Annotated in this window: 249 protein-coding genes, 1 other RNA gene and 4 other annotated features (2 of these 254 cut by a window edge); of the genes, 35 read left to right on the top strand and 215 right to left on the bottom strand. The window is 44.6% G+C overall.

What is annotated here, in order from left to right; all coding sequences use genetic code 11:
* The 13 genes from BA724_RS12555 to BA724_RS12495 all read right to left on the bottom strand — a co-directional run.
* Positions 1 to 119 carry the beginning of a SpoIIIAH-like family protein gene (locus tag BA724_RS12555; RefSeq protein ID WP_069938997.1) on the bottom strand. It extends 400 nt beyond the left edge of the window, so the window shows 119 of its 519 coding nt (coding positions 1-119); it begins with the start codon at positions 117 to 119; its stop codon lies off the left edge, out of view.
* Complete coding sequence (locus tag BA724_RS12550; RefSeq protein WP_069938996.1) at positions 119 to 667, bottom strand: hypothetical protein; 549 nt, start codon at positions 665 to 667, stop codon at positions 119 to 121. Before BA724_RS12550 ends, BA724_RS12555 begins: the two co-directional genes overlap by 1 nt.
* Positions 660 to 1,160 carry a stage III sporulation protein AF gene (locus tag BA724_RS12545; protein ID WP_069938995.1) on the bottom strand — a complete coding sequence of 167 codons (501 nt, stop codon included), beginning with the start codon at positions 1,158 to 1,160 and terminating at the stop codon, positions 660 to 662. The genes BA724_RS12550 and BA724_RS12545 overlap by 8 nt, the downstream gene beginning before the upstream one ends.
* Before the next feature lie 4 nt (positions 1,161 to 1,164).
* A complete protein-coding gene (gene spoIIIAE / locus BA724_RS12540; RefSeq protein ID WP_069938994.1) occupies positions 1,165 to 2,250 on the bottom strand; it encodes a stage III sporulation protein AE in 1,086 nt (361 codons plus the stop codon).
* Between the two features lie 3 nt (positions 2,251 to 2,253).
* On the bottom strand, positions 2,254 to 2,652 hold the full coding sequence (locus BA724_RS12535) for a SpoIIIAC/SpoIIIAD family protein (protein ID WP_069938993.1): 399 nt from the start codon (positions 2,650 to 2,652) through the stop codon (positions 2,254 to 2,256).
* A gap of 10 nt (positions 2,653 to 2,662) precedes the next feature.
* Complete coding sequence (gene spoIIIAC / locus BA724_RS12530) at positions 2,663 to 2,866, bottom strand: stage III sporulation protein AC (RefSeq protein WP_046180415.1); 204 nt, start codon at positions 2,864 to 2,866, stop codon at positions 2,663 to 2,665.
* 13 nt (positions 2,867 to 2,879) lie between these two features.
* Positions 2,880 to 3,392, bottom strand: coding sequence for a hypothetical protein (locus BA724_RS12525; protein WP_069938992.1), 513 nt, complete (start codon positions 3,390 to 3,392; stop codon positions 2,880 to 2,882).
* Complete coding sequence (gene spoIIIAA / locus BA724_RS12520; RefSeq protein WP_083256242.1) at positions 3,389 to 4,282, bottom strand: stage III sporulation protein AA; 894 nt, start codon at positions 4,280 to 4,282, stop codon at positions 3,389 to 3,391. Before spoIIIAA ends, BA724_RS12525 begins: the two co-directional genes overlap by 4 nt.
* A 94-nt stretch (positions 4,283 to 4,376) precedes the next feature.
* On the bottom strand, positions 4,377 to 5,483 hold the full coding sequence (locus tag BA724_RS12515) for an acyl-CoA dehydrogenase family protein (protein ID WP_069939251.1): 1,107 nt from the start codon (positions 5,481 to 5,483) through the stop codon (positions 4,377 to 4,379).
* 109 nt (positions 5,484 to 5,592) lie between these two features.
* Complete coding sequence (efp, locus tag BA724_RS12510) at positions 5,593 to 6,150, bottom strand: elongation factor P (RefSeq protein ID WP_069938991.1); 558 nt, start codon at positions 6,148 to 6,150, stop codon at positions 5,593 to 5,595.
* 20 nt (positions 6,151 to 6,170) lie between these two features.
* On the bottom strand, positions 6,171 to 7,232 hold the full coding sequence (locus BA724_RS12505) for a M24 family metallopeptidase (protein WP_069938990.1): 1,062 nt from the start codon (positions 7,230 to 7,232) through the stop codon (positions 6,171 to 6,173).
* 3 nt (positions 7,233 to 7,235) lie between these two features.
* Positions 7,236 to 7,673 carry a type II 3-dehydroquinate dehydratase gene (gene aroQ / locus BA724_RS12500; protein WP_069939250.1) on the bottom strand — a complete coding sequence of 146 codons (438 nt, stop codon included), beginning with the start codon at positions 7,671 to 7,673 and terminating at the stop codon, positions 7,236 to 7,238.
* A gap of 60 nt (positions 7,674 to 7,733) precedes the next feature.
* On the bottom strand, positions 7,734 to 8,153 hold the full coding sequence (locus tag BA724_RS12495) for a YqhR family membrane protein (RefSeq protein WP_069938989.1): 420 nt from the start codon (positions 8,151 to 8,153) through the stop codon (positions 7,734 to 7,736).
* Positions 8,154 to 8,261: 108 nt separating this feature from the next.
* Here BA724_RS12495 and BA724_RS12490 point away from each other — a divergent pair, with 108 nt between their 5' ends.
* Positions 8,262 to 9,200 (top strand): DUF1385 domain-containing protein, encoded by a 939-nt coding sequence (locus BA724_RS12490; protein ID WP_069938988.1) that lies wholly within the window; start codon positions 8,262 to 8,264, stop codon positions 9,198 to 9,200.
* A gap of 36 nt (positions 9,201 to 9,236) precedes the next feature.
* On the top strand, positions 9,237 to 9,620 hold the full coding sequence (locus BA724_RS12485; RefSeq protein WP_069938987.1) for an SA1362 family protein: 384 nt from the start codon (positions 9,237 to 9,239) through the stop codon (positions 9,618 to 9,620).
* Positions 9,621 to 9,721: 101 nt separating this feature from the next.
* Here BA724_RS12485 and BA724_RS12480 read toward each other — a convergent pair whose 3' ends face one another.
* Together BA724_RS12480 and BA724_RS12475 are read right to left on the bottom strand one after the other, a co-directional pair.
* Entirely contained in the window at positions 9,722 to 12,283 is a 2,562-nt protein-coding gene (locus BA724_RS12480; protein WP_069938986.1) for a vitamin B12-dependent ribonucleotide reductase, read from the bottom strand.
* A gap of 205 nt (positions 12,284 to 12,488) precedes the next feature.
* Positions 12,489 to 13,325: a lipoate--protein ligase family protein gene (locus tag BA724_RS12475; protein WP_069938985.1), complete on the bottom strand. Its 837-nt coding sequence runs from the start codon at positions 13,323 to 13,325 to the stop codon at positions 12,489 to 12,491.
* Positions 13,326 to 13,541: 216 nt separating this feature from the next.
* Between BA724_RS12475 and BA724_RS12470 the strand changes: the two genes are divergently transcribed.
* The 3 genes from BA724_RS12470 to BA724_RS12460 all read left to right on the top strand — a co-directional run bounded on the left by BA724_RS12470 (position 13,542) and on the right by BA724_RS12460 (position 16,334).
* Positions 13,542 to 13,862 (top strand): rhodanese-like domain-containing protein, encoded by a 321-nt coding sequence (locus tag BA724_RS12470; RefSeq protein WP_069939249.1) that lies wholly within the window; start codon positions 13,542 to 13,544, stop codon positions 13,860 to 13,862.
* A 114-nt stretch (positions 13,863 to 13,976) separates the two neighbouring features.
* Entirely contained in the window at positions 13,977 to 15,554 is a 1,578-nt protein-coding gene (locus BA724_RS12465; protein WP_069938984.1) for a DEAD/DEAH box helicase, read from the top strand.
* Between the two features lie 6 nt (positions 15,555 to 15,560).
* Positions 15,561 to 16,334 carry a YqhG family protein gene (locus BA724_RS12460; protein WP_069938983.1) on the top strand — a complete coding sequence of 258 codons (774 nt, stop codon included), beginning with the start codon at positions 15,561 to 15,563 and terminating at the stop codon, positions 16,332 to 16,334.
* A gap of 2 nt (positions 16,335 to 16,336) precedes the next feature.
* Here BA724_RS12460 and BA724_RS12455 read toward each other — a convergent pair whose 3' ends face one another.
* From BA724_RS12455 to BA724_RS12415, 9 genes are all read right to left on the bottom strand, one after another.
* Positions 16,337 to 16,726 carry a hypothetical protein gene (locus tag BA724_RS12455; RefSeq protein WP_141719936.1) on the bottom strand — a complete coding sequence of 130 codons (390 nt, stop codon included), beginning with the start codon at positions 16,724 to 16,726 and terminating at the stop codon, positions 16,337 to 16,339.
* Positions 16,689 to 17,129 carry a competence type IV pilus minor pilin ComGF gene (comGF, locus tag BA724_RS12450; protein WP_169818547.1) on the bottom strand — a complete coding sequence of 147 codons (441 nt, stop codon included), beginning with the start codon at positions 17,127 to 17,129 and terminating at the stop codon, positions 16,689 to 16,691. The genes BA724_RS12455 and comGF overlap by 38 nt, the downstream gene beginning before the upstream one ends.
* Positions 17,113 to 17,424: a hypothetical protein gene (locus tag BA724_RS18640; protein WP_069938980.1), complete on the bottom strand. Its 312-nt coding sequence runs from the start codon at positions 17,422 to 17,424 to the stop codon at positions 17,113 to 17,115. Before BA724_RS18640 ends, comGF begins: the two co-directional genes overlap by 17 nt.
* Positions 17,411 to 17,854 carry a competence type IV pilus minor pilin ComGD gene (comGD, locus tag BA724_RS12440; protein ID WP_069938979.1) on the bottom strand — a complete coding sequence of 148 codons (444 nt, stop codon included), beginning with the start codon at positions 17,852 to 17,854 and terminating at the stop codon, positions 17,411 to 17,413. Before comGD ends, BA724_RS18640 begins: the two co-directional genes overlap by 14 nt.
* A complete protein-coding gene (gene comGC / locus BA724_RS12435) occupies positions 17,844 to 18,164 on the bottom strand; it encodes a competence type IV pilus major pilin ComGC (protein WP_069938978.1) in 321 nt (106 codons plus the stop codon). The genes comGD and comGC overlap by 11 nt, the downstream gene beginning before the upstream one ends.
* A gap of 17 nt (positions 18,165 to 18,181) precedes the next feature.
* A complete protein-coding gene (gene comGB / locus BA724_RS12430) occupies positions 18,182 to 19,249 on the bottom strand; it encodes a competence type IV pilus assembly protein ComGB (protein ID WP_083256215.1) in 1,068 nt (355 codons plus the stop codon).
* Positions 19,182 to 20,243 carry a competence type IV pilus ATPase ComGA gene (gene comGA, locus BA724_RS12425; protein ID WP_069938976.1) on the bottom strand — a complete coding sequence of 354 codons (1,062 nt, stop codon included), beginning with the start codon at positions 20,241 to 20,243 and terminating at the stop codon, positions 19,182 to 19,184. Before comGA ends, comGB begins: the two co-directional genes overlap by 68 nt.
* A 126-nt stretch (positions 20,244 to 20,369) precedes the next feature.
* Complete coding sequence (locus BA724_RS12420) at positions 20,370 to 20,615, bottom strand: DUF2626 domain-containing protein (protein ID WP_045850965.1); 246 nt, start codon at positions 20,613 to 20,615, stop codon at positions 20,370 to 20,372.
* 198 nt (positions 20,616 to 20,813) lie between these two features.
* The gene (locus BA724_RS12415) at positions 20,814 to 20,993 is read right to left on the bottom strand and encodes a helix-turn-helix domain-containing protein (RefSeq protein ID WP_069938975.1); all 180 of its coding nucleotides are present in this window, start codon (positions 20,991 to 20,993) and stop codon (positions 20,814 to 20,816) included.
* 264 nt (positions 20,994 to 21,257) lie between these two features.
* Here BA724_RS12415 and BA724_RS12410 point away from each other — a divergent pair, with 264 nt between their 5' ends.
* The gene (locus tag BA724_RS12410) at positions 21,258 to 21,638 is read left to right on the top strand and encodes a Spx/MgsR family RNA polymerase-binding regulatory protein (RefSeq protein ID WP_069938974.1); all 381 of its coding nucleotides are present in this window, start codon (positions 21,258 to 21,260) and stop codon (positions 21,636 to 21,638) included.
* Between the two features lie 36 nt (positions 21,639 to 21,674).
* Here the strand turns inward: BA724_RS12410 and BA724_RS12405 are convergent, their stop codons facing one another.
* On the bottom strand, positions 21,675 to 22,304 hold the full coding sequence (locus BA724_RS12405; protein ID WP_069938973.1) for an MBL fold metallo-hydrolase: 630 nt from the start codon (positions 22,302 to 22,304) through the stop codon (positions 21,675 to 21,677).
* Positions 22,305 to 22,477: 173 nt separating this feature from the next.
* Here BA724_RS12405 and BA724_RS12400 point away from each other — a divergent pair, with 173 nt between their 5' ends.
* The gene (locus BA724_RS12400) at positions 22,478 to 22,654 is read left to right on the top strand and encodes a DUF2759 domain-containing protein (RefSeq protein ID WP_069938972.1); all 177 of its coding nucleotides are present in this window, start codon (positions 22,478 to 22,480) and stop codon (positions 22,652 to 22,654) included.
* A gap of 63 nt (positions 22,655 to 22,717) precedes the next feature.
* Here BA724_RS12400 and BA724_RS12395 read toward each other — a convergent pair whose 3' ends face one another.
* From BA724_RS12395 to BA724_RS12350, 9 genes are all read right to left on the bottom strand, one after another.
* Positions 22,718 to 24,589 (bottom strand): LTA synthase family protein, encoded by a 1,872-nt coding sequence (locus BA724_RS12395; RefSeq protein ID WP_069938971.1) that lies wholly within the window; start codon positions 24,587 to 24,589, stop codon positions 22,718 to 22,720.
* A 411-nt stretch (positions 24,590 to 25,000) separates the two neighbouring features.
* Positions 25,001 to 25,927 carry an ROK family glucokinase gene (locus BA724_RS12385; RefSeq protein WP_069938969.1) on the bottom strand — a complete coding sequence of 309 codons (927 nt, stop codon included), beginning with the start codon at positions 25,925 to 25,927 and terminating at the stop codon, positions 25,001 to 25,003.
* A gap of 2 nt (positions 25,928 to 25,929) precedes the next feature.
* Positions 25,930 to 26,139, bottom strand: a complete 210-nt coding sequence (locus tag BA724_RS12380) for a YqgQ family protein (RefSeq protein WP_069938968.1) — start codon at positions 26,137 to 26,139, stop codon at positions 25,930 to 25,932.
* A 15-nt stretch (positions 26,140 to 26,154) separates the two neighbouring features.
* The gene (locus tag BA724_RS12375) at positions 26,155 to 27,699 is read right to left on the bottom strand and encodes a rhomboid family protein (protein WP_245676200.1); all 1,545 of its coding nucleotides are present in this window, start codon (positions 27,697 to 27,699) and stop codon (positions 26,155 to 26,157) included.
* Between the two features lie 57 nt (positions 27,700 to 27,756).
* The gene (locus tag BA724_RS12370) at positions 27,757 to 28,317 is read right to left on the bottom strand and encodes a 5-formyltetrahydrofolate cyclo-ligase (protein WP_069938967.1); all 561 of its coding nucleotides are present in this window, start codon (positions 28,315 to 28,317) and stop codon (positions 27,757 to 27,759) included.
* Between the two features lie 45 nt (positions 28,318 to 28,362).
* Positions 28,363 to 28,512 carry a 50S ribosomal protein L33 gene (rpmG, locus tag BA724_RS12365; RefSeq protein ID WP_045850975.1) on the bottom strand — a complete coding sequence of 50 codons (150 nt, stop codon included), beginning with the start codon at positions 28,510 to 28,512 and terminating at the stop codon, positions 28,363 to 28,365.
* A gap of 51 nt (positions 28,513 to 28,563) precedes the next feature.
* Entirely contained in the window at positions 28,564 to 29,427 is an 864-nt protein-coding gene (locus tag BA724_RS12360; RefSeq protein ID WP_069938966.1) for a nucleotidyltransferase family protein, read from the bottom strand.
* Positions 29,424 to 31,694, bottom strand: coding sequence for a glycosyltransferase family 4 protein (locus tag BA724_RS18040; RefSeq protein WP_083256214.1), 2,271 nt, complete (start codon positions 31,692 to 31,694; stop codon positions 29,424 to 29,426). The genes BA724_RS12360 and BA724_RS18040 overlap by 4 nt, the downstream gene beginning before the upstream one ends.
* A 30-nt stretch (positions 31,695 to 31,724) precedes the next feature.
* Complete coding sequence (locus BA724_RS12350; protein ID WP_069938965.1) at positions 31,725 to 32,291, bottom strand: DUF4912 domain-containing protein; 567 nt, start codon at positions 32,289 to 32,291, stop codon at positions 31,725 to 31,727.
* 148 nt (positions 32,292 to 32,439) lie between these two features.
* Here BA724_RS12350 and BA724_RS12345 point away from each other — a divergent pair, with 148 nt between their 5' ends.
* Entirely contained in the window at positions 32,440 to 32,796 is a 357-nt protein-coding gene (locus BA724_RS12345; protein ID WP_069938964.1) for a hypothetical protein, read from the top strand.
* Between the two features lie 2 nt (positions 32,797 to 32,798).
* The gene (locus BA724_RS12340) at positions 32,799 to 33,242 is read left to right on the top strand and encodes an endolytic transglycosylase MltG (RefSeq protein WP_069938963.1); all 444 of its coding nucleotides are present in this window, start codon (positions 32,799 to 32,801) and stop codon (positions 33,240 to 33,242) included.
* Positions 33,243 to 33,287: 45 nt separating this feature from the next.
* Here the strand turns inward: BA724_RS12340 and pstB are convergent, their stop codons facing one another.
* The 7 genes from pstB to BA724_RS12305 form a co-directional block, all read right to left on the bottom strand.
* The gene (gene pstB, locus BA724_RS12335; protein ID WP_281182016.1) at positions 33,288 to 34,055 is read right to left on the bottom strand and encodes a phosphate ABC transporter ATP-binding protein PstB; all 768 of its coding nucleotides are present in this window, start codon (positions 34,053 to 34,055) and stop codon (positions 33,288 to 33,290) included.
* Between the two features lie 86 nt (positions 34,056 to 34,141).
* Complete coding sequence (pstA, locus tag BA724_RS12330) at positions 34,142 to 35,026, bottom strand: phosphate ABC transporter permease PstA (RefSeq protein ID WP_069938961.1); 885 nt, start codon at positions 35,024 to 35,026, stop codon at positions 34,142 to 34,144.
* Positions 35,026 to 35,970, bottom strand: coding sequence for a phosphate ABC transporter permease subunit PstC (gene pstC / locus BA724_RS12325; protein ID WP_141719934.1), 945 nt, complete (start codon positions 35,968 to 35,970; stop codon positions 35,026 to 35,028). Before pstC ends, pstA begins: the two co-directional genes overlap by 1 nt.
* A gap of 96 nt (positions 35,971 to 36,066) precedes the next feature.
* Positions 36,067 to 37,026, bottom strand: coding sequence for a PstS family phosphate ABC transporter substrate-binding protein (locus BA724_RS12320; protein ID WP_069938959.1), 960 nt, complete (start codon positions 37,024 to 37,026; stop codon positions 36,067 to 36,069).
* Positions 37,027 to 37,324: 298 nt separating this feature from the next.
* Positions 37,325 to 39,430, bottom strand: a complete 2,106-nt coding sequence (locus tag BA724_RS12315; RefSeq protein ID WP_083256241.1) for a peptidoglycan D,D-transpeptidase FtsI family protein — start codon at positions 39,428 to 39,430, stop codon at positions 37,325 to 37,327.
* A 162-nt stretch (positions 39,431 to 39,592) separates the two neighbouring features.
* On the bottom strand, positions 39,593 to 40,201 hold the full coding sequence (locus tag BA724_RS12310) for a superoxide dismutase (protein ID WP_069938957.1): 609 nt from the start codon (positions 40,199 to 40,201) through the stop codon (positions 39,593 to 39,595).
* Positions 40,202 to 40,475: 274 nt separating this feature from the next.
* Complete coding sequence (locus BA724_RS12305) at positions 40,476 to 42,110, bottom strand: Na/Pi cotransporter family protein (protein ID WP_069938956.1); 1,635 nt, start codon at positions 42,108 to 42,110, stop codon at positions 40,476 to 40,478.
* Between the two features lie 229 nt (positions 42,111 to 42,339).
* Between BA724_RS12305 and BA724_RS12300 the strand changes: the two genes are divergently transcribed.
* The 3 genes from BA724_RS12300 to BA724_RS12290 all read left to right on the top strand — a co-directional run bounded on the left by BA724_RS12300 (position 42,340) and on the right by BA724_RS12290 (position 44,656).
* Positions 42,340 to 42,861 carry a DUF1189 family protein gene (locus BA724_RS12300; RefSeq protein ID WP_069938955.1) on the top strand — a complete coding sequence of 174 codons (522 nt, stop codon included), beginning with the start codon at positions 42,340 to 42,342 and terminating at the stop codon, positions 42,859 to 42,861.
* A gap of 95 nt (positions 42,862 to 42,956) precedes the next feature.
* On the top strand, positions 42,957 to 44,051 hold the full coding sequence (ispG, locus tag BA724_RS12295) for a flavodoxin-dependent (E)-4-hydroxy-3-methylbut-2-enyl-diphosphate synthase (RefSeq protein WP_211272235.1): 1,095 nt from the start codon (positions 42,957 to 42,959) through the stop codon (positions 44,049 to 44,051).
* A 5-nt stretch (positions 44,052 to 44,056) separates the two neighbouring features.
* A complete protein-coding gene (locus tag BA724_RS12290) occupies positions 44,057 to 44,656 on the top strand; it encodes a hypothetical protein (protein WP_069938953.1) in 600 nt (199 codons plus the stop codon).
* A gap of 25 nt (positions 44,657 to 44,681) precedes the next feature.
* Here BA724_RS12290 and BA724_RS12285 read toward each other — a convergent pair whose 3' ends face one another.
* From BA724_RS12285 to BA724_RS12275, 3 genes are read right to left on the bottom strand one after another with little or no spacing between them, the layout of a single operon-like run.
* Complete coding sequence (locus tag BA724_RS12285) at positions 44,682 to 45,098, bottom strand: Fur family transcriptional regulator (RefSeq protein ID WP_069938952.1); 417 nt, start codon at positions 45,096 to 45,098, stop codon at positions 44,682 to 44,684.
* A gap of 13 nt (positions 45,099 to 45,111) precedes the next feature.
* Positions 45,112 to 45,942: a metal ABC transporter permease gene (locus BA724_RS12280; RefSeq protein WP_069938951.1), complete on the bottom strand. Its 831-nt coding sequence runs from the start codon at positions 45,940 to 45,942 to the stop codon at positions 45,112 to 45,114.
* Between the two features lie 13 nt (positions 45,943 to 45,955).
* On the bottom strand, positions 45,956 to 46,723 hold the full coding sequence (locus tag BA724_RS12275) for a metal ABC transporter ATP-binding protein (protein ID WP_069938950.1): 768 nt from the start codon (positions 46,721 to 46,723) through the stop codon (positions 45,956 to 45,958).
* A 107-nt stretch (positions 46,724 to 46,830) separates the two neighbouring features.
* Between BA724_RS12275 and BA724_RS12270 the strand changes: the two genes are divergently transcribed.
* Complete coding sequence (locus BA724_RS12270; protein ID WP_069938949.1) at positions 46,831 to 47,097, top strand: DUF2624 family protein; 267 nt, start codon at positions 46,831 to 46,833, stop codon at positions 47,095 to 47,097.
* Here the strand turns inward: BA724_RS12270 and BA724_RS12265 are convergent.
* Both BA724_RS12265 and BA724_RS12260 read right to left on the bottom strand, forming a co-directional pair.
* Positions 47,087 to 47,989: a deoxyribonuclease IV gene (locus tag BA724_RS12265; RefSeq protein ID WP_069938948.1), complete on the bottom strand. Its 903-nt coding sequence runs from the start codon at positions 47,987 to 47,989 to the stop codon at positions 47,087 to 47,089. The two genes, BA724_RS12270 and BA724_RS12265, sit on opposite strands and share 11 nt — an antisense overlap.
* 17 nt (positions 47,990 to 48,006) lie before the next feature.
* Complete coding sequence (locus BA724_RS12260; protein WP_069938947.1) at positions 48,007 to 49,320, bottom strand: DEAD/DEAH box helicase; 1,314 nt, start codon at positions 49,318 to 49,320, stop codon at positions 48,007 to 48,009.
* A 136-nt stretch (positions 49,321 to 49,456) separates the two neighbouring features.
* On the opposite strand from BA724_RS12260, the gene vrrA reads away from it, so the two are divergent.
* Both vrrA and BA724_RS12250 read left to right on the top strand, forming a co-directional pair.
* Positions 49,457 to 49,834, top strand: coding sequence for a VrrA/YqfQ family protein (vrrA, locus tag BA724_RS12255; protein ID WP_169818545.1), 378 nt, complete (start codon positions 49,457 to 49,459; stop codon positions 49,832 to 49,834).
* Between the two features lie 116 nt (positions 49,835 to 49,950).
* Complete coding sequence (locus BA724_RS12250) at positions 49,951 to 50,907, top strand: 4-hydroxy-3-methylbut-2-enyl diphosphate reductase (protein WP_069938945.1); 957 nt, start codon at positions 49,951 to 49,953, stop codon at positions 50,905 to 50,907.
* 33 nt (positions 50,908 to 50,940) lie between these two features.
* On the opposite strand, the gene BA724_RS12245 is transcribed toward BA724_RS12250, so the two are convergent.
* The 35 genes from BA724_RS12245 to gpr form a co-directional block, all read right to left on the bottom strand.
* Positions 50,941 to 52,059 carry a Nif3-like dinuclear metal center hexameric protein gene (locus BA724_RS12245; protein WP_069938944.1) on the bottom strand — a complete coding sequence of 373 codons (1,119 nt, stop codon included), beginning with the start codon at positions 52,057 to 52,059 and terminating at the stop codon, positions 50,941 to 50,943.
* The gene (locus BA724_RS12240; RefSeq protein ID WP_069938943.1) at positions 52,046 to 52,753 is read right to left on the bottom strand and encodes a tRNA (adenine(22)-N(1))-methyltransferase; all 708 of its coding nucleotides are present in this window, start codon (positions 52,751 to 52,753) and stop codon (positions 52,046 to 52,048) included. Before BA724_RS12240 ends, BA724_RS12245 begins: the two co-directional genes overlap by 14 nt.
* A gap of 97 nt (positions 52,754 to 52,850) precedes the next feature.
* Positions 52,851 to 53,225, bottom strand: a complete 375-nt coding sequence (gene cccA / locus BA724_RS12235) for a cytochrome c550 (protein ID WP_069938942.1) — start codon at positions 53,223 to 53,225, stop codon at positions 52,851 to 52,853.
* 130 nt (positions 53,226 to 53,355) lie between these two features.
* Positions 53,356 to 53,889: a hypothetical protein gene (locus BA724_RS12230; protein WP_069938941.1), complete on the bottom strand. Its 534-nt coding sequence runs from the start codon at positions 53,887 to 53,889 to the stop codon at positions 53,356 to 53,358.
* A gap of 101 nt (positions 53,890 to 53,990) precedes the next feature.
* Positions 53,991 to 55,118 carry an RNA polymerase sigma factor RpoD gene (gene rpoD / locus BA724_RS12225; protein WP_069938940.1) on the bottom strand — a complete coding sequence of 376 codons (1,128 nt, stop codon included), beginning with the start codon at positions 55,116 to 55,118 and terminating at the stop codon, positions 53,991 to 53,993.
* 32 nt (positions 55,119 to 55,150) lie between these two features.
* Entirely contained in the window at positions 55,151 to 56,968 is a 1,818-nt protein-coding gene (dnaG, locus tag BA724_RS12220) for a DNA primase (RefSeq protein ID WP_069938939.1), read from the bottom strand.
* A 238-nt stretch (positions 56,969 to 57,206) separates the two neighbouring features.
* Positions 57,207 to 58,049 carry a pyruvate, water dikinase regulatory protein gene (locus BA724_RS12215; RefSeq protein ID WP_069939246.1) on the bottom strand — a complete coding sequence of 281 codons (843 nt, stop codon included), beginning with the start codon at positions 58,047 to 58,049 and terminating at the stop codon, positions 57,207 to 57,209.
* Positions 58,039 to 58,677, bottom strand: coding sequence for a transcriptional regulator CcpN (gene ccpN / locus BA724_RS12210; protein ID WP_069939245.1), 639 nt, complete (start codon positions 58,675 to 58,677; stop codon positions 58,039 to 58,041). The genes BA724_RS12215 and ccpN overlap by 11 nt, the downstream gene beginning before the upstream one ends.
* A 92-nt stretch (positions 58,678 to 58,769) precedes the next feature.
* Complete coding sequence (glyS, locus tag BA724_RS12205) at positions 58,770 to 60,836, bottom strand: glycine--tRNA ligase subunit beta (protein WP_069938938.1); 2,067 nt, start codon at positions 60,834 to 60,836, stop codon at positions 58,770 to 58,772.
* Positions 60,829 to 61,719, bottom strand: coding sequence for a glycine--tRNA ligase subunit alpha (glyQ, locus tag BA724_RS12200; protein WP_069939244.1), 891 nt, complete (start codon positions 61,717 to 61,719; stop codon positions 60,829 to 60,831). The genes glyS and glyQ overlap by 8 nt, the downstream gene beginning before the upstream one ends.
* 402 nt (positions 61,720 to 62,121) lie before the next feature.
* Positions 62,122 to 62,895 carry a DNA repair protein RecO gene (recO, locus tag BA724_RS12195; RefSeq protein ID WP_069938937.1) on the bottom strand — a complete coding sequence of 258 codons (774 nt, stop codon included), beginning with the start codon at positions 62,893 to 62,895 and terminating at the stop codon, positions 62,122 to 62,124.
* 23 nt (positions 62,896 to 62,918) lie between these two features.
* The gene (gene era, locus BA724_RS12190; RefSeq protein WP_069938936.1) at positions 62,919 to 63,827 is read right to left on the bottom strand and encodes a GTPase Era; all 909 of its coding nucleotides are present in this window, start codon (positions 63,825 to 63,827) and stop codon (positions 62,919 to 62,921) included.
* Complete coding sequence (locus tag BA724_RS12185) at positions 63,817 to 64,218, bottom strand: cytidine deaminase (protein ID WP_069938935.1); 402 nt, start codon at positions 64,216 to 64,218, stop codon at positions 63,817 to 63,819. The genes era and BA724_RS12185 overlap by 11 nt, the downstream gene beginning before the upstream one ends.
* Before the next feature lie 13 nt (positions 64,219 to 64,231).
* Positions 64,232 to 64,603, bottom strand: coding sequence for a diacylglycerol kinase family protein (locus BA724_RS12180; RefSeq protein WP_245676211.1), 372 nt, complete (start codon positions 64,601 to 64,603; stop codon positions 64,232 to 64,234).
* Positions 64,587 to 65,057: an rRNA maturation RNase YbeY gene (gene ybeY, locus BA724_RS12175; protein ID WP_069938933.1), complete on the bottom strand. Its 471-nt coding sequence runs from the start codon at positions 65,055 to 65,057 to the stop codon at positions 64,587 to 64,589. Before ybeY ends, BA724_RS12180 begins: the two co-directional genes overlap by 17 nt.
* Positions 65,041 to 66,030: a PhoH family protein gene (locus BA724_RS12170; RefSeq protein WP_069938932.1), complete on the bottom strand. Its 990-nt coding sequence runs from the start codon at positions 66,028 to 66,030 to the stop codon at positions 65,041 to 65,043. Before BA724_RS12170 ends, ybeY begins: the two co-directional genes overlap by 17 nt.
* A gap of 25 nt (positions 66,031 to 66,055) precedes the next feature.
* Positions 66,056 to 67,183 carry a sporulation protein YqfD gene (locus tag BA724_RS12165; protein ID WP_069938931.1) on the bottom strand — a complete coding sequence of 376 codons (1,128 nt, stop codon included), beginning with the start codon at positions 67,181 to 67,183 and terminating at the stop codon, positions 66,056 to 66,058.
* Positions 67,176 to 67,442 (bottom strand): YabP/YqfC family sporulation protein, encoded by a 267-nt coding sequence (locus tag BA724_RS12160; RefSeq protein ID WP_069938930.1) that lies wholly within the window; start codon positions 67,440 to 67,442, stop codon positions 67,176 to 67,178. The genes BA724_RS12165 and BA724_RS12160 overlap by 8 nt, the downstream gene beginning before the upstream one ends.
* A 51-nt stretch (positions 67,443 to 67,493) precedes the next feature.
* Positions 67,494 to 67,817: a hypothetical protein gene (locus BA724_RS12155; protein WP_069938929.1), complete on the bottom strand. Its 324-nt coding sequence runs from the start codon at positions 67,815 to 67,817 to the stop codon at positions 67,494 to 67,496.
* A gap of 66 nt (positions 67,818 to 67,883) precedes the next feature.
* Positions 67,884 to 68,879 carry a flotillin-like protein FloA gene (floA, locus tag BA724_RS12150; RefSeq protein WP_069938928.1) on the bottom strand — a complete coding sequence of 332 codons (996 nt, stop codon included), beginning with the start codon at positions 68,877 to 68,879 and terminating at the stop codon, positions 67,884 to 67,886.
* Positions 68,880 to 68,894: 15 nt separating this feature from the next.
* Positions 68,895 to 69,599 (bottom strand): NfeD family protein, encoded by a 705-nt coding sequence (locus BA724_RS12145; protein WP_069938927.1) that lies wholly within the window; start codon positions 69,597 to 69,599, stop codon positions 68,895 to 68,897.
* Positions 69,600 to 69,798: 199 nt separating this feature from the next.
* Complete coding sequence (locus BA724_RS12140; protein ID WP_069938926.1) at positions 69,799 to 70,245, bottom strand: GatB/YqeY domain-containing protein; 447 nt, start codon at positions 70,243 to 70,245, stop codon at positions 69,799 to 69,801.
* A gap of 14 nt (positions 70,246 to 70,259) precedes the next feature.
* Entirely contained in the window at positions 70,260 to 70,433 is a 174-nt protein-coding gene (gene rpsU, locus BA724_RS12135) for a 30S ribosomal protein S21 (RefSeq protein ID WP_018393973.1), read from the bottom strand.
* 109 nt (positions 70,434 to 70,542) lie between these two features.
* Entirely contained in the window at positions 70,543 to 71,226 is a 684-nt protein-coding gene (gene deoC, locus BA724_RS12130; protein ID WP_069938925.1) for a deoxyribose-phosphate aldolase, read from the bottom strand.
* Positions 71,227 to 71,330: 104 nt separating this feature from the next.
* Positions 71,331 to 72,662 (bottom strand): tRNA (N(6)-L-threonylcarbamoyladenosine(37)-C(2))-methylthiotransferase MtaB, encoded by a 1,332-nt coding sequence (gene mtaB, locus BA724_RS12125; RefSeq protein WP_069938924.1) that lies wholly within the window; start codon positions 72,660 to 72,662, stop codon positions 71,331 to 71,333.
* Between the two features lie 5 nt (positions 72,663 to 72,667).
* Positions 72,668 to 73,417 (bottom strand): 16S rRNA (uracil(1498)-N(3))-methyltransferase, encoded by a 750-nt coding sequence (locus tag BA724_RS12120; RefSeq protein ID WP_069938923.1) that lies wholly within the window; start codon positions 73,415 to 73,417, stop codon positions 72,668 to 72,670.
* Positions 73,418 to 73,430: 13 nt separating this feature from the next.
* Positions 73,431 to 74,375: a 50S ribosomal protein L11 methyltransferase gene (gene prmA / locus BA724_RS12115; RefSeq protein WP_069938922.1), complete on the bottom strand. Its 945-nt coding sequence runs from the start codon at positions 74,373 to 74,375 to the stop codon at positions 73,431 to 73,433.
* A 24-nt stretch (positions 74,376 to 74,399) separates the two neighbouring features.
* Entirely contained in the window at positions 74,400 to 75,524 is a 1,125-nt protein-coding gene (gene dnaJ, locus BA724_RS12110) for a molecular chaperone DnaJ (protein WP_069939243.1), read from the bottom strand.
* Between the two features lie 278 nt (positions 75,525 to 75,802).
* Positions 75,803 to 77,635 (bottom strand): molecular chaperone DnaK, encoded by a 1,833-nt coding sequence (dnaK, locus tag BA724_RS12105; protein ID WP_069938921.1) that lies wholly within the window; start codon positions 77,633 to 77,635, stop codon positions 75,803 to 75,805.
* A 39-nt stretch (positions 77,636 to 77,674) separates the two neighbouring features.
* Positions 77,675 to 78,241 (bottom strand): nucleotide exchange factor GrpE, encoded by a 567-nt coding sequence (gene grpE, locus BA724_RS12100; protein WP_069938920.1) that lies wholly within the window; start codon positions 78,239 to 78,241, stop codon positions 77,675 to 77,677.
* 31 nt (positions 78,242 to 78,272) lie between these two features.
* Positions 78,273 to 79,307: a heat-inducible transcriptional repressor HrcA gene (gene hrcA / locus BA724_RS12095; RefSeq protein ID WP_069939242.1), complete on the bottom strand. Its 1,035-nt coding sequence runs from the start codon at positions 79,305 to 79,307 to the stop codon at positions 78,273 to 78,275.
* A gap of 89 nt (positions 79,308 to 79,396) precedes the next feature.
* On the bottom strand, positions 79,397 to 80,533 hold the full coding sequence (gene hemW / locus BA724_RS12090; protein ID WP_069938919.1) for a radical SAM family heme chaperone HemW: 1,137 nt from the start codon (positions 80,531 to 80,533) through the stop codon (positions 79,397 to 79,399).
* A 58-nt stretch (positions 80,534 to 80,591) separates the two neighbouring features.
* Positions 80,592 to 82,421, bottom strand: coding sequence for a translation elongation factor 4 (gene lepA, locus BA724_RS12085; protein ID WP_069938918.1), 1,830 nt, complete (start codon positions 82,419 to 82,421; stop codon positions 80,592 to 80,594).
* Positions 82,422 to 82,512: 91 nt separating this feature from the next.
* A complete protein-coding gene (gene spoIIP / locus BA724_RS12080; protein ID WP_069938917.1) occupies positions 82,513 to 83,607 on the bottom strand; it encodes a stage II sporulation protein P in 1,095 nt (364 codons plus the stop codon).
* Between the two features lie 59 nt (positions 83,608 to 83,666).
* Positions 83,667 to 84,668: a GPR endopeptidase gene (gene gpr, locus BA724_RS12075; RefSeq protein ID WP_069938916.1), complete on the bottom strand. Its 1,002-nt coding sequence runs from the start codon at positions 84,666 to 84,668 to the stop codon at positions 83,667 to 83,669.
* Positions 84,669 to 84,848: 180 nt separating this feature from the next.
* Between gpr and rpsT the strand changes: the two genes are divergently transcribed.
* Complete coding sequence (gene rpsT, locus BA724_RS12070; RefSeq protein WP_045851032.1) at positions 84,849 to 85,103, top strand: 30S ribosomal protein S20; 255 nt, start codon at positions 84,849 to 84,851, stop codon at positions 85,101 to 85,103.
* A gap of 180 nt (positions 85,104 to 85,283) precedes the next feature.
* Here the strand turns inward: rpsT and holA are convergent, their stop codons facing one another.
* The gene (gene holA, locus BA724_RS12065; RefSeq protein ID WP_069938915.1) at positions 85,284 to 86,303 is read right to left on the bottom strand and encodes a DNA polymerase III subunit delta; all 1,020 of its coding nucleotides are present in this window, start codon (positions 86,301 to 86,303) and stop codon (positions 85,284 to 85,286) included.
* Between the two features lie 308 nt (positions 86,304 to 86,611).
* Between holA and BA724_RS12060 the strand changes: the two genes are divergently transcribed.
* A complete protein-coding gene (locus BA724_RS12060) occupies positions 86,612 to 86,743 on the top strand; it encodes a YqzM family protein (RefSeq protein ID WP_069938914.1) in 132 nt (43 codons plus the stop codon).
* Positions 86,744 to 86,785: 42 nt separating this feature from the next.
* Here the strand turns inward: BA724_RS12060 and BA724_RS12055 are convergent, their stop codons facing one another.
* From BA724_RS12055 to BA724_RS12045, 3 genes are all read right to left on the bottom strand, one after another.
* Positions 86,786 to 89,065: a DNA internalization-related competence protein ComEC/Rec2 gene (locus BA724_RS12055; protein ID WP_069938913.1), complete on the bottom strand. Its 2,280-nt coding sequence runs from the start codon at positions 89,063 to 89,065 to the stop codon at positions 86,786 to 86,788.
* 14 nt (positions 89,066 to 89,079) lie between these two features.
* A complete protein-coding gene (locus BA724_RS12050) occupies positions 89,080 to 89,496 on the bottom strand; it encodes a deoxycytidylate deaminase (RefSeq protein WP_069938912.1) in 417 nt (138 codons plus the stop codon).
* Positions 89,497 to 89,583: 87 nt separating this feature from the next.
* Positions 89,584 to 90,228: a ComEA family DNA-binding protein gene (locus BA724_RS12045; protein WP_069938911.1), complete on the bottom strand. Its 645-nt coding sequence runs from the start codon at positions 90,226 to 90,228 to the stop codon at positions 89,584 to 89,586.
* A 78-nt stretch (positions 90,229 to 90,306) separates the two neighbouring features.
* On the opposite strand from BA724_RS12045, the gene comER reads away from it, so the two are divergent.
* On the top strand, positions 90,307 to 91,134 hold the full coding sequence (gene comER / locus BA724_RS12040; protein ID WP_069938910.1) for a late competence protein ComER: 828 nt from the start codon (positions 90,307 to 90,309) through the stop codon (positions 91,132 to 91,134).
* 58 nt (positions 91,135 to 91,192) lie between these two features.
* Here the strand turns inward: comER and BA724_RS12035 are convergent, their stop codons facing one another.
* From BA724_RS12035 to BA724_RS12000, 8 genes are read right to left on the bottom strand one after another with little or no spacing between them, the layout of a single operon-like run.
* Positions 91,193 to 91,927 (bottom strand): class I SAM-dependent DNA methyltransferase, encoded by a 735-nt coding sequence (locus BA724_RS12035; protein WP_069938909.1) that lies wholly within the window; start codon positions 91,925 to 91,927, stop codon positions 91,193 to 91,195.
* On the bottom strand, positions 91,924 to 92,274 hold the full coding sequence (gene rsfS / locus BA724_RS12030; RefSeq protein ID WP_069938908.1) for a ribosome silencing factor: 351 nt from the start codon (positions 92,272 to 92,274) through the stop codon (positions 91,924 to 91,926). The genes BA724_RS12035 and rsfS overlap by 4 nt, the downstream gene beginning before the upstream one ends.
* Positions 92,275 to 92,844 carry a bis(5'-nucleosyl)-tetraphosphatase (symmetrical) YqeK gene (gene yqeK / locus BA724_RS12025; RefSeq protein ID WP_069938907.1) on the bottom strand — a complete coding sequence of 190 codons (570 nt, stop codon included), beginning with the start codon at positions 92,842 to 92,844 and terminating at the stop codon, positions 92,275 to 92,277.
* Positions 92,831 to 93,403, bottom strand: coding sequence for a nicotinate-nucleotide adenylyltransferase (locus BA724_RS12020; RefSeq protein ID WP_069938906.1), 573 nt, complete (start codon positions 93,401 to 93,403; stop codon positions 92,831 to 92,833). Before BA724_RS12020 ends, yqeK begins: the two co-directional genes overlap by 14 nt.
* Positions 93,400 to 93,693 carry a ribosome assembly RNA-binding protein YhbY gene (gene yhbY, locus BA724_RS12015; RefSeq protein WP_069938905.1) on the bottom strand — a complete coding sequence of 98 codons (294 nt, stop codon included), beginning with the start codon at positions 93,691 to 93,693 and terminating at the stop codon, positions 93,400 to 93,402. The genes BA724_RS12020 and yhbY overlap by 4 nt, the downstream gene beginning before the upstream one ends.
* Positions 93,687 to 94,529, bottom strand: coding sequence for a shikimate dehydrogenase (gene aroE, locus BA724_RS12010; protein ID WP_069938904.1), 843 nt, complete (start codon positions 94,527 to 94,529; stop codon positions 93,687 to 93,689). Before aroE ends, yhbY begins: the two co-directional genes overlap by 7 nt.
* 15 nt (positions 94,530 to 94,544) lie before the next feature.
* Positions 94,545 to 95,642 carry a ribosome biogenesis GTPase YqeH gene (yqeH, locus tag BA724_RS12005; protein ID WP_083256211.1) on the bottom strand — a complete coding sequence of 366 codons (1,098 nt, stop codon included), beginning with the start codon at positions 95,640 to 95,642 and terminating at the stop codon, positions 94,545 to 94,547.
* On the bottom strand, positions 95,642 to 96,163 hold the full coding sequence (locus BA724_RS12000) for a YqeG family HAD IIIA-type phosphatase (protein ID WP_069938902.1): 522 nt from the start codon (positions 96,161 to 96,163) through the stop codon (positions 95,642 to 95,644). The genes yqeH and BA724_RS12000 overlap by 1 nt, the downstream gene beginning before the upstream one ends.
* A 286-nt stretch (positions 96,164 to 96,449) precedes the next feature.
* Between BA724_RS12000 and sda the strand changes: the two genes are divergently transcribed.
* Both sda and sigK read left to right on the top strand, forming a co-directional pair.
* The gene (gene sda, locus BA724_RS11995; RefSeq protein ID WP_069938901.1) at positions 96,450 to 96,593 is read left to right on the top strand and encodes a sporulation histidine kinase inhibitor Sda; all 144 of its coding nucleotides are present in this window, start codon (positions 96,450 to 96,452) and stop codon (positions 96,591 to 96,593) included.
* A 45-nt stretch (positions 96,594 to 96,638) separates the two neighbouring features.
* Positions 96,639 to 97,397 carry an RNA polymerase sporulation sigma factor SigK gene (sigK, locus tag BA724_RS11990; RefSeq protein WP_069938900.1) on the top strand — a complete coding sequence of 253 codons (759 nt, stop codon included), beginning with the start codon at positions 96,639 to 96,641 and terminating at the stop codon, positions 97,395 to 97,397.
* Between the two features lie 138 nt (positions 97,398 to 97,535).
* On the opposite strand, the gene mtnN is transcribed toward sigK, so the two are convergent.
* The 18 genes from mtnN to cymR all read right to left on the bottom strand — a co-directional run bounded on the left by mtnN (position 97,536) and on the right by cymR (position 114,507).
* On the bottom strand, positions 97,536 to 98,237 hold the full coding sequence (gene mtnN, locus BA724_RS11985; RefSeq protein WP_069938899.1) for a 5'-methylthioadenosine/S-adenosylhomocysteine nucleosidase: 702 nt from the start codon (positions 98,235 to 98,237) through the stop codon (positions 97,536 to 97,538).
* A 64-nt stretch (positions 98,238 to 98,301) separates the two neighbouring features.
* The gene (locus BA724_RS11980) at positions 98,302 to 98,940 is read right to left on the bottom strand and encodes a DUF1510 family protein (RefSeq protein WP_069938898.1); all 639 of its coding nucleotides are present in this window, start codon (positions 98,938 to 98,940) and stop codon (positions 98,302 to 98,304) included.
* A 107-nt stretch (positions 98,941 to 99,047) separates the two neighbouring features.
* On the bottom strand, positions 99,048 to 99,524 hold the full coding sequence (greA, locus tag BA724_RS11975; protein ID WP_069938897.1) for a transcription elongation factor GreA: 477 nt from the start codon (positions 99,522 to 99,524) through the stop codon (positions 99,048 to 99,050).
* Positions 99,525 to 99,635: 111 nt separating this feature from the next.
* Positions 99,636 to 100,271, bottom strand: coding sequence for a uridine kinase (gene udk / locus BA724_RS11970; protein ID WP_069938896.1), 636 nt, complete (start codon positions 100,269 to 100,271; stop codon positions 99,636 to 99,638).
* 5 nt (positions 100,272 to 100,276) lie between these two features.
* A complete protein-coding gene (locus tag BA724_RS11965; protein WP_069938895.1) occupies positions 100,277 to 101,548 on the bottom strand; it encodes a peptidase U32 family protein in 1,272 nt (423 codons plus the stop codon).
* Between the two features lie 17 nt (positions 101,549 to 101,565).
* A complete protein-coding gene (locus BA724_RS11960; protein ID WP_069938894.1) occupies positions 101,566 to 102,495 on the bottom strand; it encodes a peptidase U32 family protein in 930 nt (309 codons plus the stop codon).
* Positions 102,492 to 103,139 (bottom strand): O-methyltransferase, encoded by a 648-nt coding sequence (locus BA724_RS11955; RefSeq protein WP_069938893.1) that lies wholly within the window; start codon positions 103,137 to 103,139, stop codon positions 102,492 to 102,494. Before BA724_RS11955 ends, BA724_RS11960 begins: the two co-directional genes overlap by 4 nt.
* A gap of 112 nt (positions 103,140 to 103,251) precedes the next feature.
* Entirely contained in the window at positions 103,252 to 104,355 is a 1,104-nt protein-coding gene (gene mltG, locus BA724_RS11950; RefSeq protein WP_069938892.1) for an endolytic transglycosylase MltG, read from the bottom strand.
* A 99-nt stretch (positions 104,356 to 104,454) separates the two neighbouring features.
* Positions 104,455 to 104,742 (bottom strand): DUF1292 domain-containing protein, encoded by a 288-nt coding sequence (locus BA724_RS11945; protein WP_069938891.1) that lies wholly within the window; start codon positions 104,740 to 104,742, stop codon positions 104,455 to 104,457.
* 16 nt (positions 104,743 to 104,758) lie between these two features.
* Positions 104,759 to 105,175: a Holliday junction resolvase RuvX gene (gene ruvX / locus BA724_RS11940; protein WP_069938890.1), complete on the bottom strand. Its 417-nt coding sequence runs from the start codon at positions 105,173 to 105,175 to the stop codon at positions 104,759 to 104,761.
* Positions 105,172 to 105,447 carry an IreB family regulatory phosphoprotein gene (locus BA724_RS11935; RefSeq protein WP_046173908.1) on the bottom strand — a complete coding sequence of 92 codons (276 nt, stop codon included), beginning with the start codon at positions 105,445 to 105,447 and terminating at the stop codon, positions 105,172 to 105,174. Before BA724_RS11935 ends, ruvX begins: the two co-directional genes overlap by 4 nt.
* 80 nt (positions 105,448 to 105,527) lie before the next feature.
* Entirely contained in the window at positions 105,528 to 108,158 is a 2,631-nt protein-coding gene (alaS, locus tag BA724_RS11930; protein WP_069938889.1) for an alanine--tRNA ligase, read from the bottom strand.
* A 65-nt stretch (positions 108,159 to 108,223) separates the two neighbouring features.
* Positions 108,224 to 108,433: a binding site (T-box leader), on the bottom strand.
* Between the two features lie 52 nt (positions 108,434 to 108,485).
* Complete coding sequence (locus BA724_RS18635; protein WP_169818544.1) at positions 108,486 to 108,650, bottom strand: hypothetical protein; 165 nt, start codon at positions 108,648 to 108,650, stop codon at positions 108,486 to 108,488.
* Between the two features lie 49 nt (positions 108,651 to 108,699).
* Positions 108,700 to 111,069: an SF1B family DNA helicase RecD2 gene (gene recD2, locus BA724_RS11925; RefSeq protein ID WP_069938888.1), complete on the bottom strand. Its 2,370-nt coding sequence runs from the start codon at positions 111,067 to 111,069 to the stop codon at positions 108,700 to 108,702.
* A gap of 15 nt (positions 111,070 to 111,084) precedes the next feature.
* Complete coding sequence (locus tag BA724_RS11920; protein WP_069938887.1) at positions 111,085 to 111,741, bottom strand: tetratricopeptide repeat protein; 657 nt, start codon at positions 111,739 to 111,741, stop codon at positions 111,085 to 111,087.
* A 72-nt stretch (positions 111,742 to 111,813) separates the two neighbouring features.
* The gene (mnmA, locus tag BA724_RS11915) at positions 111,814 to 112,926 is read right to left on the bottom strand and encodes a tRNA 2-thiouridine(34) synthase MnmA (RefSeq protein WP_069938886.1); all 1,113 of its coding nucleotides are present in this window, start codon (positions 112,924 to 112,926) and stop codon (positions 111,814 to 111,816) included.
* A 15-nt stretch (positions 112,927 to 112,941) separates the two neighbouring features.
* Positions 112,942 to 114,075 carry a cysteine desulfurase family protein gene (locus tag BA724_RS11910; RefSeq protein ID WP_069938885.1) on the bottom strand — a complete coding sequence of 378 codons (1,134 nt, stop codon included), beginning with the start codon at positions 114,073 to 114,075 and terminating at the stop codon, positions 112,942 to 112,944.
* Positions 114,076 to 114,087: 12 nt separating this feature from the next.
* Positions 114,088 to 114,507: a cysteine metabolism transcriptional regulator CymR gene (cymR, locus tag BA724_RS11905; protein ID WP_069938884.1), complete on the bottom strand. Its 420-nt coding sequence runs from the start codon at positions 114,505 to 114,507 to the stop codon at positions 114,088 to 114,090.
* 128 nt (positions 114,508 to 114,635) lie between these two features.
* Between cymR and BA724_RS11900 the strand changes: the two genes are divergently transcribed.
* Entirely contained in the window at positions 114,636 to 115,916 is a 1,281-nt protein-coding gene (locus tag BA724_RS11900) for a replication-associated recombination protein A (RefSeq protein ID WP_069938883.1), read from the top strand.
* Between the two features lie 55 nt (positions 115,917 to 115,971).
* Here BA724_RS11900 and BA724_RS11895 read toward each other — a convergent pair whose 3' ends face one another.
* The 10 genes from BA724_RS11895 to BA724_RS11850 all read right to left on the bottom strand — a co-directional run bounded on the left by BA724_RS11895 (position 115,972) and on the right by BA724_RS11850 (position 127,085).
* Positions 115,972 to 116,160, bottom strand: coding sequence for a hypothetical protein (locus tag BA724_RS11895; RefSeq protein WP_141719932.1), 189 nt, complete (start codon positions 116,158 to 116,160; stop codon positions 115,972 to 115,974).
* Between the two features lie 198 nt (positions 116,161 to 116,358).
* Positions 116,359 to 117,120, bottom strand: coding sequence for a tRNA threonylcarbamoyladenosine dehydratase (locus tag BA724_RS11890; RefSeq protein WP_069938881.1), 762 nt, complete (start codon positions 117,118 to 117,120; stop codon positions 116,359 to 116,361).
* A gap of 38 nt (positions 117,121 to 117,158) precedes the next feature.
* Positions 117,159 to 117,344: non-coding RNA, 6S RNA (gene ssrS, locus BA724_RS11885), on the bottom strand.
* Positions 117,345 to 117,434: 90 nt separating this feature from the next.
* Complete coding sequence (gene aspS, locus BA724_RS11880) at positions 117,435 to 119,207, bottom strand: aspartate--tRNA ligase (protein WP_069938880.1); 1,773 nt, start codon at positions 119,205 to 119,207, stop codon at positions 117,435 to 117,437.
* Positions 119,208 to 120,485 carry a histidine--tRNA ligase gene (gene hisS, locus BA724_RS11875; RefSeq protein ID WP_069938879.1) on the bottom strand — a complete coding sequence of 426 codons (1,278 nt, stop codon included), beginning with the start codon at positions 120,483 to 120,485 and terminating at the stop codon, positions 119,208 to 119,210.
* Positions 120,486 to 120,736: 251 nt separating this feature from the next.
* Positions 120,737 to 120,947, bottom strand: a binding site (T-box leader).
* A gap of 69 nt (positions 120,948 to 121,016) precedes the next feature.
* A complete protein-coding gene (dtd, locus tag BA724_RS11870; protein WP_069938878.1) occupies positions 121,017 to 121,466 on the bottom strand; it encodes a D-aminoacyl-tRNA deacylase in 450 nt (149 codons plus the stop codon).
* Positions 121,467 to 121,485: 19 nt separating this feature from the next.
* Positions 121,486 to 123,684, bottom strand: a complete 2,199-nt coding sequence (locus BA724_RS11865; RefSeq protein ID WP_069938877.1) for a RelA/SpoT family protein — start codon at positions 123,682 to 123,684, stop codon at positions 121,486 to 121,488.
* A 117-nt stretch (positions 123,685 to 123,801) separates the two neighbouring features.
* Positions 123,802 to 124,317 (bottom strand): adenine phosphoribosyltransferase, encoded by a 516-nt coding sequence (locus tag BA724_RS11860; RefSeq protein ID WP_069938876.1) that lies wholly within the window; start codon positions 124,315 to 124,317, stop codon positions 123,802 to 123,804.
* Positions 124,314 to 126,650 (bottom strand): single-stranded-DNA-specific exonuclease RecJ, encoded by a 2,337-nt coding sequence (recJ, locus tag BA724_RS11855; RefSeq protein ID WP_069938875.1) that lies wholly within the window; start codon positions 126,648 to 126,650, stop codon positions 124,314 to 124,316. Before recJ ends, BA724_RS11860 begins: the two co-directional genes overlap by 4 nt.
* A 102-nt stretch (positions 126,651 to 126,752) precedes the next feature.
* Positions 126,753 to 127,085, bottom strand: coding sequence for a LapA family protein (locus BA724_RS11850; RefSeq protein WP_069938874.1), 333 nt, complete (start codon positions 127,083 to 127,085; stop codon positions 126,753 to 126,755).
* A 128-nt stretch (positions 127,086 to 127,213) separates the two neighbouring features.
* Between BA724_RS11850 and BA724_RS11845 the strand changes: the two genes are divergently transcribed.
* Entirely contained in the window at positions 127,214 to 128,257 is a 1,044-nt protein-coding gene (locus tag BA724_RS11845) for a C45 family autoproteolytic acyltransferase/hydrolase (RefSeq protein ID WP_069938873.1), read from the top strand.
* 65 nt (positions 128,258 to 128,322) lie between these two features.
* Here BA724_RS11845 and BA724_RS11840 read toward each other — a convergent pair whose 3' ends face one another.
* On the bottom strand, positions 128,323 to 129,603 hold the full coding sequence (locus BA724_RS11840; RefSeq protein ID WP_069938872.1) for a cation:dicarboxylate symporter family transporter: 1,281 nt from the start codon (positions 129,601 to 129,603) through the stop codon (positions 128,323 to 128,325).
* 278 nt (positions 129,604 to 129,881) lie between these two features.
* Here BA724_RS11840 and BA724_RS11835 point away from each other — a divergent pair, with 278 nt between their 5' ends.
* Complete coding sequence (locus tag BA724_RS11835) at positions 129,882 to 131,165, top strand: sensor histidine kinase (RefSeq protein ID WP_245676197.1); 1,284 nt, start codon at positions 129,882 to 129,884, stop codon at positions 131,163 to 131,165.
* A gap of 5 nt (positions 131,166 to 131,170) precedes the next feature.
* Positions 131,171 to 132,109 (top strand): response regulator, encoded by a 939-nt coding sequence (locus BA724_RS11830; RefSeq protein ID WP_069938871.1) that lies wholly within the window; start codon positions 131,171 to 131,173, stop codon positions 132,107 to 132,109.
* Positions 132,110 to 132,178: 69 nt separating this feature from the next.
* Here BA724_RS11830 and secDF read toward each other — a convergent pair whose 3' ends face one another.
* Both secDF and BA724_RS11820 read right to left on the bottom strand, forming a co-directional pair.
* Positions 132,179 to 134,440 (bottom strand): protein translocase subunit SecDF, encoded by a 2,262-nt coding sequence (gene secDF, locus BA724_RS11825; protein WP_069938870.1) that lies wholly within the window; start codon positions 134,438 to 134,440, stop codon positions 132,179 to 132,181.
* Between the two features lie 118 nt (positions 134,441 to 134,558).
* Positions 134,559 to 134,876 carry a post-transcriptional regulator gene (locus BA724_RS11820; protein WP_245676195.1) on the bottom strand — a complete coding sequence of 106 codons (318 nt, stop codon included), beginning with the start codon at positions 134,874 to 134,876 and terminating at the stop codon, positions 134,559 to 134,561.
* Positions 134,877 to 134,970: 94 nt separating this feature from the next.
* Here BA724_RS11820 and spoVB point away from each other — a divergent pair, with 94 nt between their 5' ends.
* Positions 134,971 to 136,485, top strand: coding sequence for a stage V sporulation protein B (gene spoVB / locus BA724_RS11815; RefSeq protein ID WP_069938868.1), 1,515 nt, complete (start codon positions 134,971 to 134,973; stop codon positions 136,483 to 136,485).
* A gap of 32 nt (positions 136,486 to 136,517) precedes the next feature.
* Here the strand turns inward: spoVB and yajC are convergent, their stop codons facing one another.
* From yajC to nadB, 14 genes are all read right to left on the bottom strand, one after another.
* Positions 136,518 to 136,787: a preprotein translocase subunit YajC gene (gene yajC / locus BA724_RS11810; protein ID WP_069938867.1), complete on the bottom strand. Its 270-nt coding sequence runs from the start codon at positions 136,785 to 136,787 to the stop codon at positions 136,518 to 136,520.
* A 36-nt stretch (positions 136,788 to 136,823) separates the two neighbouring features.
* Positions 136,824 to 137,963 (bottom strand): tRNA guanosine(34) transglycosylase Tgt, encoded by a 1,140-nt coding sequence (gene tgt, locus BA724_RS11805; RefSeq protein ID WP_069938866.1) that lies wholly within the window; start codon positions 137,961 to 137,963, stop codon positions 136,824 to 136,826.
* Positions 137,950 to 139,008, bottom strand: coding sequence for a tRNA preQ1(34) S-adenosylmethionine ribosyltransferase-isomerase QueA (gene queA / locus BA724_RS11800; RefSeq protein ID WP_069938865.1), 1,059 nt, complete (start codon positions 139,006 to 139,008; stop codon positions 137,950 to 137,952). The genes tgt and queA overlap by 14 nt, the downstream gene beginning before the upstream one ends.
* Before the next feature lie 16 nt (positions 139,009 to 139,024).
* Positions 139,025 to 139,231 (bottom strand): DUF2905 domain-containing protein, encoded by a 207-nt coding sequence (locus tag BA724_RS11795; RefSeq protein WP_069938864.1) that lies wholly within the window; start codon positions 139,229 to 139,231, stop codon positions 139,025 to 139,027.
* Positions 139,228 to 140,232 carry a Holliday junction branch migration DNA helicase RuvB gene (ruvB, locus tag BA724_RS11790; protein WP_069938863.1) on the bottom strand — a complete coding sequence of 335 codons (1,005 nt, stop codon included), beginning with the start codon at positions 140,230 to 140,232 and terminating at the stop codon, positions 139,228 to 139,230. The genes BA724_RS11795 and ruvB overlap by 4 nt, the downstream gene beginning before the upstream one ends.
* A 14-nt stretch (positions 140,233 to 140,246) precedes the next feature.
* Positions 140,247 to 140,858 (bottom strand): Holliday junction branch migration protein RuvA, encoded by a 612-nt coding sequence (gene ruvA, locus BA724_RS11785; protein WP_069938862.1) that lies wholly within the window; start codon positions 140,856 to 140,858, stop codon positions 140,247 to 140,249.
* An 82-nt stretch (positions 140,859 to 140,940) separates the two neighbouring features.
* Entirely contained in the window at positions 140,941 to 141,747 is an 807-nt protein-coding gene (locus BA724_RS11780) for a uroporphyrinogen-III synthase (RefSeq protein WP_069938861.1), read from the bottom strand.
* A gap of 396 nt (positions 141,748 to 142,143) precedes the next feature.
* Positions 142,144 to 144,018, bottom strand: coding sequence for a PTS fructose transporter subunit IIABC (locus BA724_RS11775; protein ID WP_069938860.1), 1,875 nt, complete (start codon positions 144,016 to 144,018; stop codon positions 142,144 to 142,146).
* A gap of 1 nt (position 144,019) precedes the next feature.
* Positions 144,020 to 144,946: a 1-phosphofructokinase gene (gene pfkB, locus BA724_RS11770; RefSeq protein ID WP_069938859.1), complete on the bottom strand. Its 927-nt coding sequence runs from the start codon at positions 144,944 to 144,946 to the stop codon at positions 144,020 to 144,022.
* Positions 144,943 to 145,695 carry a DeoR/GlpR family DNA-binding transcription regulator gene (locus BA724_RS11765; RefSeq protein WP_069939240.1) on the bottom strand — a complete coding sequence of 251 codons (753 nt, stop codon included), beginning with the start codon at positions 145,693 to 145,695 and terminating at the stop codon, positions 144,943 to 144,945. The genes pfkB and BA724_RS11765 overlap by 4 nt, the downstream gene beginning before the upstream one ends.
* 407 nt (positions 145,696 to 146,102) lie before the next feature.
* Positions 146,103 to 146,606: a LysM peptidoglycan-binding domain-containing protein gene (locus tag BA724_RS11760; RefSeq protein ID WP_069938858.1), complete on the bottom strand. Its 504-nt coding sequence runs from the start codon at positions 146,604 to 146,606 to the stop codon at positions 146,103 to 146,105.
* A gap of 65 nt (positions 146,607 to 146,671) precedes the next feature.
* A complete protein-coding gene (gene nadA / locus BA724_RS11755) occupies positions 146,672 to 147,772 on the bottom strand; it encodes a quinolinate synthase NadA (protein ID WP_069938857.1) in 1,101 nt (366 codons plus the stop codon).
* Positions 147,759 to 148,619 (bottom strand): carboxylating nicotinate-nucleotide diphosphorylase, encoded by an 861-nt coding sequence (gene nadC / locus BA724_RS11750; RefSeq protein ID WP_069938856.1) that lies wholly within the window; start codon positions 148,617 to 148,619, stop codon positions 147,759 to 147,761. Before nadC ends, nadA begins: the two co-directional genes overlap by 14 nt.
* Positions 148,573 to 150,159 (bottom strand): L-aspartate oxidase, encoded by a 1,587-nt coding sequence (nadB, locus tag BA724_RS11745; protein WP_069938855.1) that lies wholly within the window; start codon positions 150,157 to 150,159, stop codon positions 148,573 to 148,575. The genes nadC and nadB overlap by 47 nt, the downstream gene beginning before the upstream one ends.
* 91 nt (positions 150,160 to 150,250) lie before the next feature.
* Here nadB and BA724_RS11740 point away from each other — a divergent pair, with 91 nt between their 5' ends.
* Together BA724_RS11740 and BA724_RS11735 are read left to right on the top strand one after the other, a co-directional pair.
* Positions 150,251 to 151,360, top strand: coding sequence for an IscS subfamily cysteine desulfurase (locus tag BA724_RS11740; protein WP_342670005.1), 1,110 nt, complete (start codon positions 150,251 to 150,253; stop codon positions 151,358 to 151,360).
* 22 nt (positions 151,361 to 151,382) lie between these two features.
* On the top strand, positions 151,383 to 151,916 hold the full coding sequence (locus BA724_RS11735; protein WP_069939238.1) for a transcription repressor NadR: 534 nt from the start codon (positions 151,383 to 151,385) through the stop codon (positions 151,914 to 151,916).
* A gap of 36 nt (positions 151,917 to 151,952) precedes the next feature.
* Here BA724_RS11735 and pheA read toward each other — a convergent pair whose 3' ends face one another.
* The 32 genes from pheA to BA724_RS11575 all read right to left on the bottom strand — a co-directional run bounded on the left by pheA (position 151,953) and on the right by BA724_RS11575 (position 180,395).
* Positions 151,953 to 152,822, bottom strand: a complete 870-nt coding sequence (gene pheA, locus BA724_RS11730) for a prephenate dehydratase (protein ID WP_069938854.1) — start codon at positions 152,820 to 152,822, stop codon at positions 151,953 to 151,955.
* 33 nt (positions 152,823 to 152,855) lie between these two features.
* The gene (locus BA724_RS11725) at positions 152,856 to 153,311 is read right to left on the bottom strand and encodes an ACT domain-containing protein (RefSeq protein ID WP_069938853.1); all 456 of its coding nucleotides are present in this window, start codon (positions 153,309 to 153,311) and stop codon (positions 152,856 to 152,858) included.
* A gap of 33 nt (positions 153,312 to 153,344) precedes the next feature.
* Entirely contained in the window at positions 153,345 to 154,634 is a 1,290-nt protein-coding gene (gene obgE, locus BA724_RS11720; protein ID WP_069938852.1) for a GTPase ObgE, read from the bottom strand.
* A gap of 14 nt (positions 154,635 to 154,648) precedes the next feature.
* Positions 154,649 to 155,185, bottom strand: a complete 537-nt coding sequence (locus BA724_RS11715) for a Spo0B C-terminal domain-containing protein (RefSeq protein WP_069938851.1) — start codon at positions 155,183 to 155,185, stop codon at positions 154,649 to 154,651.
* A gap of 160 nt (positions 155,186 to 155,345) precedes the next feature.
* Positions 155,346 to 155,630: a 50S ribosomal protein L27 gene (gene rpmA, locus BA724_RS11710; protein WP_045849799.1), complete on the bottom strand. Its 285-nt coding sequence runs from the start codon at positions 155,628 to 155,630 to the stop codon at positions 155,346 to 155,348.
* 13 nt (positions 155,631 to 155,643) lie between these two features.
* Positions 155,644 to 155,976 carry a ribosomal-processing cysteine protease Prp gene (locus BA724_RS11705; protein WP_069938850.1) on the bottom strand — a complete coding sequence of 111 codons (333 nt, stop codon included), beginning with the start codon at positions 155,974 to 155,976 and terminating at the stop codon, positions 155,644 to 155,646.
* Positions 155,977 to 155,988: 12 nt separating this feature from the next.
* Positions 155,989 to 156,297 (bottom strand): 50S ribosomal protein L21, encoded by a 309-nt coding sequence (gene rplU / locus BA724_RS11700; protein ID WP_069938849.1) that lies wholly within the window; start codon positions 156,295 to 156,297, stop codon positions 155,989 to 155,991.
* Between the two features lie 12 nt (positions 156,298 to 156,309).
* Positions 156,310 to 156,383, bottom strand: a sequence feature (ribosomal protein L21 leader region).
* 47 nt (positions 156,384 to 156,430) lie between these two features.
* Positions 156,431 to 157,252 (bottom strand): site-2 protease family protein, encoded by an 822-nt coding sequence (locus BA724_RS11695; protein ID WP_083256209.1) that lies wholly within the window; start codon positions 157,250 to 157,252, stop codon positions 156,431 to 156,433.
* A complete protein-coding gene (locus tag BA724_RS11690; protein WP_069938847.1) occupies positions 157,245 to 157,682 on the bottom strand; it encodes a hypothetical protein in 438 nt (145 codons plus the stop codon). The genes BA724_RS11695 and BA724_RS11690 overlap by 8 nt, the downstream gene beginning before the upstream one ends.
* Positions 157,683 to 157,755: 73 nt before the next feature.
* Positions 157,756 to 158,562, bottom strand: a complete 807-nt coding sequence (gene minD / locus BA724_RS11685; protein WP_069938846.1) for a septum site-determining protein MinD — start codon at positions 158,560 to 158,562, stop codon at positions 157,756 to 157,758.
* Between the two features lies 1 nt (position 158,563).
* On the bottom strand, positions 158,564 to 159,241 hold the full coding sequence (minC, locus tag BA724_RS11680) for a septum site-determining protein MinC (RefSeq protein ID WP_069938845.1): 678 nt from the start codon (positions 159,239 to 159,241) through the stop codon (positions 158,564 to 158,566).
* 66 nt (positions 159,242 to 159,307) lie between these two features.
* Positions 159,308 to 159,820, bottom strand: coding sequence for a rod shape-determining protein MreD (mreD, locus tag BA724_RS11675; RefSeq protein WP_069938844.1), 513 nt, complete (start codon positions 159,818 to 159,820; stop codon positions 159,308 to 159,310).
* The gene (gene mreC, locus BA724_RS11670) at positions 159,817 to 160,710 is read right to left on the bottom strand and encodes a rod shape-determining protein MreC (protein ID WP_069938843.1); all 894 of its coding nucleotides are present in this window, start codon (positions 160,708 to 160,710) and stop codon (positions 159,817 to 159,819) included. The genes mreD and mreC overlap by 4 nt, the downstream gene beginning before the upstream one ends.
* A 103-nt stretch (positions 160,711 to 160,813) precedes the next feature.
* Positions 160,814 to 161,824 carry a rod shape-determining protein gene (locus BA724_RS11665; RefSeq protein ID WP_069938842.1) on the bottom strand — a complete coding sequence of 337 codons (1,011 nt, stop codon included), beginning with the start codon at positions 161,822 to 161,824 and terminating at the stop codon, positions 160,814 to 160,816.
* 134 nt (positions 161,825 to 161,958) lie between these two features.
* Complete coding sequence (gene radC / locus BA724_RS11660) at positions 161,959 to 162,666, bottom strand: RadC family protein (protein WP_069938841.1); 708 nt, start codon at positions 162,664 to 162,666, stop codon at positions 161,959 to 161,961.
* Positions 162,667 to 162,687: 21 nt separating this feature from the next.
* Entirely contained in the window at positions 162,688 to 163,272 is a 585-nt protein-coding gene (locus tag BA724_RS11655) for a Maf family protein (protein WP_069938840.1), read from the bottom strand.
* Positions 163,273 to 163,436: 164 nt separating this feature from the next.
* Entirely contained in the window at positions 163,437 to 164,036 is a 600-nt protein-coding gene (locus tag BA724_RS11650; RefSeq protein ID WP_069938839.1) for a hypothetical protein, read from the bottom strand.
* Between the two features lie 77 nt (positions 164,037 to 164,113).
* Positions 164,114 to 164,893 carry a hypothetical protein gene (locus BA724_RS11645; RefSeq protein WP_069938838.1) on the bottom strand — a complete coding sequence of 260 codons (780 nt, stop codon included), beginning with the start codon at positions 164,891 to 164,893 and terminating at the stop codon, positions 164,114 to 164,116.
* Complete coding sequence (locus tag BA724_RS11640; RefSeq protein ID WP_069938837.1) at positions 164,890 to 165,495, bottom strand: hypothetical protein; 606 nt, start codon at positions 165,493 to 165,495, stop codon at positions 164,890 to 164,892. Before BA724_RS11640 ends, BA724_RS11645 begins: the two co-directional genes overlap by 4 nt.
* Before the next feature lie 6 nt (positions 165,496 to 165,501).
* Positions 165,502 to 166,458 (bottom strand): type IV pilus biogenesis protein PilM, encoded by a 957-nt coding sequence (gene pilM / locus BA724_RS11635; protein WP_069938836.1) that lies wholly within the window; start codon positions 166,456 to 166,458, stop codon positions 165,502 to 165,504.
* A gap of 11 nt (positions 166,459 to 166,469) precedes the next feature.
* The gene (locus BA724_RS11630) at positions 166,470 to 167,216 is read right to left on the bottom strand and encodes a prepilin peptidase (RefSeq protein WP_342670004.1); all 747 of its coding nucleotides are present in this window, start codon (positions 167,214 to 167,216) and stop codon (positions 166,470 to 166,472) included.
* 6 nt (positions 167,217 to 167,222) lie between these two features.
* Positions 167,223 to 167,672, bottom strand: coding sequence for a type II secretion system protein (locus BA724_RS11625; RefSeq protein ID WP_069938835.1), 450 nt, complete (start codon positions 167,670 to 167,672; stop codon positions 167,223 to 167,225).
* A 123-nt stretch (positions 167,673 to 167,795) separates the two neighbouring features.
* Positions 167,796 to 169,001 (bottom strand): type II secretion system F family protein, encoded by a 1,206-nt coding sequence (locus tag BA724_RS11620; RefSeq protein WP_069938834.1) that lies wholly within the window; start codon positions 168,999 to 169,001, stop codon positions 167,796 to 167,798.
* Positions 168,994 to 170,043, bottom strand: a complete 1,050-nt coding sequence (locus BA724_RS11615; protein WP_069939236.1) for a type IV pilus twitching motility protein PilT — start codon at positions 170,041 to 170,043, stop codon at positions 168,994 to 168,996. The genes BA724_RS11620 and BA724_RS11615 overlap by 8 nt, the downstream gene beginning before the upstream one ends.
* Positions 170,044 to 170,052: 9 nt before the next feature.
* Positions 170,053 to 171,711, bottom strand: coding sequence for a GspE/PulE family protein (locus BA724_RS11610; RefSeq protein WP_069938833.1), 1,659 nt, complete (start codon positions 171,709 to 171,711; stop codon positions 170,053 to 170,055).
* A gap of 18 nt (positions 171,712 to 171,729) precedes the next feature.
* The gene (locus BA724_RS11605; RefSeq protein ID WP_069938832.1) at positions 171,730 to 173,160 is read right to left on the bottom strand and encodes a VanW family protein; all 1,431 of its coding nucleotides are present in this window, start codon (positions 173,158 to 173,160) and stop codon (positions 171,730 to 171,732) included.
* 37 nt (positions 173,161 to 173,197) lie between these two features.
* The gene (locus BA724_RS11600; protein ID WP_069938831.1) at positions 173,198 to 173,932 is read right to left on the bottom strand and encodes a DUF4118 domain-containing protein; all 735 of its coding nucleotides are present in this window, start codon (positions 173,930 to 173,932) and stop codon (positions 173,198 to 173,200) included.
* A gap of 3 nt (positions 173,933 to 173,935) precedes the next feature.
* A complete protein-coding gene (locus tag BA724_RS11595) occupies positions 173,936 to 175,561 on the bottom strand; it encodes a pilus assembly PilX N-terminal domain-containing protein (protein WP_069938830.1) in 1,626 nt (541 codons plus the stop codon).
* A gap of 19 nt (positions 175,562 to 175,580) precedes the next feature.
* Complete coding sequence (locus BA724_RS11590; RefSeq protein WP_069938829.1) at positions 175,581 to 176,000, bottom strand: PulJ/GspJ family protein; 420 nt, start codon at positions 175,998 to 176,000, stop codon at positions 175,581 to 175,583.
* 10 nt (positions 176,001 to 176,010) lie between these two features.
* Complete coding sequence (locus tag BA724_RS11585; RefSeq protein ID WP_069938828.1) at positions 176,011 to 176,373, bottom strand: type IV pilus modification PilV family protein; 363 nt, start codon at positions 176,371 to 176,373, stop codon at positions 176,011 to 176,013.
* 22 nt (positions 176,374 to 176,395) lie between these two features.
* Positions 176,396 to 177,691, bottom strand: coding sequence for a bifunctional folylpolyglutamate synthase/dihydrofolate synthase (locus BA724_RS11580; RefSeq protein ID WP_069938827.1), 1,296 nt, complete (start codon positions 177,689 to 177,691; stop codon positions 176,396 to 176,398).
* Between the two features lie 61 nt (positions 177,692 to 177,752).
* A complete protein-coding gene (locus tag BA724_RS11575; protein ID WP_069938826.1) occupies positions 177,753 to 180,395 on the bottom strand; it encodes a valine--tRNA ligase in 2,643 nt (880 codons plus the stop codon).
* A 342-nt stretch (positions 180,396 to 180,737) separates the two neighbouring features.
* On the opposite strand from BA724_RS11575, the gene BA724_RS18035 reads away from it, so the two are divergent.
* Entirely contained in the window at positions 180,738 to 180,923 is a 186-nt protein-coding gene (locus BA724_RS18035) for a hypothetical protein (protein WP_169818543.1), read from the top strand.
* Here the strand turns inward: BA724_RS18035 and BA724_RS11570 are convergent.
* From BA724_RS11570 to hemA, 7 genes are all read right to left on the bottom strand, one after another.
* Positions 180,883 to 181,530 (bottom strand): hypothetical protein, encoded by a 648-nt coding sequence (locus tag BA724_RS11570; protein WP_069938825.1) that lies wholly within the window; start codon positions 181,528 to 181,530, stop codon positions 180,883 to 180,885. The two genes, BA724_RS18035 and BA724_RS11570, sit on opposite strands and share 41 nt — an antisense overlap.
* 114 nt (positions 181,531 to 181,644) lie before the next feature.
* Complete coding sequence (gene hemL / locus BA724_RS11565; protein WP_069938824.1) at positions 181,645 to 182,934, bottom strand: glutamate-1-semialdehyde 2,1-aminomutase; 1,290 nt, start codon at positions 182,932 to 182,934, stop codon at positions 181,645 to 181,647.
* Between the two features lie 14 nt (positions 182,935 to 182,948).
* A complete protein-coding gene (hemB, locus tag BA724_RS11560; RefSeq protein WP_069938823.1) occupies positions 182,949 to 183,929 on the bottom strand; it encodes a porphobilinogen synthase in 981 nt (326 codons plus the stop codon).
* A gap of 2 nt (positions 183,930 to 183,931) precedes the next feature.
* On the bottom strand, positions 183,932 to 184,687 hold the full coding sequence (locus BA724_RS11555) for a uroporphyrinogen-III synthase (RefSeq protein WP_069938822.1): 756 nt from the start codon (positions 184,685 to 184,687) through the stop codon (positions 183,932 to 183,934).
* Positions 184,684 to 185,610 carry a hydroxymethylbilane synthase gene (gene hemC / locus BA724_RS11550; protein WP_069938821.1) on the bottom strand — a complete coding sequence of 309 codons (927 nt, stop codon included), beginning with the start codon at positions 185,608 to 185,610 and terminating at the stop codon, positions 184,684 to 184,686. The genes BA724_RS11555 and hemC overlap by 4 nt, the downstream gene beginning before the upstream one ends.
* A 34-nt stretch (positions 185,611 to 185,644) precedes the next feature.
* Entirely contained in the window at positions 185,645 to 186,478 is an 834-nt protein-coding gene (locus BA724_RS11545) for a cytochrome C assembly family protein (RefSeq protein WP_069938820.1), read from the bottom strand.
* A gap of 13 nt (positions 186,479 to 186,491) precedes the next feature.
* Positions 186,492 to 187,835: a glutamyl-tRNA reductase gene (gene hemA / locus BA724_RS11540; RefSeq protein ID WP_069938819.1), complete on the bottom strand. Its 1,344-nt coding sequence runs from the start codon at positions 187,833 to 187,835 to the stop codon at positions 186,492 to 186,494.
* Positions 187,836 to 188,187: 352 nt separating this feature from the next.
* Between hemA and BA724_RS11535 the strand changes: the two genes are divergently transcribed.
* A complete protein-coding gene (locus BA724_RS11535; RefSeq protein ID WP_069938818.1) occupies positions 188,188 to 188,682 on the top strand; it encodes a hypothetical protein in 495 nt (164 codons plus the stop codon).
* Positions 188,683 to 188,719: 37 nt separating this feature from the next.
* On the opposite strand, the gene yihA is transcribed toward BA724_RS11535, so the two are convergent.
* The 5 genes from yihA to BA724_RS11510 all read right to left on the bottom strand — a co-directional run bounded on the left by yihA (position 188,720) and on the right by BA724_RS11510 (position 195,808).
* Complete coding sequence (gene yihA / locus BA724_RS11530) at positions 188,720 to 189,361, bottom strand: ribosome biogenesis GTP-binding protein YihA/YsxC (RefSeq protein WP_069938817.1); 642 nt, start codon at positions 189,359 to 189,361, stop codon at positions 188,720 to 188,722.
* Positions 189,358 to 191,682 carry an endopeptidase La gene (gene lon / locus BA724_RS11525; RefSeq protein ID WP_069938816.1) on the bottom strand — a complete coding sequence of 775 codons (2,325 nt, stop codon included), beginning with the start codon at positions 191,680 to 191,682 and terminating at the stop codon, positions 189,358 to 189,360. The genes yihA and lon overlap by 4 nt, the downstream gene beginning before the upstream one ends.
* A gap of 154 nt (positions 191,683 to 191,836) precedes the next feature.
* On the bottom strand, positions 191,837 to 193,102 hold the full coding sequence (gene clpX / locus BA724_RS11520; RefSeq protein ID WP_069938815.1) for an ATP-dependent protease ATP-binding subunit ClpX: 1,266 nt from the start codon (positions 193,100 to 193,102) through the stop codon (positions 191,837 to 191,839).
* Between the two features lie 347 nt (positions 193,103 to 193,449).
* Complete coding sequence (gene tig, locus BA724_RS11515; protein ID WP_069938814.1) at positions 193,450 to 194,736, bottom strand: trigger factor; 1,287 nt, start codon at positions 194,734 to 194,736, stop codon at positions 193,450 to 193,452.
* Between the two features lie 121 nt (positions 194,737 to 194,857).
* Positions 194,858 to 195,808 carry a hypothetical protein gene (locus BA724_RS11510; RefSeq protein WP_069938813.1) on the bottom strand — a complete coding sequence of 317 codons (951 nt, stop codon included), beginning with the start codon at positions 195,806 to 195,808 and terminating at the stop codon, positions 194,858 to 194,860.
* A 132-nt stretch (positions 195,809 to 195,940) separates the two neighbouring features.
* On the opposite strand from BA724_RS11510, the gene BA724_RS11505 reads away from it, so the two are divergent.
* Positions 195,941 to 196,330, top strand: a complete 390-nt coding sequence (locus BA724_RS11505) for an SET domain-containing protein (RefSeq protein ID WP_069939235.1) — start codon at positions 195,941 to 195,943, stop codon at positions 196,328 to 196,330.
* Between the two features lie 812 nt (positions 196,331 to 197,142).
* Here the strand turns inward: BA724_RS11505 and BA724_RS11495 are convergent.
* Positions 197,143 to 197,523 (bottom strand): hypothetical protein, encoded by a 381-nt coding sequence (locus BA724_RS11495; RefSeq protein ID WP_069938811.1) that lies wholly within the window; start codon positions 197,521 to 197,523, stop codon positions 197,143 to 197,145.
* Between the two features lie 116 nt (positions 197,524 to 197,639).
* A complete protein-coding gene (locus BA724_RS18310) occupies positions 197,640 to 197,846 on the bottom strand; it encodes a hypothetical protein (protein ID WP_141719931.1) in 207 nt (68 codons plus the stop codon).
* A 254-nt stretch (positions 197,847 to 198,100) separates the two neighbouring features.
* On the opposite strand from BA724_RS18310, the gene BA724_RS19135 reads away from it, so the two are divergent.
* Entirely contained in the window at positions 198,101 to 198,451 is a 351-nt protein-coding gene (locus BA724_RS19135; protein ID WP_069938810.1) for a four-helix bundle copper-binding protein, read from the top strand.
* 57 nt (positions 198,452 to 198,508) lie between these two features.
* On the opposite strand, the gene BA724_RS11485 is transcribed toward BA724_RS19135, so the two are convergent.
* Positions 198,509 to 198,892 carry a hypothetical protein gene (locus BA724_RS11485; protein ID WP_069938809.1) on the bottom strand — a complete coding sequence of 128 codons (384 nt, stop codon included), beginning with the start codon at positions 198,890 to 198,892 and terminating at the stop codon, positions 198,509 to 198,511.
* Positions 198,893 to 199,133: 241 nt separating this feature from the next.
* Positions 199,134 to 199,718, bottom strand: a complete 585-nt coding sequence (locus tag BA724_RS11480) for a tyrosine-type recombinase/integrase (RefSeq protein ID WP_069938808.1) — start codon at positions 199,716 to 199,718, stop codon at positions 199,134 to 199,136.
* A gap of 472 nt (positions 199,719 to 200,190) precedes the next feature.
* Here BA724_RS11480 and BA724_RS18030 point away from each other — a divergent pair, with 472 nt between their 5' ends.
* The gene (locus tag BA724_RS18030; RefSeq protein ID WP_083256207.1) at positions 200,191 to 200,298 is read left to right on the top strand and encodes a YjcZ family sporulation protein; all 108 of its coding nucleotides are present in this window, start codon (positions 200,191 to 200,193) and stop codon (positions 200,296 to 200,298) included.
* A 522-nt stretch (positions 200,299 to 200,820) separates the two neighbouring features.
* Here the strand turns inward: BA724_RS18030 and BA724_RS11475 are convergent.
* The 14 genes from BA724_RS11475 to BA724_RS11410 all read right to left on the bottom strand — a co-directional run bounded on the left by BA724_RS11475 (position 200,821) and on the right by BA724_RS11410 (position 211,165).
* A complete protein-coding gene (locus BA724_RS11475) occupies positions 200,821 to 201,108 on the bottom strand; it encodes a hypothetical protein (RefSeq protein ID WP_069938807.1) in 288 nt (95 codons plus the stop codon).
* 59 nt (positions 201,109 to 201,167) lie between these two features.
* On the bottom strand, positions 201,168 to 201,569 hold the full coding sequence (locus BA724_RS11470) for a hypothetical protein (RefSeq protein WP_069938806.1): 402 nt from the start codon (positions 201,567 to 201,569) through the stop codon (positions 201,168 to 201,170).
* Positions 201,570 to 201,941: 372 nt separating this feature from the next.
* Complete coding sequence (locus tag BA724_RS11465; protein ID WP_069938805.1) at positions 201,942 to 202,163, bottom strand: hypothetical protein; 222 nt, start codon at positions 202,161 to 202,163, stop codon at positions 201,942 to 201,944.
* Positions 202,164 to 202,784: 621 nt separating this feature from the next.
* The gene (locus tag BA724_RS11460; protein ID WP_069938804.1) at positions 202,785 to 203,294 is read right to left on the bottom strand and encodes a metallophosphoesterase; all 510 of its coding nucleotides are present in this window, start codon (positions 203,292 to 203,294) and stop codon (positions 202,785 to 202,787) included.
* Positions 203,295 to 203,296: 2 nt separating this feature from the next.
* Positions 203,297 to 203,899 carry an XTP/dITP diphosphatase gene (locus BA724_RS11455; RefSeq protein WP_069938803.1) on the bottom strand — a complete coding sequence of 201 codons (603 nt, stop codon included), beginning with the start codon at positions 203,897 to 203,899 and terminating at the stop codon, positions 203,297 to 203,299.
* Positions 203,892 to 204,650 carry a ribonuclease PH gene (gene rph, locus BA724_RS11450; RefSeq protein WP_069938802.1) on the bottom strand — a complete coding sequence of 253 codons (759 nt, stop codon included), beginning with the start codon at positions 204,648 to 204,650 and terminating at the stop codon, positions 203,892 to 203,894. Before rph ends, BA724_RS11455 begins: the two co-directional genes overlap by 8 nt.
* 69 nt (positions 204,651 to 204,719) lie before the next feature.
* Positions 204,720 to 205,715 (bottom strand): GerMN domain-containing protein, encoded by a 996-nt coding sequence (locus BA724_RS11445; protein ID WP_069938801.1) that lies wholly within the window; start codon positions 205,713 to 205,715, stop codon positions 204,720 to 204,722.
* A 64-nt stretch (positions 205,716 to 205,779) separates the two neighbouring features.
* The gene (gene racE / locus BA724_RS11440; protein ID WP_069938800.1) at positions 205,780 to 206,574 is read right to left on the bottom strand and encodes a glutamate racemase; all 795 of its coding nucleotides are present in this window, start codon (positions 206,572 to 206,574) and stop codon (positions 205,780 to 205,782) included.
* The gene (locus tag BA724_RS11435; RefSeq protein WP_069938799.1) at positions 206,567 to 207,034 is read right to left on the bottom strand and encodes a MarR family winged helix-turn-helix transcriptional regulator; all 468 of its coding nucleotides are present in this window, start codon (positions 207,032 to 207,034) and stop codon (positions 206,567 to 206,569) included. Before BA724_RS11435 ends, racE begins: the two co-directional genes overlap by 8 nt.
* 120 nt (positions 207,035 to 207,154) lie before the next feature.
* The gene (locus BA724_RS11430; protein WP_069938798.1) at positions 207,155 to 207,367 is read right to left on the bottom strand and encodes a helix-turn-helix domain-containing protein; all 213 of its coding nucleotides are present in this window, start codon (positions 207,365 to 207,367) and stop codon (positions 207,155 to 207,157) included.
* Positions 207,368 to 207,443: 76 nt separating this feature from the next.
* Entirely contained in the window at positions 207,444 to 207,881 is a 438-nt protein-coding gene (locus BA724_RS11425; protein WP_069938797.1) for an acyl-CoA thioesterase, read from the bottom strand.
* A gap of 78 nt (positions 207,882 to 207,959) precedes the next feature.
* On the bottom strand, positions 207,960 to 208,727 hold the full coding sequence (sdhB, locus tag BA724_RS11420; RefSeq protein ID WP_069938796.1) for a succinate dehydrogenase iron-sulfur subunit: 768 nt from the start codon (positions 208,725 to 208,727) through the stop codon (positions 207,960 to 207,962).
* Positions 208,727 to 210,490: a succinate dehydrogenase flavoprotein subunit gene (sdhA, locus tag BA724_RS11415; RefSeq protein ID WP_069938795.1), complete on the bottom strand. Its 1,764-nt coding sequence runs from the start codon at positions 210,488 to 210,490 to the stop codon at positions 208,727 to 208,729. Before sdhA ends, sdhB begins: the two co-directional genes overlap by 1 nt.
* Before the next feature lie 66 nt (positions 210,491 to 210,556).
* Positions 210,557 to 211,165, bottom strand: coding sequence for a succinate dehydrogenase cytochrome b558 subunit (locus tag BA724_RS11410; protein WP_069939234.1), 609 nt, complete (start codon positions 211,163 to 211,165; stop codon positions 210,557 to 210,559).
* A 219-nt stretch (positions 211,166 to 211,384) separates the two neighbouring features.
* On the opposite strand from BA724_RS11410, the gene BA724_RS11405 reads away from it, so the two are divergent.
* The gene (locus BA724_RS11405) at positions 211,385 to 211,819 is read left to right on the top strand and encodes a YslB family protein (protein WP_069939233.1); all 435 of its coding nucleotides are present in this window, start codon (positions 211,385 to 211,387) and stop codon (positions 211,817 to 211,819) included.
* An 18-nt stretch (positions 211,820 to 211,837) separates the two neighbouring features.
* On the opposite strand, the gene uvrC is transcribed toward BA724_RS11405, so the two are convergent.
* The 10 genes from uvrC to zapA form a co-directional block, all read right to left on the bottom strand.
* Positions 211,838 to 213,613 carry an excinuclease ABC subunit UvrC gene (gene uvrC / locus BA724_RS11400; protein ID WP_069938794.1) on the bottom strand — a complete coding sequence of 592 codons (1,776 nt, stop codon included), beginning with the start codon at positions 213,611 to 213,613 and terminating at the stop codon, positions 211,838 to 211,840.
* Between the two features lie 230 nt (positions 213,614 to 213,843).
* Positions 213,844 to 214,158 carry a thioredoxin gene (trxA, locus tag BA724_RS11395; protein WP_046174009.1) on the bottom strand — a complete coding sequence of 105 codons (315 nt, stop codon included), beginning with the start codon at positions 214,156 to 214,158 and terminating at the stop codon, positions 213,844 to 213,846.
* 101 nt (positions 214,159 to 214,259) lie between these two features.
* On the bottom strand, positions 214,260 to 215,240 hold the full coding sequence (locus BA724_RS11390) for an electron transfer flavoprotein subunit alpha/FixB family protein (protein ID WP_069938793.1): 981 nt from the start codon (positions 215,238 to 215,240) through the stop codon (positions 214,260 to 214,262).
* A 22-nt stretch (positions 215,241 to 215,262) separates the two neighbouring features.
* Positions 215,263 to 216,036 (bottom strand): electron transfer flavoprotein subunit beta/FixA family protein, encoded by a 774-nt coding sequence (locus BA724_RS11385; protein WP_069938792.1) that lies wholly within the window; start codon positions 216,034 to 216,036, stop codon positions 215,263 to 215,265.
* Between the two features lie 27 nt (positions 216,037 to 216,063).
* Complete coding sequence (locus tag BA724_RS11380) at positions 216,064 to 216,648, bottom strand: fatty acid metabolism transcriptional regulator FadR (RefSeq protein ID WP_069938791.1); 585 nt, start codon at positions 216,646 to 216,648, stop codon at positions 216,064 to 216,066.
* Positions 216,649 to 216,750: 102 nt separating this feature from the next.
* Positions 216,751 to 218,439 carry a long-chain-fatty-acid--CoA ligase gene (locus tag BA724_RS11375; protein ID WP_069938790.1) on the bottom strand — a complete coding sequence of 563 codons (1,689 nt, stop codon included), beginning with the start codon at positions 218,437 to 218,439 and terminating at the stop codon, positions 216,751 to 216,753.
* A gap of 264 nt (positions 218,440 to 218,703) precedes the next feature.
* Positions 218,704 to 219,111, bottom strand: a complete 408-nt coding sequence (locus BA724_RS11370) for a DUF350 domain-containing protein (RefSeq protein WP_069938789.1) — start codon at positions 219,109 to 219,111, stop codon at positions 218,704 to 218,706.
* 12 nt (positions 219,112 to 219,123) lie between these two features.
* Entirely contained in the window at positions 219,124 to 221,478 is a 2,355-nt protein-coding gene (locus tag BA724_RS11365; protein ID WP_069938788.1) for an endonuclease MutS2, read from the bottom strand.
* A 25-nt stretch (positions 221,479 to 221,503) separates the two neighbouring features.
* The gene (gene polX, locus BA724_RS11360; protein WP_069938787.1) at positions 221,504 to 223,210 is read right to left on the bottom strand and encodes a DNA polymerase/3'-5' exonuclease PolX; all 1,707 of its coding nucleotides are present in this window, start codon (positions 223,208 to 223,210) and stop codon (positions 221,504 to 221,506) included.
* A gap of 136 nt (positions 223,211 to 223,346) precedes the next feature.
* A complete protein-coding gene (gene zapA / locus BA724_RS11355) occupies positions 223,347 to 223,625 on the bottom strand; it encodes a cell division protein ZapA (protein ID WP_069938786.1) in 279 nt (92 codons plus the stop codon).
* A 90-nt stretch (positions 223,626 to 223,715) separates the two neighbouring features.
* Here zapA and rnhC point away from each other — a divergent pair, with 90 nt between their 5' ends.
* Positions 223,716 to 224,639, top strand: coding sequence for a ribonuclease HIII (gene rnhC / locus BA724_RS11350; RefSeq protein WP_069938785.1), 924 nt, complete (start codon positions 223,716 to 223,718; stop codon positions 224,637 to 224,639).
* A gap of 46 nt (positions 224,640 to 224,685) precedes the next feature.
* On the opposite strand, the gene pheT is transcribed toward rnhC, so the two are convergent.
* From pheT to BA724_RS11335, 3 genes are all read right to left on the bottom strand, one after another.
* On the bottom strand, positions 224,686 to 227,100 hold the full coding sequence (gene pheT, locus BA724_RS11345) for a phenylalanine--tRNA ligase subunit beta (protein ID WP_069938784.1): 2,415 nt from the start codon (positions 227,098 to 227,100) through the stop codon (positions 224,686 to 224,688).
* A 14-nt stretch (positions 227,101 to 227,114) separates the two neighbouring features.
* The gene (gene pheS, locus BA724_RS11340; protein WP_069938783.1) at positions 227,115 to 228,149 is read right to left on the bottom strand and encodes a phenylalanine--tRNA ligase subunit alpha; all 1,035 of its coding nucleotides are present in this window, start codon (positions 228,147 to 228,149) and stop codon (positions 227,115 to 227,117) included.
* A 42-nt stretch (positions 228,150 to 228,191) separates the two neighbouring features.
* Positions 228,192 to 228,421: a binding site (T-box leader), on the bottom strand.
* Between the two features lie 47 nt (positions 228,422 to 228,468).
* Positions 228,469 to 229,224: a TrmH family RNA methyltransferase gene (locus BA724_RS11335; protein ID WP_069938782.1), complete on the bottom strand. Its 756-nt coding sequence runs from the start codon at positions 229,222 to 229,224 to the stop codon at positions 228,469 to 228,471.
* Between the two features lie 91 nt (positions 229,225 to 229,315).
* On the opposite strand from BA724_RS11335, the gene sspI reads away from it, so the two are divergent.
* The gene (gene sspI, locus BA724_RS11330) at positions 229,316 to 229,516 is read left to right on the top strand and encodes a small acid-soluble spore protein SspI (RefSeq protein ID WP_083256205.1); all 201 of its coding nucleotides are present in this window, start codon (positions 229,316 to 229,318) and stop codon (positions 229,514 to 229,516) included.
* Positions 229,517 to 229,555: 39 nt separating this feature from the next.
* Here the strand turns inward: sspI and BA724_RS11325 are convergent, their stop codons facing one another.
* The gene (locus tag BA724_RS11325) at positions 229,556 to 230,641 is read right to left on the bottom strand and encodes a M42 family metallopeptidase (protein ID WP_069938780.1); all 1,086 of its coding nucleotides are present in this window, start codon (positions 230,639 to 230,641) and stop codon (positions 229,556 to 229,558) included.
* A 20-nt stretch (positions 230,642 to 230,661) separates the two neighbouring features.
* On the bottom strand, positions 230,662 to 230,686 hold the 3' portion of the coding sequence (locus BA724_RS11320) for a dUTP diphosphatase (RefSeq protein WP_069938779.1). Its footprint extends 458 nt past the window's final position; the window shows 25 of its 483 coding nt (coding positions 459-483); the start codon falls outside the window, past its right edge; its stop codon occupies positions 230,662 to 230,664.

Below are 230,686 nucleotides of genomic sequence, written 5' to 3'. Positions count from 1 at the left end.
ACGGTTTCTTCAAGTGTGGATACGGGCAGTAATTTTTCAGGACCTGTCACGTAATAAACACCAAGCACAGCAGTTAAACTGACCATTGTAAACAGCCAAACGGTTTGTTTTTTCGGCATTAGTTTTCTCCTCCTGTTTTCCCCGGCATGACGGCCACACGGTGCATTGGAACACCGAGTACACGTGTGACTGCTTCTACCATTCGCTTTTTCACCTGGACACGATCAACACCCTGGGCGACGATTAATACCCCTTGAATGTCGGGCTTGCGTGTTTCTGTCATAACCGGACTTTCCACATCTCCGTTGCGAATAACCGCCATTTGTTCATCTGTCGTTTCGTCGCCATTCCCATTTGAAGAAACGATATTTTTTTCATAGACGCTTCGTTCAGAAGAAGCCAGGTTCACAATGACCGAGACATTTGAAACGCCGTTGATTTCACTCAGCACACGGGTCAGCTCCGATTCATAGTTTTTTTTCAAATCGGTTTCAGCAGCTGCAACAGGCTTCGTTCCAGTTTCTTCGGGTGGTTCAGATCCATATCCATTTAAATCACTAAGAGCCATGAGAGCAATGCCGCCGCCAAGCATGATGGCCGCCCATTTCAGCGGCTTATCCGCCTTTCCATTTTTCCACTTTGTTATAAGCGAATGCCGGTCAGCCACCTCCTCGTTCCTCCTTTTCCATCACCATATTCAGCTGATGATCCTCAATATTCCACTTTTCTGCTAAGCGGCTCTGAATTTCCTGTTCAGGGCAGCTTCCATTCACAAGTACTTGAATGTTTTTCAGCTCTTCTCCATCCATTTCAGCCTGAACGTCGAGCACTTCGCAGGACGAAAAAGCTGCAGCAGCCGTTTTTGTATCAGCGTAAAGCTGTTGATTTACGTACGTATTAGAGGCCAGTTCAGATACGTCTGACAATTGATTCAACTGCTGTTTCGTTTCCTGCTCAAAAGACGATACGTTTTGTTCATTCGAAAAGGAAAATGACCAGTCGACTGATAAAAGCGGATTAACGAGTGCAGCCATAATGACGAGCCCAGCGGCCAGCCGCACATATTTTTTCATCGGCGAGTCGGCTAAGAGCATGTCCACAACAGAAGCACACAATAGAAGCGCCAGAACTGACGACAGCCAGTCAAAAATCGCCTGCATTGTTTCACCTCATCATATAAGCGGCATTTCCTGCTGAGACAACAGCGGCCATAAACAGAAAGTACATAAAGGACACAAGTGCAAGAGACGCCAGCATATATGACATCGTTTTCCCGATCACTTCAAGAAGAGAAGCAGCAGCTGAATCACCGAGTGGCTGCAGGACAGCAGCGGAGGCTTTATACAAGAATACAAGGACCATCAATTTGACGACTGGAAACAAAGCAGTTAAAAGCAAAAGGCCAATACCTGCTGCGCCTGCTGTGTTATGGATCATCAATGCTGCTCCGGACGCTGTATCAGCAGCATCTGCCATCATTCGGCCCACAACCGGCACAAATGTACCGCTTAAAAATTTAGCTGTTTTCACCGTTAATCCGTCCGCAGCAGCGGCTGTCATGCCTCTCATCGTTAAAATGGCCAGAAAAACGGCCATGAAAGAACTGAGAAGCGACACGCTGACTGTGCGAAGCAATGACGCGATCCGATCTGCATTGTAGTGGTCTGACAAGAGACTAATTAAACTAAAGAGAACAGAAAAAATAAGGCATGGCAAAATAATTTGATCAATTAAAATACCGGATCCATTCATCATAAAAAGAAGCAATGGTGGAAACAAAGCAGCGGACGCCACTGCACCGCTTATCGTTAATAAAGCAATCAAAACGGGCATGAAAGCCATCATAAAAACAGTCATTTGCTCAACTGCCACAGATACGGATTCTACCGCCAGACGGAATGTATTCATCGCTAAAATAAAGATCGGGATTAACACCGCCGCTTCTGCCGTCTTGGTGACGGTTTGTGTTTCAAGTGCTTGTCCAACTGTTTTTAACACAGAAGCCAAAATCGACAGTAAAAAAATAATCGCCAGACTTTCTGCATGCGTCGTGATTTCAAAAAAAACATAGGACTTCAATGCAGACAGCCAGCTGTCGAGCGAAAAAAAAGACGCTAAATCAAAGTTTGCAATATCAAGGTCCATTTTCTCCGGCATAAACGGTCCATACAGCTGCTTTAACTCACTCCATCGTTTTTCAAGCGCCGATAAATCCGCTTGCTCCATTATCGGCTGCCATAAGTGTTCCATGGATCACCGCCCTGGAAGCATGTTTAAAACTGTTTCAATTAGTATGGTCAAAATAGGCAGGATGAGTGCCATAATGATCATTTTCCCCGCGATTTCCATCTTTGCAGCAAGTGCCTGCTGTCCCGCGTCTTTTGCAATATTCGCAATAAATTCCGAAATAAAGGCAACGCCTACCGCTTTTAAGACAGTTTCAATGTAAAGATTCTCCGCACCGGCATAAGCAGCCATTTTTCGAACAGCTGTAATGAGCTTGGCCATTTCATCGGCAAACTGGTAAAGAAGAATGCTGCACGTAAATAAAACGAACAACAGCGAAAAACCCGGATTATATTCATTCAGCAGAATGGCTAGAAAAACAGCAACAAGTATGATAGCGGCAATATGGGTAATCGCAATGGGCAAACCGCTCCTGTCATTGAAATAAAAAAACCGATTTAATTTTATCGAACAACTGCCCGACAATCGTCGCGGCCATAAACAAAATATAAATAAAACCAAACAATGTCACCCACTGAGCATATTCTTTTTTGCCAAGCTGTTCTAAAATCGTATGCAAAAAAGCGGCAATGATGCCAATCCCAGCAATTTTAAACAACAAATCCACGTCCATATTCATGTTTCGCCCCACCCTATAAAAGCAAAATGGCTGTCATCATGCCGAAAAGCAAGCTAAGCGAGCGGGTCATTCCGGAAAGCCGCTTTTCTTCGACAGCGGCTTCTTCACGCTGCTTTTCAAGCTGTTTTAATACCAATTGAAGCTTTCGTGCTTCTGCGGACTGCGTGACCGCGCCCAGCATACAGCCTGCCTGCTCAACAATTTGCACATCTCTTTTTTTTAATGCCAGCTGACCCGCCTGCTGATTTAGAATAGTAGTCCAAAGCTGGCCGGCACTGTCGTCGCATGTGGCCAATGCTTCCGCAAATTGATAAAAAGCGGTGCTCGCCGGTTTTTCAATTGCTTTTGAAATGGAGCGTGCTGCTGTTTCCATCGACTCTGCTCCATAAGCAATGGACGACTCAAGCATAATAAATGCCGTCTCAAACTGGCGGATTTGACGGACTCGTTCGCTATACGATTTTGACTTATAAAAGCCGATAAACAAACTGGCTGCCATTATAAAGAACGCTCCCGCCCATTTCATCCGACCACTTGGCTTTCACGTTTTAAAATGGTTACATGATGTTCGCGGCTCACTTCAATATACGTGTCGAACAGGCCGCTTTCTTTTATGTGCCGAATAACCGGCCGGCGCAGTGCTTCTTTCAGGGAATGCGCGTGGACCGTTGCAATGACCGCTATGCCCGCATTTAAGGCTTCCGATAACGCCTGTGCATCTTCTTCCCGTCCAATTTCATCCACAATGAGCACATCCGGACTCATCGACCGGATCATCATCATCATTCCTTCTGATTTCGGACACGCATCAAGTACGTCCGTCCGCGTGCCTACGTCAAGTTGAGGAACACCATGCAGACAGCCCGCGATTTCAGAACGTTCATCGACAATGCACGTTTTCATGGGCGGAATGCGGCGCTTCTCGTCTCCCGTTCCGGCTATACGTGCAATATCTCTCAGCAAGGTTGTTTTGCCAGACCTTGGCGGACCAATTAACAGGGCACTTTTCCATCCACTTTGAAAGAGTGAGGGCAAAAGAGGAAGAGCAGCTCCTTTTTTCTCTTTGGCAATCCGGATGTTAAAAAAAGACAGATTGGTCATGGAAGACACGGCCCCTTCTCTCATGACCGCTTGTCCCGCAATACCGATCCTGTGCCCTCCTTCAATCGTCAAGTATCCACGTTTCAACTGTTCTTCAAGCCGATAAATAGAGTGCTTCGTGATTTTATGGACAAAAGCAGCGCGCTCATATTCTGAAAAAATGGTGGACAGCACGTACGGCTTCGGTCCTGACAGTTCAATTTTCTGCCCGGTTCGAAGCCGGATTTCTTCAATAGCCGGATCGCTTTTCAAAAGAGGACTGACAGCCTGGGATGTCGATTCGGGTAAATAAGGCATAATGGTTTTATAGGGCAATCCGCCGCCTCCTTCCGTTCTTTTCACATTGTATGAACGAAAAAGGTACATTATCCATGAAAAAAACCGCCAAACAGATTGGCGGTTAAATCGGTTATTGGTTAATATGGGCAAGTGCCTCCTGGGAAAGTGTTCGGTAGGCAATGTCGTCCATCGGCGGGTTATGAAGACCGGCACGTACATTTTGCCAATAGCGGTGAAGCGGGTTTTTCTCAGATAAACTTCTAGCGCCAACAATCCGCATGGCCATATCAGTCACATCAATGGCTGCATTCGTGACGAACGATTTTGCCGCAGCCATTTGCGGCTTAATCGGTTCATCCGGCTCCCGATCGTAAAGTTCAGCCGTTCGATATAGAAATTGCCGGGCTGTCATCAGCTTCATTTCCATTTCCCCGATTGTTTGTTCCATTACAGGCAATTCACCAATGGGATGATCAAGCGCAGCCGGTGTATACGTTGCCGCAAACTGCAGCGCGTAATCGCGGGCTGCTCCAGCAATGCCAATGTAGCAGGCCGGAATATGAAGCAATGATCCTTTTCGGCGGGCACGATACGAGTCATCGAGCTTTTCAACAATGTAATGAGCCGGTATCCGTACATTTTCAAGGATTAAATCGTGACTGGCTGTCCCGCGCATGGCCACGCTGTCCCATGTTTCACGAATCAATACACCCTCCGTTGACATTGGAACGAGAAAGACGGCCGATTTATTGGTTTCAGCAATCGAAGCCGATACAAACACATAATCAAGAACGGGTGCGGCAGACGTAAATGTTTTTTCGCCGTTCAAGACGTATTCATGACCATCGAGCACAGCCTTCGTTTTAAACGCCGCTCCCCGAAGCGGACTGCCGGCATTGCGCTCGCTGGCTGCCGCATTAATGAGTTTTCCTTTTTGCACTTCTTCGACTAAAAAATCAGCAATATCCGGATTCCAGTGCCGGTACTCCGCATACTCCATTAAAATGCCGGTATGCCAGCCGATCGAAAGGCCTGTTGCCCCGCATCCTTTCGCAATCAGTTCCTGGTGCTGGACAAAATCAATAAGTGACATACCACCATTTTGAGGCAGCATCGCCTTCGTATAGCCGATTTTTTTCAAATCGTTTATATTGTCAAACGGAAATGAATTCAGCTTATCAAGTGCCGGCTCCCGTGATTGAAAAACCGGGATCAGCGGCTTTATTTTTTCTTTCATGTTCAAAACGATCGACCTTCTTTCTGTTTATCTTCCTTTATCGTACGAAGAAGCGGCCCGGAACGCAAATAAAAAGAGCGCACCCGTTAAGGTACACCCGCTGAAGTGATTATGCTCGTGATACGTATGATCCATCTGTTGTATTAACAATAAGAACATCGCCTTCGTTTACGAAGAATGGTACGTTAACAGAAAGACCCGTTTCCACGATCGCCGGTTTTGTACCGCCTGACGCTGTATCGCCTTTAATGCCCGGCTCTGTTTCCGTTACTTTTAATTCAACTGTGTTTGGCAGTTCCACACCCAGTGTTTCAGTACCAAACATCATGATGGATACTTCCATATTTTCTTTCAAGAACTTCAATTCATACTCAATTTGAGAAGCCGGAAGTTCAATTTGGTCGTATGATTCTGTATCCATAAATACATGCTGGTCTCCATTTGCATACAAATACTGCATACGGCGGTTGTCGATTTGCGCTTTCCCAACTTTTTCACCGGCACGGAATGTTTTCTCCTGAATCGCACCAGTACGAAGATTACGAAGCTTTGAACGAACGAACGCCGCTCCTTTTCCTGGTTTTACGTGCTGGAAGTCTACAACGCGCCAAATACCGTTGTCTACCTCAATTGTCAAGCCTGTACGAAAGTCATTTACTGAAATCATGTTTGTTCCTCCTGGAGTGTTTACAAAATAATAAGTTCTTTAGCGGAATGTGTGAGCAGTTCATTTCCGCTTTCCGTGAGTAATATATCGTCTTCAATCCGTACACCGCCGATACCCGGCAAATAAATGCCCGGTTCTACCGTTACGACCATGCCGGATTGAAGCGGCTTATCGTTTAAAACAGAAAGTCTTGGGCTTTCATGTACTTCAAGTCCTAAGCCGTGTCCTGTTGAGTGACCAAATGCATCGCCATATCCTTTTGACGAAATGATATTACGCGCTACAGCATCTGCTTCTTTTCCGGTCATACCCGGCTTAATTTGATCAACTACCGTCATTTGGGCTTCCAATACGATCGCATAAATTTCTTTTAATTGATCCGCCGGTTCGCCCACAGCAACCGTACGGGTAATATCTGATGCATATCCTTTATAATAAGCACCAAAATCAAGCGTCACAAAGTCACCCGATTGGATCTCTTTCCCAGTAGCCACACCGTGCGGCAGCGCAGAGCGGGCACCCGAAGCGACGATAATATCAAAGGAAGAAGAAGCTGCACCGCATTTTCTCATAAAAAATTCAAGTTCATTTGACACATCGATTTCTTTCGCTCCCGGCTTTAGAAAGTCCAGAATATGCTTAAACGCTGCATCTGCAATGTCACACGCTTCCTTTAATATCTTAATCTCTGATTCCGTCTTAATCAAGCGCAAGTTTTCAACAAGTCCTGCGACCGGCTCAAGCGTACCGTTAAAATGCTTTTGAAGCAATTCAAACTCTTGATATGAAATGTATTCTTTTTCAAAACCGAGCGTGCGTACACCCAGTGTTTCAGCCTGCTTCATCGCTTCCTCAAAAAGCGATTTTGTATGCTGGACAATGGTAAAGCCCTCTGCTTGTTTCATTGCCTGCTCTGTGTAGCGGAAATCAGTGAGAAAAAACGCTTTTTCTCCTGTTATAAGCGCCGCACCTGCTGTACCAGTAAACCCACTTATGTAACGGCGGTTATACGGACTCATAATGAAAAGACCGTCCAGTCCTTTTGTAGCCATCTGTGAACGCAGCTTTTCAATTCGTGTCATTTCTTACCCCTCCTTATTCACAAAAAAATCAAGCGCCATTTCATATCCGTAAAGCCCGAAACCACACATTTGCCCCACAGCATGAGGCGCGATGACAGAAAGGTGACGGAATTCTTCACGAGCGTGAATATTTGAAATATGTACTTCAACGACCGGCACTTTTATGCCAGCCACCGCATCGCCAAGGGCGTGACTGTAATGGGTAAAAGCGCCAGGATTAAAGATAATGCCAGCCAGTCCTTCATCTTCCGCAAGATGAAGTCTTTCAACAAGCTCTCCTTCAAAATTTGACTGAAACGTAATGATTTCTACTCCAGCTTGTTCTCCTCGTTTAACAACTCGTTCTTCAAGCTCGGCAAGTGTCGTATAGCCGTAAATGTGCGGCTCGCGTTTTCCCAGCCGGTTTAGGTTTGCACCGTTCATGAGCAAAATTCTCTTCATCATATGTCCCCCGCCTATTCATTTTTCCCGATTAGTTTACCATATTCCTCCGGCCGCTGACTACCTGCCCTGCTCGTGATGCCAGGAAATTGTCATACTAATAAACAGGCAGTATCCTAAGAGGAGAGCAAAAACAGTGATTAAATGAAGAGGATTTTGATCCGCTATGAAAAAAACAATAAAAAAAAGAAACACAGTAACTGCTATTCCCGAAAGGAAGGGCTTTCTTTTCCGGAGCAGCGCATAGTATAATAAAGACAGCACGATGGAGATAAATACGATCAAAACAGCCGCAATTCCATACTTCACAATCGTCGATGACGACAAAGCAGACAGCATCGATATCGGATTCCAGCTCATAAAATGAAATGTGTAAGCAAGCCAGCTAAACAGAAAAAGCAGCAGTCCGGCCGCAATGCCTGTTTCAAAAACACCGCGCTTTAAATAATCAGAATGTTTGGAATTATTTTGTTTACTCATCTTCTTTCCTCCTCTGAACAAGTCTCGCTTTTATTTTAGCCGGATTCCCGCTAAAATATGATTACTACCTGTCCTGCCTAAGGATGAATGAAAGAAGGAACTAGTGAAATGAGCAATGAAAAGCCCGTATATGGAGGCCAGGCCGTTGTCGAAGGCGTCATGTTTGGCGGGAAAAAGCATACGGTAACAGCCGTACGGCGAAATGACGGATCAATCGACTATTTTCATTTACCGCGTACAGTCCGCCCTGCCCTGCAAACAATTAAAAAAATTCCGTTCGTTCGGGGTATTGTCGCCATTTTAGATGCCGCCGCTACAGGATCTAAGCATTTAAATTTTGCAAATGACCGATATGATGTGAATCCTGGGGAGGAAGAAACAGAAGCAGAAGAACCGTCCAAGCTAACACTCGTATTCGGGGCGGCTCTCGTCGGTATCTTATCGTTTCTGTTTGGAAAATTTATTTTCACCCTTGTTCCTGTCTTTTTGGCTGTACTCACGAAACCCGTTTTTTCAAGTGACCTGTCACAAATTTTAATTGAAGGATTTTTCAAGCTGGTGCTGCTGCTCGTTTATATTTATTTGATTTCAATGACGCCACTTATTAAAAAGGTGTTCCAATATCACGGAGCGGAGCATAAAGTGATTAATGCTTATGAAAATGGTTTGCCGTTGACTATTGAAAATGTTCAGAAATCTTCCCGGCTTCACTACCGCTGCGGATCAAGCTTTATTTTATTCACAGTCATTGTCGGCGTTTTCGTGTATATGCTTGTACCGACTGAGCCATTATATATACGAGTGTTAAATCGGCTGGCGCTTATTCCTGTTGTTCTTGGTATTTCATTTGAAGTACTGCAGTTGACGAACAAAGTCCGTGACATTCCAGCATTAAAATGGCTCGGCTATCCAGGGCTTTGGCTTCAGCTTTTAACGACAAAAGAGCCGTCAGATGATCAAGTAGAAGTCGCAATTGCTTCTTTTGAGAAATTAATTTCCATCGAAGAAAGTGCTGAAAAAGGGTTAAAAGCAGACGAAATTGTCTAATATGTAAGTAACACTATTTTCCGGGAGGTGGCTTTAATGAATGTTCGTACCGTTGTTGTTTCTGTCATCGCTGTGCTTGCTGCCGTTGGTCTCGTTTCTATGATGATTACCTCTCCCGGGCAGCTCGTGCGTCAAGTTATATTCGGTGTAATCACGACCGTAATTATCCTGTTTTTGCTCCGCCTGTTTATGCAAAATCGTGGAGGCGGCAACCGCCGGGAAGACCGTGCATATTCCAAAGCTGTAAAACAATCAAAAAAACGCCATACCGCTAAAACAAGTTATAAGCCTAAGACATCACGCTCTGTTTCATTTACAGCGAAGCCGAAAAAGAAAGCAGCCCGCCGCAAAAAAGCAGCCCATTTAACCGTTATTCAAGGCAATAAAGGAAAACGCGGTTCACGTGCTTCATCTGAATGACTCTGTCACCGTGCGTGGCAGAGTTTTTTACTCCCCTTACAATAATAGGAAAGAGCCGCTCCTGAATAAGGAGACGGCTCTTTCCTATATATTGGTTCTTCTTACAATCCGCATTTCAGCTGTGCGCCACAGTTGGTGCATGTGTTGCAGCCGCCAAGCTCTTCTACTGTTCCTTTACGGCAAACCGGGCATGTATCGCCGACTTCGCTGCCGATTGTCACATTAGTTGAACGAAGATCTTGAATTGTATCAATTAATACAACATGATTTTCATGTTCCTTTGGTTCTTGTTTCTCTTCTTCATCCCAATTGTTTTCTTCCGCTTTCAGCGTTAACACTTGAGAGTCACGGCTTCCATCCACGTAAACCGTTCCGCCTTTCGCGCCGCCTTTGTATAAACGCTCGTACACACTTTGAACCTGCTCAACTGTATAACCGCGCGGTGCATTTACCGTTTTGGAAATGGAGCTGTCGATCCAGCGCTGGATGACGCACTGAACATCCGCGTGTGCTTCAGGCGCCAGACCCATTGCTGTTACGAAATAGTCCGGCAATTGATCCGGATCCGCTTCAGGATTACGCTCTAAATAGTCATTTACAATATCCGCTTTCACTTCAATAAACTTGCCGAGACGTCCGCTCCGGTAATACGTGAAGGAGAAATAAGGCTCCAGGCCTGTTGATACCCCAACCATTGTTCCAGTTGATCCTGTTGGTGCAACTGTCAATAAGTGAGAGTTGCGAATGCCGTGTTCAATAATTGCTTCACGAACATGTTCAGGCATTTTTTTCATATAACCGGTGTTGATAAACGCATCGCGCAGACGATTTGTTTCATCAAGTGTTTCCCCTTCAAGAAAAGGAAAGCTGCCTTTTTCTTTTGCCAGTTCAACAGATGTTTCATACGCTGTCACGGCAATCGCTTCGAATACTTCATCAACAAGTGTATTGCCTTCTGGTGATCCGTATTCTTTTTCACAATAAATGAGCAAGTCAGCAAGCCCCATAACGCCTAGACCAACACGGCGTTCACCAAGCGCCTGCTTTTTGTTTTCTTCCAAGAAGTATGGTGTTGCATCGATGACATTATCCTGCATACGGACACCCGTGCGAACCGTTTCTTTCAGCTTGTCGAAATTCACTGTTTTTGTTTCTTTGTCTGCCATTTCGGCAAGATTCACGGCTGCCAAGTTGCAGACGGAAAATGGTGCAAGTGGCTGCTCACCGCACGGATTTGTTGCTACAACCTGCTGACCGTACGCTTTTGCATTTGTCATATCATTTGCATTGTCAATAAAGAAAATGCCTGGCTCAGCTGAGTATGTTGCACATACATTGATCAAGTTCCACAGTTCACGCGCTTTAATTTTGCGGTATGTGCGAATTTCATGACCTTGACGCTCCCACTCACGGACGTCGCCGACTTTATGCCAATTTTCATTGTAATTCGTCATTTCTTCTTTGTTGTATTTTTCAACAGCCGGGAAGCGAAGATCGTACTCCGCATCTTTTTCAACTGCATCCATAAATTCTTTCGTCAAGCAGATCGAAATGTTGGCACCGGTTAAAAATTCGGCGTTATGGACACTGTATGTACCGCCTGTACGAAGTTTTTCTTCTGCTTCTTTAAAGATTTCAGGGCTGAAGCCGCCGTAACCTGGAATGTTTTTATAGTTGATCACACCCTGGTACATTTGCTCTTCACGCTCTGTAAGCGGCTTGAAATTCAATTTGTCTTTTGCCGCTTTTTTAATTTGCTCATCTTCTGTGTTTTCAAGAAGGTAGCGCAAAATACGCGGATTTTGCATTTTTGAAATAATAAATTCAACAATGTCAGGATGCCAGTCCGCTAACATGATCATCTGAGCACCTCTGCGCGAACCGCCCTGCTCAACAAGGTGTGTCAGCTTCGCAATGTCATCAAGCCACGAAACAGAGCCGGATGATTTGCCGTTAACACCGCGCGCGAGCGTGTTGCGCGGACGAAGTGTTGATCCGTTTGTGCCGACGCCGCCGCCCCGGCTCATAATTTCCATTACTTGTTTCCGGTGTTCCGAAATACCTTCGCGCGAATCCGCCACAAATGGCATCACGTAGCAGTTAAAGTACGTTACATCCGTGTCTGCCCCTGCTCCGTATAAAACACGTCCGGCCGGAATAAAGTTTAAGCTTACAAGTTCATTGTAAAACTTGTCGAACCATTCTTTTTTCTTTTCTTCTGTTTTTTCTACAGAGGAAAGACCTGCTGCGTTCCGCTTTGCAATCTGCTCATAAAATACTTCGAGTGGTTTTTCAATCACATCAAGCCCGCGATGAACGATGCCTGTTTCCGCTTCTTCGGGATCATCAATAGCACTGCGGTATTCTTCATCGATTAAAATCGACGCTTTTTTTGCTTCACGGTCGAGTGACACGATAAAGCCTGTTCCCCGCGCAGGGAATTTTGGATCTTCTTTGATTGTTAAAACGACAAAATCGCCTTCAGACAATGTAATTTTTTCCGTATCTTTGAATGAGTACCGGTCAATCATGACAAGACGGGAGACGCCTTTGTGTTTAATCTTCATTTCCGGTGTGACAGGGAAAACCTGCGGGAAAATGCTGATGTCCTTGTTTAAATTGTCGATGTTAAGCGACATGTGCTGTGTGGACGTAGCGGACATGGAAACAACTCCTTTAATATTCTGTTGTGACAAAAAACGAAAACAAACACAAGATATTGTGTTTGTTTTTTTAATTACACTCTATATATTGATTGAGAGAACATAGTTTGTCAAGCCGCCAGTTCTTTCCTAAAACAAGAAAAAGCCTTTGACTTCAACTAAAATGGACAAAAAAATTTTATTTTTTTGCCGCAAACTATTTTTCTTATCTCCGAAAATTCCAGTCATCACTTTCATACCGCTCATACTGAATTTTATCAATTTGGCGCTTTTGTTCCTCTGTTAAAATAAGCGGTTCAAGATGAATATTTAATCCTTCTTCAAACCCTTTTTTAAATGCACTTCGGGCTTCATTTAGTGTCACCCGTTCGGAACGAAGTGCGTTAATCGCAACAGCCTTATCCTTAAACGCACGTTTCATTCGATCTTTTACCCGGCCGCTTGAATAGTGAAACAAGCTGAACAGTTTATCTTCATCAATATCAAGCAAAATAGAGCCATGCTGTAAAATGACACCCTTTTGCCGGGTCTGTGCGCTGCCAGCCACTTTTCTTCCCTCTACAACGAGCTCATACCAGCTCGGTGCATCAAAACAGACACTAGAACGTGGATTTTTCAAACTGGCTTTTTCTTCTTCGGTTCGTGGCACTGCAAATTCTGCATCCAGCCCAAGCGCCCGAAAGCCTTGCAGCACACCTTCAGAAATCACTCTATATGCTTCTGTAACGCCCGCTGGCATGTCCGGATGCTCTTCACTGACAATGACGCTGTATGTCAGTTCATGCTCGTGCAGTACCCCTCTGCCGCCAGTTGGCCGCCTGACAAAGCCAAGTCCATGTTCTTTAAGTGCCTCAAAGTTCACTTCTTTATCCGCTTTTTGAAAGTATCCAATTGACAGTGCCGCCGGCTCCCATCCGTAAAAACGGACAACAGGTGGAATTTCACCCTGGCTGTGCCAATCTAAAAGCGCTTCGTCCACGGCCATATTATAAGCCGCGCTTTGATTTCCAGTATCCAGAAAAACCCACGTTTCTTTCGTCATGTTATACGCCTTCTTTTCATTGTAAATTCCCTCAACTAGTCTATCAAATTGAAACCGAAAATCAAAGGCGAACACACTTCTTTTTAAAGAGAATTTTCTTTTCATCTGATAACCATACGGATATAATAAAAGAAGCAGTTTATTCGAAAGGGGAACACCACGTTGCTTTATTCTATTGCCGCAGTGCTTGGCGTGATTATTTTGTACGCGCTCTTCATGTACTTTTCTCAAAAACGGGCGGTGAAACCGCTCAGCCAGGAAGAATTTATACAAGGATACCGGAAAGCGCAGCTGATTGATGTGCGTGAACCGAATGAATACAATGGCGGCCACATTTTAGGCGCCCGCAACATCCCAGTGACTCAAATGAAACAGCGCATGAAAGAAATTCGTACAGACAAGCCTGTTTATTTGTATTGCCAAAGCGGCCTTCGCAGTGGCCGTGCAGCCCAAATGCTCTACAGAAAAGGATACCGGGACATATACCACCTGCAAGGCGGATTTAAAAAATGGACAGGAAAAGTAAAAACGAAATAAAAAAACAGTTCTGCAAATGCAGAACTGTTTTTTTATCTATATATATGTATTTGATTTATCATTCTGGGACAGACTAGGTGCAATACTTTGAAAACAGAGGAGGCTTTGATTAAGATGAAGCCCACCATAGTGTACGATAATTCATGGGAGAACGTTTTCGAAAAAGAATTGCAAAATGCGTCTTCGCCTGGAAGCTGGTCTCTTTTCACGTTAACCGCGGAGACGAAAAACCGTATTCTTCCTTCTGATTTTAATGGACTGCTGGCACCTGATTTCCTCCCGCACATTCAGTTTCTTCCCCATCAAATCAAAACAGCACAAACAGTCATGGAAGAAATGAATGGCACTGCGATTTTGGCCGATGAAGTTGGTCTTGGCAAAACCATTGAAGCGGGTCTCATTTTAAAAGAATACATGTTACGGGGACTTGTTTCCCGTGTGCTTATTTTAGCACCAGCTTCACTCGTGAGCCAGTGGGCGAAAGAATTGCGGGATAAATTTCAGATTTTCGCACTGGTGCAGCGAAAAAAACCCGACTGGTCATGGAATGGCGTTCAAATTGCGTCGATCGATTCAGCTAAGCAGGCAAAATTCGCGGATGTCTTTACGGATACACTGTTCGATATGGTCATTATTGATGAAGCACACCGATTAAAAAACCCGGCGACAAAAAATCATCAATTTGTCAGCCGCCTGAATAAAACCTATTGTTTGTTGCTGACGGCCACCCCGATACAAAATAACGTGGATGAATTATTCCACCTTGTCTCTCTGTTAAAACCGGGTCTATTTGGCAGCAATGGATTCTTTCAGACTCAATTTAAAGATGGAAAGCGATCCGTTCAAAATCGGGATGCTTTTCACGCACTGCTCAGACAAGTAATGATCCGCAACATTCGAACGGATGTAGAACAACAGCCGATTAAACGCTTTGTACAGACGATTCGTATTACCCCTTCGAAAGAAGAAAAAGCCTTTTATGAATCGCTGGCTGACTGTCTGCCAGGCGCAATCACACTGCTGACACTGCAGCGAGAAGCATGCAGCAGCAAATATGCCGCTCTCGCTACCTTAATAAAGCAGGAAGGATTCACCCAAACAAACACTGCCGCTCTCGCGGATGCCATTAAACAAAACTCAAAAGCGGACAAAGCACTCGACATTGTAAAACAGCTAAATGAAAAAGTACTCATTTTCACCCAATACCGGGCAACACAGCAATATTTGGAACTATTCTTTCGTTCACATGATATCCCTGCCGTGTCGTTCCAAGGAAACTTTAAAAAAGGAAAAAAGGATTGGATGATTGAGCTTTTCAAAGGACCTGCACGCGTGTTAATTGCAACTGAAGCCGGAAGCGAAGGATTGAACCTGCAATTTTGCCGCCACGTCATTAATTTTGATTTACCGTGGAATCCGATGAAGCTGGAGCAGCGAATCGGCCGCGTTCATCGTTATGGACAAAGCCAGGATGTCTATATTTACCACCTTGCTTATAAACAATCGGTTGAAGACCGTATGCTGGCATTGCTTTATGAAAAGATTACCCTTTTCCAAACAGCTATTGGAAAAATTGATAACATTTTGGATCAAAACTGGATTGAAGACCATTTGAAAGACGCTTTTCATACGTCGAAAAGTGTTGGCGAGTGGGAAATAAAAATGCAAAACCTTGCCGCTGTATTGGAGTGATCAACGATGATGCCTTTTCTTCGCACATTTTTTAACGCTTGTGAATGCCGTATCCTTGCAGAATCAAATGACTCACTGACCGTCCAGTTAACCGAGGAAGCAGACCGCTCTTTGATGAACCGGCCATTTTATTGGCATTACAAAGATCAGCTTGGGCAGCCCGGCGACCCGCTCGTCGTTACGTTTTTCACAAAAGACCCGGGCCGGCTGCTCAAGCATCAGGAAGAATATATGACCTTTGGCTCGCCCCGTTTCCATCAGTTTCTTTTATATGCTCAAAAAAAATCAGCATTTATTAAAATGTACGAAACAAGCATATCTTCAGAAACCGTACAGCTGGAACCCTGGCTGTTTGTCCATTTTCATCTTTCTTATGAAGCAAACGGTAAAAAAGAAAAGCTTGTCCCGCTTGCCATTCATTTAATCAGCGGAACTTTTTCAAACAACTTTTCAGACACATTAACTTCCTTATCTATGAGCCATATGATCTCGCCGTATCATTATGTCCTCTCGCCGCTTATTACACCTGTAAGCGGCTTAAATAGAATGAAAAAAAAACTGTGGCACGACATCCTGCAGGAAGAACACGATTGGGCCAAGACCGCTCTTGAAAAGCAAAAAATAGAATTAACGATTCTTGAAACTTTTTTTGAACAAAATGAGGAAGACAAGGCCCATTTTGAACGCGAGAAAGCGGCGATCATGCGCCGCTTCGAACCAGTAATCCATATCTCAGTTTTAAACGGCGGTCTGTTTTATATTGCTCAAAATAGAAGTTAATTTTATTCAGCCCGCTTCACAATCGACAGGTCTTTCCTATTATAATAATAAGTGGCGCTAAAAATGTTTTCTTCATGAATCGTGGTAATCCGAATCTGTCGGTCTTGTTCTGACATTTCTATTATATCAATACTGGTTGTCCCTCTATTCGTTTCCATAATAAAAGAGGCCGGGTCTGCCTGTGATAAAACATCCCGAAGCGCCATGAGTTCGACGATCCGCATTTCGTAATAATCGGTTAAATAATCGGCAGTCCTCCATTTTGTTACAGATGAATCTACAGTTGAAATAGATGCTGCCATAATCAACACAAGAATCAGCAAAATGTGCGGATAGATCATTCCGTGCTGACGATTAAGGTGCTTCTTTATGCAATGAATGAATCGATGCACCTTCCTCTTCTCCATTTGAAAACGTAACGTGAATATATAAATTTCCTCCTTCAATTGAAAATGTGGCGCTTTCTACGTTTTGCAGCATGATTTCATGTCCCTGCCCATTCACCTGCCGCCTGATTTTGTCATTGTATTTATTAATGGACACGATCGAATCATTCAAATCGACAGGTGAATATTGCAGCCTTGATGCAGATAAATGCCAGTCTTGCGATACGTGCATTTCATTGCGCAGTTGAATGATAAAAAGTTCCCACTCCATATTCTTTTCTGCTTTAGCGGCTTCGATTGTCCGATAAGCGCCGTCGTATAAAAGTGGGATGGACGCCGCACAGGCAGTGAATACTATTAAAACAATCAACGCCTCGAGCATTGTAAACCCATTACTGTTCCACCACACATGTCGTTCTTTCTGCGATCGCCACACATGCTTTGGACTTTCCATTCGTTTCTTTCCACACAATTTCGCCTTTAACCGTTGATTGATCCAAATCGTAAACAAATGAAGCGTCTGAAAAAATTCGAGACTCTGCTTCTTCATACAGCTTTCTCATTCCTTCCTGATGCTCCCAACGCCAAGACGTTTCTTCTATTAACTTCATACAAAAAGGGAGAAGAACTGCCGCTCCTATGAAAAAAGCGGTTAATGCCAGGATACTTTCAGCGAGTGTCATTCCTTGTTCATTCTTCCACAAAATAAAAACGACCCCTTCCGATTTGAAATACGAGCCTGGTGCTCTTTTCTTCACTCGTAAAGTAAATGGAGCCGAACCGATTTGTCGTACCCGTTCGCAAAAAAGTGAACGATCCAATACTTCTTTCATCATGAATAAAACGATTTGGGATTTTACGCTTTGCGATCATCTTCCTTGGCTGCTCCAGCGTATAAATGTGATAGTCGTTGCGCTCATCTTCAAAAAAGTGAACGACAATATTTACTTTTTTAGCAATTGCGTATGCTTGTGCTTCAAATAAGTCACGCTCGACCTGCTGAAAAAATTGACGATCGTTCACATTATCTGCAATGCTTCGAAGCGGAATTAATGCCGCAGCGAGACAGACCATAAAAACCGTTAGCACGATCATCATTTCAAGCAATGTAAATCCAGATTCTTTACGTACCACTGGCCGAAACAGTTCCTTCCGCATCAAGAGTTACAGTGCCGCCGCCCGGGCAGGTCGTTTCATCCTCCCTCAAGTATCCGTCGGTCACAAGTGTATCAATTGAAGAAGGCAATGAATCGTTGTCAATCTGATACGCCTGTACTTGGCCCTGCACCATGTGAATAAACGCGTCGCACCCTTTTGAATTAATGTTTTTGCTTTGCTTCGCCACATTTGGAATGGCGATAAAAAGCAGCACCGTAATGACAAGTAAAACAATCATCATTTCTATCAGCGTGAACCCTTGTTCATTTTTTATTATTTTTTTCATCGTTTGTTCCTCCTTCACTATACGGATCCGATCATCTCAAACATCGGAAGCATCACCGACAAATAGACAGCCATCACAATCGTTCCAATGATTAAAAAGACTGCCGGCTGAATAATACCGGTCAATTTTTTGATTTTGTCTTCAACAATTCGATCACAAAACTCAGCGTAAAGAAGCAGTTCTTCACCCAGCCTGCCATTTGCACCCCCGTGGCCAATTAAGGCGGACAGTTTTCCGTCAAACCATGGGATCGCGGCGATTGCTTCCTGTAAAGTTTCTCCTGTCATTAACCGGTCATTTATTTTCTTTGATGCGGCACAAAGCATCGGATAAATCGTCTGTTCTTCAAACACATGCAACAGCTCATTGACCGCAAATCCGCTATTTAACAGCTGAGCTGACTCCCGTGCAAACAGCCGGGTAAAATACAGTTGAAAAAACGATCGAATATATGGAATTTTTGACAGCATATCTGCTTTCTTATGCGGTGAAAGCATTTTGTAGCGGGCGTAGAGAAAAAGATAAATACCTGTTAGGGCAGGTATAATGAGAAGAACTGCCGGTGGCGCCCATTGAAGAAAAAAAAGCAGAAGAGCGATTATTCCTTCAGGCTTATAACCCATTGAAGCATGTAAATCGTGGAACTGCGGAAGGACGAATGTGTTTAAAACAGCTAATAAAATGATGAGTAATGCAATCAAAAAAACGGGGTACTGCAAAAGCCTGATGAATTTTTCTTTTGATTGTTCTGATTTTCTCCACTGGTTTCCGGCATGAACGAGTGTTTCTTGAACATTTCCATGTTGTTCAGCGAAAAAAACCTGCAGACATATAAGCGATGGGACATTTAAAACGGGCAATATTTCATGAAGCGGTGTTCCATCTTGAAGCGATGTTCGAATCGCAGCTATTTGTTTTTTGTTTATTCCAGGAATGTTCATCATTAAAAAATCAACTGCATCCCCGATCGTAAATCCTTTCATTAGCATTTCACCGAGCCTGGTAATGAAATCAGCGCTATTTTTCGCTGACAGCCTCTTCTCCAAAATGCCAGCGCGACCACTCTTCATACGTGATGAATCCATATGCCACCCCCTTTCGCAATTCGTCTTTCAGCCTTTTGTAAGTAGATAATGTTCTTCCTTCTGCGACCTCCTTCAGCGCCTGTCCGGCCAACAGCTCGCAAATAATCGCCTGGCGTATTTTCTGTGTGCATCCCTCTTTACAAGAAGTGCCACACTCCGGACAAAGAATGCGAACGAGCCGCTGCGCGGTAATACCAGTTATCGTTTGAGTAATTTCATGACGTGAAACGCCCAGCTCTATCAGTCTTCCAATAACGCCATCAGCGTCACGGGCATGGATTGTCGACAAAACTAAATGACCTGTCAGCGCACTTTTTACAGCTGCTCGGGCTGTTTCTTCATCCCGTATTTCTCCAACCATAATGACATCGGGATCATGGCGCAAAATCGCTTTTAAACCGCTTGAATACGTAATGCCCGCTTTTTCATTTACTTGTATCTGCACAAATGAATCTTGTTGTTTTTCAACCGGGTCTTCAAGCATAATGACGTGTTTGTTCAGGGTGGCTGCACAATGCTGGATCATGGAGTAAAGCGTGGTGGATTTTCCGCTTCCAGTTGGACCGCTAAGCAGAATAAGGCCGTTTGAATGGTTTAGCAGTGAAGTTAGTTTCTTTGCTGTATAAGGAAATAATGTCAGTTCTGAAAGAGATGGAACATGTTCTTGAGGCAAAATACGAATGACGAGGCTTTCTTTGTGAGGGACAGCGGGAAGTGTTGAAATTCGCAATGATAAAGGGAGACCATTAATCAGCTGCCGAAAAGAGCCGCTTTGGGGTTTTCGTTTTTCACCAATGTCCATTGATGCGGTAAACTTTAAATACGCGATAAGCCGTTCACCTTCACGAATCGAAAATGAATCGCTTTTCGATAACTGCCCGCCAGTACGCATTTTCATTAAATAACCATTTGTTTTTGGCATTAAATGAATATCGGTCGCCTGCATACTGACAGCTTCAGCAAGCATTTGTTCCATTTTTTGTTCGACTTGCAAGTCATCACCTTCTTTCTTTTTCAGCATACTATAAAAATCTGAATATTTCATTACATTTGAGTGTATTTACAAAACTTTAACAAAAAAGCCTTTAAAGCAAGTTTGCTTTAAAGGCTTCGGGTGATTTTAATGTCCGCCGCTTCCTGGCGTCATCATGAACGTTGACCAATATGTAAATCCTGCAAAGAAAACGGTCAAGTACGCGCCAAAAACATAAATGTACATGCGCTCAGAAAGACGTAAATACCCTAATAACAAGAAAAATCCAGTTTGACCGAGGAAAAGCAATGCGGTAATATTCATGTGCCCGAGATAAAACATTAATGCAAAAATCCCGGTCCAGAATGCCATTACGCGAAACATCCGATCCATTATGTATCTCCCCCCTTTATGGACTTGCTCCATCAATATCATATTATAAAGGAATAGACACGGAATTGTAAACGTTTCTTTCCATCAGTTTTTGACGATTGCATGATACGTACAATCACTGCATCCATTACCATTGTTGTTTTTGGTTAAAAAACGATTCTCCAAATAAAGACTCCAGCACCCCCTGCAAAAAAGGCTTTATGAATCCGGCAGACCGTCCGCTTTTCCAGCAGCTTTATATACTTTTTTAGGCTGCTCGCCTTTTCCTGTTTTGTATAAAAAAGAACCAATTAAATTCACATCTTCGAGTTTGGCTAAATAAAGACGAGCCACATTTGGATGAAAGTTAAATTCTGAAACAACATCCTGAACCGTCACTTCTGAGGGGTTTTTAAGATGTATTCATAAATAGAATAACACGCAGGATCTGCAAGTGTATCCGTAACTTTTAGTATTGTATTCATTATTATCACCTCAATAGCTTTTATTTATTATAACCAACAATTTTATGGTGAAAAAATAATAAAAGCCATGCTTTATTTTGTATTACGAAAATATTCACAATTTTAAAGTTAAAATATGTACAACTATTGTGTAAGTATTGTATAGTATATTTAAGATAAAAAGAAAGGAGACTATCCAATGTCTGCCGTTACTTTTTTTACGTATCCCAGCTGTACTTCGTGCAGAAAAACAAAAAAATGGCTTTCCTCTCATTCCGTTGATGTTCAAGAACGTCACCTTTTTCGCGAAACACCGACAAAACAGGAACTTTTAAAACTTTTATCAATGTCCTCTGAAGGCCTGGATGAGCTGCTTGCTACTCGCAGCAGCACGTTTAAATCATTAAATATGGACGTGGATGATATGCCATTATCCGCTGTGATCGACTTAATTATTCAAGAACCCAAGTTGCTGCGCCGTCCGATCTTAACGGATGGAGAAACAATTGTTGTTGGATATAATCTTGAAAAACTAAGAAGCTTAACAAAAAAGAAACAAGTCATGAAATATACAGGGTAACCTAAAAAAGAGAACACCATTGCGGCGTTCTCTTTTTTAAAATCCGTTTAAAAATGGATTACTGTCCATTTCTGCAATAATGGACGTTGCTGGTCCATGACCAGGGAGCACAATCGTTTCTTCCGGCAAAGACATAATTTTTTCATGGATACTGTCAATCAAGATCTGGTGATTGCCTCCAGGAAGGTCTGTACGCCCGATGCTGCCCATGAACAGCGTATCCCCTGCAAATAAGGCGCCGCCTTCTTCAAAGTAATATGAAAGGCTGCCAGGTGAGTGTCCTGGTGTATAAAGAAGCTGCAATTTAAAAGGGCCAACGGTCAGTTCTTTTTCTTGATCAAGAATAACGTCTGCCGGAGGAGCTTTGATTGTCCCCATTCCAAACCGGGCTGACCCATTCAGGGCTGGATCTTCAAGCCACTGTTCTTCCTCCTTATGAAGGTAGACAGGGATATCAAACTTTTGTTTAAGCGCACCAATAGCACCAATATGATCAAAATGGGCATGTGTCAGTAATATAGCGATTGGCTTCAGCTTGTTTTCGTTCAGCCACTGAACCAGCTGCTCTCCTTCCGACCCCGGATCAAAAAGAATACACGTTGATTCATGTGAAAGTACATAGCAATTTGTTTGTAATGGACCAAGCGGCAATTGAGTCCAATCCATATGATCTCCACCTTTCTCATTATCCTTCTGTATCGTAACAGGAAATCGCTGTTGATAAAAGAATTATCCGCTTTCACTCTCGACAAATATAAAAAAAACTTATACAATAGGGTTGTGTTTTGCAATTACATAGTTCTTTTTTATTGATTCATTATAGAAAGGGGTCTGAAACGATGAACGGTTTAACAATCATTTTCGCACTTGTTACTATTCTTTCTGTATTTAGCACAATCAGTGCGTTAAAAAACAAAAACCCGCTCGGCATTTTCTTTGGACTTGGAACGGCTGGTGTTATCGGCTGGTTCACCATTATGACCATTTTGAACCACGGCTACCCAGCAGCCCATTAAAAAAAGCACCTGACATTGATCGGGTGCTTTTTTTATGCAAAAAAACTGCCTCGAAAGGCAGTTTTATTGTTCTTTTATCGCAGAATCTGGATCATAAAAGCGAAGCAAATCACCATAAATTACTCGATCCGAATAATTTAATTCTGCTGCGGCTTTTTCAATGTAAGGTGTACAGTAGGTTGCATCGGTCTGTTCACCCGTTGCTTTATCCCAACAAGCATCCCCCGCATACACATAATCTTCTGTCACAAAACGACCATCACGGAATGCAGCGAAGTTTTCGTGGTCTTCAGACAGCAAATCCTGCCCGAACTGGACGTCACCTTTTGTGTCAATTCCAAGAAGATGCAATAAAGTTGGACGTACATCTACTTGTCCGCCTACCGTAGAAATTTCTTGCCCATCCACTCCTGGAATATGAATCATAAATGGTACTTTTTGAAGCTCTGCCGATACGTAAGGCGTTACTTCTTTGCCAAGATACTGAGCCATCGCTTCATTATGATTCTCAGAAATACCATAGTGATCACCGTACAAAACGATAACAGAGTCTTCATACAGACCTGCTTCTTTTAAATCTTCCACAAATGTTTTCAATGCTTCATCCGTATAACGTACTGTTACGAAATACCGGTTTAATGTGCCGCTGTTTGAATTAAATTCATCGATCATTTTATCTTCTTCATCATAATAGAACGGGTGATGATTTGTGAGAGTAATCATTTTTGAGTAGAACGGCTGCGGCATTTCTTTCATTAAGCCCACCGACTGTTCAAAGAATGGCACATCTTTCATACCCCAGTTTACACTGTTGTCTTCATTAACCTCGTAATCATTCACATCATAAAAACGTTCATAGCCGATCGCATCATACATAATATCGCGGTTCCAGAAGCTTTTATTATTCGCATGCATCGCATTTGAATAGTAGCCGTTTTCTTCAAGCTTTTCAGCCATTGAATTAAATTCATTGCCTGAATGTGTAAAGAAAACCGCTCCACGGCTCAGCGGATAAAGCGAATTTTCCGTTAAAAATTCTGCATCGGATGTTTTTCCCTGTCCTGTCTGATGATAGAAATTCGTGAAGTTTAAGCTTTCTTTCGCAAAATCATTTAAAAATGGGGTAATTTCCTGGCCATTGACTTTATTGTTCATTACAAAAGCCTGTGTTGATTCAACCGATACCATAATTAAATTTTTTCCTTTTGCAGCACCGAACAATTCATCATTTGGCGCTGCATAATTTGCATCAGAAAAGTTTCCGATTTCCGTTAACTCACTGCCGTCTGCCAGCGCACGCTGAGCAGAAGATTTAGATTGAAGGAAAATATCATAAATGTGATAGTTAAATGTACCAATATTTTTCACGAGCATTTCCCGGTCAAACGTTCTTGTTAACAACTGCGGACGTTCAATTTCCGCCAATCCAAGATTTAAAAACATAATCGCAGCAGCTGACAAAAAGTAAGCACGGCGGCTCATTTTTGACATTGGGCGGAATTTCACAAACGATGGTTTAAATTTAAGCAGAAGAAATAAAATAATGACATCTGCAAAATACAAAATGTCAGCTACGTTAAACTCTTCTGTTACACTATTGCCAAGATCAGCAAAGTTACTTGTTTGAAATAAAAGCGGCATCGTAATAAAATCGTTGAAAAAACGGTAAAAAACAACATTTGCAAATAGCAGGAAGCTTAAGAAAAAGCTCATACCAAGCAAGTAGCGATTGCGTGCTTTATCGCTTTTAAAGAAAAAGCCGACACCCATTGCCAGCATAATAAAGCTGAGCGGGTTAATCAGTAAAATAAATTCTTGCAGCGTGTTTTCAATGTCCATGTTAAAACTTGTTTTATAGACGACGTATGTTTTCATCCATAAGAACAAAACAGCGACAGCAATAAGCGAGATGTTGCTGCTTATTGTTCTTTTCATTTTTCCAGCCTCCTCGTTACATCTGTAACAACGTTCAAGGGTTAAAATCTTTTTAACCTTTTGTAAATCACCTTTCACAATCTTAATACTTTTTTTACAAAAAATCAAACAGAATGCCATAGTAACTCTTTATAATAGTTTCATGACGATTCCGCTTGTTCAATCATACGCATGAAATCTAAAAAAGTTTCATAAAAAAGCCAGCCTTTTAAAAAGGCTAGCTTTGAGAGTGTAGACAAAGTCAGAAAACAGGCTGATTGAAAACGTTTGTCTTTCAAGAAGCGCGGCCGGATGGGAAACGGAGTGACCTTTTTGGGATCATGAGCATTCGCAGCCGGCAAGCGACGCCGAAAGCGAGCGTTTGTCAACAGCCTGAAAGCCAGCCCTTTAAAAGGGCTGGCTTTCATTTTGTTAAACCGTCATGACTTTTGCTAAATATGCGGCACCAATTACACCTGCATCGTTGCCAAGCTGCGCTTTTTCCAGCGAAAGCACATCCATCGCACGTGGGAATGTAAACTGTTTTACATATGCTTCTAGAGGCAGCAGGAGGGCTTCTCCTGCCTCTGATACTCCACCGCCGATCACAATCTTGGCTGGGTTAACAATGTTTGCGATATTCCCAATAGCAAGACCTAAATAAAAAGCACAGCGATCAATCACACGTTTGGCCGCCTCATCACCCGCTGCAGCGTGTTCGAATACGGTTCGGGCATCCGGGGCCTCTTTTCCTTCTTGTTTGTACAAGTTTACAATTCCGGTAGCCGAAGCAACCGTTTCAAGGCAGCCATGCTTGCCGCAATTACAAAGGAATCCATTTTCCGGCTCAACGGTTATATGGCCAATTTCTCCGGCTGCCCCGTTAACGCCTGTGATAATCATTCCTTTTGACACCACGCCGCCGCCAACGCCTGTGCCAAGCGTCACACAGACAACGTCTCCCGCACCGCTTCCTGCGCCCCGCCACATCTCACCAAGTGCCGCACAGTTCGCGTCATTTTCGATGAAGACAGGCAGTTCAATAGCTTCTTCAAGTAATTTCTTTAATGGATATCCATTCTGCCAGCCAATGTTAACGGCCCCTGAAATTGTTCCGTCTATCGGATCAGCAGGACCCGGAGCGCCGACACCCGCTGCTAACACGTCAACAGTCGTCAGCCCATCTGCTGCCAATTCTGCATAAAAAGAACGGGCAATGTCGCCAACAATACGAGCGCCACTATCTGACCGGTCAGTCGGAATGGACCATTTACGAATAATGTCTCCTTCTGTCGTTAAAAAAGCCATTTTAATAGATGTGCCGCCAATGTCAAAAGCAGCAAGCCGTTTTTCTGCCATAATCACTTCTCCTGTTCTTTCTCTTTTTCGATTACAATCTGCCGGCGCAATAAAAGCAGCGCCATTTGGTATTCCTTTAGTTCAATCAGCTGAGACTGATAGAGATCCCTCAACTCCAGCTCCATCACTTGCAGATCCGCCACCCGGTTGCCGATATACACAAAAACACCATAGCGTTTTAGCAGCTGCTGAACATCAAAAATTGTTTTCATATTTTCACCCTGCTTTTATTCATTGGTCAATTCACCGGCAAGATCTTTATACACTTGCTCACCGGGTGCATACTTTATCGCTGCTTCCACAGATTTTACAGCTTCGTTCCGATTGCCTTGTTCAGAATAAATAAGTGCTAAATTATAATGGGCTTCGTGAAAATCTTGTCGTAAAGAGACCGATTGTTTAAAGTGATTTTCCGCTTTTGCCAGCCGCCCGTCTCCCGCTTCGAGATATCCGAGATAAAAATACGTCTCAGCAGAAGGCTCACCGCCACCTTCAATAAAGCTGGCCAAAATTCGTTCTGCCTCCTGAGCATTTCCAGCGTCCAGTTCTTCCGCTGCTCTTATATTGACGGATTGCGCATCTACTGCAGCATATCCATGCTGAAACCCGAAGAATAATCCAGCACTGGCTAAAGCCAATGCAGCTGCTAAAAAAGCCGTTTGCTGGAGCAGCCGGCGTTTTTTCGGAAAGTGAACGATGCCTGCCGCTAAAAATCCACCGATCAAGCCCCCGATATGACCTGCATTATCAATGCCCGGTATCGTAAATCCAAAGGCAAGATTAATCCCTATGACGCCAAGCACATTCATTCCCATGGTCCTGAAAAACAGCTTTGGCTTCGTGACACCAAAATAGAGAAGTGCACCAAACAAACCAAAAATGGCACCGCTTGCGCCTGCGGACAAATTGGGCGTCAGTAAAAAGCTTAACAAGCTTCCTGTGAAGCCAGAAAACAAATAGATCCAGAGAAACCGCAATCGGCCGTATATTTGCTCAACAGCTATTCCTAAATAATATAAAGCCAATGAGTTCATCAAAAGATGCAGCAGCCCAATATGCAAAAAAACCGGTGTAATAAAGCGCCACCATTCTCCTTCTAAAATAAGTGGATTGAACTTTGCTCCAAATTGAATGAGTACTTCTGTATTGGTACTTCCACCGGCAAGTGTCATAAGCAAAAACATGATGATGTTAAAAGTGGTAAAAATATAGGTGAAAAAAGGCTTCCCATAATGAAAAAAACGCTTTTCTTCTTCTTTTCGCTTTACCTCATGCGATAATACTGCCCGCTCATAGGCCGTCGCTTCGTCTTCTGCCCCATCAAAATCTTTATGCTCTGGAGCCGGTGACAAAATGGTTTCCAGCTGTTGAAGAGGCCCTGTAACTTCATCTTCGGTAAATAGAAGTGTCGATACTTTCATTTTTCCACTTTCAGCTGGTTTAATAAAAGCTGAAAATTCATCAACCGGTGCATGAGGCGACACAATGATATTTAATATAGAAAGTTTTCGCTTCCCTGCTTGCTTTCGAAATCGTTCTCCAAACCACAGTGTTTTCTCAACATCCCGCCTGAGACCCGCTGCCCAGCCAAGATTTTGCCGGGAAAGCCTGATCATCGCCGCTTCTTTGATTGAACGATTTTCCAGCAGCATTTCGCTTCGATCCTGGCTCAGCCTTACCAGTATATATTCCTGTTCAACGACAAGAAAATAAGCAAGCCGCCAAAAAATCACATCTGTTCGCGTTGTCATTTCATCACTACTTTCGTCCATCCTGTTGATACCACTATAACGGAACTAATTCGGACGGTAAAGAAAGAAGGATCGTTTTTAGCAAATGATGATTTCTTTATCCGTCACAATTTTCTGAACAGGCATATCGTACTTTTCAACCGGCAGTTTCTCAAGCAATTGAATAGAAAATGCTAATGAAATCGTTTGCCCTTTGTATGAAGATAAAAAGCGATCATAGTAGCCGCCGCCAAAGCCAATTCGAAATCCTTTTCGTTCAAAAAGAAGACCTGGCACTACGAGTAAATCTAATTCATTCGAATGAATAGGCGTTGTTTTTTCGGGGTTTGGCTCATAAAGACCCGCATATACTTTTTCAAGGTCTGAAAACCTTTCCAATTGATAAAATTGCATGCTTTTTGTGTCCGGGCTGCATTTTGGTACACAAACAATTTTGCCATTCAGCCAGGCAAACCGAATTAGCTGCCATGTGTCTACTTCAAAATCAGCTGAAACAGTAAGAGCAATTATTTTTGCCTGTTTCCATTCCGCAAGCGCATACAATTTTGCCGCAATATCGAAACTTTTTTGCTCATATACCGGCCGCTCCATCGCGGTAAGCTGCTGCTTGATTGTTTCCCTCATTTTTTTTTTATTCATTCGGTCCTCCTCAAAAGAAAAAACAGCAGGAAAGTCTCCTGCTGCTTACTTCGTTTCGCGGTGCACTGTCACTTTTTTCAATCGCGGGCTGTATTTTTTCAACTCGAGACGATCCGGGTTGTTACGTTTGTTTTTAGTTGTGATATAGTTACGGTCACCGCTCTCAGTGCAAGCTAATGTAATGTTTACACGCATGTTTTTCCCTCCAAACTTGTCTCGCTTATTTTCAAGTCATTTGCGACTTTACTATAATAGCACCTTTTCGTCAGAAATACCAGCCTGTTTTTTAAACATTGATGAATAAGAATCCAACCGATCCACAGACCCGCTTTTTTCATGCAAAACAGACGCAGAAAAAGTATTAGACAGCGGATAAACTGGCTTCAGTCGATTTGTAATCCCCGAGATTCCCCGCTTCAGCCGCTTTTCAGCCAGCTTATATGCGCGATGCGTGCCAATGTCCTGCCAATACGCAGTTGTTTCATATACGTAAATCGGTTCCCGGTTAGCCAACAGCGCCGGAAAAACATCTTTTGCAAAATCTACTTCTCCTTGAAAAACATACTCTTCGAAAAGAGACGGTTCGATTAAATAAATGCCTGTGCTCACCTGATTTGTCCACAAATGAGCCTCAGAAGGTTTTTCTAAAAGCGACAACAGTCTGCCTTTTTGATCAGTCAGGCAAACACCAAACTGTTCAGGACGCTCAGCCATCGCTGTGACAATTGTAATACGCGCCCCTTTCTCCTTATGAAAATCATACACATGACGAAGCGGTACATTTGTCAATGCATCTCCGCTTAAAACGGCTAATGTCTCTTTGAACAATCCACTTGAAGCAAATAAGCTTCCTGCCGTACCGAGCGGCTTATGTTCTTCAATGTATTGAATGTCCAATCCATGTTGCTGTCCAAATCCTGCATGCTGCTGAATAATTTCCTTCTTGTAGCAAACTGTCATGATGACCCGAGAAATGCCATTCATTTTAAAAACGTTTAAGTTATAATCCAAAAGAGGTTTATTCAGTAAAGGGACCATTGGCTTTGGTATGCGGTCGGTAATCGGGCGCAATCGCTTCCCCCGCCCTCCAGCAAGCAAGATACCTATCATGTGCGAACCCCTTCCATTTTTTTGATGAAAACGGTTTGATCATATACCTTTTCTGTCTGTGCACTGATGTGATTCCAGCTGTAAAGCTCTTTTGCCATTTCATGTCCATTTATGCCCAGTTCATTTGCATAGTCAGGCTGATCAAGAATAGCAGCTAGCTTAGCTGATAAATCTTCCGCATTTCCCGGCTCAAACAAAAGACCAGTTTGTTTATGCAAAACAAACGATTTTAATCCCCCTGTTGCGGCCGCAATAACGGGCTTTTGAAATGCCATCGCCTCAAGAGCAACAATTCCAAACGGTTCGTACAAGCTTGGAAACACAGCTGCTTCACATGTTTGGAATAACGCTTTCCTCTCTTCATCACTTACATACCCGACAAAATGAATCTTATTTTCAAGTCCACGTTTTTTAACCTCTTCACGCCATGTTTCCAGTAAAGGACCCTTACCCGCAATAATAAACTGAATATTTTCTTTTTTCAAGTTTTTTAGATGGATATTAAAAAATGTTTGAAAACCTTTTTCAAACACCATTCTTCCAATCGAGAAAATAAAGGGTTTCAGATGACTAAACCGTGTATGCGTTGATACATTTCCTTCAAACTCAACACCATTTGGAATAACATAGATATCTTTCTCAGCCGCTTCGTAAAAAACCCGTAACTCTTCTTTCATCGGCTGGCTGCAAACAATTACGGTATCAGATGACGCAATAAGCACTTTTTCTTTTGAAGCGATCGTGCGCTGCAATTCATTATGCAAGCCGTTATTACGACCATGCTCAGTTGCATGAATAGTGGATACAAGCGGCAGCTGATGCTGTTCAGCCAATAAAATCGCGGCATCTCCGGTCAACCAGTCATGTGTATGGATAAGAGCAATATCATAGTTGCGAATCAGCTCTATTCCTTTTTGGAAGAGGCATAAGTTTAAATCCGATGTTTGCTTTAAAAAGTCCTGTTCTCCTTTGTGAAGTGGACCTGTTCGATAAATGTGAACACCGCTTATGACTTCATGTTGAGGTGCCCCGTGGTGGGAAGCTGTCAGCACAATTACTTCACGCCCGGAAGCAACGAGCGATTCAGCGAGTCCATGCACATGGCGGGCCATTCCGCCGACAATATTTGGCGGGTACTCCCATGTCAGCAGCAGGATGGCTCCTTCCAGCTCCTCTACAATTTCAATAGGCTGCTCAGAAAGCAGCGTCACCCCGTAGTGAAGACGCATGCGTTGGTGTGCATAGTCCAAATCCGGGAACTCTTTGCGCGCTCCATCAAGTAAATACCGAAGAGAATCCACCGCACTTATTAATTCCTCTTCAAGCTCGTTTATAGAAGCATATACACAATACGCCCATTCAAGATCAAGGACACTCCGCACCTCACATATGGAAGACGTGCATTTTTCATCCCACTCTTTTTTCAACTGAAAAATAAGGTCACAGCGCTGAATTTCTTCAGCCGTAATCAATGCCTGCCCATCATTCATATTTTCATACACGAGTGGAAAGTGGATCATTCGTTTGGCAGAAGGAATATCTGACTTTAGCGCTCGTTCTTTATCGAGATTCTTAAATCGGTGACAGGCATTGTCTCCCGTCAATGTGAAAAGGATGGCGGTTGATTCTTTATCATTTTGTTTCTCTTCAAACTGGTAAGGAAAAATATTGAGTCCACGCGGTGACATCCATTGAACATCCTGTTGTTCGTCCGACGGGAAGGCATCACTAGGGAGAAAAAAGAATTGACAGCCCTCCTGCTGAAGAAATTCATCTAATCCAGGCGCATAGGCACCCCTCGGAAGCCAGATGGATGGCGGTGGGCTTCCAAACAATTCTTTCCAGACAGCAGCTGTCCGCTTTAAATCCTCCGCTGCCGCTCCTTTTATCGTATACGCGGTTAATGGAAAATGACTAAGCGCTACGGGCAGCAACAAGAGCTTTTGTTCAGCCATCAACGCCTTGAATGCGTGAATGAATGATCCATTATGCATACGCAGCAGGTCAGCAGATACGTGATTAACATGATGGTTAATAAAGGCGTTGACTGCCGTTTTTCCACGAACGCCATTTAACCAGCCTAATGCAAACAAATTAACAACAGCTGTCACGGGCTTACCGGGTTCCGCACGTTCTGCCGCTTTCAGCAAATAGCCATACACATTCATCATGTCTACTATTTCTTCACTTTCCATTGTTGATCCGGCCAGGGCAAGAGGCCGAAAGGGATGATCTATCATCATAATATTTGAAAAAGAAAATTTCATTTCCCTTTACCTCCTTTACCTATTGTAGCCTTATCGCAAGCAATCCGGATGCTCAATCCAACCTGGTCCATTTAAAGGATGATGGTAAAATTCTTCCGCTGCTCTTAACTTAAATATATAGTCTGTATTTCGTTCATATGAAGTATGAACCGGATGAGAGCGCAAAATCGGCCAAAATATATAATTTTTTGTTAAGTAGCCAATCTCACAAATATAGGAGCGATTTCTTTTCAACCCTTTAATGGTCCACGAGTGATCTTGTTTATTTATCTTTATACATGTAACGGAGTGAGCATTCGTTCCATTAAAATAAATATCCGTTATATCAAAAATACGGAGATCCAGCACTTCTGAATTTAACGGCTTCTCACAATAAAAAGCTGCTTTTAACAGACGAGGATGAAGATGCCATTTACAATAAAGACGTTCTCTTGATAAAAAAACGGCGTGAAGTTCACTTTTCGCATCCAATTCCATTTTTTCCGCCATAAAACGACGCCATTTTTGTTTTACCTCCTGTTTTGGAATCGATAGTTTTCCCGCAATTTGATCCCATGAAAAATTTTGGCTTTTCAGCCTGACAATCTCGTCAACCAATATGTATCACCCCGGTCCGGCAGTTTTCCTAAACTGATTATACCATTATCGTATCATGTTCAATAGTATGCGGCAATTACCAGCGCATCGCTCTCCTTCCAGGCCTGATATGATACAATAGCAAAAAAAGAATGAAAGGAGTTTTTGAATGAATGGACTTATAATCGGATTGGCATGTGCCGGTGCCTTCTTTATTTTATTGTCGTTTTTTGTACCTGATAAACAACGGCGCTTTGAAAAAGAACTTGAAGAATTGTCTATGAAAATGCTTCAGGAACATTATCAATTCACAAAAAAATTAAAAGTGCTTGAGGAAGAACTGCTTATGGGGGATGCTCCTTCTATGGCAGCGAAAAAGCCGGTTATGGTAAATGAAATTATTCAAAGCCAGGTAATTGCACTTTATCAGCAAGGGACACCGCTTTTGCAAATTGCGAACCAATCCTCTCTTTCAATCGATCAGGTGAAAAATATTTTAGCTATGAAAAAGCAAACGGAGAATTAAGCATGATAAAACAATCTATTCGCTCCTTCGGCTTTGGCCTTTTAGCATCTTCGGCTTCCTTATTTATCTTTAGCTATATTGAAAAAAATGAACCAGCTGAATTATCGACGGAAGAAATAATTCAATTGTTAAAAGAAGACGGCTATAACATTCAAAAGTCAATTCCTGAAAAAGAGGCAGAATCGGCTTCTGATCCACAAGAAACAAACGAAACAAAAAAACAAGCGGAAGAACCTGCTGTTCGGCCTATAACCATGTCGGTCGAACCGGGTATGTCGTCTAATGAAATCGCAGCTAAGCTAAAAGAATTGGGCGTTATTGAGCAAGAAGCCGCTTTTAATCAATACTTAACAACAAACGGCTACGCAGACAAACTGCAGGTTGGATCGTATACTTTTCAGAATGAAATGACTGATAAAGAAATTGCCGAAGTGTTAACAAATTAACTGTTTTATAAAAAAAGCCGACGCATAAGCGCCGGCTCTTTTTTATTATCCAAATCTTCCTGAGATATAATCGTCTGTGCGACTGTCTGCAGGGCTGTTGAAAATCGTGTCAGTTGCATCGAATTCCACTACTTCCCCGTTTAAGAAGAAAGCCGTTTTATCTGAAATTCGGGCAGCTTGCTGCATGTTATGCGTCACAATAATAATCGAATATTTTTCTTTGAGCTCTTGAATAAGCTCTTCCACTTTTAATGTCGAAACAGGGTCAAGTGCAGATGTCGGCTCATCCATTAAAATGACATCCGGCTCAAGTGCCAGGCAGCGTGCGATACAAAGGCGCTGCTGCTGGCCACCTGACAAGCCATAGGCAGGTTCATGGAGCCGATCTTTCACTTCATCCCATAATGCTGCACCGCGCAGGCTTTTTTCAACTGTTTCATTAATGATTTGCTTATTTTTAATACCATGAATTTTTAACCCAAACGCGATATTTTCATAAATCGACTTTGGAAACGGGTTTGGTTTTTGAAATACCATACCAACACGTGTCCGTAATTCTTCGACAAGAAAGTTTTTGCTGAAAATGTCACGCTCGCGATATTCGATTGTTCCGTTTGTTTTTACTCCCGGCACAAGATCAATCATTCGATTTAATGTTTTAATATACGTTGATTTTCCACAGCCGGACGGACCGATAATCGCCGTTACATCTTTTTCTTTAATGCCCAGATTAATATTTTTTAGCGCATGGTGGTCACCATACCATAAATTTAAGTTTTTTGTATTATAAACGAATAGTTCCTGATTTTGCATCGATTCACTATTTTTCGTTGAATTTACCGCAGTTAACGTCATATAAGATTACCTCCAAATTTTCAATCACAATTTCCAAAAGTATATTATCTCGCTTGATAACGATTCCGAATCCAGACGGCAACAGAGTTCATTAATATGAGCACACCCAGCAGGATGATGATTCCTGCAGCTGCAAGGTTATGAAAGTCAACCTGCGGCCGGCTAGTCCAGTTGTAAATCTGCATTGGAAGTGCTGTAAATGAATCCAAGTATCCAGATGGCAGGAACGCAACAAATGTAGGAATACCGACGACAATTAACGGAGCTGTTTCACCGATTGCACGTGAAAAAGCTAAAATGCTGCCGGTTGCAATACCAGGAATGGCATACGGAAGGACAACACGATATATCGTTTGCCATTTTGTCGCCCCTAGACCAAATGAAGCTTCTTTTAATTCATTTGGAACAGCACGAATCGCTTCTTGAGATGCCACAATCACAACAGGCAAAACAAGCAAAGCCATCGTGAAACCCGCAGCCAGGACACTATTGCCAAATCCAAAGACACGGACAAAAATTGTCAGACCGAGCAAACCGAACACAACAGACGGCACACCGGCCAAGTTTGAAATGTTCATTTGGATCCACCGTGTCAATGCATTTTTCTTTGCGTATTCTTCCAGGTAAATAGCCGTGCCGACACCAAGGATAGCCGCTGTTGGAATAACAACACTCATCATCCAAAGCGTTCCGATAACAGCCGCTTTAATTCCAGCCTGTTCAGGACGGCGGGAAGCGAAATTTTGGAAAAAGTCCCATGATAAATATGGAGCACCTTGTGAAATAATTCGGTAAAGCAGAACGATTAAGATGATCGATGTAAATGCCGTTGCTGTTAAAAAAATTCCTTTAATCACTTTGTTTTTCATGAGCCGGCCATCAATACGGCCAATCATTTCTTCTGATTTAACTCGAGTTGTATTTTCCATCAGTATTCCTCCCTAAAACGCTTCGAGATGAACTGGGCAAGCATGTTCATCGCCAGAGTGAATACAAACAATGTAAAGCCGACTGCATAAATACTGTAATAAATCGTCGTGCCGAATCCTGCATCTCCAGTCGTAACCTGAACGATGTAAGATGTCATTGTTTGTAATGATGATGTTAAATCCAGTGCAGCAGACGGTGTTGAACCTGCAGCAATGGAAACAATCATCGTTTCACCGATTGCGCGGGAAACGCCAAGAACAATTGACGCAAGAATACCGGAAAGAGCTGCCGGAAAAATAACTTTTGATGCTGTTTCCCACTTCGTTGAACCCATGGCCAGTGCGCCGTGGCGGACAGGCTCCGGGACTGAAGAAAGAGCATCTTCAGATAATGAAACAATCGTTGGAATAATCATGATACCCACAACGATCCCCGGGCTGATAGCATTAAACAGCTCCAGTGACGGGAAAATTTCACGCAAAACGGGTGTAACAAACGTTAAAGCAAAAAATCCATAAACAATTGTTGGCACGCCAGCGAGCACTTCAAGAATCGGTTTCATAATTTTGCGTGTACGTGTACCTGCATACTCACTCAAGTATAGCGCAACAGCAAGGCCGATTGGAATAGCAAAAACAGAAGCGATCAACGTGATTTTCAGTGTACCCAATACAAGCGGCCAAATACCATAAACAGGATCTGTATTCGAGAATGGATACCACTCTGTTGATGTGAAAAATTCAACAATCGATACATCACGGAAAAACGTAATTGTTTCAAAAATTAATGTTAAGACAATCCCTAATGTTGTTAAGACAGAGACCGCAGCCATAATAAACAAGACCGCAGGAATAACTTTTTCACTTCTGTTCAAAAAGCCGCCATTATATTTTTTTTCAAGCAGCTGCTGAACCGGACTAAGGTCTTTATTTGTTGTTTTCAACCCTCTTGCTCCTTTCAACCCACGTACACCAATAGAGGGCATCGCCCCCTATTGGTGTATATTTTAATCTTTATCCGCTTTTTAATCCAGTGGTAATTACTTTAAGCCTTCAAGTGTTTCAAGCTGTTCTGTATATTTTTCTTCCGGAAGTGAAACATAGCCAACATCTTCCGCAAGAACTGATGCATTTTCAAGTGTAAATTGCGTATAAGCTGCAACAGCTTCATCATCTTTGATTGCTGCATTGCTTACATATGTGAACAATGGGCGTGAAAGTGGAGCGTATTCACCGCTTTCGATTGTTTCAGCATTTGGTTCAACTGCATCGCCTGCTTCGTTTACGATTGGCACTACTTTCACATTGTCTTTATTTTCAAGGTAGTATGCGTAGCCAAAGTACCCGATTGCATTGGCGTCACCTGTCACACCTTGTACAAGAACATTATCGTCTTCCGAAAGAGTGGCTGATTTGTCAATTTGACCACCGTCAAGTATTACTTCATCGAAATAATCAAATGTTCCAGAATCCGTTCCTGGTGAATAAAACTTAATTTCTTCTTCCGGCCAGCCTTCACGAATGTCTGACCATTTTTTTGTTGAACCATTATCTAACCACAGCTTTTTCAATTCATCTACTGTTAACTGGTCAACCCAGTCATTGTCTTTATTTACAACAACGGATAATCCGTCATAAGCAAGTTCCAATTCAGTGAATTCAACCCCTGCATCCGCAAGAGCTTTTGATTCTTCGTCTTTAATTGGACGGGATGCATTGGTCAATTGTGTTTCGCCAGCGATGAATTTTTCAAAGCCGCCGCCTGTTCCAGACAATCCGACTGTTACTTTTACATCCGGCTGTTCAAGCATGAACTCTTCTGCCACTGCTTCAGCAATTGGATATACAGTCGATGAACCATCGATTGAGATTTCGCCTTGAAGCTGTGCATCGCCTGCGCCTTCTCCTGTTGCCCCTGTATCAGCGTCATCGCTGCATGCGCCTAGCAATAGCGCTGATCCTAATAAAGCTGATAACGTGAGAACCTTGACTGGTTTCATTTCTTCATTTCCCCCTGCAAATTTGTTTTTTTTTATTCGCTACACTGAATACAATAAAGGATGAGTATTAATATGGTTTTAATAAAATGTTAAGGTTTTGTAAATCACACATAATTATGCGTAATGCACCTTGCCTCATTTTATTGAAAGCGATTCCGATTACTGAACAGACAGCTTTTATAGTTTTTTCACATTACCAGAAAAAATTCTTCTTTTTCTTTGGTAATGATGAATTAATTTATAAAAAAATATCCATTTAAATAAAAAAAAGCCTTTCCACTTAATGAAAAGGCCCTTTTTATTCATCTTTTAAATTAGTCGTTTCTTGTTTTGTTATGATCTCTTGATCCACTACTGCTTCAGCTGGTTTTTCCGTTACTTTCTTCTCTTTCAGCTCAAAATATTTATCCATGGCACGGCGTCCAATATTATGGTTAATCGGAATAGAACTTGAACTATCTTCATATGCCCACGGCACAACAACCGCCATTGCCACTTCAGGGTTATCATATGGTGCATATCCAACGAGCGTCACATTCCATGTCATTTCATTTTTATTCTTTTCTTTTAACGGACCGTCATAAACGCCTTCCGCTGTACCTGTTTTTGCCGCCATTTTATATGGAGCATCCCCAAAATAACTGGACGCTGTACCTTGAGATGCCTGTGCCACAAGACGGAAACCTTCCTGCACCTGTTCGATCCAGCCAGGCTCTAAGTCCAGTGTGTTCAAGACAGTTGGTTCAATTTCCTCAGCAATCGGGCCGATTTTATTTGTTTCAGAAACCGGTTCACGAATTTCCTTTACAATACGCGGCTGCATACGGTATCCGCCATTTGCAATCGTTGATACATACTGGGCAAGCTGCAGTGGAGTATACGTATCAAACTGGCCGATGGCAAAATCGAGAATTTTACCCGGCTGGTCGACATAACCTTTGTAGCCGGCTTGTTCACCCGGCAAGTCAATGCCTGTTTTTACTCCAAGACCAAATTGGCTGAAATAATTTCGCATTGTTGGAAAAGCCTGCTCATTGATTTTCAAGCTGCCGTTTCGAATATAGCGTGCGCCGCCAATTTCCATCGCTGTTTTAAACATATATACATTCGATGAGCGCATTAAGGCGTACGTGTCACTGATACTAAAAGCGCCGCCTCGATTAAACCAGGAGCTTTTCGAACGTGTTCCGGCAAAATTCAATGGTTCATCCACAATTTGTTCACCAGGTTCATTTACACCGGTCATGTACCCCGTTAATACAGTAGCTCCTTTTACAGCCGACCCCATCGCATAAGACGTCGTCATATTCCCAAGCGCAAAATCAAAAATTTCCGCTTTGCCGTCTACCACCTCATATTTTTTACCGGCCATAGCGAGAATTTCACCTGTGTTGGGATCCATCATCGTCACAAACGCGCGGTCTAAAAATGGATGATAACCTGACTTAGCCTGCTGAAGTTCTTCTTCGATGATTTTTTCAACTGCAGTTTGAAGATCCATATCCACGGTCAAAACAAGATCTTTCCCACGCTGTCCTTCTGTAATGATTTCGGAATCCAGCACATTTCCTGATTTGTCAGTAATGTTTTTCATCTTCGTTTTTTGGCCGCGCAGCACATCTTCATATTGATACTCAAGGTAACTTTTGCCGACACGGTCATTACGGCTGTAATCCCTCGCTAAATAATATTCGGCCATTTCTTTCGGCAGCCCTTCTTTGGAGGATGAAATATTGCCGAGTACCGTTTTTAATGTACCATCGTGTGAATAAGCCCGTTCCCAGTCCGTCGTCGTATTAACACCCGGAAGTGATGATAGATTCTCGCTGACAACCGCGTATTCTACATCTGTCACATTCTCATTTTTTACAATTTGAGGGGTCTGAGGGTAGCCGGAAGTGAATTCCCGGTAAATAGCCAGCACTTCAAGCTCTGCATCCGTCAGTTCATTTAAATCACTTTCTGTAATGCGTTCGAGCTGAAGATCATATAGGTCGTCTTCTGTCAGCTCCTCATTTTCATAAGCAGTCCATTCTTTATCTGTTACTTTTGCTTTTGCTTTTGCTTCGTTTTTCCCGATCCAAAAGTCTTTCATGTCCCGCTCAGTCACTTGATCTGTTTCTTTTTCTATCAACCGGGCAAGCTTCTCAGCTGTCTGCATCATTTCCTCTGCATTCGGACTCGACGAACGGGTATACGTAATGGCATTTTGAGGAACATTATCGACAACAATTTCACCATCACGATCATAAATTCTCCCACGCGGTACACTCGTATTAACCGTCACATCTTCTGTACGTTCAATTTTGCGCTGATAATCTTCTCCTTGAACAATCTGGACGATACCCAGCCGGAAAATAAGTGCCGAAAATAATAGAAAGACCACAAAAAACAGCATGTTCATTCGAAACGGCACGTGCGTTTTTTTCTTTTTATTCGCTTTTTTCAACCGCCTAACCCTTTCTTCGTTTCATTTACTCTATTGTCCATTGTATCGAAAGTAAATGTTTTTTTCCACAAAAAAACCGGCCCGATAATCGGACCGGCTTTCACCCAGCACTTTCTATTAAAGAGCTGCTTCGTAACGCTTAGAGACTTCATCCCAATTGACCACGTTCCAGAACGCAGCAATATAGTCAGGACGACGATTTTGATAGTTTAAGTAGTATGCATGCTCCCAAACATCAAGACCAAGAATCGGCGTTTTGCCTTCCATGATCGGAGAATCTTGATTTGGTGTGCTTGAAAGCTCTAGTTCACCGTTTGCAACAGACAGCCATGCCCAGCCAGAACCGAAACGGGTTGCGCCCGCTTTTGCAAATTCTTCTTTAAAAGCATCAAAGCTTCCGAATTTTGCATCAATCGCTTCCGCCAATTTCCCGGACGGAGCACCACCGCCGTTTGGAGAAAGAAGCTGCCAGAATAGAGAGTGGTTCGCGTGTCCGCCGCCATTGTTACGGACTGCAGTGCGCGCAGATTCAGGAACCGCATCTAAGTTCGCGATTACTTCTTCTACTGATTTAGAAAGAAGCTCTTCGTTGCCTTCAAGGGCAGCATTTAAGTTTGTAACATACGTGTTGTGATGTTTAGTGTGATGGATGTTCATCGTTTCTTTGTCGATGTGAGGCTCAAGTGCGTCATACGCATAAGGTAGCTGTGGTAGTTCAAATGCCATTGTAAAATTCCTCCCAAAAATAAAGTGATTTACTTAACATATACAAGATTAACAAAATTGTGAATACGGCGCAATAATTATGCCCACAAGAAAAGCACACAGCAGGCGTAAAACAAACCAGCGGGAGCCACACTCTTTGACAGCAGGCTATGCCACGCCTATTGTTAATAACAGACAGCCTTCTGCTGACTTGCTTAAAAGCTTTCACATCATGTGGCGGCCTTCGAGGGACCTGATTAAAAAGAAGCAGCCATAACGGCTGCTTCCTCTTCTCTTATAAATCGCGGATACCAAGAACAGCTTCCGCTATATTCACCGCATGATCACCCATACGTTCTAAGTTCGAAATGATATCGACAAAAACAATGCCTGCTTGTCCCGTACATTTCCCTTCATTCAAACGCAAAATGTGCTGTTTGCGGAGTTTTCGCTCCATTTTATCAATCAATTCTTCCTGCTCTGATACTTCCTGTGCAAGGTCCATATCATTAGAATTAAGTGATCGAATGGCTTTTGATACTGTTTCTATTGTTAATTTAAACATTTCATCAAGATCGGCCACTGCCTGATCTGAAATTAATACTTTATTTGCCTGCTGGTATTCAACCAATTCACAAATATTTTCTGCATGGTCGCCAATACGCTCAATATCACGAACCGCGTCTAATAGCGTTGAATGACGCTCTGATTCAGCAGCGCTTAACTGTTTGGAACCTACCTCAACAAGATAATCGGTAATTTTCTGATCGAGATTATCTATTGCTTGCTCAAGCTGTTCCGCTCTTGCTGCATGTTTTTGATGTTTCGTTTTGAGATATTCATGTGTTTCTTCTAGCCCTTTAACCGCATAATCTCCCATACGAACGACTTCTTCTTTTGCCTGGCTTAAAGCAATAGAAGAAGATTGCTCAATGAAAATAGGGTCGAGATGCTTCGGTTTATACTCAATGAAAGTATCATCGCCAGGAATGAGCTTTGTAACAATCATGGCCAGCACTGCAACAAACGGCAGCTGAATAATTGTGTTAGTTACATTAAATGTTCCATGAGCGAAAGCGATGGTCATTTCCGGATTAAGCCCCATTGATTGTTGTAAATAACTAACGAACGCCGTATACAATGGCAAAATAGTTAAGAAAATGATGGTCCCGATAATGTTGAATAAAACATGGGTGGCAGCCGCACGCCTTGCTGCTACTGATGCACCTATTGAAGCAAGAACTGCAGTAATCGTCGTTCCGATGTTATCTCCGAATAAAACTGGAAGTGCCGCATCAAGCTCAATAAGACCTTCCGCAAAAAGCCCCTGTAGAATTCCGATCGTTGCACTAGAACTTTGAACAATAACAGTAAAAATAGTTCCAACTACAACACCTAAAATAGGGCTCGCGGCCATGCTAACCGTTAAATCATGAAAGGAATCCAGTTCACGAAGCGGCTTCATACCGCCGCTCATTAACTCAAGGCCATAAAAAAGCGCACCGAACCCAAAAATAATCCGGCCAAAGTTGCTCGTCTTTTTGCTTTTGAAAAAGAAAATGAGCATTGAACCAAGAGCAATAATCGGCAGCGCGTATTCACCGATGTCAATCCCAATGATAAACGCTGTAACTGTAGTTCCGATATTAGCCCCCATAATAACACCGATGGCTTGTCTTAGCGTCATAAAACCAGCACTGACTAACCCGACAGTAATAACAGTTGTGCCCGAACTGCTTTGTATTAAGATCGTAACTAGGATACCCGCGAGAACACCCATCAACGGGTTGGTTGTAAACCGGTCCAGAATTTCTCTAAGGCGGTCGCCAGCCGAAGCCTGCAGTCCATCACCCATCTGTTTAATACCATACAAAAATATTCCAAGGCCGCCCAAAAATTGAAACAGCATTTCTTGGATATTGATCTCCATTTTTTCAGCTCCAGTCAACTATTTTCGACAAAATTCTCCCCAATTATGAAGAAAACATATAGATAAAGTAAAGACCCTATAACCAAAATTTACATTTTATTAATAATTAACGATTTGTATTACAATTTAATTACAAAAATAATGATTCTAGAAAAAAATGATATAGATTCATGTGGTTAACTGCTATATACTAAATGTGATTTTCCATTCAGAAAGGACTTCGTATTTTATGCCGTTATATACACAATTCATTAAAAGCCTGCATTCCCCAAAATACATCGCCGCTTTTCGTCTGCAGGGAATTGGCAAAACCATTCAGTATCTTTTTGCATTGTCATTCCTTATGAGCCTGCCGGCATTCATTGCTGCGGCCTTCTATTTAATGGATGGCAATGAGTCCGCGAAAACGACGGTCGAAGAGATGCTGCCATTATTAACACTGAATCAAAATGCGCTTATCTTTATTCCTGTTGCTCTTTTTTTCTATTATATTCTGTTATCATTCATGTTTTTTTTAAAAGCATCGATTTTTGCAGGAATTGGCCTTGTTATTGTTTCCATAGTAAACAAGCGTGCTGAATATCGTCATTTATTCAGAATGGCGGCTTACTCGCTCAGTCTGTCAGCTTTACTGACGACTTTCGTTGAATTGGCAGGCTGGACATTTCCTTATGCCTATATAGCTGATTGGCTGTTAATTGTGATTATGCTCTTTCTTTCGATCCGCTGGCTGCCTGGCGCCCCAAAGTAAACGCAATTGTTGTCTGAACAGGCGTCCCTCTGATAGAATAGAACAGATGTGATATTTAGATTAACTTTTAAAGGAGCGAATCACCATTGAGTGAAATCACCCACCGCACGAAAACCCGTCCTGTTAAAGTCGGCAACTTGACAATTGGCGGCAACGACCAAATTGTCATTCAAAGTATGACCACAACGAAAACACACGATGTAGAAGCAACTGTTGCGGAAATTAACCGTCTTGAAGAAGCAGGCTGCCAAATTGTCCGTGTCGCCGTTCCGGATGAGCGCGCGGCTGATGCACTTGCTGCCATCAAAAGCCAAATCAATCTTCCGCTCGTTGCTGATATTCATTTTGATTATAAATTAGCGCTAAAAGCAATTGAAGCAGGCGTTGATAAAATCCGTATCAACCCCGGCAATATTGGCCGCCGTGAAAAAGTAGAGGCTGTTGTAAATGCAGCGAAGGCAAAAGGCGTTCCAATCCGAATTGGCGTTAACGCAGGAAGCCTTGAACGAAAAATTCTTGAAAAATACGGCTATCCAACTGCAGATGGCATGGTCGAAAGTGCGCTTCATCACATTAAAATTTTAGAAGATCTTGACTTTCATGACATTATCGTTTCAATGAAGGCGTCTGATGTTAACCTGGCAATCGAAGCTTATGAAAAAGCGTCTAAAGCGTTTGACTACCCGCTTCATTTAGGGATTACTGAATCAGGCACACTCTTTGCGGGCACGGTAAAAAGTGCCGCTGGCCTTGGTGCTATTTTAAGCAAAGGCATTGGCAATACTCTTCGTATTTCATTAAGCGCCGATCCTGTTGAGGAAGTAAAAGTGGCACGCGAGCTGCTGAAGTCATTCGGCCTTGCTGCAAATGCGGCGACTCTTATTTCCTGCCCAACGTGCGGCCGGATTGAAATTGATTTAATCTCGATTGCCAATGAAGTGGAAGAATATATTTCTACGATTAAAGCACCTATTAAAGTAGCGGTTCTTGGCTGTGCTGTAAATGGCCCGGGAGAAGCGCGTGAAGCAGATATCGGCATTGCAGGTGCCCGAGGTGAAGGATTGCTGTTCCGCCACGGAAAAACAGTCCGGAAAGTACCTGAGGAAACAATGGTTGAAGAATTAAAAAAAGAAATTGATATTATTGCTGAAGAACATTACCGCAAACAAGCACTAGCGGCACAGCAGTGAGTGTAATGAAAGAAAAACGCTTTGGCATTGACATAGATGGAACGGTAACTTGTCCGGCGAGTCTCGTGCCATTTATCAATGAATCGTTCTCACTGAACATTACCCTTGAAGACATAAAAAAATACGATCTTGCAGAAGCGCTGAATATTGCACCTGATAAAATGCGGGACTGGTTTGATCAAACCGAGCCGGCTATTTATGCCGCTTCTCCGCTAGCCGAAGGGGCGGATAAAATTTTAGCAAAATGGCAAAAAACCTTTCACTTGCTTTTTATTAGTGCAAGACGCCAGCACCTTTTTGACATTACTGAACAATGGTTTCATGACCAGAAGATTCACTACGATCATATTGAATTAATCGGTTCACATGATAAAGTTGCAGCGGCAAAACGCCATGCGGTCGATATCTTTTTTGAAGACAAGCACGACAACGCGGTTATGCTGGCTGAAGAGCTTCAAATTCCTGTTGTTCTATTTAATACACCTTATAACCAGGATGCGGTGCCGGATCATGTGATACGTGTTGATAACTGGCATGAAGCGGATTTATGGGTACAGCAATGGCTTCTTCAGCAAGGCAGGATCAGTCCATTGCTGCGTACATAAAAAAGCGTGACCAAGGATTCCTTGGTCACGCTTTTTTTGAACACATTTCGCATTTTCCATAAACTTCAAACTTGTGTCCAGTTATTTCACAGCCAGCTAATTCTTCCACTTCATTCATCGGACACATATGAATCTCCTTCGTTTTCCCGCAGGCCATGCAAATAAAGTGATGGTGGTGATGATTATGCGAGCAGGCAAAGCGAAAGTGCCGCTCGCCTGATAATTCTGTTTCTTCAAGAATATCCATCTCTGCAAAAAGTGCCAGGTTCCGGTAAATTGTATCGAAGCTAAGGCCCGGGTAATCTTCCTTCATTTCCTCAAGCACATCTTTTGCCGTCAAATATTTATCATGGCGTGCAAAAAGCGCCAGCATTTCTTCACGCTTTCCCGTTTGCTTATAGCCCTTTTCTTTCATGATATCCATTGCTTTTGTTAAATTCATGTTGGCCCCTCCATTAGTTCTTCTCTTTTTTCCAAATAATCACACCGAGTAAAATAAGAATCGAGGTTACAACGATCGTCCCACCTGGCGCAAGATCAAGATAAAACGCACTGATGAGGCCCGTAATCACAGATATTTCCCCAAATAAAACAGACAGCCAGATCGTTTGTTTAAATCCTTTCGCCACACGCATCGCTGCTGCAACTGGGAGTGTCATTAGAGCGGATACGAGCAAGACCCCTACAATCCGCATTGAAACAGCAATGACAAGCGCTGTTAAAATAATAAAGGCCATATGAACAGCTTTGGCCGGAATTCCAGACGCTTTGGCATATTCTTCATCGAACGATAAAATAAACAATTCCTTGTAGAGAAAGTAAACGGTAATAAGAACGATGGCACTAATGCCGATAACCGCATACAGATCGCCTCTGCTGACTGCACTAACACTCCCGAATAGATAGCTGAATAAATCCGTATTAAATCCATCAGCGAGCGAAATAAAAATAACGCCGATCCCAATGCCGCCAGACATCATAATTGGGATTGCTAGTTCTTGATAATGCTTGTACACATTTCGCAGCCGCTCAATTAACAATGAACCTCCAACAGAGAAAGCCATCCCGAAATAAAGAGGATTCACCGCTGCAAAAGCGGGAATCGTCTGCCCAAGAAATAAGCCGGCAGCGATGCCAGACAGTGTCACATGGCTGAGTGCATCTGCAATAAGGGATAAGCGCCGGACAACGATAAAAGCACCGAGAAGCGGTGCAATGACGCCAATAATGGCTCCGGAAAGAAAAGCATTTTGCAAAAATTCATACGTAAAAATGGCTTCTATCATAATGGTCTTCCCTTCAATGATCGTGGTGGTGATCAAGCAGGCGAATGCCGTGTCCGTACAAATCAGACAGTTCCTGTTCATCTAACTCCACAAATTGTTTCATACTGCCATGAAAATGCAAATATTTATTCAGGCAGGCCACGTGTGTGACTTTATCAGTGATTGTGCCAATATCATGCGTGACAAGCAAAAGAGTAATGCCGAGTTCTTGGTTTAATTGCGTCAGCATACGATAGAATGAATCGACATTTTGGCTGTCCACACCAACAGTCGGCTCATCTAAAATTAAAATGGATGGATTGGATACAATGGCTCTCGCAATAAAAACACGCTGCTGCTGGCCGCCAGATAAGTCTCCAATATTCCGCGTTAAAAATGTTTCCATCCCGACAGCCCGGACAGCCTGGGCGACTGCCTCTTTTTCTTTTTGGCCAGGACGACGGAACAAGCCGATTTTTTTTGTTAATCCGCCCATGACTACTTCAGAAACCGTTGCTGGGAAACCTGTGTTAAACGAATTTGCTTTTTGTGAAACAAAACCGATCCGGTCCCATTCTTTAAATTTATCCTGGGGTATGCCAAAAAGTTCAACACCCCCTTCTTTTGCTTTTAATAAGCCTAAGATAATTTTTAACAGTGTTGATTTTCCAGATCCGTTTGGCCCAACCAGGCCGACGAAGGCACCTTGTGGAATCGATAAATTGATATGCTCGAGTACATTTTCGCGGTCATAACGAAAGTTCACGTCGCGTATATCAATGACAGGCGGTTTTTCCTTCATATGTAGTAACTCCTTTAAAGGTAAGAATGATTACGATTTAAACACTATACAGTATACAGGATGGCCGCTTTCAAGTAAATGAAGTGAACTTAGGAAAGGAGCAGATTATGCAGCCTCTTCATCAAATCGTCAATCAGCGCGTGCAGTCTATTACGAAAGCCGAACTTATGGAACAAGCGAAAAAGTTCAAGGTGGCATTGACAGAAAAACAGGCCGATCAGTTTATTGAATGGCTGGCGAATCATAAAGTCGATTTATTTTCCGAAGAAAAAAGGACCGAGCTGTTTCAAGCAGCTGAAGCAATTCTCGGTAAACGAGAAGCAGCAGCCCTTGAAATGATGCTCCGTCCATATATGCATTTTCTTAAATTGTAACTTCCGCTGTAACTTTTTCCCGCACGCTTTCATCAAACTGCTTTGCGCGAAGCATCGCAATTTCTTGAAGGTAGGGCGGTTTTTTTGTGTTTTTATCTTCACCGATATACGGCGTTTCTAAAATCTTTGGAACGTTTAAAAGCTGCGGATGATGCACGATATAAGAAAGCGCATCAAAGCCGATATGACCGAAGCCAATATTTTCATGACGATCTTTTCCGGCACCGCGCTCATTTTTACTGTCGTTAATATGAAGGACTTTTATACGGTTCACACCAATAATCCGGTCAAATTGTTCCAGCACACCATCAAAGTCTTCCCGGACATGATAACCGGCGTCATGTGTATGGCATGTATCAAAGCAGACAGACAGCTTATCATTTTGATTGACCATATCCATAATCATCGCAATTTCTTCAAATTGCCGTCCACATTCCGTCCCTTTTCCAGCCATTGTTTCGAGCGCGATTTGAATCTTCTGATTTTGCTCTAGTACTTCATTCAAGCCTTCCGCAATTTTCTTTAATCCCGCTTCCGTCCCCGCGCCGACGTGAGCGCCGGGATGAAGCACAATCTGGCTGGCACCGATGGCTGTTGACCGTTCAATTTCCATGCGGAGAAAATCAACGCCAAGCTGAAAGGTTTCCGGCTTAATTGTATTGCCAAGATTAATAATATAAGGGGCGTGGACAACAATCTCATCGATACCGTTTTGCTCCATGTGACGTCGGCCCGCTTCAATATTTAAGTCTTCAATCGGCTTCCGGCGTGTATTTTGTGGTGCGCCCGTATAAACCATAAAAGTAGATGCCCCGTAAGAAACAGCTTCCTCACTGGCACCCAGCAGCATTTTCCTGCCGCTCATTGATACATGCGATCCAATTTTCAGCATTCTTCAAAAACTCCCTGTTACTTTTTATTACGGGCATCAATACGACGCTGGCGCTTTTCAATTTTAGCGACTTCCATTTTCCGTTTCTTTTTATAGCCCGGCTTTACTTTTTGAGGACGGCTTGTGACCGCTCTTACTTTCGGGTTCAAGTTGTCTTCTTTTTTCTCACGCTTTTTCCGGCGGTTTCGATCTGCTGTTTCTACTACTTCCCCGTCACGAATATCCCCGTTCGAAAACGTGATGTCACGCTTTTCAAGCTTAGCGATCGCATCTTCATCCGCCGGTAAATAAACCGTCGCACAAATACCCGATGCGCCGGCACGGGCAGTCCGTCCCGCGCGGTGAATGTAAAAATCAAGGTCGGCAGGCAATTCATAGTTAATGACATGGCTGACGCCTTCAATATCAATTCCACGTGCGGCCAAATCAGTGGCGACGATATATTGATACTCGAGATCATGAACCTGCTTCATCATTTTTTTCCGTTCACGCGGCGGCAGATCTCCGTGAATCCGGCCGGTTTTTAAACCTTTTTCCGCCAGCTTATCCGCCACTTCGTCCGCTTTTTGTTTCGTATTTGTAAAAATAACCGCTAAATACGGATTGAATGCTTTTAATAAATCGTACACAACATTTACTTTGTCACGGCTTTTCGCTGGAATAAGCAAGTGCTCAATATTTGCAGCAGATGCTTGTTTTGGTTCAATATGCACATATTCCGGATTCTCCATATACTTTTTCAAAAACGGCTTTAGCTTTTGCGGAATGGTAGCAGAAAAAACAAACATGCCGAGCTGTTCAGGCATACCCGAGGCAATTCGGTCAACATCATTAATAAAGCCCATATCCAGCATTAAATCCGCTTCATCGACGACAAGCATATCGGCTTTATGAACCGAAATTGCATTGTCACCAATAAGATCAGCAATTCTCCCTGGTGTTCCGACCATAATGTGCGGCGGATTTTTCAACCGTTCCGCGTCTCTTTTTTTATCCGTTCCGCCGACAAAGTGACGAACAGAAATTTCTTCTTCCGACTCCTTGGCCACTTTTTGAAATGCCTGATAAATCTGGGTAGCGAGTTCACGCGTTGGGGCTGTGATGACAGCCTGTACTTCTTTTTTATCCGTTTGAATACGGTTTAAAATTGGCAGCACATATGAATGTGTTTTTCCTGTTCCAGTTTGGGACTGGCCAATCGCACTTTCCCCTTTTAAAATAAGCGGGATCATGTTGCGCTGAATCGGTGTGGGCTCCTTAAAGCGCAATGCTTCAATTCCTTTATAAATAAACGGTTTAAGCCCGTATTGTTCAAATGTATGATTTGCCATGTGGCATCAATTTCCTTTCACGTTCAAAGTTTATGCACGTTACGATAATATACTAAAAGCGGCGAGAAAGCAAAAGAAGGTTTACGCACAAGTCATTTCCCGAATGAATATGATAGAGAAAAAGGAAAGGGTGACTATGTTGCTGCACCGATATGCACCGAATGCTCGCCGCGGCTTTTTCTATCCATATCCTCCTCCCCCGCCTGTCCAGTCGCCGCTGCCGTTTTTAGGTACTGCCGCGGGTACTGCCGCGAAATCTGGAAAGTGGCTTGATCAAGCAAGACAAGTTATGGCCACTGCCGAGCAAATGAGACCGCTTATTGACCAATATGGACCACTTGTTAAAAACTTGCCGGCCATGTGGAAATTATACCGCGCAGTTCAATCGATGCCGGATCCGGACAGTAAAGATGAGCAAACAAGTGAGACTCCTAAAAAAGAAAGTGCTCCTCCGAAACGAGAAAGCAAACGCACTGCTGAGTCTGTCCCTTGGTTTCCCGGCCGGATTAGTTGATCATTTTGTTCAGAGTGTAAACAAAGTCAGAAAGCAGGCGTTTGTCAACAGCCTGCACTTTGTTTTCATTGATTTCTCCTTTATAATAGAAAAGAGAAGATAGAGGAGGCTGCTGTATGGAAATTATTAAAATTTCACCCCGCGGTTATTGTTACGGTGTCGTTGATGCGATGGTCATCGCCCGCAACGCCGCTCTCGATAAAACGTTGCCGCGTCCTATTTATATTTTAGGTATGATTGTCCACAATAAACATGTGACAGATGCCTTTGAAGCAGACGGCATCATCACACTAGATGGAAAAAACCGAAAAGAAATTATTGAGCAGGTGACAGAAGGCACCATTATTTATACAGCTCACGGTGTTTCGCCGGAAGTACGCGAAATCGCCCGTCAAAAGAATTTAACGACGATCGATGCGACTTGCCCGGACGTGACGGTCACTCATGACTTGATTCGTGCCAAAAAAGCAGAGGGCTACCACGTCATTTACATCGGTAAAAAAGGGCATCCAGAACCGGAAGGCGCTGTTGGCGTTGCACCGGAAATTGTTCACCTCGTTGAAAATGCCGATGACGTTAACGCGCTTGACATGAAAAACGATAAAATTATTGTCACAAACCAGACAACGATGAGCCAGTGGGATGTGGTAGATATTATGGACGCCATTAAAGAAAAATACCCGCACGCTGAAATGCATAAAGAAATTTGCCTTGCGACACAAGTGCGCCAGGAAGCGGTAGCGGAGCAAGCAGGTGCCGCAGATGTGCTCATTGTCGTTGGCGATCCAAAAAGCAATAACTCAAATCGTCTGGCGCAAGTGTCAATTGAAATTGCCGGCACAAATGCGTACCGTGTGTCTGATGTATCTGAGATTGATATTGAGTGGCTGAAAAAAGCCAAAACGGCTGCCGTTACAGCTGGCGCTTCCACACCAACTCCAATCGTTAAAGAAGTCATTCAGTTTTTAGAAGCATTTGATCCAGAGGATGAATCCACCTGGGTCCGCGAACGGAAAGTACCGCTTGAGAAAATTTTGCCGAAAGTCAAAAAATCCACGTTAACATCACGTTAAAAAGCAGCTCCGATTTTTCCCGGAGCTGCTTTTTTATAGGAATTGAAACGGATCTGTTTTTACAGCAGAAGCGACAAAGGCAACGGCCCATTTTTGTTTGGACGCCTGCTCGTGAAGCATAGCCTCGACGCCTTTTTTCATCACTTTTTCCACGTTATGGCCTGGATCAACAACGGCCAGCCCTTCAGCATCTGCATCATGTGCTGTATGGTAATAAAGATCACCTGTCACATATACGTCTGCTCCTTTGCGCAGTGCAGCCTGCCAATATTTATTCCCATCTCCTCCAAGCACTGCCACTTTCCGGACAGGTCGCGCCATATCACCCACGACACGGACACCGCCAGACTCAAGAGATTCCTTTGTGTGCTTCGCAAATTGCTCAAGTGTCATCTCTTCAGGCAGCAGGCCAATTCGGCCAAGACCAAGCGATTCGCCTTTATTTTCGAGAGAATAGATGTCATAAGCTGCTTCTTCATATGGATGTGCTTTAAACATTGCGCCCAGCACTTTTTTCTCCAGCTGAGCAGGATAAATCACCTCGATTTTTTCTTCCTGCACTTCTTCCAACTGGCCCGCACGGCCAATAAACGGATTAGCCTCGTCTTCCGGCTGAAAACGGCCTGTCCCCACTTGAGAGAATGAACATTCGCTGTACTTTCCAATAAAACCTGCTCCTGCTTTCCCAAGTGCGGCTCTCACCGTTTCTGCGTAATCCACCGGCACAAAAACAGCCAGCTTCCGAAGCTCTTCTGTCACTGTTGGCACGAGTACCTCTGTATCGATGAGGCCAAGCGCACTTGCTAATAAATCATTGACGCCGCCTCTGGCCACATCCAGATTTGTATGAGCCGCATAAACCGCAATATCATGCTTGATTAGCTTCTCAATGACCCGCCCTGCTGTTTGTTCCGTCTGAATGGAAGCGAGCGGCCGATAAATGATCGGGTGATGTGCAATGATCAAATCAATGTTTTTTTCAATGGCTTCATCCACTACACTTTCAAGCACATCAAGCGCAATCATGACACGCGCGCACGGCTTGTTTAAGCGGCCGATCTGCAACCCAACTTTATCGCCATCCATTGCATATGATTTCGGTGAAAACCGTTCGAATAACTGAATAATTTCATGTCCATTAGGTATTTTCATCGTTCATCACATCCTTAATCCATTGCTTTTTTTGTTCCAGTTCATGTTTTTTCTTTTCGTTGCTTTCATTATTTTGTGCAGCTGACAACCGGCTGAGTACTAGTTTAATTTGCTCGAGTTCCCGATTCCATTTTAATTTAAATGCTTCATTTTGGCGCTTCATTAATACTGGACCAAAATAAATTTCTTTCTCGGATAACCGTTGTGAAGACCCCGCTGCTGCGCTGATTACTTCATATACTTTTCCGTCCTCTTCTAAAATCTCTTCCTGTTCAATAGTCCAATTATTCGCATCAAGCCAACCCCGGATGGCATGCCCTGCTATATTCGGCTGCAGAACAAGCTTTTTTACCCCTGGCAGCTTTTCTTTTCCATCTTCTAAAATCGAGGCAATTAACGGTCCTCCCATTCCGGCAATGGCAACACATTCTACTTCTCCAGTCTTTAAAACAGCAAGACCGCTTCCTTTACGGACATCAATCTGTCCTGACAGCCCTTCTAATAATACTTGACGCCTGGCAGATTGAAAGGGTCCCTCCACTACTTCTCCAGCCACGGCCCGGTCTACCAGCTTTTTTTTCACTGCGTAACAAGGAAGATAAGCATGATCCGATCCAATATCCGCAAATGTTCTGGCAGGCTGGATAAAAGAGGCGACCATTTCTAATCGTTTTGATAATTGATTGCTGTTCATCTACATTCACCGCTTTTTATTAAAATTCTTTCCTATTTTATCATATTTTCAAAAAGAAAAAGGCCTTTGCACAATACAAGGGCCCCATTCTCATTCATTATTTAATTTCAGCAAGCCAAGCAGCCATTGCTTCAGCATTTTCCTCTGGAACAAGCCCTGGCGGCATACTGCCTTTACCGTTTACAACGATATCCTGGATTTCTTCTTGTGAAAGCTTATCGCCCACACCAACAAGTGATGGACCAGCGCCACCTTCGTAGCTGCTGCCATGACAGCTGATACAAGATGACTGGTAGTGCGCTTCCGGATCAAATTCTCCGCCCGCTGCTGTTTCTCCGCCGCCTTCTTCAGCAGCTTTTTCTTCCTCGGCCACTTCTTTTGCATTGTCGATTCCGTCCAATGACAAGAAGAACATTAACCCAAGTCCGAATACAGCAATTAATAAAAATGGAATTAACGGATTGCGATTCATGTTGTTTACCCCTCTCTTTTATGTATACGTGTTAATCAAAAAGTATAAACACCTATCATTTTACTTGAAAATCATTCTTTGGAAAAGGCTTACTTAAATTTTTTTTGTTCTGTCGCAATTCCGACACATTTCAGCCACTTGCCAGGAAAAAAAGAATCACAAGAAAGCCAAGAGCGCCGGAGATGGAAAAATAAAGCAGTCTTAATTTTACGCCTGTATAAATCCAAAGAAGGCAATTTAAAGAAAGCAGACCATATAAAGTGTAAGGATTTTTTTCAAACACCTGTGTGTTGAGTTCCAAGGAAAGCAAGAGCAGCAAGATCGCCGCCCCAAGAAAAAGTAATGGTGCCAGCACTTTTTTTCGCGAAAAATAAATAGCTAACAGCAACAGGCTTCCGACAAAACTTGTCAAAATCACTGTTTGCAAAAGAAAAGACAATTCCGTAAAATAAAGTATAAATACAGCAACTGGCAAAAGCGTAATAGCGAGTGCCGCTGTTGTCATCTGAACGCGTTTCACTCGGGCGCGTCTGCCGGATTCCGTAAATTCTTCTCCTTGCGTATAAAGCGCAAGTAAATAATCACAATAATGCGGCGGCAGCATATGATTTTCTTTCCAAAGAAGGATTTCTTGAATAATAATATCTTTTTTATCTGGTTTCATCCGGCGTCACACCCCAATATACAATAATCATTCGTGACGAGATACAATTGTACTGATTTCCTGCATAAAAAAAGCCGGGAAAACCCGGCTGGTGATTCATTTTACTCTAAGAAATCTTTAAGGCGCTTACTGCGACTCGGGTGACGAAGCTTCCGGAGCGCTTTTGCCTCAATTTGACGAATTCGTTCACGCGTCACACCGAATACTTTGCCTACTTCTTCAAGTGTCCGGGTCCGGCCGTCATCAAGCCCAAAGCGAAGGCGAAGTACATTTTCTTCCCGGTCTGTTAACGTATCAAGAACATCCTCAAGCTGCTCTTTCAGCAGTTCGTATGCAGCATGTTCAGACGGGGATGTCGCTTCCTGGTCTTCAATAAAATCACCAAGATGCGAATCATCTTCTTCCCCAATAGGTGTTTCAAGTGAAACAGGCTCTTGGGCAATTTTTAAAATCTCGCGCACTTTTTCCGGGGTTAAGTCCATTTCTTCTGCAATTTCTTCCGGTGCTGGTTCCCGGCCAAGATCCTGCAAGAGCTGGCGCTGAACACGAATTAATTTGTTAATCGTTTCAACCATGTGAACCGGTATCCGGATTGTACGTGCCTGGTCGGCGATTGCACGAGTAATGGCCTGACGAATCCACCAAGTAGCATACGTGCTAAATTTAAATCCTTTACGGTAGTCAAATTTTTCAACTGCCTTAATAAGTCCCATGTTCCCTTCCTGAATTAAGTCAAGAAACAGCATTCCACGTCCTACATAGCGTTTGGCAATACTGACAACAAGCCGCAAGTTCGCTTCTGCAAGACGGCGCTTTGCTTCCTCGTCCCCTTCTTCAATGCGATGGGCAAGCTCAATTTCTTCTTGGGCGGATAAAAGATCGACACGGCCAATTTCTTTTAAGTACATGCGCACCGGGTCATTAATTTTTACACCTGGAGGAACGCTCAAATCGTTTAAATCAAATTCTTCACTTTCTTTTTCAAGCTCTTGGATGTTCGGATCGTTTTCATCATTGCTTTCCTCTTCATCCACAAGCTCGACCCCTTGTTCTGTCAGGGATTCGTAAAATTCATCAATTTGTCCGGAATCCACTTCAAATGAGGCAAGTTTATCCGCCACATAATTATAGGTTAATTCCCCTCTTTTTTTACCTGTTTCAATAATGAGTTCTTTTGCTTTATCAAGTGTTAATTCAGTTTCTTTGGAACGTGTTGACTTTTCAGCCATTAGTCCCCCTCCTTCCAACTTCCTGGACAATCTTAGCGGGCAAGCAATTTTTCGAGCGAAATAATTTCATTCAAAATGCGTGCAGCACCTAAATAATCGTGGCGTTTCTCCGCTTCAATACGCTCTCTTTTTTTCTCTTCAATCTCAAAACGGCGATGCTGCTTTTGAATTTCTTTTACGTAATCACGCAGCTCTTCTTCACCCGGTTCAGCATTTACGGTTGTTAAGCTAATATCAACGGCTAAACGCCGAAGCTGATCATCTTGCAGCACAGACAAAAAGGATGCCATATCCGGTTCCTCTGTTTGTTCATAATACCCAAGCAAGTACGTAAAAAGCGCTTGATGTTCATCAATTGAAAACGGATCGCCTTCCAGCATGGCCCGAATTCTTTCCGTAAGGTCTGGAACAGCGAACATATGTGCCAGCAGCCTTCTTTCCGCTGTTTCATGACGCGGATATTGTCGAATTGCCCGCTCTCGCTGTGAAAAAGCAGCAGTTGATGCTTCTTTTTTCGGAAGCGCCGGCGTTGAAGGACGCTTTTTTAAAAAAAGCGTTTTTTCTTGCTCCTGCAACGCCTGCAGCGAAAGTGAAAATTCATCAGCCAAACGGCGTAAATAATGGTCGCGCTCCACTGCTTTTTTCAAGCCGGCAATTTCTGCAAGCACTTCTTCAATGTACTGAAACTTCTGCTCATCATCCCGCATGTTTTTCCCGCGTTTTAAATAATCCATTTGAAACGCCATGAAAGTGAGTGAAGAATCTTTTACGTAAGCAGAAAAAGCATCTGCTCCCTTTTGCTTAATAAATTCATCCGGATCGAGCTGTTCAGGAAGAACGGTCACTTTTACAGATATATCGTGACTCGCCAGCATATTTGCAGCTTTGTATGCAGCATTTAAACCGGCGTTATCTCCGTCATAACAAATAATGGCCTGATCGGAAACACGCTTTAACTGCCTGATATGTTCTTCAGTCAAGGCTGTACCCATAACTGCAACGGACTGATCGAAACCAGCCCGCACTGCAGCAATAACGTCCGCGAACCCTTCAAAAAGGATAAATTGTTTTTGTTTTTTAATCGCAGTCCTTGCTGCATTGAAATGGTACAGAAGACTGCTCTTATGAAAAATAGGTGTTTCAGGTGAATTTAAATATTTTGGCTGTCCGTTATGAAGATCACGGCCTGAAAATCCAGCCACACGCCCTTTTTGATCATGCAACGGGAACATAACCCTGCCTCGAAACCGGTCGAAATAACGACCCGTTTCGTCGTTTTTGATCAAAAGCCCGGCTAATTCCATCCGTTCAATGGAAAAGCCGCGTTTCTTCAGAATGTTCAGTGCGAATTCAGGCTGCGGCAGTGCCCAGCCAATTTGGAATCGGTCAATGTCCTCTTCCGTAAAGCCACGTTCGTGTAAATACCGAAGCGCTTCATTTCCTTCTTCAGTGTTCAGCAGCAGATGCCGGTAAAATTTCGCCATCAGTTCATGCGCTTCATACAGATCGTCATTTTCGTCTGTTTTTGTTGGCTGTTCGCTTTCTGATGGAGAAATATCAAGTACTACGCCTGCACGATCGGCAAGGCTGGCGGCAGCTTCCTGAAATGGAATTTTATCCATTTCCATTAAAAAAGTAAATACGTTTCCTCCAGCGCCACATCCAAAACAATGGTAAATTTGCTTCTCAGGTGACACGGAGAAGGACGGCGAGTTTTCACCGTGAAATGGGCATAAGCCGAAATAATTCCGGCCTTGCTTTTTCAGTTGAACATAATCCCCGATCACATCAGCGATATCGACGCCCTGTTTAATCTGTTGAATCGTTGTTTCAGGAATTCTTCCAGACATGTGACATCACCAGCTGTAAAATCGTATTTTTTATTTATTCTACACATATGAATAGAATCCTTCTTTTCGTACAAAAGTCCTTAAAAAGAAATCCTCATTGTATAAATGCGATCAAAAGAGAGGTTACATACTTAGTTTATTCTTTTGAAGGGGGGTCTAAACCTTTTTCGAATACTTTTTATCGCAATTTTCTATTATAGAACATTTTCACAAAAATGAAAAGTACATAATCGACTGATTATGTACTTTTGCGGCTTCGATACAGGCTCATAATAATATTTGCCGTTTCTTCAACCGCTTTATTTGTGACATCAATGACATCACAGCCAATTTTCGCTGTAATTTCCTCAAAATACGTTAATTCTTTTTTGATCCGTTCAACATCCGCATAGCTTGCACTGTCATCGAGACCAAGCGAAATAAGTCGTTCACGGCGGATAGAATTTAATTTTTCCGGACTGATTTTCAAGCCTATGCATTTTTCTTTCGGTACAGAAAATAATTCCTGCGGCGGGTCCACTTCTGGTACAATCGGTACATTTGCCACTTTTACCCGCTTATGAGCTAAAAATTGAGATAATGGTGTTTTTGACGTACGCGAAACACCGATTAAAATGATATCTGCTTTTAATAATCCACGTGGATCCCGCCCATCATCATATTTAACGGCAAACTCAATCGCATCCACTTTTTTGAAATAATCTTCATCAAGTCGACGGACAAGCCCCGGTTCAAATAATGGCTGCATCGTATACATGGATTCAAGCTGGTCCATTAATGGACCAATTAAATCAAATACTTTTATATTATTCACTTCCGCAGACTCAATCATGTATGCACGGATATCCGGTTTCACAAGCGTATACACAATAATACCTTTATCCTCCGTGGCAAGGGTGATTACCTCATCGATATGCGTGGGGTCTTCCACATAAGGAAACCGTTTAATAACGGCATGCGGGCCGCTGAACTGGCTTAAAGCCGCTTTTGTGACGAGTTCCGCCGTTTCACCGACGGAATCAGACACGATATAAATGATCGGATCGTTCACGTATGTAGCCGCCTTTCTTTTAATGATCATCATCAGTTAACGATACAAATGCCCTTGTAATCGTTGTTTTCGTTACACGTCCAGTCACTTCCTGCCCTTTGCTTGTTTTCTTAATGACCGGGACACAGTCAATTTGCTTTTCAAGAAGCGTTTTGGCGACATCGAGCAGCAAATCATCCCGTTCACAGACGGCAATGTTTGGCATACGTGTCATGATAATGTTTACTGGGAGGGTAGTTAAATCCTGCTTGCCAATGCTTGCTCGAAGCAAATCCTTTCTTGACAAAACACCAGACAAGCAAAATGATTCATCCACAACAAACAAGGTTCCGACATCTTCAAGAAACATCGTCACAATGGCATCATAAACCGTTGACTGTTCTTTAACAACGACTGGAACAGCCTGGAAATCACGAACATACAGTTTTGTTAAGCTTTCCGTTAACAGCTGTGTTCCTGATTTCCCTGTATAAAAATAACCGACACGCGGACGCGCATCTAAAAATCCGGCCATTGTTAAAATAGCCAAATCTGGACGCAGCGTCGCACGGGTTAAGCTTAGCTGATCGGCAATATGTTCCCCGGTAATCGGACCGTTTTCTTTGACGATTTCCAGAATTTTTTCCTGCCGTTTATTTAATTCGATTGTCCTCACCACCCCTGTCAAAATAGACCCCGATGTTTTATCTCATCTCATTATTATAGCTTATTCTCACCGAATAAACAGCGGGCAGTGCAGGATAGACCAATTTATTTTACAAGGACGGCCGGCACTTCCGCAAAATCAAGAATAATGCAGGCTAGATGCTGCATAACAGCAAGGCGGTTTTGCTTCACTGCTTCTTCTTCCGCCATAACCATTGTATTGTCAAAATAACGTTCAATAGCCGGCTTAAGAACCGCAAGCAGCTGGTAGCGGTCTTCTGCTGCATTCGTTTTTTCCCACTCGTTTTGCAGCTTTACGTATTCATTGTACAGCGCTGTTTCTTGATCATTTTCGAATAACGCTGGATTCACATCACGGCCACCATCCGCTTTTTTCGAAATATTGACAACACGGCTTAATGCTTCCATTGTTTCTTTAAAGTCTGTGTCTTCTTTATGATTCATTAAAACAGCAGCCGTTTCTTCCATATCAGACAGCGTGCCTGTTTTTGTCAAAACTGCTTCGATGATATCATACCGGATTCCTTTTTCCTGCAAAATATGTTTTATGCGAAGTGCAAAGAAAGAGCTGATTTCCGCTTGTAACGCCTTTGCATCTTTATCACCAATATTATCTGCCAGCACTTCTTCAATGGCAGCGGAAATAAGGGCTGAATGCGTCACGTTCCAATTGTGTTCCATCATTATCTGCACAATGCCTGCTGCCTGCCGGCGAAGCGCATACGGATCCTGTGAGCCTGTCGGAATAATGCCTACCGCGAAACAAGCTGTAATCGTGTCAAGCTTGTCCGCTATGCTGACAAGTGCACCTGTTTTTGTTGACGGAACAGAATCATCCGCTGAGCGTGGCATGTAATGTTCGTTCACAGCGACAGCCACTTCTTCTTTTTCACCTTTTTGACGGGCATATTTCTCTCCCATAATACCTTGCAATTCTGGAAATTCATAGACCATTTGTGTCACTAGGTCAAATTTACAAATTTCTGCTGCTCGGTCTGCAAGCGATTTGATCTCGTTCGTTTCATTCATTAACTCAGCCATATTCGCTGTAATTCGGCGGATCCGGGTGACTTTTTCGGATAGGGTGCCGATTTTTTCATGATATACAATTTTTTCAAGCTTTTGAAGAGAATCGGCGATTGGCGTTTTTTGATCTTCTTTGTAGAAGAAATCCGCATCTGCCAGACGGGCGCGCAATACTTTTTCATTGCCGCGTGATACTTTGTCAATCGCATGACTGTTTCCGTTTCGGATCGTAATGAAATGCGGAAGCAGTGTACCATCAGCTTTTTTCACCGGGAAATAGCGCTGGTGCTCTTTCATTGATGTGATCAATACTTCTTCTGGCAGTTCCAAAAACTCTTCGTTAAAGGAACCGGACAGGGCTGTCGGATACTCAACCAGGTTGTTGACTTCTTCTAACAGTGATTCATCGACCGGAATCGTCCAGTTATTTTTTTGTTCCAGCTGCTTTAGTCCCGCTAAAATCATGTTGCGGCGTTCAGTCGGATCAACAACAACAAACTGCTGCTTTAATGTATCCACATAAGCAGACGCTTCTTGAATGCCCACCCGTTCCCCTAAAAAGCGGTGCCCGGCTGTTTCAGTTCCTGCTTGTGCGTCTGCCACGCTGAACGGAATGACGTTTTGGCCGAATAAAGCAACGACCCATTTGATTGGACGGACGTAGCGAATATCGCTTGAGCCCCAGCGCATATTTTTGCCAAATGTTAATGACAAAATAACCTGTTCAAGGCCGGAAAGCAAGGCTGCTGTTTCTTGTCCTTTTATAAATTTCTTTACATGCGCATACTCCACGCCTTTTATTTCTTTAAAATAAATATCATCCGTTGTCATACCTTGGCCTTTTGCAAATCCGATGGCTGCTTTCGACCATTCTCCGTCTTCTGTCTGTGCGATTTTTTTCGCTGGTCCTTTTGCTTCTTCATCAATATCTGCCTGCGCTTCTGATACATTTTTAACGATGACCGCCAGCCTTCTTGGTGTTGAAAAAGTGTGAACCTCTCCAAATTCAATGTTTAACTCTGTTAAATAAGCGCTCACTTTTTCACCGAGCTGCTTCATTGATTGGGTGACAAATCGGGCCGGCATTTCCTCCAGACCGATTTCCAATAAAAGATCCTTACTCATGAGCTGCGTCTCCTTTCCGATTTAAAATTGGGAAGCCTAACTTTTCTCTTTCCTCATAAAATGTTTTCGCTACCTGGCGGGCAAGGTTCCGCATCCGGCCAATATAAGCGGTCCGTTCCGTAACGGAAATCGCTCCCCGGGCATCAAGAACATTAAATACGTGCGAACATTTTAAAACATAATCGTAAGCAGGATGCACAAGCCCTTCATCCATTTGGCGTTTTGCTTCTTTTTCATACACACCAAATAAGTTAAACAGCATGTCCGGATCAGATGTTTCAAATGTATATTTTGAATGCTCAAACTCTGGCTGATAAAAAATGTCATGAACGGTAAACCCATTCGTCCACTCCAATTCAAATACATTTTCTTTATCTTGAATGTACGACGCCAAGCGCTCAATACCGTATGTAATTTCAACAGATACCGGCTTGCACTCAAGCCCCCCCACTTGCTGGAAGTACGTAAACTGAGTGATTTCCATTCCATCAAGCCATACTTCCCAGCCAAGGCCTGCACAGCCGAGCGACGGATTTTCCCAGTTGTCTTCAACAAATCGAATGTCATGCTCAAGTGGATCAATGCCAAGCGATTTTAATGAATCCAAGTATAATTCTTGAATATTGTCCGGCGACGGTTTCATAATCACTTGAAATTGATGGTGCTGGTACAACCGGTTTGGGTTGTCGCCGTAACGGCCATCTGCCGGGCGGCGCGACGGCTCTACGTACGCCACATTCCAAGGCTCCGGCCCAATCGCCCGCAAAAATGTATACGGACTCATCGTACCGGCCCCTTTTTCCACATCATATGCCTGCATTAAAATACAGCCTTGGTCCGACCAATGCTTCTGAAGCGTTAAAATCATCTCTTGAATATTCACTGTAATTCCTCCTTTAAATAGAAAAGCGCAAGACGGCCGTTCAGGTCCGGCAGGCGTAAAACGGACCAGCGAAGTGGCGTTCTTTGCCACACAGCTGTGAAGACTTATGACCGAGGGACTGGCCGCCTGAAGCTGGACAATGTAAAAAAACAAAAAAACCCGCCCCTATGTAGCACAAAATTGTGTACATAGGGACGGGTTTATCACCCGCGGTTCCACCCTATTTGCCGTAATGGCCGCTTTCTTGAGAACGTGCTCCGGAATGCCTGTTCAGCATCTTTCTTTACCTGGCTTCCACTGCCCCAGGCTCGCTTTGAAAGAGAATAACGCCTACTTCTTTCCTTCACTGCACTTGATTATTTGCTTTTGTCTATTAAAACGTAATGCAAAACAGCTTTTTTGTCAATCATCCGTCTCGTCTTTTTTAAAGACATCTTCAAACCGCTCCATCTGTTCCAAAAAACGGCGAGATTTTAAATATAAGCCGGCGTACTCATCATAATACATGGAAATAGCCGCCCGAAGTTCTTTTTTCGTGGATTCTTTTACATCAATCGTGCCGAGACGGTCCAGATCAAAAAAGTAAAAAAGCCGAAGCAGCCGAATGGCGGCAGGTGAGAGCGGCAGATAATATGGGTCCTTTTCAAAACAGCGATGGCAAATCAATCCGTTTTCTCGAATAGAAAAACCAAATCGGCCTTCCATTTCCCCACAAACCGCGCATGAAGATAACTCCGGACGCAGCCCTGCCTGCGACAGCATTTTCATTTCAAAAATATTCGTGACAATGGCCGGATCTACTCCATCGTTAATGTACGCAAGACTCTTGCGGACAAGTTCAAACAACGGTGCGCCTGCTTGGCCATCCTCTGTTGTCCGGTCAGTTAATTCCACAATATAGGCTGCGTACGCTGTCTTCAATAAATCTTCACGGATATGGCGCATGGAGTCAAGCGCCTCCCCTTGCTGCATCGTGCCGAGACCTTTACCGCCCTGCACGAGAAAATAGCCATGTGTAAATGGCTGTGTGACGCCTGACAAGCGGCTGTTTGTTTTTTTCGCACCCCTTGCAACTGCTGCTTTTTTTCCTTTTTCACGTGTCAGCATCGTTACAATTTTGTTTGTTTCGCCGTAGTCATTTGTCCGGAGCACGATGCCTTCCCATTTTTCAAGCATGCCGCCCACTCCTTATCAGGACATTAATATTCGTCTTCTTTAAATCCGAAGTCGCGCAGATTGGCTGCTTTGTTGCGCCAATCTTTTTGAACTTTTACCCACAGCTCCAAAAATACTTTTGAACCGAGTAAATGCTCAATATCCTGACGTGAGCGTTTGCCTACTTCTTTTAACAACGCACCTTGTTTTCCAATTACAATCCCTTTTTGCGAGTCACGTTCCACCACAATCGTTGCCATCACATCAATCATGTCTTTCCCGTCACGTTTTGAAATTTTGTCGATCACTACAGCAATCGAATGCGGCACTTCTTCCCGTGTTAAATGCAATACTTTTTCACGTATTAATTCAGAAACGATAAATCGCTCCGGATGATCGGTTACCTGGTCAGCCGGATAGTATTGTGGACCTTCTGGAAGGATTTTTTGAATTTGCTCCAGCAGCCGGTCCACGTTATTTCCTTCAAGAGCTGAAATTGGTACAATTTCAGCAAAATCAAGAAATTCCTTGTATTGCACGATGAGTTCCATCAGCTTATCCGGATGAATGCGATCGATTTTGTTAATAACGAGGAAAATTGGTGTTTTTATATCTTTCAGCTTGTCGATGATAAACTCATCGCCCCCGCCAAACCCTTCTTCCGCATTAATCATGAAAAGGACAAGGTCTACTTCTCTTAGCGTGTTTATAGCCGTTTTCATCATAAAGTCGCCCAGTTTATGTTTCGGTTTATGAATACCTGGCGTATCGATAAAAACCATTTGAGCATCATCGGTCGTCAAGACACCCTGCACTTTATTTCGAGTTGTCTGCGGCTTATCACTCATAATGGCAATTTTTTGCCCGATCACCCGATTTAAAAAAGTCGATTTCCCGACATTTGGCCGGCCAATAATTGAAATAAAGCCTGATTTATATTTTTTATTTTCCATTTAAATCCTCCGGTGAAAAAGCACCTGGCAGAAGTTCTGACACTGTCAGCATCTGCACATCGCCTTGTAAATTTGTCAATATAACGGGCATATCCGGCGGACAGAGCTCAGCTATGACCTGCCGGCAAGCACCGCATGGCGGCACTGGTCTCTTTGTATCAGCCACAACGGCAATAGCTGCAAATTCACTCGCGCCTTCTGACCACGCTTTGAAAATGGCTGTACGTTCGGCACAGTTCACGACGCTGTATGCTGCATTTTCAATATTGCAGCCGCCGAAGATCTTTCCACCTTTCGTTAACAGCGCAGCGCCGACTTTAAAGTTCGAATAAGGAACATACGCTCTTTCACGTGCCTCTTTTGCCGCTTCCATAAGCTTTTGTTGATTCATATCGTCCACCTCGTTAAAATTTCGGGATAAATAAAATGCACCCGATGATAATCGCCGCACAAGCAAAAATAAGGACTGCTCCTGCCGCGAGATCTTTTGCCATCTTGGCGAGCGGCCTGTATTCCTCGGTCACCAGGTCTACCGTTTTTTCAATGGCTGTATTTACCATTTCAAGCGCAATCACACACGCTATTGTTAAAAGAAGTACACACCATTCGATCCGTGTCAGTCCAAAAATAAAACCCGCTGCAGATACAAAAATACCTGCAGCGGCGTGAACACGTATATTTGGTTCAAGCAACGCGAGCTTCAACCCATTTCCAGCAAAACGGAATGAAGAGAAAAGTCTTTTTGCGTTAAATGTTTGATTATCTTTCAAGTCCATACGCATCCAAAATGTCTTTTTGACGACCAAACATTTCTTTTTCATCCTGCTCATTCATATGGTCATAACCAAGCAGGTGCAAAAAGCCATGAACCGTTAAAAAACCGAGTTCCCGTTCAAATGAATGTCCGTACTCTTCTGCCTGTTCTTTTGCCCGATCAATTGAAATAATAATATCGCCTAAAATTCTGGGCGAATCTGCACCGGTAATGGCTACTTCCTCTTCACCCATTTCCTCGAGCGCGAATGAAATGACGTCTGTCGGCGCATCCTTTTCCCGGTAGTCACGGTTTATTTCTTGAATCCGATCGTTTGTCACAAACGTAACAGACACTTCACTGCCATCCGGCACCAATTCTTTCGCTGCCGCCAGCTGAAGCAATTCTTCAGAAAGCTTTTCCGCCCCTTCGTCAAGCTCGTTTGTTTCGTCTAAAAAATCAACGACGAGTGCCATTCCCGCCATCTCCTTTTTCTGCTTTTTCATATGCTGTAATCATTTTTGCTACAAGTGGATGACGGACGACATCGGTTTGATTTAAATGTACAAACGAAATCCCATGTGTATTTTCAAGAATCCGCTCGGCCGAAACGAGTCCTGAAACAGCCCCTTTAGGCAAATCAATTTGTGTCCGGTCACCGGTGATAACCATTTTTGAACCAAAACCGAGACGCGTTAAAAACATTTTCATTTGTGCGTTGGTTGTATTTTGTGCTTCATCTAAAATAACAAAAGCATCATCCAATGTACGGCCGCGCATGTAGGCGAGCGGCGCGATCTCAATAGTTCCGCGTTCGATCATCCGGTCCGTATGCTCCGCACCCAGTACATCGTGGAGTGCATCATATAATGGACGCAAGTAAGGATCTACTTTTTCTTTCAAATCCCCTGGCAAAAAACCAAGGCTTTCGCCTGCTTCAACTGCCGGCCGCGTTAAAATAATACGCTTGACCCGGCTATTTTTTAATGCGCGCACTGCCATTACAACAGCAAGATACGTTTTTCCGGTTCCTGCGGGTCCAATACCGAAAACGAGATCTTTACTTCGAATCGCTTCAATATAATCCCTCTGACCAAGCGTTTTAATCCGGATGGACTTACCTTTGGCATTTTTCGTTATTTCCTCTTCGTATAATTCATCTAAATATTCTATCGTGCCATTTTTAGCCATTTGAACAGCGTTAATGACATCGCGTTCACTTATATTGATTTGCTTGCGAATGACACCTAGCAGCTGCTCCACTACAATCTGCGCTTTTTCAACGCTTTGGACAGAACCAGATATATGAACCGCTTCTCCCCGTGTAACCATTGATACGTGGAACTCTTCTTCCATAATCGTTAAATGACGATCGGAAACGCCGAATAATAAGACGGCTTCATTTTGGTCGCCCAGAGCGACGGCTGCTGACTTCAGTTCTTCCTGCATTCAATCATTCTCCTTAGCTGCCGCGTTAGTTAATTGCAATATTTTCTAGTACTTGGAAGTGTATAATCATCTTTACTTTACCACTTTCAACCCGCTTCTGTAAAACGTTTTCGCCTATTATAACCGCCTTTTTAGGCAGTTCAGCCATTAAAGAAGCTTTTGCTGCCTGAATAGCTCTTTTCTCCTGTTCCGCCTCAGATTCAATCCTTGTGACTGACTTTAATGGATAATAGGTTTCGGTCCGCAAAGAAACCGGCAATCGGTAAGAAAAAAAATGAAAGGAATAGCTGTTTTCTTCTAGCTGAACTGGCTTTGGAAACGGAGAAGCTTTCCAAAAGCTGAATTCTTTTTCTCCAAACGAAAAAAAGATGCTTTTTCTTTTTTCCCCATTTCGTGTTTTCAAGGAGCCGTTTCCAAGGGTGACTGTGGCTTTATACCATGTTTCTGCTGTTACTGTTCCAGCAGCCGGCTGCTTTTTCGTTCCCGTGATCAATCGGTCTCCCGCTTCTACAAAGTCCCCCCGCCTAATTGTTGATATGCCGTATTCTACAAATAAATCATGCACAACACCCGACTTTAAGGCGTTTAAATGACGGCTTCCAGCTAAAGATTTTTCCGCTTTTTTCTCAACAGAAACATCAACGATATAAACGACACCCTTTTTTTCAATTGTAAAACGCACGATCCCAGGAATGTCTTGAACAGCACGCCTGGAAATCTGTTCCGCATCTAAATCATTTAAACGAATCGCTCCTTCACGAATGCCTTCTTTTCGCAAAAATGCCCGCACGTCCTCTTTTAATTCCCTATCTGCTCCTTGTATATCAATTCGAATGATCATCGCAGACAAAAGAATCATGACGATAAAAAAGCAGATACTTGCCAGAAAAAATGGGGCATAATGAACAAGACGTTTTTTTAAAAATGGAAAACCTGTCCGTTCTTCAAATCGAATTGTACCGGAAAAATGCCTTGCTTCCTTCCTAAGATGTCCAACATCCCGGATGGACAGGCAAAATCGAACCTCATTCTGGCGGTTATATTGAAGGTTTTTTAAGGTGACACCGCGTTGATGTAGTCTGCCTGGAAACAATGGGGCTTCTTCTCCTCTAATCAACACGGTTACAGCGCCAGTCAGAAAAAAGTCAGCCACGTTTCTTTTCCTTCATACAAACTGACGTAATGTTCCCTTCAATCACCACTTCAGCAGGCATTAGTTCTATTACTTCTAGTAGCTTGCCTTGTATTTCAAGCGTGGCATCCGACAGTTGAATGCGTACGGATTGATCGGTAAACTGTTCTAATTTCTCGGCATTGTAAACGGCTATCTTGCTCTTGCCGATTATGACAACCCTCGGTATCCGCCCGACAGCGTCTTCCGGCAGACCGGCCATTTTCCCCATCCACTTCATAAAAAACGCCCCTTTCTTTTTCATATATGTATGAAAAAAAAGGGGCACTCATCACTTTTTGCGTTTTGACTTCGGTGGTCCAAGCACTTCTGACAACACAATTCCTTTAATCATGTCTTCGCCCGTCCACGTTTCAATAACAGATATCGGTTCTTTTTTCTTTATTTGGTTGGTTCGGCTGGACCGAACCGGCTTTTCTTCTTTCCTTACTAATTTTGGTGTGGTTGAACGCTTTTGTTCTGTCGAAACCATAACAGTTGACGTTTTTTCTGCCAGCTTTCTCTCCGGTTGTCCGGCCATTTCTTTTATTTTCCGCTCTACTTTTTGTTTGGTCGTTTTAGATGGTTCCTGCTTCTCATTTTTATTAAAAAACATCGAGATCAAACCGGCAATAACGGTAAGTATTAATACTTCTATTGCAATGACCCCCTTACGGCTAAATTAGTCATTTTTATGGTCTTTTTTCTTGTCGCCAAGACCGCTGATCGCATCGCGCATATCCGTATCTGCGGATAAGTTTTGAATGTTCAAGTAATCCATCACACCGATATTTCCGGCACGAAGCGCTTCACCCATTGCAAGCGGCACATCCGCTTCCGCTTCGACAACTTTTGCTCGCATTTCTTCAACGCGCGCTTTCATTTCCTGCTCTTTCGCAACAGCCATCGCACGGCGTTCTTCCGCTTTCGCCTGAGCGATGTTTTTATCCGCTTCCGCTTGTTCGGTCTGCAGCTCGGCGCCGATATTTTTACCGATATCGACGTCCGCAATATCAATGGATAAAATTTCAAAAGCCGTTCCGGAATCAAGGCCTTTATTTAAGACAGTTTGTGAAATCATATCTGGATTTTCAAGTACTTTTTTATGATGTTCGCTGGAACCAATTGTACTAACGATCCCTTCGCCGACACGCGCAACGATTGTTTCTTCACCTGCACCACCGACGAGGCGGTCAATATTGGCTCTTACGGTAATCCGCGCTTTCGCTTTCACTTCAATACCGTTCATCGCCACGCCTGCAATAAATGGTGTTTCAATCACTTTCGGATTTACACTCATTTGTACAGCTTCCAGTACGTCACGGCCTGCAAGGTCAATGGCAGCGGCACGTTCAAATGACAGCTCAATATTTGCACGGTGCGCCGCAATCAAAGCATTGACAACACGGTCAACATTCCCTCCGGCTAAATAATGGCTTTCAAGCTGATTGATCGTTAAACCAAGTCCTGCTTTAGATGCTTTAATAAGCGGGTTCACAATTCGATTTGGTATAACACGGCGAAGACGCATACCAATTAACGTAAAAATACTGATTTTCACTCCAGCCGCGAGTGCTGAAATCCAAAGTGCAACGGGCACAAGTGTTAATAAGATACTTAGTAAAATGATCGCACCAACAATAGCTGCGATTAAAAGAATGGTGTTGCCTGCAAACATAAAGTAATTCCTCCTTTAGGATTCAATCTCTCTTACAACGATACGGACACCTTCCGTTTTCACCACAGCAACTTCTTTTCCAGCTGCAATGAATACGCCTTCTGCGACAGCATCAACCCGTTCTCCGTCAATGACTACCGTTCCAGATGGACGCAACGGTGTTTTTGTCTTTCCCATTTTCCCGATTAATTCTGTCCGTGTAACGTTTGATACATATCCTTGTTCTGTATCCGTCGAATCGCTTAAAATGAATTTTTTGAAAAATTTCATTTCTTTCCCCAACACCTTTACCATTAAAATCAGTGCTGCTGTTGCGATCAAAAAGGCGATCAAGAGGGAAATGGCTGTCCAAAGCAAACTTACCCCGGCAAAAAGTACGCCTGCTGCAAAAAGCAAGAAGCCAATAAAGCCTACGATTCCACCTGGCAAAATAACTTCTGCCAAGATAAAGATAACCCCAGCCACAATGAGCAGCACTGTCAAAATACCGGCATCCCCTGACATGAAGTGACCTGCAGTAAAAATGATCAATGCAAGCGTGCCAGCAGCCCCGGGTATTCCAAAGCCCGGAGTAAATAATTCTAAAATAAACCCTGTTAGCATAACCGATAAAAGAATCATAACAACAATTGGGTTTGTAGCAAAATCGATAAATAGTCCGCTGCCATCAAATGCGATTAGAAATGGAACCCCCGCCAGCAATCCTGCCCATTTTTTCATTTGGATATGTCTCACCGCCTTTCTGCCGGTTCTTTCTCATGTATACGGAATAAACAGGCAAAAAGTTTCATAAAAATAAAATAAAAATGTAAGGCGACTGATTATCGGCGATATCATCTGGAGCTGGATATCATTCCAAAAGATGTACTTTTTAATTGAAAATAAAAAAACTGCCGACCAGGATTGGACGGCAGTTTTTTTAGGAAAGCTTTTGCTGGACAAGCCGGTTAACGAGTGAGCCATCAACTTTGCCTTTTACTTTCGGCATAAGCGCGGCCATCACTTTTCCCATGTCCGCTTTCGCAGAAGCACCCGTTTCAGCGATTGTTTCTTCAACAATGGCTGACACTTCTTCTTCTGAAAGCTGTTCCGGCATATATTCGTTCACGTAAGTCAGTTCAGTCTGAATTTTGGCCACAAGATCCTCACGGCCGGCTTTTTCAAACTCGTGGAGGGAGTCTTTGCGCTGTTTCACTTCGCGAGAAAGGACTGTCAGTTCTTCCTCATCCGTCAGGTCGCGGCCGCCTGCTTTAATGCTTTCATTTTGCAATGCAGCTTTCAGCATGCGGATGACTGTCAGTTTTTCTTTCTCTTTGTTCTTCATCGCTTGCTTCATCTCGTCATTAAGACGTCCGAGAAGACTCATAAAAAAACCTCCTCTTAGAACTTACGTTTACGAGCTGCTTCAGATTTCTTTTTGCGTTTCACGCTTGGTTTTTCATAAAATTCGCGCTTTCTGTACTCCTGCAGGGTGCCAGTTTTAGAAACAGTTTTCTTGAAACGGCGAAGAGCATCCTCAAGCGATTCGTTTTTGCGAACAACAGTTTTTGACATTTCTTTTTCCCTCCCTCCGAACACATTACGATGGAAATTCCATGTACTGAACTATTATAATACATGCACCCAGCACGGTCAAGAAACTTTCTTTACAAAAGATGCACAATTAGTAGCCAGCTTCTCCTTCAACGCCTGTTACAATCGCAATGCCTGAACTCGCCCCAATTCGTGTTGCGCCCGCTTTAACCATTGTTATTGCATCTTGCTGCGTCCGGACACCGCCTGATGCTTTTACACCGACTTTCGGTCCGACCGTCTCGCGCATTAACCGGATGTCGTCTTCGGTCGCGCCGGCTGTCGAAAATCCTGTTGATGTTTTAACATAATCAGCACCGGCTGCTACGGCTAATTCACAAGCTGTTTTCTTTTCCTTATTCGTAAGCAGGCTCGTCTCAATAATAACTTTCACAAGTGCTTTTCCTTGTGCCGAGGCTACAACCGCTTTAATGTCTTTTTCTACTGTTTCAGTGTCACCATCTTTTAATGCACCGACGTTGATGACCATGTCGACTTCTGTCGCACCATGCTCAATAGCTGTTTTTGTTTCAAATGCCTTTACTTCAGTAATTGTTGCACCGAGCGGGAATCCGATAACCGTACAAACTTTCACTTCAGATCCACGAAGCAATTCTGCTGCTTGCTTAACGCGGGCCGGATTGATGCAGACTGAAGCAAATCCGTGCCGTTTGGCTTCTTCACACAATTTTGCCACTTCTTCTTTTGTTGCATCTGCTTTTAAAAGCGTATGATCAATCGTTTTTGCGATATTTCCAAATGTATCGGTAATCATTTGACATGATCCCCTTTCCGTTAGTTGTCCGTACCTCTCCATTTTACCATCATTCAAAGCGGCATGCGAGAAAAGAGACAAAAAAACCGGCAGATCTGCCGGTTTTACACATTTACCGTCTCAAGCACCCGGACGAATTGTCCTTCATTATATGGGTAGCCTGCTTTTGTTATTTTTACTTTGACAATTTTCCCTACCATGTCTTCTTGAGCAGGGAAAACCACTTTTAAATAATTATCAGTATAGCCGCTGTAAAGCCCTTCGCCTCCTTCTTTAAAAGGCTCTTCCGGAATAACTTCAAGCACTTCGTCTTCGAATTGTGCCGCGTATTCTTTAGCAAGCTGGTCTGACAGTGCAATTAATTTGTGGACACGTTCATTTTTGATCTCTTCATCGACCTGATCATCCATCCGGGCTGCCGGCGTTCCTGTCCGCTTAGAATAGGGGAAGACATGCAGCTCAGAAAATTGATGCTCTTTAATAAAATTGTATGTTTCCATAAATTCTTCTTCTGTTTCGCCAGGGAATCCAACAATCACATCAGATGTTACAGCAAGGCCGGGAAGCGCCTTTTTCAAGCGATTTAAACGATCAGCAAAAAAGTCCATCGTATATTTACGGCGCATCCGTTTTAATACTGTATCAGAACCGGATTGAAGCGGGATATGCAAGTGGCGGACGACAATGTTCGACTTGTCGATTACATCGATCACTTCATCAGTGAGCTGACTTGCTTCAATCGAAGAAATACGAATTCGTTTTAGCCCTGGTACTTTTGCTTCGAGATCGCGAAGCAGCATCGCCAAATTATACTCTTTAAAGTCAGATCCATAGCCGCCTGTATGAATACCTGTCAAGACAATTTCCTGATAGCCGGACTGAACAAGCTGGTTCGCCTGGCGGATCACTTCTTCTGGATCACGGGACCGCATTAAGCCGCGCGCCCAAGGAATGATGCAAAATGTACAGAAATTATTACAGCCTTCCTGAATTTTCAGCGAAGCCCGCGTCCGGTCCGTAAAGGCCGGAACATCTAATTCTTCATAGACACGGTTTTTCATAATATTGCCGACCGCATTAATTGGCTGGCGCTCCTGTTTAAACTGCTCAATATACTCAAGCATTTTGACGCGATCCTGGGTACCGACGACAACATCCACACCTGGAATCGCCATAATTTCAGCAGGGGACGTCTGCGCATAACAGCCTGTTACACAAATGACGGCATCTGGATTTTTGCGCACGGCGCGGCGAATCACCTGCCGGCTTTTTTTATCTCCTGTATTTGTCACCGTACACGTATTAATGACATATACATCCGATGTTTTTTCAAAATCCGTCCGCTCGTAGCCATTTTGTTCGAACAGCTGCCAGATTGCTTCTGTCTCATAATGGTTTACTTTGCAGCCTAACGTATGAAATGCCACTGTTGGCATGTAAATCACCTCTTCAATTCTAAGTAAAAAGAAACTGCTGACAGCACATACAAAGGTGCTGTTTCCGCCCGCAAAATTCTCGGACCAAGCGCGCATGGAATAAAGCCGGCTCCCCGCAGCTGAGCGGCTTCTTTTTCCGAAAATCCACCTTCGGGTCCGGTAACAGCAAGCATTCGTCCACCGGATGCTAAGCCGCTGACTGCTTCATAAAAAGCAGGCATTTCCCCGGATTTAGCCGTTTCTTCATAAGCAAACAGTTTTACATCAAACATGTTTCCATGCTCGATAATTTGTGTAACGGACATCGGCTCTGCCACAGCCGGAATCCGATTTCGATGAGACTGTTCCGCTGCTTCTTTAGCAATCTTTTGCCACCGTTCTATTTTTTTGGCTCCTTTTTTAAGGTCCCATTTTACAATCGAACGTTCGGCTTCAAATGGAACAAACCCGGCAGCGCCGAGTTCTGTTCCTTTTTGTATAATATAATCGAATTTATCGCCTTTCACAAGACCACACGCCAGGACAACTTCTACCGGCAATTCAGATGACTGAGCGAGCCATTCTTCTACTTTCGCACTAACAGATGTATCCGTTACGCTGGACAATACAACTACAGCCGCCCTTCCATCTGGAAAAACAGCATAGACATGATCGCCTTCTTTCATACGCATAACACGTCGGATATGATGGATATCTTCTTTTGAAAATATGATATTTTGTTCATCCTGCTCGTTTGTTAAAAAATATCGCTGCATCTTTGCACCTCGATTATTCCGCTTTTTTGCCGACGATGCATACCCAATCTTCCATGACAACCGTTTCAGCGATAAATAAGCCAGCGTCTGTCATCGCTTTGCGAACATCGTCTTTTTTCTGGCCGATGATCCCTGATGCGATGAAAAACCCGCCCGGCCGCAGAATCGAGGTAACGTCACCTGTAAAAGAAATGATTACTTCCGCTAAAATGTTCGATACAACCACGTCAGGCTGATCATCAATTCCATCAATCAAATTGTTTTTGGAAACAGAGACAATGTTTTCGGCATGATTTAACGCAACGTTTTGACGAGCTGCCGACACCGCTACTTCATCCAAATCAAGCGCTGTAACACGGGAAGCGCCAAGCAGTGCGGCGCCAATGGCTAACACACCAGAGCCGGTGCCAACATCGACAACGTGTTGATTTGGCTTTACAAACCGTTCAAGTGCCTGCAAGCACATAACCGTTGTCGGATGAGTGCCCGTCCCAAACGCCATGCCCGGGTCTAGTTCAATGATTAGTTCATCTGTTGAAAAAGGTTCATAATCCTCCCATGTGGGAACAATCGTGAATTTTTCAGAAATTTTGACCGGGTTATAATATTGTTTCCACGCGGTCGCCCAGTCTTCTTCATGAACTTCACTAACCGAAACCTTTAATTGACCGATATCAATTTGATAAACAGACAAATTTTTCACAGCCGCTGTGATATCGTCAACCGTTTCCTGCAAAAAGCTGTTTACCGGCAAATACGCTTTGACGGCCACACCTTCCTCCGGGTAATCATTTGGATTCAACTCGTACAATTCGCCAAAAAGGCCGCCTTCTCGTTTTTTGTCCAGTTCAGCACGGTCTTCAATGACAACGCCGCTTGCACCAGCTTCATGTAAAATATTCGAAATTGGCTCGACTGCATCGTTTACGGTTTCAATGCAAATTTCTGACCACTTCATTTGTGCCAGCTCCTATCATGCCGTTTAATCACGCTTGAGCGCGCGTTTTACTTTATCGAAAAAACCATCTTCTTCGCTTGGCTGTTCACCGCTTACTTCTGCAAACTCGCGAAGAAGCTGCTTTTGCTTTTCGTTTAAATTAACCGGTGTAATCACTTTAACGTGAACGTGCTGGTCGCCAGTTCCGAAACCTCTGACATTTGCAACGCCCTTGCCGCGTAGACGGAATCTCGTTCCGCTTTGTGTACCTGCTGGAACTTTCAGCTTCACTTTGCCGTGAACGGTCGGCACTTCAATTTCATCACCGAGTGTTGCTTGAACAAATGTAATTGGCATTTCGCAATAGATATCATCGCCATCCCGTTCAAACAATTCATGTTCCCGCACACGGAAAACAATGTACAAATCACCCGCCGGCCCGCCATTTACGCCGGCTTCACCTTGTCCGGACAAACGAATCTGCTGGCCTTCATCAATGCCCGCTGGTACTTTCACATTAATTGTCTTGTTTTTCGTCACACGGCCATCACCGCCACATGTCGAACATTTTTCTTTAATGATTTTACCTGTACCACTGCAATGATGGCATGTGCGGCGTGTCGCCACACGGCCAAATGGTGTGTTTTGCTCTACGTTTACTTGGCCTGCACCGCCACAGTGCGAGCACGTTTCAGGAGATGTCCCTGGCTTTGCACCGCTGCCATGGCATGTGCCGCATTCTTCTTCTTTTGGAATCGTAATATCTTTTTCTACGCCGAATACGGCTTCTTCAAAAGACAATACCATTGTATACTGAAGATCGTCTCCTTGACGGGGCGCATTCGGATCACGTCTGCGCCCGCCACCGCCGCCACCGAAAAATGTGCTGAAAATGTCGTCGAATCCGCCGCCAAAACCAGAGAATCCACCGCCGCCAAAACCGCCCTGCTGAGGACCTGCATGGCCAAATTGATCATATTGTGCTTTTTTCGAATCATCGCTCAACACTTCGTATGCTTCAGAAATTTCTTTGAATTTTTCATCTGCACCGGGCTCTTTATTAATATCTGGATGATATTTTTTTGACAGTTTCCGGTACGCTTTTTTAATTTCGTCTTTAGACGCACTTTTCTGAACGCCTAACACATCATAATAATCCCGTTTACTCACCATTTTCACTCCCGTTTTTCCCGCATTAACAGGCAGTAAGACTCCCGCCTCAAAATTCTGAGGAAGCCAACGAAGATCGGCTGGGGGATCAAACTGCCTGTAAAAGCCCGATTTGTTCATCTAACCATCAGTAGGTGATACAGCCCCTCTTGTGGAAGATTCACTTCATTCACATAACCGCTATTTTAACATACATCGGCCTTTTGATGGTAAATTGTTTCACGAAAAAAGCCAAAGCCGGAAAACCGCTGACTTTGACTTTTTCGTGTAGCTCGTGCTTAGTTTTTATCTTTTGAATCGTCGACTTCTTCAAATTCCGCATCAACCACACCATCATCTTTTGGTGCGCCTTCTGCTCCTTGCTGTTCCTGGGCAGCTTTTGCTGCTTCTTCATACAGCTTCATAGATAAAGCTTGCACGATTTCGTTCAATGCATCCCGTTTTGAACGGATGTCCTCAAGATCGCCTTTTTCAATCGCTTCTTTCAAGGCATCTTTCGCTTCTGTCGCTTTTTGAAGTTCTGCTTCATCAGCTTTGCCTTCAAGTTCTTTCACTGTTTTTTCTGTTGTGAATACAAGCTGGTCCGCTTCGTTGCGAAGCTCTACCTCTTCTTTGCGCTGCTTGTCAGCATCCGCATTTTCCTCAGCTTCTTTTACCATGCGTTCGATTTCTTCATCAGAAAGACCAGATGAAGATTGAATTGTAATCGCCTGCTCTTTTTGTGTACCAAGGTCTTTTGCTTTTACATTTACGATACCATTTTTATCAATATCAAATGTTACTTCAATTTGCGGTACTCCGCGCGGTGCTGGCGGAATATCTGTAAGCTGGAAACGGCCAAGTGTTTTGTTATCTGCTGACATTGGTCGTTCCCCTTGAAGCACATGAATATCAACAGCAGGCTGATTATCTGCAGCTGTTGAGAATACTTGCGACTTCGAAGTTGGAATCGTTGTGTTACGGTCAATCAGCTTTGTGAACACGCCGCCCATTGTTTCAATTCCAAGTGAAAGTGGTGTAACATCAAGAAGAACAACGTCTTTCACATCGCCTGTCAATACGCCGCCTTGAATCGCTGCTCCCATCGCAACGACCTCATCCGGATTCACGCCTTTGTGCGGTTCTTGGCCTGTTTGCTTTTTAATTGCTTCTTGTACAGCTGGAATCCGCGTAGAACCCCCAACAAGAATTACTTTATCAATTTCTGCATTTGATTTACCCGCATCTTGAAGTGCTTGGCGGACAGGACCCATTGTGCGTTCAACAAGGTTTGATGACAACTCATCAAACTTTGCGCGTGACAATGTTGTTTCAAGATGAAGCGGCCCTGCATCTCCTGCTGTAATAAATGGAAGTGAAATTTGCGTTGATGTCACACCAGACAAGTCTTTTTTCGCTTTTTCTGCTGCATCTTTCAAACGCTGCATAGCCATTTTGTCTTTTGACAAGTCGATGCCGTTGTCCTTTTTGAATTCATTGACAAGATAATCGATGATCACTTCATCAAAATCATCCCCGCCCAGACGGTTATCACCGGCAGTTGAAAGTACTTCAAAGACACCATCGCCAAGTTCAAGAATAGACACGTCAAATGTACCGCCACCAAGGTCGTACACGAGAATCGTTTGGTCCTGGTCTGTTTTATCCATGCCGTATGCAAGCGCTGCTGCCGTCGGCTCATTAATGATACGCTCTACTTCAAGACCGGCAATTTTACCAGCATCTTTTGTAGCCTGACGTTCTGCATCGTTAAAGTAAGCCGGTACAGTAATAACCGCTTTATCGACTTTTTCGCCGAGGTAATCTTCCGCATATGCTTTTAAATGCTGCAAAATCATCGCTGAAATCTCTTGCGGTGAATACTCTTTTCCATCGATTGTTTCTTTATGGTTTGTTCCCATATGACGCTTAATCGAAATAATGGTATTCGGATTTGTGATCGCCTGGCGTTTTGCCACTTCCCCTACCTGGCGCTCTTCATTTTTAAATGCGACAACAGACGGCGTTGTACGATTGCCTTCCGGATTTGGAATGACTTTCGCTTCTCCACCTTCAAGTACTGCTACGCAAGAGTTTGTTGTTCCAAGGTCGATACCGATAATTTTACTCATCTTTAAAGTTCCCTCCTGAAATCATTGCTTATCAAAATATTATTGATTCACTTTTACCATAGACGGGCGGATTACCCGGTCTTTTAGTTTATATCCTTTTTGAAGCTCAGCTAAAACCGAATTCGGTTCTGCTGATTCATCGCTGTCCGTCATAACGGCTTGATGAACAGTCGGGTCAAACGGCTTGCCGACCGTTTCAATTGTTTCGACCCCTTCTCCTTCAAGAGCCGTTACAAGTGTTTTGTAGACCATTTCCATGCCTTGAAGCACCGATTTTGTTTCATCGTGTTCAGGCGTTACTTGCAGCGCCCGTTCAAAATTATCAAGCACCGGCAAAAGTTCGGTTACCAACTTTTGTGCGCGATATTTTTCTATCGCTTCTCGGTCAAGGTTCGCCCGGCGCCGGAAATTATCAAAATCCGCCCGCAGGCGCAAGTAGCGGTCTTCAGATTCATCCAGCTGCTTTTGAAGCTGTTCTTCTTTTGATTCTTCCATTACTTCTTCAATAATCGTTTCTTCCGTTTCCACAGACCCATTTTCTTCTTCAGAAGACGCCGTTTGATCAGCCGGCTTTTCTTCTGTCAATGGCTTTTGTTCTTCTGCCATTGATGCCACCTCCAACATTTCAGTCATCAATTTACGTTCTTGTATTATAAAGACGTGTTAGTACATTCGTCATGTCATGACTTAAAAAATCAACAAGTGTAATAACACGAGAATACTCCATCCGTTTCGGACCGAGAATGGCAATGGTGCCAACCGGCTCATCACCGACGGAGTATGAGGCAGTAATTAAACTGCAGTCTTCCATTGCCTGCTCTGCATTTTCCGTTCCAATCTTCACCTGCACGCCCGCTTCAGTCGGCCGGATCAGCTCATACATATCATGTTCTTTTTCCATCATGTCCATGACAAGGCGCACTTTTTCGATATCACGAAATTCCGGCTGATTAAAAATATTTGTTTTGCCCCCGATAAACAGCTTACCGATCGGCGAACCGCCGGATGCTTCCGCAAACATATGCAGCACAGCTTCGTAATTGTGAAGATGACGTCTCATTAACTCAGTTGTTTCTTTGTAAATTTTTTGGCGAAGTTCTGACAGCGGAACACCGGTCAGCCGATCATTTAAAATATTGACCATTTTTTCAATGTCTGCCGGTTCAATTCCTTCCGGCAATGAAAAAATCTTGTTTTCAACGTGCCCCGTATCCGTTACGATAATGGACACGGCGGATTGAGCATCAATTGGAATGATTTGCAAACTCTTTACTTTGTGATCATTAAATTTTGGGCCAAGGACAATCGATGTGTAGCTGGTCAGTTCCGACAAAATAGTCGCTGCATTTTGAACAGCTTTCTCAAGCCCTTCCTGCCGGTCAGCAAAAACAGAATGAATCGCCGTCCGTTCGCTGCGCCGAAGTGACCCTGGCGACAGCAAGTGATCCACATAATATCGGTATCCTTTTTCAGATGGGACACGTCCGGATGACGTATGCGTTTTTTCTAAAAATCCCATTTCTTCAAGATCTGCCATTTCATTTCGAATCGTAGCTGGACTGTACGAAACATCATCCTTCTTGGCAAGGTTGCGTGACCCGACCGGCTGAGCCGAGCGAATAAAGTCATCAATAATAATTTGCAAGATGAAAAGTTGGCGATCTGTCAGCACATTCATCACCTCTGTTAGCACTCTTTCTATTCGAGTGCTAAATCTACATTTAAATTATCAAAATCCTGTTTGTCTGTCAACGAGTACGCTCACATTTCCGGTTGAATTAAAAAAGATTGAAAAACTTCATTCCCCAAAAACTTCCCGCTATGAGTAAGACGAATGAAATCCTCTTTTATTTCAAGCAGTTTTCGGCCTGTCATTTCTTCAACTGCCTCATGAAAAAGGCACAGCGGATTTTCATTGTATTTTCTTTCGAATGATGAAATGGATACGCCCTCCATTTTCCGAAGACCAAGGAACATTTCTTCTTCCATCTGTTCTCGTTTCGTCACTTTTTGGTTTGTTATATGCGGCCACTGGGCACGTTCAAGAGGCTCCATATATTTTTTTAACGGACCAAAGTTTGCATATCTTTCCCCATTTACATACCCGTGTGCGCCGGCGCCAAATCCATAATATTCATTGTTGTTCCAATATGTTAAATTATGGAGGCTTTCAAACCCCGGACGCGCAAAATTGCTGATTTCATATTGATGAAGGCCGCCTGCCGCCATTTCCCCCATGACTGCTTCGTACATATCAGCTTCGGATTCCTCTTTCGGAAGCGGCAGCTTTCCTTTTGCCATTAAGTTGTAAAAAACCGTTTTTGGTTCAATAATCAGCGAATACGCTGAATAGTGCGGCAAACCAAGTGCAAGCGCCTGCTTAACCGTATCCGCCGCGTCTTCCACCGTCTGTTCCGGCAAACCGTAAATTAAATCAATACTCAAGTTATCAAAACCGGCTTTTTCCGCGTCACGAACGGTTCGCAAGACATCTTCCTTTGTGTGAGTGCGGCCGATGCGCTTTAAGTGGGCCTCATTAAATGATTGCACGCCAATGCTAAGGCGGTTGACGCCCCCTTCTTTTAAGATGCGTAATTTCTCCAATGTTAAATCGCCCGGATTTGCTTCAAAGGTGTATTCCGTATTTGGCAGCTGTGGAAGCCTGTGACGAATAGATTCGACTAAAAAAGACAGCTGCTGCGCATTGAGCGACGTCGGTGTGCCGCCTCCTACGAAAATAGATTTGTATCCGGCGGCGGATTCTGCCATGCCCATTTCCCGGTCGAGGCAGTGTAAATATTGTTCCACCGGCTGGTTTTTCATAAATACTTTATTAAAATCACAGTAGTGACAAATATGATGGCAAAATGGAATGTGAATATAAGCTGCGTTTGTCACGTTCGTTCACGCCTTTCTATACATAAAGGAAAGGTGCCCGGGATCGGGCACCTTCTTGTTATTTCTTCGGATCGTCCATTTTCAAAACAGCCATAAAGGCTTCCTGAGGCACTTCGACTGAGCCGACCTGCTTCATGCGCTTTTTTCCTTCTTTTTGCTTTTCAAGCAGCTTTCGTTTTCGGGAAATATCCCCTCCATAACATTTGGCCAAAACGTTTTTACGCATCGCTTTAATTGTGGACCGGGCGACAATTTTGTTGCCGATCGCCGCTTGAATCGGAACTTCGAACTGCTGGCGAGGAATAAGCTCTTTCAGTTTTTCAACGATAACCTTTCCACGCTCGTACGCAAAATCACGGTGAACGATAAAGCTTAACGCATCAACGGTTTCCGCATTTAGCAAAATATCCATTTTCATAAGCTTTGATTGCTTATAGCCAATTAATTCATAGTCAAACGAGGCATAGCCTTTTGTACTTGATTTTAACTGATCGAAGAAATCATAGACGATTTCAGACAACGGCATTTCGTATACAACACTGACCCGGTTCGTATCGAGATATTGCATATCGATAAAAATGCCACGTTTTCCTTGAGCAAGCTCCATTACCGCTCCTACATAATCGTTCGGCACGATAATGGATGCTTTTACGTATGGTTCTTCAACATGGCCGATTTTTTGTGGATCAGGCATATCAGACGGGTTATCAATGCGAAGCTCTTCACCATCTGTCATTGTCACCTGGTAAATAACACTCGGTGCTGTCGTAATTAAATCAATTTTAAATTCACGCTCAATGCGTTCTTGAATGATTTCCATATGGAGAAGGCCAAGGAAGCCGCAGCGGAAACCAAAACCAAGTGCCTGGGATGTTTCCGGTTCATATTGAAGAGCCGAGTCATTTAATTCAAGCTTTTCAAGTGCATCCCGCAAATCATTATATTTAGAGGAATCGATTGGGTACAGGCCGCAATATACCATCGGATTTAATTTCCGGTAGCCGGCAAGCGCTTCAGTAGCGCTGTTTTTCGCCAACGTAATCGTATCCCCGACCTGTGTATCCCCGACGGTTTTAATCGCAGCGGCCAGGTAGCCAACATCGCCGACTGTTAATTCTGTTCGCTGCGTCGTTTTCGGTGTGAAAACACCGATTTCAGTTACTTCAAATTCTTTCCCGGTCGCCATCATTTTCACTTTATCACCAACTTTGACCGTGCCATCCACAACGCGGATATAGGCAATAACGCCACGATACGCATCATAGATCGAGTCAAAAATCAAAGCTTTGAGCGGGCTATCCGGATCTCCCGTCGGCGCAGGTACTTTTTCAACGATCTGTTCCAAAATGTCTTCGATGCCGATACCGGCTTTGGCGGAAGCCAGCACCGCTTCTGAAGCATCAAGGCCAATGACCTCTTCTACTTCTTTCCTGACACGCTCCGGTTCTGCAGCCGGCAAATCAATTTTGTTGATTACCGGCAAGATTTCAAGGTTGTTATCAAGTGCCAAATAGACGTTTGCAAGCGTCTGCGCTTCAATACCCTGCGCAGCGTCCACGACAAGAATCGCCCCTTCACACGCAGCAAGACTTCTTGATACTTCATACGTAAAATCGACGTGCCCTGGTGTATCAATTAAATGAAAAATATATTCCTGTCCATCTTTTGCGGTGTAATTGAGCTGCACAGCATTTAATTTAATTGTAATGCCCCGCTCCCGTTCAAGATCCATTGAATCAAGAAGCTGGCTTTTCATTTCACGCGCAGTCAATGCTTTCGTCTGTTCTAAAATACGGTCTGCGAGTGTTGATTTCCCGTGATCAATGTGGGCAATGATCGAGAAATTACGAATACGCTCCTGCCGTTCTAGTCGGTCGTTGTTGTTCATGTCAATGTTCACTCCTGTTTATCGGCACATATATACTATTGTGATTATATCAGCGCACTATGCAATTGACAACGAACATTAAACAACCAGGTTAGTCATTTTGCTCCGATTTGATAAAACGGGCTAATATATCCGCAAAAGCAGCCGCGCTCCGTTCGAGTTCTTCACGGGTATTTTCAACGCCGCCCATTTCAATGAGCATCGCCCGATTTGATAAATCCTGATTAAATTTCCCGTTCGTCTGACTGCCGGATTTAACGATAACGCCACGCGAAAGACCGGGATAATATTGTTCAAAAAGCTTGTGGAGCGCTGATGCAAAGCGGGCATTTTCTTCATACCCAGGATGTTCACCACCAACAACAAAAACGGTTTTCGCCATTGCCTGACCGTTTAGTTTAGCTGTTGTAATTGATTTTCCTTGGGAGTCACGATGAATGTCGACAAGATAGGATAAAGTCGGCTCACTTTTTTGAACAGCAGCCACGACCGCCCGGGATTCTTCATACGAAGCACTGTACTTTTTCCCTTTTTTTTTGAGCAGTGCGCCAATATCTGTTTTGTTTATGGAAACACCAATCCCTTTTGATTCTAAATTTTTCGCAATCATCGTACCCACTTCCGTAATATTCACAGGGTCTTGTCCATTTTTTGGTGTGAAGGACTCCGATGTGTGTGTGAAGTAGAGAAGCACTTCTTTTTCTTCTATTGCCGGCGTACCGGTTTCAGGCTTTTTTGGTTCTGCATCCGGTGCTTCAGGGACCGGGAGATCATCTGGCTCATTTGATTCAACCGGCATCGTGGTATAATCGGTTCCTTCCCCGGCAATTAAAATTTGACCGTCATAAATCGAAAAGCCTGGCAGTTCTTTGCCAAGAAACGTCCGCGGATCACGCAAACTGATGCCGGCAGCGGACTGAAAAGCGGCATCTGCCCATCCGAGGGTGCTTTGCTCCGGTGTCGCGACAGAACGAAACGCATGGTTTTCAATGTGAAGAAGCTCATAAAAAGAAGCGGCTGGAATTTCAGCCGCGGCCCGGCTCATGGATTCAGAAGCAAAGTGATAAGAAAACGGCATCACTGTTAAAAATCCCGCTGTCCAAAGCGGCATAACAACTAAACAGGCATAAGCCGGAACAAGCCAAAATGGTGTCTGCTTTTTTTTGTGCCAAAGGATCGTCGCCATCCCCTTTTTAACTCTTGTCCTTTTACCTTATGCACAAAATAAAAAAGCAGACCATTATTTCAGCCTGCAAAAAAAGAGCGTGTTTCTTCCGGCGGACGGTCGTGAAGCGCCTCGTTCAATGCACTGGAAACAATCGCTGCTGCTCCATGAATAAACAAATCAGCTTCTTTTGGGGTCACGATCATATTTAAGCCGGCTGGTGTTAAAACATCATTAATCAATTGATGTTTTTCATTTTCATCGAGCAGTCCGATATTTCCTAAAAACGACCGTTTCCAACTGTCATCCTCCCGGCCGCTTTTTTCTTGTAAATGCTTCATCACCATTTCCACAGCATCACGTGTAACGGTTGATGCATCAATGACCGTTGGAATTCCGATGGCAATAACAGGAATACCCGCTGTATGACGGCTAATTTCTTTTCGCCGGTTTCCAATGCCGGCACCCGGCTGAATGCCGGCATCGGTCATTTGAATAGTCGCGTTCAGCCGTTCAATTGAACGGGACGCGAGTGCATCAATGACGATCAAGAAATCCGGCTTCTCACGCTCGATCAATCCGAGTAAAATATCTCCCGTTTCAATGCCCGTCATCCCCATGACTCCAGGAGAAATCGCACTGACTGGACGATAGCCGGTTTGGACGTGTTCGGGGTGCAGCTTAAATAAATGATTGGTAACAATGAGCCGGTCTGTTACACGCGGACCAAGTGAATCCGGTGTAATGAGGTCATTCCCAAGTCCGGCAATTAAGCAGGAAGCATCCTTTGATAGTCCTGCTCCTTCTATAAATAATCGAATTTCCTCTGCGACAACCCGGCTGATCGCCGCATGGCGCGATGAATCCGATCCACGCAAATCAGTGGATTCGATTGTTACATAATGTCCCGCTTTTCTTCCGGTTATCCTCTCTGCTTCTTCTGAGATTTCGACTGTCGTCACTTTCGTTTCTTCTTTCTCTTCTTCTTTTATTGTGATTCCTTCGACTTTACCGCCATTTTGCTGTTCAGCAATTAAAGCGGACTCGATTGCTAGATCGGTGCGTGGCGACCATTTTTCCATTCGTTTCACCCTCCATTTTTTTCACAGTTTGCCCATGAGTGTAAAAGTTTATTCCTTTACACCTAATTCCTATTGCATTTCTTTTCTTCCTTTGCTAAAATACTTCTTGTTGCTTAATTCAATAATGATTGATAATCGGGTACGAATAAAAGTTCGATCCATTTTAGGAGGTGACAGTAAATGCCAAATATTAAATCTGCCATCAAACGCACAAAAACTGCTCAAATTCGTTCAGCACGCAACACGCAAGCTAAATCAGCTATGCGCAGCGCAGTGAAAAAGTTCGAAACAGCAGCTGCTAATAATGACGAAAACGCAAAAGAATTGCTTGTACAAGCAGTCAGCAAACTAGATAAAGCTGCAGCAAAAGGCCTTATCCACAAAAACGCTGCGAACCGTCAAAAAAGCCGTCTTATGAAAAAGCTGGCTAACTAATAAAGAAAAGCGCAAGGCGCCGGTTTATCGGCGACAAGCATAAGACGAGCACTGACGGAGGCGCTTCTTGCCTTCAGAAGGGCTTGGCTTATGACTTCGAGCCGATGGTGCCTGGAGCTGGACAACGTCTAAAGCTTTGTCCTTTCTTAATAAAAAAAGTGTCCGTTATGGACACTTTTTTTATTTTGTCTTCATCAGTGTCTGCAGACGGAAGAAAAACAATTCAATGATCATTTTCTTTTCCATGCCGCTGCTTTTCATTTCATAATCACATTCGGCAAGCATCTGCATAACCACCGCGAGCTGACTTTCAGAAAAAGCCCGCGCTTGATTTCCCGCTATTTTCACGCGAAATGGATGCACCTTCAGCTGGCCGGCTATTTGCTGCTGCCCATACCCTTTTTTCGTTAATTCTTTTACTTGATAAATAAGTCTGAACTGGCCCGCAACGACCGCTAAAATTTTTAACGGTTCTTCATTCAACCGGATCAAGTCATAATAAATCCGGAGCGCTTCCTGCAAATGGCCTGTGACAAGCCGGTCCACGAGACGAAAAATATCACTTTCAAGCGTTCGCGCCGTTAAAGTCGTTACATGTTCTTCCGTTATTTCATTCCCTTCGCCGGCATGAAGAGCGAGCTTGGCAATTTCCATGGCAAGAACCGATAAATGGAAACCAGCAATCGCCAATAGCTGCTGAATGGCTGAATCTTCTATTACTGCCCCTTCTTCTGCTGCTTTACTTTTAATCCAGCCCGATAGGTCCCTCTCTGCCGGACGTTTTGCTTCTAGCACACCCGCCTGCTTTTTTATTAGTTTCGTTATTTTTTTCCGTTCATCCAATTTTTCAAATCTTCCTTGAAAAGCAAGAATGGTAAACGGAGCAGGATCATGTAAATATTGTTCTAATTTTTTTATATCATGCTCAATTTTCGATTTTTCGGCCGTGAAAAAAAGTGGATTTTGAACGAAAACAAGCTTACGGTCACCGAGAAATGGCAGTGTTTCCGCTTCTTCGATGGCTGCATCCACAGGCACTTCTGTCATATCAAATGACGTCACATTTAAATCGGTGTCATCTCCGTTCAACGCGTTATTCAAAAGCAGCTGACGTGCTTCTTCTATAAAATATTGCTCCGGCCCATACAGCAAATACACAGATCGAAACCGGCCGCTTTTTAATTCTTTTAATACATCCATTTACTCGACTCCATTCTCTTTCTGTTTTCATTTTAGAAAAAACGGCCTCAAATCGCAAGACGCAGCAGCTCTTTTTAAAATGTGAACATTCCGTGGCTGCTTTTCCTTAAATACGCTGCATAGTCTGGATTTTTCCGCTTTCATTGACTATAATTAGAAGGATCAAAGGCTAAGAACACGGCATCCTGCCGCAACGCCTTCGTGACCCACATCGTGTGGGCCCGGATCAAAGGCTAAGAACACGGCATCCTGCCGTAACGTCTTCGCGAGCCATATCACGCGGGCCTAATGAAATAGGAGGGGTAGTTGTGAACGAGTTCGAAAAAAATGTCCAAACAAAACGCAACGATGTAGTAGACTCTGGAGTCGGCTTTATTGCTTCATTCGGCTTCTTTGCGACGATGTTCATTCTTGCCACTGTGATTCAGCTGGTTGGCTGATGCATCGAACGAAAAATCCGCCCTGCGCATACAGGCGGATTTTTATTTGGATCGAATAACTGTTTTAATCTCACTCTTTTCCCCGTCAAATTTGAACGTAATCGCTCCTTGCTTATCTGTGCGATAAACTTTCACACCTTCTTTAGCCAGTGTATCGGTTACTTCTTTATGAGGATGTCCGTAGCGATTATTAACACCTGCTGAGATAACCGCAAATTCCGGATTAACTGCCTTAATGAATGGAACGGAAGAAGATGTTTTGCTTCCGTGGTGACCAACCTTCAGCCAGTCAATATCAAGATTATATTGTTTAACAAGCTTTTTTTCTCCTTCTTCTTCCAGGTCGCCATTAAACAGCCACGTCTTTCCTCCAATTTTTGCATATAGGACAAGTGAATCGTCATTGCCTTCATACTCACGGTCATTTGGTGCTAAAAACTGAAAAAATGCATCCCCTGCCTGCCAGCTTTCTCCTTCAGCTCCTTCCCGAACCTTTATGCCTGTTCGGATAATGCCAGCCATCACATCAACTTCTCCTGACCCCGGTGAAATAAGGATTTCTTTTGCTGGAATTTTCTCAAGCACTTCCGCTGCTGCACCGGCATGATCAAAATCCGCATGGGTAATAATCAGCTTATCCAGCTTTGTTATGCCTTTTCTTTTTAAAAACGGAACGATCGTATCTTTTCCAACTGAAAATCCTCCTTGACGCTCCGTCCATTTCTCTTTTTCAAATGGCATCTGACCGCCTGTATCAATTAAATATGTCCCTTGATTATAGGGCAGTTTTATAAAAATGCTGTCGCCCTGCCCGACGTCGAGAAATGTGACTTCCCCTTCTGACGAATAACGATTTGAAACAATGAGGCCCGCCAGCAAAAGGCTGCAAATGATCAGACTGCTTTTTATCCTTTTTGTGATTTCCCAAAGCAACAAGGACCCAATTGACAAAATAGTGAGAATAACCGCTGTTTTCATATTGGGCTGTCCTGTCACAAGCACAGCAAATGGGGCATCCGCCATGATGGAGGCAAGCTTGTCCATTTTTATTAAAAGCACATTTGCAAGACCGGCGAAAAAGGCAATCGGAACAAAAAAGGAAAGAAAAAATAACAGGAGCAAGGATGGCAGCATAAGAAGTGAATAAAACGGTACAAATATGAGGTTAGCTAAAGGGGCAATAATTGATAACTCTGCAAAATGAACGAGCAGCACCGGCAGCGCAGCAAGCTGTGACAAAATGGAGACAAACCATGATAGCTCAATCGCATTCCGGGCTCTTTTTAAAATAACGCCCGATGATAAAACAAGCGCAAAGGTGACGAGAAACGAAAGCTGAAAACCGGCTTGAAATACACTGTAAGGATGTACAAGTGTCATGATTAAAAAAGCTATGCCAAGCGCAGAAGATGCGCGCAGCTTTATATTGCTAGAAGCAGCAAATAAAATGGCGCCTGTCATTAAGCAGGCACGAATAACAGGTGGAGAAGCACCTGCGAGCAGTGCGTACAGGGGCAGCACAGCTAAAAGCACCAGTCTTGTACGTTCTCGGGTTATTCCTACTCGGATCAAAACGTAAAAAACAAGCCCAGTCAACAGCGTAACGTGCAGTCCGGAAATAGATAGGATATGTACAATGCCAAGGCGTTCATAGTCCTCATCCACTTCTTCTGAACCGGAGGAACGGTCGCCAAACAGAAGTGCAGCTGCCACAGAAGAAAGCGGGGCCGGAAAGGACTCCTTAATCCGGCTTAACGCAGAGATACGCCATGCTGCCGGCAGATAGCGGAGTGAACGATTCATTACACATTGCTCTAAAGAGATTTCTTTAGGCGTTAAGACAAAAAAGGTCTCATCCGCCGCCAAATAGGAACGATAGTTAAACTCCCCCGGATTTCTCGCTTCATTTGGAAGGGCTGCTTCTGCTTGAATACGGCATGTCAAGCCCGGCACCAGCTTCTCATTCAGAAGTTCTTTTTCCTCCTTTGATTGAAACCGATATGTCAGTTTAAGAGCTTCTTTGGAAGATACTTCTACAACATCTGTATTCAACCGATCTCCATCGATTCGCAAATCTTCTTTAAATGAAACGGTCCATTCCGTTTCTAAACCGGTAAAAGCGGATTCATGGCGTGATTCATAAATAGACGCGGCCATAAAAAACAACAAAAAAGTGCCGGTCATCCACATTCTCGTATTTAAATGAACGTTAAAAAGCAAAATGCCTCCTGCCATAAAAAACAGCAACACAAAAGGCTTCGGTGCATGTGTAGCAAACAAAATCGCCGAGAGGGCAGCAATGCTCATATGAAGAGAAGGCATACAACACCGTCCTTTTATTCTGTGGGAATATGAACGACTTCAATATTTTTCAAAAAGTGGCTGTTCCATTTGTTCGGATAAGCATTTCGATAAATAATACGCGCCACACCGGCTTGTGCAAGGGTTTTCGCGCAATTTTCACATGGTTCATGTGTAACGTACGCAGCAGCTCCTTTTAACTTATCCCGCTCTGCATGGAGCACTGCATTCAGTTCCGCATGCAGACAGCGTATACACCGTCCTTGATCAGATAATAGGCAGCCTGCTTCCTGGCAATGCTCATGCCCATGAATCGAGCCGTTATAGCCGGTTGATACAATGTGTTTATCTTTTACGATCACACAGCCGACATTCAACCGGTTACAGGTTGAGCGTGTAGCGACAACGTCCGCAATATTCAAAAAATAATCATCCCAGCTTTTTCTCTCCATTCCAAAACCCTCTTTTCTGTCTTTTCCGGTCTGCGGCCGGTTTATTCTTTTAGTTTATCGGTCTATCTTTCTATTCGTCAAATTCCTTTATTGAACAGTAATAAGCGGCGCCAGCTTTTCAAATGTTTTATCCCCAATACCGGATACATTCTTTAAATCATCTACTGCTGTGAACGGCCCCTCTGTTTCTCTGAAGTCAATGATGGCCTGAGCTTTTGATTCTCCAACGCCAGGAAGCTCCTGCAGTGCAGCCGAATCAGCAGTATTGATATTAATGACAGCTGATTGTTCTGTGCTTCCCGCCGAATTGGCCCCTGGTGCCGGTGTTGACTGAACAACAGCTGGAATTTCTTCTCCTTTTACAGGCACATAAATGACCATTTCGTCCTGTACTTTTTGTGCTAAATTCACTGCAGCGGCGTCCGCCTGTTCCGTTAATCCGCCTGCTTTATTAATGGCGTCATTGACCCGTTCATCACTTGACATCACGTATATTCCCGGCATAGAAACAGCTCCTTTTACATCAATTGCTACTTCAACGGGCACCGCTGCTTCGCTGGCGGCAGGTATTGATTCTTCCTCAGTCTCTATCTGCACTTCTTCTATCGAAGCGGGTTCTGATGCAGGAGGGACAGGATCTTCTCCTGTTAATCCATACAGCCAAATCAGGGCCACTGCCAGTCCTCCAGCAGCCGGAACTTTGTACTTTTTGATCATTTCCTGCACGTTCATCGGTTTCCCCCATTCTGCTGGCATAATTTTTAATTACGGACGTACAGATAACAAGTGAACAAGAAAGGAGCATCCAGTATGAAAATTGGGATCATCGGGACTGGAAGTATCGGCACTGTTTTAGCAGAAGCACTGCTATCCACTTCTGCTGTTGCGCCGGACAACATCTGTCTGTATAACCGTACGATCGAAAAAGCACAACAGTTGAAAGCCGATTTTCCCGGCGTGCATGTATGCCGGACTACAGAAGAAGTTGTTAAAAAGGCGCAGATGATTTTTGTCTGCCTGAGACAGCCTGACTTAAAGCCGCTTCTTCAGTCGATTGCTCCTTTTTTAACAGCTGAACATTGTGTTCTTTCAACTGCAAGCGCTGTTTCGATTAAACAGATGGAGTCCGTTATTCCCTGCCCTTGTGGAAAAGTAATTCCTTCTGTGACGAATACGGCCGCGGCTGGCGGCATTTTGTATTCATTCGGACAGTCATGCGGACCGGACTGGCAGAAAAAAGTGACTGGGCTACTTGAACAAATTTCCGGCGTTGCACTGGAAGCGGATGATAATATCGTACGTGCTGCATCAGATTTGACCGGGTGCGGGCCCGCTTTCTTTTCCAAAATGGCCATCATGTATGCTCATGAGGCCGCCACGTATGGATTAACGAAAAACCAGGCGGAAACATTGGCATTTCATATGATGATCGGCCTTGGAGAGCTGCTGAAACAGAAAAATTGGACATTGGAGATGTTGCCGGAGCGGACCGCTGCAAAGGGCGGCGTGACAGGACGCGGCCTTACCGTCATCGAATCAGAGGCGGGTGAATTGTTCGCGGCGCTATGCAGAATGACGCAGCAAAAAGCTGCTGAAGACAGAAAAGAGGCATCTGCCATATTTGGCATTATAGATTGATTCGACATGTTTTTTCTTTTTCCTTCATTCTTTACAAAATCTTAACAAAAAAAGCAGCTTAGCGGCTGCTTTTTTTTGTTTTGAAAAAAATACGTTCAGATTGGGGACTTGGCGCATCATTTGTAAAATCGGCCGTAATGGCTTCAATATGAAATCCAGCTTCTTCCAGCCAGTCCGCATAGTCTTCCGGCTTAAATGTTCGTTGATGATGCAATTCATCAAACCGTTCATACGCTCCATTTTCTGATTGGACAAAAAACGTCAGTTCATGCTCGACACTATCCCTATGCTCTCCGGGAAATGCATTCCAAATAAACGAAATGTCATCCGCCGCATCGGCAAAGGTTTGTTCCAAAAAAATATGATTGATTTTATAAATAGAATGAACATCAAACAAAAACAAGCCGTCATCTTTCAAATAGTTGAACACCGATTGAAAGGTTTGCTTTACGTCTTCTTCTGTTTCCAAATAGTTTAACGAATCGCAAAAAATGACTGCCGTTTCAAACGTACCGATGCTGTCGAGTTCCCGCATATCCTGCTGAAAAAGCGGGATGGTAAGATTATTCGCTTCTGCCTTTTCACGGGCAATGGCAAGCATATCATCCGAAAGGTCAATGCCTGTTACGTGAAAACCGGCACGCGCAAAGCGAACGGCAAGCTCACCCGTCCCACAGCCAATATCAAGAAGAGAACCGTTCTTCACTTCTTTCCGCAAATACGCTTCCCATTCATCATATGGTGCATCCTGCATCAGTGCATCATAGACGGCGGCAAACCGGCTGTAGCTCATGACATCAGCACATCAACATGCGGTGCATCGCCCCATAGGCGCTCTAGATTATAATAGACACGTTCATCGCGGTGGAATACATGAACGACTACATCGCCAATATCGATTAAGACCCAGCGCGCTTCGTCAAATCCTTCCATCCGTTTAATTTCCATGCCAAGCTCTTCTGCTTTTTCTTTTACTTCACGGGCAATTGCCTGTACTTGCTTATCTGAATTCCCATGACAAATAACGAAATAATCCGCAATCGGCGAAATGCCATCCATATTGAGTGCTGTAATGTTTTCCGCCCGCTTATCGTCTGCCGCTTTCGTTACTGCATGTAGTAATTGCTGTTGTTCTGTCAATTAACCATCGTCTCCATTCTGAATAAAATCATTGTACGTATCCATCGTCACCGGAAAAACCGGCTGTTTTTTACCCATTAAAAATAGGATCGAATTTTTCACTGCAGCCAGAACCGCATCATTCAAATTCTGTTCTGCTATCGTTCGGACATCGTCTACACCCGGAAAGCGTCGGCCGGGCTCAATATAATCGGCTAAGTAAACAATTTTTTCAAGCAGTGTCATTCCCGGTCTTCCTGTCGTGTGCCAGCGTATGGCTGACAGCACTTCTTCATCGTTTACTCCCGCTTCTTTTCTTACAAGAACAGCACCCGCGGGCGCATGCCAAAGCTCATGATGAAATCCAAGCAGCCGAACATCTTCCTGCTCATCAATCAAGATTTGCTTCATTTCTTCTTTCGAACGAAATTTCGCATAGTCATGAAAAATGGCGGCAAGTTCCGCTTTTTCGACATCCGCTCCATATCGTTTGGCAAGCATCACAGCCGTCTCCATTACGCCTAGTGTATGCGCGTACCTCTTATCTGTTAACTGCACTTTAACAAGCTCAAGCGCCCTATTCCGCTCCATATAAGCCATTCTCCTTTATATACCGAATGACCGGTTCCGGCAGCAAATAATGAAGCGTTTCGTTTGATGCTGCTTTTTCCCGCAAAATAGTTGATGATAAATGAATTTCCGGTGTTTCAATGAGGATCACCGGGTATGTTGTCTCTGTTGAGTAACCCGGCCGCTTTACGCCAACAAATGTGACGATCCGGCTTAATTCATCAATTTCCTGCCACTTCGGCAAATATTCAATCATATCTGCACCAATGATAAAATAAAAGGACGTATCCGGTTCTTGTTTTATCAATTCCCGCATTGTCTCAATCGTATACGAAACACCGGCACGTTCAATTTCAATTGTTTCTAGTTTAAACAATTTATTATCTTCAATGGCAAGCTGGGCCATGTGAAGCCGGTGTTCATCCGCTATATGTCCGGCCAGTCTCTTGTGCGGCGGAACAGCATTCGGCATAAAGCGGATTTCATCCAGGTGCAGCGTGTGCAGCACTTCATTGGCTGCAATTAAATGGCCAATGTGCGGCGGATTGAATGTCCCGCCTAAAATCCCAACTTTTTTCATCGCGGCAGAACGATTTTTTTATTTTCTTTTGATTCTTTGTATAAAACAACCGTATGACCAATTAATTGAACAAGTTCTGCTTTTGCTCCTTTAGCCAATGCTTCTGCCACTTCGTATTTATCATCTTCATTATTTTGCAAAATACTTACTTTAATGAGTTCGCGTACTTCAAGTGCCTCCGCAATTTGCTTCGTCATATTTTCGTTGACGCCGCCTTTTCCTACTTGAAAAATCGGGTCCAAATGGTGCGCTTCCGCACGTAAAAATCGTTTTTGTTTTCCTGTCAGCATGTTTTTCCTCCAAGTTTATCTAGTACTATTTTCTCCATACGGTCCGGGTCTGGCAGGACGCCTGTCCACTTTTCAAATGCGAGCGCTCCCTGGAAAGCAAACATTCTTAAGCCATTTTGCACCCGTGCGCCGCGTAATTTTGCTTCTTTCATAATAGCTGTCTCGGCCGGGTTATAAATGATATCAGATAAAAAAGCATCCGGACGAATATTTGCAAGATGGACGGGGCTTTCGTCCACTTTCGGAGACATGCCGATCGATGTGGTTTGAATAATAATATCATAATCGCCCAGCTTTTCTTCCGCATCCGCAAGTGGCAGCAAGGCTGTTTCAACAGGGTATGGACACCGGCTCTTTAATTGTTCTGCTTTTTCTGCTGTCCGGTTAGCAAGGTCCACCCGCACTGCTCCCTGCTGGCCAAGTGTATAATAAATGGCCCGCGCTGCACCACCTGCGCCAATAATCAAGATCTGCTTATCCAATACCGAACTGCCATATTCCTCATTTAAGCCCCGAATAAATCCTTCTCCGTCTGTATTATACCCAATGTACCGGTTCTGGCTTCGGACAACCGTATTGACCGCGCCTATGGCTTTGGCAAGCGGGTCTACTTCATCAAGAAGCGGCATAATCGCTGTTTTGTGCGGCACCGTCACATTAAAACCGGAGATACCGATCGCTTTCATTCCGGGAATCGCCGTTGCCAATTCTTCCCCTTTAATATGAAATGGATGATAATGTGCGTCTATTTCAAGCGTTTCAAACGCGTCATTGTGCATAGCCGGTGACATCGAATGACCAATCGGGTCCCCAATAACTCCATATAACTTTTTCATCTGGCTGTCCCACCTTTAAATTAACGACTTACGCAACGTAACAGCGGCTCCTTTTGGCACGTAAGCCGCCACTTTTGCACCCGGTTCATTGACTGTAATCCAGCCAAGTCCCGAGAAAACAATGTCTGTCTTCGCTTCTTTAATTGTCCATTCCTGCCGGACGAGTTCAAGTGCTGCCCCGCTGTGCCCTGCCGGCTTTAACAATTCACCTGCATGGTTTTCATATAAGGCATCGGCTTTTTCCAGTTTCGTACGGTGAATCTCAATTTCATTTGATACATGGCAAATAAATGATCGTCTGCCGCCGGAAATGTAATCAAATCGGGCGAGTCCGCCAAAAAACAATGTCTGCTCTTCGTTTAACTGAAAGACTTTCGGCTTGATTTCTTTTTTCGGAAGCAAAAATTTCAAGTTTTCTTTATCTACAAAATGAGCCATTTGATGATGATTGATAATTCCCGGTGTATCAACGAGCACGTGGCCGTCAGAAAGCGGAATTTCGATCATATCAAGTGTTGTTCCCGGAAAGTGTGACGTTGTAATAATGTCACCTTCACCCGTAATTTCTTGAATAATCCGGTTAATAAATGTGGATTTGCCGACATTTGTACAGCCTACTACATATACGTCTTTTCCGTTTCGATAATGCTCGATTGCATCCGCGGCCTCGCGGATCGCTTTTCCTTCTGATGCGCTTGTTAACATTACGTCGACCGGCTTTAAGCCGAGCTGGCTTGCCTCATGGCGCATCCAGTGAATGACCCGTTCTTTTTTAACAGACTTTGGAAGTAAATCAGATTTATTTCCGATTAACAATACCGGGTTTTTTCCGGCAAAACGATGCAGGCCTGGCAGCCAGCTTCCATTAAAATCAAAGATATCAACGATTTTCACAATTAACGAATCGGTATCACCAATTGTGTTTAAGATTTTTAGGAAGTCATCGTCTGTTAATTCAACGTCCTGCACTTCATTGTAATGCTTCAAGCGGAAGCATCGCTTGCAGACAATTGTTTCTTTTTCCAGTGCGGCAGCAGGTGCATAGCCAAGCGCATCCGGATTCGTCGTTTGAATAACAACCCCGCAGCCGTCACATGTAATTGTTTCATTCATTACTGTCTTTCCTCCCATTGAATCATCCCTTTACGACGGAAAAAATCCATTAATCTCCGCTCAACTTTCCGATTAATTCGCGTCCAAAATCCATCTGTTGCCGCAATTGGAATAACTAAAATTGTATAAATCCCGCTTCGATTTCCTCCAAATACGTCAGTCAGCAGCTGATCGCCGATCACGACTGTTTCACGCTTTTTCACACCCAACAGCTTAATCGCTTTTCTGAATGCTCGGCCCATCGGCTTTCGCGCCTCAAAAATAAAAGGTAGATCGAGCGGTGTCGAAAAAGAACTGACCCGCTTTTGATTATTATTTGATACGATTAATACTTTAATGCCTGCATCACGCATTTTTTGAAACCAATACAAAAGCTCAGGGGTCGCATCCGGCCTGTCCCAGGCGACGAGCGTATTATCAAGATCCGTTATGATCGCTTTAATTCCTTTTTGTTTTAGGCGTTCCGGTTCGATTTCCAGCACACTTTTTACTTGCTCATTTGGCAAAAATAATTTCAGCACAATGTACACCTCTACTATTCGTTTGCTTCTCCTATCATAGCCGATTTTCTCATATGTGACAAAGTAATAATGAGAACAAAAACTTTTCGACATTTTTTTCGTTTTTTTGTTTCTGTGGATAAAGTTATGCACAAATAAACATAATGATCTCAAGGGTTCATCCCAGTTATCCAAACTAACACTCATACTTATCCACCGGTACCTGTGGAAAAAGGAACAATTGTTCCCGACCCATTTTTTTGTTAAAATGTAAAAAAACATACTAACTAAAGGGAGATGATAGGTTATGCATTCTTTATCTGATCACTTACTTCTTTCCTCTTATAAAAAAGCAGCCCAACTAAAGCTAAATGATGACTTTCTCGCCCTCATGGAAAAAGAAATGAAACGGCGGGGCATCCAGTCGCAAAAAAGGAACAAACAGGAATAGCCGTACCTCCTTCTGAATATACTTCATATAAAAGGAGGGATCATCATGATTGAACTAGCAGCCGCTCTCTCTTTTTTGTTAAAGGAAGCGGTTTTTTTCGTCTCTTATGTAAAACATAATGCGTTTCCGCAGCCTCTAAGTGCCGCAGAAGAAAAAAGATATTTGGCTCTTCATGAACAAGGAGACCGCCAAGCCCGTGCAAAGCTTATTGAACATAATCTCCGTCTTGTTGCCCATATTGTGAAAAAATTCGAAAAAACGCATCATGATACAGAAGATCTTATTTCAATTGGCACCATTGGATTGATTAAAGGAATTGAAAGCTATTCCGGCAAAAAAGGAACAAAGCTGGCCACCTATGCGGCACGGTGCATTGAAAATGAAATCCTCATGCATTTTCGGTCTTTAAAGAAAACAAAAAAAGATGTGTCTCTTTATGATCCGGTCGGCCGTGACAAAGAAGGAAACGAAATCAGCCTCCTTGATCTATTAAAGACAGAAGATGAAGATGTCGCCGGACGCTTATCTCTTCAAATGGATATTGACCAAATGAAAAAGTGTCTGGCGGTTCTTGATGAACGCGAATTATCCGTCATTGCTGCACGTTATGGCTTAGCGAATGATCAAGATGAGACACAGCGCGAAATTGCGGCAAAAATGAATATTTCAAGAAGCTACGTCTCCCGCATTGAAAAAAGGGCCCTTGCCAAAATGATGCAGGAGTTTAAGCGGATTCAAACGAAACAAAAAAGGGCTCCAAAAGATCTGGAGCACCCTTCAAATCACTTTTCCTCAATCGATTGAAACAGAGATCATAACGCCCGTTACCGTTGCCAGAAGCAACCCCATAATCATCATAACCATTCGTGACAACTCTCCTTTTCATCCACTTTATTCATTACTCTTACTTTATCATAAAATATATCTTTTTGTACTTGTTTCTTACGCTTTTTGGAGCTGTTCAACCATTTTTATTACCAAATTAGCTGAATGAAGACCCGCTTTTGGCAAAAATTGTTCAAACGAAATATTCGATTCCTTGCCAGCAATGTCAGAAAGCGCCCGAATAATGACAAATGGCACCTTAAATTGATAAGCAACCTGAGCAATGGCTGCAGCTTCCATTTCAACCGCCTGAAGACCGGGGAACGTCTCTCCAATAGCTTGAACACGGGCTGGATCATTCATAAAGGAATCGCCGGTTGCGATAAGCCCTTTAACCGTTTTAAGCTCTGAATCCTCTTCTGATGCCCTATAGGCGATATCAATAAGCTTTTCATCGGCTTGAAATGCTGCCGGGAGCTGTGGCACCTGGCCATATTCATAACCGAATGCAGTCACATCCACGTCGTGGTGACGGACTTCTGTTGAAATGACGACATCACCTACTTGCAAATCAGGAGACAAACCGCCGGCTGAACCCGTATTGATTACGACATCCGGCTTGAATTCATGAATAAGCACCGCTGTTGTCATCGCGGCGTTCACTTTCCCGATCCCTGAACGAAGTAAAACCGTGTCGACGCCATGAAGCAGCCCGATTGTAAATTCACTGCCGCCAATCATCTTTATTTCTTTATTTTCCATTTCACGACGTAAAATCGTTACTTCTTCTTCCATTGCTCCAATAATCGCTGCTCTCATCTGTAGCACTCCTTTTGTTTAGCTCCGCAAAAAAACCCGCCGTCAAAGCGGGTTTTAGCGGATTTTATCGGGCTTTATCGTTTTCTTCGAGCTTTTGCACTTTTGTTGGCTTCCAGCCTTCACCGTCTACCCATTCAATGTATACACGGTACGCTTCATTTTTGTTTGACTTCGGTGATACTGTTCCAATGGCAGCTTGAGGGCCATTGCCACTAATATACCAAACTGTCATGCCGCTCAACGGAATACCGGTGGCATAAGCTAGAGCCTGCTCTTTTTCCTGCCAATCGGCTGAATCCGTTTCAAAGGAAGACGTATGCTCACCTGATTGGGTCGTGCCTACACCTTCCCAGTTCGGATTCACAATATCCTGCTCAACATTAGGCTCGGTGCCTTCTGAAACAACAACCTCTTCATCCGCTGGTTTTTCTTCTGTTTCTTCTTCGCCGGCCGGTTCTTCTGTTTCAGCCGGTTCTTCCGTTATTTCATCAGTTGGTTTTTCTTCTGTTTCTTCATCCGAAACAGCGGCTGTTTGATTCTGCTTTGTTTCTTCCGGCGCTGCCGGTTCCTCATCATTTCCACCAGCGAATATAGTAAATCCGACGATGATAATAAGCAGCACGACAACAGCAATGGCTGTATTTAAAATGCGGTTCGTTTTTCTCCGCTTTGTTTTGCGCTGGGCACGCGACGACTGTTCCATTTGCTTCTCCTCCTCATTACGCTTCCATTTTAACACGTCTCGTTTGCCGGATAAAAGTTTTTAAGCAAAAAAAGCACAAAAGGCCCCTGCCTTTTGTGCTCTTTTCATTAATCGATTGAAACGATTTTCACATTCATTTCACCAGCAGGCGTTTGAACGATGACTTTGTCGCCCACACGCTTGCCAAGCATACTTTTGGCGATTGGCGAATCGTTTGAAATTTTCCCTTCAAATGGATCCGCTTCCGCACTGCCGACAATGGTATAGCTTTCTTCTTCGCCATCTGGAAGTTCAATAAAGGTCACTGTTTTTCCAAGTGACACTTCATCTGCATTCATTTCACTTGCTTCAATAATTTTTGCATTGCGGATCATGGTTTCGATTGTGCCGATCCGGCCTTCTACAAACGCCTGCTCTTCTTTTGCTGAGTCGTATTCAGAGTTTTCCGACAGGTCGCCGAAGCTGCGGGCGATTTTAATGCGTTCCACAACCTCTTTCCGTTTTACAGACTTTAATTGTTCAAGCTCTTGCTCCAGTTTTTCTTTCCCTTCCCGTGTCATCGGGTATACTTTTTCGTTCGACAACTTCTTCCACTCCTTTAATGTTCACAAAAAAAGCACTTAAATATGAGCGCGCCCCTTCCAATTTAGAAGGCGCGCGTTTTTCCCATTGTATGCCTGTTTCATAAAAACATACTATAAAATGTCTTTTTGTTCAAGAATTGTTTGTATTTTTGCAATTAATAAATCGATCGCCACTTTGTTTTCGCCGCCAATCGGGATAATCACATCGGCATATCGTTTCGTCGGCTCGATAAACTGATTGTGCATGGGGCGGACGACTTCTGTATACTGCCCGATAACCGAATCGAGTGACCGGCCGCGCTCTTTTGTATCACGTGTCAGCCGGCGGATAAACCTTAAATCCGCATCGGTGTCAACAAAAAGCTTTATATCCATTAAATCACGAAGCCGTTCATCCTCCAAAACAAGAATGCCTTCAAGAATAATCACGTCTTTCGGCTCAAGCGGAATTGTTTCGGAAGAACGGGTATGGTTTGCATAATCGTATACCGGCTTCTCGACCGGACGACGGTTCATCAGCTCATTCATCTGTTCAATAAGCAGTTCATTATCAAATGCAAACGGGTGATCATAATTTTGATTCAGCCGTTCTTCAAATGTAAGATGGGATTGGTTTTTATAATAATAATCCTGCTCGATCATCATAATCGAGCCACCTTGAAAATAATCGTAAATCGCACGGGCAACACTTGTTTTTCCAGAACCTGATCCGCCCGCGACGCCGATCACAATCGGCTTTTTGCTCATGAATGTCACAGCCCTTTCCGCATCATATCATCTTTTGAAACAGGACGCTCCACTTTGAAACGGACAATTTGAAGCGGGTGGCGGGCTGCATCAAGTTCATTTCCATCTTCATCAACCACAGTGCCGATGATCTGATTGAACGTGTCCAAATTCGGTCCGAAAAATTCCACTGTGTCACCAGGGCGGAAGAAATTCCGCTGCTGTAATGTTACCATTTGTGTTGCTTTATCGTAATCGACAACGAGTCCTGTAAAGTCATGCGACGCTTTTTTTCCATGAACGCCGAAAAGCTGTTCATCAGCACCTGGTGTTCCAGCGAAAAATGCTGGTGCTGCCGGGCGGTTCGCACATTTTTCCAGCTCTTCAAGCCATTCGTCTTGAATAGTGAAGTTTTCCGGATCAGCACAGTAGGCGTCTATCACTTTCCGGTATACGCCCACAACGGTTGCGACATAATGAATGGATTTCATGCGTCCTTCAATTTTCAAACTGTCAATGCCGAGTTCAATAAGCCCAGGAATGGATTGCAAAAGACGTAAATCTTTCGGGCTCATCGCAAATGGTGAATCGCCTTCCTGGGTAATCGCCACTTCTGCGCCATCTTCCATTTCCACCAAGTTATAATCCCAGCGGCACGATTGGCAGCAGCCACCCCGGTTGGAATCACGTGCTGTCATATGGTTGCTCAGTACGCAGCGGCCCGAATAGGCAATACACATTGCCCCGTGAATAAACGTTTCAATTTCAATATCCACTTTTTCTTTCATGAGACGCATTTCTTCACCTGTCGTCTCGCGGGCAAGTACAACACGGTCCAGCCCTTCATCTTTCCAATACTTCACCGCACGCCAGTTTGAAAGCGACTGCTGTGTGCTTAAATGCACTTCAACGTTTGGCGCAACACGGCGGCATGTTTCAATAATAAGCGGATCTGCCACAATAATACCTGTCACACCTGCTTCGCCAACCCCGCGCAAATAGTCTTCCAGCCCGTCAATATTTTCATTGTGGGCAAAAATATTTGTAGTCACATATACTTTTGCGCCGTATTCTTTCGCAAATGCCACGCCTTCCTTCATTTCCTCAAATGTAAAATTACCGGCATTTGACCGCAGGCCATATTCCTGACCGCCGATATAAACGGCATCCGCCCCGTAACGAACAGCAATTTTCAATTTTTCTAGCGTGCCAGCCGGTGCTAAAAGCTCCGGTTTTTTTACAATGACCCGTTTGCCATCGATGATTTCAGATATACCATCGTTTTTCAATCCGTTCATTCCCGTTTCCTCCTTTATTAATAAACCGTCTCTTTAAAGAAAAAGCCTGAGTCGAGTGGACGATGTTCCTGCTGCAGCGCTTCTGCCGCTTCGAGCATGCCTTCTTTTTCTTCCTCATATTGATCCGGCTGATCGACACATAAGTCAATCGCTTTCCGGTATAGTTTCGTTGTTTCGATGCGGTATTCTTCTGTCTGAAGGACACCGTCAATTTTAAAGGAATCAATGCCTGCTTCCACTAAATCCTGCAGTTCATCGATAATGCACATATCATTTGGGCTCATAATGTGGGTGCCGTTTGCATCTTCATAGATCGGGTATTTATTGCTTCGTTCCGCATCGTGAAGCAGCATGTTTTGTGTGCCTTGCCGTTTTTGGATTTCCATGCTTTTGCCCATGTACTCAAAATAATGACCTAAAAGCGGCCGTTTAGATTGAAACATACACGTCATCCCATGAACCTGTACTTCAATTTGAACATCTGCCTGTTCTTTTGTTTCAATAACTGCATCCATGCTTAGTTCGCGTGCTAATACTGCACGGACAGCTCCTCGTTTTCCCCAATAATTCGCTGTGTAATAATTTGTGGCGATCGTTTCAGGACTCCAGTGCAGCGGGAATCCTGGCGCTGTTTCTCTCACAGCCATGACAACAGCCGGATCTCCGAATACAATCGCATCCGCCCCGGCCCCTTTTACAAAAGCTACATAGTCATCCAGCTCATTCGCAATCTCGTTATGAAAAATCGCATTAACAGCGACATATATTTTTTTTCCATGTTCATGTGCGAGCGCGACAGCTTCCTTCACCTGCTGACGGTTAAATTCTCCCGCAAGACGTAAGCCGTACCGCTGCTCGCCGATTAAAAACGCATCGGCTCCTGCTTCTATTTGTTTCTTTATTTCATTGACGCTGCCTGGCGTCACGAGTAGTTCAGGTTTATTCATTTTTCTTCACTCCGTTTTATGCTGATGGCAATTCCGTCACCGGATGGAATAATAGACGTATCATATCCAGGATGGGCCATGAGCCATTCATTGTAATCGGTAATTTTCTGCGCCATTTTTTCGATACGCTTTGACGGTGCCAAAGCTCCAGCGGCATACCCTTTAAACAACACGTTATCTGAATAAATGACACCGCCTTGTTTAAGCATAGGGACGTACAATTCAAAAAAGCGGCGGTACTGCCCTTTTGCCGCATCAATAAAGATGGCATCAAACGGTCCGTTTTCCGCTGCTTTTTCCGCCAGTTCAAGCGCATCACCAAATAAAATGTGAATACGGTCTTGATTACCTGACCGGTTAATGTATTCATTGGCCTTTTCAAATCGGTCTTCGTCTCTCTCAATCGTTGTGATGTGCAGCCCTGGAACAGCCTCTGCCATTCGAAGAGCGGAATAACCAATCGCTGTGCCGATTTCAAGCAAACGGGCAGGATTTTGCAGCTTCAGCATCGACAGCAGTGTATCCATTCCAACCGGCTCCATAATCGGTACATGATGCTCAGCTGCATACTGCTCCATCTCGCTCGGCAGGCCCTCTCGTGGCATTAAAAGTGATTCAATATAGCCATGTATATCGTCTTTCATGGTAATAATACCCTCTTTTCTAAGAAAAAGAGAAAGCTATAAAAGCTTTCCCGTGTCTTTATGCGCCCGAATTATTTTATCATAGAAAGTACAGAAAATCTATGTGCGCTTTCTATTGATTGTTCGTAATGTATTTTGCTTTCAACTTATTATGTTCATCGAGCGTTTTTGAATAATACACGTCTCCTGCCGGCGAAGCGAGGAAATAAAGAAACTCAGTCTGCTCCGGCGCAAGCACTGCTTCCATCGAATCAATACCGCTGTTGCCGATCGGACCTGGTGTCAGTCCTTTCACCCGGTACGTGTTATAGGGAGAATCTACTTTTAAGTCTTCATACAGAACCCGGTCTTTATGCTGGCCATGCGCATATAACACCGTCGGGTCTGTTTGCAGCGGCATATTTATCTTCATCCGATTATAAAAAACGCTGGCAATTTTTTTACGGTCTGTTTTTCCCGTTGCTTCTTCTTCAACGAGTGAAGAAAACGTTAAAAAATCATGAACGGTCATGCCGGATGCTTTAATTTGCTCCGAATAGCCCTGCACAATCTCATCTGTTTTAGCGATCATTTCTTCGGCAATTTCTTCGACCGTTTTCGTCGGGTCATCAATATAATAAGTTGCCGGATATAAATAGCCTTCAAGCGGATAACGGATATTTTTGTCCATAACGGCTTCTGTCACAAGTGCTGGATGATTCGCCATCATTTTTTTTAAAAATGCTTCATCGTTCAGCACAGCAAGAACAGCATCCGCGCTGCGGTCCGTTTCTGCTGCGATCACCTCGGCAATTTGTGTCAGCTGGTAGCCTTCCGGAATTGCCAGTGCTCCATTCGCGGATCCAATCACTCTGCCTTCTTTTAATGAAGCCATGATATCATCCGGCGCCATTGAAGGAGAGAGCACGTATTCCCCTGCCTGAAAATCGCCTTCTCCTTTATACTTCACATAATATTTGAACAGTGTAGCATTTTTCACAATCCCATTGTCTTCAAGCGTCTGAGAAATGGAGGATAAGCTTGATCCAAGTGGAATTGATATATTTACTTCTTCTTCACTTTCAGCATCTGCGGGCTCAGACGCACTTTGCCATACGTAATATGCCCCTGCTGCACCGGCCGCTGCCAGCAGCAAAAACAAAAACAGCATAATTAAAACGGCTCTTTTTAACCGCCTTTTTCGTCCAGAAGCCGGCGGAAAAACATCATTCGACATAAAAATCCCCTTTCGACACCATCTTTCTTCTTTATAGTATACAAGAATGGTATAAAAAGAAAAAGAACAGGCGCTTAGAAGATCGCCCGTTCTCTCTATTTACTCTTGTTCTTCGTCATCAAGAAACGTGTTAAGCATTTCTTCAATCATTTCCCATTCTTCGTCCGATTCGATCGGCTCAAGCTCGCCATCTTCTCCTTCATCTCCTGGAGTAAAAGATGATGCATGGATTTCAATTTCTTCGTTGTCATCTTCTTCCGCACCTACCGGGAAGTAAAGAACATATGATTTGTCAAACTCATCGTTGTGAAATGTAAATAATACTTCACAAAGCTGTTCATTGCCGTTTTCATCAATTACTGTAATTTGCTTTTCGCCATGTTCCATTATGATGGTCACCTCATTATTTTTGGCTGTCGAGATATCCCTGCAGAATCATCATCGCAGCCATTTTGTCGATTACTTTTTTGCGCTTTTTCCGGCTGACGTCCGCGTCTATTAGCACCCGTTCCGCCGCCATTGTTGTCAATCGTTCATCCCAAAGAACAACCGGCAGGCTGAATGTTTCCTCGAGAAGGCCCGCAAACATTTTTGCGGCTTCTCCTCTTGGCCCTACTGTATTATTCATGTTTTTCGGAAAACCGACAACAAATTTGCTCACTTCATGCTCCCGCACAAGTTCGCCGATTCGGTCAAGACCAAATTCACCTGCTGCCTCGTTAATTTTTATTGTCTCAATGCCCTGCGCTGTCCAGCCGAATGCATCGCTAATCGCAATGCCCACTGTTTTCGTGCCGGCGTCAAGGCCCATTGTTCTCATGATGTTGGTTCCTCCTGCTGTTCTTTCAGGTACGTTTTGACGAGCTCTTCAATAATTTCATCCCGTTCAAGCCGACGGATTAAATTTCGCGCATCGTTATGGCGCGGGATGTAAGCCGGGTCTCCAGAAAGCAAATAGCCAACAATTTGATTGATTGGATTATACCCTTTTTCTTCCAGTGCGCTATGAACTTTCAGCAGCACTTCTTTTACATTTTCATCATACGGCTCTTCCGGAAAATTAAAACGCATTGTCTTGTCAAAAGAACTCACTGTCAGCACCTCACTTCAGGCGGATATTGAATGCCCGCTTCTGTACGATATGTTTCATTGTACAACAAATGACAACATATTCAAATGGATTTCACCCATTCAAAAGCAATTTGTAATGCTTCGTCGATTTTCGATGGATCTTTCCCGCCTGCCTGCGCCATATCCGGACGGCCTCCGCCGCCTCCGCCAAGGCATCCGGCCACTTCTTTTACCAGTTTGCCTGCATGAAAGCCTTTTTCCGTTAAATCACCTGTGACAGCTGTGACCACATTCACTTTTCCATCTGCGGCCGCAATCAACACGATCACACCCGGTGTTACTTTTTGTTTTAATTCATCTGCCATTGTACGGAGTGCATTCATATCCGCTGCTTGGACATTCGCCGCAAGAAGCTGCACGCCATTAACTGTTTCAATTTTATCCGTAAGGCTTCCTGCTTCTATGTTTGACAATTTTTTTGAAAGTGATTCATTTTCACGCTGCAACTCACGTATTTCAGCCTGCAGGCTGTCCGCTTTTGCCAAAATGTCTTTCGGATTTGACTTTAATTTAACTGAGGCTTCTTTTAACACGCTTGCCTGTTCATTTAAATAACGGAATGCTCCTTCGCCTGTGACCGCTTCGATGCGGCGTGTACCCGCCCCAATTCCACTTTCAGACAACACCTTAAACAGGCCAATCTCTGCTGTACTAACAACATGGCATCCACCGCAAAGCTCAAGGCTGTAATTACCGATGGATACAACCCGGACGATATCGCCATATTTTTCGCCAAACAATGCCATCGCGCCCATTGCTTTTGCTTCGGCAATTGGTTTAAACGCCGTTTCTACCGCAATTCCCTGCCAAATTTTTTCGTTTACAATCGTTTCCACCTGAGCAATTTCATCGGCGGTTACTTGCCCAAAATGTGAAAAGTCAAAACGAAGCCGATCCGGTTCTACGAGTGACCCCGCCTGGTTTACATGCGTACCGAGGACATCTTTTAATGCTTGATGCATTAAGTGCGTTGCTGTGTGATTTTTAATAATTTTGCCGCGTGATAATACGTCCACTTTTGCTGTTACACTGCTGCCTGCTGCAAGAGTCCCGCTTTCCACGACAGCATTATGAATATTTTGGCCGTTCGGCGCTTTTTGCACATCTTTTACCAGGACACGGGCTGTTTCAGACTCCAGCACCCCTTTATCAGCAATTTGACCGCCGCTTTCCGCATAAAATGGTGTTTCTTTTAAAATAAATTGAATTTCTTCGCCTTCGTGTGCTTCGTCAGCAAATGCCCCGTCTTTGATTAAAACGGCCACAGTTGTATCAATCGTTAACTTGTCATACGTAAACGTGCTTTCTTCTGTTACAGATGACAAGACGCCCCCTTGCACCTGCATCGAATCTGTATCTTGACGAGCGGCACGCGCGCGATCACGCTGCTGCTTCATTTCACGCTCAAATCCTGCGTGGTCTGCTTTCATTCCTACTTCTTCCGCATATTCTTCGGTCAGTTCAACCGGAAAGCCATACGTATCATACAAACGGAAAATATCAGCGCCATCAATCGTATCTGAACCGGCTGCTTTCTCTTTTTCAATAACAGCCGAAAGAATGGACAGCCCTTCATTCAACGTTTCGTGGAAGCGTTCTTCCTCGTTTTTAATGACTTTTTGAATAAACGCTGTTTTTTCTGACACTTCTGGATAATAATCGTTCATTACATCCCCAACGACTGGCACAAGCTCATACATAAATGGACGGTTAATACCGATTTGTTTTGCGTATCGAACCGCACGGCGAAGCAGGCGGCGTAAAACGTAACCGCGTCCTTCATTTGATGGAAGCGCCCCGTCGCCAATCGCAAAAGCAACCGTTCGAATGTGGTCCGCAATCACTTTAAAGGCGGTATCCTTTTCGTCATTTACCCGGTACTGTTCACCGGAAATACGTTCTGTTTCACGAATGATCGGCATAAATAAATCCGTATCAAAGTTCGTTGGCACATTTTGCACAACAGAAGCCATCCGCTCAAGACCCATGCCCGTATCAATATTTTTCTTTGGAAGTGGTGTGTATGTACCGTCCGGGTTATGGTTAAACTCAGAGAATACGAGATTCCACACTTCTAAATACCGATCATTTTCACCGCCCGGATACAGTTCCGGATCGTTTTCATCAGCGCCATATTCCGCGCCGCGGTCATAGAAAATTTCTGTGTTAGGTCCAGATGGGCCTTCCCCGATATCCCAGAAGTTTCCTTCCAAACGGATAATACGCTCATCCGGTACACCTACTTCGTTTTTCCAAATGAGATACGCTTCTTCGTCTTCCGGGTGAATCGTTACGGATAGTTTTTCAGGATCAAATCCGATCCATTTTTCATCCGTTAAAAATTCCCACGCCCAGTGAATCGCTTCTGTTTTAAAATATTCACCAATTGAAAAATTTCCGAGCATTTCAAAAAATGTATGGTGGCGTGCTGTTTTGCCGACGTTTTCAATATCGTTCGTCCGGATCGATTTTTGTGCATTTGTAATACGCGGGTTATCTGGAATAATCCGCCCGTCAAAATACTTTTTTAATGTGGCCACGCCACTGTTGATCCAAAGCAAGCTCGCATCATCAATTGGTACAAGCGGAGCGCTCGGCTCAACCCGGTGCCCTTTTTCCTGGAAAAATTCTAAATAGAGGCGGCGAATATCCGCACCCGTTAATGCTTTCATCATAAAATCCTCCTTAAATTATGTATACACTCCGAAAAAAGACAGCAAAAAAAGCCCCATCCCCTAACAGGGACGAAGCTTGTTCGCGGTACCACCCTGATTGCCAATTCTCACATAAGAATTCGCCTCTCAAACGCCTTAACGCGGCAGACGGCAGTGATTGCTGCACTCAGAACCCAGCTTTCCATCATCCTTTCATCCAAAATGTCTTCCAGCCAAGGACATTTCTCTCTTTGAATGGGCTATGATGTACTCTTGTCCTTCTTCGATTTGTCGAAATTCATATACCCGAATTATAAAAAGGATTCGGGCGTTTGTCAATAATGCTCACGACCATTCATCAAGCTGTATAAGCGATCCATCTTCTTCTACTTGGTGAATAACAAGACCGCCTTCTAGTTCTGACATTTCTACGCAGCAGTCATGACAGTAATAATGATCGGAGCCGATTCGGCCTACTTCCCGGCTTCCGCAGTTCGGACACGATTGCATCATGATCCCTCCTGTTTTTTGCCATCAGTATGTCCGAATCGTCTGCTTTTTATACTGCCATGAAATCGTATGGAGTAATGCCTTCCATGCCGATCATCGGATCGATCGCCATCCATGTGTCTTCTGTTAATTTCTCATTCGGCTTACTTGCTGTTTCTTCCGCTGAAAGACGTTCGGCAAGCGCCGTTTTCCGAATTAAATCATCATTCCGGCCAATGCCAATATTAAACGCTTCTTCTTCCCCGCACAGAATCAAAAATTGCTTGCTTCTCGTAATCGCTGTGTAGAGCAAATTCCGCCTGAGCATCCGGTAATAGCTTTTGACGACCGGCAAAATGACGATTGGAAACTCGCTTCCTTGCGATTTATGGATCGAGCAGCAAAATGCATGCGTAATCTGGTTTAAATCATTCCGCGTGTACGTCACTTCATTTCCTTCATACGAAACGATCACCATGTCTTCTTTTTCGGTATTTTCTTTCGCATAAAAAATCGAAATAATTTCACCGATATCCCCATTAAACACATTTTGTTCCGGCTGGTTCACAAGCTGCAGCACTTTGTCGCCAATCCGGTATTTAACCGATCCGAACACCAATTCTTTTCGACGGCCGTCTTCGTTCGGGTTGAGGACTCGCTGCAGCACTTCGTTTAATTTATCAATGCCGGCAGGCCCTTTGTACATGGGTGCCAGCACTTGAATGTCCCGCGGCTCGTATCCTTTTCCAGCAGCGTTTTTCACTACTTTTTCGATAACGTCCGGAATTTGTCCGGTTCCGCACCTGATAAACGAGCGGTCTTTTTGGGGGGCGGTGAGCGTTTCCGGCACGAAGCCATCTTTAATGCTGTGCGCAAGGCTGATAATCGAAGAGCCTTCTTCCTGACGGTAAATATCTGTCAGCCGTACAGAAGGAATCACTTTTGATCCAAGCATGTCTTTTAGTACCTGTCCCGGACCGACCGACGGAAGCTGGTCTTCGTCGCCGACTAAAATAACTTGCATATCGTCCGGCACCGCTTTAAACAGCTGATGCGCCAGCCAAATGTCGACCATTGATGTTTCATCAACAATTAACAACCGCCCGCTGATCGCATTGCCTTCTTCTTCTGGCTCTTCCTGTCCATTAAACCCGAGAAGCCGGTGGATCGTGACTGCGGGCAGTCCGGTCGATTCCATCATCCTCTTTGCTGCACGCCCAGTCGGCGCGCAAAGCTTGATTGGAAATGGATCGTCCTTGTCGTACTTTTTTGGATCAAGAGACAACCCGTGCAGCTCCCCGTATAACTCCACAATGCCTTTAATGACCGTTGTTTTCCCAGTACCAGGCCCCCCTGTTAAAATCATCAGGGGCGACGCAAGCGCGGTTTGGATCGCCTGCTTTTGCGACGGCGCATACGCAATGCCAGTCCGATCCTCGAGTTCACCGAGCGCCAGCAAAAATTCCGATTCCGGAAACGAGTGCGGTTCCTGTTCGAGGACACGCTGTATGTTTGTGACTAGCCCTTTTTCCGAAAAATAAAGAGAGGGCATATACACACGCTGCTCTTCTCCTGACACCTTTCCTTCTTCCTCAAGCTCAATCAGCCGGGTAGCAATCGTGTCAAATTCAGCGGTGCCATTTGCACTTTTATCAAGCAGCTCTTTTACACTGCTTAATAACTCTTTCGCTTCCACATAACAATGTCCGTCTTGCAGGCACTGCTGTTCAAGCGAATACAGTATCGCTGCTTTCAGCCGATCTGGATGGGCGCCGCTAATGCCGATCTGCGCGCCAATCTCATCCGCCCGAATAAATCCAATACCCTCAATGTCTTCTACAAGCCGGTATGGATTTTCCTGAATGACATTGAGTGACTCTTCATAATACATTTGGTAAATTTTCATCGACAGCTGCGGACCGAATCCAAATTCATTTAACGTGACCATAATTTGTTCAAGTCCCTGATGTTTCATGAGTGTATCGTATAAGATGTCCGCTTTTTCAGCCGGCAGGCGCGGCACTTTTGCCAGGCAGCTTTTATCCGCGATAATTTTTGAAATCGCCTGCTCGCCTAGTGTTTCGACTATGGACTCAGCTGTTTTTTTGCCGATGCCTTTAAATAAATCTCCGGATAAATATGCAATAAGACCTTGTTTAGTCTGCGGCATTTCTTTTTGGGCCGTGCGGGCGATAAACTGCCGGCCAAACCGCGGGTGGTCTTTAAAATGACCGTTGAATATGTACATTTCATGCTCATGAACCGCCGGAAAATACCCGGTAACAACCGCTTCTTTTTCCTCGTACTTCCCGTCAGTTTCAGCGACGCGGACACGAAGAACAGTATAAAAGTTTTCGTTATTCCGAAAGATCGTGACAATATGCCGGCCTTTTAAAAACTGTTCCCCTTCTGTGAATAAATCCCGTTTCTCTTGCCCCACGCCGTCCACCTCCGTTTAGTTTGCAGAATCCAATAATTTTTTTCCGTAGCCCGCGAGCATGTGGTCTGGCTGAAGTTCAAGCGCACGGTCAAAATAGCCGTGTGCTGTTTCCGGCTGCTCATAGTGACCTGCATATAAAACACCCAAATTATAAAATGCATCCGCGTGAGCCGGTTCCTGGCTGATTACGACTTGCAGATTTTTTTCCGCCTCTTCATATTGCTCCGTTTTTGCCAGGGCAAGTGCAAATTGAAAACGCGCTTCCACGTCCTCCTCATCAAGCTCAACCGCACGCATCAAATATGGCAGCGCCATGACGGTCTGGTCCAAATACAAGAAAGACAATCCCAGCATAAAATACGCATCCGCTTCTTCCATGCCATTGCGGATCGCTTTTTCAAAAAACTGTGCCGATTCTTCAAACCGTTCCTGACCGAAATAAAAAGAGCCAAGCGCATAATGAGCCGCGCTTGAAGAGGGATCCACTTCCACCGCTTTCTGATAAAATTTTAATGCCCGCTCCATGTCATTCATTTCGGCAAGGACGTGGCCAAAATTGATGTAAGCAGCCGGATCTTGCGGCTTTTCTTCAATTTGCTCGGTAAAAAGCTTTAGCGCTTCTTCCCATTTTCCTTCTTGTAACAATTCGATGCCCTGCTGATTTTTATCCATGTGACGCCTCCGTTTATTTTTCCCTATTATAACAAAGAAGGCCGCTCCACGTGTAGAGGAGCGGACCCGCGATCAGCCGACGTAGTCAAGCTTCTTATTTTCTTTGTATACTTTATCGATCGTCCCGCCGCCGAGGCAGATATCGCCGTCGTACAACACAACAGCCTGGCCTGGCGTGATGGCGCGTACCGGCTCGTCAAACACAATATGTGCTGTACCTTCACCCGTACGTGTAACAGTGACGCCTGTGTCAGCCTGCCGATAACGGAATTTCGCTGTACAGTGAAACGTTTCCGGCACTTCTTTATTGGTCGTAAAACCGACTTGAACTGCATCAAGTGAATTCGAATAAAGCGTTTCATGATGAAAGCCCTGTACAACGTAAAGCTCATTCGTTTTTAAATTTTTGCCGCCCACAAACCAAGGCTCGCCGCTTCCGCCGATGCCAAGACCGTGACGCTGGCCGATCGTATAATACATTAAGCCGTCATGGCGGCCCATTTTTTGGCCGTCAAAGGTCACCATATCGCCAGGCTGTGCCGGCAAATACTGGCCTAAAAACTGTTTAAAGTTTCGTTCGCCGATAAAACAAATACCGGTTGAATCTTTTTTTGTCGCTGTCGCCAAACCCGCTTCCGCCGCAATTTCACGAACCCGCTTTTTCTCAAGCTCTCCGATTGGAAACATTACTTTATCCAGCTGGCTTTGCGACAGCTGATTTAAAAAGTACGTCTGGTCTTTGTTGTTGTCAACGCCGCGGAGCATTTTCACTTCGCCATCTGTCCGGTCAATACGCGCATAATGTCCTGTCGCCAAATAATCTGCGCCAAGCTTCATGGCGTGGTCGAGAAATGCTTTAAACTTAATTTCCTTATTGCACATAACATCCGGATTCGGCGTCCGGCCTGCTTTATATTCATCTAAAAAATACGTAAATACTTTATCCCAGTACTGCTTTTCAAAATTGACCGCATAATATGGAATGCCAATTTGATTGCAGACGCGAATAACATCATCATAATCTTCTGTTGCCGTGCAGACGCCAAACTCATCGGTATCATCCCAGTTTTTCATAAAGATGCCGACAACGTCATACCCCTGCTCTTTTAAAAGAAGCGCCGCAACCGAAGAATCAACGCCTCCTGACATACCGACTACAACACGGGTGTCTTTCGGTGCTTTCATTTCTTCATCCTCTTTCTATGAAAGCCGCTTTGCGATTTCCGCAGTTTTAAGAGCGGCTTGTTCGATTTGTTCTTTTGTATTATTCAGCCCAAAACTAAACCGGATCGATGAGCGCAGCTTTTCTGAATCTGTTCCAAACATGGCCGTTAATACATGGGAGGGCTCAATAGACCCTGCTGTGCAAGCTGATCCGCTTGAAGCCGCGATGCCTGCCATATCGAGATTCACTAAAAACGCTTCGACGTCTGTTCCAGGAAAAAATAAGTTTAGCACATGTGGCAGTGCTTGTTCAACTTTGCCGTTCGCTGAAAAAGAAGCGCCATTTTTCGTCAGTACCTCTATGAATGTCTGCTTCATTTCAGCGTAGAGAACGGCCCGTTTTTCCCGCGTGTTTTCGGCAATTTTTGCTGCTTCCGCCATGCCTGCGATCGCTGCTGTGTTTTCAGTGCCCGCCCGCCGCTTACGTTCTTGTTCACCGCCATGCAATAGTGGCTGCAAAAGCGTTCCCGTCTTTATATAAAGAGCGCCGATTCCTTTTGGCCCATTAATTTTATGACCTGATACCGCCAAAAGGTCCACTTGTAATTCGGCGACATCAATCGGCAAAATTCCATACGCCTGAACCGCATCCACATGAAAAAGAGCTGGATGGCCTGCAAGAAGCTGTCCAATTTCTTTGATCGGCTGGATGGCGCCTGTTTCATTGTTTCCATACATAATCGTCACAAGAATGGTATCATCGCGCAGCGCTTCCTGCACGTCTGAAACGGAGACAATACCCTCTTTGTTTACTGGCAAATATGTAACATCGAAGCCTTCTTTTTCGAGTGCTTTACACGCATGCAATACAGCATGGTGCTCAATGGCTGATGTGATAATATGACCCGACTTTCTGGATCGTGCCGTCCCAAAAATCGCCATATTATCCGCTTCTGTACCGCTTCCGGTAAAAATTACATCGTTAAATCCAGCATTCATCGTTTTCGCGATAACCGTTCTGGCTTCATCAACAATTCGCCGCGAATCCCGCCCAAATGAATGAATACTCGATGGATTTCCATACGTTTCTGTTAAAACAGCGGCCATAGCCGCCGCCGCTGCCGGGTGAACCGGCGATGTCGCTGCGTGGTCTAAATAAATTCTTTCCATGTTGGCACCTCGTTAAATATAAAACATGTACGCGTCTGATTCATCGGCAGTTGTATGATTAGCCAAATCATCAAGCGTTGTATTTTCCAAAACACCTTTAATCGCTTCGCTGATCCGAATCCATAATTCACGCTTCGCCGGCTCTTCTTCTTCAATGCCTTCGACAAGTGTAATCGGTCCTTCGAGCACACGGATAATATCGCCCGCTGTAATATCCCCTGGTTCATGGCCAAGCACATAGCCGCCATATGCACCGCGGATACTGCGGACAAACCCGGCATTCCGAAGCGGCGCAATCAGCTGCTCTAAGTAATGCTCGGATAAATCATGGGCGCCGGCGATAACCCGCAGCGATGTCGGGCCTTCCCCGTGCCGTTTAGCGAGTTCAATCATAATCGTCAAACCGTATCGTCCTTTAGTTGAAATTCTCATCTATAACTGCCCCTCTTCTTTTTAATCCAATGGTTTGTATAGTATATCATTTTATATGGGCAAAAAACATGCCGGAATACTCAGGTATATGTTAAAGTGAATCAAACAAACGAGAAAGAGGGATTTACATGAAGCCGCTCGCCTATCGAATGCGGCCGCGCACAATTAACGATGTCGTTGGCCAGGAGCACTTAACAGGTGAAGGCAAAATCATCAGACGGATGACGGAAGCGAAAAAATTATCTTCAATGATTTTGTATGGTCCGCCTGGTACCGGCAAAACGTCTATTGCCAGTGCAATTGCCGGTACGACGCAGTATGCGTTTCGAACGCTGAATGCGGTCACAAGCAATAAAAAAGATATGGAGATTGTCGCTGCTGAAGCGAAAATGTCCGGCACCGTCATTTTGCTTTTGGATGAGGTGCACCGTCTTGATAAAGCGAAACAGGATTATTTATTGCCTTTTTTAGAAAATGGCATGATTGTTCTGATCGGTGCAACGACGAGTAACCCTTATCACGCCATTAATCCAGCCATTCGCAGCCGCTGCCAAATTTTCGAAGTAAAGCCCCTCACGCCAGAATCAGTAAAAAAGCTGCTTAAAGGGGCTCTTCAAGATGAAGAACGTGGTCTTGGCACCTGTAAAACAGAAATAACTGCTGAAGCTCTTGCTCATCTTGCCCAAGCGTCCGGTGGAGACGTTCGCAGTTCGCTAAATGCACTTGAACTTGCGGTGACCTCTACGAAACCAGATGAAAATGGGATCATTCACATTACGCTCCAAACGGCTGAAGAATGCCTGCAGCAAAAAAGCTTTTCACACGACAAAGATGGAGATGCCCACTATGACGTACTGAGCGCTTTTCAAAAATCAATACGGGGAAGCGACGTGAACGCGGCTCTCCACTATTTAGCCCGGCTTATTGAAGCGGGAGATCTTGTCAGCATTGCCCGCCGCCTCGTAGTCATCTCGTATGAAGATATTGGCCTTGCAAGTCCCCAAGCCGGCGAGAGAACACTATCAGCTGTTGAAGCAGCAGAGCGGCTCGGATTCCCGGAAGCACGCATTCCACTCGCAAACGCAGTTGTGGAGCTATGTTTGTCGCCCAAATCCAATTCCGCCTATAAAGCGATTGATGCGGCGCTTGCGGACGTACGGGCTGGACGCGCAGGCGAAGTGCCGGCTCATTTAAAAGATGCCCACTACAAAAGTGCAGCTAAACTCGGCCGGGGTGTCGACTATCAATATCCGCATGATTTTGAAAGTGGCTGGGTGGCTCAGCAATATTTACCGGATACATTAAAGCACAAGCGTTACTTTGCCCCTAAACAGACCGGTAAATTTGAGCAGGCGCTGTCGCAAATATATGAAAAAATTGAAAAAGGAAAAAAAGAAACACGCCAGTAGAAAATGCCGGCGTGTTTTTTTGGGATTAAAACCCGATTTTCCGCTGCGTCCGCTCTTATTCAGCAACATCGCGCTTTACAAAGACGGTAAAAGTAAAAAGGTGAAAGACAAGAAAGCAAATTAATAGCCTAATGAGTGAAAAACTTATCGTCATCCCTATTCCAATGGCAAGCGAGCTGCTGCGGAAAACAGCAGAGGCCGTAAACGCCATTGTCGCTAAAATAAGCACCTCTACTGACTTCATGGTATAAATCTTCACGAGGTGAAAAAGCATATTTTACTCGGCCACCTGCCCATTTACATACGCTAAATGAGCGGATTGCCCTGAAAGACCGAACAGTGCCGCCCCGGTGATGATTGAAAATAGAAATAAGACACTCAAAAAACAGACAAAAAGACCGTTTCCACAAAAAAGATCACCCTTTTAAAAGGATGATCTTTTCTAGTCATTTACACGTGTGATTTTTATATCTTTTAAAATATCACGAACAACGTAGCTCGCTGCAATTAATCCCGCAACCGATGGAACAAATGCATTGGAAGCGGGCGGCATTTTCGCTTTGCGAATTTCCGCATCATCATTGCCGACGACCTGCCGTACATCTTCACGAATAACAATCGGGCTTTCATCTGAAAAAATGACGGGAATGCCTTTTTTAATTCCCTCTTTCCGCAAACGCGTGCGAATTACTTTTGCAATTGGATCCGTATGCGTTTTGGAAATATCCGCTATCGTAAACCGGGTAGGATCCATTTTATTCGCGGCTCCCATACTTGAAATGATCGGGATATCCCGCTTCAAGCATTCCTTCATTAAATGAATTTTGTACGAAATGGTGTCAGACGCGTCGACAACGTAATCAAGGCCATAGCTAAAAAATTCTTCATACGTTTCTTCTGTATAAAACATTTTCAGCGCGATCACTTCGCAGTCCGGATTGATATCGGCAATCCGCTCTTTCATTAAATCCGCTTTTGGCTGGCCGACTGTTGATAAAAGCGCGGGCAGCTGGCGGTTAATATTTGTAATATCGATTACATCTTTATCAACCAAAATTAAACGTCCCACACCGGAACGGGCAAGTGCTTCAGCAGAAAATGAGCCGACACCGCCGATCCCGAGAACGGCAACGGTTGTATTTTTTAATAAGTTAAGGCCTTCTTGTCCAAAGGCGAGTTCATTGCGGGAAAATTGATGAAGCATATGAAAATCACTCCTGTTTTTAAACATAAAAAAAGACGGCGAATCCCAATCGTGCCGTCGTTGTAAAACATATGTTTTGAACCCGCTCTACAGCAGGTGGGTGCCCTGTTTCGGGCGTTGCAAGTCCCCGCAAAGGGCATGTGCGCAGTCCAAAAACTCAGACTCCCAAACATATAGTGTTCGGTCAAAACAGAATGTGTAACTAACGTACACATCAGGATTCGCCTTATTGGATACATCTTATCATACGTTTTTTTTTAGGTCAACTAAGATTCTCTTGAATTAATCAGAAAATTAAAAATACATCTTTTGTCTTATTTAGCGGTCTGGCTGACGCGCAAATGAAGCTCTTCCAGCTGGGCACTTGATACTTCACCCGGCGCATCTGTCAACACATCCGCGGCACTTGCCGTTTTCGGGAACGCAATCGTATCCCGCAAGTTTGTCCGCCCTGCAAGCAGCATAACAAACCGGTCAAGACCAAGTGCAATCCCACCGTGTGGAGGCGTTCCATATTCAAATGCATCTAAAAGGAAGCCAAATTGTTCTTTCGCCTGCTCTTCTGTAAAACCAAGCAGCTTGAACATTTTTTCTTGAACATCCCGTTCAAAAATACGGATCGAACCGCCGCCGAGCTCATAGCCATTCAAAACGATATCATAGGCCTGCGCCCGTACCGCACCCGGGTCTGATTCCATTTTTTCAAGGTCTTCACGGAACGGCATTGTAAATGGATGGTGTGCTGCATAATAACGGCCTTCTTCTTCATCGTACTCAAGCAGCGGCCAGTCGGTTACCCATAGGAAATTGTATTTTGACTCGTCGATCATACCAAGCTCTTTTCCAAGCTTTAAGCGAAGTGCGCCGAGGGCATCCGCCACAACCTTCTTTTTATCTGCAACAAACATGATCAAGTCACCTGTTTTTGCTCCAGCTGTTTGGAGCATTTTCACCTGCTCTTCTTCTGTGAAGAACTTAATGATCGGACCTTTCATGCCGTCTTCTTCTACTTTCAGCCACGCAAGACCTTTTGCGCCGTAAATCGCGGCAAATTCAGTTAAATGATCGATGTCTTTACGCGAATATTTTTCTCCGCCACCCGGTACGCATAATGCTTTTACCTGGCCGCCCGATTCGACAACTTGCGCAAACACTTTAAAGCCGGAACCGCGAACGACATCCGCCATATCGATCAACTCAAGACCGAAACGTGTATCTGGTTTATCAGAACCAAAACGGTTCATTGCGTCATCATACGTCATACGCTGGAATGCGCCGTCAATTTCCACATTTTTCACGCGCTTCATCACTTTTTTAAGCATTTCTTCAGTCATTTGCATAATGTCTTCCTGGCTCATAAAGCTTGTTTCAATATCGACTTGTGTAAATTCAGGCTGACGGTCGGCGCGCAAGTCTTCGTCACGGAAGCAGCGGGCAATTTGATAGTAGCGGTCAACGCCGGATACCATGAGCAGCTGCTTGAAAATTTGTGGTGACTGCGGCAAAGCATAAAATTCGCCAGGATGCACACGGCTCGGTACGAGATAGTCACGTGCGCCTTCAGGTGTTGATTTTGTTAAAATTGGCGTTTCAACGTCTAAAAAGCCGCCTTCATCCAAATAATCACGAATTGTTTTTGTAACGTCACTGCGCATTTTCAATGTTTCAAACATAACCGGACGGCGAAGATCCATATAGCGGTATTTCAAGCGGACATCTTCGTTTACTTCTGTTCCGTCTTCAATCATAAATGGCGGTGTTTTTGCTTCACTCAGCACGTTAATTTCTGTCACGTGTACTTCAATTGTACCGGTTGGAATGTTTTCGTTTACTGTTTCCGCATCACGCTTCACGATCGTTCCTTTTACATCGAGCACATATTCATTACGGACTTTTTCCGCAACAGCAAGTGCGTCTGCTGAAATTTCCGGATTAAAGACAATCTGCATGATGCCTGTACGGTCACGCAAATCGATAAAAATTACGCTGCCAAGATCGCGGCGGCGCTGCACCCATCCTTTTAATGATACAACTTGCCCAATATGCTCTTCGGTCATTTGACCGTTATAAAACGTGCGTCCAAACATTTAGTTCGCCTCCATTTTTGTTTTCAAATAATTCGCCAGTTCATTTAGCGGAACCTGATCTTGAGAACCTTCTGCCATATCTTTTACGGTAATCCGGTTTTCCGTTAATTCATCTTCACCGAGAATAGCAGTAAAGCGTGCATGTTGACGGTCTGACGCTTTAAGCTGAGCTTTCATTTTCCGGTCCTGATAATCCCGCTCTGCCGAAAGACCCGCTGTCCGTAATTCATGAACAAGAGAAACAGATCGGTCTTTCGCCGCATCACCGAGCGCAACGATAAAGCAGTCGAGCCCTTTATCAATCGGCCATTCGACTTTTTCCGCCTCCATTGCGGCAATAAACCGCTCGATGCTGAAGGCAAAGCCTATCCCTGGCGATTCCGGACCGCCAAGCTGCTGTACAAGGCCGTTGTAGCGCCCGCCGCCGCATAGCGTCGTAATGGCACCAAACCCTTCCGCCTCACTCATCACTTCAAATGCAGTGTGATTGTAGTAATCCAGTCCGCGGACAAGCTTTGGATCGATTGTATATTGAATGCCGACTGCATCTAAGTATGCTGTTACTTTTTCAAAATACGCTTTTGATTCTTCGTTTAAATAATCTAAAATCGACGGCGCTGTTTTCATCAGTTCATGATCACGGTCTTTTTTGCAGTCCAAAATCCGCAGCGGATTTTGCTTCAGGCGCATTTGACAGTCACCGCAAAACTCCTCAATATGCGGCTCAAAGTGGCGAATTAGCGCTTCGCGGTGTTTCGTCCGGCTCTCAGCGTCCCCGAGCGAATTAATGACAAGTTTCAGCTTTTTCAGCCCTGCCATTTTGTAGATGTCCATGACAAGACCGATTACTTCTGCATCAATGGCGGGATCTTCACTGCCAATTGCTTCAACGCCAAACTGGACAAACTGGCGGTAACGGCCTGCCTGCGGGCGTTCATAGCGGAACATCGGACCTGTGTAATACAACTTTACCGGCTGATCTGCCATACCAAACATTTTATTTTCAACAAATGAACGGACGACGGCGGCTGTTCCTTCCGGACGAAGTGTTAAGCTGCGTTCACCTCTGTCTTCAAACGTGTACATTTCTTTTTGCACAATGTCTGTCGTATCACCAACGCTTCGTTTAAACAGTTCAGTATGCTCAAAAATCGGCGTCCGGATTTCTTTATAGTGATAACGGCGGCATACGTCTTTTGCAATTGATTCAATGTACTGCCATTTTTCCGACTGGCCCGGCAAAATATCCTGTGTGCCGCGTGGAATGTTCACTGACATGATAGTTCCTCCTTTAGTAGAAAAGCGCAGGGCGCCCGTTTATCGGCGACAAGCAATGGCGGAGGCGTTCTTTGCCTCCACAAGGGCTTGCTTAGAGCAAAGGCTAAGAACGCGGCATCGTGCCGCAACGCCTTTGTGACTCACATCCTGTGAGCCCTCGAGCCGATGGCGCCTGGAGCTAGACAGCGTAAAACCCATACTTTCTTATTTTTTATAAGAGCACATAAAAAAACTTCCATCCCTGCAACATGCGCAGGGACGGAAGTTTTCCGCGGTACCACCCTCGTTAAAGCCGAAGCTTTCACTTTTTTTGATAACGCAATTCGCGGTTTTTCCTACATATATTTCAGAAAAACGCCTCGGAAGTGTCTGTTCATGAAAGTGCGCCGTAAATGCTCTCAGTCTTGGCATTTTTCTCTGTCCGGGCAGTCCTTCACTACTTTTCTTCGTCTATGGCTTTATTTATGCTGTTTTAATGGGCCCATCCGTGCAACCCCGCTGAAAAAATTATAAAAAACTTTTCTCTTTATTTCAACCTAAATCTTTTGTATCGAGAATCAGCGTGACCGGTCCATCGTTGACAAGTGCGACATCCATCATCGCACCGAATACACCTGTTTCCACATGCACTCCTTTTTCACGGATGAAGCGGTTGAATGTTTCATAAAGCTTTTCCGCCTGTTCGCCGGGCGCCGCTTTCATAAAGTTTGGACGACGGCCTTTTTTACAGTCACCGTATAAGGTAAACTGCGAAACCGATAAAACAGATCCGGCACGATCGAGCAGGGATTCGTTCATTTTGCCCAATTCATCTTCAAAAATGCGCAGATGGACAATTTTTTCAGCGAGCCAAGCCGCATCCTGTTCGGTATCGTCATGCGTCACGCCGACAAGCAGCACAAGTCCTGAATCGATTGTCCCCTTCACTTCTCCAGCCACTGTTACACTGGCTTTTTTACTTCTTTGCAACACAACTTTCATCAGCAGGCACCTTCTATAGTTAATTCATAATACGGCGGACAGAATAAATATCCGGAATTTGTTTGACCCGTTCTACTACTTTTTGCAAGTGATTGACGTTGCGAATGAAAATCGACATATCAATTTTTGCCATTTTGTTCCGATCAGAGCGTCCGGACACTGCCGATATATTGGTTTTTGTTTCGCTGACAACGTGCAGTACTTCATTAAGAAGCCCCTGCCGGTCATATCCGGAAATCTCGATATCAACAAGGTATTCTTTTTGATTGGCTCCGCCAGATTCCCATTCAACTGGAATGAGGCGGTTTTCCGCATCGTCGTCGGCTGTCACGTTCGGGCAGTCCTCCCGGTGAACGGAGACACCGCGGCCTTTTGTAATATAGCCAACGATGTCATCTCCCGGCACCGGGTTGCAGCAGCGGGACAGGCGGATTAATAAATTGTCGATCCCTTTAACCGTAACGCCCGCATTTTTCTTCTGAGCGGATGGGTTTGGCGGGGCTTTTATTTCTTTCACTGCCTCATGCAGCGCCGCTTCCTGATCACGCTGTTTACGTAATTTTTCCGTGAGCCGATTCGCAACCTGCAGCGCCGTAACACCGTTATAGCCCACTGCCGCATACATGTCTTCTTCGTTCAAAAAGTTAAACTTTTCGGCGACGCGTTTTAAGTTTTGCTGCGTCATAACTTCTTTTACGTCAAACTCCATATTTTTAATTTCATTTTCGATCATTTCCCGGCCTTTTTCAACATTTTCTTCACGGTTTTGCTTTTTGAAAAACTGGCGGATTTTATTTTTCGCCTGAGATGTCTGGGCCATTTTAATCCAGTCCTTGCTTGGACCATACGAATGCTTCGACGTTAAAATTTCTAAAATATCGCCAGTTTTCATTTTGTAATCGAGCGTTACCATTTTGCCGTTTACTTTTGCCCCGATCGTTTTGTTGCCGATTTCTGAATGGATCCGGTACGCAAAATCAATTGGAACAGAGCCTGCCGGCAATTCAAGCACGTCGCCTTTTGGTGTGAACACAAATACCATATCCGAGAACAAATCAAGCTTTAATGATTCCATAAATTCTTCCGCATCCTGTGACTCGTTTTGAAAGTCCAGAATTTCCCGGAACCAGGTCATTTTCTTTTCAAAAGAAGCACTTTCGTCCACCGTACGGCCTTCTTTGTAGGCCCAATGCGCAGCGACCCCGAATTCAGCAATACGATGCATCTCTACTGTCCGGATCTGCACTTCAAGAGGGTCCCCTTTCGGACCGATAACGGTTGTATGAAGTGATTGGTACATATTCGTTTTCGGCATGGCAATGTAGTCTTTAAAGCGCCCTGGCATCGGCTTCCAGTATGTATGGATAATTCCTAGCGCCGCGTAGCAATCTTTAATATTTTCAACGACAATACGAACAGCCAACAAATCATAAATCTCATTAAATTGTTTATGCTGCAACGCCATTTTCCGGTAAATACTGTATATATGTTTCGGGCGGCCGGATATTTCGGATTCGATGTCCATTTCTTCCAGGCGGCTCCGCATTAAATCGATCACGTCGTCTAAATATTGCTCCCGCTCTTCCCGTTTTCGTTTCATTAAATTGACGATCCGGTAATATTGCTGCGGATTTAAATAGCGAAGCGCTGTATCTTCAAGCTCCCATTTAATTTTCGACATACCAAGACGGTGGGCGAGTGGTGCGAAGATCTCCAATGTTTCATTAGAAATACGACGCTGTTTTTCCTGTGGCAAGTGCTTAAGCGTACGCATATTGTGAAGACGGTCAGCCAGTTTTATTAAAATAACCCGGATGTCCTGCGCCATCGCGACAAACATTTTCCGGTGATTTTCCGCCTGCTGCTCTTCTTTTGATTTATATTTAATTTTTCCGAGCTTCGTTACGCCATCTACAAGCATCGCCACTTCCGCGCTAAATTCATCCGCCAAATCCTGCAGCGTAACATCCGTATCTTCTACAACATCATGCAAAAAGCCGGAAGCAACTGTAGCCGGGTCCATCTCAAGGTCGGCCAAAATGCCGGCAACTTGAATCGGATGAATAATATACGGCTCGCCCGATTTGCGAAACTGGTGCTTATGCGCCTCTTTCGCATACTCAAACGCGCGTCGAACAAATTGGACATGCCCCTCGTTCAAGTAGCCACGGGTCCGGTCAATGACCTGGTCGGCGGTTAATATCTGGTCTTTCGCCATATGTTTTGTTCACCTTCGCCCTTTCCGAAAAAACTAATTGTTCTTATTATCGAAAAAAAAGTGCAGGATGTAAAGTCATCCTGCACTTTTTTTCTGAATTGGGCGATTTTTGTCGAATCAATCGTATGGAATGATCGTTAAAATGTCATAATCATCCAGTTTGTCGCGTCCGTTCAAATAATTTAATTCAATTAAAAAGGCAATGCCGACGACGATACCGCCAAGCTGTTCCACAAGCTTAATTGTCGCCTCAATCGTGCCGCCTGTCGCTAAAAGGTCATCTGTGATCAGTACGCGTTGGCCAGGCTTTACAGCGTCTTTATGGATCGTCAGTACATCTTTTCCGTATTCAAGACCGTATTCCACTTTAATTGTTTCACGCGGCAGCTTGCCCTCCTTGCGGACAGGTGCAAAACCAACACCAAGTGAATAGGCAACCGGGCAGCCGACAATAAAGCCGCGCGCTTCCGGGCCGACGATTAAATCCGCCTGTTTTTCTTTTGCGTATGTGACAATTTGATCTGTCGCATACCGGAAGGCATCGCCATTATCCATTAGCGGCGTAATATCTTTAAACTGAATACCCGGCTTCGGCCAATCCGGCACAATTTTAATATAGTCTTTTAAATTCATTTCAATAGTTCCTCCCTGTGTGCATCAGGCTTCTTCATCCACCGATCAAGAATTTCTTTTAATTCTCGGTAAGATGAGTACAACAGCTTTTGTTCAAGGTCAAATTGCGTCTGCTTTCGTATGTAGGCAGGCGACTCGCTTAAGTCACGCTTGTCCGCACCCTTTTGCACTTCAATCTTTCCATCGTTTAGTGTAACAAATCCAAGTTCATAAAACACCTTTGACATAAACTGGATGGCCTGATAGGACCAGCCTTGTTTTTTTGCGAGCAGCTCCCCATGCTGCTTTACATTAAATGAGCCTCTTTTCAGCAAAAAGCCGTAGTACCATTTAAATTGGTCCCGCGTTGGCATTGCGCTGAAAAAATGGCTTTCCTGTGTGCTGAAATGGGCGTAAATACGCGCGGGTGATTTCCCTGCAAGCAATGATTTTATCATCTGTTCGTTTTCTGGCAAATCCAGCAGAATCACATTCTTCTCATCAATCACAATGTTTTTGGCCTCTTGTTCCGTTTTTACGAATACGATGGCCGGATCTGCAGATTCCCGCCCGAAAGAAATGACAACCTTCCCATCCGGCACGTCTTTGTACCAGCTGGACAAATTTTTCCCGCCGCGCATATCAAACAGCTGGCATTCATCCACACGCATATCGCGAAGCATGAGCTGCGGCCGGCGCATATTGTTCCATTCATTTATGGATAACTCACCGATCACAGAAACGTCTGATGTTTTAGCAATTTGATCAGCATAATCACCCATTCCAAAACCGATTCCATCAATTGTCTGGCCGTCTTTTTCAAAGGCAGCTTTTAAATGGGCTTGATTGGCGCCAATTTTTTTCATTGAAGTGATTTTCGCATCTTGAATGACAAACAGCGGCTTCGGGTTATTCATCCCAAATGGCGCCAGCTTATTCAGCTCTTCAATGCCTTGAACAGTAATATCTGATACGGACGCTTCTCCATCAACCTGGATGATTGGCGTAAAATCCTCCGCTGTCAACGTGTCATTTGCAATGTCAACCATCCGGCGGCGCAATTCATCCACATTATCAATCGACAGCGTCATGCCCGCGGCCATCGGATGTCCGCCAAAATGAGGAAGAATATCACGGCATGTCGACAAGCTTTTAAATAAATCAAACCCTTTAATGCTTCTGGCAGACCCTTTAGCGATTCCTTTTTCCGAATCAAGCCCGAGCACAATGGCCGGACGGTAAAATGTATCCGTCAGACGGGATGCCACAATGCCGACGACACCAGGGTTCCACCCTTCTTTGCCGACAATAATAACCGGATATTGGTCTGGCGGATAATCCTGGTTGACCATCTCAATTGCTTCTTTTGCCATCTCATTTACGATGGTCTGGCGCTGCTTATTCAGTGCATCGATTTCTTCTGCAAGCATCATTGCTTCTTCCGCGTCTTCTGTGAGCATCAGCTCCGCAGCAGGACCAGCATCATCGAGCCGCCCTGCTGCATTAATACGTGGACCGATCATAAATCCGACCGTTTCTTCATTAATCGATGACTGCTCTGTGCCCGTCTGTTTGCAAAGTGCGACAATGCCTGGACGCTCTGATTGACGGAGAGCGGAAATGCCTTTTTTTGCAATCAATCGATTTTCTCCATTTAACGGAACTAAATCAGCGATTGTTCCGATTGCTGCTAAATCGAGCAAATGCTCCGGCACTTTTCCATATAATGCATGTGCTACTTTTAACGCAACGCCCACACCTGCAAGATACCCAAACGGATACGTCCCGTCTGGATGCTTCGGGTGGATAATCGCTAACGCTTCCGGCAGCTCAGGTCCTGGTTCGTGATGATCGGTAATGATTAAGTCAATACCGATTTCTTTTGCGACTTGCGCCTCATGCACACCTGAAATACCGGTATCGACAGTAATAATTAAGCCAAAACCGCTTTCTTTTGCATGACGAAAAGCCGGCTCATTCGGACCATATCCTTCCGTAAACCGGTTTGGAATATAATAATCAGCTAGAACCCCATAGTCACGAAGCGCTGTTAAAAGCACTGAGGTGCTGCTCACACCGTCCGCGTCATAGTCACCGAAGACAAGCACTGCTTCTTCCTGCTCTCTCGCCTGACGAATACGGCCGATTGCTTTATCCATATCTTTTAATAAAAAAGGATCGTGAAATGTCACGCCTTCATCAAATAAAAAAGCACGCGCTTCTTCTTTTTCCGTGATTCCCCGTCCCAATAAAAGCGATGCTGCGAGCGGGCTCGTCCCGACTTCCTCCGCAAACGCTTCACTTTTTGTGCGGTCCACTTCTTTCAAGGACCAGCGCATTTTTGGTTTCAGCATAATTTCACCCCATAACGTACTCATTATACGGGTCAAAAGAAGAAATGACAATAAAGAGAAAAAACCGGCGGCTGTGGAGGACCACAGCCGCCGGTTTTTTTATTAATCACCATCCGGTGCCAGCCGGGTTGAATCAGCCGCCGGCGTTATTGCTTCCCGGTGATCCAGCTTCAATTCATACACTTCTTTTTTCAATTGTTCGTTTTGTCTTATCAGTTCCTTATTTTGACGTTTTAGCGCCACTGTCCGGAATAAACTGAACATAAAGATGACCAGTCCGCCCATTAAAACAGAAAATAAAATGACGAGAATAAGCGGCCATTGGGCAGAGCCAAATGCGTAATTAACCGTAACCGGATCAACATTAATTACTGCAAAAAGAGCAATTATAAGCGCAAAAATCAATCCCAGAATAAGTGCTGTTTGTGTTTTCAATCTGCTTCCCTCCCTACATGACTTACTTTTTCCTTTTCGCAGCTCACTTCAAACATTCTTATACACTTCGTTCTTGAATTCTTTTTTCAAAAAAGGCACGATAAAAAGAAAAAGAAAGCAGGAATAGGATGCAGCGCTTTTACGTAGACATCATTCAAGGAAGAGGCAGTTATTACGATCTGGGGCGCCTTGCCGGCGACAAATTAAAACAGTCGCCGCTTTTTGCCGTTCATCAAAAACGCCGTAAACAATCCCTTCGTGCATATGATATAGACTTTCAGCAAGTAAAAAGGTATTTTCACACGTATGCTCCTGTTATGTGGGAAGAGTTTGAAGGGCTGGCCGAATCACTTGGCTGGTCGTTATATGATGTCATCCATGAATATAGCGGTTTTCAGGCGGATGATGTGAACAGCGGCTGCTCAGCCATGATGAACGGCGGTGTTTTTGCAAGAAATTATGATTTTCATCCAAAAACATACGAAGGCCGGCTTCTTTTATGGCAGCCTGACCACGGCTACGCGTCTGTCGGCATCAGCGGGCGAATGATCGGGCGGATTGACGGTATGAATGAAAAGGGCCTTGTCATTGGATTTCATTTTGTGAACCGGCGCCGTGCTGAAGACGGGTTTACGTGCAGCGTGATCGCCCGCATGGTACTTGATTCGTGCGCGACAACCGAAGAGGCGATTGCCCTCCTTTCTTCTATTCCGCACCGCCATTCCTTTAATTATTCTCTTTACGATGCTTCAATGCAAAGCGCCGTTGTCGAAGCGTCTCCGCGCGGCATTCATATATATAAGCAGACAACTGCCTGCGCCAACCACTTTGTTTCAGAGGAATTATCGGGCGAAAACCGCTATCATACGATAGAATCCAAAGAACGGCTCCAAACGCTGCAAAGTTACTCAGAAAGACCTCAAAGTGCAGAGAAGGCATATGAGCTTTTTAACGATCCTTCTTATGGTATTTTCAAAAAGAAATACGGCAGCTGGTCCGGTACGCTTCATACGACTGTATATGAGCCCCAGTCCTTACACATTCTTGCCGGCATCGGCGAGCAGGCTCGTCCGCTGCCTATTGATTTTAAGCAGTGGTTAAACGGGGAACGTCTGCCTGTCACGCGTATTTTTGGCCAAATTGATTCAGAAGAACCCTTTGTTCATATGTAATCCACTTCGAAGCGACGGCTGAAAATATAAAAAAAGAGACAGGCTGACGAAAGCCTGTCTTTTTTTCATGCGGATTTTGATTGCTGCAGCTGGCGAACTTCATCCAGATATTGCTGTGCTTTAACCTCATTATATTGCCCTTCCCATTTGGACAATACGATCGCTGCAAGGGAGTTTCCGACAACGTTAACCGCTGTGCGGGCCATATCGAGAATGCGGTCGATCCCTGCAATAAAGGCTAAACCTTCAACCGGAATTCCAACGCTTCCCAATGTGGCAAGCAGCACGACAAACGAAACACCCGGAACACCTGCAATTCCTTTTGATGTTACCATTAACACAAGAACAAGCGACAATTGTTCTGCCATTGACAAATCAATGCCATACATTTGCGCGATAAACAACGCCGCAATAGCCTGGTAAAGTGTTGATCCATCGAGGTTAAATGAATAACCTGTTGGAATAACAAACGATACAATCGCTTTCGGGCAGCCGAATTTCTCCATTTTTTCAATCAATTTTGGCAGAACCGTTTCGGAACTTGACGTTGTGTACGCAAGAATCAATTCGTCTTTCAAAATTTTAAACAAGTTAAAAATGTTAACGCCGACTAGTTTTGCCGTCAGCCCAAGCACCACAAGAACAAAGAAGAACATGGCGCCGTATACGAGAATAATCAATTTGCTGAGCGGGATAAGTGATTCTACACCGAATTTTGATACGGTCACTCCAATCAAGGCAAAAACGCCAAACGGAGCAAACTTCATAATTTGGTTTGTTATATAAAACATCGCTTCTGATGTTCCCTGGAAAAACTGCAGAACTGGTTTTCCTTTTTCACCAATCGCCGCAATACCAAGACCGAACACAACGGAGAAAAAGATGATCGCGAGCATATCGCCTTCTGCAAGAGAGGTGAATAAGTTAGCTGGCACAATGTTTACAAATGTTTCCGCAAACCCGTGATCCGCTGTTTCTTCACTTGTGTTTACATAACTTCCAATGTCGGTTTTGTCTAAAGAGGACATGTCAATGCCTGCACCCGGCTGAAAAATATTTCCGGCGGCGAGCCCGACTAAGATGGCAACCGTCGTAATGATTTCAAAGTAAAGAAGCGTTTTGCCGCCCAATTTCCCGAGCTTTTTCGTATCGCCTACACCAGCTACCCCCACAATGATACTGGAAATAACGATGGGGATAACGATCATTTTAATCAGATTGAGAAAAATATCTCCAATCGGCTGCAAGTAATCCGCTACATGTGGGTTTCCATAAAATACTGCTCCTACTATAATACCGGCAATTAAACCAATTAGGATTTGCCAGGCTAAACCAATTTTCTTCATTTAACCAATCCTTTCCTTTATTCATAATTTACAGCTGCGCTTCACCGGCCTATGACCAGGAGCAGCCTGTTATTCTCTATCGTTTCACCTGTAAAATATGTCTATTTTTTAAACAGATCAACAGGTACACTACCATGTATAAAACTATATTTTATAACCTACAAAATCATACACCCCTCGACAAAGTGAGCGTTTTTTTTTCGAAAATAAAGCAATATTGTATTACGCGCCGCCCAATTGTATACTATTTCTCATACATTGGAACAAAAGGAGGGCTTGTGATCCTTTATTCACATCCTTTTTTAAAAAAGAACCGGCTGCTCATACTGCTGATGATGATTAGTGTTCCAGCAGCGGGAGAATTAAAAATTTATCCTTTTAGTGAAGCGTTTCGGATCGGCCTGGGACCGCCCGTTATGTTTTTTTTCTTATTGTTTTTAAAAAAAGAATTCATTTTACGTGCCGGCTTCCTCACTGCTTCAGCTGTCCTTTTATTTCGTACAGGCATTGACTTGGTCATGTTCCACCATGAAAGTATCCTTCTCTCGCTTCAGCGTCATTTCCCTGCGTTTATTTATTATTTTTTATACGCGTACTTATTTGACCGTCTGGGGATAAAACGCTATCGCGACCGCTCCATCGCTGTTGGATTTAGTGTCCTTAGCATCGATTTACTTTCTAATGCGGCAGAATTGTTTATCGATTATCTTCTGTTTGCCATCACTTTTTCTTTTGGCGATGTGCTGGAAATTGTTTTCATTGCACTTGTCCGCAGTTTTATCGTTCTTAGTTTTTTAAACATGCTGAAGCTGAATGAAGCACATGCCAGGGGAAAACACATAACAGAACAAAATGAACACATGCTAATGCTTGTTTCGAATTTGTACGAAGAAACGGTTTATTTAAAAAAGACGCTCAATGATGCGGAAGAAGCAACCAAGGAATCCTATCAGCTGTACCGGTCTTTTAAGCAGATGGACAGCAGAGCGAGCCAGCAGGCGCTGAAATTGGCAGGCAAAATTCATGAAATTAAAAAAGACAACCAGCGGATTTTTGCGGGTCTGTCAAATGTCATTATTAAGGAAAGCCCTAAAGATTTTATGAGCGTGCAGGAACTGGTTCAATTAACGGTTCGAATCAATGAAAAATATGCCCTATCTTTAGGGAAAAACATTATATTTTCATTCGTTGTTTCCGGAGACCATCCCCCCTATCACGTTTACACGTTTTTATCGTTAATAAATAATCTTGTATCAAATGCGGTGGAAGCAATCGAAGAAGCCGGTTCTGTCCGAATTGAGCTTATCCGGTCCCGCAAACTGATAGAACTGCACGTTTTCAACAGCGGCCGGCCGATTTCAGAAAAATATAAACACCTTATTTTTGATCCAGGCTTTACTACGAAATATGATAAGCAGGGGAATCCCTCAACAGGCATTGGCCTCGCCCACGTAAAAGAGCTTATCAATAGCTTGAACGGTGATATTACGGTGGTGAATGAACGGGATGGTGTCCTGTTTGTGATTAATCTCCCAATGCACGAGTTAATTCAGAAAGGTTGATTGCTATGCGTTTTTTTATTGTGGATGATGATGAAGCGATCCGCTCTATTTTGGCGAAAATCATTGAAGATGAAGATTTGGGAGAAGTTGTTGGTGAACGGTCGGATGGGGAGCAGTTAACCGGTTCTTTTTTAAATATGCAAAAAATAGATATCCTTTTCATTGATCTGCTTATGCCGATCAAGGACGGCATTGAAACCATTCGTGATTTGATGGGGCATTACCAGGGCAAAATCATTATGATTTCCCAAGTAGAATCGAAGGAACTGATCGGTGAAGCTTACGCTCTTGGGGTGGAGTACTATGTGATGAAGCCTATTAACCGGATTGAGATGATCACGGTTATCCGAAAAGTAAAGGAACGGATTCAATTGGAAAAATCGATTCAAACCATTAAAACCTCTCTTAGCAGTCTGCTGCCTGCTGATCATACGGCGGTGCATCCTGCACAGAATGAAAATAGCCTGGCAGATATCGGGGAATATCTCTTGTCTGAGCTTGGCCTTGTCGGGCATAACGGCGCAAAGGATCTAATTGAGATTCTTCACTTTTTATTTTCAGATGAGGAGGCATTAGCGTCGGATCAAAACTTTCCATCATTAAAAATCATTTTCGAAAAAACGATTCGAAAAAGACTTGGTTTCTCTGTTTCGGAACAAGACATCAGCAGAGAAATAAGAGCATCTGAACAGCGGGTTCGCAGAGCTATCATTCATTCTACTGCCCACTTTGCTTCCCTCGGCCTGACAGACTATGCAAATCCCAAATTCGAGTATTATGCAGCGAAATTTTTTGACTTTATGACAGTCCGGCAAAAAATGATCGACCTGCAGGAAAATCCGCATTCTTCTTCCACCCCTATTAAGGTGAATATGAAAAAATTTATTCAAATGTTCTTTTTTGAAGCAAAACGGCTAAGGACAGAAATGAATCAGCCCCATTAAGAAATCCAAAAGAAAAAACCTGCAAACCTCTCCCAATGTGTGAGCTCGTTTGCAGGTTTTTTCAGCAGCTTATACTTGTAATTCATCCTTGTTTGCCGCTTTTTCCTTGTACGTAATTAATTTCCCTTTTTTCTTCAACTCTTTCTTTTTCCAAATCAGCCATAGCTGGGAAGCGATAAAGATGGAAGAATAAGCGCCGCCAATCAGGCCGACGAGAAGTGCGATCGAGAAGTTTAAAATCGAAGAACTTCCCAGAGCGATCAAGGCAATAACGGCCACTACGACGGTTAATACCGTATTGATAGAACGTGCCAGTGTCTGGCGGATACTTTTGTTTACAATAACATCAAGCTGTTCCGGTGCCGTAATTTTTTTACTCTTCACCATATTTTCACGAATGCGGTCGAATGTTACGATCGTGTCATTTATGGAATAACCGACAATCGTGAGGACAGCGGCGATAAAGGTAATGTCCACTTCAAGACGCGTCAAGCTGAAAAAGGCGATAATGAAAAAGACATCATGCAGCAGCGCCAATACAGATGCAACACCCATATAAAGCTCAAAACGGAAAGCCACGTAAAGAATAATCCCTACTGCCGCAACAGCCAAAGCCATTACAGCGTTCTTCGCCAATTCTTTTCCAACAACAGGTGATACCGTACTAATATTCGGCTCAGTACCAAACGCTTCATTTAACGCTGTTTTTACCTCCGCGATTTCCTGCTGCGTTAACGCTTCATCAAACCGGGCGGATGCCATATTCTGATTATCTCCGCCGAGTGTCACATTTACATCGTATCCAAGCTGATCCAGTTCCGCTTCGACAGCCTGCTCTGTTAATGGTTCGTCAGACAACAACTCCAGCCGCGAACCACTTGAGAAATCAATACCCAAGTTTAAACGGAAAACAGCAAGAACAATCATTCCAGCAATAATCGCAACAGCGGAAAAGGCAAACAATTTTTTGTGCGGCTTTACAAAATCAAGCTTATCAAATTTGGTAGGCAGATCAAGTGCGTCATATCCTTCACTGATCGGGTGAATCGCTGACTTTTTCACGCCGAACCAGCCGGGCTTATCATTGAGCCAATTGCTTTTCACAAGGAGACTCATTAATACCCTTGCTCCCCAAATAGCTGTTAAAAAGCTGACAAGTATACTGATAATAAGCGTTGTCGCAAAGCCTTTAACGGAGCTTGTTCCGAAATAAAATAATACGCCACCCGCTAAAAGGGTTGTTAAGTTCGCATCCACTACTGTGAGAAACGCGTTGCTGCTCCCCGTTTTAAAAGCAGACTTAATTGGCCGGCCAATTTTAATTTCTTCTCGAATCCTTTCAGCAGTAATAATATTTGCATCCACTGCCATCCCGACTCCCAAAATAAGGGCCGCTATACCAGGCAGTGTCATAACAGCATTGATTAAATCAAATATGAGCAATGTCAGGTAAAGAAAAACGGACAATGTGACAACTGCAATAATACCCGGAAGACGGTAATAAAAAATCATAAATAAAAAGATTAGTGCAATCCCGACAATACCGGCAAGCACCGTTTCATTTAATGCTTTTTCCCCAAATTGAGCACCAACGGATGTTGAATAAATTTCATTCAACTTGACAGGCAGAGCCCCAGCATCTAACAAAGCCGCCAGCTCCTGTGCTTCTTCTACCGTGAAGCTGCCCTGAATCGTTACATCTGTTGTGTTAAAAACTTCATCTACGTTTGGTGCAGATAGGAATTTCGGGTTTTCTTTTTGCGCTTCTTTCGCAAATGAATCGACGCCTTCTTCAAAGTCAAGCCAGATGACAAGCTGATTGTTTGGCGCCATCGCCACAATTTTTTCTGTTACTTCTTTAAACTTGTTACTGTCTTTTAATTTAACGGCAACGTTCGGCTGCCCGTTTTCTGTAAAAGACTGCTCAGCGCCACCTTCTGTAAGGTCACTTCCGTCCATCATCAAGTTGTCATTTACGTCACGGAAAGATAAATTTGCCTGCGTTGACAGCATGCTGCGCGCCTGCTCCTGGTCTTCCACACCAGCAAGCTGAATACGGATACGGTTTCCTTCTTCTACCTGAATACTCGGTTCACTGACACCAAGCGCATTGATCCGTTTATCAAGTGCCTCAGCAGTATCCGCTACGACACTTTCTGTTATTTTCTGTCCTTCTTTTGCAGGCTCTACTTCATACAGCACTTCAAACCCGCCCTGCAAGTCAAGACCCAGTTTAATATTTTTGACGATATCGCTTGCCGTACCGCTCATTGCACCGAATAAAACGAGTACAACCAGCAGAAAAGAAACGATCCGGCTTCGTTTTACCATTCTTCATTCCCACTCCTTATTGTATGTAAAAAAACAAGTTGATAAAAAAAATTCCGGTAACGAATACCGAAATTCCTCAGCAATCTTCATTATGAATGAGAAAAAACAGACTGTCAATTTACTCACGGTCTTTACGAGGATCAAATAAAAAAGCCATATCTTGATCGGATAAAGGTTCTCCCCATTCCGGTGTCTTGAATGCTGCGATCTGCATATAATTCATATACTCGCCCGGTTTGACGGATAAAATATCCCCGACCAAACGTGAGAGAGGCCGCTCTTCATCGATTTTTTTCCACTTTTTGTTCAGCAGGTAACGCCATAGCGTCTTGGTTTCTGCCGTTTCGTAATTAAGCAGCCGGAATTCTTCTACTTTGCTGATCAATGCCGGCAGCAGCTTGTTATAATACACATCGTATGGATGCTCTCCCATCATAAATGCCCCCTGTCATGCTCGTCCATGTTTGCACATATATCTCATTATACAATATTTTCTTCACAATTACTTTTTCGGAAAAGGCGGTGGCAGATTGTCATCATTTATAAAAGGGACGATGTGGCTGGCGGGCGCCATTTTCCTTGTGAAAATTCTTGGTTTTGTGAACCGAATGGTCATTGCCCGGTTAATTGGTGAAGAAGGCGTCGGCTTATACATGGCCGTTTTCCCGGCGTTTATTTTAACTGTGACAGCTGTTCAGTTCGGTTTGCCGGTCGCCGTCACCCGAAGTGTTGCTGCAGCGGAAAATGATGCACAGCGGAAGCATATTTTGTATACGTCTCTTTTTATTACCGTTTCTTTAGCTACTGTTTTAACGCCCGTATTTTGCTTGCTCGCTCCTTATCTGGCGGAAAGTCTTTTTCATGACAAACGAGCCGTTTTACCGCTTTATGCGATTGCTCCTTCTGTGCCCATTATTGCCGTTTCTTCCATTATCCGTGGGTATTTCCACGGAAAAATGAATATGAAGCCGGCAGCACTTTCACAGCTTATTGAACAGATTGTGAGAATCGGGCTGATCATCGCAGCTGGACGAATGCTGCTGCCATATGGAATTGAATATGCGGCGGCCGGTGCAATGGCGGCTGCTTCCGCTGGTGAACTCGTGTCGCTGCTTTACCTTCTTGCAGCGTTTCGTTTAGAATGGCGAAAAGTCCGCAAGTGGCCTGGCAGAAGGACAAGCCGTCCTCTTTTCGGGGAAATGGCGGAAACGGCTCTCCCAGCTGTCGGCAGCCGGCTGATTGGTTCGGGCGCCTGGTTTCTTGAGCCGATTGTCGTCGTTAAAAGTTTAGCCATCGCAGGGCTCGCTTCGAGTGCGGCAATGAAAGAATATGGGGTATTAACCGGATATGCACTGCCGCTTATGTTTTTGCCTTCCTTTTTAACAGTGGCGCTCTCGTCGTCCCTTGTTCCTGATATTAGCGAATCATTCAGCAAAAAACAGTTTAGCAGCATTGCCTGGCGTGTCAATGAATCCATTCGCTTTTGCTTGTTTTCAGGTGGATTTTCCGTGGTTGTCCTATTTTTATTTTCCGAGCCTTTGATGCTCGTGATGTATCATACAAAAAAAGGAGCCGACTTAATTCAGCTCATGGCGCCATTCTTCCTTTTATACTATTGCCAAGGACCGCTGCAGGCTGTTTTACAGGCGCTGAATTTATCCCGCGCGGCTATGCTGAATAGTCTTTATGGAGCAGCAGTGAAGCTCTTGATCATTTTTCTTTTATCCAGCCAGGCATCGTTCGGTATTCGCGGCACTGCCATTGCCATAGCAGCAAGCATCGTACTTGTCACTCTTCTTCATACAGCGTCCATGCTGAAATCGGTCCCATTTCCTCTTCAATACGGTCTTTATGCAAAAATTGCGCTACTGCTTGCTTTTACTTATTTAGGGACAAAAGCTTTTTTGCCCTTTTTAACAGACAATACGTTTCTTTATCTAGGTGGAGGCATAATTGGCTGCTTGCTCGTCTACTTTTTTGGCGCTGTGGTTCTCGGTATTTTTAAAAAGGAGGATATCACCACGGTTTTATTTTGGCGCACGTAAAAAGCCCGGAAAAGAGCTCCGGGCTTTTTTTCTTACACTTTACCTTTATCGACAACGTCGCGTACTGCTGAGCGGTCAAACGTCAGACGTGTACCATCGCCGACAATAATCGTGATCGTTGTTTCATCGGATGATTCAATCATGCCATGAAGACCGCCGATCGTGACGATTTTGTCGCCTTTTTGCAAATTATTTTGCATTTCCACTACCGTACGCTGACGCTTTCGCTGTGGACGAATCAACAGAAAATAAAAAAGCGCGAACATAACGATTAAAGGGAGAAATTGTGCTAAAGCTTCCATTCTTATTCTTCACTCCTTTCCAAAAACAGAACAACGTCAAAAGTTTTTTGCATCCGGACGGTTGAACCCGTATTGCTCAAAGAACTCCTCGCGGAAATCACCAAGCCGGTCCTCACGGATCGCTTGACGTACGTTTTCCATTAAGTTTATCAGAAAATGAAGGTTATGGTAAGTCGTAAGTCGAATTCCGAAAGTTTCATTGCAGTGAAGCAAGTGGCGAATGTAAGCACGAGAATAATTTTTGCATGCGTAGCAGTCACAGTTCGGATCAAGCGGTCCAAAATCACGGGCATACTTCGCATTCTTTACAACCAATCTGCCTTCACTTGTCATCAAAGTTCCATTTCGGGCAATTCGTGTTGGCAGCACACAGTCAAACATATCAATTCCACGGATCGCTCCATCAATTAGGGAATCCGGCGACCCCACACCCATCAGGTAACGAGGCTTATCTGCCGGCAAGTGTGGCGTTGTAAAGTCAAGTACACGGTTCATGACATCTTTCGGCTCTCCAACGGACAAGCCGCCAATGGCATAACCCGGGAAGTCAAGCGACACAAGGTCACGGGCGCTTTGTTTACGCAGCTCTTCGTATTCACCGCCCTGCACGATGCCAAACAGCCCCTGGTCGTTCGGGCGCTTATGCGCAGTTAAACAGCGCTCCGCCCACCGTGACGTCCGTTCAACTGACTTTTTCATATAATCATATTCCGCAGGATATGGCGGGCATTCATCAAAGGCCATCATAATATCCGAGCCGAGCGCATTTTGAATGTCCATCGCTTTTTCTGGTGACAAAAATAATTTATCACCATTAATATGATTGCGGAAATGAACGCCTTCTTCTTCAATTTTCCGGAACTCGCTTAGTGAAAACACCTGGAACCCGCCGGAATCGGTCAAAATAGCACCGTCCCAGTTCATAAACTTGTGCAGGCCGCCTGCTTCCTGAACGATATCATGGCCAGGACGAAGCCACAGGTGGTAGGTGTTGCTAAGCAAAATATTTGCACCCATCGCTTTAATATCTTCCGGCGCCATCGTTTTAACGGTCGCGAGCGTCCCAACCGGCATAAAGACCGGTGTTTCAAAGCTGCCGTGCGGCGTATGAACACGGCCGAGGCGGGCTCCTGTCTGTTTACATGCTTTAATGAATTCATATTTAATGGCTGTCAATCGTATTGCCACCTTTCATATCGATAATAAGCATCGCATCTCCAAAGCTGAAAAATCGATACCGTTCTTTTACTGCTTCTGCATATGCCGTCATCACATGACTTTGTCCGGCAAGCGCACTAATTAACATAATCAGCGTGGATTTTGGCAAATGGAAGTTCGTAATCATGCCGTCAATTGCTTTAAACTCAAATCCCGGATAAATAAAAATATCAGTCCAGCCGCTTGATTCTCGCACGATACCATGATCACGCGCTGCGGTTTCAAGCGTCCGGACAGATGTTGTGCCGACCGCAATGACACGTCCGCCTTGTTTTTTCGTTTCACGAATGGCTTCCTCCGTTTGCTTCGAAATCGTATAATATTCGGCATGCATGTCATGATCTTCAATGGAATCGACCGACACCGGGCGGAACGTTCCAAGACCAACATGAAGCGTAATAAATTCGATCCGTACACCATGCTCTTTTAATTGAGCTAAAAGCGGTTCCGTAAAATGAAGACCGGCCGTCGGTGCGGCAGCCGACCCGCGCTCTTTAGCGTACACTGTCTGGTAGCGGTCTTTTTCATCAAGCTGCTCTTTAATATAGGGCGGCAGTGGCATTTCCCCAAGCTCATCAAGCACTTCGTAAAAAATACCATCATACTCAAATCGAAGCATGCGGCCGCCTTGTTCCTTTTCACCGGTACAGACGGCTTTAAGCCTGCCGTTCCCAAATGAAATGACACTGCCTTCTTTAATTCGTTTTGCCGGCTTAACCAGTGTCTCCCATACATCTTTTTCATCTTGCTTTAAAAGCAAAACTTCAATGTTAGCGCCAGTTTCTTCTTTAACCCCATGTAGGCGCGCAGGCAATACCTTCGTATCGTTTAAGATAAGCAAGTCGCCTGGCTTTAAGTAGTTTACGACATTTTTAAATGTCTCATGAGTAAGCGTGCCTGTCTGTTTGTCTAACACCATCATCCGGCTTTCAGCCCGCTCTTTTAATGGCGTCTGGGCAATTAATTCTTCCGGCAGATTAAAATCAAAATCTTCTACTTTCATCCATTACACCTCTAGTCTATCTCCATTTTCCGATCACATAAAAAATAAGTGACAGCACAATGCTTGCCACGATCGATGTCACAATCGGAAAATAAAATGTCGCGTTTTCTTTTTTAATGACAATATCACCCGGCAGCCGGCCGAGCTTTGTAAATTGCAGCAATACACCGAGCACAAATAAAACAATACCCGCAAGCATGAGCACTTTGCCGAATCCCGTCATGGCGATGGTACCTCCATGTGAAAATGTTCATACGCCCCCGGCAATGCTATTCTGCCACGCGGTGTGCGCTGCAGGAAACCGATTTGCAATAAATACGGCTCGTACACATCTTCAATCGTTGTTGATTCTTCGCCGATACTCGCCGCAAGTGTATCCAGGCCAACCGGGCCGCCTTTAAACCGCCCTAAAATCGTTGTCAAAAGTTTATGATCAATATGATCAAGACCCAGACGGTCTACTTGCAAGAGTTCCAGCGCTTCATTCGCTTTTTGAAGGGTAATGTGCCCTTCCCCGCGAACTTCTGCATAATCACGCACGCGCTTTAATAAACGGTTGGCAATACGGGGTGTTCCACGCGATCGCCGTGCCAACTCTTCCGCCCCATCCCTGTCAATCGCCGTGCCGAATATATCTGCTGTTCGCAGGACGACTTCTTTCAATTGATCGGTTGTGTAGTACTCCAAACGGGAATGAACGCCAAAACGATCACGAAGCGGGGCAGACAACGCTCCGGCCCGGGTCGTAGCACCGATCAGTGTAAAGGGCGGCAAATCCAGACGGACAGAGCGCGCTTCCGGACCTTTTCCAATGACAATATCGAGGCAAAAATCTTCCATCGCTGGATACAGCACTTCTTCAATGGAACGCGGCAGACGATGAATTTCATCAATAAACAATACATCTCCCGGTGCCAATGCCGTTAGCACAGCAGCCAAATCACCAGGCCGCTCAATAGCAGGACCTGATGTTGTTCGAAAGCCCGCGCTCATTTCATTTGCAATGACAGCGGCCATCGTCGTTTTCCCAAGTCCGGGTGGTCCGTATAAAAGCACATGGTCGAGTGATTCTTCCCGTTTTAATGCCGCTTCAATAAAAATAGACAAATTTTGTTTTACCTGGTCTTGCCCAATATATTGATTTAATGTTTGCGGACGGAGCGACTGTTCTTCAAATCGCTCTTCTGCCCCGGCGCCGCCTGATAGTACACGAGTCTCGTCCAATACAGTCCCTCCCTTTATCCAAGCAGCAGCTGCAGCCCTTTTCGAATGTATTCATCGGTTGACATCGTTTCTTCCTTCTCTAAACGCCCGGATATACGCTTGATTTCACGTGGTGAGTAACCGAGCGCTTCAAGTGCCAGCAAGGCTTCATCAAGTGCTGCATTAGCTGATGACGCCGGTTCTCCCTCCTCTTGAACAAATAGGCCTGTTAAAGAATCAGACACGACATGATCCAGTTTTCCTTTTAAATCCAGAATCATTTGTCTTGCCGTTTTTTTGCCGATGCCTGGAAACTTAATTAAATACGGTTCATCTTCGCGCTCAATCGCATGAACCACGTGTGAAGGTGCCCCGGATGCAAGTACGGCGAGTGCTCCTTTTGGCCCGATGCCGGATACACTGATCAGCTTCTCAAACAACCTTTTTTCTTCTGCTGTGGCAAATCCAAATAACAAATGTGCATCTTCGCGGACATGCTGGTACAAATAAACTTTTTTTTGTTCCTGTTCATGTTTTGAAAAAGCAAATGGATTTGGTGTCAGTACCCGGTAGCCAATGCCATTGTTTTCGATCACAATGTATTCCGGTCCAATGAATGAAATAATCCCTTTTATATACTCGTACAAATTTTTGTCTCCTTCAAAAACGCTTTATTCATTGTATCATATCACAATGACGCCTAAAAAGAAACATTTGTTCCCTGAATATTCAGTCAGCTTTGAAAAATTCATCAACTGCAACAACCAATGCGCCCATTCGCTCATACTCGGGTGCAATCACACGGTTGACACCATATTCGTTTAACGTTCCAGTCGTGACTTTGCCGACAGAACCAGCGGCTGCTCTCACATTAAATGCTTCAGCCAGCTGTTGGGCAAGTCCGTTTTCTTTTGCCTCCTGAAACAACACGCGCACTTGTGGGGTAGCCGTAAATAATACTGCATCGATGTCTCCATCAATTACTTCATTTACAAGTTTTGTAACAATCTCCGGCTGCGGGACAGTCGTTTTATATGGCAAAACGTATAATAAATCAGCCCCTTTTTTTGCAAATCCCTGCTCGAGTGCCGGCACCGGTTCACCGTGAAGCTGCAAGAAAACGCGACGTTCACGTAAATCCACTTGTTCGAGGGCACTCAACAGGCCGGCATTGGTCCCATCACCGTCTTCTGCTTCTGGTGTTAAGCCATATTTTTTCAACTCCTGTACCGTTTTATAGCCTCGTGTAGCAATCCGGGAGGCCGCTATCGCTTTTTGAAACGGTTCCGTTAAGCCAAGTGCATTGGCCGCTTCAAAAACAGCTGATGTACCAATTCCAGTTGTGAAGACACTCCAGTCCGTTCCATTTGCAATGACATCTTCAATTGACGCTTTCATGTCCTCTGGCGTGCATTTAATCGTTTCTTGAAGCGGGCGCTCAAATGCGGTGCCGCCCTTTTTTTGCACCATCATGCTCATTTCCATCATTTTGCGTGAGCCAGTAATTGCGATCCGTTTCCCTTGTAAGTTCCCCATTTAATCTCCCCGTTTCTCTTTTCTTTTAATACTATCTTTTTCACATTCTTTTTTCCATAGAAAAGCGCAAGGCGTCCGATTATCGAAGGCAAATAAGATGAACAATGGCGGAGGCGCTTTTTGCCTCCAGAAGTGATTGGCTGGATTGGGTAGATGGAACAAAAGCTAAGAACGTGGCATCGTGCCACAACGCTTTTGTGACCTACATCCTGTAGGCCCAAGAACGCGGCATCATGCCGCAACGCTTTTGTGACCTACATCTTGCAGGCCCAAGAACGCAGCTTCCTGCTGTAACGCTTTTGTGACTCACATCACATCCTGTGAACCCTCGAACTGATGGTGTCTGGAGCTGGACAAGAAAAAGACGGTTCAACAAATGTTGAACCGTCCCGGCTGTTATGACTTGAGTGGTTTTTTCAAGATGGCAAGCAGTACAGCCGTCACTGCAGCTCCGATAAGAACCGCCAAAAGGTAAAGGAGTGGATTTCCCTGTACAACAGGGAAAACGAAGATCCCGCCATGTGGTGCCGGCAATTTCACACCGAAGATCATTGTCAGCGCACCCGCCACTGCAGAGCCGGCAATCGCCGCTGGAATGACACGTGCCGGATCTTTTGCCGCGAAGGGAATCGCGCCTTCTGTAATAAAAGATGCACCCATAATGTAGTTTGTTTTCCCCGCATCACGTTCTTGTGCTGTAAAACGGTTTTTAAAGAATGTTGTTGCAAGCGCGATACCAAGCGGAGGCACCATACCGCCAGCCATAACAGCTGCGTGTGGCGCAAAGTTGCCTGCATCGATCATTGCGATACCAAATGTAAATGCGGCTTTGTTGACTGGGCCGCCCATATCAACAGCCATCATACCACCAAGAATAATGCCCAGAAGAACAAGGTTGCTTGTTCCCATACCACCTAAAACATCAACCAGCCATTGATTTAATGCGCTGACCGGACCATTGACTACGTAAATCATCGCCATACCCGTAATGAAAATACCAAAAAGAGGATACAATAGAACCGGTTTAATGCCATCAAGGGCCTGTGGAAGACCAGCAAACAACTTCTTCAATCCAACAACGGCATAACCTGCAAGGAAACCGGCAATTAAGCCGCCAAGGAAGCCGGAACCGCCACTTGCTGCCAACATACCACCGACGAGTCCTGGAGCAAGACCTGGACGATCCGCAATACTCATCGCGATAAAACCAGCCAAAATCGGAATCATGAGAGCAAACGCGCTGCCGCCGCCTATATCCATTAACGCTTTCGCAAACGGGTTAAAAGATGGATCGTCCGGATTTACCGCATTAATTCCAAAGAAAAACGAGATCGCGATTAAAATACCACCGCCGACTACAAGTGGAAGCATTGCGGATACACCGCTCATTAAATGTTTATAAAACGCATTTCCAGCAGAACCGCTGTCCGATGAAGACGGTGCAGAACCACCGCTTCCTTGGAATACAGGTGCATCCTGCTTCACAGCACGGTCAAGCAGTCCGTCCGGGTTGCGAATTCCTTGGGCAACCGGCACTTGAATAACATGCTTGCCTTTAAAGCGTTCCATTTCAACCTGCTTGTCCGCTGCAACGATAATCGCTGTGGCATTTGCAATTTCATCGGCTGTTAAAGCGTTTTTCACACCGCTCGAGCCGTTTGTTTCGACTTTAAAGTTAATGCCTTTTTCTTTTGCTTTCGCTTTTAGTGAGTCTGCAGCCATGTACGTATGCGCAATTCCTGTCGGGCAGGCTGTTACCGCCAAAACAGATGGAGCGCCAGCTTGAGCTGGAGCAGCAGTTTCTTCTTCTGCAGGTGCATCTTCACGTGATTCAAACGCTTGAATAATATCGCTTTCCGTACGTGCATTTAATAACACTTCGCGGAACGCTGGGTCCATTAAAAAGCCGGATAAGCTTGATAAGGTTTCCAAGTGCGCTTCGTTTGCGCCGTCTGGAGCCGCAATCATGAAAAACAGGTTAGCCGGCTGACCGTCGAGTGATTCATAATCAATGCCATTTTTTGCGCGACCAAACGCCACAGCTGGTGTTTTTACCGCCGCTGTTTTTGCGTGCGGAATCGCAATTCCTTCACCGACACCTGTTGTGCTTTGTGCTTCACGCACTAAAATCGCTTCTTTATAAGCGGAACGGTCGTTTAAGCGCCCTGCCTGATCTAATTTGGCTACTAGCTCATCAATAACAGATGCTTTATCTGCTGCAGACAGATCCATAATGATCGTATCTTTTTTCAACAAATCTGTAATTCTCATTTTATTTTCCCTCCTGTTCTGCTTTTACAATCCTTACTCTGCTGTATACATCTTCTACTTCCGCTTTAGAGCATAAATCGTCTGAAAAAGCAGTAGCGCTTCCTGCTGCAACTGCCCAGTGGAAGGCTTCATGCGGCTTTAAGCCAGCATCAATTTTCGCCATAAACGCGGCGACCATGGAATCGCCCGCACCAACTGTATTTTTCACAGTGCCTTTCGGTGATTCAGCATAATAGGCTCCTTCTTTATTCACAAATACCGCACCATCGCCGCCCATTGAAACGATAACATTTTCAGTACCGCCATCTACTAATTTTTTTGCAATGAAAGCCGCTTCTTCTTTTGTATTTATTTCTGTATCAAATAGTTCACTAAGCTCATGATGATTCGGCTTAACAAAAAACGGATTGTATGGGAGAAGTGCCTTTAGCGCCGCGCCGCTTGTATCAACAACGACCCGCGCTCCTTGGCTTCTCGCTGCGTCAATCAATGTTCCCGCATAATCTGCCGGAAGTGATGATGGAACGCTGCCTCCAATATGAAGCCAGTCCCGCTTTGTTAATTCACTTGTAAGCTGTACGAGCCGGTTCGCATCCTCTTCCGAAATAGCTGGTGCCGGACCATTAATTTCCGTTTCCGCGTTCGATTTTAGCTTTACGTTAATTCTCGTAACACCCTGTATGGATGTGAAACGGTGGAAAACACCTTCCCGGTCCAATTCATTTTTAATAAACTCTCCTGTAAATCCGCCCGCAAAGCCGATTGCACACGTATCACTGCCAAGGCGCTTTAGTACACGTGAAACATTAATCCCTTTCCCTCCGGCGTACATATCCGCGCTTTCCGATCGATTTAAGCCGCCCGCTTGAAAATCCTCAACCCGCACGACATAGTCAACAGCCGGATTTAATGTGCATGTATAAATCATGATAATGCCTCCTCGATATCTGTTGCCTGTTCAAACAAACTTCTTGTTTTTTCTGGAATTTTACCCGTAATAATAACTGCTTCTTTTAAATCTGCTATATGAGTAAATGTACTTTCCTGAAACTTTGATGCATCCGCTAAAACATACGGCTGTTGCGCACGTTTTAACGCCTCTCTCTTTACAGCGGCTTCTTCCGGATCCGGTGTCGTGTAGCCCGCTTTTAAATGAATGCCGTTTACACCAAGAAATGCTTTATCGAACCAGTATTGCTGAAGACCATGGACAGCTCCCGTCCCTGTAAAAGCTTGTGTCGACTGTTTCAGCATACCTCCTGTACCATACGCTTGAATGCCTTTTTTCACTAAAAGACGCAAATGATCAAAGCCGTTTGTGACCGCAATAATATTTTTGGCTTGAATGTAAGGGATGAGAGCAAGAGTTGTTGTGCCTGCATCAATAAATATACAATCATCGTTTTCGATCAAGGATGCAGCCAGCCGGCCAGCTGCTCGTTTTTCTTCTGAAAATCGCGAGCTTTTTTCATTCATTGTTGGTTCAATGCGTTTTCTGGATACTTTTGCTGCGCCACCGTGAACACGCCTTAAAAGACCAGCGTCTTCTAAATCTGTTAGGTCGCGCCGAATAGTCGATTCAGACGCTCCAGTCGCATCTGTTAATTCTTGAATCTTCACAATTTCTTTTTCTTTTAAAAAGTTTAAAATTGTAAAGTGGCGTTCTTCAGTCAACACTGGCTGCATTCCTCCTTTATTTTTTGTTACTCTCATTATATAACCGCTTTCATAGAAAAACAATCATTTTCAATCATTATTTATCAAAAACATTCAAACACTAACCATTTGTACCTGTTCTGCCATAAATCAGATTTTACGAAGGATTAACATTATTTTGAAAAAGTGAGAATCTGCTTGTTAAGCATACAAAAAAAGACGTGCAATGCACGTCTTTGAGAGTGTAGACAAAGTCAGAAAGCAGGCTGATTGAAAACGTTTGTCTTTCAAGGAGCGCGGCCGGATGGGAAGCGGAGTGACCTTTTTGGGGTCATGAGCATTCACAGCTGGCAAGCGACGCCGAAAGCGAGCGTTTGTCAACAGCCTGAAAGACGTGCAATGCACGTCTTTCAGGCTGTTCTTTTTCATTAACGATGACAATATGGGCATCGCGGCATCATATTAGGAAATTCAGCTTCTTCCTGTCCTTCCACTTCTGGCATCATATACGGCGTATGTGGCATATTCGGCATATGTTGCATTGGCTGCATATGTGGCATCGGAAAAGGAACTGGAAAAAAATAACAAGGCATCGGTGGGCACTGCATCATCATGTCTTGTTCCATCTGCGGCGGAGCCGGAACAGGTTCTGTCATCCAATTTTCCGGCATCGTGAATTCCGGCTCCTCTTCATCTTCCATTTCTTTTAATCCTTCCATCTGCGGCGGGCTTGCGAATGGTTTATTATTTGCGTATGGATGGTCTTTCTCAATTGGCATCGCTGTATCCGGCAGTTTAATTTTCATTCCCGGAACGATCATCTCCGGATTCGCCAGGTGAGCATTTAACTTTTTCACTTCTTCCAAAGATACTTGATGTTTTTCAGCAATTGACCAAAGTGTATCTCCGCGCTGCACAATATGGATTTTCATTGTGTCCCTCCTCAATGATGATTCCCCCATATTGTATGCGCCCGGTTTTCCTTTGTGCGAAAAAATCAGTCAGCCCGCGCAAGCATGCGGTCAAGCGAAAGTTTTGCTTCTGCTGCTGTACATTCGTCCACTTGGATGATATTGCCCGCTTCTTCTGCCATGATCGTTTCTAACGACCACAGCAAATGAGGCAGGTCAATCCGGTTCATTGTTAAGCAAGGGCACATATTCGGGTTAAGTGAAATAATTTCTTTGTCTGAATGCTGTTGAATAATCCGCTTCACGAGATTCATTTCGGTTCCAACCGCCCAGGCGGATCCAGGCGCTGCTTTTTCAATTGTATCAATTATATATTTCGTTGAACCATTATCATCGGATAAAGCCACTACTTCCCGCCGGCATTCAGGATGAACAATAATCTTTATATCCGGTCTTGTGCGGCGCAATTCCTTAATATTAGCTGTAGTAAAGTTTTCATGAACCGAGCAATGCCCTTTCCATAAAATCACCTGGACATCTTCAAAGTTCCCTTCAAACTCAAGCGTGTCGGTAAGCGGATTCCAAACCGCCATATGATCAAGCGGCACACCAATATCAAAGGCCGTATTTCGGCCCAGGTGCTGATCTGGCAAAAACAAAATACGCGGCTTTTCAGTAAACGCCCATTCAACCATTGACCGGGCATTTGATGACGTGACACATGAACCGCCATTTCGTCCGGTAAACGCTTTAATGGCTGCTGTTGAATTTACGTATGTGAGGGGAATGATCGTATTGCCAAACAGCTCCTGCAGTGCTGTCCATGCACGTTCTGTCTGATAAATATCTGCCATATCCGCCATTGAACAGCCCGCACGCATATCAGGTAAATAAACCGTCTGATTATTACTTGTTAAAATATCCGCTGTTTCTGCCATGAAATGAACCCCACAAAAAACGATGTGCTCCGCCTGCCGATTTGCGGCTGAAACTTGTGCCAGTTGCAGAGAATCACCGACCGCATCAGCAAATTGAATGACTTCATCCTTTTGATAATGGTGGCCAGGGATAAAAAGAGCCGTGCCAAGCTCCTTTTTTATATCATGAACCCGCGCTTCCATTTCCGCTCGCTCCATGTGGCGGTAGTGATCCGGCAATATGCTCTTTGTCAATTCAGTTAATGCCATTTAAAACCTCTCCCTTCATTTCAACCCGCGCACTAATATCAAGTGCTTTGACTGAATGTGTCAATGCCCCAAGCGATATCCATCCAACTCCTGTGAGCGCATAGTCATGAATATTTTGGAGCGTAATCCCGCCGGATGCTTCTGTTGCGATATGCGGCGGTACAAGCGGCAGCCACGCGGTAATGTCAGCCGGTGTACAGTTATCAAACATAATAATATCCGCTCCAGATTCAACCGCTTCTTGAAGCTGTTCTTTCGTTTCAACCTCCACTTCAATTTTTACCGTATGACCGCAGGCGGTACGCGCTTTTTTCACCGCCTGCGTAATCCCGCCGGCGAACGCGATATGATTGTCTTTCAGCATGATCGCATCGTACAAACCGGTACGATGATTATAGGCACCGCCTGTTCGGACCGCGTACTTTTCAAGCATGCGAAGGCCGGGCACTGTTTTTCTCGTATCGCATATTTTCGCTGATGTTCCCTCTGTTTCTTTCACAGCGGCTGCCGCTGCTGTCGCTATGCCGCTCATGCGCTGGACTAAATTCAAAACCACACGCTCCCCCGCTAAAAGCGACCGATACGCTCCTTCTATTTTGGCTAAACATTCTCCTTCTTCCACCCGTTCACCGTCCGCTTTCAGTACTTGAACAGAAACATGATCGTCAACGATTTGAAACCCTCTCTCAATGATCGTTTTCCCGCAAAAAATACCGGCTTCTTTTGCAAAAAATGAAAAACTGCCCCTCTCTTTTTCTGAAAAAATACTTTCTCCTGATATGTCTCTATCTCCAATGTCTTCAATAAAAAAGGCTTTCAACGCTTCGTCCAGCTTGATTCCATTCATATTCTCCACTCCTCTTATTCAGTTGGCCGTTTTCAAATGTGATCCATGTTTTCTCCCATTGAGCCTGTTTTAATGGATGGTCTGCCCGAATATGGGCCCCGCGTGATTCCGTTCTGACCAGAGCGGAAACGGCAATTAAATACGCCGTCGTATGCATAAACAAGCTTTCAATTTTCTCAACCGGCCAGTGGCTGATGTCTCCCTTTGTCTGAACCGGTCCACGCAGGCAGTCTGCAAGTGCTTGTAGTTTTTCGCTTGTTCGAATGATACCGGCGGACTCCATCATCATTGACTGCAGCTCTTTTTTCTCAAAAAGCGGTGGAATAGCGGCCGCCGCTGATGAAACCGGCTGTCCAGCTTTTTCACTTGCTTCTCCGCTCGCGATCAATGCCTTTGCAAAACGTTTCCCAAAAGCGATGCCTTCCAGCAGTGAATTGCTTGCCAGCCGGTTCGCCCCATGAACGCCCGTACAGGCTGTTTCACCAATCGCATACAATCCTTTTATCGATGTGCGTCCAGATGTATCCGTTTTTACTCCGCCCATTAAAAAATGACTGCCAGGCGCGACAGGAATAAGGCCTTTTTTTATATCAATGCCCTGCCCACAGCAGATGGCTGAAATTGTTGGAAAGGCTCTTTCAAATTCCTTAATCATGGATATATCAAGATACACCTCGCGCCCGCTTTTTCGAGCCTTATATATTTCAAAAGCTGTTACATGACGGGGAGCCAAATCGCCAAGCGGGTGAACCCCTTGCATAATTTTCCCGCCTTCTTCATCTGTCAATACCGCGCCGGCGCCTCTCACTGCTTCAGAGATCAATCCTTTTGTTTCTCCGTTTACATACAAAAGAGTCGGATGGAATTGAACAAATTCCATGTCCGTAATAGCGGCGCCGGCACGATAAGCAAGGGCAATCCCGTCCCCTGTAATGGTCTCCTGATTTGAGGTGAACGAATAAAGCGCCCCCGCTCCGCCTGTCGCTAAAATAACATGATCGGCTTTATATTGATGCACTTTTCCATTCCTTGATTTTGTTTTAACACCTGTACACACCTTATCTTGAACAATCAGCTCAAAGGCCAGTTCATGTTCACGGATGTCTACTTGACCTGGAAGGTGCGACATAAAATGCTCAACCGCCCACTTTCCAGTTGCATCACCGCCTGCATGCACAATCCGCCGGTGGCTGTGTGCCCCTTCAAGTCCTAATGACAATAGGCCATTTTCCTGCCGATCCGCTGAAAATCCTTCTTTCAGCAGTTCATCCATACATGCTGCACCTTCCATGACAAGCTGTTTTACCGCTGCCGCATTATGATGAAATTCTCCCGCAGCAAGAGTATCATTTATATGAGATTCATACGTATCCAGTGGAGATAAGACAGCTGCGACGCCGCCCTGTGCAAAATAAGAATTGCTTTGCCGCATCACTGTCTTTGTGATAACCATCACATTCATATGCGCTGCTAAATGCCTTGCAGCCTGTAATGCCGCGATTCCTGATCCGATAATGACAGCACTTGGCATTTTTTTCATCGACCACCCTCACTTTACAGTTGTCTTGACACTTATCTTTACATAAAATAAAAAGAAAGACAAGAATAAATTTAAGATAAAGAGAGCAGGGATGATATTGTATTTTGACTATGCCGCTACTTCTCCTATGAAAAAAGAAGCGCTTGACGTTTATATAGAAGCAGCCCGTTGTTTCTCAGGGAACACATCGAGCCCACATGATGAAGGTACACGGGCTTCGCTCTTGCTGGAGCAGTGCCGGACAGAAATTGCGAGTTTGGCCGGTGTTTTAAAGGATGGCATCTATTTTACCGGCAGCGGAACAGAAGGAAACATTTTGGCTCTTTTGTCGTTCGCACGAAACAAACCGAAAAAACATATTATTACCGGGATGGCTGAACACACTTCTGTTCACTCGGCGATGACCATTCTTCAATCAGAAGGGTTTAACATAACAAAGCTGCCGCTCAATGAATATGGTGTAGTAACAGTAGAATCGGTCAAAGCGGCAATTTGTTCGGATACTGCGCTTATTTCTATTCAACACATCAACCCGGAAATTGGCACCATTCAGCCGGTTGAACAAATTGCTGTGGAAGCGAAAAAAAGAGGTATTCTTTTTCACACAGACTGCGTACAGTCATTTGGCAAAGTGCCGCTTCATGCCCTTCATGCAGACGCCATGACCTTTTCCGCCCACAAAATTGGCGGTCCAAAAGGGTGTGGAGCCGTTTACCTGTCTCCGTTTCAATCAGTCAGTCCGGTTTTTCCCGGTTTAATGCACGAGAAAGGCATCCGCGGCGGCACTGTTGACACCCCGGCGATCGCCGCCTTTGCCGAAGCGGCCAAAACAGCTGCTTCATTGGAAAAGCTTTGGACGTTAAGGCATTTGTTAAAAGAAAAACTAAACGGGTCTTCCATAAAGTGGATCGAAGGAAATGATTCGAATCAATATCCCGGAGTAATCGGAATGTGTATTCCCGGAATAGAAGGACAGCTTGTGATGCTCGCTTTAAATGCACAAAACATGTACATTTCAACCGGGAGTGCCTGTGATGCTTCTTCAGCCACCGGAATGAAAGCCGCTCTTGCGATGGGTATGACAATAGAAGAGGCACGGCAGTTTTTTCGCCTTTCATTCGGGCCTGAAACGACTGAAAGTGAAGTCATAAAGCTTGCACAGGCACTTTTGCATGTTGCCGCGCAGGCGGTTATGCTATGATAGCCGGTGGAGGGATTGCATGATGAAAGATAAAAAGAAATTAATTGGCGAGGAACGGCGCAAGCAGATTTTGCACTGGCTTCAATCGGAGGAAACACCGCTGACTGGAAATGAACTGGCTGAACGGGCACAGGTCAGCCGGCAGGTTATTGTTGGAGATATTACACTGCTGAAAGCACGTGGAGTTCCGATTATGGCGACGAGTCAAGGATATGTTTATCTAAATATTCAAGAAGACACCGATGCAGAGCGGATTGTCGCCTGCCTGCACCCGCCGGATCAAACGAAAGAAGAATTGCTGCTTCTCGTGGATCTTGGCGTTCTTGTAAAAGATGTGAGAATCGAACACCCCGTATACGGTGATTTAACCGCGTCCATTATGGTGTCAAACCGAAAAGAAGCCCTTCAATTTTTGGAGAAAATCAATGAAACAAAAGCTGCGTACTTATCCGAATTAACAGAAGGCGTTCATTTGCACACGCTGTCTGCTAAAGATTCAGCCACGCTTGATGAAGCGGAACAAGCACTTCGTCATGCCGGCTTTTTGCTTGAATAACGAAAAGAAGCTCACCGATTGGCGAGCTTCTTTATTTTATGCTTTTTCTGCTGCCTGCCCGACCTCATATCCATAATAGCTGCCAAGCACCTGCACATTGCAGCCGAGTGCCTCCATTTCAGCAAAAGCGCCCGGTACTAAAATATCGTCAATGCGCTGCGCCACATCGATAATGAAAAAATAATTGCCAAGACCTGTTTTTAAAGGGCGCGATTCAATTTTCGCAAGGTTCAGATTTCGCCAGGCAAACGTAGCTAACACCTGATGGAGTGTTCCTGGACGATCGGTAGGAAGCGTCACGACAATCGTCGTTTTGCCGCCCGTTTGCGGAAGCGGAAATGTCAATTCTTCATGCGTTTTAGACAAAACGAGAAACCGCGTATGGTTAAAAGTATAATCATGAATATCTGCCTCTGCCATAAATAAGCCGTACTCTTCTGCCGACAGCGAATTAGCAATAGCTGCAATGCACTCTTCAGGATGTTCACTTACATATTTAGCGGCCGCCGCAGTGGATGTCATCTGCTGAGACGGAACACTGTAAAAATGGCGCTGCAAAAATTTGTGGCACTGTGCAATCGCGTGTGGATGCGATAAAATGCGTCCTGCGTCTTTCCATTTGTGCGCATTATCCGGATGGACGAGCAGATGCTGCTGGATGGGTGCGGTTAATTCACCGACAATTGTTAAATCTGCTTCATGGAATAAATGATCAATAGTCATATTGACCGTTCCTTCCAGCGCATTCTCAATTGGCACAACCGCAAGATCCGCTTTTCCTTGAAGGACATAATCCATGCACTCCGGAATGGTGACACATGGAATCCGCTCATCATTCGGAAACGCATCCGACACCGCAATATCGGTAAATGTCGCCGCGGGACCTAAAAAAGCAATTTTCCTCAAAACCGTTCACTCCTGTCTTCTCACTCAAACGGATTACGCGCCCGAACCGAGCACTTCTACCGTATCTACAAATTCTAGTTTTTTCAGCCGGGACAACAGCTCGTCCAACCCGGTTTTCATACCGGTGACATTAAGCGACAGCGTTACGTTTGCGCGTCCCTGCAGCGGAATGGTCTGATGAATCGTCAGCACATTTCCGCCGCAGCCCGCGACAACAGCAAGCAGTTCAGATAAGGTTCCCGACCGGTCTTCTAGATGAAAAAACAATGTAATGATTCGCTCTTTGACGACGGTGTGAAACGGAAACACCGTGTCGCGGTATTTGTAAAAAGCACTGCGGCTTAAATCTACTTTTTGTACCGCTTCCCAGACAGAATCCGCTTTTTTCCGTTCAATCAATTCTTTTGCATCAAGCGTTTTTTTCATCGCTTCCGGAAGCACATCTTCGCGGACGAGATAAAATTTTTCATTTTGCTCTTTCTTCCCCATGTCGTTCCCCCTTAAAACCGCCAGCAACAGCTTTTATTCGACAAATTCAAATTCATAATCGAGCAGACGCACGATGTCGCCGTTTTCAGCTCCGCGCGCGCGTAAAGCTTCATCCACACCCATTGTACGCAGCTGACGTGCAAAGCGTTGAATAGAGGGCTCCCGTGAGAAGTCCGTCATCTTAAACAGCTTTTCAATCTTGCTGCCTGTTAGTTCAAATGCGCCGTCCGAACCACGAGTAATCACAAACTCAGCCGCTTGTTTTTCATGGCGGTACATAACCCGGTTCACAGACAAATCTTCTTCTTCATGCTCAAGCGGGAATTCTGGTGTTTCTTCTACTTTGTCGGCGATCGCGAACAATAAGTCACGCAGCCCGCTGCGTGTTACTGCCGAAATCGGGAAGATCACCGCATCCGCTCCTACCTTTTCTTTAAATGCCTTTAAATGTTCTTCCGCTTCCGGCATGTCCATTTTATTCGCCACAATAATTTCCGGACGCTCTGTCAGCCGAAGATTATATTCTTTCAGCTCATTGTTAATCGTGACGTAATCCTCGTACGGATCGCGCCCTTCCATCCCAGACATATCAAGCACGTGAACGATAACACGTGTACGTTCAATGTGACGTAAAAATTGATGGCCAAGCCCTGTTCCTTCATGCGCGCCTTCAATCAAACCCGGCAAGTCGGCCATAACAAAGCTTCGGCCATCTTCTGTTTCTACCATGCCGAGATTCGGTACAAGTGTCGTGAAATGATAAGCAGCGATTTTTGGCTTTGCTGCAGTAACAACAGACAAAAGCGTAGATTTCCCCACGCTTGGGAACCCAACAAGTCCGACGTCTGCCAATAACTTTAATTCAAGTGTAACATTGCGTTCAATGCCCGGCTCCCCATTTTCGGAAATTTCCGGTGCCGGATTCGCAGGTGTGGCAAACCGGCTGTTTCCGCGGCCGCCGCGGCCGCCTTTTGCAATGACTGCCTGCTGGCCATGTTCTACAAGATCAGCAATTACTTCGCCTGTTTCATCATCTGTTACGACTGTTCCGGGCGGTACTTTGACAATCATGTCTTTTGAATTGCGCCCGTGCATGTTTTTGCTCATCCCATGTTCGCCGCGCGGCGCTTTAAAATGGCGCTGGTAACGAAAATCCATCAGTGTGCGAAGCCCTTCTTCCACTTCAAACACAACGTTCGCGCCGTTTCCGCCATCGCCGCCAGCAGGACCGCCGTTCGGTACATATTTTTCACGGCGAAACGCAACCATGCCGTTTCCGCCGTCGCCGCCTTTAACATATATCTTAACCTGATCTACAAACATATTGTCTGTTCCTCCTAAAAAGTCACTTCCATTAGTATATCCTGACAACCCGTTTCCAACACAGCGCTTTTCAGCTGCAATTCTTTCGGGATTTCACCTATTTTGTCCAGCAGCAGCGGGCGGTTTGCCACCTCTCCCATCCATTCCATTCGCACAAAAAGGTGTTCTTCTTTTTCTGACAAGTGTATAAATAATTCGTGTGTATTATATTCTTTTACATGCTGCTCCAGCAATGAAAACAAACGGTTAAAAAAGCGAAACGCTTGTTGGTCATCTGTCCGGCCTGCTGTAATGTTCTCATCAATCTCATATTCAAGCCGAAATAGATGCTGCGACCAATTGAACGTCATAAACAGCTCCGCCATCCCCGGCATGCCAAGATTGCACAGCCTTGATTCCTGCACAGCCTTCACAATAATATGATCCGCTGCCCGAGCTGCTTCATCAAGATTATTTAAGGCAAGATACCCTTTGACAATCTGTATATCGTTCATCCAGTCATGACGCGCATGACGAAGCGTTTTTAATACCGTCCATTCTTCCTTTTCCACCTGGCTGTCACACCTCCTGCCCGTTTTCAAACGCGACCTTCCTTTTTGTTAGTATAGCAGAAAAATGGTTCATTTGAACGGGAAAGATAATCGTCTGCGCACAAAAAAACAGAGGCGCTCCGAAAGGTTGACTTTCAGAACGCCTCCATCCGTAATCCGCTTATTGAGCAGCAGGATATACACTTACTTTTTTACGATCGCGTCCAACGCGCTCGAAACGAACGATACCATCTGTTTTCGCAAACAACGTATCATCACCGCCACGACCTACGTTTTCACCTGGGTGAATTTTCGTTCCGCGTTGACGGTAAAGGATAGAACCACCTGTTACGAACTGGCCGTCAGCACGTTTAGCGCCAAGGCGTTTCGACTCAGAGTCACGTCCGTTTTTTGTAGAACCTACCCCTTTTTTGGATGCGAAAAATTGAAGATTTAATTTCAACATGTGTTTTCACCTCCTATAGGATATTTATTTGAATATACTGTCCGTACTCTTCTTCAATCGTCTGTAAGGAGACAACCATACCTTCTAATAAAAGCTGAACCTGGTCGCGCTTGTTTGCTGACAGTCCATCCGGTACACGGCAGGAAAGCAGTCCGCCGTCTTCCCCCTGATCAATATCAGGTGTAATGCCCGTCAGTGCCATCACCGCATTCAGTGAACCGAATGAAACAGCTGAAGCACCCGCACAAACCAAGTCTTTGCCGCTGTCATCAAAGCCGGCATGGCCTTCCATTTTAAACGATGTAATCAAGCCGGATTCATCTTTGTTAATGTCAACATAAATCATTGGATCATCGCCTTATGCGTTGATTTTTTCAATGACTACTTTTGTGTAAGGCTGACGGTGTCCTTGCTTTTTGCGGTAGTTTTTCTTCGCTTTAAATTTGAAAACGATGATTTTCTTCGCGCGTCCTTGCTTTTCAACCTTCGCCGTTACCGTTGCGCCTTCTACGATCGGGCTTCCGACTTTAACGTCATCGCCGCCAACGAAAAGAACTTTATCAAAAGTGACTGAGTCACCATCTTGTGCGTTCAATTTTTCGATGTAGATTGCTTGGCCTTCTTCAACTTTAACCTGCTTGCCGCCTGTTTCAATAATTGCGTACATTTCTGCACCTCCCTGTTTACTCAGACTCGCCACGTGACAGGTGATCCGTAGATGCTTAAACCTGCTATGTGCGGTTGTAGCACGGGTGCTACAAACAATAACATATGAATTCTATCACCTTTAAACATTAGTGTCAATCAATATTTTCAAACATATCCTGAACGTCTTTTTTTCCTTCAAAAAAAGATTGAAGAAGCTGCTCTTCTGTTAGTTCACCGTGCCTGTTTACTTGAAACCTGTGTGTCCTGTTTCTTCTAAACGACCGGACAGCATCAAGGAGGCGGTCCGTTTCTAAAAGGGACAAGTACAGTAAGCGCATAGACATCGGATCATAAAACCGGGCAGTTAAAAAACGAATGAACATGACTTCTTTTTCTTTCCACATCACAAGAAGCTGAACAGCAATATAGGAAACAGTCAACAGCAGCTGCAAATAAAATGGAAGGGTGATGACCGCTGTACCCATAATGAGAAGAAGGGCAGCGAATGAGAGAAAAATGGACTGCCTATAAGCACGGAAATAAGGCTGGATTGCACATAAAATAAGCTGAAGCATTTTGCCCCCATCAAGTGGAAGCACTGGCAAGAGGTTGAACAAAAAGATAACCGCATTAAGCTCAAAAAACAATTCATACAAAGCAGCATCCATCCATCCTGCTTTTAAAAAAAGAAAACTTATTATAAGCATTGGAATATGCATAAATGGACCGGCCAGCACAACGAGCCATTCTTCAAGAAGCGGCCTGCCCGCGTGCTCATCGGTCTCCATCTTGCCGCCAAACGGGAGCATCTCTACTTTTTGAATGCGCCAGCCCATCGCTTTTGCTGCACCAGCGTGGCCTAGTTCGTGAATAAGCAAAATAAGCCCGATGCATATGGCTTCTAAAAAAAGTCCTGTTGCTGCAGCTGCTGCCCCGAACAGCCAAGTTAATGGATGAATACGTACATTATTCATACACATTCACTTTTCTTGATGAAATAGCCTGACCATTTTTTCGTTCAACAATTTCAATGATACGACCGGAAGGAATACCGATTGGCTCTCCCTGCTTAATTCGCTCAAACAGCCGATATGATTCTGGCTGCAGCCCTCTTACTTCCACTTCGGTGCCATCGTCCTGCTGGATGGAAATGTTTTCATTATTAATTCTTATGACGACACCATCTTGTTCAGCAGCAAGCGGATTGTTTGTACTCACAAAGGAAGCCGGCGCGATGCTTGTCCGATTCATGGCCGGCAAAAGAGTGCCAAATCGTTCTTCATAAGCAGCTGAAAAAGGTGCAAAAGAAAAATCATTTGTAAAAATCGTTTTTGCAAGAGACGCATGCTGGTTAAGATACACAACAACAAATAAACAAAAAGAAGCCATGATTTTTTTCGGCATACGAACCCCTCCCGCCTGCTTATGTATATGCCGAAAAAACGAAAAAAAACCGCTTAAAAAAGCGGCTTTTGTGCTACCGGCTCATGCCGATAAATCGTTTGAATTTCGTGAAAAATGTGTCTTTTTCCGGTTCGAGATGCTGAAGAGGAACCGACTCACCCAAAATACGGCGTGCAATGTTCCGGTACGCAATCGAAGCACGATTGTTCGGATTATGTGCCACAGGCTCGCCATTATGGGAGGATTTAATGACCTCATCATCATCTGCCACAATACCGATCAGTTCAATGGACAGGTGGGCTGCCACCTCATCAACATCAAGCATATCGCCTTCTTTCACCATATGGTGGCGAATCCGATTGACGACAAGCTTCGGTGGTGCCATACCTTCTTCTTTTTCAAGAAGACCAATAACACGGTCCGCATCCCGGACGGACGACTTCTCCGGTGTTGTGACAACAATTGCCCGGTCTGCACCTGCTACCGCATTTTTATAGCCTTGCTCAATCCCCGCCGGGCAGTCGATTAAAATATAGTCATAGTCCTGCTTAAGCTCATCGATTAATTTCTTCATTTGCTCTGGTGTTACAGCTGACTTATCTGTCGTCTGAGCTGCCGGAAGCAAATAAAGAAGATCGTTAAAGCGTTTATCTTTGACGAGAGCCTGATGTGTTTTGCATCGTTCTTCCACCACATCGACAAGGTCATAAATAATGCGGTTTTCAAGCCCCATGACAACATCAAGGTTGCGAAGACCGATGTCCGTGTCAACAAGGCATACTTTTTTCTCCTGCAGCGCAAGCGCTGTACCGAGATTGGCGGTCGTTGTCGTTTTGCCGACCCCGCCTTTTCCAGAAGTAATGACGATTGCTTCACCCACTTCAAAAGCCCCCTTTAAACGTCGATAAATCAGGTCGCAAATATTTGAGCACCTGCAGCCGATCAATCACCAATTGTTGTGCTTCGTTAATAAAAGCACATTCCGATTCAGTTATCTCTTCTTCGTCGTACCGGTCTGGCGAGCGGGTTAAATGACCGCTGATCCGCAATTGAGACGGCATCATTTTTGCCGCGGAAATAACGGCTGAATCATTGCCGTAACAGCCCGCATGCGCCATGCCTTTCAGCGCACCCATTACAAAGATGCTGCCGCCCGCCATCACCGTTCCGCCCGGATTTACATCTCCAATCAATAATAAGTCACCTGGTACTTCAAGTACTTGTCCGGAACGAATACGGCCGGCATACGAAACGATTTCATTTTCTTCTTTCCACTGTACCGCCTCGTCAATCGTCAATACGTTTGACCTAATGTCTTCGACGACTAGGTGACGGCGCTGTCTGATCAGCTGACGCAGCTCTTCTTTTTCTTCTTCAGTCACATACCGGTTCCCCGTTTGAACAGTGACTTTAATGAGCGCGTCTTCGTCTTTTTTTGTAACGGCATCTAATTTTTCGGTTAATTCTTCTATTAGTTCATTATACGCGCATTTATCGTTCAATTGAAGAGTCAGACCGTCTTTCGTCCCTTTAATGACGACGTTTTGACTTTGTTTCATAGAAAGTATCCCACCTCTGTACGTCTCAATATTCGACAGCGCTATTCCATATTCCTTTTTTCAACATCAATCGAACACTTTTTTCAATCGCAAAAAAGCATTTCGAAGCGGAACCGCGAACACGATGTAGAAAAGGCCATTCAAGACAAGCGATGCCAGCAGTCTAACGTAAGCAAACTGTTCCAATGAAACAGTTGTCCGCTGCACCAGCACATTTAAGCCATAAATCAGCATTTCAAGTAACGCGATATCAAATAAGACAATGACGAAAAAAACAGGCATCGTGCTGTGAAGCCATTTCGTCAGCTTGGATGTTATGTAGACGATAAGCGGAAAGAAAAAGAAATAAGCCCCAAGAAGTCCCGTATAAAACATATCAAATAAAAAGCCGAAGAAAAAGCCATATTTTATCGCTGTGTTCCGGTCAAAAAAAACAGACATGAACAAAAGGCCTATGAAGAAAAAATGCGGGACAGGTACATAAGCTCCATTAAATGCCTGTTCTGAAAAGAAGATCATAAAGACACTGTCACTATAAAACAGGGCGACTATTAAAAGAGGAAGGAGCGCTTTTTTCACAGTCCTTCCTCCTCAATAAGCACCTGCTGGCGGTCTTCTTCTTCCGGCAGAACACCTGTCATTTCACGTTTAGAAACCATCACATGCTCAAGATCGTAAAAGCTTGCCGACGGCTCAACCAGCGCTGTTTGTGTTAATCCGAATTCATCTGGAACAAGCTCTGTCACAGTTCCAATGACGAGTCCTTTCGGAAAAACACCGCCAAGACCAGATGTTGTAACGGTTTGTCCTTTTTTTACTTTTGAATCAGAAGGGATTTTTGTCATTTGAAGCATTTTCTTTTCTTCGTTATATCCTTCAATCAATCCGTAAATTGGCGTACCACCTTGAATGATTGCTGACACACGGTTGTTCGTATCATGAGCAGACAAAAGCTGCACAGTAGACGTAAATTTCGACGTGCTTTTCACTTTTCCGACTAAGCCGCTTGCGGTCATCACGGCCATGTCTGGTTCGATGCCGTTTGATTCACCTTGGTCAATCGTTATAAGCTCATACCACCGGTCAGGATTGCGCGCAATCACCGTCGCTTGTACGGGTTCATAATCTGCAAGGCTTTTTTCTTTTTCAAGCACTTTCCGAAGTTCCGCATTGTCTTTTTCAAGACGTGCTACGTCACTTTCTAATTGCGCGAGCTCTTCTAAATGCGCGCGAAGCTTTTCGTTTTCTTCATATGTATGACGAAGCCTGCTTACATCATCCCAAAAAGACTCAACAACACCGGCCGGTTTCGACACAATATTTTGGCCAAACCCCGTTACATCTTTCACGAACTTTTCAGGCCACGTAATGTTACCCCGGTCCCGTATCGAAAAACCAATCATGGCTACAAGAAGAATAATGCTGCCGAGCAATATGATCAACCGCTTGTTTGTAAAAAATTGCGGCATGAATTCCACCTCAGTTTTCTAAGCATTCAAAACGGGAAGGCTGGTTCAACGCGCACCGGAAAACCGGTCACAACGCACGGAGAACCGGCCTTATCGTCAATTGTTATTTGTTTTTAAATAAATGAATGTGATCAAGCGCAAGTCCTGTTCCAACCGCTACACAGTCCAATGGATTTTCCGCAATGATGACTGGCATATTTGTTTCCTTACTGATCACTTTGTCCAAATTGCGCAAAAGTGCCCCGCCGCCTGTTAACACAATGCCGCGGTCCATAATATCTGCTGCAAGTTCCGGAGGCGTTTTTTCCAATGTTCCTTTTACTGTATCCACAATGGCATATACTGTATCTTTTAGCGCATCCGCAATTTCCTGCGCAGTAATCTCAATTGTTTTCGGTAAACCTGTTAATAAGTCACGTCCACGGATTTCCATGTTTGGAATGTCACCTGAATCACCTGCTGAACCGATTTCCATTTTAATTGTTTCAGATGTCCGATCGCCAATCAGCAAATTGTACTGCTTGCGGATATACGCGATAATCGCATCATCCATTTCATCTCCGGCAATGCGAAGCGATTCGCTTGTGACAATGCCGCCAAGCGAAATAATCGCCACTTCTGTCGTACCGCCTCCAATATCCACGACCATGCTGCCCGTCGGTTCCCATACAGGGAGATTAGCTCCAATCGCTGCAGCGAAAGGTTCTTCAATCGGATACGCATCGCGGGCGCCAGCTTGACGCGTAGCATCTATAACCGCACGGCGTTCAACTGCTGTAATACCGGATGGAACGCAGACCATTACGTATGGCTTGCTTGACAGGAAGCCAGATGATCCCTTTGTTGCTTGTTTAATATAATATTTAATCATTGTCGCCGTTGTTTCGTAGTCAGCAATAACACCGTCTTTCATGGGACGGGTAGCAATAATGTTGCCTGGTGTCCGGCCGATCATGTTGCGTGCGTCATTTCCAACCGCTACGATTTGTTTTGTATCTGTCTGCAGCGCCACAACGGACGGCTCTCGTACGATAACTCCTTTTCCTTTTGCATAAACAAGTGTGTTTGCTGTTCCAAGGTCAATGCCTAAGTCGCGGCTCCCAATTCCAAACATGTAGTGTATCTCCCTTTCCTCAATAGATCCTTTTTATCGTGATCATTTCACTATCAATGGCTATTTATTTGTGTGAAAAGCTTCTCAAAAACCATAACTTATATTATAGCGGAACGAAAAAAAAAAGCATAGCGTTATAAATAACCTTTTTCTTTCAAACTGACAAATTTCTTCTCTCCAATGATCAAATGGTCGAGGACATCAATACCCAGTATTTTGCCGCATTCGACAAGACGTTTTGTCACATCGATGTCTTCACGACTTGGCGCCGGGTCGCCCGATGGATGGTTATGAAGACAGATGATACTTGCTGCCGAACGGCGGAATGCTTCTTTAAATACCTCGCGCGGATGAACAATCGAGGCATTTAAGCTGCCGATAAACAACGTCTGCTTATGCATTACTTGATTTTTCGTATTTAAATAAAGCGCGACAAAATGCTCCTGGCTTAAGAAGCGCATTTCTTCCATCATGTAATTGGCCGCATCTTCCGGCGAGCGGATCATGAACCGCTCATCATATTTCAGCCGTTCAATACGGCGGCCGATTTCAACAGCTGCCATAAGCTGAATCGCTTTTGCGCTGCCGATGCCTTTAATGGATGTAATTTCTTCGAGCGATGCGTCTTTTAAGAGGCGAAGACCTTCAAATTCATTTAAGATGCGGTTAGATAGCTGCAGGACGGATTCTTCTTTCGAGCCAGTCCGGAGTAAAATCGCGAGGAGCTCGTGGTTGGATAAACTGTGCGGACCGCTCGCAATCATTCGTTCACGCGGGCGGTCGTGTGGCGGGACATCACGGATCATCAGTGGCGGAGATAAAGCAATTTTATCATGGTCCATTCGTTCTATTCCCCTCTCAAATTAGCGGGATGAAGAGCTGCCAGTGAGAAGGCCCATTTGTTTCAGCCGGCGGTAAAGTGAGGAAATCGGCAGGCCGACGACATTAAAATAATCGCCATGGATCGCTTTAACAAACAGGGCACCCGCCGTTTGAATACCATATCCTCCTGCTTTGTCAAATGGATCGCCTGTCTCAATATAAGCAGCCATGTCCGCTTTTGTCAGTTCCCAAAATTCAACAACCGTTTTTTCGTGAAAAACCACTCTTTCATTTTTCGACACGATCGCAACACCTGTATAAACTGCGTGCGTGCGGCCGGATAAAGAAGAAAGCATCTGCATCGCTTCCTCTTCCGTTTCTGGTTTCCCAAGAATACGCTCGTCTGACACAACCACTGTATCTGCACCGATCACAGCAGCGTTTGGATGTTCAGTGAAAACCGCTGCCGCTTTTTTCAGCGCAAGCTGCTCAACAGCCGCTGCCGGATGCGTGCCAGGTTCAATCGTTTCGTCCGCATGGGCGGGTTGTACAGTAAATGGAATGAAAGCTTGAGTAAGCAATTCTTTTCTGCGGGGTGATGATGAAGCCAAAATAATGTGGGTCAAAGAGGATCACCTTTCTTTTTAAATTAAGGATCAAAGGCTACGAGCGCAGCGTCCTGCTGCAGCGCCTTTTTGACCCGCATCGTGCGGGCCCTAGGGAGAGTACGCATTTATCATAGCAGACAATTCTTCAATGAACAAATAAAAACCTGCCGAATTTTGGCAGGCTACGGCAAAAGAATAGAGGCCATTTCATCGAGCTGCTGCGAATCAGCCGCTTTTTTCATTGTCTCCTCCTCTTCACTGGATAGGTTCACTTTTGTTTCTTTTACATAGGCAGCTGTGCCACTTGATTCAAGGCTAAGCTCCGCTTCATCCGCTGCTTCTTTTGTTAAAAAGATCCCATAAATCATGCTATATTGGTTTTGGGCTGGAATCACCGCTGCTGGCGCTCCAGAAGATGAAGCGGCTTTATTCGCTGCTTCTTCCGTTGAAAAAAGGCCTCCTTGGATAACAAACAATGGCACTGTTTTTTCAACCGGTGCTGTCTTCTGTTCTGTGGAGCTGTTCATAGCCGGTGTTATCTGTTGTTCTGCAGAGCTATTCATCGCCGGCGCCGCTTTTGTTTCCGTCTTTTCTGGGACAGCGCTCATCATTAACAATCCAAAAACACTGCCTGTCAATAACGCCGAAATAATGATCAATAAGCCTGTTGCCGCTTTTAGCGTTGGCTTTTTTTCCGGTGTGTCCGGTATGACCGTTTCCTCGCCCGGCATCCGCCAAACAAGTACATCACTGTTTTGCCGTGTCCAGTTCGGCTCGTCCATGTTCATCCCTCCTTTTCTCTTAACTATACGGTTTCAAAAAAACAAAAAGAACAGAATGGTGAATCATTCTGTTCTTTTCACTCTTCAATTGTTATAAATGGATTTTCTTTATTGGCCGGGTATGGCGCATCAATAACTGGAACCCCTTCGAGAAGATCCAGCAGGCCAGGCATATAATACGCTGCCACAATCAATGTAAATTCAATCGGATTTTCTGTTCCTTCGATCTTTTCAGCTTCTTCCGGCCCCGTGAAATACAGTTCTTTAATAATTAAGAGGCGCATTTGCCCTTCGAGCGTTTCAATAAACGATTCGACTTCTTCATAATTATCCGCCTGGGCAGTTATATGGATATAACTGCTATATACACCCTCAGGAAGTACTTCCGGTTCTAATAGAACAGTTTCCTCACCAGTGCCAATCTCCCCTTTTCCGTAATCGCCCACTCCTTCAACTGTCGATTCAAACTCCTGCTCTTCTGATTCGTCATTTTCACTTATATTGGCTTCACTGTCCGCACTTTCTTCATTGTTGAGAATCGCGCTTTCCATAAATTCAATGGATGTGATCAGACTTCCAGATAAAAGCTCCGCTTTTTCAAGATCAAGCAGCAGTTTGTCATCCATCAGCTTAACCGGCAGTTTTTTCTGAAGAGATTCCGTGTTTAACAACTGCGTATCACCAGCTGAAAAATCTGTTTCTTCAAGTACTGAAATAAGTTCGTTTTCCGCGTTAATTTGCTGCTTTGTCTGTTCAACAGCCTGGTTAACAGGAACATAGAACGCAAAATAAGCGTATATCATCCCCAAAAATAATGTGAGTAACAATATAAAGATAAAAATCAATTTGCGATTCATGGGCGCTCACTCTCTTTCAACGCACTTTCCACAGAAGATCGATCCATAATAATCTCATACTCCGCCAAATAACGCGGCAGCGCATTTTTCGCTTCGACCGCTTCCTGCGTCTTTGCTTCCGCCTCTTCAAGAGATGTTTCCACTGTTCGAAGTCTCGCAGAAGAAACCCATTGGGACTCATGAAGCTCTGCCAGATAATATGCCGCTTCCCGGCTCGTATCAAATTGAACCAGCAGCGTAAGAGACTCATCGCTCAAATAGGAAAAAGATTGAAAGAACCCGCGGTCCGGCAGCCGTTCAATAAAATGATCTAAAATAGGCGTCACTGGAAGCTGTTCTTGTCTGGCCCAATTGGCTGCTTGATTTAAATGCTCGACACTTGATGCCGCTTCATTTTGCTCGGCTGATCCTTCCAGTGTGGTTCGCAGTTCAACTGTCTGAGCCAATCTTTGCTCTAACAGTTCAAGTTCGTTTTGTTTCATATAGATGCAAAAAAACAAGAAGCCAGCTGCCAGAGTACACAGTGCCGCTGCCAGGAAAAAAAGCCAGATCGGTGTGCGCTTCTTTTCTTTCTGCGGAAGTAAATTAATCTCAATTTGCACGGGCGGTCACCTCTCTTTCAGCCCTAGTCCGACAACCGGATAAAAACCAGCCGGGAGAAGACCGCCGTCTTTCACCGTGATTTCCACCGTCTCATCCCCATAAACAAGCAAACTGTAGCGGTCTTTTAATGCGCGTTTAAAAAAATTGGCGCGTATAAAATCCCCGTTTAGAAAAATGGCGGAGATACGGACATGTCCTTTATGAAGCGAATTTTCATAAAAGTTAATGACCTTATCCAGTTCACTGAATACATCCATAAACTCGTCCAGTTCACTTTTCTCTCCCGACGAAACGTCAATCGTGTCTTCATTTGTTTCAAATGAGACCGGCTTCATAAATTTTGGCTGATGCTGATGAAAAATCGAAATGGTCAGCGAGCCTTGCTTTAAATGCAGCAGAATATAATGATCCTCTTCCTTCACAAGAGCCATTTCGTAGTAAAGCCGATAAAGGTTTAACGGCCCAACGTCAGCTACAACAGGTGTAAGACCGGATTTTTCGAAAACACTGACGTATTCTTCCACCTTTTCTTCCGGTGCGGCGATAAGCAAAATATGTTTTTTTCCATCATATATATTTGTGACAGCTGTATCAAAAACAGGATTTTCAAAGGGAAGATGAATGCTCGTGCCGATTTTCATAAATAAATAAGAATTAATCTCATCATCTTCTAAATCGATATCGACTTTCTCTTCTTTCATCGCGACAAAAGAGTCTGGGACAAGAAACCGGACAGGGCGGCTTTTAATCTTCCATTCATCGACACAATTCTCCATAATAGACAAAAGCTCATTGGGATCAATAATATCTCCTTTTTTAATGATGCCGGGCGGAATAAGCCTTTCTCCGTACCGCTCCACCTTCATGGGAATCCCCGGCGTCACTTCGGCAAACCGGATTGCGTAGTCGGTCAGCATCATGTTCACGATTCTTTTTTTTCGTTGAAACAATCGAATAGCCATAAACATGCTCCTTATTTAAAAAACTGCACGTACCAGCCAATCAAATCCGCACCGTGGAAAAAAGCGGCAAACGCGCCCATTGCGATAAACGGTCCGAACGGCATCGGCTTTCCTTTCTTTACTATACCAAAAAATAAAAGAAATAGGCCGACCATAGCGCCAAAAAGACAAGAAAGAAAAAACGTAAGCAAAACAAGCTTCGTCCCGAAGACAAATCCGAGCAGGCCAAAAAGCTTAATGTCCCCGCCGCCCATTCCGCCTTTTGATACAATTGCGACCGCGAGAAGAAGAAAGAATCCCGCTGCTGCTCCGATGATAGAATTCCACCACGGCTGAAGCGGGTCAATCAAGCGGAGGATAAGAAAAAGCACCGCAAAAAACAGCAGGATTTTATCTGGAATGAGCATGTAGGCAAGGTCGGAAACGACAAGAATCATCATCATCGAAACGAGAAGAACAGCGGCCGCAAATGTCCACGTCCAGCCATATAAAACGTAGGAATACAAAAAGAACAGTGCCGTCAACAGCTCTGTTACAGGATAAAGTGGTGAAATGTCTACGCCGCACTTGCGGCATTTCCCTCTTAACAATATGTATGAAAACACAGGTACAAGATCCCGCGCGGTCAACTGATGGCCGCACAGCGAGCAGGTGCTGCGCGGAGCCACAATTGATTTTCCGGCCGGAACCCGAAGACCGACGACGTTGTAAAACGAGCCGAGGATAAGTCCATATAAGAAAATAATTATACAGATCATAGTAATTTATGGAGTCCCGCCGCCTACTGTATCTCTATCTAACTGCTCTAGTGTCCGTGCAGTAATCTTTCTCTTAGCATCCCCATTTGATAGTGTAACTTTGTACGTATAAGAATTACCATTTTTAGCAATATCAACAAATGAATATGTGTCGTTATAGTTTCCGCCGTCAGGATCTTCCATTGTGTCAATATAACCATCCTCTATCATTTCTTTAAGGGTTAACTGCGTATCCAATTTTGATGAATTCGCATTCCCCGCCACATATGTTTTTGCCGAGTTAATCATCTGTGTCGCATTCGCGACATGCGCATCTTTTTTCGTGTTGTCAATTAAGCCGCCAATGGAAGGTACGGCGATCGCTGCAATAATACCGAGAATAACAACAACGGCGAGCAACTCAATTAATGTGAGTCCTTTTTCATTTTTAAGCGCACTTTTCATTTTCTTAAACATCTTTTTTCCTCCTTTTAATAGGTTAATATCCCTATTCGTTTCTTCCACTTATTATAACCTTGTAAACATCTCTAATTCTATAAGACTATTAAAAAGATCCGACAATTTCCATCTCGCGGCTGCTTATTGAATAGTATTAAAGATCTCAAACATCGGTACCATAATGGCCGCGACAATTACTCCGACGACACCAGCCAGAAACACAATCATGAGCGGTTCAATAAGAGATTTGAGCCTATCTGTTACCGCTTCTACTTCCTGCTCGTAAAAGTCGGCCACTTTTGACAGCATCGCGTCAAGCGAGCCTGTTTCTTCCCCGATGGCAATCATGTTCGATACGAGCGGAGGAAATGCCCAGTGCCGTTTCATCGGTCCGGTAAGCGATTCGCCTGTTTCAAGCGCCTGCCGCGACTCGACAATGACTTCGCCAATGACGTCATTTCCTACTACTTCTTCCACCATTTCCAACGCCTGCAAAATGGGCACTGAATTGGAGAAAAGAGAACTCAGCGTCCGTGTCAGCCTTGCCAGTGCCGCCTTTTGAATGAGCGAGCCGAAAACCGGCATTTTCATCATTGCGTAATCGTAATAATATTTCGTTTTTTTATGACGCCGCAACAGCCCGATTCCCCCGCCCAAGAGTGCGAGAAAAAGGAGAATAAGAAGCCAATAAGACTGCATCCATTCACTTGCGTTAATGACAAAAAGAGTTATGGCCGGCAGTTCACCGCCAAAATCAGCGAACATATTGACAAAAGACGGTACGACCGCGACTAATAAAAAGATGACAACAATAACCGCAATGATGCCAACTGCGATCGGATACGTCAGCGCGGAAATCACTTTTTGACGTGTCCGGTACTGCCGTTCATAATGATTCGCCAAATCGTTAAACGTTTCATCTAAATTTCCCATTGCTTCCCCGGCCCGCAGCATGTTAATAAATAACGGTTCAAAAATGTTTCGCTGCCGGGATGCCGCGTCTGAGAGCGGCCGTCCTTCCCTCAGTTCCGACTCCACGCTCACCAGTGCTTTTTTCAGTGCCTTGCTTTCCGTCTGCTTCGTCAAAATAGACGTAGCAGCAGCGACAGGAACACCCGCCTGCAGCAACACGGAAAACTGGCGCAAAAAAATGACGAGATGATCCAGCTTTACCGGGTTTCCAATTGTAAGGTCCCGTGTTAACATGGTTTCTTCCAGTTCCACAATTTCCGTTACACGAATATTGTTTTGCTGAAGTTTCATTAAGGCAGCCCGTTTTGTGTCAGCGGTTACTTTCCCTTTTTCCGCTCCTTTTCGACTGCGTCCTTTATACGCAAATCTAGCCATTGCCGCGTTCACGCTCTCTTAAATAAGGAAGCAGGTCTTCTCTTGATACCGCGCCCTGCTCCACAAGAAGCTGGGCATGGTCAGCCATCAGCTGCATGCCCGCTGATTTGGAAGTCTGCATCACATTGACAATTTGATGGACTTTTTCAGACCGGATCAAGTTGGAAACGGCCGCATTATTTAGCAGCACTTCTACTGCCGCTCTGCGTCCTTTTAAGTCAGCCGTCGGAAACAGCCGCTGTGAAATGACCGCTGATAAAACAGAAGCAAGCTGAGTCCGGACTTGCGGCTGCTGCTCTGCCGGAAAAACATCAATGATGCGTTCGATTGTTGACGGTGCGCTGGACGTATGAAGCGTGGCAAGCACAAGGTGGCCTGTTTCAGCCGCTGTAATAGCTGTCTGAATCGTTTCAAGGTCCCGCATCTCCCCGACGAGAATGACATCGGGGTCCTGACGCAATGAAGCACGCAGCCCATTAGCGAAGTTTTTCGTATCAAACCCGACTTCGCGCTGATCGATAATGCACTTTCCATGTTTATGCAAATATTCAATCGGGTCTTCGAGTGTAATAATGTGCTTTTTCGTTTCCTGATTCAAATAATCAATCATGCTGGCAAGTGTCGTTGACTTTCCGCTTCCCGTCGGCCCTGTGACGAGGACGAGTCCGGTCGGGCGGCGCGCCACTGTTTTAATAACCGCCGGCATATGAAGCTGCTCAAGCGACGGAATGTCAGCCGGAATAAGCCGGATCGCCAGCGATACACAGCTGCGCTGGTAAAAGACATTGATCCGGAACCTGGATACTTTCGGAATGCCATATGAAAAATCCAGCTCCCCTTTTTCTTCAAATCCAGCCCAAAGTGATGACGGCACGATGGATTTAGCCATTTTTTCTGTGTCTTCCGGTCTTAACGGTTCTTTTCCATACCGTTTTAAATCGCCGTGGATACGGAAAACAGGCGCCGTTCCAACCGTCAAATGAATATCGGACGCATTCAGTTCATAAGCGGCCCGCAGTAAATTCTCTAATTTTTCTTTCATCATCATCACCTACTCCACCAGCACAGCGCGCAATACTTCCTCTGTTGTCGTAATGCCCTGGCGTATTTTCAGCAGGCCATCGTCAAGAAGAAAAATGGTTTTTTGCTTTTGCGCTGTTTCTTTTAATGTTGAATATGGTTCATCGTTTAAAATGATTTTTTTCATTTCTTCTGTCATGGTCAGCACTTCATGAAGCGCAATCCGCCCTTTATAGCCGGTCATATTGCAGGAAGCACAGCCCCGCCCTCTTTTTACATGGTGAATACTCAGGCCCCGTTTCGCAAATATGTCAATCTCTCTTTTTACCGGCTCTTCTTCAACCGCGCAGTCACGGCACACTTTACGGACGAGACGCTGCGATACGACACCGGATAAGGAAGACGCCACTAAAAACGGTTCAATGCCCATGTCGATCAGCCGGGTTAAGCTCGAAAGTGAATCATTCGTATGAAGCGTACTTAAAACGAGGTGCCCTGTCAATGACGCGCGGATCGCAATTTCTGCTGTTTCTTTGTCACGAATCTCACCAATCATAATAACGTTCGGATCCTGCCGTAAAATAGACCGGAGACCGGAGGCAAATGTAAGCCCGACATTTGAATTCACTTGAATTTGATTGACGCCTTCAAGCTGATATTCCACCGGATCTTCTATCGTAATAATATTCATCTCTTCCGTGTTCAATTTGTTCAGCCCGGCATACAGTGTCGACGATTTTCCCGATCCGGTCGGGCCCGTAATAAGAACAATGCCATTTGGACGGCTTAGCAGCTTTTCTACTCGTTGATAATTCACTTTGTTAAATCCGAGCTGTGATAAGTCATTGAGTGAACTGCTTAAATCCAGGACACGCATAACAATTTTTTCCCCGTAAATGGTCGGCAGCGTAGAGACACGCAAATCAACCGGACGGAATTCGACGTTCGTTTTAATACGTCCGTCCTGTGGCATGCGGTGCTCAGTAATATCCATATTAGCTAAAATCTTAATGCGCGCCGTCAGCATTCCTTGCATATGTTTCGGCAGCTGGCGTTCCACCCGAAGAATGCCGTCAATCCGCACACGGACCATCACTTTCGTTTCATGAGGGTCAATATGAATATCGCTGGCTTTTTCAGCAATTGCATGGGACAAAATCCGGTTCACAAGCCGGACAACCGGTGAATCATCATTGATCTCCGGCTCTTCTTCTGCTTCCTGCTGTGCATCATCCTGCATCATTTCTTCAAAAGAATCATCTACATCATAGTATTTATTAATCGTACGGATAATGTCATCTTTCGTAGCGATTGATGTCTCGATGTCAAATCCCGTCGACAAACGTAAATCCTCAATAGCATAATAATCCATCGGGTCCGCCATTGCGACAAATAAGCGGCTGTCTTCTTTTTTTAATGGCATCATTAAATTTTGTTTCGCCAGTTCTTTCGGAATAACCGTTAAAAGCTTCGGATCAATCGGATACCGGTATAAGCTGACATGGGGAATCCCAAGCTGGAATTCAAGCACTTCAATAAGCTGAAGTTCGGTAATATAGCCACGGTGCAACAAAGCGTCACCGAGCTTTTGATCCAGGGGCTTTTCAGAAAGTGTCGTTTCAAGCTGCTCGTTCGTAAGCAATCCGGATTCAACAAGCAAGTCGCCCAGTCTTTTTCGCTGCGTTCTCATTTCGCCTCACCTGATTCGTTAATGTTTTCCTTCAAAATCTTCATACACTGTTTCGCCTGACTGTCCGCTGCCATTATTACTTGTTCCGCTTCCGCTGTCCGGCGGATTATTTACTGAACCGGAACCTTCGTTATCTGCCGCATTCCCATCATCTCCACTAGCTGGATTTTCGTTCACGTCTCCGCTTTGCGTTCCGCTGTCTATGGAGCCAGTCGAACCGTTTCCGTCGGCTGTTCCATTGTTCACAGAATTGGAAGAAGTCCCGCTGCCTCCGTTTGGCGCATTCCCTTCATTGGACAATACAGGCTCTTCTTTCGAGCTGTGTAATTCAATTGTATGGACAGGCGGATAAAAATCGGCGGCAATCTGTTCTTCTCTTAACGTCACCGTTCTTTCTTTTACCACTCGATATGCATCGGCCATTTGCCCGGTACTTCCCATCCGCTCAAGCCGTACTTTCCCATATTCGAGAGATGGACTGAACTGAAGAATTGTTTTAGGCTGAATGGTCTCCTTGTTTTTCAAAACAGGCTCATAATCGTAATAAAAAGGCACTCCTTTAATCACGCCGTTCAGCCGGCCGCCGGAAACACTCCATTCAGCCGTGTAGCCAGCCTGGTTCTCATTACGAAAAACGAAATCCTGTTTGCCGCTCATACTTACTTTTGCTTCAAAGCCGAGCGGGATATAATCGGGCAGCGACGTGCTTTGATTTTTTTCCAAAACAGCAAAATTCGTTTGGAGCACAAGCTGGTATAACGATGAAGAAAGCAGCCCGATGCTTTTTTCATCGAGTGACTGATCATTCGTTCCGATCATCCACTCGTTAAACGAAACGATGCCGGATGCCGGGATCAAAATGGACGGATTTTGTTCCACAAACGACTGGAGCACGGATGACGCTTCCGCCATAGATACTTTCGCTACGATTTCCTGTCGGCTTTCTTTCGGCTCATATGCGGACAAATCAACCGTTATATCTCCTGTTTGAAAATGACTGCCGATATCTGACAAGTCCGATGCCAGCAGTTCGACATCGGTCTTGTCCCATGAATGGCCCGGAAACTGGCTCTCCAGCTCGGCCAACAGCAGCTGATTCGATACATCCGCATACAAATTGTTCTCGCGGCCATCCACTGCATCCGAAATAGATTTTGCTGTTTGAAATTCAATTAAATTTCCATTCATGTCCGCTTCTTTTTCCATGTAGCGGAGCGTAACAGCCGACTTTGTCCGCCACTCTTCCACTTGAGAGGTGAGATAGCGCGCCGCTTCTGTCTCTGTCATGCCAGCTACAGATTCAGGACCGATCACCGTCCCTTTATCATAGGGCTCGTCCGACTGAAAAAGCTGCTCATAAAAACGGCCACCATAATAGGCAAAGCTGAAGATAAAAAGAGAAAACAGCACAATCGGAATGGCCGCTTTCAAAACATTCTTTTTTCTCATGATGTCATACTCCAATCTGCCATTCCCGGACTGATGCTTACTCTATATCCGTGCGTTTTTTAGAATTCTCTAAATCTAGTAACGGAAGTTCATCCATTTCATCTTTCTGCTGTGTTTCCGCTTCTTCCATTTCACGTAACAACTCTGCCAAATAATCACTTTGTCCGTTTTCAGCTATTTTATCTTCCGGCATGGAGTCATTCCATTCTTCTTCGTCGCTGTATAAAGCCGTTATGTACTCATCCTCATCAAAAAGATGATCTTTTTGCGACTCTTTCTCCATTACCTCAAGCGGCTCATCCTCAACCGGCCTCACAGATTCCGGTTCCCATTCGTCCAGATCCAGTTTAGGCTGAATTGATTTCTCTACCGGCTGATACACCTGTTCATCAACCACAAGAATCTCTTCATTGATTGGGTTTTGTTCGACTGCCGGTTCTGATATAACCTGTTCATCTTTCTCTGTTAAGTCTGCTTCTTCAGCAAACGGCTCTGCGTTTTGATCCTTGTTTTTTAAATAAGCGCCTTCAACAGTCCATTTCGGAAAGCCATAAATACCCACTACATAAGACACCACACTCGCAAGTAAAAGATAAATGAGAGCTGACTGCCAAAACGAAAACAGCGGTTCGGTGAATAAAAGAAATGCGCCTAAAAAAGCAGCAGAAGCGGCTAGAGCAATGTTCCCCTTTCTTGACAAATCAAGGGGGAACAGGGGCATGAGAATGCTGACAAGCAAAAATGAAATAAAAAATAAAATAACGCTGCTCATTCATCATCCTCCTCCCGGTGAACTAATTTCTTTCGTCTTATCTTCTATAATGTATTTAGAGCCATGGTCGACTGGATCACCCGGCTCTTCTGGATCTTCCGGCTCTGGCTCAACTTCTCCACCCGGGAAGCTGAGCCAATCAAAATTATACACACCGAACTCCACCATAGATCCTCCATCGCCAAAATAAGAGTTCGCGATAATAGCGCCTTTCACTTTTGCACCGTTTTCTAAACGCACATCTGCATTGGGCGCATAAATAACCGATGATTCAGTTTTGGACCCGCCATTTAATACAACACTTTTGCCGCCTGTGTAAATATTTCCTTGAAAGCCTGAGCCATTGCCAAACTTTAAATTCGCATTTTCTGCTATAAGAGAGCCGTATATATCTTGCCCCCCTTTCATCTCGACCGTTTTCGGCATGCTTGAACCTTGCAAGTAAATCATCAATTTGTCTGAGTTGCTTTTGCTTCCTATTGAACTAGATGAGTTCCCCATATTAATCTTTCCTGTCACATACATCGTTAAGCTCCCGCTTCCTGCAATGGAAATATGACCATTTAGCAAGTTCATGTCTTTCACGACGATCACGCGGTCTTCATTACCAACATCAATGGTAACCTGATTGTTTTGATCTAAGCTTATTTCTTTAAAGGATAAATCGCTTGTCATGTTTAATTTATAATTGTTTGAAATCCAGTTATCCGACCTAAATATACCATCCTGCACGACCTTATACGAATGGCTTCCATTTGAAGCAGTCATATTGGATGCCTGCGGAACAGACGGAATTAGGGGGAAAGAAGGCTCTAAAAAGCTGACTTCTCCATCATACTCAACCATCGGGGGAATCTTATTTCCGGGTAATTCAGCAGAGTCTTGATCGAATGAAGCCGGAACGAATACCGTACCGTCAATGGATGCACCACCTTTTAGCACAATACTGCCGTTACTATCGTTGATGCCGACATTTCCATTAATTTTCGCCCCTTGCTCTAATAGAATAGAGGATTTTGTAAAAACAGCAGAGCTGCCGGGGATAACTGGGGGAGCGCTTGTACTTCCATCTCCACCGCTGCCTCCACTTCCTCCATCACTTCCGGATCCACCGTCAGACCCACCGCCAGACGAATCTCCTAAAGGCATAATCGTAATCTTATTACTTAGTGTTCTTTCCACCGTACGTCGACCATTTTCAATGGTTCCTGTTGAAATAATTTCAAAGGCATTGCTTTCATCCGACGTTTTAATGAGAACAGCAGCTTCCGTTTCTCCGTAGTCATTGTCAAATATGCCCTTGTCAGAAGACAGCGTCATAAACAGCTGACCTTTATACTCCTCGGCCAACTGGGTCATCATGTCAATAACTCTTTGGTACTCTGTTTCATCTTCTTCTAGCGGCGCCGATAAAACAGATTGCTCGCGTTTTCGTATATCAAGAATCGCCGCATTAATGCCGGCTTCTGCAATATAATACACGGCCTCATCTTCCACTTCATACCGTCCTGTGGTGAAATTGTTTAAGGAAAGAGAAAGAATGCCCATGCCCAGAACAGTGAAAATCGTCAACACGAGCAACACGGTAATCAATGCCATGCCATTTTCATTCTTTAGATGCTTGTTCATTCCTTCGCCTCCTTTTTGATCATTGGTTATATAGTACAGTGGATTGCTCTTCCTGGCCGATCCCCTTAATTTTAATATTAATCTCCCTTTCAGCAGTCTCTGTAACGGAGAATGCGTCAATGTTTTCAGCTAAGACTGTTCCATTCAGCAGCAGCTCCTTGGAGGACGCATCATAGGAAAAAATACTGTCGCCTGCAATCAATTGGCTGCTTTCGACTTTAACCGAATCTTGATCGGCGGACCGAATTTGAACAGTCATCATTTTTAACACAGTCCGAACATCTGACTGAACTGTGATTTCTTCCTGTTGCTGCACAAATTGCCTTTGCCCGTACAGCTGAACGCTCGTGATCACAATCAGGATCGTTGAGAGAATCGCCAGCGCGGCCAGCACTTCTATTAATGTAATGCCTTGCTCACTTTTTCTCTCCACTCTCATTCACCAACCTTCACGGAGCAATTGTTTGCAGTGTTGCTTCAAGCTGTCCTTTTGTATTCGTTCCTTCTCGTTCGTAAACAACTACTTTAATAAAGCGCCCGCCCTCATCACGCGTTGTTGTAATAATTTCAACGATATAGTTTGGGTGATTTGTACACGAAACAGCTGAAGCATTTGTTTTTTGAATAGCTCGTTCCATGCATTCCTGCGCCACATATGTTGCGTCAAGCAATTGTCCAGTGTTCGAATTGGTTCGATTTGACTGGATAAACATCGTGGAAAAAAACATGAGTACAATGGATAAAATAACAAGAGAAAGCAAAATTTCGATAAAAGTAAGTCCCTGTTGATCTTTCACCAGCTTTTCACACATGACCTTCCCCTTTTTGTTTATTTTAGCACATTACTTTTCTATTGATTTTGATCGTCGATATAAAATAAAGCGATCCAGTAATAATTAATACATCCTGGTCGGTTGCTTTACCGCAATATGATTGAATCATAAATTGATAGTTTTCGGTAATTTGAACTGTATAATCTTCAAACTTTCGATAGTCTTCTGTACGCGCAGCACGAGGGAAATCGAATGATGTTAAAAACAAGTGGTCCGCTACCTGCTTTAATTGTTCAATCATCCCGTCAAGCGGTTTGTCTTTCATCGCCGCAAACAACACGGTAATGCGCTTATCAGGAAAGCGCTGGCCGATCGTCTTAACAAGTGCAGCCACGCCTTCTTCGTTATGGGCGCCGTCGGCAATGATGAGCGGAGATTCAGATAATGTCTCGAATCTTCCGGGCCATGTTGCTTTTTTAAGCCCGTTCTTTATATCGTCTTCTTCGATTAAAAATGAATAATACATCCGCAAAAAGTCGGCCGCCATGACGGCTATTGACGCATTTTGCACTTGATGAAGCCCTGCAAGACCCGTTTGGAGCGACGGACGGGCACTATAGGCAGATGTAAAATCAAATTGCTCGCCTTTTTGTGTCGAACCCGTCCATACACCGGTAAAATCGCGCCCATATTGGTAAAGAGCCGCCCGGCTTTCTTTTGCTTTTTTCGCAATAACTGCAAGTGCTTCCGGCTGCTCGACAGCTGTTATAACTGGTATACCATTTTTAATAATCCCAGCTTTTTCGCTGGCGATCTCTTCGATGGTATCACCGAGAAACTGAAGATGGTCCATACCGATTGTTGTAATAATCGACAGCACCGGATGAACGATATTGGTTGAATCTAAACGGCCGCCAAGACCGACTTCAAATAAGACAATATCGACCGGATGGACAAATGCAAAATAATAAAAAGCCATCGCGGTAATAATTTCAAATTCACTGGGACCGCCGATTTCCATATCTTCCATTTCATCCGCGATCGTTTTGATTTTTCCGGCGAGAAGGGTGATTTCTTCGTCCGAAATGGGCGCGCCATTCACACTGATCCGCTCATTAAACTGCTCAATATAGGGCGATGTAAACGTGCCGGTTTCAAATCCTGCTTCTGTTAAGATCGATCTGAGCATCGCTGTTGTAGAGCCTTTTCCATTTGTTCCACCGATATGGACCGCTTTTAACCGACGCTCCGGGTGATTGAGCCGTTCCATCATATAGTCCATCCGCGCAAGCCCCGGCTTAATGCCCGTGCGAAGGCGTCCGTGTATCCACTCGAGTGCTTCTTCATAGTTGTTCATTCTTTTTCTCCTTATGTACGAAAAAGACGAACCCGCTTAGGTAGCGGTTCGTCTTTTCTCGTTAGTTCTTCAAATCTTCGATGCGGGCTTCTACCGCTGCCAGCTTTTCACGGTAATCTGTTTCTTTTGCACGTTCTTCCTCGACAACTTTTTGCGGCGCTTTAGACATAAACCGCTCATTCGCCAGTTTTTTCAAAACGCGGTCTACTTCAGACTGCCATTTCGCTTTTTCTTTCTCCAAACGGGCAATTTCTTCCTCAATATTAAGAAGTCCGGCGAGCGGCATAAACAGCTCCGCTCCTGTTACAACAGCCGTCATCGCTTTTTCCGGTGCTGCCGGATTTGTCTCGATCACAAGCTCGTCCGGGTTGCAGAATCGTTCGATATAGTAACGGTTTTCTGTTAATACCGCCAGCACCGATTCGTCTTTTGCTTTTAAGACGAGCGGTACTTTTTTGCTCATCGGTGTATTTACTTCCGCTCGAATGTTGCGGACTGCCCGGATGATGTCAACGAGCAGCTTCATATTAGATGCCGCTTCTTTGTTCATGAGGGATGGATCTGCTTTTGGCCAGGACGCTTCCACAATCGTTTCACCTTCATGCGGCAAGTTTTGCCAAATTTCTTCGGTAATGAATGGCATAAACGGATGCAAAAGGCGCATCGTGTTATCAAGAACGTAGGCTAAAACAGAGCGGGTCATCTGCTTCGCCTGCTCGTCTTCACCGTATAATGGCAGTTTCGCCATTTCGATGTACCAGTCACAGAAATCATCCCAGATAAAGTTATACAGCGTCCGGCCGACTTCACCGAATTCATATTTTGCAGACAGGCTGGTCACACTGTCGATTGTTTCGTTCAGACGTGTTAAAATCCACTCGTCCGCTACTGATTTTTTGCCGGTCAAATCAATTTGAGCATACGTCATGCCGTCCATATTCATAAGGGCAAATCGAGACGCGTTCCAAATCTTATTGGCAAAGTTCCACGTTGCTTCGACCTTTTCAGTCGTATAGCGCAAATCCTGCCCCGGCGAACTGCCTGTTGCAAGGAAATAGCGGAGTGAATCAGCGCCATACTGATCAATGACTTCCATCGGGTCCACACCGTTGCCGAGTGATTTGGACATTTTGCGGCCTTCCGCATCACGGACGAGCCCGTGAATTAAGACATCATTAAACGGGCGTTCACCAGTAAATTCAAGGCCTTGGAAAATCATACGGGACACCCAGAAGAAAATGATATCGTAGCCCGTAACGAGCGCTGCAGTTGGGTAATAGCGCTTGAATTCAGCAGAATCCGCATCCGGCCAGCCCATTGTGGAAAACGGCCATAGGGCAGATGAGAACCACGTATCAAGCACATCGTTGTCCTGCTCCCAATTTTCCGCATCGGCTGGTGCTTCATGGCCCACATACACTTCGCCTGTTTCTTTATGGTACCAGGCTGGAATCCGGTGTCCCCACCAAAGCTGGCGGGAGATGCACCAGTCACGAATGTTATCCATCCAGTGCAAATACGTTTTTTCAAAACGGTCCGGCACGAAGTTGACTTTGTTCTCTGTTTTTTGAAGCTCTACTGCTTCTTTTGCCAGCGGCTCCATTTTAACAAACCACTGCGTTGACAGATACGGTTCTACAATAGCGCCGCTGCGCTCTGAGTGACCAACAGAATGAAGATGGTCTTCAATTTTAAACAAGACGCCCAATTCCTGAAGGTCGTTAACAATTTGCTTGCGGCAGTCAAAACGATCCATTCCGTTATATGTACCAGCCTCCGCGTTCATTGTGCCATCTTCGTTCATAACTAAAATACGCGGCAGGTCGTGACGGTTTCCAACTTCAAAATCGTTCGGATCATGAGCAGGTGTAATTTTCACCACACCGCTTCCGAATTCAGGATCTACATAGTCATCGGCAATGATGGGAATGATACGGCCCACAATTGGAAGTACAACATTTTTCCCAATCAAATGCTTGTAGCGATCGTCTTCCGGATGAACCGCTACCGCTGTATCACCAAGCATCGTTTCCGGGCGGGTCGTTGCAACTTCAATAAATCCGGATCCATCTTGGAGCGGATATTTCATATGATAAAACGCACCTTGCACATCTTTATAAATGACTTCGATATCAGAAAGAGCCGTTTTTGTGGACGGATCCCAGTTAATGATGTACTCGCCACGGTAAATCAGCTCTTTTTCATAAAGTTTTACGAACACTTCACGGACGGCTTTTGACAGCCCTTCATCCAGCGTAAAACGTTCGCGGCTATAGTCAAGACCAAGGCCAAGCTTTGCCCACTGCGCGCGAATATGACCGGCATATTCTTCTTTCCATTTCCATGACTCTTCCAGAAATTTTTCACGGCCCAGGTCGTAGCGTGTCGTTCCTTCTTCTTTTAACTTCTGCTCTACTTTCGCCTGTGTGGCAATACCGGCATGGTCCATACCGGGAAGCCATAGTACGTCTAGGCCCTGCATGCGTTTCATACGCGTTAAAATATCCTGCAATGTCGTATCCCATGCATGTCCCAAGTGCAGCTTACCCGTCACGTTTGGGGGCGGGATTACGATTGTATATGGTGTTTTTGATTTGTCATTTTTCGCTTCAAAAAATTTGCCGGCTGTCCACCAGTCATATCGGCCCTGCTCAATTGACTGCGGATCGTACTTTGTCGGCATTGTTAGTTCTTGTTGTGACATTGTTTTTCCTCCTTGATATAAAAAAGCGCGAGGTGCCCGCCTTTTGGCGACAAGCATAAGACGATCTGTCTTAGAACAAAGGCTAAATCGCGGCGTCACGCCGCAGCGCCTTTGCGACTCATCCTGTGAGCCCTCGGGCCGATGGCCGGACATCTACTACACTAAAATAAAAAAAGCCCCACCGCCTGAAAAGGACGAAGAGGCTTCTTGCGGTACCACCTTTTCTCGGTCCACACGTTTCTTTTCAATACCATTATCTTAGCCGAAAACGCTTCTGTGCGTCAACCTCGCGCACATGTTTTTCGCGCAATTCATATGATATTAAAAAAGGATGTGTTTCTCATGATGCGCCATTACGACAGGTGGCCGCCATGGCTCCGGCATTGCCGTTTTATGTGCTGCCGGATTATTATTCCTCTTTGCTGCTTTCAAGGGCTGCGCACGATTTTTTTGCCGACGACGTTTGATGTTATTCTTTTATCTCTTCTTATTCTTCTTGCGGCTGCTCTTCATCTTGAGTGGCTATAAGCTCTACATTGCCGGATGAAACCTGAAACCGCCACTTTGCCTGCTGGACCGGCCGCTCTTCAAGCCAGCTGAAAATGGAAGAATCATCTTCCATTCGTTTTTGAACTTGAACAGCGGCTTCTTCTGTTTCTTCATTGATGATCTCTTCTTCTGTTTCACTGCTGTTTTCCTCTATTTCAGCGTCGATCATTTCTTCTGTTTCTTCATTATCGATTTCCTCGGCTGCAGCCATTACAGCCATTTCTTTATACTCAGTTGCAATAGCTGATACAACAATAGCCAATTCCGCCTCCAGTGTGAGACGGTCCGGCTTTTCTATTTTGTAATCAAACGTATGAATTTGAATCTCCTCTTCCGCCGTGGCCTGCTGATCTGGCGGCAGTACTCCCTGCACCGGAATGTGGCGGAAAAATTGACGGACCGAATCTTCTTCAATTCCGGACATACTGTTTACCAGATACTCGCCTGTTACCTCAATCGATCCCTGTATAACAGAATCCTTAATGGTTATATGCGGATCAAGTGAAATAGACAGCAGTTCATCCACTTCTTCTCCTTCCGGAAACACAACATCCTCTTGAATGGAAACAAAAAATAACTCTTCCATACACACCCCTCCCTTTCGCGCTAGTGTATGCGCAAAACTGAAGAAACATGAAAAAAGGTGTCAGTCTCCTGGCGTTTTAACACAACAGGGGACTGACACCAAGACATCAGCAGATTATTTTTTTAAACGGCTGAATGCTTTTGCGGCGGCTTTAACCGTTTTGCTTATATCTTCATCGGTATGGGCCGTTGAAAGAAATAAGCCTTCAAACTGAGATGGCGGCAAAAAGACACCTTCAAGCGCCATTTCACGGAAATAGTCTGCAAACAAAGCAAGATCAGAATTTTTTGCCTCATCATAATTTCGGACCGGACCTTCATGGAAGAAAAAGCCGATCATCGAACCTGCACGATTAAATGTAATCGGAATCCCATGCTTGTCAGCTGCATCCGTAAAACCTTTCTCAAGGAGATCCGCTTTACGTGTGAATTCTTCATAAGAAGCTGGGGTTAATTGGCGCAGTGTTTCGAGACCTGCAGTCATTGCCATTGGGTTTCCGGACAACGTGCCCGCTTGATAAATCGTTCCAGCAGGAGCAATGTTGTTCATGATGTCTGCTTTGCCACCATACGCGCCAACAGGCAGCCCTCCGCCGATCACTTTGCCGAGACACGTCAAATCCGGTGTGACACCGAAGTGGCCCTGTGCACAATTGTAGCCGACGCGGAAGCCAGTCATGACTTCATCAAAAATAAGCAGTGAACCATTTTGTTCGGTCACTTCACGCAACCCTTCCAAAAAGCCTGGCTGTGGAGGGACCACTCCCATATTACCGGCAACCGGCTCCACAATTACGCACGCAATATCATCGCCAAACTGTTCAAATGCATAACGAACGCTTTCTAAGTCATTATATGGAACGGTAATCGTATTTTTCGCGACGCTTTCCGGCACACCGGGGCTATCGGGCAAACCAAGCGTCGCCACACCAGAACCTGCTTTAATGAGAAGCGAATCGCCATGGCCGTGGTAACATCCTTCAAATTTCAAGATTTTGTTACGGCTTGTATACCCGCGGGCGAGACGAAGTGCGCTCATTGTCGCTTCTGTTCCGCTTGATACCATCCGGACGACTTCAATTGACGGAACCCGCTCAATTACAAGCTTGGCCATTTCATTTTCTAAAAGTGTGGAAGCCCCAAAGCTCGTGCCCGTTTCAGCGCTTTTTTTCAATGCTTCGACGACCTGTTCGTTGGAATGACCCAAAATAAGCGGCCCCCAGGATAACACATAGTCGATGTATTCATTGCCATCAATATCGTATATTTTTGACCCTTTGCCCCGCTCCATAAAAATCGGATCCATATTCACCGATTTAAAAGCACGGACCGGGCTGTTTACGCCGCCCGGCATCATTTGGACGGCTTCTTTGAAAGCTGCCTTTGATTTTTCGAATGAACGCATGACATTGCCCCCTCTTATTGTTCGTTCAGCCAGCGTGCCGCATCTTTTGCGTGATACGTCATAATTAAGTCCGCCCCGGCACGCTTCATGCCTGTTAACGTTTCAAGCACGATCGCTTTTTCATCGACCCAGCCGTTTAATGCGGCCGCTTTTACCATTGCATATTCGCCGCTTACGTTGTAGGCGACGACCGGCGCGTCAAATTCATTGCGCACATCCCGGACAATATCCAAATAAGACAATGCCGGCTTGACGATTAAAAAGTCAGCCCCCTGATCACTATCTGCACGGGCTTCACGCAGCGCTTCACGGCGATTGGCCGGATCCATCTGGTATGTTTTCCGGTCTCCAAACTGAGGTGTGGAATCTGCCGCATCACGGAACGGACCATAATAAGCAGACGAGTATTTGACTGCATAGGACATGATCGGCACCTCTGTATAACCTGCGTCGTCCAGCCCTTTCCGGATTGCCGCCACAAAGCCATCCATCATATTTGATGGAGCAATAATGTCCGCACCCGCTTCCGCCTGGCTGACCGCTGTTTTCGCAAGTAAATCAAGCGATGGGTCATTTAAAACGCGGTTCCCCTCAATAACACCGCAATGGCCATGATCCGTATATTCACATAAACATGTATCGGCAATCACGACAAGATCCGGATACTGGCCTTTTATGTAGCGTGTCGCCACCTGGACGATGCCGTGGTTATGATACGCACCAGTCCCAACCGCGTCTTTGACATCGGGCAGCCCGAATAAAATGACTGATTTAATGCCGAGGCCGACCACTTCATCCAGCTCTTCTTTTAACTGGTCAATCGACAGCTGGAACACGCCGGGCATTGATGGGACTTCATTGCGGATTCTTTCTCCTTCCGCCACAAAAAGCGGATAAATAAAATCATTCACTCCAAGCTGTGTTTCCCGCACCAGTGCGCGCATGCTAGCTGTTTGCCGCAAACGGCGGTGTCTGTCAAAATTCAAATCCATCATGATCACTCCTTATAAAATTCGCATATTTCTTTCACAAGCGCATCAACTGTAAAATCAGCAGGACTAACTGAAATCGGCATGCCGCAGCATTTCGCTTCTTTTTCTGTCACGGGTCCAATAACCGCATAATGGGCTTTCGGCAGCGGCTCTTCCACTTCTTTTAAAACTTGTATAAAATGCCGAACCGCGGAAGGGCTCGTGAACGTATACATATCCATTTTCCCCGTTCGGATCAGCTTTAACAAATTCTCTTGTTCTTCTTTCGGAAAATACGTTTCATATACGATCCAGTCATCCGCCTGCTTACCCAACTGCCGAATAGTATCCGCAATGACACTTCTGGCTAAATTTCCTTTTGGAATTAATACTTTTTCCGGCAAAAAAAGACCTTTATTCATTTCATCCACTACATAATCTGCTGAAAAATGCTTTGGCATGTAGGAAACAGACAGCCCATAAGATTCCATCACTTCCGCCGTTTTGGCACCAATCGCAGCCCATTTTGCCTTGACTTCATTCACACGGTCTCCTACTTTTTTCATAAAAAAATCCACACCGTTTTTACTCGTTAAAATAATCCAATCATATGTATGCAGACTGCTTAAGACGGCTTCATCCATTTTATCCTCAGCTGGCCTGAATGCGAGAAGCGGCACTGCGTATGCTGTGCCGCCCGCTTTTTCTATTTTACCAATAAACGGCGCTGCCTGTCCCGCTGGACGCGTCACAACGATTCGTTTACCAGCCAGCGGCTTCACTCGGAGGCCGCTCTCGCCGCTTCGATCAGTTCCACAGCGCCGCGTTCTTTAAGCAATTGTGCTGCTTCCAGCCCGACCTGCTCGGCATCGGCTCCTGAAACGGTTTCTTTTAAAATCGTTTTCCCGTCCGGCGAAGCAACGAGTGCTGTTAAAGAAATCTCTTCACCTGTGAAAGTCGCGAAGCCTGCGACCGGCACTTGGCAGCCCCCATCAACCGCGCTTAAAAAAGCACGCTCCGCTGTAACCGTCTGTTTTGTGTTTTTACACGTGAATTGATCAAGGAGAGCCAGCAATTCTGTATCGTCCGCGCGGCACTCAATCGCCAATGCCCCTTGCCCAACAGCGGATACTGACAACTCATCATCCAGAAATTCGGTGATAATGTCTGATGACCACCCCATGCGTGCAAGGCCTGCCGCTGCTAAAATAATCGCATCATATTCTTCATTTTCAAGCTTCGCCAGCCGTGTATCAATATTGCCGCGAATCCATTTAATTTCAAGGTCTGGTCTTGCCGCTAACAGCTGAGCGCCGCGGCGCAGGCTGCTTGTTCCAATAATAGAACCTGCCGGCAAATCATGAAACTTTACATGTCTATTTGAAATAAACGCATCGCGATGGTCTTCCCGCTCTGGCACCGCCCCGATAACAAGTCCTTCCGGTAAGACAGCCGGCATGTCTTTCATGCTGTGAACCGCCATATCAATCTCACCGTCAAACATCGCTTGTTCAATTTCTTTGACAAACAAGCCTTTACCCCCGACTTTTGATAATGTGACATCTAAAATACGGTCGCCTTTTGTAACGATTTCTTTCACTTCAAATTCTGTTCCTGGTGACAGCGCTTTTAACTGGTCGATGACCTGATTAGTCTGTGTCAGCGCCAAACGGCTTCTTCTTGACCCAACAATAATTTTCCGCAAAATGATTTCCTCCATAACCGCTCGAAAGCCGGTGTCACGAATACCAGAAATGGAATGTGGACAGCCGGCTTCCGAGGAAAAAGTTCATTAAGATGATGAGAAATGCTGCAGCATTTATATATGCAAGTGTTTTTCCCGATACACCTTTTCGTACTTTCACATATAAAAAAGCACTATATACAAACAGTAAAACAAAAGACGTAATAATTTTCAAATCAAACAAGCTGACGTCCGGTAATTTAATCGTTTTCCAGACAAGTCCGAGAATAAGGCTGAGCAGGAGAAGCGGTACACCCATCGCATTTAAAATGACCGACAGCTTCTCAAGCTTTCCAAGATCCCCCAGCCGCCAAAGCCGCTCGTTCCACTTTTTCGTTTTTAGGAGCCTGTATTGTAGCAAGTAAAGCGCCGAAAAAATAAACGACAGCGAAAACGCGCCGTAAGACAAAATGGCAATCGTAATATGCAAAAGCAATAGTTCTGATACGAGCTTTTCCGCCGCAGCTTGCGATTCCACTTGTACTGGCGCAAATGTATGAATTGTCATGATCATAAACCCGATCACATTTGTAAAAAAGACCGTGAAATCCATTCGAAGCAGTTTGTTCAGCACAAGCGAAAACGTGATCAGCACCCATGCATAAAAATAAAGGCCTTCAAAAAGAGTCAAGACCGGAAATCGGCCTGTATTATACATATACAGACTTAAAAAAATAGTTTGAAGGCTCCAGACAATCGTTAAAATCCAGAAGGCGATTCGATTCGCCCGCTGATTTTTTTGAACAAAATCAAGAAAATAGAGCAGTACGCTTACTGCGTATAAAATAATCATTAGTTCATGAAGGCGAGTCATTCCCTGCTCCAACATCGCGTAACCTCACTTAAAACTGGAGTAAAGGCTTTGCCTGAACCGTTTGAACGCGTTCTTCTTCTCCCTGCGCACGCTTCAATTCATTAACGTCTGCTTCAATATTGAAAATGTGCATAAAGAGCTCAAGCTTTTCCGCCGCCCGCTTGTCGCCGGCAAGTTCTTTCGCCTGCAAAATCGGGTCTTTGAGCATCTGATTGACAATACTTTTCGTATGCTTGCTCAACACTTTCCGGTCACGTTCCGATAAATTCGGCAGCTTCCGATCAAGGCTTTCCATTGTTTCTGCTTGAATCGAAAGCGCTTTTTGGCGCAGTGCAGAAATAACCGGAACAACACCAAGCAAATTAATCCATTCGTTAAAGGCGACAATTTCTCCTTCAATCATGAGACCAATTTTTTGGGCGGCTTTTTCGCGTTCAGCCAAATTCGCCTGGACAATGCCTTCCAAGTCGTCAATATCATATAAAAAGATGCTGTCAAGATTTGCAATGTCCGGTGCGATATCGCGCGGCACGGCAATATCAACCATAAAAAGCGGCCGCCCTTTGCGTAATTTCTGCACACCTGCCATTAATTCTTTTGTCACAACATACTCTTTTGAACCGGTCGAGCTAATTAAAATATCTGCGTCAACGAGCGCGCTTTGCAGTTCTTCCATCGTTTTTGCCTCACCGTCAAACCGGCCGGCCAGCGCTTCCGCTTTTTCAAACGTCCGGTTCATGACCGTCACTTTTGTTGCACCGCTTCCGTGCAAGTTTTTAATCGCCAGTTCGCCCATTTTACCGGCACCTAAAACGAGTACGTGACGGCCGTTAAGACGTCCAAAAATTTTCTTGGCAAGTTCAACTGCCGCATAGCTGACGGATACTGCGTTAGCACCAATATCTGTTTCTGCATGCGCACGTTTTGCTAATGTAACCGCCTGCTTGAACAAGTGGTTGAAAACGGTGCCAGCTGCACCCATTTCCTGGGACAACAGAAAGCTTTGACGAACCTGTCCAAGAATTTGCGTTTCGCCAAGCACCATAGAGTTTAATCCGGCGGACACACGAAAAAGATGTTCTACCGCTGCTTCTTGCTCATAAATGAACAAAAATGGTGTAAACTCCGCCTGTGGAATATGAAACCATTTAGATAAAAATTCTTTAATATAATAACGGCCGGTATGCAGCTGATCGACCACCGCATAAATTTCTGTGCGGTTGCATGTCGATACGATAACATTTTCGAGCACACTTTTCTGTTTTTGGAGCTCGGTCATGGCTGCGGCAAGCGTATCTTCCTGAAAAGAAAGGCGCTCGCGGATTTCTACCGGGGCTGTTTTGTAATTTAATCCCACCGTGATGATATGCACGTAGCTTGCACCCCCGAAAAACGAATCATTGTGAGTCCCATTATAACATAATGTGACGTTTTTATTATTCAAAATTTGTGAACATATGCTAACATAAAAGACAATCGCTTTTGAATATCAAAAATAAAAAAGCATTCATAACTTGTCATTCATGATATTCGAACTGCTTATTTATAAATATTATCATATAGAAATCATTTTTACAATGAAATGAATTGGCAAGCAGGCCATAAGCAAAGGCTAAGATTAACCGCAACGTCCTGCTGCAACGCATTTGTGACCCACATCCTGTAGGCCTTATATAAAAATCATTTTTGCAATAGAATTGAACTGGAAAGTGGGGCGTGACAAAATGAATGGACAACGTATTTTCCCAGGCATCCTGTTAATCGGATTCGGCCTGTATTTTTTTCTTCAGCAATCCGCGTTTACATGGGTAAAGCCTTATCTTGGCTGGCCGGCTCTTTTACTCATTACCGGCTTGGCTTTTCTTGCACAAGGATTTAAAAGCGACGGAAACGGCATTTTATCCGGCGTTGTTCTTTCTGGATTTGGTCTCCATTTTTATGTTGTTGATTACCTAGGCTGGTGGGCACATGATACGGGCGTTTTTATTTTAATCATTGCGGTCGGTTTTTTAGTTCAGCACCAAAAAACAGGCAGCGGCCTTTTAAACGGCATTTTATTTTTGCTGCTGGCTGCCGTCACGCTTTTTTATGAAACAGTAAAACAGTGGCTTGGCCCAATCGGTTCAGTCTGGCAGTTTTGGCCGCTCATTTTGATTGCTGCAGGCGGATATTTACTATTCGTTCAAAAAAACGGCGGATACTCCCGAAAAAAAACATAAAAAAGCGGTCTCCAATGTTGCTGGAGACCGCTTTTTCTCATTCTGCATCTTCATTTTGTTGTTCTTTTCGCAGTTCTGCTTTATATTCTGTTTCCTCATACATCCGCTTCTTTACCGCTTTCCAAACTTCGTCTTTTCCAAGGCCGGTTTCGGATGAAAAAACGATAATATCATCGAGCGGATCAAAATCCAGCGTTTCCTTAACAACTTTCAAATGCTTTTGCCATTTGCCTTTTGGAATTTTGTCCGCTTTTGTTGCAATGACAATAGCTGGAATATTATGGTGCTTTAAAAATTCATACATCGCCACATCATCAGCAGATGGCGCATGGCGCAAATCGACAATATGAATGCAGGCTGAGAGAGGTTCCCGGTCTGTCATGTACATATCGATCATCCGGCCCCATGCGGCACGTTCTGTTTTGGCCACTTTTGCATAGCCGTAGCCCGGTACGTCAACGAAAAATAACGTCTCTTCAATTTTATAAAAGTTCAGCGTCTGTGTTTTGCCGGGCTTTGATGAAATGCGGGCCAAACTTTTGCGGCCAATCATTCGGTTGATGAATGATGACTTTCCGACATTCGAACGGCCGGCGAGCGCGAATTCCGGCAGTCCGTCTGTTGGGTATTGGTGCGGCTTCGCGGCACTGATGACCAGTTCCACATTATTTACTTTCATGAATTGCTTCCTCCGATCGCGATATCCAGCACTTCATCCATTGTGGAAACCGGCAAAAATGTCAGTCCTTCACGGATGCTTGCTGGAACATCATCGATATCTTTTTCGTTATCTTTTGGCAAAATAATCGTTTTTAGTCCAGCACGGTGCGCACCGAGAGATTTCTCTTTTACGCCGCCGATAGGCAGCACCCGGCCGCGCAACGTAATTTCACCGGTCATTCCGACGTCACGGCGCACCGGACGTCCAGTCAATGCGGAAATAAGAGCGACCGCCATCGTAATACCGGCAGATGGGCCATCTTTCGGAACGGCGCCTTCTGGAACGTGGATATGAATGTCATGATGCTCATGAAACTCAGCTTCAATACCCAGTTCATTTGCTTTTGAGCGGACGTAGCTAAATGCGGCTTGAGCGGATTCTTTCATCACATCTCCCAATTTCCCGGTTAAGATCAATTTCCCTTTTCCTGGCGAGAGAGATACTTCGATTTGCAGTGTATCGCCGCCGACCGTTGTGTACGCAAGACCATTTGCAACGCCGATCTGATCTTCTGTATCCGCCTGTCCATACCGGAAAATGCGCTTGCCAAGGTATTCCTGCAAATTTTTCTCTGTTACTGTTATGCGCTTTTTCTCATTTGAAACGATCTTTTTCGCGGCTTTGCGGCAAATAGCGGCCATTTGACGCTCTAAGCTCCGGACACCTGCTTCGCGTGTGTAGTAACGAACAATATCGCGAATGGCTTCTTCCTTCAAACGAATTTGATTGCCTGAAAGGCCATTTTCTTTTACTTGTTTCGGAAACAGATGATCTTTTGCGATATGAATTTTCTCGACTTCCGTATAACCGGCAATCGAGATGATTTCCATCCGATCGCGCAATGGACCAGGAATGGCACTTAAATCATTGGCTGTTGCGATAAACATCACGTTTGATAAATCATATGTTTCTTCAATGTAATGGTCGCTGAAGGTATGGTTTTGTTCCGGATCGAGCACTTCAAGCAGCGCAGAAGATGGATCTCCCCGGAAATCATTCGACATTTTATCAATTTCATCGAGTAAAAAGACAGGATTGACTGTTCCCGCTTTTTTCATCCCTTGAATGATCCGCCCCGGCATCGCGCCAACGTACGTACGGCGATGGCCGCGTATTTCCGATTCGTCCCGGACACCTCCGAGTGAAACGCGGACAAAGTTTCGGCCCAGTGACTCTGCAATCGAGCGGACAAGGCTTGTTTTCCCTACTCCAGGAGGTCCCCCCAGACACAGAATTGGACCACGCAGCGATTGGGTCAGCTGACGGACAGCCAAAAATTCAAGTACACGTTCTTTTACTTTTTCCAATCCATAGTGATCCCGGTTTAAGACTCCTTCCGCTTTTATTACATCCAGATCGTCCTCTGTTGCATTAGACCACGGAAGCGTAACCAGCCATTCGAGGTAGTTACGAATAACGGCACTTTCAGCAGCACTTTGTGGAATTTTCTCGTAACGATCTAATTCTTTCATCGCTGTTTTTTCTACATGTTCCGGCATATTTGCTGCCATGATGCGGGTCGTCAGCTCTTCTACTTCAGCCGTTTTTCCTTCTTTATCCCCGAGTTCCTGCTGAATGGCTTTCATCTGCTCGCGCAAATAATACTCTTTTTGTGTTTTTTCCATTGACGTTTTCACGCGCTGACCGATTTTTTTCTCTAAATTAAGCACTTCCCGTTCACTATGAAGAAGTGAAATCAGCCGTTCAAGTCGTTTTTTAACGGAAAATGTCGCTAAAATGTCCTGCTTTTCTTTTACTTTAAGAGACATATGTGATGTGACAATATCTGCAAGCCGGCCAGGTTCCTCAATATCCGCGACAGAACTGAGCGTATCAGACGAGCCTTTTTTCGACAACTTCACATATTGTTCAAATTGCTTTAACAGCATACGCATAAGCGCTTCTGTTTCCGAATCTTTTGATGGATCTTCTTTATGCACCTCGACGACTGCTTCGTAAAAGGCTTCCTGATCCACAATAGAAATCAGTTTTGCCCGATCTAACCCTTCCACAAGCACACGAATTGTTCCGTTTGGAAGCTTGAGCATTTGTTTAACTTTCGTTAATGTACCGACCTCATATACATCTTCACCAGTCGGATCATCCAAATCCGGATCTTTTTGAGCGGATAAAAAAACGAGTTGATCATTTATCATCGATTTTTCGAGCGCTTCAATTGACCGGTCCCGGCCTACATCCAAATGCAGCACCATCGTGGGATATACATGCATTCCCCGCAGCGGCAAAAGTGGCACTGTATAAATTGTATCTGCCTTCATGACAAATCTCCCTCCAGCAAAAAACCACCCCGGCCAAACACCGGGCGATTCTCTTTCTTTTTTCCTATCTTAACGCAAACGCACAGATGCTGTCGATTGAAAAGAAGGGACAGCACCTGTAGAGGCACTGTCCCTTCGTAAAATCAATCGGCACTTATGCAGATGTTTTATCAGCAGAACCAACGTCATTCCCATTTTCGTCAAGAAGACGCGGTGGTGCAAGATCAGTTACTGTTTCTTTTGTGATCACACATGTTTTAATATCTTTACGCGTCGGCAATTCATACATTACATCCAGCATGATGCTTTCAATAATGGAACGAAGACCACGTGCACCCGTTTTACGTTCAATTGCTTTTTTCGAAATTTCGCTCAAAGCGGCATCCTCAAATTCAAGATCGACATCGTCGAGTTCAAGCATTTTTTGGAACTGCTTGACAAGCGCGTTTTTCGGTTTTGTTAAAATTTCAATCAATGCTTCTTCATCAAGCTGTTCAAGGCTTGCAATGACTGGCAGACGTCCGATAAATTCTGGAATCAAGCCAAAACGAAGCAAATCTTCTGGTACAAGCTGAGAAAGATAAGACTTTTCCTCTGTTTGTTCTTTCTTTTGATCTGATCCAAAGCCGATCACTTTTTGACCGAGCCGGCGCTTAATAATTTGTTCAACGCCATCAAACGCTCCGCCACAAATAAATAGGATGTTTGTTGTGTCGATTTGGATAAACTCCTGATGCGGATGCTTCCGGCCGCCTTGTGGCGGAACACTCGCAACCGTTCCTTCCAAGATTTTCAGCAATGCCTGCTGAACCCCTTCACCGGATACATCACGTGTAATAGACGGGTTTTCCGACTTACGGGCCACTTTATCAATTTCATCAATATAAATAATGCCTTTTTCCGCTTTTTCTACGTCATAATCTGCTGCCTGGATTAATTTCAGCAAGATGTTTTCAACATCCTCCCCAACATATCCCGCTTCGGTTAATGACGTTGCATCCGCAATCGCAAATGGTACGTTTAGAATACGCGCGAGTGTCTGAGCAAGGAGTGTTTTTCCGCTTCCTGTCGGACCGATCAAGCAAATATTTGATTTTGCGAGTTCCACATCGTCAATTTTGCTATTGGAATTGATGCGTTTATAGTGATTGTAAACAGCAACAGCAAGCGATTTTTTCGCACGCTCCTGGCCGATAACATATTCACCTAAAATTTCACGGATTTCTGTCGGCTTCGGTACATCTTTAAATTCCACTTCTTCTTCTGTACCAAGCTCTTCTTCCACAATTTCTGTGCACAGTTCAATACATTCGTCGCAAATATAAACGCCTGGTCCCGCAACGAGTTTCCTCACCTGGTCCTGCGATTTTCCGCAAAATGAACATTTCAACTGTCCTTTTTCTTCATTGAACTTAAACATCTGGTTCACCCCTTATGCTATGTTGGTGCAGCCGGAGCCATTCAGCAGTCCGCCTTTTAACTGCGCCGTAACTAAGTTATGTATCGCATTGTAGCACACTTGCCGCAAAACAAAAACGAAAAAGCGTTTTACACCTGTTTACCCCGCGTTAAAGGGCAGTAAAACTCCCGCTTTAAGATTTTGAGGAACACAAAAAGGTACACGGAATATCTAGACTGCCCCCTAAATGCCTGATTCGTTCATCTAATCATCAGCGGGGCACATATCCCTTAACGACGACAGATTCACTTTATAGGTAGAAAACAAGGCACGATCACGTCGCGCCCTGTCAGTGTGTTCTTTATTTATTATGCACCAGTCTTGCTGTTTTCCACAAGAAATTCGACTGCTTTACGAATTTTCAAGTCTGCTTTCATGCCCTCAAGGCTGCCAAGCGCTTTTTGAATATCTTCTTTTGACAGGCCAAATTGCTCAGACATTTTGTTTACTTCAGCATCTACATCTTCATCCGCCGGCTCAAGGTTTTCCGCTTCCGCAATTGCTTCAAGTGTTAAGCTTGTGCGCACACGCGTTTCAGCGTTTTCCTTCATTTGTCCACGAAGATCTGCTTCTGACTGACCAGAGAATTGGTAATACAAGTCAAGATTCATTCCCTGCATAGAAAGGTTTTGCGTGAACTCTTGAAGCATGCGGTCGATTTCAGAATCGATCATCGCTTCCGGTACGTCAGTTTGAGCGTTTGCTACCGCTTTTTCAACTAGGTCGTCACGAAGTTTTTGTTCAGAAGCGCTTTTCTTTTGCTCAGCAAGACGCTCCCGCACTTTTGTTTTCAATGCATCAAGTGTTTCTACTTCTTCGTCTGTTTCTTGTGCAAATTCATCGTTTAACTCAGGAAGTTCCTGTGCTTTAATTTCATGAAGTTTCACTTTGAATGTTGCCGGCTGGCCTGCAAGCTCTTCTGCATGATATTCTTCAGGGAATGTCACTTCAACATCTTTTTCTTCGCCTGTTTTCATACCGATCAGCTGCTCTTCAAAGCCAGGAATGAATGTGCCTGAACCGATCACAATCGAATAGTTTTCAGCTTGGCCGCCTTCGAACGGTTCGCCGTTAACGAATCCTTCAAAATCAATAACAACTGTATCGTCGTTTTCAACCGCGCCCTCTTCTTTGACAACGAGCTCAGCGTGACGCTTTTGAAGATCTTTTATTTCATTTTCAACGTCTTCATCTGTTACATCTGTGCTGTCTTTTTCCACTTCAAGACCTTTGTATTCCCCAAGTGTTACTTCAGGCTTTACCGTTACTTTCGCTGTGAAAATGAACGGCTTGCCTTTTTCAAATTGCTCAACATCAATTTCAGGACGGTCAACCGGCTCAATACCAGTTTCGTCGATTGCATTTTCGTATGCTTCCGGCAAGATAGCATCGATTGCATCCTGATAAAGTGCTTCTACGCCGAAACGCTGTTCAAACAACGGGCGAGGCATTTTCCCTTTACGGAAGCCTGGTACGTTAATTGTTTTTACAACTTTTTGGAATGCTGTGTTAAGACCTTGATTAACCGTTTCAGCGTCAACCTCAACTGTCAATACGCCTTGGTTACCTTCTAATTTTTCCCACTTTGCTGACATAAAAAATTCCCTCCAACAATCTATTAATAAATATGAACGTTCGTCCTATGTATATTCTGATTTGATATAAAAAGGACACAATACGACTTTTACATTATACCATACAGGCACTTTCTTTCAACTAAAAGGCTGAAATTTCATCGAGTTCTTTCATAAGAGCCAATGCTTTGTGCAGTTCAGGATCGATTTCGTTTATTTCAACCGGCTCATACAGCCGGTTGATTTTTGCTACAGCCGCTTCCGCCCATTTCGCCGCCGGAAAGTCTGGATCAAACGGGTGAAGCAAAAATTGATACTGTTTGAGCATGTCCACAGCCTGCTCGAATAAAGCCGGGTTGTTTTGCCCTGCGGTTTGCTCCAGCAGCTGCATTAGTTCAAGAAAAAACGGCCGGCTGAACGCTTCGTCGGTAACGGCTGGGATCACTTTTTTTTCAAAGTGAAATTTCCGGACCGTCACGTTTTTAGCCGTTCCAATTTCTCTTAACAGCCCGAGCGCCATCGTTTGAATAAACGGGTGCTCCGTTCGGTTTCCCGCAAGATGAATCAATTCTTCTTCAAATGGAGCAGCATCAAATTTGGCCAGTTCAGCGAGCTTCATCATCTTATCCTGCATAGTATCCTCTGCTTTAAACAACGATTCCTGCTGCTTTGCGCTCATCCGGTCGGCTAATGCTTTCAAATGGGCAAAATGCTCATACCGGTCCGGCGGCAGGCCTTCTTCAATCAGGACAGATAATGTATCCGCCACTTCCTTGTAACGCCGTTTTTGAATAAGCATGAGGACGTGTAAATCAAGCACGTCAAAATAATGGCCTTCTCCGGCATGAAGCATCTCACGTGACAACTTAATTCCTTCGTCATGGCTGCCGCTTTCATGGTACGCGATCAGAAGCGCCATTTTAATTTCTTCCTGGCGTCCTTCTTCAAAGCGGAGCGCTTCCGTATATAAACGAATGGCTTCGTCAAACCGCTTTTCTTCTAATGCCTGCTTTCCCTGCTGTTCAAGCCGGGCTGATGTTCCCGGAAACTGAACCACGTTGCCGGATCTCTTTCGCTTTTTTTTCTTCAACATTCTCACCGCCCGCAGTTCTTTAGTTGAAGTGTAGCATGGCGTTATTCGATTGAACAGAGAAAACAGTTGCCATCCTCCTATCTGCCTGTCATGCTAAAGAAATGAATATAAAAAAGAAGAGGAGATCGAATGATGATCGAAGTCAAAACGTCCCCATTAAGTGACGGCGAGTTTAACCGGGGTGTCTTTGCCACACGCGATATAAAAAAAGGGGAAATGCTTCATGAAGCGCCGGTTATTCCGTACCCGAACGACCAGCACGTCCATATAGAAAAAACGCTTTTAGCCGATTATGCATTTGAGTACGGAGCAAACCATACGGCGATGCTATTAGGATACGGGATGTTATTCAATCATTCATATGAACCAAATGCGGTATATGATATTCATTTTGATAGTCATTCGTTTAAATTTTATGCCTACCGTGACATAAAGGCAGGCGAAGAAATTTTAATTAATTATAACGGTGATGTCGATGATGATGCGCCGCTATGGTTTAACGATGAAAGCCTTGAACAATAAAAAAACTGGCCTGTACAATACCACCTTTAAAAAGAAGGTGGTATTTTGCATAGAAAAAGGACAGCCTTTCCGAATCATTTATTTAAAAAATATAAGGAAACAAATAGCCGCAATTCCTGCTTTGATTTTTAGGATAAAGAGCTACGAAAACGCGTAGAATACGGGGGAACAAAAAAAACAAAGGAGCTGAGACGATGGCGAGCAGGCCCAATAAAGGACTTGGATTTAGTACCGATAAAATATTGATATACATACTTTATTCTATAATTTTCCTAGCATTTCTGCAGCATATTAAAGTTTTTATCGGCTTTGCGATACTCGTCGCTCTTTTAGCGGCCCCTTGTTATTGGCTGCGCTGGTATAAGAAAAACAAAAAGTATTCCTAATCTAAAGAAAGCCCTGACTCATATTCAATCGGAGCTTTTTTGGTATTTATTTTAAATTCTCGGTCTGGATTTGACTAGAAGGACGGTAACATTTTAACTTTCTTCTAGGCACCCTGCTTCTGAGAGAGCAAATAACACAATTACTTTTCTAGCGTCTTTTACTGACATGGAGGCAGGAGTATCAAGGGTATAATTTTGTTAAGGTAATATACAATGGGCATACTGTATGTTTTTAGGTACAACTAACGCATCAGTATCTCACATAGAGTACTAGATACGCAACAAGCCTTTTTTGCGAACTTTTTAATCTCTATATACGTATCGTTTCAAAAAGAGCGATGCGACAATTTCGAGCTAACTTTTTTAATATTTTTAAAATAAATCCACCCGACGCGATCTAGGTGCCGGGCTTTTTTGTGGACATCATCAATATGCAGAATAAAAGTCAGTATCCATACTTATATCTTCATTTGGATCAATAGTTATTTTATTCTCAATTACTAATGTAAAACCTGGTGCAGGATCTTCAGAAATCACCTTATTCATTGCTACAACCTCGGCTACCTCTATTTCTTGAGGGTTTGGATTTATAATTTCACTGGCAATCCCCGCAAAAAAATATTTATTTCCCATATTTCCAGTACCTTGACCTTGTACCGCTTGGTAGAAAAGGAGATGTTCTAGTCCTTCAGGATTCGATCCTTCCATAAACCAATTCAATACTATTCCTCTAAAAGTAATGGATTCGTCATTATAAGGGTTTAAAATCTCTAATGACATGGTAAATTCCTCAAAAAAATTATCCATTTATTCACCTCCTTTCCTTATACTATGGCAAAGAAGGAAAGCAGCTTAATTCAATTAACTATATTCAAATAATTGATAGAAACCCGCTAGAATTTCTCTGAGCGGGCTTTTTTACGTTATGCCACATACAGCACCAGCTCTGTAACTGACATTTGCGCGAGTTTTGCAGCCGATAAATCCTTAGCATTTTCGTTCAAGTATATCCACGAAACATGGACGTCGGTCACATCGACTTTCTCCACTCGCTGTAGAAGCGAAGATACGCCCGTTAACGGTGAATGAGATCGCAGCTGGTAACGCGAAGTCAATTTCGTTTGATACAATCACAGCAATCCTCAACGCACTGGACATACTGGCAGACGGCAGCAAGCGCCACGATGTGAGTGATATATTTAAAAGAGCAGAAACAGCCGAAGAAGATACGGAACTAGAACCGCCTTTATATATGTAAAAATGCGCCTTCCAATTTCGGGAGGTATTTTTTCGTTACTAAAGATATTCATAAACATGTCATAAAAGAAAATAATCAGCATAAAATTAATCTTGTGTTAAAATTCACATTTTAAGGAGCGTTTAAATGAGCGTATTATCAACACCTTCAATGAAGGCAATGATGGAACAATGTATGGAAGCATGTTTAAAATGTGCTAGAGTGTGCGAAGAGTGTACAAGCGCTTGCTTACAGGACCCGGATGTTCAAACAAGAATAAAATTTGTCCAAGCATTACGGGATTGCGCTGACGTTTGTTTGCAGGCAGCATCTTTTATGGGCCACAACAGCCGGTTCGTTCAACAATACGTCGAGCTTTGTGCAACTATTTGTGAAGCATGCGCAGAGGAATGCGAGACGTTCAAGGATACCTACTGCCAGGAATGCGCTCGGATTTGCCGTGAATGTGCGGAAGCTTGCAGAAACATGGCTTCCTAACGACTGAAAACCTTCATATAAATCACTCCCTAACAGGAGTACAAAAAATGCCCCGACTCAATTACGAGCGGGGCATTTCTGTCTTAATTTCCGTAAGAACTGCATCGTCATAAATTTTCCGTAGTGATCGATCGTTCCTTCTTTTAAACTTTCGTATGTATAATCGCGCTTAATGCGTAGATCAATAATCTCCTCGATAGTTTCCACGCTCAACATGCCGCGTTGCTGCAACTCACCGTCTTTCAGCGCATACTCCCGCACAATAAAGTCGTAATTATCACGTTTCATGAACCGGTTTGCAAATAGCGGATCCGCGTATTTATCCGCTGGGAACTCCGTGATGCTACCGTTCCTATCCATGCGATAATAGATCGGCTCGCCACTGTCCAGTATAGCGGTTAAGCGAATGTATAAACTCTTGTATCGTTTCTTCGGAATCATATCGTACCGCCGTCTTTCTATCTATATAATACGAAATATAGCTTAGCACACCGCCAGGGCGGCCGCATCAACCTTCGAGTTCTCAAAAAATTACGCGGATTTTTTACCCGTGAGGTACGAACATGAAATCCGTAAGTTCCCGACAGCAGTTGCAGTGTGTATCGGTGTATGGCTTGGGAGTCAGCAAAATACGCACGAAAAAAAGCCGGCGGCACATAACCGTTCGGCTTCTCCGCATTGCTTATAAACGGAAGTCTTTCAATGAGTCCGCGATCTTATCGTCATTGATTCCGATATATCTTTTCGTGATTGCTAGCGCAGCATGGCCGAATATCTCCATCAACGTAGCGACGTCCTTAGTACGCTTGTAATAGTGGTAGCCGAATGACTTACGCAGTGTATGAGTACCGATGTCATCACGGCCTAACCAGTCGCCTGCACGCGTCAGAACACGGTATGCCTGCGTTGTACTGATATGACCGTTGCTGTCCGCACGATTAGACGGAAACAGCCAGTCACTATCGCTCATGCCTTCACAGTATTCGTTTATATCGGCGCTGATGGCCGCTAGGTGTAGCTTTCTTACCTTGCCGATCTTTTGCTCCGTCACCTTTACGGATGCCTTGCCTCGGATGTCACCGACCTTTACCGAGACTAGATCGCTGGCACGCAGCCCTGTATTGATGCCGAGAATAAAGAGGAACTGATCGCGCTTGCCCGTCTTATTCCGATTGAGATTACCTACTTCGAGCAGCGCCTTTTTCATTGCCGCAATGTCATCTGGATTCCGTAATGGTTCTACGTTGTAGCCGGTCGATGTCGCCATGATTTCTGCCCCTTTTTGTGTATGATTCCGATCAAATACCGTACGTATTCGTACTTATAGAATCCTCATAACGGATAAACCGCGCTGCGTCAACGTTTTATATGTACGAAAATATACAATTTCATACTTATAAGGACAGCGGCCAACCCCCTGAAATTAGCCCAAAAGCGGCAATGTTCAGCAATAAAACGCCCCCTGAGTTTTCGGACCCCCTCGTCCGTCCGGACCCTCGTGCAGGTGTATAGCGCTATTCATTACGCCGTATTATGTTTAACGCCTGTCGCGGCGTTACTCGAATGCATCATCTTAATAATCTCTTCTACAAAAAAGATTATTTAGTAGAGACAAAGGCTCAATCCAATACGTTTCTTCGCTCATACTCTATAACATAGATTCAATTATTATAAATTAACTGCGAGAAATTGATTTATATAATTATTTCGCTATCCTTCGGTAAAGGAGGTGAAATGGTATGGGTAAGTATGGTTGCGGTGATGGCGGCTACGGCAGTGGCTTTGCGCTGATTGTAGTGCTTTTCATTCTTCTAATCATTATTGGTGCTTCATACGTTAACTATTAATTAAAAATGGTCCATGCCATATCCTGTATGCTCCCTTAGCGCCATTTCAGTGAATCCCCGGAGTTACCAATCGCCCAGAAATGGCGCTCTCATCGCCGCGTTATCCCTCCGCGGCCTTTTTTGCGTCCGGGATCCGAGGAATAAAGCGGCCAAGCCGTACATATATTGATTTAACTTCTCCTGACAACTACCAACTTTTAAGCGTCGCTATCACGTAGCTGCGCTCTTTTACGTTTTCAATACGGATATCAAATTCAAGGGGCTGCTACACAAAAGCCGCTTTTTTTAATATGGTTTAAATTTCTTCGTAACGGGCGATAATCTAGGTTAGGGTCTCTCCATTGACCCAGCACCATCATAAGTAGTTTATCGTTTGTACCGCGGTGATTCCCCCCGCGGTCTTTTCTGCGTTATTATGTAATGCGGTGAACTTTTCCGCTGGCATATACGTAGGTCTACTTGTAGCCTGACGCCGAAAACTTACGCCTCTTCTGCAAGCACGCGCTGGCTATCTTCGCAAAATTAACGATCATCCCCCGTTATCCACCACTCATTTACTTCGCCGTCATACTCTTTCCAGCACACCCATACTTCCCGATTACTTCCCATATCTTCTTCAATAAAATCAAATTCTTCAGCTTCAAGTTCGTAATCATCGTTTAGTACCGTAATAATAAACCTCTTAATTCCGTTAACTTCTTGTCCCTCAGAAACCGGCTCATAATTTTCACAGATGTACTCAGCAAGTTCTGTTCCCCCTGTTAATTCATCAGCACTAAACGTATCCATATGAAACTCCATAGCATTCATCAGCATTCATCCTTTCTTTTTTCGTAAATCACCTTACAATATTAGCACCATTCCGACTATTACAGGTACAGCAATGTGCATTCGGCGTTGATTTTCGCAAGCACACGTGCCTGTTCCTCGAATACAAAACGGTCCAGCATCTTATTCAGCACGCCATTGAAGAAGCCCGGCAGATTGCGGATAAGCTTCGTTTTTATACCCATCACCGCCGTGTGTAGGGCTACCATAGCTAGGTTTTCAACGTCCTGCTGTTCGTAAGCGCCGTATTTAGTTAAAGCGGCTGTATTCGCACGATAAACACCATACATGCGACCTACAAGCGATTTGTCTTGGTTGTCGAGTTTTTCTACAAACGATTTAAAACGTCGGTAAAAAGTTACCGACTTCGCAGAATACGTATTATTTATAAGATTATTTGTCTTAGAAAAGATATTGACTTCATGCTCCCCGTTTTCGATCATACCTTGTCCACCTTTTTCATTTTCCGCAGATTCAGCCGGCAATATTTTCGCGAAATTAACCGTTTACTGCATCGTGGAGCTGCGCTTTGTCGGCAGTATATTAACGATGCCTAAAGACGCCAGCTTTTTAAGCCATACGCCAATCGTATCCGGCTTCTTTACGCCAAAGTCAGCTGCAATCGTACGTTGCTTACGGAATGACAGGCCAGGATATTCACGCGAAATGTCGCGCGCAGATAGTCAAGGAAACGGATGAGCTTACGCCTCCAAGCGGCAGACAGCCCACTCGCTTCGATTGTGCGGACATGTTTATTCACTACAACTCTAAGTTCGTGTATATTTTTGAACTTTGCATAATCTGACTTCTGAATCTTATCGGCCAGTTATTTTTGCGAAGTGTGTAACGTGGAGTCTATAGTCGCTGATCGTTCTTTCCCGGAAGCCTGTCGCTTCCATATGGCGGGTAATCGTGACCAGCGCTTTTTCTATCGGCATACCTTCCGCAACAAGACGACGCTGTTGCTTCGGTTGCTGCTCGATAAAAAGATCGGATAAATCTGCGTTTACGGTTAATGACGCATTCTTTTTAGACAACAAAAAAACCTCCTAACGCGTGAATGTCGGTTACGATCGGCTGTTGACCGGATCATTGACCGTTTCATTCGACGCATTAGAAGGCGTTTTGTAAAGCGCTCTATGGCGCTTTTTTATTACGTCCCAGGAGGGATTCGAACCCCCGACCGACGGCTTAGCTTACCACTATGACTTTCGCCACCAGCTTGCACTGTTTGTTGGTCTGGACTATATCTTCACCATTTCAGGTGCGACACGTATAGTCTCTACGGAACCTCACGATAATCGTTATGTAGATTATGCTGCGATAATTTTACCCTCGTCATGACGAGCCTTCAAATTATCTCGTTTCCTCGGTATTGCCATCAGCATGACCTGTTAAGGGTTCACCGATACAGTGCCGTCCACTTTATGCGTTTTTGTTTCCGCATAAAGGCTCCTATTAACTTAAAGGCCGTTGCTCTATCCAGCTGAGCTACTGGGACATTCTTTAAAGACAATACTTATAATAGCAATCCGTTTACTTCATGTCAACATGAATTTTTAATTATCAATGAAATCAATTTTTTTGAGTAAATCCTTTTGACCGTGAGAAAAAAAACGCCCTGCACAACTGGCAGGACGTTCCGGCCGCCTGAACAATCAGCGGCTAAATGTACAACTTAACGCTTCTACCTCATGATGCCTCTCATCAAAAAAACGAACAGCAATTTTAGATTTTTTCACGTCCACAATAGCGTACGTTTTTTCGCGGCGTCCACGCGGCAATGAGATGCTGCCCGGGTTTAAATACAAAACACCATCAGCCATTTCGGCGCCGGCTGTGTGCGAGTGACCGAAGAAAACAAAGTCAGCACCTGTTTCTTTTGCTTTCATCGCTAAATTGGTTAACGTCATTTTAATGTTGTACCGGTGGCCGTGTGTAACGAATACGCGGCAGTCTTCCACACTCTCTAACAGATCATTGGGAAACTGGTCTTCTGAATCACAGTTGCCGCGGACGATAGTGTAGCCATCGACTGCCGGGTCCTCAGCCGTCATTTCGGAATCCCCGCAATGAATCATTGCGTCCACTTTGCCTTTGTAGCGGCGCTTCAAGTCAGTTAAAATACTGTCCCATCCGTGGTTGTCGCTGACGATTAACATTTTCACCTTTATTCACCTGCCAGTTCGGGCAGTACAGCCCGTAATGTGTTTAATGCATGCGCGCGGTGACTGATGTTATTTTTTTCTTCCGGATCGATTTGGGCCATGGTCACCTCATATCCGTCCGGAATAAATAAAGGGTCATAGCCGAAGCCATTTTTGCCTTGTTCTTCAAAGGCGATCGATCCTTCACAAAACCCTTCCGCGAATATAGGCTTTCGTCCGTCCGGAAACGCCACAGCCAGCACACACGCAAACCGGGCACTGCGGCTGCCGCTGGGTACATCTTTCATTTCACCCAATACTTTTTCATTGTTAACCCGGTCATTTTTCTCTATTCCCGCATAACGTGCAGAATACACACCTGGCCGTCCATTAAGGGCATCAATGACGAGTCCGGAATCGTCGGCAATCGCCGGCCGTCCCGTTAACCGGGCAGCAGATTCCGCTTTTAAAAGGGCATTTTCTGCAAAAGTTTTACCTGTCTCTTCCACATCCGGCAGCTCCGGATAATCGAGTAATGTTTTCACTGTTATGCCGAGAGGTTCAAACATGTGAACAAACTCTTTCGCTTTTCCCGCATTTTGAGTAGCAATAATGATTTCATTCATTCGCTGACTTCCTCTCATAAATCAAATCTGCCGCTACACCAAGCACTTCAGCTTGAAGATCAAACAGCGTTTTCATGCCGCCCTGTGCCGCTTCAAGCAGCTGCTGCAGCTCATTCATGGAAAACGTTGCTTCTTCCCCGGTTCCCTGCACTTCTACAAATTGGCCGGCCCCGGTCATGACAACATTCATATCCACTTCCGCACTGCTGTCTTCTTCATAGTTTAAGTCTACCACCACACCGTGCTCTTTGACGATCCCGACACTGGTCGCCGCGAGAAAATCGGTAACTGGGTACAGCGGAAAGTCTTTTTCAATGGCTAAATCGTGCAAGGCGAGCGTCATCGCCACAAATGCGCCAGTAATCGCCGCTGTGCGCGTTCCACCATCTGCTTGAATCACATCGCAGTCAATCCAGATCGTCCGTTCTCCAATTACATCCAGATCCACAACCGCGCGCAGGGCCCGGCCAATAAGCCGTTGAATTTCCATCGTCCGTCCCGTTACTTTTCCTTTTGTCGACTCCCGCATGTTTCGCTGACCGGTCGCACGCGGGATCATGGCGTACTCTGCTGTCACCCAGCCTTTACCGCTCCCTCTCATAAACGGTGGTACGCGATCTTCAATGCTCGCTGTACAAATAACCTTTGTGTTTCCAATTGAAATGAGTACGGATCCTTCCGGGTGTGTTAAAAAGCTTGTTTCAATTCTAACTGGGCGAAGTTCTTTTTCTGTCCGTCCGTCTGTGCGCATATAGATTCCCTCCGTTTTTTCCTGCTTCCGCTGTCCATTTTCCGGAATTTATGTGTGTCTGTCAAATGTTCATTCTGCTGATAGATTACTTTCTGCATTTACAAACAATGGAGCGGTCAAGGAAGCAGGTACCGGAGCTCCCGTTTCCATCTTCACATCCGGATGACCTTCCACTTTCACAGCAACGCTGTCAATGTCAGCTGAAGCTGCGAGCGTCAGTGCGAGCGGCTTCAGCAAACTGCTGGAGACGAGTGCTTCACCGTTATTTTCTAAAATCGCGTCGCTAAATTGAAGCACTGCCCGTCCATTTTCTACAACTGGCGAGGCAGTCAATTTTGCATCAAAAGGCCAGCTTGTCATAAGGCCGCTGCCAGGAACAGGCCCTTTGGCAAGTTCAGAAACAGAAGCAGCAATCAAATCTGTTGTTTGCGCTGCAATTCGACGAGTAACCGGCACTAAATAAGGACCCTGTTCATTTTGAGCTGTAAAATACACAGTAATGGGTTTCGTGGCACCGGTCTCTGTATAACTCGCTTTCATATTAATGCCATCTTCCCGTTTCATTCCCCCCGCCGCAATTGGCATGCCCGCCTTTGGCATTGCGTCCAGTTTTTCTCCATTTAGTTTCAATTGAACACGCTCAGCCTGTCCCAGTCCGGTTACGGTCCATGTAATAGCGGCAGCAACAAGCTCTTCTTCTTCCGCCGGATAGTCTGAAAAAGCACCTCCTACACTAACAATCGCTGTTTTCCCCTGCAATTCCACATCTTGAATAATGGTTCCTTCCGGCAGCGGCGATTGAAACCCGGCTGGAGCGGCTCCTTCTGCCAACGCAAGAAGGGCTGCTTTTTCTTCCTGCCCATTCGCTTCAATCGGCATGACTTGCGGGACGAGAAGTTGATGTTGATCGACTACGTACAACTCCGCCATCACGCTTTCAGCTGCTGATGCAGGACTGCCTTCACCGTCTTCTGTGTATACGACTTTTATCGGCAGTCCTTCTTCTGGTTCTCCTGCACAGCCTGACAGTATAAGCAGCATAGCCAATCCACATTTTTTCCGCACACAAACCGCCCCTTTCTTTTGCATTCATACAAATATATGCGGTCAAACAAAAAAAAGCCGGCAATTATGCCAGCTGAATTTTTTTCGTATCCAATTGAATGTCGCCAAGCCAGTCAGTCGCAATGGCGTTAAATGATTTAACACTGCCCGTTGTAAAAAAGCGATGCTTCGCCTGCTCGTCTTCTGCGAGCATATCATTAAATTCCAGTATCGCACTGACACCGCGGGCTGTTTCATCACCTGAACTGATCACAGACACATCCGGTCCCATATTATCCGCAATAATTGGTTCTAAAAGCGGATAATGCGTACAGCCCAATATAACAGTGTCTGATGGGGTTTTTTTCAATGGCTCAAGGGTTCGTGCCACAATTTCTTTTGCACGCTCACTCCGATATTCTCCGCTTTCTACGAGCGGCACAAAATCGGGACAGGCGAGCGGGTACACTTCTGCACCAGGATCAATCGCCTTGATGGCTTTTTCATATGCGCGGCTTTTTATCGTACCGGCTGTTCCGAGTACAGCAATTTGACGATTTTTCGTTTGTTTGATCGCCGCACGGGCCCCCGGCTGAATAACTCCAACGACCGGAATAGGCAGCTCACGCTTAATTTCATCGAGTACGACCGCTGTTGCCGTGTTACAGGCAATGACGAGCATTTTCATGTCATACCGTTCTAAAAAGCGGGTCATTTCCCATGTGAACTTTCGAACCTCTCCCGGCAATCGGGGACCATATGGACAGCGTGCCGTATCCCCTATATAATAAATCGTTTCTTTCGGCAGCTGACGCATCATTTCTTTTGCAACTGTCAGCCCGCCTACACCCGAATCAATGACTCCAATCGGTCTATTCAACACGTCCGCCTCGTTCCACTTTCATTTCAATGTGCATTTTATTTAAAAGAGTATTTAATTGTGCTGTTTCTTTTTCCGAAAAATTGCTCAGTACGCCTTCCACATATTCACGGCGCCTTTGGATGACGTCTTTAATAATTTTTTCACCTTCTTCAAGCAGGTGAATTCGGACGATGCGACGGTCTTTCGTGTCCCGGACCCGCTCAACAAGGCTGGCTTTTTCCATTCGGTCAATAAGATCGGTTGTCGTACTGCATGCCAGAAACATTCTGGATGACAGTTCTCCAATTGTGGTGTCCCCTTTTTCATATAATGAATGCAGCGCGATAAATTGCGGTGGTGTAATCATATAATCATTTAAAATTTCGCGGCCTTTTTGCTTAATAATCCCGTCTATGTGACGCAGATTCCGCTCAATATCGGCGACAGCTTCTCCCGGACTCCTTTGTATGAGAGACATTCATTTGCACCCTTTCATTTAAAAAAACAGTATGCGATTCTTCGTCTATTTTCCTCGTTTTTTACGTAAAATGCAAGCAAGGAAAAAAACCGTGCCGAGTAAATCAGCACGGCCTTGACGCTATAAGGAAAGTTCCCCGATTCGAAGCAATTCAACAATAGCCTGCGCCCGCCCTTTGACGCCGAGCTTTTGAATGCCATTTGAAATGTGATTGCGTACCGTTTTTTCACTAATCCCCAGTTCTTCTGCAATGTCATGAGTCGATTTGCCGTCAATAAGCCGCTTGAACACATCTTTTTCCCGTTTAGTCAAAATCGAAGCTGCCACACACATTGTCACCCTTTCGAAGAGCAGCCAGTTTCGGTTAGCCGCCGCTACACTATCATATGCGCAACACCCTTAATTGGTTTTAAGTAAGCAGTTGTTTTGTTTCATTATTAAAAGGAACCGATCGGCCGGACAACTTGTCTATTTGTACAATTGTCCCACGTCCAGTAACCACTACTTCTTTTTTTTCATTTACTCCCTTATAGTGAATGTCGCATGATGATGTGCCAAGTGAAGATGTTTTTACATAGATTTTTAGTTTATCGCCATAAAAAATCTGCTTTATGTAATCACACTGCAAATCTGCCACGACGAAAACAACAGAATCGTGGCCCCATTCTTTTTTCAAGCCTTGATTTTGTAAAAACTGAATGCGCGCTTCTTCAAAATACTTGAACGTGACCGTATTGTTTACATGGCCAAGCATATCAATTTCTGAAAACCGAACCGTGACCGGCCAATAATACGTAAATGATTCAGACCACTTTGTCCAATCATCAATGTATGCAGGTATTCTCATAAACATCCTCCTAATTAATGAATGGCTGTTCATTTATGCTGTAAAGAAAACCTCCAGTACATACTGGAGGTTTTGCTATTAATCTACCGCGTGGTCACTTCCGAAGAAGCTGCGGAACGACTGCATTGTTGCTTCACGATTCAGCGCCGCAATCGATGTCGTCAACGGAATGCCTTTCGGGCAAGACTGTACACAGTTTTGCGAATTACCGCAGTTGGCAAGCCCGCCGTCTCCCATGATTGTTTCCAACCGCTCATCACGATTCATTGCGCCTGTCGGATGCGCATTAAATAAACGAACTTGCGACAATGACTGCGGACCAATAAAGTTTGATTTGCTGTTTACGTTCGGGCATGCTTCTAAGCATACTCCGCACGTCATGCATTTCGATAATTCATATGCCCATTGACGTTTCCGTTCCGGCATCCGAGGTCCAGGGCCAAGGTCATACGTGCCATCGATTGGCACCCACGCTTTCACACGCTTTAATGAATCAAACATGCGGCTGCGGTCCACCTGAAGGTCACGGACAACCGGGAATGTATTCATTGGCGCCAGGCGAATAGGCTGTTGCAATTGATCAACAAGTGCTGTACAAGACTGGCGCGGCTTGCCGTTAATGTTCATTGAGCATGCACCGCACACTTCTTCAAGACAATTCATGTCCCAGTTAATCGGAGTTGTTTTTTCGCCTTTTTTATTCACCGGATTACGACGGATTTCCATAAGGGCGGAAATCACATTCATATTCGGGCGGTATTCTACTTCAAACTCTTCATCATACGGAGCAGAATCAGCAGCATCCTGACGGGTAATAATGAAGCTGATTGTTTTTTGATCGCTCATTATTTCTCCTCCTTCTTCTTCGAGTAGTCCCGTTTACGAGGTGGAATAAGTGATACGTCAATCTCTTCATAATGGAAAGATGGTGCCGTATTTTCACCTGTAAACGTGGCCATTGTTGTTTTCATAAATTCTTCGTCATTACGTTCCGGGAAGTCCGGCTTGTAATGTGCGCCGCGGCTTTCGTTACGGTTTAGGGCACCGATTGTAATGACGCGCGCCAAGTGAAGCATGTTTTTCAACTGGCGAGTAAACATCGCTCCCTGATTGCTCCATTTTGCCGTATCATTAATATCGATATTTTTATAACGCTCCAATAGCTCCACAATTTTGTCATCCGTCTGCTGCAACTTATCATTGTAACGAACAACGGTTACATTTGCTGTCATCCATTCGCCGAGTTCTTTATGTAAAACATAAGCGTTTTCTGAGCCTTTATTTAATGACATGATGTCATTCCATTTTTCCTGCTCTTGCTTAACATGGTTATCAAAAACAGAAGATGAAATCGCATCTGCGCTTTTATCAAGACCATTAATGTAACGTACAGCATTCGGCCCTGCTACCATTCCACCGTAAATCGCAGAAAGCAGTGAGTTTGCGCCAAGACGGTTCGCACCGTGCTGTGAATAATCACATTCACCCGCCGCAAAAAGACCTGGAATATTTGTCTGCTGTTCGTAATCGACCCACAAGCCGCCCATTGAATAATGAACCGCAGGGAAAATTTTCATCGGTACTTTACGCGGATCGTCACCCATGAATTTTTCATAAATTTCAATGATCCCGCCTAATTTCACATCGAGTTCATGCGGATCTTTATGAGAAAGATCCAAGTAAACCATGTTTTCACCGTTAATACCGAGTTTTTGGTTTACACAGACATCAAAAATTTCACGTGTCGCGATGTCACGCGGCACAAGATTGCCGTAAGCCGGATACTTTTCCTCAAGGAAATACCAAGGCTTCCCGTCTTTGTATGTCCAAACGCGTCCACCTTCACCGCGTGCTGATTCACTCATAAGGCGAAGTTTGTCATCGCCAGGAATCGCCGTCGGGTGGATTTGAATAAACTCGCCGTTTGCGTAATTTACGCCCTGCTGATAAACGATCGATGCTGCAGACCCAGTATTAATAATAGAATTTGTTGATTTTCCAAAAATGATCCCAGGGCCGCCTGTTGCCATAATCACAGCGTCGCCAGGGAATGACTGGATTTCCATTGTCGAAAGATTCTGCCCAACAATTCCGCGGCAAATGCCTTCATCATCGACAATAGCGCCAAGGAATTCCCAGCCTTCATATTTTGTCACAAGACCTGCTACTTCAAAGCGGCGCACCTGCTCGTCAAGCGCGTATAAAAGCTGCTGGCCTGTCGTCGCACCAGCAAATGCAGTACGGTGATGCTGCGTGCCTCCAAAACGACGGAAATCAAGAAGTCCTTCCGGCGTCCGGTTAAACATAACGCCCATGCGATCAAGCAAATGGATGATGCCTGGCGCCGCTTCTGCCATTGCTTTAACAGGCGGCTGGTTCGCTAAGAAATCGCCTCCATAAACGGTATCATCAAAGTGCTCCCAAGGAGAATCGCCTTCCCCTTTTGTATTCACAGCGCCGTTAATGCCGCCCTGTGCACAAACGGAATGAGAACGCTTTACCGGAACAAGCGAAAATAGCTCAACAGGCGTACCTGATTCCGCTGCTTTAATCGTAGCCATCAGACCGGCTAGTCCGCCGCCGACTACGATAACTTTACCTTTACTCATTGTGAGGTCCACTCCCTTTTCGTTCCATCTTCTATCTATCTGACAGAACTCAATTCATTGCCGGTTTTACACGAACGCAAAAATTGCGCGTAATCCGATAATTGATAAAGCAAAAAAGACGAATAGCGTTGCGTATGTAACGATTTGTTGCGAACGCGGTGATACAGCGATTCCCCAGCTTACACAGAACGACCATAACCCATTTGCAAAATGGAAGATCGCCGCGAGGACGCCAACTATGTAAAAAACAAGCATAAATGGATTACCTAAAATGTTCTCCATCATTTGAAAGTTCACTTCTGCACCTAACGCAGCTTGAACCCGTGTTTCCCAAACGTGCCATGCAACAAAAATGAGTGTAACGACGCCTGACCAGCGCTGCAATACAAACATCCAGTTGCGGAAATATCCATAACGCCCAACGTTATTTTTTGCTGTAAACGCAATATACAGTCCATAAATAGCGTGGAACAAAAGCGGCAGGAAGATAATAAACGTTTCAAGTACAAGCACAAACGGCAAGCTCGCCATAAATCCTGCAGCCTGATTGAATGCTTCTTCCCCTTTCGTCGCAAAATGATTGACGACTAAGTGCTGCGTCATAAATAGCCCGACCGGAATGACACCGAGCAATGAGTGCAGCCTGCGGTAAAAAAACTCTCGATTGTCAGCCACCATTTTCCCCCCTTAATCTGAAGCATCCGACAAATAGTTTGATTATTCGCACATGGCTTCATCTAGTAATCTTACGATGTGACAAGTACATTTTACTCCCATAAAGTATAGGCGTCAAGGCAAGGCGGGTACATTTTTGTCCGGCTTTTCATACGGAATATGCTTTTTTTGAAGCGGCCAATTGTATATAATAACGAGAGAGAAAGCGAGGAATTCAATTTGACTATTGAAAACGAAGAACAAAGTCTGTCTGAATCAAAGAATGCGTCTGTTTCTATTTTTGGCTACGAATTGATACGGGACGTTTTAATCGGTGATCTTTTAGGGGCTGATGCAGACGATGTTTTATACTGGGGCGGCAAAGCAATCGCACGTCGCTTTCCATGCACAGATACAGAAGAATTGGCGGCTTTTTTTCAGGAAGCCGGCTGGGGAATGATTTACCTTATAAAAGAAACGAAAAACGAACGGCTTTACCGGCTTTCTGGCGAAATGACCGAACGTCGTTTTGACATGCACGCCACTCCCTCGTTCACACTGGAAAGCGGGTTTGTTGCAGAACAGATGTCGGCGCATTTTGATAGAGAAGCAGAAGCGATTTGCCAATTACATAAAAAAAGCAAACACGTTGATATTACAGTGAAATGGGAATAGACCGCCTTTTTAGGCGGTCTATTTTTCTGCAAGAGCAGCAAGCACGGCATCGGCTGTTTTTTCAGGAATGCCGGCAGCAATAATTTCTTCTTTTGACGCTTCTTTCAGCTTTTTCAGCGAACCAAATGTTTTCAGAAGGTGTTTTTTTCGCTGTGGCCCAATGCCTTCAATGTCATCCAAAATGGATTGAAATGCCCCTTTCCCGCGAATTTGCCGGTGAAATGTAATGGCAAATCGATGCACCTCATCCTGAATGCGCTGCAGCAAATAAAAAGCCTGGCTATTGTGCTCAAGCGGCACGATTTGTAGCGGATTTCCGTAAAGCAGCTGGGATGTACGGTGGCGATCATCTTTGGCGAGACCTGCAATGGGAATATCAAGTCCGAGTTCATTCAATAAAATGTCGCGCGCTGCTTCAATTTGTCCTTTTCCCCCATCAATAATAATCAAATCAGGCAATGGCAAATGATCACGTAAAACGCGGGTATAACGGCGGCGGATGACTTCGCGCATCGAGCCGTAATCATCCGGTCCTTTGACTGTTTTAATTTTATATTTCCGGTATTCTTTTTTCTCTGGTTTTCCATCGATAAATACGATCATCGCTGATACAGGTGCTGTTCCTTGTATGTTTGAGTTATCAAACGCCTCGATTCGGAGCGGTATATGAATACGCATTGCTTCTCCAAGCTGTTCGGCTGCTTTGATGGTACGTTCTTCATCCCGATCAATTAGGGCAAATTTTTCCCTCAGCGCAGCTTTTGCATTGTTTTTCGCAAGCTCCACCAGTTCTTTTTTCTTGCCCCGCTGCGGCTTTGTCATCGGCACACCAATAAGCTGGCCGGCAAGACCCTCGTCAACCTCATCCGGCAGCAAAATCTCTTTTGGCTTAAAATGTTCCGGCGCTTCATAAAAGCGGCCGAGAAACGTGAGGAATTCTTCTTTCGGTTCGCTGTAAATGGGAAATGTGGATACATCCCGCTCAATTAAGCGCCCCTGCCGTACGAAAAATACCTGAACACACATCCAGCCTTTATCTACTGTGTAGCCAAATACATCACGATCTGTAAGATCCGCCATATTGATTTTTTGTTTTTCCATCAATGTATCGATGTGCGACATTTGGTCCCGATATTCTTTTGCACGTTCAAATTCGAGTTTCTCCGCCGCTTCCATCATTTTTGCTTCCAACCCTTTTTTTACATCCTGATGGCCGCCATTTAAAAACCGGGTAATTTCTGCTGCCATCTCTCTATATGTTTCATTGGAAACATCCTTTACACAAGGAGCAAGACACTGCCCCATATGATAATACAAACAAACCCGGTCCGGAAGCGTAGAGCATTTACGCAAAGGATACAGCCGGTCCAGCAGCTTTTTTGTTTCAGAAGCTGCATATGCATTTGGGTATGGACCAAAGTATTTTCCTTTGTCTTTTTTCACTTTTCTCGTAATAATCAAGCGCGGATGCCGCTCATTCGTTAATTTAATAAACGGATAGCTTTTGTCATCTTTTAACATAATATTGTATTTTGGGTCGTACTTTTTAATTAAATTCAGTTCTAGAATAAGCGCTTCAAGATCTGAAGATGTAATAATGTATTCAAAATCAACAATCTCGCTGACGAGCCGTGTCGTCTTAGCGTCATGGGAGCCGGTAAAATAAGAGCGGACACGATTTTTCAGCACTTTTGCCTTGCCGACATAAATAACGGTCCCATGCCGATCCTTCATTAAATAACAGCCGGATTCATCAGGCAAAAGAGCCAGTTTATGCTGGATCAGTTCATTCAAAAACTCCACCTCTTTTGGTAAGAAAAGCGAAAGGTGCCTGCTTATCAGCTTATGGAACAAAAGCGAAGAACGCGGCATTGTGCCGCCACGTCCTGTGGCAGTCGCCCGACTAGATCGTCCGTATCGTCGCAACGCTTTTATGACCCACATCATGTGGGCCTCCGATGGCACCTAAAGCTAGACATTATACAAAAAAAGCGCCCCGGCAAAGCGGGGCGCCTCTCGTTTTATTACGCGTTGCGGTTGATTAGCTCTTCAAGCGCTTCTTTTGGCTGGAAGCCGATAACTTTGTCGACCGGCTGTCCATCTTTAAACAAAATCAGCGTCGGAATGCTCATTACGCCGTATTCGCCAGCTGTCTGCTGATTTTCGTCAACGTCAAGCTTTACGATTTTCACTTTGTCGCTCATTTCAGAATCTAATTCTTCCAATACTGGAGCGATCATTTTGCACGGTCCGCACCAAGGTGCCCAGAAGTCCGCGAGAACGAGTCCGCTTCCTGTTTCAGTTGAGAAGTTTGCATCAGTTGCTTTTACGATTGCCATGTATAAATACCTCCTAAAGTTTCTACATCATACGGAAAGTATATCACCGTTTTTTTGTGTTAGCTATTATTTTGCTTACCCGTAAAAAAACAGCCTCAAACTCAGAGGCTGCCTGCTTTTACTTTTTTAAATTCTTCTGTCAGCATCGGTATCACTTCAAATAAGTCCCCGACTATGCCATAATCCGCCACTTTAAAAATGTCCGCTTCCGGATCTTTATTAATGGCAACGATGACTTTAGAATTAGACATGCCAGCCAGATGCTGAATAGCACCGGAAATACCACATGCAATATACAAATCAGGTGTGACAACTTTACCGGTTTGACCGATTTGAAGGGAATAATCACAGTAGTCCGCGTCACACGCGCCCCGCGAGGCTCCAACTGCGCCTCCAAGAACGTCGGCCAGTTCCTTTAAAGGCTGAAATCCTTCTTCACTTTTTACTCCGCGTCCGCCGGCAATAATGACTTTCGCTTCGGATAAGTCAACGCCATCTGTTGATTTTCGAACGACATCTTGAATGATCGTGCGCAAGTCCTTTATGGAAGCGGATACAGAAGAAACATCACCGGAACGCGTTTCATCTTTTTGCAGCGGCTCAATATTATTCGGGCGAACCGTTGCAAATAACAGGCCGTCTTCCACGACAACTTTTTCAAATGCTTTGCCGGAATAAATAGGCCGGGTAAAGACGATTTCTCCATTTTCCTCATTGATTGCTGTCGCATCAGAAATGAGACCGGTATTAAGCTTTGCTGCTATTTTGGGGGATAAGTCTTTTCCAAGAGCAGTATGGCCAAATAAAATTCCATCAGGCTGTTCTTGTTCAATAACCGCCATCAGTGCCTGGGCAAATCCATCCGATGTATATTGACCGAGCTTTTCATCTTCTACAGTAAGCACACGGTCTGCTCCGTGCTGAATCATTTCCTCAGCCAGAGAACTTACAGCATCACCGATGAGCACGCCGATTACTTCTCCTCCCTGCGCGGCTGTTTTCCCCGCCGCAACCGCTTCAAAAGACACGTTGCGGAGCTGTCCCGCGCGTGTTTCCCCAAGTACAAGTACTTTTTTTGACATGAAAAATCCCTCCCCTAAAAAATTAAATGACTTTTGCTTCAGAACGGAGCAATGTAGCGAGTTCTTTTACTTGATCGGATAAATCGCCTTCGAGCACACGTCCGGCTGCTTTTTCAGGCGGCATATACATATCGATTGTTTTTGTTTTCGATGCTACATCGTCTTCTTCTAGATCCAAATCGTCCAGTTCCAGTTCTTCCAGCGGCTTTTTCTTCGCTTTCATGATCCCCGGCAATGAGGGATAACGCGGTTCATTCAACCCCTGCTGGCACGTGACCAAAAGCGGCAGTGATGTTTTGATCTTTTCCGAGTCACCTTCTACATCACGTGTAACCGATACGTCAGAACCATTCACTTCAATGTCTGTAATGGTCGTGACATATGGAATACCCAAACCCTCCGCTACACGGGGACCGACCTGCCCGCTTCCGCCATCAATGGCGACATTGCCTGCTAAAATCAAATCCACTTCTTTGTCTTTTAAATATTCGGTTAAAATTTTAGCGGTCGTATATTGGTCCCCGTCATCAAGATCCTCCTCTGAATTGATCAGAACCGCTTTATCAGCCCCCATTGCAAGGGCAGTGCGCAGCTGCTTTTCCGATTCATCACTGCCCACTGTAATGACTGTCACTTCCCCGCCGTGCTGATCACGAAGCTGGATCGCTTCTTCTACCGCGTATTCATCATATGGATTAATAATAAATTCCGCTCCGTCTTCTTGAATGCGCCCGCCAGAAATCGAAATTTTCTCCTCTGTATCAAATGTTCTTTTCAGCAATACATACATGTTCATTTGATTTCCTCCCCTTTGTTCAGACCCTTATTTACCCGAAAACCCGTGCAGCAGCATCTTTGTAACGTCGTCCGCTGATGCGGCTAAATCATATTTTTGATCATTCATGACCCATGTAGTAATCATTTCATCCAGCGTCCCGAAAATCATTTGCCGGGCAAGCCTGATATTGAGCCCGTCATTAAATTCTCCATTTTCAACACCTGTTTTCAAAATCTGATCAATCAGCAGCAAATATTCTTTGAGCACCTCATTAATTTTCAGCCGAAGCTCCTTATTTGACTGGCGCAGTTCAAGCTGTGTAACGACCGCTAAATGCGGATCGTCTGTCAGAAGTGTGAAGTGGTTTTGTACAAGCAGCTGAAGTTGTTCAGCTGCCGTTTGTTTCACTTGAATGCTTTCGGCAGTTTTTGCCACGAAAGTCCCCATTTTTTCTTGAAAAAGTGAAATGAGAATGTCTTCTTTATTTTTAAAGTATAAGTAAATCGTTCCATCTGCTACACCGGCCTGCCGGGCTATTTTCGACACTTGCGCCTGGTGATAGCCATTTTCAGCAATTGCGACAACAGCGGCATCGATGATTTGATGGTATTTTGGTTTGTTCTTTTTCATAAAACAAGCCGCCTTCCTATAAAATCAATAATGAATGACTATTCATTCATGTATTTATCTTATCTTCATTAATTGATTTCGTCAAGCAGGCGGCTTATTCCATCAACTTGTTTTTTCAACCTTTTGTTTTTCTTCGTCAATTAGTACGCGCCGCAGGATTTTCCCGACAGCTGTTTTTGGCAGTTCTTCACGGAATTCGTAAATACGAGGTACTTTAAATGCAGCTAAATGCTTGCGGCAATAGTCGTCAAGCTCTTGTTCTGTTACATGATGCCCTTCTTTTAATACAATAAATGCTTTTACCGTTTCACCGCGGTATGGATCAGGAACACCAACAACCACCGCTTCTTGAATCGCATCGTGTTCATATAAGATTTCTTCAACATCACGCGGGTAAATGTTAAAGCCGCCGGCAATAATCATATCTTTTTTCCGGTCCACGATGTAAAAGAATCCTTCTTCATCCATGTAGCCGATGTCTCCCGTTAAAAACCAGCCGTCTTTAAAGGACTGCTCTGTTTCCTCCGGCCGGTTCCAATAACCTTTCATTACCTGTGGACCTCTAACCGCAATTTCTCCTTTTTCACCCGGCTTCTCGACCGGCTTGCCCGTCTGCATTGACAAGATGACCGCATCCGTATCCGGCCACGGAACCCCGACACTTCCTTTTACACGGTTCCCCCAAATGAAATTGGCATGTGTTACCGGTGATGTTTCGGTCAAGCCATATCCTTCAACCAGTTTTCCTCCTGTTACCTGTTCAAATTTTTGCTGCACCTCTACCGGCAGTGGTGCGGAGCCGCTAATACATGCATCAATGGATGACAAATCGTATTTTCCAATATTCGGATCATTTAATAAGCCGATATAAATCGTCGGGGCACCTGGAAAAATAGTTGGCTTTTGTTTTTGAATTGTTTTTAACGTTGTTTTCACATCAAACTTCGGAAGCAGCACCATTTTATACCCTTGCATGACACCTAATATCATAACGGTTGTCATGCCGTATACATGGAAAAATGGAATGACACCGAGAAGGATTTCTTCGCCAGGACGATATTTGTACATCCAGGCGCCGCACATCGATGCATTCGCTACAAGATTTTTATGTGTTAAGATGACGCCTTTTGGAAAACCTGTTGTGCCGCCAGTATACTGCAGAACCGCTGGATCATTTTCCACATCCATTTGGAGCGTTTCTTCATTCACAGCCGTTTCTTCCATAATCTTCGTGAAAAAGTGATTGTTGTTTCGATTTTCAATGTGCACAACAAGACCGCTTTGCTTTTTTTGAATAAATGGATAAATGACGTTTTTCGGAAACGGAAGATAATCTTTGATAGCGGTTACAATTATATGTTCTAAGCCTGTGCTTCGAATGATTTTTTGAACACGTGGATAAAGCAGATCGAGGACAATCATCATTTTGGCGCCGCAGTCTTTCAACTGATACTCTATTTCCCGTTCTTTATAAAGCGGGTTAAACTGAACAACAATCGCCCCAGCGTATAAAACTCCGTAAAAGCTAATAACCGCCTGCGGTGTATTCGGCAGCATGATGGCTACACGGTCTCCTTTTTGGATCCCCAATTTTTTTAAATAGGCCGCCAGTTTCAATGCAGATTCATGCAGCTCTTTGTAGGACAATTCTTTGCCAAGAAACTGAATTGCAGTTTTGTCTGCGTACTCCGCAGCGGCTTTCGTTAAAAATAACGGCAGCGGCTGATCAGGATACGAAAGTGCTTTAGGAATTTCTTTTGGATAATGGGCATACCACGGTTTTTCAGACATCTTCATCCACCCCTTTGTGAGAAGAATTCGTACTATCTCCAGTATAGTGAATAATGATTCATTTTTCAAGAGGCCTGCACGAAGCAGGTCACAAAAACGTCGCCGCAGGACGCGGCGTTCTTAGTCTTTGATCCTTTTTCACACAGACCCTTGTTTCTTTTTCAGCCATTGACAACCATATATATGATACCAATAATTAAAAAAGCCGCACAAAAACCAATTAAAACTTTTGCCAAAGTTTCCATAACTGTTTTCCTCTTTTCTTTACAGCAAGGCAGCGCCGATCATATAGGACAATCCTGCCGAAATGACGAATGAAATAAACCCGACAGCACGGTTGTCCCGCTCTATTTCTTGATCAACGTTAAAACTTGGAGTGAGAAACTCAAACATAAAATAGCCTACTAACAGCAGAATAAAACCAAAGATGCCCCATCCCGCCATCGTTAAAACAGAATCATTGTGCAGGATCGAATGGCGGAATACGTTCGCAATCCCAAATATTTTACCGCCGGTTGCCATTGCCACTGCCATGTTGCCATTTTTAATTTCTTCCCAGTTCCGGTACGATGTTACCAGTTCAAAGACAGCGAGGCACATAATGATACAGATCGTTGCAATGCTGTAATAGCCGGCCAGCTGCACGTATTGATTTTCCCAGAACCCTGTCATAATTCGGCCTCCTTATTTCAATTCGGCGATCGTGACGCCAAGGCCGCCCTCGCCAGAACCGCCAAATCGAATATCTTTGACCATCCGATGTTTTGTTAAGTAACCGCGCACCCCTTTCATGAGAGCGCCCGTCCCTTTTCCGTGAATAATCGACACTTGATGATAGCCGGCCAGCAGCGCGTCGTCCAAGTACTTTTCAACTCGTTTCAGTGCATCTTCATACCGTTCACCGCGCAGATCAAGTTCAGATGAAACGTGAAAATCCTTGCCGCGAATCGTCGCAATTGGTTTCGGTTCTTTCTTTTTCTCCGATTTGATAAATTGCATGTCGGATTCTGCTACTTTCATTTTAATGATACCCATCTGCACAACCCATTCTCCGTTGGCCGATGCTTCGACAATGCTGCCTTTTTGACCGAAGCTGATCACTTTTACTTCGTCACCCGGCTTCCACTCCCGCTTCGCAGGTTGAATGGCCGGTTTTTTCGTTTTCTGTTCCGGTATTGCGCCTTCAAGCCGTTTTCGTGCTTCAATAAGTTCGTGCTCTTTCACGCCTGCCCCGCCGGCAAGGCGAAGTGCGCGCAGCTCTTTCATTACTTCTTCTGCTTCTGCCTTAGCTTTTTCAACAATTTCCGCAGCTTCAGCACGAGCCTTTTCTTCCATTTTTTCCTTTTGTTCATGATAAGCTATTACTTCTTTTTGCAGGTCACGATGAAGCTTTTCCGTATCGCGCAAATACGCTCTTGTTTCCTGCTCATGCTGTTCCGCTTTTCTGCGGCTTGCGTCAAGTGCCGCGATCATGTTATCCACTTCATGTGAATCTGCACTGATCATATTACGGGCATTTTCAATAATTCCCGGATCAAGGCCGATCCGTTTTGAAATTTCAAACGCGTTGCTTCGGCCCGGAATGCCAATTAGCAATCGGTATGTCGGGCTGAGCGTTTCGACGTCAAACTCCACACTAGCATTAATAACACTGTTTCGATTGTATCCGTACGCTTTTAGTTCTGGATAGTGCGTCGTCGCGATAATGCGGGCGCCACGTGCAATAACTTCATCCAAGATCGAGATCGCCAGCGCCGAGCCTTCCTGCGGATCAGTTCCTGAACCAAGCTCGTCAAATAAGACGAGGCTTTCATGGTCGATTTCTTTTAAAATGCCGGCAATATTCACCATATGGGAAGAGAACGTACTTAAATTTTGTTCAATCGACTGCTCATCGCCAATGTCGGCAAATACTGATTGAAAAATGGCGGTTTCCGATCCGTCCTCAGCCGGGATAAATAAGCCGGACTGCGCCATAAGAACCGAAAGACCGGTTGTTTTCAAGGTGACCGTTTTCCCCCCGGTATTCGGTCCGGTAATAACGATTGCCGTATAGTCTTTCCCAATTTCAATATCACTTGCTACTGCTTCATCCGCCGGCAGCAGCGGGTGGCGTGCCTGAATAAAATGAATATACCCATCTTCATTAATTAGCGGCTTTGTCGCACTCATAGAGCGGGCAAATTTTCCTTTTGTAAATATAAAGTCGATTTCCGAAAGCATCTTCGTCATCGTGAACAAGCCTGGCGCATGTTCAGCCGTTTCCGATGACAAATCACGTAAAATCTTTTCCACTTCATATTGTTCTTTTACGGTCAGCTCCCGCAGTTCATTGTTTAAGCTGACTACAGAAGCCGGTTCGACAAACAGGGTTTGTCCGGAAGAAGACTGGTCATGCACGATGCCCCCGTAATGAGACCGGTATTCCTGCTTAACGGGAATCACATACCGTTCGTTTCGAATCGTCACGATCGCATCAGAAAGCATTTTTTGTGCATTTTGGCCACGCGTTAAGCTTTCAAGCTTCGACCGAATCCGCGACTCGGCAGACCTCATTCCGTGACGAATATGGCGCAGTGTATCACTTGCTGAATCCAGTACGCGCCCGTTTTCGTCTACTGTGTGCTTAATCTTATGCTCAAGGTCCGTTAATACAGGAATAACAGCTGTTTTCTCCGGCAAAATGCGCAGCGTTACCTGGCCTTCTGATCGGACGTCTTCAATAAATTTGCGAATATGGCGGCTCGCTGCAATGGTGCTTGCGATCCGCATGAGTTCGACGCCGCTTAAGACACCGCCGATTTGGGCCCGTTTGGCATGAGGGCGGATGTCATAAATGCCGGCGAGCGGCACATTTCCTTTAATCCGGATCACAGCTGCCGCTTCTTCTGTTTCATCAAGCCAGCGCTGCACTTCCTCCGCCTTATGCGAAGGCTTTAATTCTTCTGCAAACGACCGGCCGACTTCTGACGAAGCATGGCCGGCCAATTTCGCGATTATTTTATCAAATTCGAGTGTTGCAAGCACTTTTTTGTTCAAGGTAATTTCGACTCCTTTAAAGGCGTTACAAGCTGCGGATAAAAGACATAAACTCGGCTTTCGGCCATGTGTTGACGACCGTTTCCGGCCGCAGCCATCCTTTTCTGCCTGCACTTGCGCCTGTTTCCATAAATTCAAGATGCTCAATTGCATGGGCATCTGTATTGATCATAATTTTTGCGCCGGCTTCCTGCGCCATTTTCAAATGAGCGGCGGACAAGTCAAGACGGTGCGGGTTTGCATTCAGCTCAAGGGCTGTGTTCGTTTCTGCCGCGAGCCGGATGAGCTCCTCCATGTCGACCGGATAGCCATCCCGGCGGCCGATAATGCGCCCGGTCGGATGGGCAATGAGTTTCACATATGGGTTATGAAGCGCTGTTTTAAGCCGCTCCATTATTTGCTCCTGCGGCTGTGAAAAGCTTGAATGAATCGATGCGATAACAAAATCAAGCTGTTTCAGCACATCATCTTCATAATCAAGCGTGCCATCCGGCAAAATATCCATTTCAATGCCCGATAATACCTCGATGTCATTAAATTTCGCATTCCACTCTTTGATTTCTTCGTTTTGGCGGATGAGCCGTTCAGTGGACAATCCGTTCGCCACTTTCAAATAATGTGAATGGTCGGTAATCGCCATATATTCATATCCGCGCGCACGGCACGCTTCTATCATTTCTTCAATAGAAAACGCGCCATCCGACCAGGCTGTATGCATATGAAGATCACCTTTTATATTTGAGAGCTGAACAAGTGCGCCTTCTTTATATTTATCTGTTTCTGTGCCGTCTTCTCGAATTTCGGGCGGGAAAAAAGGAAGCCCCAGATGGTGGTAGAGTGCTTCTTCGCTGTCAAAGGTTTTAACGCTTCCATCCGGCTGTTCAATCCCATATTCGCTTACTTTCTCATCGCGTTCTTTTGCAATTTGGCGAATTTTCACGTTATGGTCTTTGGAACCGGTAAAATGGTGAAGTGCACTGGCAAACTGATCTGGCTGCACAATGCGGAAGTCAATCGACAAATCAAATTCGCCTTCAATGATAACCGACACTTTTGTTGGGCCGGCAGCAATCACTTCTTTTATTTCCGGCATGGCGAGAAGATATTCTTTTACTTTTTCAGGCTGCTCCGTTGCTACAATAAAATCGAGGTCTTTTACTGTTTCACGCAACCGGCGCAAGCTGCCCGCCCGTGAAAAACGGCTAATTTCAGCTGAACTGCCTAAATAACCTTCAATATGCTCTGCGATCGGCAGCACGTACATTATCGGCAGTCGATCCGGCTGCGTACCTGCTTTTTCAACAGCTGCAAGAATTTTTTCTTCAGTTTTTGCGCCAAATCCGGCAAGCGCCTGCACGCGGTTCTCTTCACACGCAGTCTTTAATTCGATCATGTTCGTAATGCCAAGCTCTTTATATAGTTTGGCAATTTTCTTGCCGCCAAGACCTGGAAGCCCCAAAAGTGCCACGAGTCCTTCAGGCACTTCTCCAGACAGTTCTGTCAGTACCGTTGATTCTCCCGTTTCCATATACTCTGTAATAACGGCGGCAGTTCCTTTTCCGATTCCTGACAATTTTGTCACATCATCAATCTCAGAAAGGCTGCGGTCATCCTGCTCAAGCGCTGCTGCCGCTTTTCGAAATGCAGATATTTTAAATGGGTTGTCTCCTTTTAACTCCATGTAAATCGCAATTTTTTCAAGCAATCGAATAATATCTTTTTTATTTATCATTCACGTCACCTCAGATTATAAACAAAGTGAGGCATCAGGCTGATTGAAAACAAGTGTTCGCCAGCAGCCTGATGTCATCTGCTTTTCTTTAATAGTAGCAGAAAAAAACTTCTCTACCAAATAGGAGAGAAGTTTTTCAGCCGTTGACGGCGTTCCAGTTTTTCATGTGGCTTAATTCCATTTTCATCTGCTCTAATTCTTCTTCCATCTTTAAGTAATCATTCACCATATTAACAGCCGTCAGCACCGCAATTTTCTGCGTATCGAGTGAAGCATTGCGGCTGCCTATTTCACGCATTTTGTCATCAACCATTTCCGTTACACGGCGAATATGGTATTCTGATTCAGTTCCAATAATCGTATACTGAGATCCGTAAATGTCAACTGTTAGGCGAGTCTTTTGTCCATCCGACAAGTGCAAGGCCCCCATTTCTGTGCAATTCTGTTATATATCATACCATGAGTCATTTACCGTGAAAAGGAAGAATGTTTGGAGGATGTCGAAATGAGTCATACTGTGCTTGTTGTAAACGACGATACATTACAAAAAATGAAGAACTATTATGGCGTTCCAGCCACTCTGCCCGCTGGAGCTGTTTTTGCTGCTAAAAGGGATGGCTGTTCTGTGACAGGCTACCGTTCAGGAAAAGTGCTGTTTCAAGGAAAAAATGCGGAGCGAGAATCAGCACAGTGGGACGGACAGACTGCTGCACCGAAATCAAAAAAGACATCCATACCGAGCGGGAAGCTGCCGAATGGATTTGCAGCAATGTCTGTGATTGGGAGCGATGAAGTCGGCACCGGCGATTACTTTGGACCAATTACTGTCGTCGCAGCGTATGTTGAAAAAAGCCGGATTGCGGAACTAAAAGCGCTCGGCGTCCGTGATTCCAAAGATATGAAAGATCCTGAAATTGTATTAGTTGCTAAAAAACTGCTGAAAGATATTCCGTACAGCCTGCTCATTTTGCGGAACGAAAAGTATAATGACCTGCAGGAGAGCGGCATGTCTCAAGGAAAAATAAAAGCCATTTTGCATAACCAGGCGCTCGGCAAGCTGCATGAAAAAATTATGCCCGAAAAACCGGAAGCTGTCCTCATTGACCAGTTTGCTGAAAAGCCCATTTATTACCGCCACCTAGCAGGACAAAAAAACATCGTGCAGGAAAACGTTTTTTTCAGCACAAAAGGCGAAAGTATCCATCTAGCGGTCGCTGCGGCTTCCATTTTAGCGCGCTACGCATTTTTAAAAGAAATGGACACACTGTCGGAAAAAGCGGGCTTTCACGTCCCAAAAGGCGCTGGTCCCATTGTGGATAAAGCGGCGGCCCGCCTCATTCAAACCTATGATGAACATGTGCTGCGCCACTTTACAAAACTGCATTTTGCCAATACGGAAAAAGCGAAACGAATTGTTAAAGGTCTTTAAATACAAAAAAAGCGGCCCCTTAAAACGGAGCCGCTTTTCTTATTTCTTATGCACGCAATTCAGCGTTTGCTTTTTCTTTCAATGCAGCAAGCACTTTTTCATGCACCGCTGTTACTTCATCATCCGTTAATGTTTTATCCGGATTCACATACGTTAACGCGAAAGCGACAGATTTCTTGCCTGCTTCCATCCGATCTCCTTCGTACACATCAAATACATGAATGTTCGTCAACAGCGAACCGCCTGCTTCTTTAATAATTGTTTCAAGTAAAGCCGCTTCGACCGTGCTGTCTACAACAAGTGCAATATCACGGCTGATGGATGGGAAACGCGGAATCGGTGTGTAGGCGAGATCTACGCGCGCCGCATTTAATAGGACATCCAACTTTAATTCAAATAAGTACGCTTCTTTTAAGTCAACTTCTTTGGCCAATGATGGATGAAGCTGTCCGATAACACCGACTGGCTGCTCATCGAAAAGAACGGCCGCAGTCCGACCTGGATGGAATCCTTCTGGCGTGGCTTTTTGAAAAGACAACCGATCTGTTAAGCCAAGTCGTGCCGCTGCTCCTTCAATAACCCCTTTTACTGTGAAGAAATCGGCCGCTTTTTTCTCCCCCTGCCATAAATGCTCCTGCCAAATTCCCGTTATAATACCGGCCAGTCGTTCCTCTTCTTTTGGCTGCACATTTTTACCTTCATTTAAATAAATAGAACCTGTTTCGTATAAAGCGACAGAGCCCATCTGGCGCGCACTGTTGTACGCAGCCGCTTCGACTAAATGCGGAAGCAGGCTTTCGCGCAAGTACGCACGTTCTTCACTCATTGGCATCGCAAGTGCTACCGGCTCGCGCACTTCAAGTGCAAATTGTGCTGCACGTTTTTCAGAGGTTAACGAATACGTGACTGCTTGATTGAATCCGGCCCCTTCTAAGTAACGGCGAACAACGCGGCGGCCGAGCTGGTACGGTGATAATCCACCCGGTAACGATTCGCCTTCTGGCAGTGTGAGCGGAATGTGGTCATATCCGTAAAGACGCGCCACTTCTTCCGTTAAATCTTCCGGAATGGTAATATCGCCGCGGCGTGTTGGAACCGTTACGGTAATTTCATCGTTCTTTGTTTCAGTTTCAAACTTCAAACGGCTGAAAATGTCTTCGACGCCGCCCATTTGCAATTCTGTGCCGAGGCGCGTATTTAATCGATCAAGCGTAATCGATACTTTTTTCGGCTCTGGTGCATATTCTCCTGCCACCACACGACCGGAAAGAACGGTTCCGCCAGCATACTCCGCCATCAGTTCAGCTGCGCGATCACATGCCGCCTGCACACGGGAAGGATCCACGCCTTTTTCAAAGCGGGCGCTTGCTTCTGAACGAAGACCATGTGCTTTTGACGCGTTGCGGACGATCTGACCGTCAAAATAAGCGGACTCTATCAAAACATTGACAGTATGATCGTTTACTTCTGAATTAGCACCACCCATAACACCTGCTAGAGCAACTGCTTCTTTGCCGTTTGTAATAACAAGCTGATCCGCTGATAATGTACGCTCTGCATCATCAAGCGTGACAAATTTCTCGCCTTCCTCGGCACGGCGCACCACGATTTCACCTGTTCGAATCCGGTCAAGGTCAAATGCATGGAGCGGCTGCCCGTATTCCATCAATACATAGTTTGTAATGTCTACGACGTTGTTATGGGGACGTACGCCGGCATTCATAAGAAGCGTCTGCATCCAAAGCGGCGACGGACCGATTTTGACATTTTTCACAACACGCGCAATGTAAAGTGGATTGTCTTCCGGCGCATCAATGCGAATTTGAATGGCCTCCGATGCCGGCTCTCCCGCTTCATTTGGATTGGGCTCCGGCAGTTTTACATCACGGCCTAAAATCGCTGCAACTTCATACGCAACACCCATCATGCTTAGTGCATCGGAGCGGTTTGGCGTTAACGATAATTCTAAAATCGCATCGTCCCGGTTTAACGCAGCGAGTGCATCTTCTCCCGGCGTTACGTCGTTCGGGAAGTTGAAAATGCCTTCTGCGTATTCTTTCGGGTTCAGTCGGCTTTCAATCCCAAGTTCAGACAGCGAGCAAATCATGCCATTTGATTCTTCACCGCGAAGCTTTGCCCGCTTGATTTTAAAATTGCCCGGCAATACCGCACCGGTTCTTGCTACCGCGACATATTGTCCGGCGTCCACGTTTTTCGCGCCGCAAATGATTTGAACCGGCTCTTCTTCCCCTACATCAACGAGGCATTTGCTTAATTTATCGGCATTCGGGTGCTGCTCGCGCGATTTCACGTAGCCGACGACAATGCCTTTCATTTGGGCAGCGGGCATTTCCACGCCTTCCACTTCAATGCCGGCACGTGTAATTTTTTCCGCCAGCTCTTCTGGCGTCTGATCGGCAATGTCAACGTATTGTGACAGCCATTTATATGAAACAAACATGGGTAAATTCCTCCTTATTCGTGTACAGAAAATTGCTGTAAAAAGCGAAGATCGTTCGTGTAAAAATGGCGGATATCATCAACGCCGTACTTCAGCATGGCGATGCGCTCCTGCCCCATGCCGAATGCAAAACCGGAATAGACGGTTGAATCAAAACCAGCCATTTCCAGTACATTCGGATGCACCATGCCGGCACCAAGCACTTCAATCCAGCCTGTTCCCTTGCAGATCGAGCAGCCTTTGCCGCCGCACATGCAGCTGACATCAACTTCAACTGACGGCTCCGTAAACGGGAAAAAGCTTGGGCGAAGGCGGATTTCGCGGTCGGGACCGAACATTTTTTTCGCAAATGCATCAAGTGTTCCTTTTAAGTCGCTCATGCGGATGTTTTCACCAACGACCAGCCCTTCAATTTGGTTAAATTGATGAGAATGCGTTGCGTCATCGCTGTCGCGGCGGTAGACTTTCCCCGGGCAAATAATTTTCACCGGTCCTTTCCCCTCATGCTTCAGCATCGTCCGCACCTGCACCGGTGACGTATGTGTGCGCATGAGCAGTTCAGGCGTAAGGTAGAATGTATCCTGCATATCGCGTGCCGGATGTCCTTTTGGCAAATTCAGCGCCTCAAAATTATAATAATCCTGTTCTACTTCCGGACCTTCTGCGACTGTGTAGCCCATACCGATAAACAAATCCTCAATTTCTTCTGTCACTCGTGTTAACGGGTGGGGGCCGCCAAGCTTCACCGGACGCCCTGGCAATGTTACATCAATCGATTCTTCCGCCAGCTGTTTTTGAATCGCTTCTGATTCAAGCGACACTTGTTTCGTTTCAATCGCTTTTGTGATTGCTTCACGAACAACATTTACAAGCGCGCCCATTTTTGGCCGTTCTTCTGCTGACAGCCTGCCCATGCCTTTTAATACTTCTGTCACCGGCCCTTTTTTGCCGAGATACGCGACACGCACATCATTCAATTCCTTTAAATCCTGTGCTGCTGCTGCTTTCATAACCGCTTCATCCTGCAGCTGTTTCAATTGTTCTTCCACGTTTTTTCCTCCTTTTTGGCAACAAAAAAAGCCCCGTTCCCGGAAAGGGACGAGGCTTCTGATATCGCGGTACCACCCTTTTTAACGCACAAAAAATGCACATTCACTTCATTCAGATAACGGTAAAAACCGGTATGCCTTTACACAAAAGTGGTCCAAGCACCGGCTCGGGAGGTGAACTTCGGCCGTTTCTTTTTAAAAATGCTTTCAGTCTGGGCATTTTCTTCCTAAAAAAAGAAAGGTGGCGTACTTTTCTCCGTCATTGCCTTTTGTTTATCAAATTTATACTTACTTATTATAGACAACCCATTTTTGAAATTCAATTGTTTTCCCGAAAATGGTACAGAAGAATGCCGGCTGCCACAGCCACATTCAGCGACTCGCTTTTCCCAAAAATAGGAATGTACAGGTTTCTCGTCGTTTTTTGGAGCAGCTCCGGCCGCACACCGCTTCCTTCATTACCGACAATAAGCGCAAACGGCCCAGCTTGTTCCCCGCGATAATTCACCGCACCTTCAAGCGCTGTTCCATATACGGGAATGTTCCGCTCTTTCAATTCTTCCATCACGCCCATTAAATCCATGCTTAAAACAGGCAGGTGAAAATGGCTTCCCTGCGCTGAACGAAGCACTTTTGGATTGTACAGGTCACCCGATCCATCCCCAAGGAAAACCGCGTCAAGCCCTGCTGCATCGGCTGTCCGGATCATCGTGCCGATATTGCCTGGGTCCTGCACCGCATCAAGCAGCAAAAAGGTCGTTCCATCCGGAAAATCAGTTAGTTCCTGTTTTCTGCATACCGCAAAAACACCCTGCCCGTTTTCCGTATCAGACAGCTTTTTCGCAACCTCAGCTGAAATCATTGTCACATTTAAATCGTCCATATTCCAGGAAGACGGAATAACGGCTTCTTCAGATAAAAGCAGTTCCTCGATATATTCTTTATGGCGAAGCGCTTCTTCAACGAGATGAAATCCTTCAAGCAAATAAAGGGCGGTTTTATCCCGTTCTTTTTTTGTCCATAACTTATTCAATTGTTTTATATGTGTATTGTTCACGGATTGGATGTAATTCACACTCATTCCCCTTTCACCGAATTCATTATAGCATTTTTCTGTATAATGGGCGCCGCTCTGGTGAAAATAATAGAAACGAGGAGGGATGAACATGAATTTACGGGGCGCAGTCATTCAAAATTTAAGCGGGCAAAACCCAAATGAATTGTCTGAAGTGATCCAAGATGCAATTTCAACTGGCGAAGAAAAAACGCTGCCGGGTCTTGGTGTTATGCTCGAGCTGTTCTGGAAAAAAAGCACAACCGAAGAACAGAAGGTTGTGCTGGAACGCATGTCGTCCGCACTGCAATAAGAAGAAAAAACCGCTCACAGCGCTGTGAGCGGTTTTGTTTTAATCAAATGTAATAGCATTCACTGTATCACGGTCCAGGCGGAGAATGACTTCTCCCAGAAGCTTCACTGCATTCTCGTAATCATCACGGTGAAGCATGGCAGCATGGGAATGAATATAGCGTGTCGCAATGGTGACAGACAGCGTCGGCACCCCATTTGCCGTTTTATGAATTTCACCGGAATCTGTTCCGCCGCCGGCCATTGCATCGAACTGATACGGAATTTCGAGCTCATCGGCTACATCCGTCACGAAATCACGCAGCCCTTTATGTGACACCATGGATGAGTCATATAAAATAATTTGCGGTCCTTTGCCCATTTTGCCCATCGCTTCTTTTTCCGTTACACCCGGCGTGTCACCGGCAATGCCGACATCAACACCAAACGCGATATCCGGCCCAATTTGGTGAGCAGACGTTTTCGCACCCCGCAGGCCGACTTCTTCCTGTACTGTTCCAACGCCATATACAACGTTGGCATGCTGTTTATTCTGTACGTATTTCATGACGTCAATCGCAATCGCACAGCCGATTCGGTTATCCCACGCTTTTGCAAGCAGCATTTTCTCGTTATTCATGACTGTAAATTCAAAATAAGGAACGACCATGTCGCCGGGACGAACGCCCCAGTCAGCTGCCTCATCTTTGCTTGATGCGCCGATATCAATGAACATGTCTTTAATTTCAACCGGCTTTTTACGCGCTTCCGCCGGCAAAATATGCGGCGGTTTTGAACCGATTACACCCGTTACATCACCTTTTCGTGTAACAATGGTGACACGCTGTGCAAGCATCACCTGGCTCCACCAGCCGCCAACGGTCTGAAAACGGATAAATCCTTTGTCGTCAATACGGGTGACCATAAAACCTACCTCATCCAGGTGACCGGCAACCATAATTTTCGGGCCATTCGCGTCACCCGTTTTTTTGGCGATTAAACTGCCAAGACCGTCCGTTGTGACTTCTTCCGCATACGGCTCAATGTACTTTTGCATGACATTGCGCACTTCACGCTCGTTGCCGGCAATGCCTTTTGCATCTGTTAATTCTTTTAGCATGGTTAACGTTTGATCAAGTTTCTTCATTAATATACTCCCCTTTTTTATTAATAGCCCGACTGCTGTCGTTCG

The sequence above is a fragment of the Domibacillus iocasae genome, assembly GCF_001750285.1.
Classification (GTDB): Bacteria; Bacillota; Bacilli; order Bacillales; family Domibacillaceae; genus Domibacillus; species Domibacillus iocasae.
The sequence above is the reverse complement of the archived record's forward strand: the minus strand, read 5'-3'. Positions and strand labels throughout refer to the sequence as shown.

Coding starts and splice junctions, on each gene's coding strand:
- BA724_RS12545 (WP_069938995.1), bottom strand. CDS start 1,160: ATGCAGGCGATTTTTGACTGGCTGTCGTCAGTTCTGGCGCTTCTATTG.
- spoIIIAE (WP_069938994.1), bottom strand. CDS start 2,250: ATGGAACACTTATGGCAGCCGATAATGGAGCAAGCGGATTTATCGGCG.
- spoIIIAC (WP_046180415.1), bottom strand. CDS start 2,866: ATGAATATGGACGTGGATTTGTTGTTTAAAATTGCTGGGATTGGCATC.
- BA724_RS12525 (WP_069938992.1), bottom strand. CDS start 3,392: ATGAAATGGGCGGGAGCGTTCTTTATAATGGCAGCCAGTTTGTTTATC.
- BA724_RS12515 (WP_069939251.1), bottom strand. CDS start 5,483: ATGAAAGAAAAAATAAAGCCGCTGATCCCGGTTTTTCAATCACGGGAG.
- efp (WP_069938991.1), bottom strand. CDS start 6,150: ATGATTTCAGTAAATGACTTTCGTACAGGCTTGACAATTGAGGTAGAC.
- BA724_RS12505 (WP_069938990.1), bottom strand. CDS start 7,232: ATGACACGAATTGAAAAGCTGCGTTCACAGATGGCTACAAAAGGACTG.
- aroQ (WP_069939250.1), bottom strand. CDS start 7,673: ATGAAGAGAATTTTGCTCATGAACGGTGCAAACCTAAACCGGCTGGGA.
- BA724_RS12495 (WP_069938989.1), bottom strand. CDS start 8,153: ATGAGTAAACAAAATAATTCCAAACATTCTGATTATTTAAAGCGCGGT.
- BA724_RS12490 (WP_069938988.1), top strand. CDS start 8,262: ATGAGCAATGAAAAGCCCGTATATGGAGGCCAGGCCGTTGTCGAAGGC.
- BA724_RS12485 (WP_069938987.1), top strand. CDS start 9,237: ATGAATGTTCGTACCGTTGTTGTTTCTGTCATCGCTGTGCTTGCTGCC.
- BA724_RS12480 (WP_069938986.1), bottom strand. CDS start 12,283: ATGTCCGCTACGTCCACACAGCACATGTCGCTTAACATCGACAATTTA.
- BA724_RS12475 (WP_069938985.1), bottom strand. CDS start 13,325: ATGACGAAAGAAACGTGGGTTTTTCTGGATACTGGAAATCAAAGCGCG.
- BA724_RS12470 (WP_069939249.1), top strand. CDS start 13,542: ATGTACTTTTCTCAAAAACGGGCGGTGAAACCGCTCAGCCAGGAAGAA.
- BA724_RS12465 (WP_069938984.1), top strand. CDS start 13,977: ATGAAGCCCACCATAGTGTACGATAATTCATGGGAGAACGTTTTCGAA.
- BA724_RS12460 (WP_069938983.1), top strand. CDS start 15,561: ATGATGCCTTTTCTTCGCACATTTTTTAACGCTTGTGAATGCCGTATC.
- comGC (WP_069938978.1), bottom strand. CDS start 18,164: ATGAAAAAAATAATAAAAAATGAACAAGGGTTCACGCTGATAGAAATG.
- comGB (WP_083256215.1), bottom strand. CDS start 19,249: ATGGATTCATCACGTATGAAGAGTGGTCGCGCTGGCATTTTGGAGAAG.
- BA724_RS12420 (WP_045850965.1), bottom strand. CDS start 20,615: ATGGATCGGATGTTTCGCGTAATGGCATTCTGGACCGGGATTTTTGCA.
- BA724_RS12410 (WP_069938974.1), top strand. CDS start 21,258: ATGTCTGCCGTTACTTTTTTTACGTATCCCAGCTGTACTTCGTGCAGA.
- BA724_RS12405 (WP_069938973.1), bottom strand. CDS start 22,304: ATGGATTGGACTCAATTGCCGCTTGGTCCATTACAAACAAATTGCTAT.
- BA724_RS12400 (WP_069938972.1), top strand. CDS start 22,478: ATGAACGGTTTAACAATCATTTTCGCACTTGTTACTATTCTTTCTGTA.
- BA724_RS12395 (WP_069938971.1), bottom strand. CDS start 24,589: ATGAAAAGAACAATAAGCAGCAACATCTCGCTTATTGCTGTCGCTGTT.
- BA724_RS12385 (WP_069938969.1), bottom strand. CDS start 25,927: ATGGCAGAAAAACGGCTTGCTGCTTTTGACATTGGCGGCACATCTATT.
- BA724_RS12380 (WP_069938968.1), bottom strand. CDS start 26,139: ATGAAAACAATTTTTGATGTTCAGCAGCTGCTAAAACGCTATGGTGTT.
- BA724_RS12375 (WP_245676200.1), bottom strand. CDS start 27,699: ATGGACGAAAGTAGTGATGAAATGACAACGCGAACAGATGTGATTTTT.
- BA724_RS12370 (WP_069938967.1), bottom strand. CDS start 28,317: ATGAATAAAAAAAAAATGAGGGAAACAATCAAGCAGCAGCTTACCGCG.
- rpmG (WP_045850975.1), bottom strand. CDS start 28,512: ATGCGTGTAAACATTACATTAGCTTGCACTGAGAGCGGTGACCGTAAC.
- BA724_RS12360 (WP_069938966.1), bottom strand. CDS start 29,427: ATGATAGGTATCTTGCTTGCTGGAGGGCGGGGGAAGCGATTGCGCCCG.
- BA724_RS18040 (WP_083256214.1), bottom strand. CDS start 31,694: ATGAAATTTTCTTTTTCAAATATTATGATGATAGATCATCCCTTTCGG.
- BA724_RS12345 (WP_069938964.1), top strand. CDS start 32,440: ATGAATGGACTTATAATCGGATTGGCATGTGCCGGTGCCTTCTTTATT.
- BA724_RS12340 (WP_069938963.1), top strand. CDS start 32,799: ATGATAAAACAATCTATTCGCTCCTTCGGCTTTGGCCTTTTAGCATCT.
- pstB (WP_281182016.1), bottom strand. CDS start 34,055: ATGCAAAATCAGGAACTATTCGTTTATAATACAAAAAACTTAAATTTA.
- pstA (WP_069938961.1), bottom strand. CDS start 35,026: ATGGAAAATACAACTCGAGTTAAATCAGAAGAAATGATTGGCCGTATT.
- BA724_RS12320 (WP_069938959.1), bottom strand. CDS start 37,026: ATGAAACCAGTCAAGGTTCTCACGTTATCAGCTTTATTAGGATCAGCG.
- BA724_RS12315 (WP_083256241.1), bottom strand. CDS start 39,430: ATGAACATGCTGTTTTTTGTGGTCTTTCTATTATTTTCGGCACTTATT.
- BA724_RS12310 (WP_069938957.1), bottom strand. CDS start 40,201: ATGGCATTTGAACTACCACAGCTACCTTATGCGTATGACGCACTTGAG.
- BA724_RS12305 (WP_069938956.1), bottom strand. CDS start 42,110: ATGGAGATCAATATCCAAGAAATGCTGTTTCAATTTTTGGGCGGCCTT.
- BA724_RS12300 (WP_069938955.1), top strand. CDS start 42,340: ATGCCGTTATATACACAATTCATTAAAAGCCTGCATTCCCCAAAATAC.
- BA724_RS12290 (WP_069938953.1), top strand. CDS start 44,057: ATGAAAGAAAAACGCTTTGGCATTGACATAGATGGAACGGTAACTTGT.
- BA724_RS12285 (WP_069938952.1), bottom strand. CDS start 45,098: ATGAATTTAACAAAAGCAATGGATATCATGAAAGAAAAGGGCTATAAG.
- BA724_RS12280 (WP_069938951.1), bottom strand. CDS start 45,942: ATGATAGAAGCCATTTTTACGTATGAATTTTTGCAAAATGCTTTTCTT.
- BA724_RS12275 (WP_069938950.1), bottom strand. CDS start 46,723: ATGAAGGAAAAACCGCCTGTCATTGATATACGCGACGTGAACTTTCGT.
- BA724_RS12270 (WP_069938949.1), top strand. CDS start 46,831: ATGCAGCCTCTTCATCAAATCGTCAATCAGCGCGTGCAGTCTATTACG.
- BA724_RS12265 (WP_069938948.1), bottom strand. CDS start 47,989: ATGCTGAAAATTGGATCGCATGTATCAATGAGCGGCAGGAAAATGCTG.
- BA724_RS12260 (WP_069938947.1), bottom strand. CDS start 49,320: ATGGCAAATCATACATTTGAACAATACGGGCTTAAACCGTTTATTTAT.
- vrrA (WP_169818545.1), top strand. CDS start 49,457: ATGTTGCTGCACCGATATGCACCGAATGCTCGCCGCGGCTTTTTCTAT.
- BA724_RS12250 (WP_069938945.1), top strand. CDS start 49,951: ATGGAAATTATTAAAATTTCACCCCGCGGTTATTGTTACGGTGTCGTT.
- BA724_RS12245 (WP_069938944.1), bottom strand. CDS start 52,059: ATGAAAATACCTAATGGACATGAAATTATTCAGTTATTCGAACGGTTT.
- BA724_RS12240 (WP_069938943.1), bottom strand. CDS start 52,753: ATGAACAGCAATCAATTATCAAAACGATTAGAAATGGTCGCCTCTTTT.
- cccA (WP_069938942.1), bottom strand. CDS start 53,225: ATGAATCGCAATCCGTTAATTCCATTTTTATTAATTGCTGTATTCGGA.
- BA724_RS12230 (WP_069938941.1), bottom strand. CDS start 53,889: ATGAAACCAGATAAAAAAGATATTATTATTCAAGAAATCCTTCTTTGG.
- rpoD (WP_069938940.1), bottom strand. CDS start 55,118: ATGGCTGAAAAGTCAACACGTTCCAAAGAAACTGAATTAACACTTGAT.
- dnaG (WP_069938939.1), bottom strand. CDS start 56,968: ATGTCTGGAAGAATTCCTGAAACAACGATTCAACAGATTAAACAGGGC.
- BA724_RS12215 (WP_069939246.1), bottom strand. CDS start 58,049: ATGATCATTAAAAGAAAGGCGGCTACATACGTGAACGATCCGATCATT.
- glyS (WP_069938938.1), bottom strand. CDS start 60,836: ATGAGTAAGGATCTTTTATTGGAAATCGGTCTGGAGGAAATGCCGGCC.
- recO (WP_069938937.1), bottom strand. CDS start 62,895: ATGCTTGAAAAATGGGAAGGCATCGTGCTCCGGACAAATGACTACGGC.
- era (WP_069938936.1), bottom strand. CDS start 63,827: ATGGAAAATAAAAAATATAAATCAGGCTTTATTTCAATTATTGGCCGG.
- BA724_RS12185 (WP_069938935.1), bottom strand. CDS start 64,218: ATGAATCAACAAAAGCTTATGGAAGCGGCAAAAGAGGCACGTGAAAGA.
- BA724_RS12180 (WP_245676211.1), bottom strand. CDS start 64,603: ATGGACTTGAAAGATAATCAAACATTTAACGCAAAAAGACTTTTCTCT.
- ybeY (WP_069938933.1), bottom strand. CDS start 65,057: ATGGCACTCGTCGTTGATTTTTTAGACGAAACAAACGAGCTTGACGAA.
- BA724_RS12170 (WP_069938932.1), bottom strand. CDS start 66,030: ATGCAGGAAGAACTGAAGTCAGCAGCCGTCGCTCTGGGCGACCAAAAT.
- BA724_RS12160 (WP_069938930.1), bottom strand. CDS start 67,442: ATGAAGTGGATGGGGAAAATGGCCGGTCTGCCGGAAGACGCTGTCGGG.
- BA724_RS12155 (WP_069938929.1), bottom strand. CDS start 67,817: ATGTTTTTTAATAAAAATGAGAAGCAGGAACCATCTAAAACGACCAAA.
- floA (WP_069938928.1), bottom strand. CDS start 68,879: ATGTTTGCAGGCAACACCATTCTTTTAATCGCAGCTATTGTTGGTGCG.
- BA724_RS12145 (WP_069938927.1), bottom strand. CDS start 69,599: ATGAAAAAATGGGCAGGATTGCTGGCGGGGGTTCCATTTCTAATCGCA.
- BA724_RS12140 (WP_069938926.1), bottom strand. CDS start 70,245: ATGAGTCTTCTCGGACGTCTTAATGACGAGATGAAGCAAGCGATGAAG.
- rpsU (WP_018393973.1), bottom strand. CDS start 70,433: ATGTCAAAAACTGTTGTTCGCAAAAACGAATCGCTTGAGGATGCTCTT.
- deoC (WP_069938925.1), bottom strand. CDS start 71,226: ATGATTACCGATACATTTGGAAATATCGCAAAAACGATTGATCATACG.
- mtaB (WP_069938924.1), bottom strand. CDS start 72,662: ATGCCAACAGTGGCATTTCATACGTTAGGCTGCAAAGTAAACCATTAT.
- BA724_RS12120 (WP_069938923.1), bottom strand. CDS start 73,417: ATGCAGCGATATTTTTTAACAAACGAGCAGGATGAACAAAATATCATA.
- prmA (WP_069938922.1), bottom strand. CDS start 74,375: ATGAAGTGGTCAGAAATTTGCATTGAAACCGTAAACGATGCAGTCGAG.
- dnaK (WP_069938921.1), bottom strand. CDS start 77,635: ATGAGTAAAATTATCGGTATCGACCTTGGAACAACAAACTCTTGCGTA.
- grpE (WP_069938920.1), bottom strand. CDS start 78,241: ATGGCAGAAGAACAAAAGCCATTGACAGAAGAAAAGCCGGCTGATCAA.
- lepA (WP_069938918.1), bottom strand. CDS start 82,421: ATGAACAACAACGACCGACTAGAACGGCAGGAGCGTATTCGTAATTTC.
- spoIIP (WP_069938917.1), bottom strand. CDS start 83,607: ATGGCGACGATCCTTTGGCACAAAAAAAAGCAGACACCATTTTGGCTT.
- gpr (WP_069938916.1), bottom strand. CDS start 84,668: ATGGAAAAATGGTCGCCACGCACCGATCTAGCAATCGAGTCCGCTTTA.
- rpsT (WP_045851032.1), top strand. CDS start 84,849: ATGCCAAATATTAAATCTGCCATCAAACGCACAAAAACTGCTCAAATT.
- holA (WP_069938915.1), bottom strand. CDS start 86,303: ATGGATGTATTAAAAGAATTAAAAAGCGGCCGGTTTCGATCTGTGTAT.
- BA724_RS12055 (WP_069938913.1), bottom strand. CDS start 89,065: ATGCCTTCTCTTCATATGAGCATTGCTGCCCTCTCGGCGATTTTGTTT.
- BA724_RS12050 (WP_069938912.1), bottom strand. CDS start 89,496: ATGGAGAGAAAAAGCTGGGATGATTATTTTTTGAATATTGCGGACGTT.
- BA724_RS12045 (WP_069938911.1), bottom strand. CDS start 90,228: ATGAACGTGCAGGAAATGATCAAAAAGTACAAAGTTCCGGCTGCTGGA.
- comER (WP_069938910.1), top strand. CDS start 90,307: ATGAAAATTGGGATCATCGGGACTGGAAGTATCGGCACTGTTTTAGCA.
- BA724_RS12035 (WP_069938909.1), bottom strand. CDS start 91,927: ATGAGCTACAGCCGGTTTGCCGCCGTCTATGATGCACTGATGCAGGAT.
- yqeK (WP_069938907.1), bottom strand. CDS start 92,844: ATGGAGCGGAATAGGGCGCTTGAGCTTGTTAAAGTGCAGTTAACAGAT.
- BA724_RS12020 (WP_069938906.1), bottom strand. CDS start 93,403: ATGAAAAAAGTTGGGATTTTAGGCGGGACATTCAATCCGCCGCACATT.
- yhbY (WP_069938905.1), bottom strand. CDS start 93,693: ATGCTGACAGGAAAACAAAAACGATTTTTACGTGCGGAAGCGCACCAT.
- aroE (WP_069938904.1), bottom strand. CDS start 94,529: ATGAAAAAGTTATATGGAGTTATTGGGGACCCGATTGGTCATTCGATG.
- yqeH (WP_083256211.1), bottom strand. CDS start 95,642: ATGAATGAAACAATTACATGTGACGGCTGCGGGGTTGTTATTCAAACG.
- sda (WP_069938901.1), top strand. CDS start 96,450: ATGCATTCTTTATCTGATCACTTACTTCTTTCCTCTTATAAAAAAGCA.
- sigK (WP_069938900.1), top strand. CDS start 96,639: ATGATTGAACTAGCAGCCGCTCTCTCTTTTTTGTTAAAGGAAGCGGTT.
- mtnN (WP_069938899.1), bottom strand. CDS start 98,237: ATGAGAGCAGCGATTATTGGAGCAATGGAAGAAGAAGTAACGATTTTA.
- BA724_RS11980 (WP_069938898.1), bottom strand. CDS start 98,940: ATGGAACAGTCGTCGCGTGCCCAGCGCAAAACAAAGCGGAGAAAAACG.
- udk (WP_069938896.1), bottom strand. CDS start 100,271: ATGAGCAAAAAGCCGATTGTGATCGGCGTCGCGGGCGGATCAGGTTCT.
- BA724_RS11965 (WP_069938895.1), bottom strand. CDS start 101,548: ATGAACGGATTGAAAAACGATGGTATATCTGAAATCATCGATGGCAAA.
- BA724_RS11960 (WP_069938894.1), bottom strand. CDS start 102,495: ATGAATAAACCTGAACTACTCGTGACGCCAGGCAGCGTCAATGAAATA.
- BA724_RS11955 (WP_069938893.1), bottom strand. CDS start 103,139: ATGAAAGACGATATACATGGCTATATTGAATCACTTTTAATGCCACGA.
- mltG (WP_069938892.1), bottom strand. CDS start 104,355: ATGTCGAATGATGTTTTTCCGCCGGCTTCTGGACGAAAAAGGCGGTTA.
- BA724_RS11945 (WP_069938891.1), bottom strand. CDS start 104,742: ATGGAACATGGCGAAAAGCAAATTACAGTAATTGATGAAAACGGCAAT.
- ruvX (WP_069938890.1), bottom strand. CDS start 105,175: ATGAGAACAATGGGCCTTGACGCCGGCACGAAAACAGTGGGCATTGCG.
- alaS (WP_069938889.1), bottom strand. CDS start 108,158: ATGAAAGCATTAACGGGTGCGGATATTCGCCGCCTCTATTTAGAATTT.
- BA724_RS18635 (WP_169818544.1), bottom strand. CDS start 108,650: ATGCAATCGTGTCCGAACTGCGGAAGCCGGGAAGTAGGCCGAATCGGC.
- BA724_RS11920 (WP_069938887.1), bottom strand. CDS start 111,741: ATGGATAAAAATCAGCAGGGCATCGAATTGTTACAAGAAGGAAAATGG.
- mnmA (WP_069938886.1), bottom strand. CDS start 112,926: ATGAAAGCACCGAAAGACACCCGTGTTGTAGTCGGTATGTCAGGAGGC.
- BA724_RS11910 (WP_069938885.1), bottom strand. CDS start 114,075: ATGGAAAGAATTTATTTAGACCACGCAGCGACATCGCCGGTTCACCCG.
- cymR (WP_069938884.1), bottom strand. CDS start 114,507: ATGAGAATTTCAACTAAAGGACGATACGGTTTGACGATTATGATTGAA.
- BA724_RS11900 (WP_069938883.1), top strand. CDS start 114,636: ATGAAGCCGCTCGCCTATCGAATGCGGCCGCGCACAATTAACGATGTC.
- BA724_RS11895 (WP_141719932.1), bottom strand. CDS start 116,160: ATGAAGTCAGTAGAGGTGCTTATTTTAGCGACAATGGCGTTTACGGCC.
- BA724_RS11890 (WP_069938881.1), bottom strand. CDS start 117,120: ATGCTTCATCAATTTTCCCGCAATGAACTCGCCTTTGGACAAGAAGGC.
- aspS (WP_069938880.1), bottom strand. CDS start 119,207: ATGTTTGGACGCACGTTTTATAACGGTCAAATGACCGAAGAGCATATT.
- hisS (WP_069938879.1), bottom strand. CDS start 120,485: ATGTCAGTGAACATTCCACGCGGCACACAGGATATTTTGCCGGGCCAG.
- dtd (WP_069938878.1), bottom strand. CDS start 121,466: ATGAAAGTTGTGTTGCAAAGAAGTAAAAAAGCCAGTGTAACAGTGGCT.
- BA724_RS11865 (WP_069938877.1), bottom strand. CDS start 123,684: ATGGCGAAAGACCAGATATTAACCGCCGACCAGGTCATTGACCGGACC.
- BA724_RS11860 (WP_069938876.1), bottom strand. CDS start 124,317: ATGAATTTAAAAGACTATATTAAAATTGTGCCGGATTGGCCGAAGCCG.
- recJ (WP_069938875.1), bottom strand. CDS start 126,650: ATGCTGAAACCAAAAATGCGCTGGTCCTTGAAAGAAGTGGACCGCACA.
- BA724_RS11845 (WP_069938873.1), top strand. CDS start 127,214: ATGCAGCGCTTTTACGTAGACATCATTCAAGGAAGAGGCAGTTATTAC.
- BA724_RS11840 (WP_069938872.1), bottom strand. CDS start 129,603: ATGAAGAAAATTGGTTTAGCCTGGCAAATCCTAATTGGTTTAATTGCC.
- BA724_RS11830 (WP_069938871.1), top strand. CDS start 131,171: ATGCGTTTTTTTATTGTGGATGATGATGAAGCGATCCGCTCTATTTTG.
- secDF (WP_069938870.1), bottom strand. CDS start 134,440: ATGGTAAAACGAAGCCGGATCGTTTCTTTTCTGCTGGTTGTACTCGTT.
- BA724_RS11820 (WP_245676195.1), bottom strand. CDS start 134,876: ATGATGGGAGAGCATCCATACGATGTGTATTATAACAAGCTGCTGCCG.
- yajC (WP_069938867.1), bottom strand. CDS start 136,787: ATGGAAGCTTTAGCACAATTTCTCCCTTTAATCGTTATGTTCGCGCTT.
- queA (WP_069938865.1), bottom strand. CDS start 139,008: ATGAAAGTAGAAGATTTTGATTTTAATCTGCCGGAAGAATTAATTGCC.
- BA724_RS11795 (WP_069938864.1), bottom strand. CDS start 139,231: ATGACGGGATTCGGCAAAGTGCTCATGCTTGCGGGTATTGTTTTATTT.
- BA724_RS11780 (WP_069938861.1), bottom strand. CDS start 141,747: ATGGGGAACTTACAAGGGAAACGGATCGCAATTACTGGCTCACGCAAA.
- BA724_RS11775 (WP_069938860.1), bottom strand. CDS start 144,018: ATGAGAATTACAGATTTGTTGAAAAAAGATACGATCATTATGGATCTG.
- pfkB (WP_069938859.1), bottom strand. CDS start 144,946: ATGATTTATACATGCACATTAAATCCGGCTGTTGACTATGTCGTGCGG.
- BA724_RS11760 (WP_069938858.1), bottom strand. CDS start 146,606: ATGAAAATCCATATTGTGCAGCGCGGAGATACACTTTGGTCAATTGCT.
- nadA (WP_069938857.1), bottom strand. CDS start 147,772: ATGGCATTAACTGAATTGACAAAGAGCATATTGCCGGATCACTACCGC.
- nadC (WP_069938856.1), bottom strand. CDS start 148,619: ATGAATGGAATCAAGCTGGACGAAGCGTTGAAAGCCTTTTTTATTGAA.
- nadB (WP_069938855.1), bottom strand. CDS start 150,159: ATGAAAAAAATGCCAAGTGCTGTCATTATCGGATCAGGAATCGCGGCA.
- BA724_RS11740 (WP_342670005.1), top strand. CDS start 150,251: ATGATATTGTATTTTGACTATGCCGCTACTTCTCCTATGAAAAAAGAA.
- BA724_RS11735 (WP_069939238.1), top strand. CDS start 151,383: ATGAAAGATAAAAAGAAATTAATTGGCGAGGAACGGCGCAAGCAGATT.
- BA724_RS11725 (WP_069938853.1), bottom strand. CDS start 153,311: ATGGGGAAGAAAGAGCAAAATGAAAAATTTTATCTCGTCCGCGAAGAT.
- obgE (WP_069938852.1), bottom strand. CDS start 154,634: ATGTTTGTAGATCAGGTTAAGATATATGTTAAAGGCGGCGACGGCGGA.
- rpmA (WP_045849799.1), bottom strand. CDS start 155,630: ATGTTGAAATTAAATCTTCAATTTTTCGCATCCAAAAAAGGGGTAGGT.
- BA724_RS11705 (WP_069938850.1), bottom strand. CDS start 155,976: ATGATTTATGTTGACATTAACAAAGATGAATCCGGCTTGATTACATCG.
- rplU (WP_069938849.1), bottom strand. CDS start 156,297: ATGTACGCAATTATTGAAACAGGCGGCAAGCAGGTTAAAGTTGAAGAA.
- BA724_RS11695 (WP_083256209.1), bottom strand. CDS start 157,252: ATGAATAATGTACGTATTCATCCATTAACTTGGCTGTTCGGGGCAGCA.
- BA724_RS11690 (WP_069938847.1), bottom strand. CDS start 157,682: ATGCCGAAAAAAATCATGGCTTCTTTTTGTTTATTTGTTGTTGTGTAT.
- minC (WP_069938845.1), bottom strand. CDS start 159,241: ATGAAACAAAGTCAAAACGTCGTCATTAAAGGGACGAAAGACGGTCTG.
- mreC (WP_069938843.1), bottom strand. CDS start 160,710: ATGCCGCAATTTTTTACAAACAAGCGGTTGATCATATTGCTCGGCAGC.
- BA724_RS11665 (WP_069938842.1), bottom strand. CDS start 161,824: ATGTTTGGAATTGGGAGCCGCGACTTAGGCATTGACCTTGGAACAGCA.
- radC (WP_069938841.1), bottom strand. CDS start 162,666: ATGGACCATGATAAAATTGCTTTATCTCCGCCACTGATGATCCGTGAT.
- BA724_RS11650 (WP_069938839.1), bottom strand. CDS start 164,036: ATGGACGAGCCGAACTGGACACGGCAAAACAGTGATGTACTTGTTTGG.
- BA724_RS11645 (WP_069938838.1), bottom strand. CDS start 164,893: ATGAATCGCAAATTGATTTTTATCTTTATATTGTTACTCACATTATTT.
- pilM (WP_069938836.1), bottom strand. CDS start 166,458: ATGGCTATTCGATTGTTTCAACGAAAAAAAAGAATCGTGAACATGATG.
- BA724_RS11630 (WP_342670004.1), bottom strand. CDS start 167,216: ATGATCTGTATAATTATTTTCTTATATGGACTTATCCTCGGCTCGTTT.
- BA724_RS11625 (WP_069938835.1), bottom strand. CDS start 167,672: ATGTTTAAGAAAATGAAAAGTGCGCTTAAAAATGAAAAAGGACTCACA.
- BA724_RS11620 (WP_069938834.1), bottom strand. CDS start 169,001: ATGGCTAGATTTGCGTATAAAGGACGCAGTCGAAAAGGAGCGGAAAAA.
- BA724_RS11615 (WP_069939236.1), bottom strand. CDS start 170,043: ATGAAAGAAAAATTAGAGAATTTACTGCGGGCCGCTTATGAACTGAAT.
- BA724_RS11610 (WP_069938833.1), bottom strand. CDS start 171,711: ATGAGAACGCAGCGAAAAAGACTGGGCGACTTGCTTGTTGAATCCGGA.
- BA724_RS11605 (WP_069938832.1), bottom strand. CDS start 173,160: ATGAGAAAAAAGAATGTTTTGAAAGCGGCCATTCCGATTGTGCTGTTT.
- BA724_RS11600 (WP_069938831.1), bottom strand. CDS start 173,932: ATGAGCAGCGTTATTTTATTTTTTATTTCATTTTTGCTTGTCAGCATT.
- BA724_RS11595 (WP_069938830.1), bottom strand. CDS start 175,561: ATGAACAAGCATCTAAAGAATGAAAATGGCATGGCATTGATTACCGTG.
- BA724_RS11590 (WP_069938829.1), bottom strand. CDS start 176,000: ATGAGAGTGGAGAGAAAAAGTGAGCAAGGCATTACATTAATAGAAGTG.
- BA724_RS11585 (WP_069938828.1), bottom strand. CDS start 176,373: ATGTGTGAAAAGCTGGTGAAAGATCAACAGGGACTTACTTTTATCGAA.
- BA724_RS11580 (WP_069938827.1), bottom strand. CDS start 177,691: ATGAACAACTATGAAGAAGCACTCGAGTGGATACACGGACGCCTTCGC.
- BA724_RS11575 (WP_069938826.1), bottom strand. CDS start 180,395: ATGTCACAACAAGAACTAACAATGCCGACAAAGTACGATCCGCAGTCA.
- BA724_RS18035 (WP_169818543.1), top strand. CDS start 180,738: ATGATGCGCCATTACGACAGGTGGCCGCCATGGCTCCGGCATTGCCGT.
- BA724_RS11570 (WP_069938825.1), bottom strand. CDS start 181,530: ATGGAAGAGTTATTTTTTGTTTCCATTCAAGAGGATGTTGTGTTTCCG.
- hemL (WP_069938824.1), bottom strand. CDS start 182,934: ATGCGTTCATTCGAAAAATCAAAGGCAGCTTTCAAAGAAGCCGTCCAA.
- hemB (WP_069938823.1), bottom strand. CDS start 183,929: ATGATGGATTTGAATTTTGACAGACACCGCCGTTTGCGGCAAACAGCT.
- BA724_RS11545 (WP_069938820.1), bottom strand. CDS start 186,478: ATGTTGGAGCAGGGAATGACTCGCCTTCATGAACTAATGATTATTTTA.
- BA724_RS11535 (WP_069938818.1), top strand. CDS start 188,188: ATGAATGGACAACGTATTTTCCCAGGCATCCTGTTAATCGGATTCGGC.
- yihA (WP_069938817.1), bottom strand. CDS start 189,361: ATGAAAGTAAATAATGTGGAACTGGTCATCAGTGCCGCGAAGCCGCAC.
- lon (WP_069938816.1), bottom strand. CDS start 191,682: ATGAAGGCAGATACAATTTATACAGTGCCACTTTTGCCGCTGCGGGGA.
- clpX (WP_069938815.1), bottom strand. CDS start 193,102: ATGTTTAAGTTCAATGAAGAAAAAGGACAGTTGAAATGTTCATTTTGC.
- tig (WP_069938814.1), bottom strand. CDS start 194,736: ATGTCAGCAAAGTGGGAAAAATTAGAAGGTAACCAAGGCGTATTGACA.
- BA724_RS11510 (WP_069938813.1), bottom strand. CDS start 195,808: ATGTTGAAGAAAAAAAAGCGAAAGAGATCCGGCAACGTGGTTCAGTTT.
- BA724_RS11505 (WP_069939235.1), top strand. CDS start 195,941: ATGATCGAAGTCAAAACGTCCCCATTAAGTGACGGCGAGTTTAACCGG.
- BA724_RS11495 (WP_069938811.1), bottom strand. CDS start 197,523: ATGGATAATTTTTTTGAGGAATTTACCATGTCATTAGAGATTTTAAAC.
- BA724_RS19135 (WP_069938810.1), top strand. CDS start 198,101: ATGAGCGTATTATCAACACCTTCAATGAAGGCAATGATGGAACAATGT.
- BA724_RS11485 (WP_069938809.1), bottom strand. CDS start 198,892: ATGATTCCGAAGAAACGATACAAGAGTTTATACATTCGCTTAACCGCT.
- BA724_RS11480 (WP_069938808.1), bottom strand. CDS start 199,718: ATGGCGACATCGACCGGCTACAACGTAGAACCATTACGGAATCCAGAT.
- BA724_RS18030 (WP_083256207.1), top strand. CDS start 200,191: ATGGGTAAGTATGGTTGCGGTGATGGCGGCTACGGCAGTGGCTTTGCG.
- BA724_RS11475 (WP_069938807.1), bottom strand. CDS start 201,108: ATGAATGCTATGGAGTTTCATATGGATACGTTTAGTGCTGATGAATTA.
- BA724_RS11470 (WP_069938806.1), bottom strand. CDS start 201,569: ATGATCGAAAACGGGGAGCATGAAGTCAATATCTTTTCTAAGACAAAT.
- BA724_RS11455 (WP_069938803.1), bottom strand. CDS start 203,899: ATGAATGAAATCATTATTGCTACTCAAAATGCGGGAAAAGCGAAAGAG.
- rph (WP_069938802.1), bottom strand. CDS start 204,650: ATGCGCACAGACGGACGGACAGAAAAAGAACTTCGCCCAGTTAGAATT.
- BA724_RS11435 (WP_069938799.1), bottom strand. CDS start 207,034: ATGTCTCTCATACAAAGGAGTCCGGGAGAAGCTGTCGCCGATATTGAG.
- BA724_RS11430 (WP_069938798.1), bottom strand. CDS start 207,367: ATGTGTGTGGCAGCTTCGATTTTGACTAAACGGGAAAAAGATGTGTTC.
- BA724_RS11425 (WP_069938797.1), bottom strand. CDS start 207,881: ATGAGAATACCTGCATACATTGATGATTGGACAAAGTGGTCTGAATCA.
- sdhB (WP_069938796.1), bottom strand. CDS start 208,727: ATGAGCGATCAAAAAACAATCAGCTTCATTATTACCCGTCAGGATGCT.
- sdhA (WP_069938795.1), bottom strand. CDS start 210,490: ATGAGTAAAGGTAAAGTTATCGTAGTCGGCGGCGGACTAGCCGGTCTG.
- trxA (WP_046174009.1), bottom strand. CDS start 214,158: ATGGCAATCGTAAAAGCAACTGATGCAAACTTCTCAACTGAAACAGGA.
- BA724_RS11390 (WP_069938793.1), bottom strand. CDS start 215,240: ATGTCAAAAAAAGTACTTGTACTTGGGGAAACACGCGCGGGACAGCTC.
- BA724_RS11385 (WP_069938792.1), bottom strand. CDS start 216,036: ATGAACATGTATGTATTGCTGAAAAGAACATTTGATACAGAGGAGAAA.
- BA724_RS11380 (WP_069938791.1), bottom strand. CDS start 216,648: ATGAAAAAGAACAAACCAAAATACCATCAAATCATCGATGCCGCTGTT.
- BA724_RS11375 (WP_069938790.1), bottom strand. CDS start 218,439: ATGTCTGAAAAACCGTGGTATGCCCATTATCCAAAAGAAATTCCTAAA.
- BA724_RS11370 (WP_069938789.1), bottom strand. CDS start 219,111: ATGACAGGGTTCTGGGAAAATCAATACGTGCAGCTGGCCGGCTATTAC.
- polX (WP_069938787.1), bottom strand. CDS start 223,210: ATGATAAATAAAAAAGATATTATTCGATTGCTTGAAAAAATTGCGATT.
- rnhC (WP_069938785.1), top strand. CDS start 223,716: ATGAGTCATACTGTGCTTGTTGTAAACGACGATACATTACAAAAAATG.
- pheT (WP_069938784.1), bottom strand. CDS start 227,100: ATGTTTGTTTCATATAAATGGCTGTCACAATACGTTGACATTGCCGAT.
- sspI (WP_083256205.1), top strand. CDS start 229,316: ATGAATTTACGGGGCGCAGTCATTCAAAATTTAAGCGGGCAAAACCCA.
- BA724_RS11325 (WP_069938780.1), bottom strand. CDS start 230,641: ATGAAGAAACTTGATCAAACGTTAACCATGCTAAAAGAATTAACAGAT.